The sequence below is a fragment of the Ferruginibacter profundus genome, assembly GCF_054783275.1.
Genome location: NZ_BAAGQW010000002.1, coordinates 1384114 through 1614799, shown reverse-complemented (window position 1 = coordinate 1614799; position 230686 = coordinate 1384114). Strand labels below are relative to the sequence as shown.

177 protein-coding genes and 1 pseudogene (2 of these 178 running past the window's edge) are annotated in these 230686 nt (G+C 39.7%); 120 read left to right on the top strand and 58 right to left on the bottom strand.

The window, feature by feature from the left end:
• From ACYVM0_RS16925 to ACYVM0_RS16900, 6 genes are all read left to right on the top strand, one after another.
• Positions 1-2023, top strand: the 3' portion of a protein-coding gene (locus tag ACYVM0_RS16925) for a TonB-dependent receptor (protein ID WP_460558832.1). Its footprint begins 236 nt before the window's first position; 2023 of the gene's 2259 nt are visible here — the last part of the coding sequence; its start codon lies beyond the left edge, outside the window; the stop codon is at positions 2021-2023.
• A 46-nt stretch (positions 2024-2069) separates the two neighbouring features.
• Positions 2070-2393, top strand: a complete 324-nt coding sequence (locus ACYVM0_RS16920; RefSeq protein WP_460558830.1) for a 2TM domain-containing protein — start codon at positions 2070-2072, stop codon at positions 2391-2393.
• Positions 2394-2416: 23 nt separating this feature from the next.
• Entirely contained in the window at positions 2417-3058 is a 642-nt protein-coding gene (locus ACYVM0_RS16915) for a hypothetical protein (RefSeq protein ID WP_460558828.1), read from the top strand.
• A gap of 97 nt (positions 3059-3155) precedes the next feature.
• The gene (locus tag ACYVM0_RS16910) at positions 3156-3743 is read left to right on the top strand and encodes a hypothetical protein (protein ID WP_460558826.1); all 588 of its coding nucleotides are present in this window, start codon (positions 3156-3158) and stop codon (positions 3741-3743) included.
• An 8-nt stretch (positions 3744-3751) separates the two neighbouring features.
• The gene (locus ACYVM0_RS16905; protein WP_460558824.1) at positions 3752-4414 is read left to right on the top strand and encodes a hypothetical protein; all 663 of its coding nucleotides are present in this window, start codon (positions 3752-3754) and stop codon (positions 4412-4414) included.
• Complete coding sequence (locus tag ACYVM0_RS16900; protein WP_460558822.1) at positions 4407-4700, top strand: winged helix-turn-helix domain-containing protein; 294 nt, start codon at positions 4407-4409, stop codon at positions 4698-4700. Before ACYVM0_RS16905 ends, ACYVM0_RS16900 begins: the two co-directional genes overlap by 8 nt.
• A gap of 65 nt (positions 4701-4765) precedes the next feature.
• Here ACYVM0_RS16900 and ACYVM0_RS16895 read toward each other — a convergent pair whose 3' ends face one another.
• On the bottom strand, positions 4766-6163 hold the full coding sequence (locus ACYVM0_RS16895; protein ID WP_460558819.1) for a T9SS type A sorting domain-containing protein: 1398 nt from the start codon (positions 6161-6163) through the stop codon (positions 4766-4768).
• 323 nt (positions 6164-6486) lie between these two features.
• Between ACYVM0_RS16895 and ACYVM0_RS16890 the strand changes: the two genes are divergently transcribed.
• Genes ACYVM0_RS16890 through ACYVM0_RS16880 form a run of 3 tightly spaced genes read left to right on the top strand, consistent with a single transcriptional unit; the run spans position 6487 to position 8987 of the window.
• Complete coding sequence (locus ACYVM0_RS16890) at positions 6487-7416, top strand: ABC transporter ATP-binding protein (RefSeq protein WP_460558817.1); 930 nt, start codon at positions 6487-6489, stop codon at positions 7414-7416.
• Positions 7394-8287: an ABC transporter permease gene (locus ACYVM0_RS16885; RefSeq protein WP_460558815.1), complete on the top strand. Its 894-nt coding sequence runs from the start codon at positions 7394-7396 to the stop codon at positions 8285-8287. The genes ACYVM0_RS16890 and ACYVM0_RS16885 overlap by 23 nt, the downstream gene beginning before the upstream one ends.
• Before the next feature lies 1 nt (position 8288).
• Positions 8289-8987 carry a LolA family protein gene (locus ACYVM0_RS16880; RefSeq protein WP_460558813.1) on the top strand — a complete coding sequence of 233 codons (699 nt, stop codon included), beginning with the start codon at positions 8289-8291 and terminating at the stop codon, positions 8985-8987.
• A gap of 106 nt (positions 8988-9093) precedes the next feature.
• On the opposite strand, the gene ACYVM0_RS16875 is transcribed toward ACYVM0_RS16880, so the two are convergent.
• Positions 9094-12774, bottom strand: a complete 3681-nt coding sequence (locus ACYVM0_RS16875; RefSeq protein WP_460558811.1) for a PQQ-dependent sugar dehydrogenase — start codon at positions 12772-12774, stop codon at positions 9094-9096.
• A gap of 350 nt (positions 12775-13124) precedes the next feature.
• Here ACYVM0_RS16875 and ACYVM0_RS16870 point away from each other — a divergent pair, with 350 nt between their 5' ends.
• Together ACYVM0_RS16870 and ACYVM0_RS16865 are read left to right on the top strand one after the other, a co-directional pair.
• Positions 13125-17894, top strand: coding sequence for a T9SS type A sorting domain-containing protein (locus tag ACYVM0_RS16870; protein WP_460558809.1), 4770 nt, complete (start codon positions 13125-13127; stop codon positions 17892-17894).
• A 228-nt stretch (positions 17895-18122) separates the two neighbouring features.
• Positions 18123-20183 (top strand): TonB-dependent receptor, encoded by a 2061-nt coding sequence (locus tag ACYVM0_RS16865; protein WP_460558808.1) that lies wholly within the window; start codon positions 18123-18125, stop codon positions 20181-20183.
• Between the two features lie 162 nt (positions 20184-20345).
• On the opposite strand, the gene pdxA is transcribed toward ACYVM0_RS16865, so the two are convergent.
• Positions 20346-21440, bottom strand: coding sequence for a PdxA family dehydrogenase (gene pdxA, locus ACYVM0_RS16860; RefSeq protein ID WP_460558806.1), 1095 nt, complete (start codon positions 21438-21440; stop codon positions 20346-20348).
• Positions 21441-21561: 121 nt separating this feature from the next.
• Positions 21562-23610 carry a T9SS type A sorting domain-containing protein gene (locus ACYVM0_RS16855; RefSeq protein ID WP_460558804.1) on the bottom strand — a complete coding sequence of 683 codons (2049 nt, stop codon included), beginning with the start codon at positions 23608-23610 and terminating at the stop codon, positions 21562-21564.
• Positions 23611-23981: 371 nt separating this feature from the next.
• Here ACYVM0_RS16855 and ACYVM0_RS16850 point away from each other — a divergent pair, with 371 nt between their 5' ends.
• The 11 genes from ACYVM0_RS16850 to ACYVM0_RS16800 all read left to right on the top strand — a co-directional run bounded on the left by ACYVM0_RS16850 (position 23982) and on the right by ACYVM0_RS16800 (position 48701).
• The gene (locus ACYVM0_RS16850) at positions 23982-26399 is read left to right on the top strand and encodes a M1 family aminopeptidase (RefSeq protein WP_460558802.1); all 2418 of its coding nucleotides are present in this window, start codon (positions 23982-23984) and stop codon (positions 26397-26399) included.
• 41 nt (positions 26400-26440) lie between these two features.
• Positions 26441-32092 (top strand): T9SS type A sorting domain-containing protein, encoded by a 5652-nt coding sequence (locus tag ACYVM0_RS16845; RefSeq protein WP_460558800.1) that lies wholly within the window; start codon positions 26441-26443, stop codon positions 32090-32092.
• Between the two features lie 126 nt (positions 32093-32218).
• Positions 32219-34057, top strand: coding sequence for a cytochrome c peroxidase (locus ACYVM0_RS16840; RefSeq protein WP_460558798.1), 1839 nt, complete (start codon positions 32219-32221; stop codon positions 34055-34057).
• Positions 34058-34241: 184 nt separating this feature from the next.
• Positions 34242-36416 (top strand): metallophosphoesterase, encoded by a 2175-nt coding sequence (locus ACYVM0_RS16835; RefSeq protein WP_460558796.1) that lies wholly within the window; start codon positions 34242-34244, stop codon positions 36414-36416.
• Positions 36417-36494: 78 nt separating this feature from the next.
• Complete coding sequence (locus ACYVM0_RS16830) at positions 36495-40835, top strand: T9SS type A sorting domain-containing protein (protein WP_460558794.1); 4341 nt, start codon at positions 36495-36497, stop codon at positions 40833-40835.
• Between the two features lie 63 nt (positions 40836-40898).
• Positions 40899-41651 (top strand): ribosomal RNA small subunit methyltransferase A, encoded by a 753-nt coding sequence (gene rsmA, locus ACYVM0_RS16825; protein WP_460558792.1) that lies wholly within the window; start codon positions 40899-40901, stop codon positions 41649-41651.
• 8 nt (positions 41652-41659) lie between these two features.
• Positions 41660-42517, top strand: coding sequence for a hypothetical protein (locus ACYVM0_RS16820; RefSeq protein WP_460558790.1), 858 nt, complete (start codon positions 41660-41662; stop codon positions 42515-42517).
• 155 nt (positions 42518-42672) lie between these two features.
• Positions 42673-46074 carry a methylmalonyl-CoA mutase family protein gene (locus ACYVM0_RS16815; protein ID WP_460558788.1) on the top strand — a complete coding sequence of 1134 codons (3402 nt, stop codon included), beginning with the start codon at positions 42673-42675 and terminating at the stop codon, positions 46072-46074.
• A 155-nt stretch (positions 46075-46229) separates the two neighbouring features.
• Positions 46230-46802 (top strand): hypothetical protein, encoded by a 573-nt coding sequence (locus ACYVM0_RS16810; RefSeq protein ID WP_460558786.1) that lies wholly within the window; start codon positions 46230-46232, stop codon positions 46800-46802.
• Positions 46803-46874: 72 nt separating this feature from the next.
• Positions 46875-47264 carry a VOC family protein gene (locus ACYVM0_RS16805; RefSeq protein ID WP_460558784.1) on the top strand — a complete coding sequence of 130 codons (390 nt, stop codon included), beginning with the start codon at positions 46875-46877 and terminating at the stop codon, positions 47262-47264.
• A gap of 573 nt (positions 47265-47837) precedes the next feature.
• Complete coding sequence (locus ACYVM0_RS16800; protein WP_460558782.1) at positions 47838-48701, top strand: aldose 1-epimerase family protein; 864 nt, start codon at positions 47838-47840, stop codon at positions 48699-48701.
• A 13-nt stretch (positions 48702-48714) separates the two neighbouring features.
• On the opposite strand, the gene ACYVM0_RS16795 is transcribed toward ACYVM0_RS16800, so the two are convergent.
• The 3 genes from ACYVM0_RS16795 to ACYVM0_RS16785 form a co-directional block, all read right to left on the bottom strand.
• On the bottom strand, positions 48715-48984 hold the full coding sequence (locus ACYVM0_RS16795) for a hypothetical protein (protein ID WP_460558780.1): 270 nt from the start codon (positions 48982-48984) through the stop codon (positions 48715-48717).
• A 165-nt stretch (positions 48985-49149) separates the two neighbouring features.
• Positions 49150-49512, bottom strand: a complete 363-nt coding sequence (locus ACYVM0_RS16790) for a hypothetical protein (RefSeq protein ID WP_460558778.1) — start codon at positions 49510-49512, stop codon at positions 49150-49152.
• A 109-nt stretch (positions 49513-49621) separates the two neighbouring features.
• Entirely contained in the window at positions 49622-50203 is a 582-nt protein-coding gene (locus tag ACYVM0_RS16785; protein WP_460558776.1) for an RNA polymerase sigma factor, read from the bottom strand.
• A 1133-nt stretch (positions 50204-51336) separates the two neighbouring features.
• Between ACYVM0_RS16785 and ACYVM0_RS16780 the strand changes: the two genes are divergently transcribed.
• Both ACYVM0_RS16780 and ACYVM0_RS16775 read left to right on the top strand, forming a co-directional pair.
• Positions 51337-52170 carry a DUF6159 family protein gene (locus tag ACYVM0_RS16780; RefSeq protein WP_460558775.1) on the top strand — a complete coding sequence of 278 codons (834 nt, stop codon included), beginning with the start codon at positions 51337-51339 and terminating at the stop codon, positions 52168-52170.
• 388 nt (positions 52171-52558) lie between these two features.
• The gene (locus ACYVM0_RS16775; RefSeq protein WP_460558773.1) at positions 52559-54892 is read left to right on the top strand and encodes a WG repeat-containing protein; all 2334 of its coding nucleotides are present in this window, start codon (positions 52559-52561) and stop codon (positions 54890-54892) included.
• 290 nt (positions 54893-55182) lie between these two features.
• On the opposite strand, the gene ACYVM0_RS16770 is transcribed toward ACYVM0_RS16775, so the two are convergent.
• Positions 55183-56037, bottom strand: a complete 855-nt coding sequence (locus ACYVM0_RS16770; protein WP_460558771.1) for a ChaN family lipoprotein — start codon at positions 56035-56037, stop codon at positions 55183-55185.
• A gap of 128 nt (positions 56038-56165) precedes the next feature.
• Between ACYVM0_RS16770 and ACYVM0_RS16765 the strand changes: the two genes are divergently transcribed.
• Positions 56166-56969: a histone H1-like repetitive region-containing protein gene (locus ACYVM0_RS16765; protein WP_460558769.1), complete on the top strand. Its 804-nt coding sequence runs from the start codon at positions 56166-56168 to the stop codon at positions 56967-56969.
• 501 nt (positions 56970-57470) lie between these two features.
• On the opposite strand, the gene ACYVM0_RS16760 is transcribed toward ACYVM0_RS16765, so the two are convergent.
• From ACYVM0_RS16760 to ACYVM0_RS16750, 3 genes are all read right to left on the bottom strand, one after another.
• Positions 57471-57650: a hypothetical protein gene (locus ACYVM0_RS16760; protein ID WP_460558767.1), complete on the bottom strand. Its 180-nt coding sequence runs from the start codon at positions 57648-57650 to the stop codon at positions 57471-57473.
• Positions 57651-57873: 223 nt separating this feature from the next.
• Positions 57874-58152 carry a hypothetical protein gene (locus ACYVM0_RS16755; RefSeq protein ID WP_460558765.1) on the bottom strand — a complete coding sequence of 93 codons (279 nt, stop codon included), beginning with the start codon at positions 58150-58152 and terminating at the stop codon, positions 57874-57876.
• Positions 58153-58526: 374 nt separating this feature from the next.
• On the bottom strand, positions 58527-58871 hold the full coding sequence (locus ACYVM0_RS16750) for a hypothetical protein (RefSeq protein ID WP_460558763.1): 345 nt from the start codon (positions 58869-58871) through the stop codon (positions 58527-58529).
• A gap of 266 nt (positions 58872-59137) precedes the next feature.
• Here ACYVM0_RS16750 and ACYVM0_RS16745 point away from each other — a divergent pair, with 266 nt between their 5' ends.
• Positions 59138-59383, top strand: coding sequence for a hypothetical protein (locus ACYVM0_RS16745; RefSeq protein ID WP_460558761.1), 246 nt, complete (start codon positions 59138-59140; stop codon positions 59381-59383).
• Positions 59384-59578: 195 nt separating this feature from the next.
• Entirely contained in the window at positions 59579-60136 is a 558-nt protein-coding gene (locus tag ACYVM0_RS16740) for a helix-turn-helix domain-containing protein (RefSeq protein WP_460558759.1), read from the top strand.
• A gap of 407 nt (positions 60137-60543) precedes the next feature.
• Here the strand turns inward: ACYVM0_RS16740 and ACYVM0_RS16735 are convergent, their stop codons facing one another.
• Both ACYVM0_RS16735 and ACYVM0_RS16730 read right to left on the bottom strand, forming a co-directional pair.
• Entirely contained in the window at positions 60544-61368 is an 825-nt protein-coding gene (locus ACYVM0_RS16735; RefSeq protein ID WP_460558757.1) for a hypothetical protein, read from the bottom strand.
• 3 nt (positions 61369-61371) lie between these two features.
• Positions 61372-61980 carry a hypothetical protein gene (locus tag ACYVM0_RS16730; protein ID WP_460558755.1) on the bottom strand — a complete coding sequence of 203 codons (609 nt, stop codon included), beginning with the start codon at positions 61978-61980 and terminating at the stop codon, positions 61372-61374.
• A gap of 362 nt (positions 61981-62342) precedes the next feature.
• Here ACYVM0_RS16730 and ACYVM0_RS16725 point away from each other — a divergent pair, with 362 nt between their 5' ends.
• Positions 62343-62771 carry an XRE family transcriptional regulator gene (locus tag ACYVM0_RS16725; protein ID WP_460558753.1) on the top strand — a complete coding sequence of 143 codons (429 nt, stop codon included), beginning with the start codon at positions 62343-62345 and terminating at the stop codon, positions 62769-62771.
• A gap of 40 nt (positions 62772-62811) precedes the next feature.
• Here ACYVM0_RS16725 and ACYVM0_RS16720 read toward each other — a convergent pair whose 3' ends face one another.
• From ACYVM0_RS16720 to ACYVM0_RS16690, 7 genes are all read right to left on the bottom strand, one after another.
• Positions 62812-63804, bottom strand: coding sequence for a ComEC/Rec2 family competence protein (locus tag ACYVM0_RS16720; RefSeq protein WP_460558751.1), 993 nt, complete (start codon positions 63802-63804; stop codon positions 62812-62814).
• Entirely contained in the window at positions 63804-64577 is a 774-nt protein-coding gene (locus ACYVM0_RS16715) for a hypothetical protein (RefSeq protein ID WP_460558749.1), read from the bottom strand. Before ACYVM0_RS16715 ends, ACYVM0_RS16720 begins: the two co-directional genes overlap by 1 nt.
• Positions 64577-67297, bottom strand: a complete 2721-nt coding sequence (locus tag ACYVM0_RS16710; RefSeq protein ID WP_460558747.1) for an EcoRII N-terminal effector-binding domain-containing protein — start codon at positions 67295-67297, stop codon at positions 64577-64579. Before ACYVM0_RS16710 ends, ACYVM0_RS16715 begins: the two co-directional genes overlap by 1 nt.
• An 84-nt stretch (positions 67298-67381) precedes the next feature.
• On the bottom strand, positions 67382-68608 hold the full coding sequence (locus ACYVM0_RS16705) for a type II restriction endonuclease (protein ID WP_460558745.1): 1227 nt from the start codon (positions 68606-68608) through the stop codon (positions 67382-67384).
• Positions 68605-69906: a DNA (cytosine-5-)-methyltransferase gene (gene dcm, locus ACYVM0_RS16700; RefSeq protein WP_460558743.1), complete on the bottom strand. Its 1302-nt coding sequence runs from the start codon at positions 69904-69906 to the stop codon at positions 68605-68607. Before dcm ends, ACYVM0_RS16705 begins: the two co-directional genes overlap by 4 nt.
• A gap of 112 nt (positions 69907-70018) precedes the next feature.
• Positions 70019-70438: a very short patch repair endonuclease gene (locus tag ACYVM0_RS16695; RefSeq protein ID WP_460558741.1), complete on the bottom strand. Its 420-nt coding sequence runs from the start codon at positions 70436-70438 to the stop codon at positions 70019-70021.
• 97 nt (positions 70439-70535) lie between these two features.
• On the bottom strand, positions 70536-71219 hold the full coding sequence (locus ACYVM0_RS16690; protein ID WP_460558739.1) for an outer membrane beta-barrel protein: 684 nt from the start codon (positions 71217-71219) through the stop codon (positions 70536-70538).
• Positions 71220-71491: 272 nt separating this feature from the next.
• Here ACYVM0_RS16690 and ACYVM0_RS16685 point away from each other — a divergent pair, with 272 nt between their 5' ends.
• The 10 genes from ACYVM0_RS16685 to ACYVM0_RS16640 all read left to right on the top strand — a co-directional run bounded on the left by ACYVM0_RS16685 (position 71492) and on the right by ACYVM0_RS16640 (position 84045).
• Positions 71492-71695, top strand: a complete 204-nt coding sequence (locus tag ACYVM0_RS16685) for a hypothetical protein (protein ID WP_460558737.1) — start codon at positions 71492-71494, stop codon at positions 71693-71695.
• 384 nt (positions 71696-72079) lie between these two features.
• Complete coding sequence (locus tag ACYVM0_RS16680) at positions 72080-74524, top strand: TonB-dependent receptor domain-containing protein (protein WP_460558735.1); 2445 nt, start codon at positions 72080-72082, stop codon at positions 74522-74524.
• Between the two features lie 357 nt (positions 74525-74881).
• The gene (locus tag ACYVM0_RS16675; RefSeq protein ID WP_460558733.1) at positions 74882-75967 is read left to right on the top strand and encodes a sensor histidine kinase; all 1086 of its coding nucleotides are present in this window, start codon (positions 74882-74884) and stop codon (positions 75965-75967) included.
• Entirely contained in the window at positions 75964-76683 is a 720-nt protein-coding gene (locus ACYVM0_RS16670) for a LytR/AlgR family response regulator transcription factor (RefSeq protein ID WP_460558731.1), read from the top strand. Before ACYVM0_RS16675 ends, ACYVM0_RS16670 begins: the two co-directional genes overlap by 4 nt.
• Before the next feature lie 780 nt (positions 76684-77463).
• Positions 77464-78057 (top strand): hypothetical protein, encoded by a 594-nt coding sequence (locus ACYVM0_RS16665; RefSeq protein ID WP_460558729.1) that lies wholly within the window; start codon positions 77464-77466, stop codon positions 78055-78057.
• A 23-nt stretch (positions 78058-78080) separates the two neighbouring features.
• A complete protein-coding gene (locus ACYVM0_RS16660) occupies positions 78081-78869 on the top strand; it encodes a gluzincin family metallopeptidase (RefSeq protein ID WP_460558727.1) in 789 nt (262 codons plus the stop codon).
• A 122-nt stretch (positions 78870-78991) separates the two neighbouring features.
• On the top strand, positions 78992-80035 hold the full coding sequence (locus ACYVM0_RS16655) for an NAD(P)-dependent alcohol dehydrogenase (RefSeq protein WP_460558725.1): 1044 nt from the start codon (positions 78992-78994) through the stop codon (positions 80033-80035).
• Between the two features lie 123 nt (positions 80036-80158).
• Positions 80159-80965, top strand: coding sequence for an N-acetylmuramoyl-L-alanine amidase (locus ACYVM0_RS16650; RefSeq protein WP_460558723.1), 807 nt, complete (start codon positions 80159-80161; stop codon positions 80963-80965).
• Between the two features lie 235 nt (positions 80966-81200).
• Positions 81201-83600 (top strand): bifunctional YncE family protein/alkaline phosphatase family protein, encoded by a 2400-nt coding sequence (locus ACYVM0_RS16645; protein ID WP_460558721.1) that lies wholly within the window; start codon positions 81201-81203, stop codon positions 83598-83600.
• Positions 83601-83685: 85 nt separating this feature from the next.
• The gene (locus ACYVM0_RS16640) at positions 83686-84045 is read left to right on the top strand and encodes a cupin domain-containing protein (protein ID WP_460558719.1); all 360 of its coding nucleotides are present in this window, start codon (positions 83686-83688) and stop codon (positions 84043-84045) included.
• A gap of 12 nt (positions 84046-84057) precedes the next feature.
• Here the strand turns inward: ACYVM0_RS16640 and ACYVM0_RS16635 are convergent, their stop codons facing one another.
• Entirely contained in the window at positions 84058-85074 is a 1017-nt protein-coding gene (locus tag ACYVM0_RS16635; protein WP_460558717.1) for a metallophosphoesterase, read from the bottom strand.
• An 89-nt stretch (positions 85075-85163) separates the two neighbouring features.
• Positions 85164-86666: a lipopolysaccharide biosynthesis protein gene (locus ACYVM0_RS16630; RefSeq protein ID WP_460558715.1), complete on the bottom strand. Its 1503-nt coding sequence runs from the start codon at positions 86664-86666 to the stop codon at positions 85164-85166.
• Positions 86667-86773: 107 nt separating this feature from the next.
• On the opposite strand from ACYVM0_RS16630, the gene ACYVM0_RS16625 reads away from it, so the two are divergent.
• A complete protein-coding gene (locus tag ACYVM0_RS16625) occupies positions 86774-87412 on the top strand; it encodes a hypothetical protein (protein WP_460558713.1) in 639 nt (212 codons plus the stop codon).
• A 6-nt stretch (positions 87413-87418) separates the two neighbouring features.
• On the opposite strand, the gene ACYVM0_RS16620 is transcribed toward ACYVM0_RS16625, so the two are convergent.
• From ACYVM0_RS16620 to arfB, 3 genes and pseudogenes are all read right to left on the bottom strand, one after another.
• Entirely contained in the window at positions 87419-88462 is a 1044-nt protein-coding gene (locus tag ACYVM0_RS16620) for a cytochrome-c peroxidase (protein ID WP_460558711.1), read from the bottom strand.
• A 2-nt stretch (positions 88463-88464) separates the two neighbouring features.
• On the bottom strand, positions 88465-89250 hold the full coding sequence (locus ACYVM0_RS16615; RefSeq protein ID WP_460558709.1) for an MbnP family protein: 786 nt from the start codon (positions 89248-89250) through the stop codon (positions 88465-88467).
• Positions 89250-89639 (bottom strand): annotated as a pseudogene (gene arfB / locus ACYVM0_RS16610) (alternative ribosome rescue aminoacyl-tRNA hydrolase ArfB); the annotation flags it as partial. The gene ACYVM0_RS16615 and the pseudogene arfB, both read right to left, overlap by 1 nt.
• 108 nt (positions 89640-89747) lie before the next feature.
• On the opposite strand from arfB, the gene ACYVM0_RS16605 reads away from it, so the two are divergent.
• Positions 89748-90524: a phosphoglycerol geranylgeranyltransferase gene (locus tag ACYVM0_RS16605; RefSeq protein WP_460558707.1), complete on the top strand. Its 777-nt coding sequence runs from the start codon at positions 89748-89750 to the stop codon at positions 90522-90524.
• 198 nt (positions 90525-90722) lie between these two features.
• Here ACYVM0_RS16605 and ACYVM0_RS16600 read toward each other — a convergent pair whose 3' ends face one another.
• From ACYVM0_RS16600 to ACYVM0_RS16580, 5 genes are all read right to left on the bottom strand, one after another.
• Positions 90723-92165 (bottom strand): alpha/beta hydrolase family protein, encoded by a 1443-nt coding sequence (locus ACYVM0_RS16600; protein ID WP_460558705.1) that lies wholly within the window; start codon positions 92163-92165, stop codon positions 90723-90725.
• A gap of 64 nt (positions 92166-92229) precedes the next feature.
• On the bottom strand, positions 92230-93063 hold the full coding sequence (locus ACYVM0_RS16595) for an AraC family transcriptional regulator (protein ID WP_460558703.1): 834 nt from the start codon (positions 93061-93063) through the stop codon (positions 92230-92232).
• Positions 93064-93119: 56 nt separating this feature from the next.
• Positions 93120-94418 carry a M28 family metallopeptidase gene (locus tag ACYVM0_RS16590; protein ID WP_460558701.1) on the bottom strand — a complete coding sequence of 433 codons (1299 nt, stop codon included), beginning with the start codon at positions 94416-94418 and terminating at the stop codon, positions 93120-93122.
• Between the two features lie 31 nt (positions 94419-94449).
• Positions 94450-95181, bottom strand: a complete 732-nt coding sequence (locus tag ACYVM0_RS16585; RefSeq protein ID WP_430986342.1) for a LytR/AlgR family response regulator transcription factor — start codon at positions 95179-95181, stop codon at positions 94450-94452.
• 32 nt (positions 95182-95213) lie between these two features.
• Complete coding sequence (locus tag ACYVM0_RS16580; protein ID WP_460558698.1) at positions 95214-96437, bottom strand: sensor histidine kinase; 1224 nt, start codon at positions 96435-96437, stop codon at positions 95214-95216.
• A gap of 189 nt (positions 96438-96626) precedes the next feature.
• Between ACYVM0_RS16580 and ACYVM0_RS16575 the strand changes: the two genes are divergently transcribed.
• The 15 genes from ACYVM0_RS16575 (at position 96627) to ACYVM0_RS16505 (ending at position 110330) form a co-directional block, all read left to right on the top strand.
• Positions 96627-97928, top strand: a complete 1302-nt coding sequence (locus ACYVM0_RS16575; protein WP_460558696.1) for a DUF937 domain-containing protein — start codon at positions 96627-96629, stop codon at positions 97926-97928.
• A 107-nt stretch (positions 97929-98035) separates the two neighbouring features.
• Complete coding sequence (locus ACYVM0_RS16570; protein ID WP_460558694.1) at positions 98036-99208, top strand: hypothetical protein; 1173 nt, start codon at positions 98036-98038, stop codon at positions 99206-99208.
• Positions 99209-99356: 148 nt separating this feature from the next.
• The gene (locus ACYVM0_RS16565; protein ID WP_460559881.1) at positions 99357-101150 is read left to right on the top strand and encodes a DNA polymerase III subunit gamma/tau; all 1794 of its coding nucleotides are present in this window, start codon (positions 99357-99359) and stop codon (positions 101148-101150) included.
• A 177-nt stretch (positions 101151-101327) separates the two neighbouring features.
• Positions 101328-102962 (top strand): pyruvate dehydrogenase complex dihydrolipoamide acetyltransferase, encoded by a 1635-nt coding sequence (locus tag ACYVM0_RS16560; RefSeq protein ID WP_460558692.1) that lies wholly within the window; start codon positions 101328-101330, stop codon positions 102960-102962.
• Between the two features lie 100 nt (positions 102963-103062).
• Entirely contained in the window at positions 103063-103800 is a 738-nt protein-coding gene (locus ACYVM0_RS16555; protein ID WP_460558690.1) for an energy transducer TonB, read from the top strand.
• 66 nt (positions 103801-103866) lie between these two features.
• The gene (locus tag ACYVM0_RS16550; RefSeq protein ID WP_430986349.1) at positions 103867-104373 is read left to right on the top strand and encodes a GbsR/MarR family transcriptional regulator; all 507 of its coding nucleotides are present in this window, start codon (positions 103867-103869) and stop codon (positions 104371-104373) included.
• Positions 104374-104489: 116 nt separating this feature from the next.
• Positions 104490-104849, top strand: a complete 360-nt coding sequence (locus ACYVM0_RS16545; protein WP_460558687.1) for a hypothetical protein — start codon at positions 104490-104492, stop codon at positions 104847-104849.
• A 27-nt stretch (positions 104850-104876) separates the two neighbouring features.
• Positions 104877-105254 carry a hypothetical protein gene (locus tag ACYVM0_RS16540; protein WP_460558685.1) on the top strand — a complete coding sequence of 126 codons (378 nt, stop codon included), beginning with the start codon at positions 104877-104879 and terminating at the stop codon, positions 105252-105254.
• 24 nt (positions 105255-105278) lie between these two features.
• Positions 105279-105722: a hypothetical protein gene (locus ACYVM0_RS16535; protein WP_460558683.1), complete on the top strand. Its 444-nt coding sequence runs from the start codon at positions 105279-105281 to the stop codon at positions 105720-105722.
• 3 nt (positions 105723-105725) lie between these two features.
• On the top strand, positions 105726-106619 hold the full coding sequence (locus ACYVM0_RS16530) for an epimerase (RefSeq protein ID WP_460558681.1): 894 nt from the start codon (positions 105726-105728) through the stop codon (positions 106617-106619).
• A gap of 22 nt (positions 106620-106641) precedes the next feature.
• Positions 106642-107067, top strand: coding sequence for a thiol-disulfide oxidoreductase DCC family protein (locus ACYVM0_RS16525; RefSeq protein WP_460558679.1), 426 nt, complete (start codon positions 106642-106644; stop codon positions 107065-107067).
• A gap of 1 nt (position 107068) precedes the next feature.
• A complete protein-coding gene (locus ACYVM0_RS16520; protein WP_460558677.1) occupies positions 107069-107434 on the top strand; it encodes a CoA-binding protein in 366 nt (121 codons plus the stop codon).
• A gap of 132 nt (positions 107435-107566) precedes the next feature.
• Positions 107567-108025 (top strand): hypothetical protein, encoded by a 459-nt coding sequence (locus tag ACYVM0_RS16515; RefSeq protein ID WP_460558675.1) that lies wholly within the window; start codon positions 107567-107569, stop codon positions 108023-108025.
• A 50-nt stretch (positions 108026-108075) separates the two neighbouring features.
• Complete coding sequence (locus ACYVM0_RS16510) at positions 108076-109656, top strand: T9SS type A sorting domain-containing protein (protein ID WP_460558673.1); 1581 nt, start codon at positions 108076-108078, stop codon at positions 109654-109656.
• 200 nt (positions 109657-109856) lie between these two features.
• Positions 109857-110330, top strand: coding sequence for a ribonuclease H-like YkuK family protein (locus ACYVM0_RS16505; protein WP_430986358.1), 474 nt, complete (start codon positions 109857-109859; stop codon positions 110328-110330).
• Positions 110331-110392: 62 nt separating this feature from the next.
• On the opposite strand, the gene ACYVM0_RS16500 is transcribed toward ACYVM0_RS16505, so the two are convergent.
• Complete coding sequence (locus ACYVM0_RS16500; RefSeq protein WP_460558670.1) at positions 110393-111097, bottom strand: GTP-binding protein; 705 nt, start codon at positions 111095-111097, stop codon at positions 110393-110395.
• A gap of 145 nt (positions 111098-111242) precedes the next feature.
• Between ACYVM0_RS16500 and ubiE the strand changes: the two genes are divergently transcribed.
• Both ubiE and porT read left to right on the top strand, forming a co-directional pair.
• Positions 111243-111986: a class I SAM-dependent methyltransferase gene (gene ubiE, locus ACYVM0_RS16495; protein WP_460558668.1), complete on the top strand. Its 744-nt coding sequence runs from the start codon at positions 111243-111245 to the stop codon at positions 111984-111986.
• The gene (gene porT, locus ACYVM0_RS16490) at positions 111959-112690 is read left to right on the top strand and encodes a type IX secretion/gliding motility protein PorT/SprT (protein WP_460558666.1); all 732 of its coding nucleotides are present in this window, start codon (positions 111959-111961) and stop codon (positions 112688-112690) included. Before ubiE ends, porT begins: the two co-directional genes overlap by 28 nt.
• Here the strand turns inward: porT and ACYVM0_RS16485 are convergent, their stop codons facing one another.
• Positions 112691-114790, bottom strand: coding sequence for a S9 family peptidase (locus ACYVM0_RS16485; protein WP_460558664.1), 2100 nt, complete (start codon positions 114788-114790; stop codon positions 112691-112693). It lies immediately after the preceding gene.
• Positions 114791-115050: 260 nt separating this feature from the next.
• Positions 115051-116772 carry a capsule assembly Wzi family protein gene (locus tag ACYVM0_RS16480; protein ID WP_460558661.1) on the bottom strand — a complete coding sequence of 574 codons (1722 nt, stop codon included), beginning with the start codon at positions 116770-116772 and terminating at the stop codon, positions 115051-115053.
• A 37-nt stretch (positions 116773-116809) separates the two neighbouring features.
• Between ACYVM0_RS16480 and ACYVM0_RS16475 the strand changes: the two genes are divergently transcribed.
• The 7 genes from ACYVM0_RS16475 (at position 116810) to ACYVM0_RS16445 (ending at position 124876) form a co-directional block, all read left to right on the top strand.
• A complete protein-coding gene (locus ACYVM0_RS16475; protein WP_460558659.1) occupies positions 116810-118153 on the top strand; it encodes an amidohydrolase family protein in 1344 nt (447 codons plus the stop codon).
• A gap of 154 nt (positions 118154-118307) precedes the next feature.
• Positions 118308-119627, top strand: coding sequence for a P-loop NTPase family protein (locus ACYVM0_RS16470; protein ID WP_460558657.1), 1320 nt, complete (start codon positions 118308-118310; stop codon positions 119625-119627).
• A 153-nt stretch (positions 119628-119780) separates the two neighbouring features.
• A complete protein-coding gene (locus ACYVM0_RS16465; protein ID WP_460558655.1) occupies positions 119781-120377 on the top strand; it encodes a hypothetical protein in 597 nt (198 codons plus the stop codon).
• Between the two features lie 142 nt (positions 120378-120519).
• Positions 120520-122064: a YifB family Mg chelatase-like AAA ATPase gene (locus tag ACYVM0_RS16460; RefSeq protein ID WP_460558653.1), complete on the top strand. Its 1545-nt coding sequence runs from the start codon at positions 120520-120522 to the stop codon at positions 122062-122064.
• Between the two features lie 249 nt (positions 122065-122313).
• A complete protein-coding gene (locus ACYVM0_RS16455) occupies positions 122314-124116 on the top strand; it encodes an ABC transporter ATP-binding protein (RefSeq protein ID WP_460558651.1) in 1803 nt (600 codons plus the stop codon).
• Positions 124117-124128: 12 nt separating this feature from the next.
• Complete coding sequence (locus tag ACYVM0_RS16450) at positions 124129-124389, top strand: SemiSWEET family sugar transporter (RefSeq protein ID WP_460558649.1); 261 nt, start codon at positions 124129-124131, stop codon at positions 124387-124389.
• Between the two features lie 52 nt (positions 124390-124441).
• Positions 124442-124876, top strand: coding sequence for a DUF983 domain-containing protein (locus tag ACYVM0_RS16445; protein ID WP_460558647.1), 435 nt, complete (start codon positions 124442-124444; stop codon positions 124874-124876).
• Here the strand turns inward: ACYVM0_RS16445 and ACYVM0_RS16440 are convergent.
• Both ACYVM0_RS16440 and ACYVM0_RS16435 read right to left on the bottom strand, forming a co-directional pair.
• A complete protein-coding gene (locus ACYVM0_RS16440; protein ID WP_460558645.1) occupies positions 124873-125316 on the bottom strand; it encodes a DUF2721 domain-containing protein in 444 nt (147 codons plus the stop codon). The two genes, ACYVM0_RS16445 and ACYVM0_RS16440, sit on opposite strands and share 4 nt — an antisense overlap.
• A gap of 25 nt (positions 125317-125341) precedes the next feature.
• On the bottom strand, positions 125342-125971 hold the full coding sequence (locus tag ACYVM0_RS16435; protein WP_460558643.1) for a phosphatase PAP2 family protein: 630 nt from the start codon (positions 125969-125971) through the stop codon (positions 125342-125344).
• Positions 125972-126021: 50 nt separating this feature from the next.
• Here ACYVM0_RS16435 and ACYVM0_RS16430 point away from each other — a divergent pair, with 50 nt between their 5' ends.
• The gene (locus ACYVM0_RS16430; RefSeq protein WP_460558641.1) at positions 126022-127107 is read left to right on the top strand and encodes a PepSY-associated TM helix domain-containing protein; all 1086 of its coding nucleotides are present in this window, start codon (positions 126022-126024) and stop codon (positions 127105-127107) included.
• A gap of 42 nt (positions 127108-127149) precedes the next feature.
• On the opposite strand, the gene ACYVM0_RS16425 is transcribed toward ACYVM0_RS16430, so the two are convergent.
• From ACYVM0_RS16425 to ACYVM0_RS16415, 3 genes are all read right to left on the bottom strand, one after another.
• On the bottom strand, positions 127150-129636 hold the full coding sequence (locus ACYVM0_RS16425; protein ID WP_460558639.1) for a TonB-dependent receptor: 2487 nt from the start codon (positions 129634-129636) through the stop codon (positions 127150-127152).
• A 133-nt stretch (positions 129637-129769) separates the two neighbouring features.
• Complete coding sequence (locus ACYVM0_RS16420; protein ID WP_460558637.1) at positions 129770-130126, bottom strand: hypothetical protein; 357 nt, start codon at positions 130124-130126, stop codon at positions 129770-129772.
• Between the two features lie 56 nt (positions 130127-130182).
• Positions 130183-130920 (bottom strand): VanW family protein, encoded by a 738-nt coding sequence (locus ACYVM0_RS16415; RefSeq protein WP_460558635.1) that lies wholly within the window; start codon positions 130918-130920, stop codon positions 130183-130185.
• 142 nt (positions 130921-131062) lie between these two features.
• Here ACYVM0_RS16415 and glpK point away from each other — a divergent pair, with 142 nt between their 5' ends.
• The 4 genes from glpK to ACYVM0_RS16395 are packed head-to-tail and all read left to right on the top strand — an operon-like array spanning position 131063 to position 135382.
• Entirely contained in the window at positions 131063-132553 is a 1491-nt protein-coding gene (glpK, locus tag ACYVM0_RS16410; RefSeq protein ID WP_460558633.1) for an FGGY family carbohydrate kinase, read from the top strand.
• Positions 132554-132612: 59 nt separating this feature from the next.
• The gene (locus tag ACYVM0_RS16405) at positions 132613-134169 is read left to right on the top strand and encodes a glycerol-3-phosphate dehydrogenase/oxidase (RefSeq protein WP_460558631.1); all 1557 of its coding nucleotides are present in this window, start codon (positions 132613-132615) and stop codon (positions 134167-134169) included.
• Between the two features lie 30 nt (positions 134170-134199).
• Positions 134200-134925: an MIP/aquaporin family protein gene (locus tag ACYVM0_RS16400; RefSeq protein ID WP_460558629.1), complete on the top strand. Its 726-nt coding sequence runs from the start codon at positions 134200-134202 to the stop codon at positions 134923-134925.
• 10 nt (positions 134926-134935) lie between these two features.
• Complete coding sequence (locus tag ACYVM0_RS16395; RefSeq protein WP_460558627.1) at positions 134936-135382, top strand: hypothetical protein; 447 nt, start codon at positions 134936-134938, stop codon at positions 135380-135382.
• Between the two features lie 3 nt (positions 135383-135385).
• Here ACYVM0_RS16395 and ACYVM0_RS16390 read toward each other — a convergent pair whose 3' ends face one another.
• Positions 135386-136519: an endonuclease/exonuclease/phosphatase family protein gene (locus ACYVM0_RS16390; RefSeq protein ID WP_460558625.1), complete on the bottom strand. Its 1134-nt coding sequence runs from the start codon at positions 136517-136519 to the stop codon at positions 135386-135388.
• A gap of 200 nt (positions 136520-136719) precedes the next feature.
• Between ACYVM0_RS16390 and atpD the strand changes: the two genes are divergently transcribed.
• Positions 136720-138225, top strand: coding sequence for a F0F1 ATP synthase subunit beta (atpD, locus tag ACYVM0_RS16385; RefSeq protein ID WP_460558623.1), 1506 nt, complete (start codon positions 136720-136722; stop codon positions 138223-138225).
• Positions 138226-138254: 29 nt separating this feature from the next.
• Positions 138255-138506, top strand: a complete 252-nt coding sequence (gene atpC / locus ACYVM0_RS16380) for a F0F1 ATP synthase subunit epsilon (RefSeq protein WP_460558621.1) — start codon at positions 138255-138257, stop codon at positions 138504-138506.
• Positions 138507-138599: 93 nt separating this feature from the next.
• On the opposite strand, the gene ACYVM0_RS16375 is transcribed toward atpC, so the two are convergent.
• Together ACYVM0_RS16375 and ACYVM0_RS16370 are read right to left on the bottom strand one after the other, a co-directional pair.
• Positions 138600-139562: a lysophospholipid acyltransferase family protein gene (locus ACYVM0_RS16375; protein ID WP_460558619.1), complete on the bottom strand. Its 963-nt coding sequence runs from the start codon at positions 139560-139562 to the stop codon at positions 138600-138602.
• Between the two features lie 140 nt (positions 139563-139702).
• The gene (locus tag ACYVM0_RS16370; RefSeq protein ID WP_460558617.1) at positions 139703-140281 is read right to left on the bottom strand and encodes a YqgE/AlgH family protein; all 579 of its coding nucleotides are present in this window, start codon (positions 140279-140281) and stop codon (positions 139703-139705) included.
• 118 nt (positions 140282-140399) lie between these two features.
• Here ACYVM0_RS16370 and ACYVM0_RS16365 point away from each other — a divergent pair, with 118 nt between their 5' ends.
• From ACYVM0_RS16365 to ACYVM0_RS16340, 6 genes are all read left to right on the top strand, one after another.
• Positions 140400-141719, top strand: coding sequence for a sensor histidine kinase (locus ACYVM0_RS16365; RefSeq protein WP_460558615.1), 1320 nt, complete (start codon positions 140400-140402; stop codon positions 141717-141719).
• Positions 141720-142397: 678 nt separating this feature from the next.
• The gene (locus ACYVM0_RS16360) at positions 142398-143999 is read left to right on the top strand and encodes a vitamin K epoxide reductase family protein (protein WP_460558613.1); all 1602 of its coding nucleotides are present in this window, start codon (positions 142398-142400) and stop codon (positions 143997-143999) included.
• A 559-nt stretch (positions 144000-144558) separates the two neighbouring features.
• The gene (locus tag ACYVM0_RS16355) at positions 144559-145386 is read left to right on the top strand and encodes a glutaminyl-peptide cyclotransferase (protein ID WP_460558612.1); all 828 of its coding nucleotides are present in this window, start codon (positions 144559-144561) and stop codon (positions 145384-145386) included.
• A gap of 23 nt (positions 145387-145409) precedes the next feature.
• Positions 145410-146243, top strand: a complete 834-nt coding sequence (locus ACYVM0_RS16350; protein ID WP_460558610.1) for a DUF6625 family protein — start codon at positions 145410-145412, stop codon at positions 146241-146243.
• Entirely contained in the window at positions 146244-148448 is a 2205-nt protein-coding gene (locus ACYVM0_RS16345; protein ID WP_460558608.1) for a peptidase domain-containing ABC transporter, read from the top strand.
• 43 nt (positions 148449-148491) lie between these two features.
• Positions 148492-149826 carry an HlyD family secretion protein gene (locus tag ACYVM0_RS16340; protein WP_460558606.1) on the top strand — a complete coding sequence of 445 codons (1335 nt, stop codon included), beginning with the start codon at positions 148492-148494 and terminating at the stop codon, positions 149824-149826.
• 4 nt (positions 149827-149830) lie between these two features.
• Here ACYVM0_RS16340 and ACYVM0_RS16335 read toward each other — a convergent pair whose 3' ends face one another.
• The gene (locus ACYVM0_RS16335) at positions 149831-150241 is read right to left on the bottom strand and encodes a hypothetical protein (RefSeq protein WP_460558604.1); all 411 of its coding nucleotides are present in this window, start codon (positions 150239-150241) and stop codon (positions 149831-149833) included.
• A 218-nt stretch (positions 150242-150459) separates the two neighbouring features.
• Between ACYVM0_RS16335 and mraZ the strand changes: the two genes are divergently transcribed.
• The 13 genes from mraZ to ftsZ all read left to right on the top strand — a co-directional run bounded on the left by mraZ (position 150460) and on the right by ftsZ (position 167739).
• A complete protein-coding gene (mraZ, locus tag ACYVM0_RS16330) occupies positions 150460-150915 on the top strand; it encodes a division/cell wall cluster transcriptional repressor MraZ (RefSeq protein ID WP_430986393.1) in 456 nt (151 codons plus the stop codon).
• Between the two features lie 25 nt (positions 150916-150940).
• Positions 150941-151906 (top strand): 16S rRNA (cytosine(1402)-N(4))-methyltransferase, encoded by a 966-nt coding sequence (rsmH, locus tag ACYVM0_RS16325; protein ID WP_460558601.1) that lies wholly within the window; start codon positions 150941-150943, stop codon positions 151904-151906.
• Between the two features lie 32 nt (positions 151907-151938).
• Positions 151939-152283, top strand: a complete 345-nt coding sequence (locus ACYVM0_RS16320; protein WP_460558599.1) for an FtsL-like putative cell division protein — start codon at positions 151939-151941, stop codon at positions 152281-152283.
• Positions 152284-152358: 75 nt separating this feature from the next.
• On the top strand, positions 152359-154494 hold the full coding sequence (locus tag ACYVM0_RS16315) for a penicillin-binding protein (protein ID WP_460559879.1): 2136 nt from the start codon (positions 152359-152361) through the stop codon (positions 154492-154494).
• Entirely contained in the window at positions 154491-155954 is a 1464-nt protein-coding gene (locus tag ACYVM0_RS16310; protein WP_460558597.1) for a Mur ligase family protein, read from the top strand. The genes ACYVM0_RS16315 and ACYVM0_RS16310 overlap by 4 nt, the downstream gene beginning before the upstream one ends.
• A gap of 123 nt (positions 155955-156077) precedes the next feature.
• Entirely contained in the window at positions 156078-157367 is a 1290-nt protein-coding gene (mraY, locus tag ACYVM0_RS16305; protein ID WP_460558595.1) for a phospho-N-acetylmuramoyl-pentapeptide-transferase, read from the top strand.
• Positions 157368-157644: 277 nt separating this feature from the next.
• Positions 157645-158985, top strand: a complete 1341-nt coding sequence (gene murD, locus ACYVM0_RS16300) for a Mur ligase family protein (protein WP_460558593.1) — start codon at positions 157645-157647, stop codon at positions 158983-158985.
• A gap of 81 nt (positions 158986-159066) precedes the next feature.
• Complete coding sequence (locus tag ACYVM0_RS16295; RefSeq protein ID WP_460558591.1) at positions 159067-160317, top strand: FtsW/RodA/SpoVE family cell cycle protein; 1251 nt, start codon at positions 159067-159069, stop codon at positions 160315-160317.
• 65 nt (positions 160318-160382) lie between these two features.
• A complete protein-coding gene (murG, locus tag ACYVM0_RS16290; RefSeq protein WP_460558589.1) occupies positions 160383-161528 on the top strand; it encodes a UDP-N-acetylglucosamine--N-acetylmuramyl-(pentapeptide) pyrophosphoryl-undecaprenol N-acetylglucosamine transferase in 1146 nt (381 codons plus the stop codon).
• Complete coding sequence (murC, locus tag ACYVM0_RS16285; RefSeq protein WP_460558587.1) at positions 161525-162907, top strand: UDP-N-acetylmuramate--L-alanine ligase; 1383 nt, start codon at positions 161525-161527, stop codon at positions 162905-162907. Before murG ends, murC begins: the two co-directional genes overlap by 4 nt.
• Before the next feature lie 45 nt (positions 162908-162952).
• On the top strand, positions 162953-164224 hold the full coding sequence (locus ACYVM0_RS16280) for a cell division protein FtsQ/DivIB (RefSeq protein ID WP_460558585.1): 1272 nt from the start codon (positions 162953-162955) through the stop codon (positions 164222-164224).
• Positions 164225-164336: 112 nt separating this feature from the next.
• Entirely contained in the window at positions 164337-165710 is a 1374-nt protein-coding gene (gene ftsA / locus ACYVM0_RS16275; protein ID WP_460558583.1) for a cell division protein FtsA, read from the top strand.
• 124 nt (positions 165711-165834) lie between these two features.
• Positions 165835-167739 (top strand): cell division protein FtsZ, encoded by a 1905-nt coding sequence (ftsZ, locus tag ACYVM0_RS16270; RefSeq protein WP_460558581.1) that lies wholly within the window; start codon positions 165835-165837, stop codon positions 167737-167739.
• 110 nt (positions 167740-167849) lie between these two features.
• Here the strand turns inward: ftsZ and ACYVM0_RS16265 are convergent, their stop codons facing one another.
• Together ACYVM0_RS16265 and ACYVM0_RS16260 are read right to left on the bottom strand one after the other, a co-directional pair.
• Positions 167850-168569, bottom strand: coding sequence for a LytR/AlgR family response regulator transcription factor (locus tag ACYVM0_RS16265; RefSeq protein ID WP_460558579.1), 720 nt, complete (start codon positions 168567-168569; stop codon positions 167850-167852).
• A complete protein-coding gene (locus tag ACYVM0_RS16260; protein WP_460558577.1) occupies positions 168566-169480 on the bottom strand; it encodes a sensor histidine kinase in 915 nt (304 codons plus the stop codon). Before ACYVM0_RS16260 ends, ACYVM0_RS16265 begins: the two co-directional genes overlap by 4 nt.
• Before the next feature lie 200 nt (positions 169481-169680).
• Between ACYVM0_RS16260 and ACYVM0_RS16255 the strand changes: the two genes are divergently transcribed.
• From ACYVM0_RS16255 to ACYVM0_RS16225, 7 genes are all read left to right on the top strand, one after another.
• Positions 169681-170259 carry a DoxX family protein gene (locus ACYVM0_RS16255; RefSeq protein WP_460558575.1) on the top strand — a complete coding sequence of 193 codons (579 nt, stop codon included), beginning with the start codon at positions 169681-169683 and terminating at the stop codon, positions 170257-170259.
• Between the two features lie 206 nt (positions 170260-170465).
• The gene (locus tag ACYVM0_RS16250; protein WP_460558573.1) at positions 170466-172619 is read left to right on the top strand and encodes a sensor histidine kinase; all 2154 of its coding nucleotides are present in this window, start codon (positions 170466-170468) and stop codon (positions 172617-172619) included.
• A 421-nt stretch (positions 172620-173040) separates the two neighbouring features.
• Positions 173041-175056 carry a KUP/HAK/KT family potassium transporter gene (locus tag ACYVM0_RS16245; protein WP_460558571.1) on the top strand — a complete coding sequence of 672 codons (2016 nt, stop codon included), beginning with the start codon at positions 173041-173043 and terminating at the stop codon, positions 175054-175056.
• 31 nt (positions 175057-175087) lie between these two features.
• Positions 175088-175726 (top strand): hypothetical protein, encoded by a 639-nt coding sequence (locus tag ACYVM0_RS16240; protein WP_460558569.1) that lies wholly within the window; start codon positions 175088-175090, stop codon positions 175724-175726.
• A gap of 18 nt (positions 175727-175744) precedes the next feature.
• On the top strand, positions 175745-176047 hold the full coding sequence (locus ACYVM0_RS16235; RefSeq protein ID WP_460558567.1) for a rhodanese-like domain-containing protein: 303 nt from the start codon (positions 175745-175747) through the stop codon (positions 176045-176047).
• 82 nt (positions 176048-176129) lie between these two features.
• Positions 176130-176918 carry an alpha/beta hydrolase gene (locus ACYVM0_RS16230; RefSeq protein WP_460558565.1) on the top strand — a complete coding sequence of 263 codons (789 nt, stop codon included), beginning with the start codon at positions 176130-176132 and terminating at the stop codon, positions 176916-176918.
• A 123-nt stretch (positions 176919-177041) separates the two neighbouring features.
• Positions 177042-177851, top strand: coding sequence for an alpha/beta hydrolase (locus ACYVM0_RS16225; protein WP_460558563.1), 810 nt, complete (start codon positions 177042-177044; stop codon positions 177849-177851).
• Position 177852: 1 nt separating this feature from the next.
• On the opposite strand, the gene ACYVM0_RS16220 is transcribed toward ACYVM0_RS16225, so the two are convergent.
• Both ACYVM0_RS16220 and ACYVM0_RS16215 read right to left on the bottom strand, forming a co-directional pair.
• Positions 177853-179238 carry a TIGR04222 domain-containing membrane protein gene (locus tag ACYVM0_RS16220; protein ID WP_460558561.1) on the bottom strand — a complete coding sequence of 462 codons (1386 nt, stop codon included), beginning with the start codon at positions 179236-179238 and terminating at the stop codon, positions 177853-177855.
• A 62-nt stretch (positions 179239-179300) separates the two neighbouring features.
• A complete protein-coding gene (locus tag ACYVM0_RS16215) occupies positions 179301-180212 on the bottom strand; it encodes a S66 peptidase family protein (RefSeq protein WP_460558559.1) in 912 nt (303 codons plus the stop codon).
• Positions 180213-180285: 73 nt separating this feature from the next.
• Here ACYVM0_RS16215 and ACYVM0_RS16210 point away from each other — a divergent pair, with 73 nt between their 5' ends.
• Positions 180286-183414: a PKD domain-containing protein gene (locus tag ACYVM0_RS16210; RefSeq protein WP_460558557.1), complete on the top strand. Its 3129-nt coding sequence runs from the start codon at positions 180286-180288 to the stop codon at positions 183412-183414.
• A gap of 82 nt (positions 183415-183496) precedes the next feature.
• Here ACYVM0_RS16210 and ACYVM0_RS16205 read toward each other — a convergent pair whose 3' ends face one another.
• Positions 183497-184525, bottom strand: a complete 1029-nt coding sequence (locus tag ACYVM0_RS16205) for a S66 peptidase family protein (RefSeq protein WP_460558555.1) — start codon at positions 184523-184525, stop codon at positions 183497-183499.
• A 138-nt stretch (positions 184526-184663) separates the two neighbouring features.
• Here ACYVM0_RS16205 and ACYVM0_RS16200 point away from each other — a divergent pair, with 138 nt between their 5' ends.
• Together ACYVM0_RS16200 and ACYVM0_RS16195 are read left to right on the top strand one after the other, a co-directional pair.
• On the top strand, positions 184664-185224 hold the full coding sequence (locus tag ACYVM0_RS16200) for an RNA polymerase sigma factor (RefSeq protein ID WP_460558553.1): 561 nt from the start codon (positions 184664-184666) through the stop codon (positions 185222-185224).
• Complete coding sequence (locus tag ACYVM0_RS16195; protein ID WP_460558550.1) at positions 185211-187055, top strand: hypothetical protein; 1845 nt, start codon at positions 185211-185213, stop codon at positions 187053-187055. The genes ACYVM0_RS16200 and ACYVM0_RS16195 overlap by 14 nt, the downstream gene beginning before the upstream one ends.
• 86 nt (positions 187056-187141) lie before the next feature.
• Here the strand turns inward: ACYVM0_RS16195 and ACYVM0_RS16190 are convergent, their stop codons facing one another.
• Positions 187142-187912, bottom strand: coding sequence for an NUDIX hydrolase (locus ACYVM0_RS16190; RefSeq protein ID WP_460558548.1), 771 nt, complete (start codon positions 187910-187912; stop codon positions 187142-187144).
• 108 nt (positions 187913-188020) lie between these two features.
• On the opposite strand from ACYVM0_RS16190, the gene ACYVM0_RS16185 reads away from it, so the two are divergent.
• Together ACYVM0_RS16185 and metG are read left to right on the top strand one after the other, a co-directional pair.
• Positions 188021-190345 (top strand): glycoside hydrolase family 3 C-terminal domain-containing protein, encoded by a 2325-nt coding sequence (locus tag ACYVM0_RS16185; protein ID WP_460558546.1) that lies wholly within the window; start codon positions 188021-188023, stop codon positions 190343-190345.
• A gap of 252 nt (positions 190346-190597) precedes the next feature.
• Positions 190598-192736: a methionine--tRNA ligase gene (metG, locus tag ACYVM0_RS16180; protein WP_460558544.1), complete on the top strand. Its 2139-nt coding sequence runs from the start codon at positions 190598-190600 to the stop codon at positions 192734-192736.
• Here the strand turns inward: metG and ACYVM0_RS16175 are convergent.
• Complete coding sequence (locus ACYVM0_RS16175) at positions 192733-194568, bottom strand: PAS domain-containing sensor histidine kinase (RefSeq protein WP_460558541.1); 1836 nt, start codon at positions 194566-194568, stop codon at positions 192733-192735. The genes metG and ACYVM0_RS16175 overlap by 4 nt on opposite strands.
• A 351-nt stretch (positions 194569-194919) precedes the next feature.
• On the opposite strand from ACYVM0_RS16175, the gene ACYVM0_RS16170 reads away from it, so the two are divergent.
• The 6 genes from ACYVM0_RS16170 to ACYVM0_RS16145 all read left to right on the top strand — a co-directional run bounded on the left by ACYVM0_RS16170 (position 194920) and on the right by ACYVM0_RS16145 (position 202831).
• Positions 194920-197298 carry a 3-hydroxyacyl-CoA dehydrogenase/enoyl-CoA hydratase family protein gene (locus ACYVM0_RS16170; RefSeq protein ID WP_460558539.1) on the top strand — a complete coding sequence of 793 codons (2379 nt, stop codon included), beginning with the start codon at positions 194920-194922 and terminating at the stop codon, positions 197296-197298.
• A gap of 313 nt (positions 197299-197611) precedes the next feature.
• A complete protein-coding gene (locus ACYVM0_RS16165; protein ID WP_460558537.1) occupies positions 197612-197803 on the top strand; it encodes a hypothetical protein in 192 nt (63 codons plus the stop codon).
• A gap of 321 nt (positions 197804-198124) precedes the next feature.
• Entirely contained in the window at positions 198125-200278 is a 2154-nt protein-coding gene (locus ACYVM0_RS16160; protein ID WP_460558535.1) for a S9 family peptidase, read from the top strand.
• A gap of 54 nt (positions 200279-200332) precedes the next feature.
• Positions 200333-200986, top strand: coding sequence for a peptidase M10 (locus ACYVM0_RS16155; RefSeq protein ID WP_460558533.1), 654 nt, complete (start codon positions 200333-200335; stop codon positions 200984-200986).
• 78 nt (positions 200987-201064) lie between these two features.
• Positions 201065-201985: an ABC transporter ATP-binding protein gene (locus ACYVM0_RS16150; RefSeq protein ID WP_460558531.1), complete on the top strand. Its 921-nt coding sequence runs from the start codon at positions 201065-201067 to the stop codon at positions 201983-201985.
• Between the two features lie 24 nt (positions 201986-202009).
• A complete protein-coding gene (locus tag ACYVM0_RS16145; protein WP_460558529.1) occupies positions 202010-202831 on the top strand; it encodes an ABC transporter permease in 822 nt (273 codons plus the stop codon).
• Here ACYVM0_RS16145 and ACYVM0_RS16140 read toward each other — a convergent pair.
• On the bottom strand, positions 202828-203739 hold the full coding sequence (locus ACYVM0_RS16140) for an epimerase (RefSeq protein WP_460558527.1): 912 nt from the start codon (positions 203737-203739) through the stop codon (positions 202828-202830). The genes ACYVM0_RS16145 and ACYVM0_RS16140 overlap by 4 nt on opposite strands.
• 112 nt (positions 203740-203851) lie before the next feature.
• Here ACYVM0_RS16140 and ACYVM0_RS16135 point away from each other — a divergent pair, with 112 nt between their 5' ends.
• The 5 genes from ACYVM0_RS16135 (at position 203852) to ACYVM0_RS16115 (ending at position 209870) form a co-directional block, all read left to right on the top strand.
• Positions 203852-205375, top strand: coding sequence for a hypothetical protein (locus ACYVM0_RS16135; protein WP_460558525.1), 1524 nt, complete (start codon positions 203852-203854; stop codon positions 205373-205375).
• Between the two features lie 97 nt (positions 205376-205472).
• Complete coding sequence (locus ACYVM0_RS16130) at positions 205473-206453, top strand: DUF6427 family protein (protein ID WP_460558523.1); 981 nt, start codon at positions 205473-205475, stop codon at positions 206451-206453.
• Positions 206454-206600: 147 nt separating this feature from the next.
• The gene (purQ, locus tag ACYVM0_RS16125; protein WP_460558521.1) at positions 206601-207272 is read left to right on the top strand and encodes a phosphoribosylformylglycinamidine synthase subunit PurQ; all 672 of its coding nucleotides are present in this window, start codon (positions 206601-206603) and stop codon (positions 207270-207272) included.
• Between the two features lie 183 nt (positions 207273-207455).
• Positions 207456-207902, top strand: a complete 447-nt coding sequence (locus ACYVM0_RS16120) for a protein-disulfide reductase DsbD domain-containing protein (protein ID WP_460558519.1) — start codon at positions 207456-207458, stop codon at positions 207900-207902.
• A 6-nt stretch (positions 207903-207908) separates the two neighbouring features.
• Positions 207909-209870, top strand: a complete 1962-nt coding sequence (locus tag ACYVM0_RS16115; RefSeq protein ID WP_460558517.1) for a protein-disulfide reductase DsbD family protein — start codon at positions 207909-207911, stop codon at positions 209868-209870.
• Positions 209871-209874: 4 nt separating this feature from the next.
• On the opposite strand, the gene ACYVM0_RS16110 is transcribed toward ACYVM0_RS16115, so the two are convergent.
• The 3 genes from ACYVM0_RS16110 to ACYVM0_RS16100 all read right to left on the bottom strand — a co-directional run bounded on the left by ACYVM0_RS16110 (position 209875) and on the right by ACYVM0_RS16100 (position 213284).
• Positions 209875-210540 (bottom strand): gluconate 2-dehydrogenase subunit 3 family protein, encoded by a 666-nt coding sequence (locus tag ACYVM0_RS16110; RefSeq protein WP_460558515.1) that lies wholly within the window; start codon positions 210538-210540, stop codon positions 209875-209877.
• A gap of 45 nt (positions 210541-210585) precedes the next feature.
• Entirely contained in the window at positions 210586-212334 is a 1749-nt protein-coding gene (locus ACYVM0_RS16105; RefSeq protein ID WP_460558513.1) for a GMC family oxidoreductase, read from the bottom strand.
• A gap of 368 nt (positions 212335-212702) precedes the next feature.
• Positions 212703-213284: an RNA polymerase sigma factor gene (locus ACYVM0_RS16100; RefSeq protein ID WP_460558511.1), complete on the bottom strand. Its 582-nt coding sequence runs from the start codon at positions 213282-213284 to the stop codon at positions 212703-212705.
• Positions 213285-213466: 182 nt separating this feature from the next.
• On the opposite strand from ACYVM0_RS16100, the gene ACYVM0_RS16095 reads away from it, so the two are divergent.
• The 3 genes from ACYVM0_RS16095 (at position 213467) to ACYVM0_RS16085 (ending at position 219111) form a co-directional block, all read left to right on the top strand.
• Positions 213467-213631, top strand: a complete 165-nt coding sequence (locus ACYVM0_RS16095; RefSeq protein ID WP_460558509.1) for a hypothetical protein — start codon at positions 213467-213469, stop codon at positions 213629-213631.
• 48 nt (positions 213632-213679) lie between these two features.
• Positions 213680-216505, top strand: a complete 2826-nt coding sequence (gene uvrA / locus ACYVM0_RS16090) for an excinuclease ABC subunit UvrA (RefSeq protein WP_460558507.1) — start codon at positions 213680-213682, stop codon at positions 216503-216505.
• A 344-nt stretch (positions 216506-216849) separates the two neighbouring features.
• Entirely contained in the window at positions 216850-219111 is a 2262-nt protein-coding gene (locus ACYVM0_RS16085; RefSeq protein ID WP_460558505.1) for a T9SS type A sorting domain-containing protein, read from the top strand.
• Positions 219112-219194: 83 nt separating this feature from the next.
• On the opposite strand, the gene ACYVM0_RS16080 is transcribed toward ACYVM0_RS16085, so the two are convergent.
• Positions 219195-219605: a DUF4293 domain-containing protein gene (locus ACYVM0_RS16080; protein ID WP_460558503.1), complete on the bottom strand. Its 411-nt coding sequence runs from the start codon at positions 219603-219605 to the stop codon at positions 219195-219197.
• Positions 219606-219681: 76 nt separating this feature from the next.
• Positions 219682-220962, bottom strand: a complete 1281-nt coding sequence (locus tag ACYVM0_RS16075; protein WP_460558501.1) for a serine hydroxymethyltransferase — start codon at positions 220960-220962, stop codon at positions 219682-219684.
• Between the two features lie 138 nt (positions 220963-221100).
• Here ACYVM0_RS16075 and ACYVM0_RS16070 point away from each other — a divergent pair, with 138 nt between their 5' ends.
• From ACYVM0_RS16070 to ACYVM0_RS16055, 4 genes are all read left to right on the top strand, one after another.
• The gene (locus tag ACYVM0_RS16070) at positions 221101-222108 is read left to right on the top strand and encodes a sugar phosphate nucleotidyltransferase (RefSeq protein WP_460558499.1); all 1008 of its coding nucleotides are present in this window, start codon (positions 221101-221103) and stop codon (positions 222106-222108) included.
• A 120-nt stretch (positions 222109-222228) separates the two neighbouring features.
• Positions 222229-223170, top strand: coding sequence for an NAD(P)H-dependent flavin oxidoreductase (locus tag ACYVM0_RS16065; protein ID WP_460558497.1), 942 nt, complete (start codon positions 222229-222231; stop codon positions 223168-223170).
• 166 nt (positions 223171-223336) lie between these two features.
• On the top strand, positions 223337-225760 hold the full coding sequence (locus tag ACYVM0_RS16060) for an SLBB domain-containing protein (RefSeq protein ID WP_460558495.1): 2424 nt from the start codon (positions 223337-223339) through the stop codon (positions 225758-225760).
• 25 nt (positions 225761-225785) lie between these two features.
• Positions 225786-226850 (top strand): GumC domain-containing protein, encoded by a 1065-nt coding sequence (locus tag ACYVM0_RS16055; RefSeq protein WP_460558493.1) that lies wholly within the window; start codon positions 225786-225788, stop codon positions 226848-226850.
• A gap of 77 nt (positions 226851-226927) precedes the next feature.
• Here the strand turns inward: ACYVM0_RS16055 and ACYVM0_RS16050 are convergent, their stop codons facing one another.
• From ACYVM0_RS16050 to ACYVM0_RS16040, 3 genes are all read right to left on the bottom strand, one after another.
• On the bottom strand, positions 226928-228199 hold the full coding sequence (locus ACYVM0_RS16050; RefSeq protein ID WP_460558491.1) for an ABC transporter permease: 1272 nt from the start codon (positions 228197-228199) through the stop codon (positions 226928-226930).
• Positions 228200-228263: 64 nt separating this feature from the next.
• Positions 228264-229196 carry an ABC transporter ATP-binding protein gene (locus ACYVM0_RS16045; protein ID WP_460558489.1) on the bottom strand — a complete coding sequence of 311 codons (933 nt, stop codon included), beginning with the start codon at positions 229194-229196 and terminating at the stop codon, positions 228264-228266.
• Between the two features lie 128 nt (positions 229197-229324).
• Positions 229325-230686, bottom strand: the 3' portion of a protein-coding gene (locus ACYVM0_RS16040) for an NAD(P)/FAD-dependent oxidoreductase (RefSeq protein WP_460558487.1). Its footprint extends 216 nt past the window's final position; 1362 of the gene's 1578 nt are visible here — the last part of the coding sequence; its start codon lies off the right edge, out of view; it ends in the stop codon at positions 229325-229327.

The window sequence follows — 230686 nt, the reverse complement described above, 5'->3', positions numbered from 1 at the left end:
ACAAAAACTAACCATTGGTACTATAGATATTACAATTTCTGCTACTTTGAAGGAACTGGTAACCGAGCTAAAAGCTGTTGTAATTTCAACAGGCTCATTTGAAGCAAGCGATAAGAAGAAAGGAGCTGTTTTAACCGATATTGATGTGGTAACCACTCCAAGTGCCAACGGCGACGTAACAGCGGCCTTTAAATCGCTGCCAGGTGCCCAGCAGGTGGGCGAAAGCGAGGGCTTGTTTGTAAGAGGTGGTACGGCAACTGAAAGTAAGATCTTTATTGACGGTACACAGGTAAATAATTTTTTCTACAGCGGTACACCCGGCGTAGCACAAAGGGGAAGGTTTAACCCGTTTTTATTTAAGGGCACGGTATTTAGTACCGGGGGCTACTCGGCTTTATATGGCCAGGCTTTATCATCGGCCTTAATTTTAGAAAGCAAGGACCTGCCCGAAAAAAGCGAAGCGGATCTTGGCGTGAGTGTGGTGGGCGTGGGTGGCGGTATTCAGCATTTGGCAAAAGATAAAAAAAGCAGCTGGGGCTTTAGCGGCAACTATACCAACCTGTGGTTAGCATTTAATGTAATTAAACAAAAACTGGATTATTTTAAAATACCGGTGATCATTGATGGTGATGCTAACTTCCGTTTTAAAACAAAGGGTGGTGGCATGGTAAAATTCTTCTCTTATGTAAGCAGCACCAATGTGGGCAGTCGCAACAATGATATTGATTCTGTTAGTATGAAAGATGCATTTACACTGGGTAATTTTAACCAGTACCATAATATCAGCTGGAAGCAACCACTAAAGAACAAATGGAAACTGAATGCCGGCATTTCTTACAGTACCAATAAAAATGACATTGATAACGAATTGCAGAATGCCAGTAATGTAAAACAGGTGATTACCACACCAATGTTTTATGCGTTTAAAAATTTCTCTCTTACTACCAACGGTAATTTTTTGCAGAACAGGATTGTGCTGGATAAAAAGTTAAGTGGTTTAAGTGCAGTACGCTTTGGAACGGAAGTAAGTGTGAGTAACGAAAAATCTTCTTATACATTATATGATGGCACAAAGTACAGCCAGGCCGTAAAAGAAACTATGGCTGCAGTTTTTGCGGAATCAGATATTTACATCACCAATACTTTAGCAGCAAAATTGGGAGTGCGTACCGAACATTCTCACCTGTTGAATAAATGGAATGTAGCGCCAAGAGCTTCATTGGCTTACCAGTTGAGTAAGAACAGTTCTGCAGGATTTGCCTATGGTATTTTTTATCAGAACCCCGAAACAAAATATTTACCCAGCAGCAGTTTGTTGAATTTTTCGCAGGCAGCGCATTATATTTTGCAATACCAGATGCAAACCGGCGTACAAACTTTGCGGATGGAATTGTTCTATAAAAAATATACAGACCTGTACAAAACGGGCTATACCACAAACGGGCAGGAAACAGCAAGCAGCAATTCCGGATCGGGTTACGCAAAAGGCTTTGAACTTTTTTGGAGAGATAAAAAAACTATTAAGAACGTTGATTACTGGATATCTTATTCTTATTTAGATACCAAAAGGGATTTTTTAAACTTCCCTTCTTTAATACAACCCTCATTTGCTGCAAAGCATACGGCGGCCTTTGTTTTCAAGAAATTTTTCCTGCCCTGGAAAACACAGTTTAACCTGAGCTATAATTTTGCAACCGGAAGGCCTTATTACCGTATTGCCTATGATAATGTTCAGCAGAAAAATGTATTTACTGATATGGGTACCACCATTAATTATAACAGTTGCAGCTTTAGTGTAAATTACCTGCCTACTATTGGCAGAAAAGATACCAAAAACTTTGCGGTGTGGGTATTAGGAATTAACAATGTATTCGGGCAAAAACAGGTCTTTACCTACAATTATTCCAACGATGGCAGCCGCAAAGAGCCGGTAACGCCACAGAGTAAACGATTTGTATTTATAGGTTGTTTCCTGAGCTTTGGCACCGACAGAACACAGGACGCCATTAATAATAATTTGTAAAAATTAAAGTATAGCCATTTAATTTTTTTAAAATTAAAATCACATTATGTCACACTATCGTCAACCTGCTCCCGAAGGAAAGGACCCTGAACTTTGGGAGATTGCACAAAAAAGAGCCGGTTTTAAAAATCACCTGATCGTTTATATAATTGTGAATGCATTTTTATGGGGCATCTGGTTTGTTACCGGGAACCAGCACAGGATATTTGATGGAAGGGAATGGGATATGCATCGTTATCCATGGCCTATATGGACCACTTTAGGCTGGGGCATCGGCGTGGCCTTTCATTTTGCAGGCGCTTATATTTTTCCTAAAACAAATTCGGTGGAAAAGGAATATCAGAAATTAAAAAATCAGCAAAACAAATAAATCAAAACTTAAAACATACAACAATGAAAAAGTTAATTATCGTTTCGGCTTTATTATCCGTTTCTTTTTTATCATTTAGCCAGAGTGATAAATATGTGGCTGCCATGAAAAAAAATCTGGCAGCTATTGATACCAGTTTTCAAAATCCTTCAAGCCTTTTAGCACTGGCCAATAATTTTGAAAGAATTGCAACAGCAGAAAAAAATCAATGGCTGGCCTATTATTATGCCGCATTCTGCCAGGTTAATTATGGTTTTATGTTGCAGGATAAAGATAAAGTGGATGGTTTTGCTGATAAGGCAACAGACCTTATTAATAAAGCTGATTCATTGATGCCCAATAATTCGGAGATCTCCTGTATTAAAAGTATGATCGCAAGCTGCCACATGATGGTAAACCCGATGCAACGCTGGCAGGAGTATGGTGCAGAAAGTAATGGTAATATGGAAAAAGCCATGGAGCAGGACCCTAATAACCCAAGGCCTTATTACTTAAAAGGACAAGGTTTAAAATATACACCAGAGCAATTTGGCGGTGGTTGTAAAACTGCAAAACCTGCATTACAAACTGCATTGGATAAATATGCTACTTTTAAACCAGCCAGTGAATTAGATCCTAACTGGGGTAAAACACAGGTGGAGATGTTGATCAAAACCTGTAATTAATTTAGTTTAGGAGTTTAGAAGTTTAGGGTTTAGCACTAAACCCTAAACCCTAAACTTCTCAACTTCTAAACCTCTAAACTCCTAAACCAACACCATCATGGAAGAGGAAAATTTTTCGCCGCAAGACAGCCTTCAGTTAATACAATCAATGATTGCAAAAACCCGTAGGGATATGGGTGATAACAGCAGTCATTTTTTGCTTTGGGGCTGGGTAACTTTTGCAGCCTGCACCGGACAGTTTATTTTAAAAAATATACTGAACTACGAAAAACATTACCTGGTATGGTTGCTGATAATTCCTGCAATTATTTTCAGTGCATACTTAGGCATAAAAGAAGGTAAAAAGAGAGAAGCCAAAACTTATATTGGTGAGAGTATGAAATATTTGTGGATGGGTATGGGTATCAGTTATTTTGTGTTGAGTATGATATTGAGTAAGATGGGCTGGGATACCAATATTTTTCCTTTCTTTATTTTATTATATGGATTGGGTACATTTATTTCGGGCATGTTACTTCAGTTTAAGCCACTGGTGTTTGGTGGCTTGTGTGCATGGGTACTGGCAATAGTGGCTACTTATTTTAATTACGATTACCAGATGTTGTTTGGAGCTGCAGCCATATTAGTGAGTTATATTGTACCGGCTTATATGTTACGCAGTAAAAATAAATCAGCAAAACAATAATTTTATTTATGTCCGAAGCAGAAGATATATTATCCGAACAGGAGAGCCTGCGGTTGATACAGCAGATGATCCACAAAGCAAAGAACAGTTATCATGATACAGGCATCGGGCCTATCTTATGGGGCAGTGTAATAAGCTTGTGCAGCCTGGTTACGTTTTTCCAGATCAAATACCAGTTTGGTCTACCATTTGATATCTGGTTGCTGACACTGATTGCCATTGTGCCACAGGTTTTTATTGCTGTTAAAGAAGGCCGTACCAGTAAAGTAAAAGGGTACGACGACAGGATAATGGATACGGTATGGATATGTTTTGGTATCTCCATCTTCCTGCTCATATTTATCAATGCCAATATTGTTCGTGAGCTTAATCCTGTTTTTCAAACTTATATTGATGTAAAAGGCACAAAGCCGCAATTTAATTACAGCAGCTTCAGCACCTCTTTCTTTTTATTATTATACGGCATTCCTACAATTATAACGGGTGCCTGCAGAAATATGCGGCCAATGTTTTACGGCGGCATTATCTGCTGGATATGTTGCATTATTTCGGTATTTACAAAAACAGATTGGGATATGATCTTAACGGCTGTAGCTGCTATGTCGGCATGGCTGATTCCTGGCATAATTATCCGCAGTAATTTTTTAAAGAACAGCAAGGCCAATGTTTAAAGAACTGGATCCTATATTACATTCTCAATTACGGTTGGCAGTTATCAGTTTACTGATAAGTGTTAAGGAAGCGGAGTTTACTTTTCTTAAAGAAAAAACAAATGCTACCGCAGGTAATTTAAGTGTGCAGGTCAATAAATTAAAAGATGCAGGTTATATTGATGTAACCAAACAATTCAGTAATAACTATCCCCAAACTATTTGCAGGATCACTCCTAAAGGTATTGATGCTTTTGAACAATATGTAAAAGCACTGCAATCGTATATGAATCCTAACGGAAAATAAAAAGCCCCTTCCTTTGCAGGAAAGAGCTTTTGTTTGTGCTTGGTTATCAAAAGAATTTTATAATATCATTTCCAGATAAGTAATTTAGAACTGAAGCTTTCGTTGTTGGTTGTTAAACGGATTGTATAATAGCCTTCACTTAACGAAGTAATATTGTTTACAATAATGGTGTTATTACCTTCCAGCAAAGAAGCCTGTTGCTTTAATACTAATTTACCTGCGGCGTCAAAAACAGTAATATCTCCGGAGCCTGCTTTTTTAGTGATCACTTTTATTTGTGCATGGCTGTTGGAAGGATTGGGTGATATCAGCATTTCATTCCCTTTAGGGCCGGCAATTTTTACAATTACGGTATTGGTAAGTTTCATGCTGTACTCAAGATCAGCAATCCTTATCCTGTAATAAATGTACCTGGAATTAAAAGTTGCAACATCATCTGTAAAACTATACTCCTGTGTAGAAGTTAAATTATTGGCTTTTACATTTCCTGCCACTTCAAAATTTACACCATCAAAACTTCTTTGTATTTCGTAGCTGTCAAGATTATGTTCCTGCAGGCTCGTCCATGTAACTGTTGTTTTTCCGGCCGCATAGCTGGCAGCAAAATCTACTAATGAAACAGGCAGTGGCCCGGCTACAGGTAAATTAAAGCAACCAAAGCGAACACCATAATCTCCGGCAGGTTGACTATTAATGCTGTTGCAATTAACACCGGGTGCTTTATAATCGTAACCCAGCCTGAATGAAATGGTAGTTTGTAAATTATTGTACACAGATTTTTCTATCACCTCTGTACATCCTGCCACTCCGGTTCTTTCCGCTGTGCTTCCATAAGTTACCAGCCAGCCGCCAACATTTCCACCTTGCAATAATTCAGTTTTTACGGCATTATAATTTGCAGGGTCAAAAGCATTAACTTTTACATAGCTCATTTCTTTATACCAGCCATTATTGCCAACAGTAAAACCATCCAGATCAAAGTTCAGCAGGTTAAGATTGGCCACAGCCATTTCTGTACCTGTTACCGGGGCTCCGCTGCCACTGCTGTGCGTATAAAATTTAATGCTGAATTCAACATACCCGGAACGATTGGTGCAGGAAAGTTGTTGATCGGGTATAATATGTGGTGAGAACAAAGAAGCGCCGCTGCCTGCAACACCAGTTTCTGTAGCAATTGCATCATCATCAATAGCAGAACCGCCTGCGCCTGCTAAAGCAGCATTTACGATAGCATCGATAGAAATTACGGCGTCTAAGTTTAAAGCGGGGATAGCATTGCTGAATTTATATTTAGCCCCTGCGGTTAAAGGGCTGCCCGTTCCCGGTAATTGTATTGCATTTCTAAAATCTGAACTAACAGATTTGGCCGGGTCGCAAATATCAAAGCCTGACGTAGTGCAGGTTTGAGCAGTGGCAATACAACTTATGACTATTGCTATTGCCAGGGTAAAGATTTTTTTCATCTTGTGCGATTTACGGTATATAAGTGTACAAAGGTTAATACAGTCAATAATAAACGCCAGGGAAGATCACAGCATAGTGGATAAGAAAGCAACCTGCATGGCCAGCATAAAATGATATTTCATTTTTAATGACTACTGCAATTAAATTGATCTGTGGGGATGTGTGGTTGAATCAAGAATACGGGTAAGTGGGTAAGCAGAAACAAACATAGCGCATTTTTTGAGGCTGTGCAAGTTTTTTCAGCTCTTTTTTAACCGGCTGCTGTACTTTTGCGAACAAATAGCTCTTTAATCCGTTTTACCTTTACTCATATTATTATATTATGCCGGCATTACTCAGTGTTACTAAACTCTCCAAAAAATTTAAAGACCTGATAGCAGTGGATGATCTTTCTTTTACTGTTAATGAGGGCGATGTATATGGTTTTTTAGGTCAAAATGGTGCCGGTAAATCCACCACTATAAGAATGTTATTGTCGCTGATAAAACCCAGTTCCGGCGAAATAGAAATCTTTGGTAAAAACCTTTTTACGCATCGCAGTGAAATTTTAAGGGAAACCGGCGCTGTAATAGAAAAACCCGACCTGTATAAATATCTATCAGCTTACCAGAACCTTTTCATTTTTGCTAAAATGAGCGGTATTAAAGTTACCCGACGGTTATTAATGGAACAATTAGAGATGGTTGGCCTTGCTGAAAGGGCAAACAGTAAAGTAAAAACCTTTAGCCAGGGAATGAAACAGCGTTTAGGCATTGCAGTGGCATTGGTGCATAACCCACGCCTGATTGTTTTAGATGAACCTACCAATGGATTAGATCCCCAGGGCATTGCCGATATGCGTAACCTGATTTTAAAACTTAGTAAAGAGATGGGTAAAACCATTGTAGTATCTTCTCATTTATTAAGTGAGATAGAAATTATAGCGAATCGTATCCTCATCATCAATAAGGGAAGAAAAATAGTAGAGGGCAATGCGGCACAATTACTGGATCCTGCAAAAACAATTGTGCAAATAGATACTTTAAATAACACTGAAGCAAGAAATAAACTGGTGCAATCTAAATGGGCATCATTTGTCATGCCTTCGGCAGATACTATAAAAATGCAAATGAATAAAAATGGAATACCGGAACTTACTAATGATATGACTGCAATGAATATCGGTATATTATCCATACAGCCCAGGCATTCTTTGGAAGATTATTTTTTATCACTTACAACCCAGCACCATGTGGACACTGTTAAAAATTGAGTTGTACAAAATTTCTAAAAGGCCCCGTACTTATATTGCTTTTATAGCAATTGCAGCAATAGCTTTTATTTTTCAATTTGCATTTAAAGCAGATGGACAGAATTATATGGACATGATGCTGCAAAGTGTGAAAGATACTTTTGAATTTGAAAGAGTAAAAGCTATTAACGGGTATTTTATGTGTTACATTATTTTGAACACATTACTGATACAGGTGCCGATATTGGTTGCATTAATTGCTGCCGATTCTATTTCGGGTGAGGCTAATATGGGTACGTTGCGGCTACTGATATCAAAACCGATAAGCCGGACACAATTAATTTTAGTAAAATTTGCTGCAGCAACCATATTTACTATTTTATTACTGCTGTGGATGGCGGTAACTTCTCTTGTATTCAGCCTTATGATATTTGGCGCCGATGATATGCTCATCTTCCGGTCCAAGGGTGAAGAATCGCAGATACTGCTGATTACAAAAGATGATATTGTGTGGCGATATGTTGCTGCATTTGCTTACGCAACGGTAGCACTTACTGTTATTGCAGCACTGTCTTTATTTCTTTCCATTTTTGCCGAAAATTCTATCGGGCCAATTATAGCCACCGTATGTATTGTTATTGTATGTACCATTATCTCTAATATTAATGTGCCCATCATTGATAAAAATGTAAAACCGTTTTTATTTACATCCTATTTGGTAGGATGGAAGGGATTCTTTTATATTGGTACCACAGAGGATGGGGAAACCATAAAGGGAAGTATTGAAAACTGGCCTGCAATCCAAAGAAGCCTGCTGATCTTACTGGCTCATATTTTTATCCTGGTATCGGCATCTGTAATTGTTTTTAAAAGAAAAGATATTTTATCGTAACATGAAAAAAATAAAATCCGTTGTTATATTGCTCTTCATTTGCAGCCCTTTGTGTTCTTTAGCGCAAGATGTTACCGCCCTGGTACAAAAAGTAAAAGCCAAAATTGAGAAGGTAAATGATTATGAGGCCGCAGGTAAAATGAAAACCAATGTAACCTTTTTAAAAATTCCTGTAGCCACAGTAAAAATTTATTTTAAAAAGCCTAACCGGCTTAAAATAAAAAATGAAAAGGGCATTTCATTTGTACCCAAAGGTGCCGTTAATATAAACCTGAATAGTATTATCAGCGGTGGTAAGTTTACTGTGCTGGATGCCGGTACAGATAAGATTGGAAACACAACTGTAAAAGTGGTAAAATTATTACCGGAAGATGATAATGCAGATGTCGTTTTATCTACTTTATATATTGACGAAGCCAACCTGGTTATTCTTAAAGCAAAAACCACTACCAGGGAAAACGGTAGTTATGAATTGGGGATGAGCTATGGAAAATATATCGACTATGGGCTTCCGGATAAAATAATTTTCTCTTTTAATACTAAGGATTATAAACTACCCAAAGGAGTAACTTTTGATTTTGATGATGGTAGCGAACCTAAAAAAGCAGAAGATAAAACAAAAGGGAAAAAAGGCAGGGCCGAGATCAGCATCAGTAGTTATACTGTTAATAAAGGTATTGCCGATTCAGTGTTTCAATAAATGCCATAGTAGTCTTAATCGTTCAACAATTTATTGCTAAATAAAAACTCCCGGAGAATTTCATTTCTTCGGGAGTTTTATTTTTATAGTTATTTATTACAACTTATTATAGTTTCTGGAACTTGGTTTTAAGCGTAATATCAGTTCCTGAAATATTCATATAATAGGTGCCTGCAGCAAGGCGGGTAACATTTACAGGGATTTCATTATTGCCTTTTTTCAGTAACATGCTGCCATACATAATTGTTCTGCCTGCATTATCAACAATTTTCCATGTTGCATTGGCGGTAACAGGAGATACAACTGTTGCTTTCATATCATTTACTGCAGGATTTGGCAAAATAGTAATAGCACCTTTTGTAAGCGGCATAGCAATGGTAATAGTATTAGAATATTTAAATACTCCGTTTACATCATTAACTTTTAACCTGTAGTACAATATTGCTGATTGCTGATCGGCTGCATCAATATCTGTAAAACTGTAATTAGAAATGGAGCTGGTATTGCCATGAGCAGCAACTGTACCTATTGTGCTGAAATTGACACCATCAATACTTCTTTGTACCACAAAGTTTGAAGTGTTGATCTCGTGATCGGTCTGCCATTTTAATAAAGAAGTATTATCATTTTGTAAAGATCCGGTAAAGGTTAACTGGTCAACCGGCAATACAAGATTGTTAGCTGCAAAGTAAAAGGAAGAAAAGCCTGGAACTGCAGTTTGCAATACATACCCGTTAGGGCCTTGTTGCAAGTCGGTTAAAACTGTATTGGAAGGCGTAAATAATGTAGTTGCATTTGTAATATCCGATCCGCAGGGGTCACTGTTTTTCAGAATTTTCAGGTTACTGATAGAAGCCACACCGCTGGAACCATCTGCAATTAATGCATCTAATTCAGCCTTGGAAATATACAACCTTACTTTAACCGGCGTAGCAAAACTTGTAACCGTTGGAGTAATGGTAATATTTCTGTCCAGGTAATGCAAACCATTTGCAACCCTGATAGAACCCGAGCCATTTTTATAAAAAGATGATGTAACAACACCAAGGCTTTGCCCCATACAATTTAATTCTGCCATAATGTTTCCATCGGGCCCGGTAATTGGCACCCATAAATAATTATTGGAACCGTCAATGGTTACAGTAGTGCCGGGCACACAGGTATTTGTTGGCCCGTCGGTAACATTAACTGATTTTGGTATTGTGCTGAATCCACCGGCATCTGCATAACCCAGGAAAGAGTATTTGATCACACAACCGGGACAAGCCGGCGTGGTAGGATTACCCACACCCGGGCCGGAGGTTGCAGAACTGTTATCCATTACCAGGAAAATATCTTTTCCATTGGGGGCAAAAGCCAAATCCCTGTAGCGGTTTGTACTTTGAAAATAAGTTATGGTATCGGTTGTATTAAGCGAATCAAGATTGCTGGGCATTGTGGTGGTACCGGTAGCGCCTAATGGTAACCGTATAAGGCGGCCCCATTTTAATCCTGCAGCTACCAATGATTTTTTCCAGCCCGGAATTATGGTATTGGTGTACAGGTCTAATCCCGACCATGCTTCGGAATACCAGTTGGCATTACCGGTATTGAGCTTCCACGTATTGGCAATAGTAGCGGCCGGAGTAGGATAGGCCGAGAAAAGAGGACGCTTAAATAACCCGTTGCCTGCTGCATTTATAGTAGCAATATTATTCAATTCGTTGCCAACCGGAGGACAGGTTGAGTTACCGCTGTTATCAGTAAAAGGCGCACCTGCAGAGATACTGGTATTAGTGCTGGGCGTGGTAGTACCATTGTAATTACCTTCGGCAAAACCAATTACCAGCGGATGTCCGTAGTTTTTATAAGGTTGAATGATATTGATCTCGTCGTCGCTATATGGTCCGTGAGAAGATCCATATAAAATATTTAAAGCAGTATCATAAGCAAAGCCCTGGTTGTTTCTGATACCTATACTATATACTGCGCTTGTTGCAGAGTAAGGGTTATCGTTAGGTATCCATGCAGCTGCACCGGCATCACCATCTGTAACAAGATTAAATCTTAATATTTTTCCCTCATAAGATCCCGGTATCTGTGCCTTTTGCGGACGGTCCCTGTTTTCAAACTGGCCCGAGCCCATATCGCCGGAGCCATAGAACAAGTAATTGGTGCCACCTTTAACTACAGGCGCTATTATCATTCTTTGAGAATTATGGTCTTTACTACCCGGCAAAGTATCGCATAGTACTACAGGCGAGCCTAGCTTGCCGGTAGCAGTATTATAGGTAAAGCGTACCAGTTTATTCCTGTAGATCAATCCTGCAGGTGAAGAACCACCTAAAAACCTGTGTACATATGCTACGTAAACAAAATCAGTATTACCGGTACCATCTAAAAAATTAGGGTGTAATGCCATACCTGCAAATCCTCCCTGCGGCCATGGGCTCCAGGTACCCATGTTCTGGGCATTTAAAGAATCTGACGGGGCAGGAAGAAAAGTGCTGCCACTTGAAAGATCCAGCACGGTAGTTTTTACTCCGGTATTAGGATCCATCTTCTGTATTCTATATCCCTGTGCCTCTGTTATCCATAAATTATTATCGGGGCCGTAAGTAATTTCCCAGGGGTAATTAAGTACCCCGGCAGGGGATAATACGGTACGTGAAAAAATTTCACTCATACGGCCACCTCTTGTTTGTGTATTTGTAACGCAAATATCAAAAGTATAATTGGCGGGTACAATTCCTGCGGCATTTCTGTGTACCCTTATATAATAAGTGTTTCCCTGCACCAGCGGATTGGTAATAGCGGGCGTAAGTGTGGCGCCGCTTGCACAAGCTACTTCTGTAAGTGCACCACAACTACCCGAAAGCAATTGCACTTTTACATTGCCAATTCCTCCCCAGCCACTACCTTGGTTGCTGATAGTAATAGTTGGGTTTTTGCTCCTGGCTACAAATTTATACCACACGTCCGGTGTATTGGTAGATGAAAAGCAGGAAGAAGCAATAGTGTATCCCTGGTCGGTAGCATCAGTGAGCGTTTCGCCGGTAAGCGAACTGGTTCCTGCCACACAGGTAGAATCTGACACGATCAGTTTGGCATTGGCACAATCATCATTTGCCGGTGGCTGAAATAATATGGTTTGAGAAAACTGGAACCAGGGATTATTGGCAGTAGTTGTTGTATTGTCTGCTGCAAGGTCGGTGCCGGATGCACTTCCCCTTGATGCGCTGTAGGTTCTGGTTACGGCAGCCGAAACGTTATAACTGCATCCTACTTCAATACATAGGCGTTGTCCTGAAGTGATAGACACAGTACCCACATTTACCGAGGTTACTGTACGGTTAGTTAATGCTGCGGCTAAGGCGCTGGTGGTGGTATTGCCCAATTCTGATGCAACAGATCCATCAGCATTGATGAGCCTTACATACACAAACCCCGTACCCGAGGCCGAGGTTAAACTGCTTAACTGGTAACGGATCTGGCCGGTTAAATTTAAAGGCCCTGTTATGGTTTGAGTAGCCAGGGGAGCAGAAATGAACTGATCGAACAGGCATTTGCCGGTACTTACTACCGTTATATTGGTTGATTTGCTGGCACTGGCACTACCATCTTTTACCGGGCTCATTATATACCGCGTTGCGCCGGCGGTGTTATTCCAACCCGGATTAAAAGCAGGACTTATTGGCGATGTTGTATTGAGGTTGAGATAAAACTTCGTTTGGGCAAGTGTGGTTTTGCTAAAAGCACCCATTAATAATACAAGAACAAATAGACTTTTAGTAAAAAAGAATTTCATAAAAAATTGGATTTACAAGGATAAGTTGATACACAGATAAGATATATACTACAAGTTGTAGTGTAAATCTTACCCAAAAAGAGAATATAAACAGTCAAAACCATAAAATATTGCGATATCAAAAAAATATTTTTCTGTCGATTTACCTCGTATTTATACGATTTTAGCCCAATTCTGTACAATTTTAGCCCGAATGCAGTAAAAATTGCCATTAAGCAATAAAAAACATTTTACGGCGTTTGTAGTAAACGGGCCACATATTGTATAACTGTAATATTACAATAGTTGTACAGTGTGGTCAGTTTATTTTAGACTTTCTTATATCCTGTTTAAACCAATATAAGTTCACTATGGAACCAATTTTACCTAATCGCTTATGCTGTAGAAAAACTGTGCTGATTTTTTTATCAGTACTGCTATTTCACAGTTTTGCATTTGCTCAAACAAGGTTTTATCTTAATTTAAATACTGCTGCTACATTAACACCAGCTTATAACGCTGGCTGGAATGTAACTACTGGTGCTACCCGCTATGCGATGAACACCACTAGAGATGGTAGTGCCATCACCAGTAAAACCTCCAGTTCCATAACCGGCATAGCTACGGGAAGATGTTTGCTTGATCAGTGGATCTCGGATCCATTGGCGGCACAAACCATAACGGGTACTTTTACGGGGCAGATCCGTTACCAATTAAGCAGCGCAACCTCTACCACTGGTCAGGGGTTTATTTATTTACGGGTTATAAACGCAGATGGAAGTATTGCTACCGAAGTAGGTAGTGCAACAACTACTACGCTTTCGGCAACCACACTTACCAACCGCACAATGATTGCATTACCTGTGGGAACATTGAATATAACGGCAGGTCAGCGTATTTGTATAGATTTAGGCTGGAGCTATAATATTGTGGCAGCTGTAAACAGAACCTGTACCATATCCAGGGGAAGTGCAGCCGGTACAGATCTTGCAGTTGATAACACAACAACTACTGGTAATAATCCTTGGGTACAATTTTCGCAGACATTAGCTTTTCTTCCTCCGGCCAACGATGCCTGTTCGGGCGCCACATTATTAACCAGTGGAGTAACCTGTTCAAATACTGCCGGTACATTAATATATGCCAATGCTACAGCGGGTTTAGCAGCCTGTGGTAATGCGGCGTCACCAGATGTGTGGTATAAATTTGTTGCTCAATCGGCTTACCCGACAATTACGCTGAGTTCGGTAGGTGCCAATCTAACTACTGCCGGGCCACGTATTCAATTGTTTTCCGGTACCTGTGGTTCGTTAACGCAGTTAACAGGAGCCTGTGTTGCTTCGCCACTAAACACCCGTACCAATCCGGGGGGAGCTGGTTTAACGGTAGGTGCAACATACTATGTAAGAATTACCACCACCAGCTTAGCGGCACCGGTTACCCTGGGTACCTATACTTTTAATATCTGTATAACCGACCCCGATCCTGTAGGGAGTGCCATTATTGATTATGGTAAAACTTATGTGAATATAACAGATGGTACCGTTGGTGGTACTATCAACCCCGGGGATATACTGGAAATAAGAACTACACTGGTAGTAAAACAAAATGCAGCAGCAGCACACAGGGCCATTGACAGCGTAATGTTTTTTGATACATTACGTGCAAACAAAGGATTTGCCTACCAGGGTAGTACCCTGGCATTAAGAACTAACGAAGGTAAATTATATAAATCGTTTACTGATAACAGTGCCGATGCAGATGCAGGCTGGTATACTACCGCCGGCGCCGGTACAGATACTGCTATTCAGATGAATATGGGTATTGGTGCTACTAATCTTACAGGAGGTATAATAAGAAGCAGTTCAAGACCTTCTTTTTATGGAAACACCTGCATAATAATGGCTACATACCGGGTAGCAGTAAACGCAAATTACGGATCTAAAATTAATTTCGGAGGCGGAGGATTTCAATACCGGGATTCGGTTACCGGTGTGTTTCATTACATCAGTTTTCCAACCGATAGTTTAATTGTTTACGAAAGTCCCGGAGCTTGCCCGGACGCTGTTTCTGCAACTAACGTAATTGGCGACGAATTCAATGGTACATTTGGTGCACCGGCTGCAAGTGCCGGCTCTCAAAACAGGGCAGCCTCTGCTAATACAGCATATATATATGCCACCATTGGTGCTAACTCTCCCAATGATTATTATTACGGAGTGGTAAATAATACCAGTGCTACCAACGCTATTGTGCAAACAGTCCCTAAAGGGAATGCTTCCCGTGTATTTACCGTATGGGATATTACCGGCGATCATACCGGGGCTGCTAATACCGCCCGTGGTAATAAACCGTGTAATCCGGCACTGCCCATCAGCGCCACTAACCCTTGCGGTTACATGCTTACAATAAACTCCGCCTATAAAACAGATGTGGCTTTTCAATATAATGTAACCGGGGCCTGTACAGAAACATACTATGAAATTTCTGCCTGGTTTAAAAATCTATGTTATAAATGCGGTTGCGACTCTACGGGTACCGGTGCCGGTGCCGGCTATATACCCACAGCTCCCGGTGATTCATCTGGTGTAAGGCCTAATATAGCCATGCAGATTGATGGCGTAGATTATTATACCACCGGGGAGTTAGTTTACCAGGGGCTTGGTGGTACGCAAACCGGTTCGGATACTTTAAATAATTGGGTAAAACGCTCTTTTGTTTTTAAAACTCTACCTGGTCAGAATAACTTTACTGTAACTTTCAGAAATAATGCTCCCGGCGGCGGCGGTAATGACTGGGCCGTGGATGATATCAGTATCAGAACATGTTATCCAAACATGTCTTATTCTCCTTCTGCAAGTCCTACAGTTTGTGCAGGACAAACCCTTAAACTTTCTGATACAGTAAGATCCTATTATAATGTATACATTTATTACAAATGGCAACGTAGTACCAATGGTGGTGGCACCTGGGTGGATATTGCGGGTACATCAGGTGTTGCAACGCCGGTACTCATCAGTCCCAACAACTACCAGTTTGTAAATTCCTATACACTGCCTCCATCTGCAACTGCACCTTCCAATAACGGAAACCTGTACCGCATGGTAGTGGCAACAAATGCAGTAAACCTGGCCGGTACCACTTGTAACTATTCCGATTTTGTACCGGTTACATTAACAGTAAATAATTGTATTGATATTGATGATGATAATGATGGTATACCTGATTATGTAGAATCTAATAATCCGGTGGCACTACAGGATGCAAACGGCAACGGTGTTCCAAACTGGAATGATGCTACTTATCCCGGTTATGTAGATTATAATTTTGATGGCGTAAATGATAACTTTGATTATGGCGCCGATGCAAATAACAATGGTATTCCTAATTATCTTGATCCAACGTTCCCCGGCTTTGTAGACAGTAATGGCGATGGTGTAAATGATAATGCCGATAAAGACCTGGATGGAATTATTAACCAATACGACCGTGATAGTGATAATGATGGTATACCCGATACAGTGGAGTCGTATGGTGTAGATACTGATGGCGATGGTATTATCGATAACTATACTGATACTGATGCCGACGGTTTCTCACAAAATGTAGATGCCAATGCTACCGGTGTTGCAGGCTCTTCTAATGGCTTAGGCGCCCAGGATTTTGATGGCGACGGTATCCCTAATTATTTAGACCTTGATAGTGACAATGATGGTATACCTGATGTGGTGGAAGCAAGCGGAACAGATACCAATAATAATGGTAAAGTAGATGGATTTGTGGATGCCAACTTTGATGGTTTGAGTGATAATAACTTTGCCGCAAGTGCATTATTGTTAACAGGTCCGGATGTATCTCCGGTTGATGGCCGTGCAGATAGTTATCCTAATAAAAACCTGGACAGGGATTTCCGCCCCAATGCCTATGATGTGGATAGTGATGGTGATGGTATTGTGGATGTGATTGAAGCAGGCTTACCCGATGCTAACTTAAATGGAATTGTTGATGGCGTAATAGGAACCAACGGATGGTCAGCTTCAGTATCTTCATTAGTAGCTTTAAATTTAAGGAATACAGATGGCAGTGGTAATCCTGATTACCTGGATATTGATTCTGATAATGATGGTATACCTGATAATATTGAAGGTATGTCAACTGCAGGTTATATACGTCCTACTTCTCTTACAGACACTGATGGTGACGGGCTGATCAATTTGTATGATAATGTTGTTGGCTTCAGTGGTTCGGGAATATTTGTATACGACCATGATGGTGATGGTATACCTGATTACAGGGACCTGGATACTGACGGTGACGGACAACCGGATATTATTGAAGGCAATGATTTTAATTTAAATGGTATTGCCGATGACCTGGTTACTTTAACCGGTTTGGATACTGATGGTGACGGGTTAGACAATCGTTTCGATTCATTAAACTCTGTTACTAATATTAAAGGCACTTCTTACAAAATGGGTAACGGCGGCTCGTTAATTGGCGACCCTGCACCGGGAACAAGAGCTACCGTACAAAAGAAAACACCTGCACAAATTGACAGAGACTGGCGTTTTGTAGGAGTAGTGCTTCCTGTGGAAGTGCTTAAGTTTACAGGTGTGCCACAAAACAATAAGGTATTGCTGGACTGGACAATAATTGCTTCAAAAGAGATCGATCATTTTGAAGTAGAACGAAGCCTGGATAATATTGCTTATGCAAATGTGGGTATTGTAAGTGATGCCGTGAAGTTAAATGAACAGCAAAGCTTTGGGTTTGCAGATGATATCACAGGCATCAGAAATGAAATTATCTATTACAGGCTTAAAATAATTGGTAAGGTAGGCGAAATAAAATACAGTGCTGTATTGGTAGTAAGACAAAGCCAGTCTGCAATGCCCGTAACCATTATGCCTAACCCGGCAAGCAGTAATGTAACCGTCAATTTGTATGTTGATAAGAATGCTCAGGTTAAGATCAGCCTGGTTGATAAGATTGGAAGAAAGGTGTTGAACAAGACTGAAAATTTAAGCAAGGGCTTTAATAATATTACCTTAAACCTGGAAACTTACGCCGAGGGTATTTATGCAATGGTAATTGAAACGCCTTCGGAAAGAATAGTAAAACAACTGGTTATCATCCGGTAGTTTACCAATATATTTAATTGTTGCAAAAAGGCCTTATGATTTATCATAAGGCCTTTTGTATATCATACCATTAACCTGTTATACTTTTTATCAGCAGTATTTTGTTAACTTATGCTGCTGCATTTTTTTTAGTAATTTAGCGGGAGCATTACAATGCAATTTCCTAAGTAAAAATACGTTTTTACTTTTTTTAGTTTATAACTTACACCTTGCATCAAACCTGTTTTCATGAAAAAAATTACCTGTTATTTAATAAGTACCTTGCTTTGGCAGCAGTTTTTGCTTGCCCAGCAAAAAGCTGTTATTGATTCCTCTTTAACATTAGATAAAGTTGAGGTTACCGCATTTGAACAAAACAGGGTGGTAAGTTGCGGCACAATTGTAAAAGTACTCACTAATAACAATACCGACAGGTTCAATAAAACTTCTTTGGTAAGCGCATTTAATTCTGTAGCCGGAGTAAGGATGGAAGAGCGTTCTCCGGGCAGTTATCGTATTAATATCCGGGGCAGTTCATTGCGGTCTCCGTTTGGTGTAAGAAATGTAAAAGTATATTGGAATGATATTCCCGTTACCGATCCGGGCGGTAATACTTATTTTAACCAGTTTGCATTTAACAATTTTTCTTCTATAGAAATTTTTAAAGGCCCTGCCGGAAGTATGTATGGTGCAGGAACCGGAGGCTTATTGCTGATGCATAGTTTTGGTAATGCCTGGAAGCCATCTGTAAATGTAGATTATGTTACCGGTAGTTACGGGCTGCAAAATATTTTAGCTTCAGCAGCATTGGGCGAAAAAAATAATCGTACACTTATTACGTATGCGCATAACCAAAGTGATGGGTATAGAGATAATGCTGAAAGCCGGAAAGATAATGTGAGTTTTAATACACAATTAAAAATTTCCGACAGGCAACAATTAACTGCAAGTGTATTGTATACTGATTTATTTTATCAAACACCCGGAGGATTAACCAAGGCAGAGTTTATGGCCAACCCTGAACAGGCAAGGCCGGCAGCGGGAGGCCTGCCAGGTGCAGCCACTGCAAAAGCTACGATCTATCAAAAGAATTTTTTAGCCGGGCTTAATCACCAATATAATTTTACCCCGGAGTTTAAAAATTCAACAAGTATTTACGGCGCTTTTGCACAAATAAAAAATCCCACATTCCGTAATTACGAAAGGCGTAATGAGCCCGGCTTTGGTGCCAGAACTTCGTTTGTGTACGATAAAAAAATAAACGATACCAAATTGCAATTGGTAGCAGGCGGCGAATTACAGGAAGGTTATTTTAATACACAGGTGTCTAAAAATAAAAACGGTAACCCGGATACACTGCAAACCAACGACGATATAAGGTATACCACCTACAGTATTTTTTTGCAGGGCGACATCAGCTTTAAAAACAACTGGATCATCACTGCAGGTGCAAGTATCAATAAATCAAAAGTTGATTTTACAAGATTGAATAGTTATCCTGTATTGAACCAGGGCCGCACATACCAGAATGAAATTTCGCCCAGGCTGGCATTGCAGAAAAATATCGGGAAAAGCAATACCGTGTTTGCAAGTATTGCCAAGGGATTTTCTCCGCCTACTATTGCAGAGTTACTTCCTTCAACAGGAGTTATCAGTACTTTCCTGGAAGCAGAAGAAGGTACCAACTACGAGGTGGGCGCAAGAACGGGATTACTGGATAATAAATTACGGGTAGAGCTAACCGGTTTTTATTTTAAACTGAATAATGCCCTGGTATCAAGAAAAGATAACAGCAACGCCGACTATTTTGTAAATGCCGGTAATACCAAGCAAAAAGGCATTGAATTAAGTGCCGACTATGCCACCAGTTTTGATAATAATATACTGGATTACCTGGTGATAAGACCGGCGTATACCTTTAGTGATTTTAAATATGGCGATTTTCAAAAAGGTACTACAGATTTCTCCGGCAAATATTTACCAAGTGTGCCTAAAAATATTTTCTCTTTTTTAGCCGATGTACAATTTAAAAAAGGCATCTATTTAAACAGTACTTATTACTATGCTACCAAAATATTTTTGGATGATGCTAATACTGTAGCTGAAGATGGTTATCATTTGTTGGGGGGGCGCATTGGCTGGAAAACAAACATTAAAAAAACTGCAAAGCTTAATTTTTATTTTGGCGCCGATAATGTACTGAATGAAACCTACAGCTTAGGTAATGATATTAATGCGGCTGGCGGACGGTATTATAATGCTGCCGCTAAAAGAAATTATTATGCTGGTATTGCATTGCAATTTAATTAAGGCGAGAAGCTGCAAGGGGAAGAGTGGCATCGAATAGAATGGTTATCCCTTGAAGCTAAAAAGAAGCTAGCTGCAAGTGGAGAAGCTGCAAGAAGAAGCAGGTTGCATTAAATAGAATAGTTATCCCTTGAAGCCTGCCGCTGATGGCTTTAGGCTTATTAATTAATCTTCAATAATTTTTTCATCTACAGCCCTTGCCAGCATACCGGCACTCATTTTCTTCAATGGGTTTTTATACTGTGTTTCAAATTCTTTACGGCTGTTGATAATATCCACACATTTAAAAATGGCTTCTCTGAATGAAGCTTCATCAGCTTTACCTTTTCCGGCAATATCAAATGCTACGCCATGGTCGGGTGATGTTCTTACACCTTTAAGCCCGGCGGTATAATTCACTCCTTCGCCAATAGCCAGTGATTTAAACGGGATCAATCCCTGGTCGTGGTACATAGCCAGTACCGCATCAAATTTTTCATATTGGCCTCTTGCAAAAAAGGCATCAGCAGGATAAGGCCCGAAGCAAAAGATATCTTTTTGTTTGGCTTCCTTAATAGCCGGTTTAATAATTTCTTCGTCTTCTTTACCAATCAATCCTTCATCACCTGCGTGAGGGTTTAAACCCAATACCGCTATTTTAGGTTTAGTAATACCAAAATCTTTTTTTAATGAATTATTTACTATCTGTAGTTTGTTTAAAATATTTTCCCTGGTAACAAACTGTGCAATATCTTTTACAGCTACATGTTCGGTAAGTAAGGCCACTTTAATATTTTCAGCCACCATAAACATGGCTACATCGGCAGCGCCAAACAGAGTTTTTAAATAGGGTGTATGGCCGGTATAATTAAACTGGTCGCCCTGTATATTTTTTTTGTGAATAGGAGCAGTTACTAAACCATCTATCTTTCCTTCTTTTAAAGCCTGTGCTGCAGTGGTTAAACTTTTAATGGCGTAGTTGCCGCCGGCATCGCTTAATGTACCCGGTGTAATATTAATTTCTTCTTCCCAGCAATTGAAAAGATTTACCTGTTTATGATTAATGCGGCTAAAATCTTTTATGCTTATAAAGTTGATATTAATATCCGGCACACTCTTACGGTAAAAATTGATCACTTTATTATTGGCGAAAATTACCGGGGTGCAAATATCCAGTATCCTGGCATCGCCCAGGGTTTTAATGATCAGCTCAATGCCTATACCGTTGATGTCGCCACAACTGATGCCAATAACTGGTTTGTTTTCTACTATCGAACTCATATTTTATGCTATTAAAAAGTAAAAATACAATATCTTATTTTAACAGGTTAAAACAGCTGGCTTTAAATAACAAAGCAGCCATAAAAGCTGCCTTGTTTTTATCAATATAAGGGTTAGTACACTATTGTTTTATCAGTTTTGTTGACTGCGGCGTAGCACCGGGTCCATAAGCGGTAACCTGGTAGGTGCCCCTGGCAAGTAGCCGGGTATTTAATACTACCTGGTTGATGCCCGGTAATAATTGTGCGGTTTGATTACCAACGATCCTTCCGCTGAAATCGGAGATACTGATGGTGACCTGTGTTTTTTCGCCGGCATTTATTTTTAGTATGGCGTTTTCCTGTGCAACCGGGTTAGGGCTGATGTTTACCATTTCAAAGCCTTTTGCTTTTACCATTAATACAATGGTATTGCTGTAATAGAATTTATCATTCGGGTCAATGATTTTTATACGGTAGTAATTAAGGCCACTCAGCGGATGTTCATCTGCATTGTCGAATGGCTGACTGCACCGCAACTGATCAGCAGTTACAGTTGATAGCGTAGTAAAATGCTGCCCGTCGCCGCTGCGTTGAATTTCAAAAATCACTTTTTCAGAAGTACAGTTTACTTTCCAGCTCAGCAGATTTTTAGTATCGGCCTGTACACCTTTAAAATAATCAAGTGACACAGCCAACGGCCCTAAAGGGGCGCTGGTAATATAAAACCCAGAGAAACTGGTGACAGGGATTTTTACTTCCCACCAGCTGCGGGTGCTGTTCCAGGTTACGGTAAACCCACTTACTGCAGTGGTAAAATCCTGCGACGGGCCGGTGTAATTATTAGGATTGGTACCTGTGCCATGAAATTGCCTTAACAGCAGGTTACTGATGCCCGTTGCATCTGCCGGCCCGGTGGGTAATAATTTGTAACCACTATCCACAGCTTTTAAATTGTAATTATTAAACTCTGATTGCAGGTAATATAAAGTTACATCGGCTGTAGAAGTAGCAGGATAAGGGTTAATAATGGGTTCTATATCATATTTCCTGGCAAGGTATAAAGAAGACGTGCCTCTTTTGGTAGCGCCGGTATCAATTTTTATACAGGCGTTTATGGAATTGCTTACCGCCGTTGCCCCGCCTGTAGGAACAATGGTTGTGATAAGGTTACAATTACCATCACGGTAATTAGTACCCGAAGCAGAAACACTTATGTTCTGGCAGATCTGTGCCCCGCCAGCCACTGCTGCTAAAGTATAAGACGCCGGGTTTACCGTTACGGTAACAGTGGTATTTCCTGTGGCACTGTTCACTGTGTTTAATGCTGTAACTGTATAGGTTGTAGTAGTTGCAGGTGTGGCAATCACCGTTGCACCGGTGGTAGTATTTAATCCTGTGGCAGGCGACCAGGAATAAGTAATATTATCCGGCGTAAACCTGTAAGCATTAGGCATTCCTGTCCAGCTTGCGGTATTGTTTCTGCCAGTGGCTACTGATGCAATGGTTCCGGTACTGTTTTCAATACCCTGCGCTTTATTGGCAGCGGTATTGGTGCAGTTAGTGGTATGTATTTCTATTACGTTAGTGGTCTCATATAATATGACCTGTACATTGGCGGTGGCCGTTCCGCTGAAAAATTTGAGGTTACTGAAATCAACCACAAATTTTCTGTTAGGGGCAGTGCCTGCTTCAAAGTATTGTAACACTGCTGCATTGGATACGCCGGCAAAAGTTAAATCGGTAGTTATTGCATGAATAACATTATTTGGTGCACCTGCGTTGGGCAATGTAGTATTGAGCCCCGTTGCTGTGCTGTTGGTACTGCCTAAACCAACCCAGCCATTGGTACTTATATGTATCGAATTAAAAGTGTTGCCATAAAAACGAAAGGTAAATGGTAAGCTGATATTATCCCAACGGCCATCATCAAGTGTACCAAAACTTAAAGGTTCAGAAATACCATTTGCCTGGTCAAAAAGTTCGGTAGTGGCAAACATGGTAGGATCGTATGGATTATTGGTAATGGCAGTTACCGTATAACCAACAGGTGTGGCAGTTGCTGTAACCGATACCGAATTGCCTGCACAAACATTGGCAGCAGCACTGGTGGGATTAGTAGTAACAGTAAGTTGGGCAAGTAAAGACTGGGTAATACATAGCATTACCACCACCAGGTAGTGTTTTTTCATGATAAAGGATTTCTTAATGGTTACAAACGTGTTACGTAAAAAAATATTGTAGAAAAAATATTACAAGCCTTGTAATGTAAAAATAACAGCTGTTATTTCTTTGAAAACGTAGAATCCACAGGTAAAAATACGAATCAACTATTTCAGCGTAACCCTGACTTGCGCCTACCCGAAATTATAGTATTGATATTCTGATGGTTTGTAATAAAAGTCAACCAAAAACTACACTTCCTGTAGTAAAATAACGTAGTAATCTTTCTTGCAGGTGTAGTAAAAAAATGACAGCATTTGTAATGAAAAATACAATTTGTTTACTTTCTTTACGTTTCAACCAATATCTAATATCCAACTAAACCAGTAAATCCAATCTAATGAGAAGGAAGTTGTACCTACTTACGGCGATTTTATCTTTTGTACAATTGTGCTTTGCACAAGAGAGAGATACTAAATTTTATTATCACGGTAACCGTACCGCAGATGCCAACCTTGCCCCACACATTGATGTTTCTAATTCAACCGGCCAGAGCGGCACAGGTTCTAATATCGATGTTAAGTATCATAAAGTATGGTGGAGAATAAATCCTGATTCTATTGTTACCGTATCTGCAGTAAAAAGAGGCTACATCAAAGGATGGGTACAAACCAATTTTCTTACTACACAAAATAATGTCAGCAGCATCTCTTTCGATTTAAACTCTACGCTTACGGTAGATTCAGTTCGCTTCAGGGGCGCAAAGTTACCGGGAGCAAGTATTGTAAGTTCCGGAAATGTATTGACATTAACACTGGGTGTTACTTTAGCCAATAATGTACTCGATTCCATATGGATCTATTATAAAGGCATTACACCTGCGGTTAATGGTACTGCACAAGGGTATCAATATACCAGTGTAGCCGGTGCCGGTAACATTATTAATACTTTATCCGAATCTTATGAAGACAGAGACTGGTGGCCCTGCAAAGCAGATATGCAGGATAAGATCGATTCAATGGATATCAGTGTAAATGTTCCCTGGGCCACACCTACAGCGGCTGATACTTTTTGGGTGGCTTCAAATGGTGTATTGGTGGATTCTGCCATCAGCGGAACCAGCCGTACTTTTAAATACAAAACCCGTTACCCGATAGCCTCTTACCTGGTATGTGTTTCTGTAGCACATTACCAACGATATTATAAAGGCGTAAATATAAATGGTACTAATGTGCCGGTGGTGTATTATTTACTCAGCGGAAAAACAGCTGCAACTTATACGTCTATTGTTACCGCAATGGATAAGATCAACCTGGTACTGGCAGCTTTTAGTGCAAAATTTGGTGACTACCCTTTTAAGCTGGAAAAGCATGGTTTTTATGATGGCCTGGTTGGTGCAGGCGGTATGGAACATCAAACCTTTTCTGCCATTGACCCTACGGCACTAACGGATTTGCGTACACTGGCACATGAATTGATGCACCAGTGGTTTGGCGATAATGTAACTTTTGCCACATGGAATGATCTTTGGCTGGCAGAAGGCTTTGCCCGGTACAGCGAAGTATTATGTGGCGAACTGGTGCCTTCTCTTGGCCTTAACCCTTACACCATAAGAAATAGCTTTAAAACTTCGGCTTTAGGGTATACATCAAACAGTGCATGGATACCTAATGCCAATGCAAGTACCTCTAACCTCATCTGGAGTTCAACTTACGGATCTACTGTTTATCAAAGAGGCTGTATGGTGGTTTCTATGTTAAGGGCTTTATGCGGAGATGCTAAATTTTTCCAGGCATGTACCAATTACCAGACAGCACTGGCCGGTAAATCAGCAACAACCGATTCGCTTAAAAATTATTTTAATGCAGTTTTAGGCACCGATATCAGTGAGTTTTTTAATGATTATGCAGGAGGCTCCGGCAATGGTGCCATCAGGGGTGGTGTGGGTAACCCCATCAATACAGTTAACTGGTACAGCCCATCTGCAAAAAAGTTAGCTATACAAATTACCGGCCAATCAAAATCAGCTGGTAGTAATGTTACTTATTTTAATGGCCCTGTAGTGTTGCATGTAAAAGGCACTGTACCCGTAGCAATGGATACTACTATTGTGGTGTACGACTGGGGTGGTGGTAATCTTTCTTATGCAGGCAATGGCCTGAGCGCACCAATAGCCGGTAACCTGTTAACATATAATTTATCTGCTACACCAACATCGGTGCAATACGATGATAGTTCAAGAACATTGTCCACGGGTTCCATTACACATAACCTGATTGTACTGGCCACTACGGTAGTTGATTTTTCCGGCCGCAAAAAAGCCTCCGGAAATGAACTGTCACTTACTTTAAACAGTACAGACCCTATAACAAAAGTAGAATTACAAAAAAGCAGTAATGGTACAGATTTTATTGCCGCAGGTACTATGAATCTTTTAAACCCGGGCAGCCAGGCGATGAATTATAGTTTTACTGACGGTACACCTTACTCTACAGCAACTTTTTACCGGGCTAAAATTTACTACCTGGGTAAAGAAGAGCTGACCAATATTGTAAAAATTCAATCAGCACAGCTTAAGGAAATCACTGTTTCACCTAACCCTGCCAATAAAGAGCTGAGGGTGAACATAGATAATCCGGCCCGTGAGGAATTTAAAGTAAGAATTGTGAATGCAGAAGGGAAACAAATAAAAGAAACAACAACAAACAGTGATTTTATACATTTTGACACAAGTGATTTACCGGCGGGCATGTACATGGTACAGGTAGTACAGCAGGGGCAGGTAGCACAAACCAGTAAATTCCTGGTACGCCATTAATGTAAATAACTACTGCTAATATCCTTTTTAAAAATACCACTATGAAAAGAATTTTATTCTTTCTGATTTGCCTGGTGTGCTTAGCACAAACTGCGCTGGCCCAGCCGGCAACCTACGGTATACCGGTAGGGCTTGGACGAAATAATTGCGGCAGCGGGGGCGGCACAGACTCGATGTATTTCTTTAACTATGCTGCAGCTGGTTTAAGCAGGGCGTCGTACCCGAATGCTTACAGGCCAAGGCTTAAAGTTGGCCCAACATCCACTACAGACAGGTGGTCAATTTTCCAGGCAAGTATTTCGTTTAATCCGAAAGATCAGAAATTATATTACCTGTGGACTGATTATTCACATAACATCAGGCCAACCGGAACCTGGACCTATATCTGGCGCTTTAAACCTGATACTACTTTTGCTACGGCCTCATCACCGGGCACAGCAAACTTTTTAGACACATTACGTTCCTTTCCTTACGATATTGGAGGTGTAGCTTTTGATAATAATGGTATTGGATGGACTTTGGAATTTCCTTTAACTAATCCATGCGCAAGGGCTTTTTTCAGGCCGATTGATTTTGCTGCCAATATTTATAATGCTGCAGATACGCTTGACTTTACAAGTGGTCCCGGTGGTATCGGAGATACGCTGTGGAACCCGGGCAGCGGTGATATTACCATGCTACCCTCGGGCCAGATCTATTACAACTTTGATAATAAATTATACACCCCGGATTACGGTAGTTACGGCGGGCCTACACACCATATTAAATCCACTTATATTGATACCACCAAGCGGCCGGGAGGTACCAGTGCGCTGGTAGGATTGGCTTTTGCTGATGGTGACCTGATATCATCTTATGCAACGGGATGTATTTACAGGCGCCTGGATCCCGTAACCGGTGATACCAACTACGTTAATTATACTTATGGATCAAACAAAGGTGTATATTCTGTTGATATGACACAGATAAACTCCGGTATAGGATCATCCAAAAAACTGGTTTCTGTAACAGCTACAGGTACGGCTAATCAATATGACGTGGTATACGATGTGTATGTGCGAAACTATGGTACTGTACCGGTCACTAATGTGCAGGTATCGGATAACCTGGGATTGATTAATGGTGCTGGTAACGTATCTAATGTAACGGCAGCGTTTACCAGTAACCCGGCGGGGCTTTCTCTAAATCCTTTATACAATGGTACTGTAGTAACTAATCTTTTACTGGGCACGCAAACATTGCCCAATTATCCTACAGCCAATAATAATTTTACTATAAGAATTTCCTGCCGGTTATCAAATATACAGTCGGGTGTGGTATATAATAACCAGGCTGTAGCTACTGCAGGTGGTTTTAATAATACAGCGTTAAGAGACTCTTCTACCAACGGCAATAATCCTGATTTGAATCAGAACGATAAACCGGATGATGTAGGCGAAAGTCAGCCTACGCCTTTTGTTATTATACTTACCCCGGTAACGGCCCCTTGTACCGTTTTAGGTAATGTATTGTACACGCAGGATTTTGGCAGCGGTACAGGTTTAAAAGCTGCTATTCCATCATCTCCTAACACGGCAAGTACAACTTATATCGGATCAGTAACTGCGCCATTACCGGTAAACAGGTTTAGTATAACCAATAATGCTGTAAATGGCGATGGTTCCAACTGGATCAGTCTTACCGATCATACCGGCGGGGCAAATGGAAATATGATGGTGGTGAACGCAGATGCGTCGGCCAGTATTTTTTACAGGGATACATTACCGGTAGCTTGCCCGGGGCAACAATACTCGGTTAGCTTATGGGCAGCATTTATTGGTAACACTTCTTATCAAACAACCTGTAATGGGTTGGGCGGATTTAAATATCCTAAGTTTTTAATAAAAATAAGAGACTTAACTACCGGCCTTGTAATTACTCAAACTACTACTGCAGATATTACAAGTACCAGCTGGACACAGTACGGTATGAAGTTTGGTTTGCCGGCAGGTTACAGCAACCTTATACTTGAGATTGTGAATGCGGGCCCCGGTGGTTGTGGTAATGATGTGGCTATTGATGATATCCAGTTTGGTAGTTGCAGTGCTGCACCTACAGCAAATGTGAGTGGTGCAGGCGGTTGTTTAGGAACTTCCACTACATTCAATTCCACATTAAGCGACCCTACTGCAATTTCGGGTACCCCGGTTTACCAGTGGCAGGTGGCTACTGCACTGGCAGGTCCTTATACTGATATTGCGGGCGCTACTTCAGCAACTTATACCATACCTTCTTTAGCGGCAGCTGATACCGGTAAATACTATCGTGTAATAGTTGCTTCATCGGGCAATATCGGTATTGCAGGATGTCAGTATATATCTCCCGGGATCAAACTCAACGGTTTGGTACCTTCTACTGCACCATCAAGTGTAACAGCTACTGCAAGCACCATTTGTAATTCGGGTTCTACCACACTTACAGCTGTGGGAGCGATTCTGGGTACCGGTGCCAATTACCAATGGGGTACAGGCGCTGTGGTTGGTACCAATCCCATTGTTGGTGCCACCAGTTCAACACTAACAGTATCGCCTACCAGCACTACTACCTATTGGGTGCAGGTTCAAAATACAACATCCCCTTGTTCTGCCACTACCGGTGGTGTAACAAAAGTGGTTACTGTAAATCAACCATCCGTTGCTCCCGGCAGTATCAGCGGAGCCGATTTTTGTAACCCGGGTTCTACTACATTAACCGTTGCAGGAGGTGCTTTGGGTACGGGTGCTAACTATCAATGGGGTACAGGTTCTGTTGTGGGCACAAATCCTATAGTTGGTGCAACTGCTTCTACACTAACAGTGTCGCCTACAAGTAGTACTACTTATTGGGTACGTATAGAAAATGGCACGGCGCCTTGTGCATTAACAACCGGTGGTGTAACAAAACTGGTTACTGTAAATCAGCCATCTGCTGCACCGGCAAGTGTTTCGGCAACAGCAAGTACACTTTGCGGTTCAGGTTCTGTTACATTAACAGCTGTTGGCGCAACATTGGGTACCGGAGCTAACTACCAGTGGGGTACCGGCTCTGTGGTGGGTACCAATCCTATTGCGGGTGCCACCAGTGCAACGCTTACAGTATCTCCGTCCAGTACTACTACCTATTGGGTGCAGGTTCAAAATACAACATCTCCTTGTGCCGCCACTACGGGTGGGGTAACAAAAGTAATAACCGTTAACCAGGCGTCTGTGGCACCAACCAGTGTAACAGGCCTCGATTTTTGTAATCCTGGTTCTACCACATTAACAGTGGGTGGCGGTACATTGGGTACCGGTGCTAACTATCAATGGGGTACAGGTGCTGTTATTGGCACCAGCCCTATAGTGGGTGCAACAGGTTCTACACTTACAGTATCACCAACCAGTACCACTACTTATTGGGTTCGTATCGAAAACGGTACTGCACCTTGTGCAATTACCACCAGTGGTGTAACAAAACTGGTTACGGTAAGTCAGCCTTCAGTTGCAGCAGCAACGGCAACAAAAAATAAGAATAATATTTGCCCCGGTATTTCCGTTAACCTTGGTATTACAGGTGGAACCCTGGGTACCGGTGCCAGCTGGAAATGGTATACCGGAAGCCCTGGTGGCACATTGGTGGGTACGGGAAGTACCCTTAGTGTTACACCATTGGTTACCACTACCTATTATGTAAGGGCAGAAGGTAGCTGTAATACAACCACAGATCAATCCGTAACCGTATTTATCTCCTGCGATATTGATAAAGACAAAGATGGTATCACTGATTTTGTGGAAAGTGCTATGGCTGCGGCATTTGCCGATGCCAATAGTAATGGTGTTATCAATGCCTACGATCCTACTTATGCAGGATTTACAGATAATAATAATGATTTTATAAACGATAATTTTCAAGCCGATGGCGATTCTGATAACGACGGTATTCCTAATTACCTTGATACAACGTTCCCTGGCCGTGTGGATAGTAATGGCGATGGAGTTGATGACCGATTTGATGCGGACAAAGACGGTATCATAAATATGCTTGACCTGGATAGTGATAATGATGGTATACCCGATGTGGTGGAAGCTTACGGAGTGGATGCCAATGGTGATGGCAAGATTGATGGCTTTAGCGATACTGATGGCGATGGGTTATCACAAAATGTAGATGGTAATAATACGGGTGCTTACAATACCGGTTTAGGTTTAGGAAATATAGACCTGGATGGAGATGGCGTGCCTAACTTTATTGACCTGGATAGTGATAACGATGGTATTCCTGATGTAGTGGAATCAGCCGGTGCTGATACCAACAACGATGGAAAGATCGATGGCTTTGTGGATGTTAACGGCGATGGTTTGCATGATGGATATATTAATGCCAGCGGCTTGTTAAAAACCGGTGCCGATATCAACGGCGATGGTAAAGCAGATAGCTATCCTAATAAAAACCTGGACCAGGATTTACGCCCCAATGCCTATGATATAGATAGTGATGGTGATGGTATTGTGGATGTAATAGAAGCCGGTTTGCCGGATGCTAACCTGGATGGTAAAGCAGATGGTGTAATTGGTACTAATGGCTGGTCGGGTACGGTATCGGCAATGGCGGCGTTAAATTTAAGAAATACAGATGGCGTTGCTAACCCCGATTACCTGGATATTGATGCTGATGATGATGGTATTCCTGATAATATAGAAGGCCAGTCTACCGCAGGATATAAAATACCGGTTACCACAGATACTGATGGCGATGGCCTGGTAAATACTTACGATAATGTGGTGGGCTTTGGTGGCTCGGGTATATTTGTATGGGACCAGGATGGCGATGGTATTCCTGATTACAGGGATCTTGATACTGACGGTGACGGACAACCGGATATTGCAGAAGGTAACGACTTTAACCTGAATGGAAAAGCAGATGACCTGGTAACACTCACCGGTTTAGACACTGATGGCGATGGTTTGGATAACCGTTTTGACTCACTGAACTCTGTTACCAACTTAAAAGGTACATCTTACATGATGGGTAATAGTGGTAGTTTGGTGGGCGACCCGGCACCAGGCTCCAGAACTACAGTGCAAAAGAAAACTCCGGGACAAATAGACCGTGACTGGCGTTTTGTAGGTTCGGTATTGCCGGTTCAGTTCCTTGGCTTTACAGGATCAACGTTGAATACACAGGTATTATTAAGCTGGACGATACTGACAACTAAAGAAGTAGATCATTTTGAAATTGAACGAAGCCTGGATAATACTGCTTACATAAAAGTAGGTACGGTTTCAGATGCGGTGAAATTAAATGAGCCGCAAAGCTTTGGTTCAACAGATGATATTGCAGGTATAAACAGCGATATTATTTACTACAGGCTTAAAGTAGTAGGTAAAGCAGGCGAAATAAAATACAGTAACGTATTAGTAGTAAGAAAAAGCCTGGTTAAAACACCGGTAGCTATTATGCCTAACCCGGCCAATGATTATGTTTCGGTAAAATTCTTTGCAGAAAAAGAATCGGAAGTAACCATCAGGCTGGTAGATAACTTAGGTAAAACAGTATTGATACAAAAACAAAGAGCAGGCAAGGGAAACAATGTGCTGCAGCTGAATAACCTGGCCAAATACAGTGCAGGGGTGTACACACTGCAGGTATTTGTGAACAACGAAATGGTAACACATAAGCTGATACTGGAAAGATAATATCATTGCTGAAGTATAAATTTTACAGGCTGCCTTTAAAAAAGGCAGCCTTTTTTAATTCATCCTGCAAGCTGATATTATAATGCCTGCAATTGTTTTACTAATTTAGTAGTTCATATAACAGGTATGCCCGGAAAAATACTCATCACCAGTATAATTATTTTCTCCATTACGGCGGTTTCTTTTTTTTCAGGTAAAAAAGAAGTACTGCCGGAGCCGGTTAAATCATGGTATTTACAACAGGCTAAACAATTTGAGAATGAAATTGTGCAATTGCAACAGCTGGCAGCAACAGGAAACGAAAAACAACTGCAGCAACAATTTTTAAAAACCCGGTTGGCCTATAAAGAAATAGAGCCCATCGTTGCATATTATTTTAATTTTTTTGCAGTAAAACTCAATGGCCCCGGCGTTCCATTTTTTGAAGAAGACGAGCCGGATATGGGCCAGCAACAACCCAATGGCATGCAATTGATTGAGGCCATGCTTTTCCCGTCTTTTAATAAAACAAATACTGTAGCCTTAAATGAAGCCATTGCAAGGCTATTGCTTGACACCAGGACAATGCAGGAAACCAATGAATCGGATGCGTTTAGCGAAGCATTTGTTTTTGATGCCATTACCGAAGAATTATTTAGCATTACTGCTTTGGGTATTGCCGGCTTCGATTCGCAGGTGGCGGCCAATGGGTTACCCGAATGTGGTGCAGCTTTAAACGGCCTGCAAAAAATAACAGCCATTTTTAAAAATAATTTTGATACAAAAGAATATGCACAGCTTCAGGCTTTGTTTAATGATGCCCTCCATTATATACAGCAGCATAACAATTTTAATAGTTTTAACCGGATGGAGTTTATCCGGGTGTACCTAAATCCTGTTACAGCAATTATTGCCAGGTATAAAATGGCAAGGGGGCTGGGTGAAAACAAGTCGCCTATGTTTTACAGCAGTATCAAAAAAAGCAATACACTTTTTGATGTGGGCATATTTGATGTAAATAAGTACTTGGATGACAATACCATATCGCCGGAAAAAATAGCATTGGGAAAAAGACTGTTTTTTGATACGCAACTATCGGTAGATAATAAACGCAGTTGTGCTACCTGTCATAACCCTGCAAAAGCCTTTACCGACGGGCTTTCTACCAGTGTGGCCATGGATGGCCATACCGCTTTGCCACGTAATGCGCCTACCATCTGGAATGCTGCTTTGCAACGTAATTTATTCTTTGATAACCGCAGCCCTTCATTGGAAGACCAGGTGATGCAGGTGCTGAATAACGCAAAAGAAATGCATGGCTCTGCCCGGCAGGCCGCAGAAAAGATCATCACACAAAAAGAATATGTATTGGTTTACGCCAGGGCATTTCCTGGGGCAGAAAAAACAGATGCTGCTCAGAATATCTGTAATGCCATTGCCTGCTACGAACGTACGCTGGTGGCGCTTAACTCAAGGTTTGATAAACATATGCGTGGGCAACCAGCTTTAAACAAAAATGAAATTGACGGCTTTAATCTTTTTATGGGCAAAGCCAGATGTGGCACCTGTCACTTTATGCCCTTATTCAGCGGCGCAAAACCTCCCCGTTATTATTATACTGAAACGGAAGTTATTGGAGTGCCCGATAAAAATTTACCCGCAAAAAATAAACTGGATGAAGACATAGGCAGGTACGCCATAACCAACCTGCCTTTGCATCGATATGCATTTAAAACGAGCACCTTACGCAACATTGCGCTTACTGCACCTTACATGCATAATGGGGTGTTTAAAACATTGGAGCAGGTACTGGATTTTTATAATAACGGCGGTGGCAAAGGCTTAAAAATTGCACCATCCAATCAAACATTACCCTTCGAAAAACTACAGCTTTCCGGCAGCGAAAAAGCCAATATTATCCTCTTTTTAAAAACACTTACCGATACCACAGGGATTTCTGAAAGCCCCGCCGGGAGTAGTTTTTAGCAATTTTTACGGTGTTTTGTCTTAGTAATTTTACTCATTTACAGCAGATATTTTATAGCTACACGTTTTTTAGAAAAAAAACTACAGACCGAGGCTATGAGATGAAAACAAACTGTTCTAATTTTAAAAATGTTTCTTAGGCCAATTTTGTGCGCAAGCTTAAATTAACCTATAATCCAGATTTATGAAAACCAATTTTACCCAAAAGAAAACTGTAGTTTTTTTTATTACAGTATTATTAATTTCAGCTGGCTTTATACAAGCCCAAACCTTAACCCGTGGCCCGTACTTACAAACAGGCAAACAGGATTCCATTACTATCCGCTGGAGAACAAGCAGCGCTACCAACTCAAAAGTTACCTGGGGCACTTCGTTTGGTTCTTATCCCAATGCATTTACGCAGGATGTTGCAACACCCGTAACTGAGCATATTGTTAGAATCGGCGGATTAACTGCTGATACCAAATACTGGTATACCATCGGGTCTACCACCACTACGCTGCAACAAACCAGCACTAATTATTTTCTTACATTACCACCGGATAACACTACACGAAAACTTCGCTTTGTGGCTATTGGTGATTGTGGTAATGCTTCCACTAACCAGGTGGCGGTAAAAAATACATTTATTAATTATATCGGCAGCAATGATATTGATGCCATGATATTACTGGGCGATAATGCCTACACCACAGGACTGGATGCTGAATTTCAAACTAATTTTTTTGATATTTATAAGGATGACCTGTTAAAGTATAACAAGCTGTATCCTGCACCCGGTAACCACGATTATGGTAATAGTACCGCCAATAATACCAAAACTGGTTCTACACCTGCCAACAGTATGCCTTATCATTTAAATTTCACCACTCCCATGGGTGGCGAAATCGGCGGAGTGCCTTCTGGTGTAAAAAACTATTATTCCTTTAATGTAGGTGGCGTACATTTTATTTCGCTGGATTCATACGGCAAAGATGGTGGTAATTTATTGTACGATACCACAGGAGCCCAGGCAACCTGGTTAAAGGCCGACCTTGCAGCCAATACACAAAAATGGACGGTTGCTTATTTTCATCATCCACCCTACACCAAAACCAGTCATACTTCCGATAGCGAAACAGACCTGGTGGCAGTAAGAGAAAAATTTATCCGCATACTGGAACGTAATGGTGTGGACCTGGTTTTATGCGGCCATGCACATGGATACGAAAGGAGTTACTTATTAAAAGGGTTTTATAATACGTATGCATCGCCATTGCTGGATGCTAACTTTAATGCAGCAACGCATACCGCTACAGGAAATACACAAAATGGATTGTATGATGGGGCAACGGGTAATTATAAAGCGTTTACCTATAACTCAGGAAAGTATAATCACGGTACAGTATACACGGTTTCCGGATCAGCCGGGCAGATTGGAGGCACATCAACAGGATACCCGCAAGATTGTATGTATTATTCCAATGCCACCAATGGCGGTTGTTTTTATTTTGAAGTGGACAATAACCGTTTGGATGCCAAATTTATTTCTTACACAACAGCTCCAACACCAGTAATAAGAGACCAGTTTACCATTTTTAAAGACGTAAAGAAAAGAACGAATTATTCTATTACTATCGGGCAATCTTTAACATTTGATGCTTCCTGGCCGGGCAGCTATAACTGGACAGTGCCGCTTAATGGCGGATCGGCAGTAGCACAAACCACACGGTCAATCAGCGCAACACCAACAGCTACCGGCACATTTGATTATATAGTGGCCGATGATTACAGCGATCTGCAGGACACTTTCAGGGTAACGGTAAATGCAGTGGTGTTACCTATCCTGGTAAATTCTTTTACCGCTGCCTTAGATAATAATAAAGTATTGCTCGACTGGTCAACAGATGTGGAGCAGGATAATAAATATTTCACCATCGAGCACTCAACAGATGGTATGAACTTTCTGCCGCTGGGCAATGTAAATGCAGCCGGTAATTCCAATAGTTATAAAGCCTACCATATGGTAGACCTTGCTCCTGCAGAAGGTGTTAATTACTATCGATTATCGCAAACCAATTTCGATGGTAAAAGAACCTTCTTTGAAACAAAGAAAATAAATTATAAAAATAACAAACCCTTCAGTTGTATTGCCATCAATCAATCCAATGGAGCGGTTATGTTAATGATAAGCAGCATTAAAAATGATGCGCTGGCTTTAAGAGTAATTGATATGTCGGGCAAAGAAGTACTGGCAAAAGAATTTGGTGTGGCTGTGGGCAACAATACACAGGCGCTCCGGTTAAAGAACGGCGCTTATATTCTCACCCTTACCAATTCGGCAGGAGAAAGAATAAGCAACAAAATAATAGTGCAATAAAATTGATGAAGAAAAAAAAGATAGTCAGATAAAAATATTAAGTTTTAATACCTATGAAAATATTTAATCCCAATCCGTATGAAAAAAGTTTTACTAACGATCATTGCTGTCGTTGCCTTTCACCTTTTTGAAAGCAATGCACAGGTACTAAGGGCTTTTGCGCCCCGGTACTATAATGCTTCTTCAAGGGGCAGTATAGTATATGTATCCAATAGTATCGTTTCTACAAACGGTATAGGAAGTGGTTCGCCTGGCACCGGAGAAGTGCCTCCTGCCGGCTCTACTACAAATAATGGCAGCACTGCTATTAATATTGATATTGATAATCCTGCGCCTACCACAAAGCTGGCTTTTGGCAGTGTATGGAATTATTTTTCCGGTACTACTGCACCTGCCAATGATGGCTCAGGCAATACCTGGAAACAATCATCCTATACATTACCTGCAGGATGGAATACGGGAGCTTCTCCTGTAAACGGCGCCGGCAAATATGGATACAATGCTACACAAACCACCTGTATACCAAGTGGTATAACACCAGTATGTACACCAGGTGCAGGATCAAAACGTACGGCCTACTATTTTCGCAATACAGTAAACTTTACCGCAACAGAATTATCCACTACTTTTTATGCTATTCAAATGGACTTAAAAAGAGATGATGGTATTGTAGTGTATGTAAACGGAGTGGAACAGGTAAGAAATAATATGCCTACAGGTACGGTCACTTATGCCACACTGGCATCTACCAATATTGCAGTGGGTGCTACAGAAAATGTAACGGTTAATTTAAGCCCGTCGGTTTTTACAGCTGGTGTTAATACCATTGCTGTAGAAGTACATTTAAATGTGGCTACGGCTTCTGATATGTCTTTCGATATGGACATTATAGGATTGGATAACAATGGTACCTATAATTCTTCTTCTGCCAATCTTGGTTTACCCGGTTGTTCCAACGTACTTTTTGCCGGTTTATACTGGGGTGCAGGGCAGGGTAGTGGTGGCGCCAACACAGCATGGATGACAGGAGCAGAAACTACCTGTAAATTAAAAGTACCTGGTGCAGCTAATTATACAACTATTACCTCATCAAAAACCGATTACTGGAACAATACTTTAATTTCCGGTTATGCCCATACGGGATACCAATGCTTTTTTGATATCACTTCAATGCTCAACCTCACTAACCCCAATGGTACTTTTACCGTGGGTAATGTATTGCCGGCATTAGGTATTGGCGATGCCTATGGCGGCTGGACGATCGTTGTCGTGTATGCTAACCCGTCATTGCCGCCAAGAAACCTTACGGTATTTGATGGTTGTGCTATTGTAAAAAGCGGTAGTCCGCCGGCAGACGTTGCAATTTCTGGCTTTCTTACACCACCGGGAGGCCCGGTAAGTTGTGAATTAGGTGCCGTGGTATATGATGGTGACAGAACGTCCAAGGATTCTTTCTTATTCAAGCAATCGGGAGCGGCAGCATTTTATAATCTTACACCAAATACATTAGCCAACCTTAACGATATGTGGAATAGTGTGATATCGTATAAAGGCGCTGTGGTTACCACCCGCAATCCATCTTTTCAAAATACATTGGGGTACGATGCCACCATACTCGATCTGCCCAACACACTTAATGCGCAATTAGGCAATAGTAAAAGCGCAGCAACCGTTCGCTTTGCCTCACCCAGCGAAAACTATATTGTACAGGTGTTAACAACCGGTATCTCCCAATACAATCCAACTTTTGCGTTTGACAAAACGGCAACGGATGTAAATGGTGGGGCGCTTGTGCCCGGGGATGTACTGCGTTACCAGATCAACTACAGCAATGTAGGGAACGATTCCAGTACCAATACCATAATAACCGATAATATACCCGGCGGTACCACCTTTGTACCGGGAAGTATAAAAATAAACGGCGTTGCCAAAACGGATGCAGCCGCAGATGACCAGGCAGAATATAATTTTGCAGGCAATAAAATTCTTTTTCGTATAGGCGTTGGCGCTAATGCGGTAAACGGAGGTAATGTTGGCAGCGGCGTTAGTGGTACCGTACAGTTTGATGTTACCACGGCGTCATCCTGCGATGTATTATCGTGTGCAGGCCCTGTACAAAACAATGCCCGTATTGATTATAAAGGCAAAACATCTTTAGCCGTACTGTACGATTCAAGTGGGGTAAACACTTCAGGATGTATCGTTAAAGGACCGGTTACCAATACCGTTACAGGTACCTGCTTCTCACCAAAAGATACTGTGCTGGTAAACCAATGTAATACCTTTACGGTGGCATTACCTTATGCTAAATACGCAGGCTATACTTTCTATTCTGCACAACCATTTATTCCTGCCAATATTTATAATCAATTTACCCCGGTAAGTGTACCGGGAGTATACTGGGCTTATTTTTCCAATGGCGCAGGTTGTTCTGATACGGCAAGATTTACCGTTATCATTACCAGCTGCCCCGATATTGATGATGATAATGATGGTATACCGGATTATGTGGAATTTAATAACCCGGTTGCTTTGCAGGATGCCAATGGAAATGGTATCCCTAACTGGAACGACCCAACTTATCCCGGTTATGTAGATCATAATTTTGATAATGTAAATGATAATTTTGACTACGGTGCCGATTCTGATAACGATGGTATTCCTAATTTTTACGACAGCGATTTTCCCGGCTTTGTGGATACTAACGGTGATGGTGTAAACGATAATGCGGATAAGGATCTGGACGGTATTCCTAATCAATATGATTTAGACAGTGACAATGATGGCATACCCGATACCGTGGAATCTTATGGAGTAGATGCCAATGGCGATGGTATTATTGATAATTATGTTGATACAGACAATGACGGCTTCTCACAAAATGTGGATGCGAATAACACGGGTGTTAACGGATCAAATGTTGGCCTTGGTGCACAGGATTTTGACGGAGACGGCATTCCGAATTATTTAGATACCGACAGTGATAATGATGGTATACCCGACCTGGTGGAAGCCGGTGGTACAGATAGCAACAACAACGGCCTGATCGATGGCTTTGCCGATGCTAACAGTGATGGTATCAGTGATAGTTATATTAATGCAACGGCATTATTAAAAACAGGAGTTGATGTTTCTCCGGTAGATGGCCGTGCAGATAATTACCCTAATAAAAACCTCGACAGGGATTTCAGGCCCAATGCCTACGATATTGATAGTGATGGCGATGGTATTGTTGATGTAATTGAAGCCGGTTTACCGGACGCCAATTTTGATGGTAAAGCGGATGGCGTAATTGGCACCAACGGATGGTCAACTACTATTGCTGCAATGGGGGCATTAAATTTAAGAAACACAGATGGCGTGGGCAATCCCGATTACCTGGATATTGATTCAGATGATGATGGTATTCCGGATAATATAGAGGGTATGTCAACCGCAGGATATTTATTACCTGTAACAACAGATACGGATGGAGATGGATTAGTCAATACTTATGATAATGTGGCGGGCTTTGGCGGCTCCGGTATTTTTGTATACGATCATGATGGTGATGGTATACCGGATTACAGGGACCTGGATACGGATGGTGACGGACAGTTAGATATTGTGGAAGGTAATGACTTTAACCTGAACGGAGTTGCCGACGACCTGGTAACATTAACCGGCATGGATACTGATGGCGATGGATTAGACGATCGTTTTGATTCTTTAAACTCTGTTACCAATGTAAAGGGTACTTCTTACCGGATGGGCAACGGGGGAAGTCTTATTGGTGATGCTACACCGGGCAGCAGAACAACGGTGCAAAAGAAAACGGCCGGGCAAATAAACCGTGACTGGCGTTATGTGGGTGTGGTACTTCCTGTTCAGATCATCAGCTTTACCGGTACACATCAAAATACACAGGTGTTATTAAACTGGACGATCATCACACCAATTGATATCGATCATTTTGAAATAGAACGAAGTACTGATAACAGCATCTATGCCTTTGCAGGAATGGTAACAGACCCTGTAAAATTAAATGAGCAACAAAGCTTTGGTATGATCGATAATACCAGCAATATTACCGGCGATATTCTTTATTACAGGCTTAAAGTAGTGGGTAAAAACGGGGAGGTTAAATACAGTAACACATTAGTGGTACGAAGAGACAGGTCGGCATCGCCGGTTACTATTATGCCAAACCCTGCTAAAGACTATGTGGCGATAAGATTTTTTACAGACAAGGCATCAACGATAAGTCTGCGGTTGGTAAATGATATCGGTAAAGTCATCTTATTACAAAAAAGCAATGCTTCAAAAGGATTGAACACCATACTAATTAATGATCTTGCCACTTACGGCGCAGGAGTATATACACTGCAGGTATGGCTTAATGGCGAAGTGATCAGCCATAAATTAATATTGACTAAATAGGTGCTTCTGATAGTTTTGGCGAGCCTCCCGTAAAGGGGGGCTTTTTTATATTACTTTTGTTGCATGTACACACTCAAAAAATCGCTGGGGCAACATTTTTTAAAAGACGAGCAGGTTATTCAGAAAATTATTGATGTGGTTAAACAACAAACCTTTACCAATTTACTGGAAGTTGGTCCGGGTGCCGGTGCCTTAACCAGGTATTTGATAGAGCTGCCCGGTATTAATTTTAAGGCAGTGGAATTAGATGAGGAAAAAGTGAATTATCTTTTTCAAAAATATCCTGTTTTAAAAGATAAAATCATTCACGAAAGTTTTTTAGACATTGCCAGACCATTTGACGAACCCTTTACCGTAATTGGCAATTTTCCTTATAATATTTCAACACAAATTTTATTTAAGATACTGGAGTGGAAAGATGATGTGCCCTGTGTGATAGGGATGTTTCAGAAAGAAGTGGCAGAAAGAGCTGCATCAAAAGAAGGCAGTAAAGTATATGGAGTATTAAGTGCATTGGTGCAGGCCTATTACAATGTGGAATATTTATTTGATGTAGGTAACGAGTGTTTTAACCCGCCACCAAAAGTACAGAGCGGTGTAATAAGATTAATAAGAAGAACTGAACCATTGAACGTAAAAAGCGACAGGGCATATTGGGTATTGGTGAAAACAGCTTTTAACCAACGCCGTAAAACACTACGCAACGCCGTAAAAAGTTTATTTACTGCCGAAGCCCTGCAGGATGATATTTTTAATAAACGTGCCGAAGCATTAAGCATTGAGGATTTTGCAGCACTTACTTTTAAAATGAGTTGATTAAAAATATGAAAACTGCATATGCTTTATTGCTTATTGCTTTTTGCGTATTACTTTTTTCCTGCTATACGCCCCGTTATGTGTACAGCCCGGGGGCACATAATGTACCCGTGTTTGTAAAAAAAGGCGATAGTAAACTGGCCGCAAATTATTCTTTCAATCTTTCGGATAACACTATAAAAGATAGTGTACCTGTAAAAGCAAAAGCCCATGGCTACGATTTACAGGCGGCCTATGCAATCACCAATCATTGGGCAATGCTGGTAAATTACCTTCAGCGTACCGAAAGAAATACCGGCGATTTTGATACCGGCATAAGGGATAGTGTGGTCATCAATTATAAAAGAACCCTTACTGAAATTGGTGCAGGATATTTTCACCTGCTGAAAAATAAACAATCTGTCTTCCAGGTTTTTGCCGGGCTGGGTTTTGGAAGATCCGGTTTTACAGATGATGGTAAAGACCCCAACAGGGTATACCGCAACAGGTACCACCAAATGAATGTGACTAAAATTTTTATTCAGCCGGCTTTTACAGTAAGGGGCAAAAAGAATTTTGCGGCTACTTTTTCATCACGGCTAACTGCGGTTTATTTTAAAAACATCAGTACCAATTATACCGCTGCCGAATTGGATAATTACAAATTAGATAGCCTTAATTACAGTCCCCGTGTTTTTTGGGAACCAGCAGTTATAAATACCTTTGGGTTTAAAAAAATACCCGGCCTGCAAGTAGAATTTCAGCTCGGTTTTGCATTTTTAGTAAGCCGCCGCTTTGTAGATGCAAGGGCATTCAATCTTTCAGGCGGTTTGTTGTTTGATTTACCAAAACTTTTTGCTTTTACCCCTCATTCATCTAAAAACTAACAACTGTTATTTTTGTTAGGTGTTTTGCTGGTAAATTTGTAGATGAATCACTAAGGCAGAAGGGCACAAGGCAACAAGAAGGAAATGAAGATCTATTCGTGAATCGTATTCTTCTTAGCGCATTAGTGGTTTACTTACGTAATCGAAATCATTTTATGAGTCTTACATTAAAGAATAAAGTTCGTATTGTAACAGCCGCCAGTTTATTTGATGGCCATGATGCTGCTATTAATATCATGCGCCGTATTATGCAATCCAAAGGTGCCGAGATCATTCACCTGGGCCACAACCGCAGTGTGCATGAAATTGTGGAATGTGCAATTGAAGAAGATGTGCAGGGTATTGCCATTACCAGTTACCAGGGCGGGCATGTGGAGTTTTTTAAATACATGAAAGATTTACTGGAACAAAATGGTTGCGGCCACATTAAAATTTTTGGTGGTGGCGGTGGTACTATTCTTCCTTCAGAAATAGAAGAGTTACACAATTACGGCATCACAAAAATCTATAGTCCTGATGATGGCCGGAAGATGGGATTGGAAGGTATGATTGAAGATGTGATAATGAGTTGCGACTATTCGTTGAACGGCAGCGGCGATTATCCCATGGCAATGACATTGGGCGAAGTAAATGATGTAAGAAAAATTGCAAGGCAGATAACGAATGTAGAGAATGGTCTTAAGGGGTCAGACGGCTCCAAGCCGTCAGACCCCTTGAACAAAACGATACCTGCGTTAGGTATTACCGGAACCGGCGGTGCAGGGAAATCTTCTGTTACCGATGAAATTGTAAGAAGATTTCTTAACGGGTATACCGATAAAACCATTGCTGTAATATCTGTAGATCCGTCCAAGAAAAAAACCGGGGGCGCATTATTAGGTGACAGAATAAGAATGAATGCTATTTCTTCTCCCCGTGCCTACATGCGAAGCCTGGCTACAAGAGAAAGTGAAAAAGCATTGAGCAAATATGTGCAGGAAGCCATCGACATCTGCAAAGCAGCGGGTTATGATTTTATAATTTTAGAAAGTGCCGGCGTGGGGCAAAGTGATGCCAGCATTTTAGATTACTGCGATGTAAGCATGTATGTGATGACGCCGGAATATGGCGCCGCAAGCCAGCTGGAAAAAATAAATATGCTGGATTATGCCGATGTGGTTTGTGTAAATAAATTTGACAAAGCAGGCGCATTGGATGCCCTGCATGATGTGCGCAAGCAATATAAACGCAACCATAATTTATGGACGGCAAAAGACGAAGAGTTACCTATTGTTGGAACCATTGCTGCACAATTTAATGATACCGGTGTAAACGAATTGTTTGAAAGGCTGATGGAAAAAGTAGCAGAAAAGACCGGTGTAAAATTTCAAGGAGAGATAACCCATCATGCACATGTAAAAGACACGGTAAGCCAATCCACTATTATTCCGCCAAAGAGAGTGCGATACCTGGCCGAGATTGCTGAAACCATTGCGGCGTATGATACGTGGACAAACGAACAATGTGTAATTGCAACTAAATTATACCAGGTTCAAGGAACCCTGGCAGCGGTTTCAACCCTGCCGGCGGTGGTGAAGGAAGAGCTGAATAAAATAAAAAAATCTTTTGAAGAGCAACTACATCCCGAATGTAAAAAATTAATTGAGCACTGGCCTGCTGTATTGGAACGCTATGAAAAAGAATTTTACGAATTTAAGGTTCGGGATAAAGTTATTAAGCAACCGCTTACCTATAAAAGTTTATCAGGTACCGTAATACCCAAAGTTATTTTACCTAAATACAAAGATTGGGGCGATATTTTAAAATGGCAGTTGCAGGAAAATGTGCCTGGAGAATTTCCTTATACCGCAGGTGTATTTCCGTTAAAGAGAGAAGGTGAAGATCCTACAAGAATGTTTGCCGGAGAAGGCGGGCCGGAAAGAACCAACCGGCGTTTTCATTATGTAAGTATTGGCCAGCCGGCAAAGCGTTTATCTACAGCATTTGATTCGGTTACTTTATATGGAGAAGATCCGGGCCATCGTCCGGATATTTATGGTAAAGTGGGCAACAGTGGTGTAAGTATAGCAACGGTAGATGATGCTAAAAAACTGTACAGCGGTTTTGATCTTTGCGATCCTAAAACATCTGTAAGCATGACCATTAACGGGCCTGCACCTATACTGCTGGCATTTTTTATGAATGCCGCTATTGATCAGCAATGCGAAAAATACATTGTAGATAATAATTTAAGGGAAGCCGTTAATAAAGCCATAGAAGCAAAATACACTATTGAAAGCCTGCCCAAATATGTAGGTGTGGATGGAAAAGAAATTATTCCGGCAAAAGGAAATTTACAGGGCCTGCTGCCCGAAGGTAATGATGGGTTAGGTTTACGTTTACTGGGATTGAGTGGATCTGATGTGCTGCCTGAAGATGTATACGCCACTATAAAAGCCAGGGCATTGGCAACAGTACGTGGTACCGTGCAGGCAGATATTTTAAAAGAAGACCAGGCGCAAAATACCTGTATCTTTTCTACAGAATTTGCATTAAAATTAATGGGCGATGTGCAGGAATATTTTATCAGCCATAAAGTACAGAATTTTTACAGCGTAAGTATCAGCGGGTATCATATTGCCGAAGCAGGAGCCAATCCTATTACGCAACTGGCCTTTACTTTATCCAATGGTTTTACTTACGTGGAATATTACTTAAGCAGGGGCATGAATATTGATGATTTTGCGCCCAACTTATCTTTCTTCTTTAGTAATGGTATGGACCCTGAATATAGTGTGATAGGAAGAGTAGCCAGGAGAATTTGGGCCAAGGCAATGAAAAATAAATACAAAGCCAACGACCGTTCGCAAAAATTAAAATACCATATACAAACATCCGGCAGGTCTTTACATGCGCAGGAAATTGATTTTAATGATATCAGAACAACATTGCAGGCACTGTATGCTATCTACGATAACTGTAATAGTTTGCATACTAACGCTTACGATGAGGCGATAACTACGCCAACTGAAGAAAGCGTACGCCGTGCCATGGCCATACAATTGATTATTAACAGGGAATTAGGAACCGCCAAAAACGAAAACCCTAACCAGGGTGCTTTTTTAATAGAAGAATTAACCGACCTGGTGGAAGATGCAGTGATGACTGAATTCAACCGTATTACCGAACGTGGTGGTGTATTGGGCGCTATGGAAAGAATGTACCAGCGCAATAAGATACAGGAAGAAAGTTTGCATTACGAAACATTAAAACACACCGGTGAATACCCGATTGTAGGGGTAAATACCTTCTTAAATAAAAACGGTTCTCCAACAATTTTACCTACCGAAGTTATCCGTAGTACAACGGAGGAAAAAGAATTCCAGATAAAAACATTGGCAGCGTTTCATGCAAGGCATGCCCGGGAATCGGCCAGCCGGCTAAAAAAACTGCAGGCTGTTGCAGTAGCCAATGGCAATTTATTTGAAGAATTAATGGAAACCGTGAAGTACTGTTCTTTAGGCCAAATTACCAATGCATTGTATGCAGTAGGCGGGCAGTACAGGAGAAATATGTAAGCCATTTCATTTAAAATTATACTTTCTGCTTGCATTTTACAATGCAAGTGAGTATCTTTTACGCCATATTCACCAACTGCTTATTCTTCCCTCTGAAAGTCATCACTTCTTTGTACGTAATTCTTTAATCATTTATTTAAAACAAAAACTTTCACATGAAAAAAATTCTTTTTATCGCCTGCACGGCATTGTTTGTAGTTAGTTGTACCAACAATGAATCAAAAGATGCCAAACCGGGTGGCGACAGCACAAAAATGGCGGATGCAAAAATGATGGACAGTAAAGCCATTCCGGAAATGCCCTATAAACTGGAACAGCCCTATCAGAACTGGCAACCAGGCGATCCACAACATGCCCTCACTGTAATGAAAGGATTAAAAGCATTTGAAAATGGCGACATAAATACCTGCATGGATGCATTTGGCGACACTGTGAGGGTAGGGTTTGATAATTACCAGACAAGACTGAGTAAGGATAGCCTGAAAGCATCTTTTGCACAGCAAAGAGCAATGTACAGTGCTGTAACTATAAAAATGCAGGACTGGGAATCTGTAATATCTGCCGATAAAAAAGACGAATGGGTAACGCTGTGGTATAAAGAATACCATACCGATAAAAAAGGAAATGTGGATTCACTGGGCGTGGTGGATGATTGTAAAATAGTAAATGGAAAAGCGGTGGTACTGGATGAAAAGACCCAGAAGCTGGGGCCACCTAAAAAAATGTAACTAATGGTTTTTCTCATAAAGTCTCCTGTAATTTTGCAGGAGACTTTTTTTTATACATATTTTTATTTTAAGATGCTCCAACTTAATCACATTCATCATATCGCCATCATCTGTAAAGATTATGCTATATCCATGAAATTTTATACCGAAATACTAGGCTTTACCGTGGTGCAGGAAATTTATCGTAAAGAAAGAGATTCCTATAAAGCAGATCTTTCTTTAAACGGACAATATGTTATTGAATTATTCTCTTTTCCTGATCCGCCATCACGGCCAACCCGGCCGGAAGCAACGGGGCTTAGGCATATTGCTTTTGAAGTAAATGATATGGATGCCACTGTTGCTGAATTGAATAAACATCGGGTTGCAATTGAACCCGTACGCATTGATGAATTTACGGGCAAAAAATTTACCTTTATAGCAGACCCCGATGATTTACCAATAGAGTTTTACGAAAAATGATCCGCTGTTTTTAATCCGTGAAAATCCGTGTACTGAGCTTGCCGAAGTATCCGTGGCTTAAATTCTTTCTGCGCAATTGGCGGAATCACCGGGCAAAAAATTCACCTTCATTACTAAACCTGCTGATTTACCAATAGAGTTTACGAAAAATGATCCGCTGTTTTTAATCCGTGAAAATCCGTGTACTGCGCTTGCTGAAGTATCCGTGGCTTAAATTCTTTCTGCGCAATTGGCGGAATCAGCGGGCAAAAAAATTACCTTCATTGCAGGCCCCGATGATTTACCAATAGAGTTTTACGAAAAATGATCTGTAGTCTTCAATCCGTGAAAATCCGTGTACTGAGCTTGCCGAAGTATCCGTGGCTTAAATTCTTTCTGCGCAATTGGCGGAATCAGCGGGCAAAAAAATTACCTTCATTACTAACCCTGCTGATTTACCAATAGAGTTTTACGAAAAATGATCTGTAGTCTTCAATCCGTGAAAATCCGTGTACTGAGCTTGCCGAAGTATCCGTGGCTTAAATTCTTTCTGCGCAATTGGCGGAATCAGCGGGCAATAATTTATTTTGCAGCATGATAATTTTAGAAAACGAAATACTCCGTGCCGCCATTGCGCCTAAGGGTGCCGAACTGCAAAGCCTGGTGAATACCACCACCGGAATAGAACATATGTGGAGCGGTGATGCTGCTTATTGGGGAAAATTCAGTCCGGTACTATTTCCCATTGTGGGCGGCTTAAAAAATGATACCTATTATTTTAATGATACTGCTTACCAATTACCCAGGCATGGTTTTGCAAGAGATAAAACTTTTACAGCAGAAAAAATAAGTGCGACAGAAGCAGTATTTACGCTTACGCAAGATGAGCAAACACTTACGGTGTATCCTTTTCAATTCCTGCTTACATTGCGGTATCGTTTACATGGAGCAACACTTTCCTGCACTTACGAAGTATATAACCCTGCCAAAGACGAACTGTTGTTTTCCGTTGGTGCTCATCCTGCATTTGCAGTGCCCTTTGCAAAAGATACTGTGTACACCGATTACTATCTGCAATTTAATGCGGCAGAAAAATTACAACGCTGGAAATTAGAAAATGGATTAATTGCAGCACCTGAACCTTTGCCTTTAACTGGCAATACTTTGCCATTGCACGCTTCTTTATTTTATGAAGATGCGATAGTATTGAAACATATGCAAACAAACCAGCTCACATTGGGGTCAACCAAACATAATCATGGCATTCATTTTAAATTTGCCGATTTTTCTTTCTTTGGTATATGGGCGGCAAAAGATGCGCCCTTTGTGTGTTTAGAACCCTGGTGTGGTATTGCAGACAGCGTTACGCATGATCAGCAACTGAAAAATAAAGAAGGGATAAATGTATTAGCTGCAAATGCCCGCTGGCAAAGAAGCTGGAGTGTGGAGTGTTTTTAATAACGTGTAGCAATTACTGCAGCTCCTCGCAATAATACCCTGCGTTCAGCAACATATTTTCCACTTCCTGTGCGGCCATATTTCTGCTTACAATGCGCAACACATTATCGCAGTCATCCAGGTCTACATTCCATTGTACAATATGCGGATGAATATCCAATAGCGATTCTACATCGCTGATGCGTTTGGTATCGGTAAGATTGGTTTTAAAAACAAGGATCTCAACACCGTTTTTTACAGGCAAAGGAGCTGTTGCTGCTTCATGTATCAGAAATTGATTCATTGTTGTACAAGGTTTTGATTACTAAAATTAAAACCGGCATTTAATGCAGCGCTACAAAAAATACCGGCAATATGTAAGATATTACTGCAGTCACGTAATTTATTTTCTTTTTGAGTGAACTGCAGATTTTAAGGAGTGAACTGCAACCTGCAGTTCGTGCTGTTGTTAATCCGCCATCATGGTCTCTTCATCTTTTTTATCAAATCTTCCCCACCTGCCACCACAGCGGTTCTTCCATTCGGCTTTAAATTTTTCCCTTTCGTCGGGGGTCATTTTATCCCAGCGTTGTTTCATTTTTTCTTTCCAGGCCGGGCCACCTCTCCAGCCGCCCCTGCCATGAAAGCCACCAAACAATATTTTACTCAGCAATAAAATACCCAGGGCCTGCCAGAATGAAATCACTTTTACACTTAATACCTGAACCAGGATATTATTCCATAAGCCCATTACTATCAAGCCAAATACTGTTACAGCAATTGTGCCAAAAAACAGTATCATTATTCCTTTTTTAATCCAGAATTTTTTCATGTTATTTTTTTTATTTCCACAGAGATTCCCGGAGGATACACAGAGTAACACAAAGAGATTTTACTCTGTGCAGCCCTGTGAGAACTTAGTGTCTCTCTGTGCCATTTTTTTAATAATTTAATAATTCGTCTTTTAATACACTCAGCCTGCTTCTTAAATGCAATACTGCATACCTTTTGCGGCTGATGAGTGTGGCCACACTTTCTCCGCTTACTGCCGCCATATCTTTAAAAGCAATACCATCAATTTCGTTTTGAATAAATACGTCCCGTTGTTCGGCAGGTAATTCGTCTAAAGCCGCTTTCAGTTCTTCCCAAAAAAGATTACGCAGGTAGTCTGTTTCGGGCGTGCTGTCGTTGGTAAACATTACTTCCTTCCAGTCAAAGCTATCGTCTTCACTTTCCCCGCCCTGCAACACATCTTCTGCCAGTGGTAGTTTTTGTTTGCGATAGCTATCCGTGATCTTATTACGGGCTACTTTATACAGCCAGGCAGTGGTTTGTTCTATTGGCTCGGGATTACCTGCAAACTGGTAAAAAACATCCTGCAGAATGTCTTCCGCATCTTCGGTACTGGCCACCCGCTGTTTAATAAAACCAAAAAGCTTTTTACTCATCAGTTTGATGGTATTGGTAATATTTCTGTTGCGTTCAGCAGCCATTGGTATTGCTATGGTCATTGCATCTTCCATGTATAGGTATAAAGACGAATCACCTTTAAGAATGTTTTATAAAAAAGAAAATATTTTTTAAGGTACAATTTTTTTTAACGGGCAGCCCTATTTTACTGGTTATGTGGTGCTTAGCCCTGGTTGTAGTGCAGTTGTAATTAAAGTAGAGCTAGTACTACAGGGTTTTCAATCCAATGCTATAAAATATACTGCTGCACAGGAGTACATTTGAGTAATGTTTTAGTAAAGCGTCCGTTAATAATCCCATTATCCCTGAAAACTAACGAATCCTGTCTACCCTTTGAAAAGACTACCAGTATTTTTGAGAAACCCCTGACCCAGGGGTTTTTTCTTTTTTAGCAGTTGCCGTGCTCACAATTATTGCTAAAAACAAATTAAACAAATCGATAGTATAACTACTACAGGTTTTCCATCAGGTTGTCTATATGCCGTAATTTACTAACGTGTTAATTTTACACCATGTTTTAGTAATTAAATATCCAATATCCAGATTTACCTCTGAAACCAACCACCATTGAGCCACAGTAAACACTGATCAGCATTATTGAAAACCCCTTAACCCGGGGTTTTCTTTTTTTATTTTCAACAACAAGGGCAGCAGGCTTTTAAGTAGGGCAAATACTACAGGCAGTGGCGCCAAATTCTATACTATTTTATATATGGGTAGTGTACATTTACACTGTGTTCTAAAAGAATATTTTTTTATCCAATCCATCCCTTGAAAGATTACGGAATTGATTCAAACCCCGGAAAACATTAATCAGTTCCTCTGAAAACCCAGCAATGGGTTTTTTTTCGTTACACCTTTACAGTTTATTCTTTTTAATTGCCACCAAGAATTTAGTAGAATTATTACTACAAGTTATTTATATGCAGGTTGACTTAAACGGTTTAGCCGCTGGTATACATTTGTGTTGTGTTCAAGCATGAGAATTTTTTCAACATCCAATTATCTTTTTAAGACCGGCAAATAATTTTATTACAACAGGAAAACCATTGAAAGTCCTTTTTTAGAAAACCCCGTGAGGGGTTTTTTCTTTTAAGCTATACCGGGTGACTGTAAAAAAGCCGTGAAGGCCTGGTTCTGATAGAAAAAAAGAAGTACATTTATCAGATAACTAAATCTATTTTTTATGGACTTGTTTACCCGGCTTTCCAACGGATGGAAAATAACCATGAGCAGCTTTGATGTTTTAAAGAAAAACAAACAGCTGCTGATCTTTCCTGTTTTATCAGGCGTATCAATGGTACTGATAATGGCGGCCATTATTGTTCCTATACTGGCAAGTGCCGGCTGGGATGTGGACAATCTGAATATCGGATCGGATAACCAGGTGGTGCCCTACCTGTTTACATTCCTGTTTTACCTGGTCAACTATTTTGTGGTGGTGTTTTTTAATATGGCATTAATACATTGCACCAAATTGTATTTGCAGGGCGAAGAAGTAAGTGTGATGATCGGTATTAAGTTTAGCATGAGTCGCATTGGTGTTATTTTTTCCTGGGCAGTATTTGCAGCAACAGTAGGTACTATTTTAAAAGCCATACAGGAAAACTCGGGCTGGCTGGGTAAAATTGTTGGCGGCCTGTTAGGTTTTGTTTGGGGTATTGCCACATTCTTTGTAGTGCCGGTAATTGCTTACGAACAGCTGGGGCCAATTGATGCCTTTAAACGTTCGGGGCAAATGATGAAGGAGAAATGGGGCGAAAGCCTTTCGTCTACTTTTAGCCTGGGGCTGATACAGTTTATTGCTTTTATACTTATCATCATTCCTTGTGCATTAATTGCAGCCTATATAAATCCCATTGCAGGTATTGCATTGGGTTTGTTGCTGGGCTTTATTGTAATGACCATCATCAGCGCCGCACAAACTATTTTTGTAAGCCTGGTATACCAGGATATTAATGGCAATGTGCAGGAACACTTTAACCAGCAACTCATCGATAACCTGTTTGAAAGAAAATAACAATTCTTTATGCCGTTTTGCAGTGGCTGCAGGCATTTTTCATCAATTAATTTTTAATTTAGTTGCCAGCCATAAAAGGCTGGCAATTTTATTATGCATAACTATAAACAATTTTTTACAAAATTGCATTTAGCCACAAAGGCTCAAAGACACGAAGGAAAAGGCCTGGCATTTTTATAACCTGCCGGCAGGCAGATTTGTACTTTCGTAGCAAATCCTTTTTGCAGCGAAACGGAGAAAAAAATCTTATTGTTATTTACAAAGAGCTTAGGCCATTTTATTAGTGTTTCAAGGCTGGCCGTACTTCTGTAAGCATTTTAAAAATACCCGCTATCACGCATTTATCTTTTTTATACCCGGCTTATTTTAGTGCCATAAATATGTTCTGATGAAAAATACACTACTGCTGCTGTTGCTGCTGGCAACCAATCAATTAATTGCACAACAGGATTATACTGTTGGGCTGAGTAATAAAGATGGCTTTGCCGGTATTTATAAAACCGTTACCACCTACAAAGACCCGTATAATTACAACAACAAAACCGAAACCCGGTACGGGCTGATGGAAATAAAAACACAAAAAACAGTATTGCCTGTTTTGTACAGGATGGTGTACAGTGCCATGGAGGATAATATGTATGTGGTGAAAGACACGCTGGATATGTTCAGCCTGTATAATGCACAAACCAAAACTTTTATTACAGCACCTGAGTATTCGGCTATTGATTATTTTTCTGAAGACCTGGTAGTGGTGCGTAAACCCGTACCCAAAAGTTATAAAAGCATTTATGGTGCAGTGGATAAAACGGGTAAATTAATAATACCTGTTGAATATGATTACCTGGGCCGGTGTGCAGAAGGGTTACTGAACTTTAGAAAAGATGATAGTTATGGTTTTATTAATAAGCAAAATAAAGTGGTGATCCCCAACCTGTATAAAAATGCCTCCAATTTTAGTGATGGCCTTGCACCCGCCTGTTTAAAAGATGCGATACAATATGGCTATATCAATACTAAAAATGTTTTTGTAATTGCACCGCAATACGCTTATGCTGAAAATTTTTATGGTGGTTATGCCGGTGTATATAAATCCAAAGGCAGCAGGGGTGGCGATGAAATGGGCCTTATAAATACCAGCGGTAAAATGATCATTGAACCCTTGTATGAAAATGTATCCGTTAAAAGAAAAGGCGGTGTGTTTGTAATAAGGCAAAAAGATAAATACGGCTTGGCAGACAGTACCGGCAAAATGCTACTGCCGGTGCAGTATAAAAAAATAGGGGAGTTTACAGCTAACGGCTATGCTGTTGTGGAAGAAACAGGCGGCACTTCGGGTATTATTAACAGTAAGGGAGACTTTGTGTTACCTGCAGATTATGTTGAATTATATGGCAGCTACACTGCTGATAATTTTATTGCCAAAAAAGACGGTAAGTATACCGTGCTGGATGGTAAATTAAAAGTGCTGGTAACACCCGACACTGCTAAAAGAGTGCTGGTTGAGAAAAATACTTTTGCATTGATATATACCAACATGGTAAAAATATTTGATGCAGCGGGCAAACCCGTTAAAACCATTGAACAGGAAGGATTGGATATGTACGGAGTAAAGTTTACGGGAGATAAGGTAAAAGATTCTATAAAGCTGCCCTATTTTTCCAAAATGGTACTGGTGAATTTACCCGGCAATGCGCCAACAAAAATACCCGGCTACGACATCAGCGATTTTAATGAAGAAGGCATTTTTGTAGTGAATGATAACGGCTATTCTTTTTATGATTACACGGGTAAAAAACTCTCTGCTAAAAAATACAACCAGGTGGTTAACTTCAGCGAAGGTATTGCCGGTTTAAAAGAAACGGCTACCAGTACGCCTTACCTGGCCGATAAAAATTTCAATAAGATCATGGACCTTACTGCTTATTACACCGGGCCATTTTCGGAAGGTATTGCAGCCACCAAAGGGCAATACGACGGCATGTTGTATTACATTGATAAAACAGGCAAAACAGTTTTCAGCATTAAAGCCAAAGAAGGCTATGCCTGCAAAAACCGCCGGATAGTGGTGATGAATGAGTACGGCAAATACCTTTATATTACCAAAGAAGGCAAAACAATCAACAATACCACTTACGATTTGCTGGGCCTGTATACCGAAGGGCTGGCAGGGTTTAAGAACAATAACCAATTTGGTTTTATTGATACTGCAGGCAATGTAGTGATCAATGCGGGGTATGATGCCGCCACCAGTTTTACCAGTGGCGTAACCATGGTAAAAAAGGGCACTGATTTCTTTCTCATTAATAAAAAAGGGCAACCGGTTACTGCCGATAAATATATTGAAGCTACCGATGGCGCCAATGGAACTTTCCCTGCTAAAAAAGCAAGCGGCTATGGATTGCTGAATAACCTGGGCAAACCCATCATTGAATTTAAATACGAAAGCCTGTTGCCAAAATATGATGACATGATATGGGCCAAACTAAATGGCAAATGGGGCGTACTGAATGCCGCCGGCAAAGCCATTACTGCATTTGAGTACGATAACGTGGAGAATTTTAATAACGGTTATGCTAAAGTGCAGCAGGGTAAAAAGTTAGGATTAATAAACAAAGCCGGTAAGCTGGTGTTGCCGGTAATGTATGATAAACTGAGTACCGTGTACAAAAATATGATCATCGGGTACCTGCCTGCGGGGAGTACCATGGTTTCGGTGAAGTAGTTTTTTTACCGGAATTTTTTCCAAGGTCCATACTACAAACCACCTTGTTGAGTAGGGGAGAATGGGCCCTTTTATGAATTAAAGAGTAGAATTACCAATGCTGAAGCTACAGTAGTACAAAAGTTTAATATAGCTACCCGGCAGGAAAGGGATGTAATCTTTCCTGCCCTGATTTTTTTTGTTACTTTTTTGTATCAAGAAAAAAAGTAAACAGGGTATATCCTATGCCCGAAAGAGCAGAAAAATAAAAAGTGGCCCAACTAACATTCCAAGAAAAGAAGAAGAGACAACTAATAGGTATTCGTCATATCCTCATCCACACAAATAATAAAATCTGCCTTACCCTTATTCTCTGCCAGTAAATGCAAAACATCCTTCTGGCTTACGGTGGTAACGGTAGCAATTTTAATACCGGGTTTGCTGTGTTGTAAATGCCATACAATGCCATCATGATTATCGGAATGATAGCTGCCGTTATAATGAATGAATAAGCTGCCGGGCACCCAATGCTGTAAAATAAAATACGCCATGGTAGCATCTTTAATGGCCTGTGCCTTTATCATATTGGGGGTACCGTGGCCCGCCATCATGGTAAGCATATTTTTATAACCGGGCAATCCGGCATCGTAGGCAATGGGTAAGGGTGCCATCCAGTTTTTTGCAAAAGGAGGTACGGTATCCAATGCCTCAAAACCTCCTTTGCTTACTGCAGCGGCATACTTACGGGGAATGTTGGTGGCTGTAAATGCAATATGATTGTCTTTAGCAAAATCTACCAATGGTGCATAATCGGTTGGATAATTTTTCCAGAGGCGTGCCATACTGTCTAAACCTTTGGCAGATAATTTTCCCTGTACATAAAGATCCAGTGCAGGCTGGTTATCCTGTTCAAACATTTCGGCACCTAACACCAGTTCACGTTGTGCTTTGGCATCTTTGGTAATTTCCAGTTCCATCCAATGGCTGATGGCATTATTATGGTATTCGCCAATGAGTACAATATCCTGCTGTGTAAGCAGGCGCATCATTTTTTTATAACTCACTTTTTTACCTTTGGCATTGTATAACACATAAGCCGGTTTATGTTGCGCCGAGACGCATACAACCAGCAAAAAGCAACAGGCAAGCAATACTATTTTTTTCATAACCGTAAGTTCGGCAATTTTTATTTGCAGTAACAGTATTTTTTTACTGCCAATTACATTACTGGTACAATTTTAGCGGCTAGGTTATTACACCGAAAATCTTTACATTAGTTTTTAAAAACGCAATTATGGCAAAAAAATCCAAAACGGTAAAAAAAGCTGCAGCCAAAAAGGTAGTGGCAAAAAAAGGGAAAGCTAAAAAAGCTGTAGCTAAAAAAGCTGTTGCAAAAAAAGCCCCCGCTAAAAAAGTTGTAGCAAAGAAAAAACCAGCAGCTAAAAAAGCAGTGGCTAAAAAAGTAGTGGCAAAGAAAAAAACGGCACCTAAAAAACCAACAGCTAAAAAAGCAGTGGCTAAAAAAGCACCTGCAAAGAAAGTAGTAGCGAAGAAAGTTGTGGCTAAAAAAGTAGTAGCTAAAAAAGCGGCCGCAAAAAAGCCCGTGGTAAAAAAAGCTATAGCCAAAAAGGCGGTGGTTAAAAAAGCTATTGTAAAAAAGATAGCTCCCAAAAAAGTAATTGCTAAACCTGCACCTGCAAAAAAGCCAGCTAAAAAAGCCATTGTAAAAAGCATCAGCACCGCAATAGCAGCAAAAACACCGGTGGCAAAACCTGTTGTTGACACACCCGTAGCAATACCTGCATTGCCAATGGCGCAAACCGAACCTGTACCCGTTGCCGTGCCATTGCCTTCTATTACCGAAGCGGCAGACGACCTGGTGGCAAAAGCCGCCAATATTAAAACTACCGTACCGGTAGCAGCAGAAGAAACAGCAGCAACCCCTGCAGTACCTGCCGATGATCCGCTGACTTTATTTGATAAACATGAATTTGAAAAAGCTACTTCTAAAGGAGATCCGCAGGGTAAGCTGCAATTATCTACAGTAGCCAAGGGCAATATAAAGCCATCGGGTAAAAAACCATTATGGCGTAAATAAGTACACATTCCCTCTATTATATATGGTGAAGTGCCGGTTAGCATACCACAGGTTGGTAACAGGCAGTAAAAAAGATTGGCTGAGTGATCAGCCAATCTTTTTTTTGGGTGGGTCACCCCTTTAAGGGTGGGTCACCCTGCTTTATTTTTAAGTGCGGGGAGTTTTCTTAATAGTACCCTTATGCATACTTTACCGGGTGAGCCACCCTTACCGGGGTGGGGCACCCTGCTTTATTTTTAAGTGCGGGGAGTTTTCTTAATAGTACCGTTGTGCATACTTTACCGGGTGGCTCACCCCTTCAAGGGTGGGTCACCCGGTTTTATTTTTAAGTTCGGGGAATTTTCTTAATAGCACCGTTGTGCATACTTTACCGGGTGAGCCACCCTTACCGGGGTGACCCACCCTGCTTTATTTTTAAGTGCGGGGAGTTTTCTTAATAGCACCGTTGTGCATACTTTACCGGGTGAGCCACCCTTACCGGGGTGACCCACCCTGAAGCGATCAAAAAACAAATTGCTGCAGGTCGCTCTCCTGGTACTGGTAATGCAATACCCTTACTATACCAGTGGTATCTTTTTTGCCGGGCATAGCCTTAAATGATACACGAAGTTTGCTGCTGTTTTTTCTTTTACCGGTGGCGGTAATTTTGTTGTGGTTGCTTTTGGTTACAAGCTTACTCATAGGATGATTTTATGGGGGTGAAAACGCTGCAACAGATTTTCTATTGCGCATGTAATATCCAAAATGTATGGTAGGGCTGCAATAGAATAATGATCAGTTTATGTATAGTGGTATTACTACCGGCCGGGGCATCTTTTAAAAGCGGGCTTACCCCTTTTGTTTTTTGCCGGCCCGTGCATAACTCACCGGGTGAGCCACCCTTACCGGGGTGACCCACCCTATGTTAATACATTTCCATAGCCGTATGCATTTCTTCAATGGGGTTGCGGCCACGTTGCTGCAGCACGGCATTACAGCGGTACAATAAGGCGGCGGGCAAATTAGCCGCATCGGCATTGTTCCAGAAGGTGAGCAACAGGTTTTGCTGTATGGTGGTCAGCGGTTCCTGCAGCCGTAATATCAAATGGTGCAACGCAGATATTTCATCATCTTTAAGATGGTTAAAACCGCCATTGGCCAACAGGTCAATAGTAAGCGTAAGGATAGTTTTATTGTGTTGCATGTATAGATTTTTTCAGGTACTAAATTTCTAACTATAACGTAAAGAAATTGTAAAGATTATGTTATGGAATTGTGTGCCCTGCCAAATGTGTGTAGCGTGTGGATAAGGGGTGTTTTGTGGCCGGTGTATTTTTCACACCCGTGGTTGGTGTCCTCACCAACCACTTCACAATGGTTGCTGTTGTCATCAACCACCTCAGTTATCATGTTCGGTGAAGACGCCGGCCATGGTGGGAGAAACCCATTTACTTACGTTAATACGGACTTTATTACAAGCAGTATTTTATGAGAGATTATCTATATCATCTATATCTCTTGGGCGCCCGGTTTCTTTTTTATTTTTTAGCAAGTCGTTGTAGCCAATGAAATTAACTATCAAGCCATCCATGGGTACTTCTTTCCTGTTTTATAACAATCTTCAAAAGTTACACCATCTATTTCTGTTAGTAAGTCAATTCTTAAAGGTGGGTAGCCTAATTGTATAACATTTCCTGGTTTTGTAAAATCAGTTTCAGTGAGGTTGAAAGATGAAAATCCAAATTCATTTACAGTTCTTAAAATGAGCGCAGCATTTTGCGGACTGGGATTTAGCCAGATATCTAAATCACCTGTGTACCTGGGGTGGCCATGTATACCAACTGCATAACCGCCTACAATTAAATATTCAGCCTTGTTTTTTATTAACAATTCTATAAACTCTCTGAAGTCTTGACTGAACATCTTTTTTATAATTTATGTATTGTAACCTTAGCGTTTCAATTGCCTGAAGTCTTTCAATTTCACTCCTCGAAGTCCAATAGAGAAAGTCTGTACTTTTATCCTTCAGGCGTACTATTTTAAGGTTTCTTTCCATACTCAAATATAATTAATTTTTAGTGATTGTAACTGGTAAATTTATGGTATACAACCGGTTCCATTTACTGTGATTCTCCTGCTATTAGTGCCGCATTTGCTGTTGTCATCAACCACCTCAGTTATCATGTTCGGTGAAGAAGCCGGGCCATGGCGAAAGACACCAACTACGGATGACACCGGCCACGGTGGTAACAGCAACCACCAATGGTCACTACTGCTATACTATTTTTATGCTTACTGATAAAGGAGTATTATCTGCCGCCAAATGTGCAGCCTGCAAACGATTTTATTATAGTGCCAGGCAGGCACCATCGCCATACCACATTAAAATAGTATTAAAACTTTTTGTTAAACCCAGTAAAAATGCCAGGCCCTGAAAAGCCTTTGGGGTTTATATAATTCCCCGCATTTTTTCGCCGTATGTCATAGGGGAGTAAAAAAAAAGTTACAGTGAAATTATGTAAACAACCACTTATTAAAAAACGGTAAAAAATTGAAGGGGTAGTTTTTTTGGCACGGTTATTATTTATGGTATAGTGTAAACAATATTATTTAACTAAACGAACAAACATATGCTTATCAACATAAAAAATATGGTTTGCCAGCGTTGCGAAATAATTGTAAATAATATTTTAACCAATTTAGGATTAGATGTTGCCTGGGTTACGCAGGGCCAGGCCATGATTAAAGGAAGAGTATTGCAATACCAATTGCGACTGCTGGACAATGCATTAAAAGAAACCGGGCTTGAAATTATCATTGATAAAAAAAGCCTGCTGATACAAAAAGTAAAAAACATTATTCACGAAACGGTGTACTGGGATGCCGAACCACCGGCTATAAAATTCAGTTGTTATTTAAGCCAGCGCCTCAATTATAGTTATACCTACCTGGCCAACCTGTTTTCGCAGCAATGCCATATGACGATTGAGCGCTACATTATTGAACAACGGATAGAAAAAGTAAAGAACATGCTGGTGGCCGAAAATTATATCCTCAGCGAAATTGCCAGTAAAATGAATTACAGCAGTGTGGCCCACCTATCGGCACAGTTTAAAAAAGTAACGGGCATTACCGCCAGCGATTATAAGGCGCTGCAGGGCGAACAGCTGATGCGCCTATCGGCATAGCGCAACAGGTACGCACAACAACTCTACATATATAGTGTACAGGAAAAGGGCCGGCAATTATTTACTACAGTTTGTATTGCGGGCCAGGGGTGATAAAAAAGATCAGCTGAGTAATTGGCTGATCTTTTTTTGTGTGGGGTAGGGGAGGGTGCCGGTGGGCTGTACCCTACGGTTTATACGGCCCTTGCCTGGCTTTGGTACGGAGTAACCCCCTGTGTGGTACGGAGTAACCCTGTATTTGTAATAAGGCAGGTACGGCGTAAACCAGGTATGGCCGTAAGGTAGCCATGGGCGTTAGTGCAGTAGCTATGCAATACCCGGTGGCTTATTGCTTGCCTGTATGCCTGTAAAAGGCCCGGTGGTTGCAAGGGCTGTTTTTTTCCGGGTAATTGTACAAGCGCTGCCGTTTACAACGCCGCAGTATGGCCGTGCAGTAATTGCTGCAGGGCTTTTACTTTTTGGGTAAGCTGCTGCAGTTGGGCCGTGGTAATAGTGTAGGCCATGGGGTTAGTGGTAGTAATATGTGCCTGCTGCAGCAGCTGGTGCCAGTTGGTGCCGGGCTGGCCGGGGTTAAGTATGTGGGCGGCTATTGTACTGTTTACCAGGGCGGCATAGCGCAGCAGTTTATTAATATTGGGGGTGGCAAAATGCAGGCCCGTAGCCTGCAGCAGTAGGGTATGCAGGGCCTTTACGGTGGCCTGCTGCAGCATGCAAGCGGCCATTTTATTTTGCCTCCTCAGCTGGTACAATGCGGCACCGGCAATACATTCATTTACTGTATTAAGGCCTTGTGTATACCGGCTTTGCCCGCAGGGCTCAGCTGCCTGCGGTGTGGCCGCGGTGGTAAGGGGCATGCCGGTATGGCTGTACAGCAGCGTAGCCTGCTGTATAACGGTGCAGGCAAAGCGCCGGCCGGTGGCCAGCCAGCTGCTAAACCGGTGGCCGGTAAATACCATAGCCGTAACCGGTAGGTACCTGCGGCAGGCGTTTTCTATTTTTTCCTGCACCAGGTTGGCGGTAAGGCCTGTGGCAGCATCAAATAATACCAGCAGCCAGTAGTGTACGGGCTGCCGGGTGCTGCCGCCACCGGGCAAAAAAATGCCGCTGGTATGCAGCTGCGTATGGGCCTGGCCCAGTATGTATACCGTTTGTACGGGTGCGGCCTGCTGTATTAATTGCAGCAGTGTTGCTTCAGGTGCAGTAGTGGCGGGGTGCGGTAAAGGGGCCATCATTTTTTATTTTTTTTTGGTGATTTTTTTTAGCGGTTTGGTATTGCACATGGTGCGTATGTAAATAAGGTGGCAGGCCTCAATAAGCTGCAGCAGGCGCAGGCGTATAAGCAGTAGTTTGCCTGCAGCATACTCTTCATCGGCGGGGCAGCGGCTGAGGGCATACTCCAGCATATCTTCCAAAATATTTTGCCATGCCGCCTGCGTGCAGTGGCCGGTAAATTTTTTAATGGCCTTATAGGGGTTGCAGTATTGCCCGGCGCTAAGGTGCCGCGGAAAAGCCACCCATGCCGGTATACCGGCCGGCTGCGCAAAATGCTGTTGCTTGCCTATATCGGGCAGGCCCGTGGCCTTATCGGGCGGCACAATAGCCTCATGGAGCAGGGGGTAAGTATTGCTAATGGTAAAGGCCGCAGCCATAAGCCCCTGCAGCTGCTTAATAAAAAATATAAGGTTGCTGCCGCTGCCGTTTTTATAGCATTTGTTACTGGCGGCGGCTGCTACCAGGTTGCCGGCCTCGGCAGTGGCATGCTGCACCTCAACAGCCATAAAAAAATCTTTAATGCTGTGCAAGGCATAGTGCAGCTCTTTGTTTGCAGTACAGGGTATGGGCATAAGCATACAGGGTTGTGCAGCATGCCACCGGGTACGGGCTTAGCGGGCTGTTACAAACCGCTTTGGCCATGCTGCCCAATGGCAGGTGCTGCTGGTAAAAAAAAAGGTTTAAAAAAAATTAATTGGGGTAGCCGGTGTATCTGTACGAAGGGGTTGTGCCGCAGTATCTGATTTTTTTTAAGTAGTATACAAAGTAACCACGCCCAGGCATAGCCGCAAAAAATTATGGCGGATAATCTATCCCCCGGGGCAGATATTTTATACCGCTACGCAGGCCGGGTAATTTTTGCTGCCGCAGCGGATTTATTGCCTGGCAGAATATAGAAACACAGTATATTTGTAATGCACTTAACACCGTATATATGAGCAATACCATACACCATGGCCGCAATGTAAAACGATTTAGAGAAATGCTGGGCATTAAGCAGGAGAGCCTGGCCCTGAGCATGGGCGAAGACTGGAACCAAAAGAAAATATCGCTGTTAGAAAGTAAAGAAGTGATAGACGATGCCTTGCTGGAGCAGGTGGCTGGTATATTTAAAGTGCCTGCAGTGGCGATAAAGAATTTTGATGAGGAGAGAGCTATAATTAATATCCAGAACAATTTTGAAGGTTCGAATATGAATGCAGCAGCAGTTGGTCATGGTGCTACCAATAATGAATGCTCATTTAACTATAATGAAAAATTAGTGGAGGCATTGGAAGAAATTAAAAACCTGCAAGTAGCTTTACTGAAAGAGAAGGATGAGAAGATTGCGTTGTTAGAGAAGATGTTGGAGATGAAGAAGTAGTTTACTATTTTAATTGTGACACAGTATGTTCAATAATTATTTATACAAGTTTGACAAATCCATCTTGTATTTCGAATATTCTATCATTGGATGTTAGGTATTCTTCAGCGAGTGTACTAAAAGTGTCAATCTTTTTAGATTTTTTTTCAAGCATTTTCACAAAATCCCGCATTCCATTAACTATATTAGTGCTATAAACTTTATACCCTTCATCATGAAAAGCTTTAAGTACTTTATAAGAGGGATGTCTATAACCATTTCCTGCAGATGCAATTGCATTCTGTATTTTAAAAGATTCGATTTTTTTCCAAAATTCTGGATCGTAGTTTTTAGCCGAACCGTGATGAGCTAATTGACATAGGTGAAACTTTACATTTTTGAAATAATGTGACTCACGTTCCAAAGCACCATTAAAAGCAAAATTCTCAATATCAGAAGTGAGCAGGTAATTAAAACCATCAAATGTTAATTTTAACATTGTGGAAAGAAGATTAGCGGCACGACTTGCTTCTTTTTCATTCTTAACATCATCAAGTTTAACTCTTTTTTGATATTCTTCAATATCGGAATGAGAAGGAGAAATGCAAGTAATTGAAACATGCTTGTCAATAGGTATTGTCACATTTACGATAAGAACGCTTATTTGTTTAATTAATCCAATTTTGTTTAATGCAAACCATTTCTTTTTTATTTTCGTAATAACATCCGTAGCTCTTGTATTTACTTCAAAATATTTCCAATATGATTTAACCCCATTAAATCCTAAAGTATGTCCAAATCTTATAATCGGAATTTTTGAATCTTCTAAGTAGTTCAATAATTCTAAATAGCCAGAGTAATGATCCTCATGCGGATGAGATAAAATAAGAAATGATATCTCTTTGTACTTACTTGATTTAATATACTCAAGTACGGGATTTATTTTGCCTTTTAACTTGCAATCTATGATGCCAATTTTTTCTATTCCCTCTGCATCCTTCCATTCAATAACAATAGAATCTCCTTGACCAACATCTTTAAATGATATTTTCATTATTTGGAAGGGTTTAGCCAGTCAATAGTCTCTTCATCTTCGAAGTTTTCTTCATCTGGTTTGGTAAATTTATTACTTAGATTATCTTGTACGTTTGAAAAATCGATAGTCCTTGAACCTGGTTTAGTAGTAATTTTTATATGTACAAAATTTCCAATTTTTAAATCAATATGATCTTGAAAAGGTAGTAAATCAAATCGTCTGATTTCAAAAACTTTTGGATCTTCATTTATTAGACAGTTTATTAATACAGCGTCATCCTCAATTTCTAGTATCTTCCCATGAAATTCGTGAATATCTATTTCTATTTCTTTTAGTTTAATTCCTAGTTCACCGAGCATCTTTTCTATATTATCCTGAATATTATCTTTAAGATAATCTGGTTTACTTTTTCGATCCAACACTGATGGATAGGGAGCACCAACTTCAACTATAGTTTGTAGAAGGATATTAGTTAAACGTATATCTTTAGACCATACAACTAATGTGTATTTTCTTCCTTCAGGGACAATATGTTTAAGCCATTCTGCACACCAATAAGGATTAAAATCTGCACCATAACCTTCATCATAATATAAGTCTAAAAAAACAAGTTTTACATTTCCTAAAGGATGACCAGGATATTTGGGCTGAATATAGTCGACTTTAAAGTACTGATTACCGACATTCAGATTATTAAAAGCATCCTCAATTGGTTGAGCATCTTGATAATTATCGTCGATTATAGCGACTTGTGAGCCAAATTCAATTAATTCAATTTCTGCTTCCTCCATTAGTTTTGATTTTTATTAAATATTAGTTCAACTACAGCTCCTTTATATTTTTCAGGAATTCCTTTAGAAAGTAAATATTCTTTATCAAATAAAAAATTCAATCTGCCATATTGAATCATTACAGTATCAACTAGATACATTCCAATACCAATGCCATTCTTTTTTCGAGAATAATAAGGGCGTATAATATCTTCTACTTTTTCCTTAAATCCCGGTCCATTATCTGCGATAATTATAGATATACCTTTCTCTAATTTTCTAATGCTAATATAAATTCCTTTAAAATTTTTAAAAGTGGTATCAAGCCAGTAAATACTATTATCTATAATATTCATTAAAATTGTGATAAATAATCTTTTATCGCAAATTATTTCACCAATATTATCATCGTAGTCCGTATCAATCTGGATGTTTCTTGAATTAATTCTCGATGAATAATTATTTAAAGCCTGATTAACACATTCTAATACCGGAATAGCTATATTAGAACTTTTCTTCAATACTGACAATAATCCTTCGGAATAATCTTTCAATTCTTCAACTTGAGTAGTGAGTTTAAATTTATTTAAAGGGTTTTCTTTTACACTTTCCTGCATTCTGGGAATGAGTTTTTCAATTTCATGCATGGCAAATGAAGCCGTCATTCCAACTCCTGCAGGAATCAATAAAGCATTTTTATCTTGCTCGTATTTTTCTTCCACTCTATTTGCTTCTTCCAACAGCAAGGCTTGGCTATTTTCATCGATTCCGGAACTAGTAATTAGTTCTTTAAACCCCGTTAATTGATTTGCAAATGTATTTTGTGTATTTCCTTTTTTGTTAAACTGTAACCATCTCTGCCTATCTGATTGCCTTTCAGCCATAAATGCTGAAAGAATAAAATCTAGGACGACAGTGAGATTATCATATGCATAATTATTAATAAATCCTTCCCTGTTAGTTTTTTCGATTAAAGATCCAGAAGTCTCAGCATCAAGATAAACGTAACCTATTATTTGATTATTAGAAAACCATTCTTTATTATTTACACGCTTAATATCAAGACCTAACCAGTCATCTCCAGGGTCTCCATAGTCATAGACCCTTAGATCCCCTTTAAAAACTTTGATACCCGAATGATCTTTTAGCAGATCTCTTATTAATTTGGGACTAGTTGTTATATCTCTTAAGGAATCAGAGTCTAAATCATATGAAAATAACTCAATCATAAGATTCCCATATGGTAATTCTGCAATGTCGAATTCATAAATTATATTTTCAATTGCAGGCTTATCGTACTCAAGCAATTCTAAAGCGTCTCTAAAAAAAGGTTTCAGTTCACCTTTAATATTATATTCATATTTTTTTCTGTCAGTTAAATTTTCAGTTTTTTTGTTAATACTTCTGTCACCCAATTCCTTGTTGTTGATTAATTTAAAGTCGTAATCAAAAGTCATATTGTAATCCTTGTCAACAAAAACAGTTAGTTTATAAGGAGCAATCTTTAAAAGCGAAGTCGTTTCTGGTATATTATTCAACCACCAGTTCCCAAAATCCAGATTTATTGAAAATTTATTTGAATCATTTTTAGGAGATAACATTGATAAGGTCTGTCTTTTCAATTGCCGAGCCATGCCCCTAGTCCATTCTTCTTTTAAACTATCTATTTGGATAAAAGTGCCAGACGATTCTTTGAATAAAAAAGTATTTTGATCATAATTTTTACCCCATTCTATAATTACATCATCAAGGTATTTACTTTGAGAAAATTTACGCCAGTCAATGTCGACTGTCAACTCATAATTCAGCATTTCATTTTTTAAATTGTTGCCATTTGCATCTACAATCACCTTTGAAGGGCGGGATATTAATTTTATTTTATTTCCCAGCTTATGAACCGCAAAACGCCCAACGCCTTTTTCTCCCATTGGGATGCGATTATATATTGGACTTCGCTTAATTGCCCTTTTTCCTGATTCATTCATAGGTTTACGAAAATCAGTGCCTGGTTCAAACCAGACATTTTGAAGAACATCTTCAGATATTCCGGTCCCATTGTCTTTAATTTCTATCCATGCATTATCAATATTCTCAATTTCATGAAATGTTACATCAATTGTCTTGGCGTCAGCATCATAACCATTTTTAATCAGTTCATAAATTGCCATTACTGGACTTTTGATTAATTCCTCCCCAAGCAATACTAATATATGCGCCTTAGGCTTAAAATTTATTTCATGAGTCTCGACTTGAGAACTAGTCTCGTTAGACATTATAGAATTTATTGGTACAACTGGGTGAGAGTTATTTTTCTCTATTAATTTGTTTGTATCCTTTTCTTCTAAATTGAATTTACCAAGGAAGCCAATCTTGTCGCTTTCTGTCTGCAACAAGAACCCTAAATATTGAGCTTCGTTCTTCTTTACAATTATAACAAGTTCGCCTACGTTAAAAGATTTTCCAAGCCTGGTAATTCTATATTCATTTCTAGTGCCTTGTCCATAATAAATAAAACGACAATTTGCAATGGTCCCGTCTGTCCATTCAATATTTGCAAATTTTTCTTTATTTTCTCCGATTTTACCAGGCTCATCAAAAATAAGATCAATAGAATTCTTGGGAATATATAAACCAGCTTGGTGGGCGCCTGTTGCACCGGCATCATTAGATGAAATAAACTTGCAAAAGCTGTACTGATTTGCTTTAACTGCATCTATTGCACTCTGTAGTTCCTGATTCATTAAGTTTTCGTATTTAACTTGTAAAGCAATAGTTCGTTAAATATATTGATTCTATTTTAGAAGTCAAAGAGATGCAAGAGTAAATTATGAAAAAGATCTGATTTGTTTTTCTTTGACAATGCTAATAAAATCTTTAAAAGTAATTAGCCAATCTTTTTGTTTATTGGTAAAAGTCTGGTGAATTTCCTTAGGTAATACCAATTGAAGATTTTTTGCCTTCATTTCATCAGTTTGATTTTCGCTAATACCAGGTTCTAAAGTTAAAAGATGTTTTAAAGAAATCCGCTCCGCTTCAGATAGTACTTGACGCCAACGATCTTTTAATGAGGTCTTCGCCCCAAGCATGGTTAGAAGATTAGATGGGAATTCTTTATCGTGGTATAAAGTGATGTTTGGAAATATAAAATCCGGTTTTGCTTTATTTTCTGTTTTTTGCCCTTTTGAAAAATGAATACCCGCTTTTTGAAAGATAAAATTTACATGATCTTCCAATGCAGCTCCCGCTCTCGATTTTCTTCTGTTTTGAACACTAAGCGAAAAATTGAGAAAGCCATCAACGTCCTCTGTTTTAAAACCATCTTTTAAGCGAAGGCTTACATTGTATCTTTCCAGGCGGCGAAAAAGTTTTTCTTCCCATAGTAGTAAAGACATCAATGCATGGTCTGGATCTTCATGGATACTATATTTTTCTGTTATGGTCTCTCTCGCATAGGCAGAAAATTCTGCGGTTGTCGGGAACGCTCCAACAAATTTTTCTAATAAACGATCGATTACGTCATTTTCTGGTTCCTCTACTTCAATGCCTAATTCTTCAAGTATAAAACGTGCTGAGAAATCAATCTCCATATTTGAAGCAAAATCAATCTCAGATACTGAGAATAAATTTCCTTGGGGAGAGGACAAATTGAATAGCCAATAAAGCTGTCTTTCAATAGTACTGCCGGGTGGAGTTATTATTATTAATAACGTGTCGTCAGTTCTTCGGGCAATGAACATTGTATCGCCTTCTTTAGCTAATTCAATGGCTGGATTATTTTGGAAATATAATCGGAACTCTGCACTACGATTGGGATTCCCTTTTCTTGCATCATACCAACTTACAGTAGAATCCGCAGCTACAGCTTCATTTTCCTCGCCCATCCAAATGAACTTAGTGGGAAATTGAGCAGTTTCTGTTGTGCGAATTACTCTTTTTAATTGCTTTGTACCATTAAATTCATGTTGATTTGATGAAGATCGATTAGCTTCTACAGCACTTAATGTTTTAGCAATTACTACTTCAAAATATGTGGATAGGTAGCCACTGTTCATATCGCCTTTTTAAAATTTCGATTGGCCTGTTGGAAAGGAATGGCTAATTGATTACTGTTTTGTATACGAATAGCCTCCATGATATATGGTTTCATATACTCAGCCACAGTTTTCGCTGCGGGCACAATTACTGAATTTCCAAATTGTCTATATGCTTGTGTATCAGAAACTGGAATTTTAAAATTTGACTCATTAGGCAAATCAAAGCCCATTATTCTTGCACATTCCCTTGGTGTAAGTCTTCTGGGTCTTTTTCCTTTCTGTTCAATCAAAATCTCCGAGCCATCTTTGTAGTATCGTGCAGATAAAGTACGAGCGACATCATCTGGTCCAAATAGACCAAATCCGAAACCATTACCTTTTAGTGCATGCTTTTCCTTATAAGATTTTAAAAAATCCCACAGTCTTTCACTTAAGGTGTACTTATCTGCGACTTTACCATTTTCGGTGTATGGTAATTCCTCTTCTTCCAATCCATTTTTTTTATGAAGGATAGAACCAAGCTTGGGCCCCAATGCTGTACCAGGAAGCACCAAATTATTCAGATTAAAGCCAAGGTCTTCTTTAAACCCAACTATAAATATTCTTTCTCTATGCTGAGGTACCCAGCTTTTCCCATCTATAATTCTAAACGAAACGTTATACTTTAATTCTTTTGTAAGAACATCATGAATGACCTTAAATGTTCGCTTTTCATCATGGCTTAAAAGATTCTTTACGTTTTCCAATAAGAATGCCGCAGGTCGATGATGGTCAAGTATTTGAGCTACATCAAAAAATAATGTTCCTTGTGTATCACATTTAAACCCGTGTGCTTTTCCAATTGAGTTCTTTTTAGAAACTCCAGCTAAAGAGAAGGGTTGGCATGGAAATCCAGCAACTAATAAATCATGAGCTGGTATTCTGTCTAAGCTTTCGGGGTCTTTTGTATATTCTCTTATATCGCCAGCAAATATGTGTTCGGGGGAGGATACATAGTTTGCTTGATAAGTTAGTCTGGATGCTTTATCCCACTCACTTGTAAAAACACAATTCCCATTTATTGCGTCGAAGGCTTTTCTAAAACCGCCAATTCCTGCAAACAAATCTATATAATTGAAAGAATCTGCTGCTGGCATTCGGTGAATGTTGTTTGCATTTAACACCAAATCTTTCAAATGATTAATTACTACAGGTTTAGGAGAAGTGTCTCCCTTTGACCATCTATATATTGTACGTTCTGCAACACCTAATTTTTCAGATGCTTCTTTGCAGTTTAATCCTGTGGCTTCTAATAGCCTTGCAAATTCATTAGTCATAACTGGGACGATTTTTGACATTATGTCGCAAGTAACTAAATTTTTTAGCTAAAACCAAATTATTTGGAACTTATTTGAAACATTTGGAACTTTTATCTTCCATTATGCAACATTATTTGTTTAATATGTTATTTATTATTGCATCTAAGGTCGTTTCACTTTTAGAGTTCTTTAATTCACACTCCCAAATCTCTAACACCATCCAACCTTCCAACCTCAATGTCTGCATGGCAATATGATCCTTCAATTTGTTCTTATTGATTTTGTTGCGCCACCATTCCGTTCGGGTCTTTGGCACTACATAATACTTACATCCCTCATGTCCATGCCAAAAACACCCATGCACAAAAATCACCGTCTTGTATTTTGGTAACACTATATCCGGTTTGCCCGGTAATTTTTTATCGTGCAGTTTATAACGAAAACCATGGGCATGCAAAAACCTGCGCACCAGCATTTCGGGCTTTGTATCCTTGCCTTTAATGCGGCTCATATTGTAGCTCCTGGTTTTTTTATCATGCACATCTGCCATGGTATAAAGTTACGGCACTACGCAAGGTTTATGGGGTGTATATAAAAAACTCCCGGGATACGGTCCGGGAGTGCCTGTTAAAAACACTGTATAAGCCTTAAAAATTAATGCCAATACCTGCACTTGCGTTTACAGCACTTATAGGCTGGGCAATTTTATCGGTTACCTGCTGATCGCCAATATTGCTGTAGTTGTAGGTAAACTTTGGTTTAAGGTACTGGTAATCGGCATTTACAAATACAAATACGGGGCTGCCGGTGTTTATACGCAGGTTTACACCACCCTGTATAATGGGTGCCCAGCTCCAGTCGCCCTCGGCCATTACTATACCCTGGTAGGTAATTTTGGGCGAGTTGGCGTTGGCTATACCTCCCATTACTTTAAGGTCGGCACAAACGGCAGGGCTTACCTCAATACTAAGCATTGGGCCGGCGGTAATGCCATAAAATTTCCAGTGGTCCATATCCAGCGCAATAGTGCCGGTACCCTCTACAAACGACATGGAAAAGTTATGGGTATTGTAATGGTTGTAAAAAACACTGGCGGTAATGCCGGCTGTTTTTTCGAAGTGGTAACCATAGTTAAGGTTAATGGTATAGCCGGTGGTGGCAAAACCAGCCTTATCGTTACCGGTATTGTTGCTGCTGAAATCGCCAACGGGCAATGCCGCACCGCCATGTAATACCAGGAAGGATTTTTTTTCTGTTTTGGCAGCAGTTTCCTGTGCCTGCAATGCACCACTTACCAGCAATGCTATTGCCATAATTAATAGCTTTTTCATAACGCTGCATTTAATTGTTTACCTGTTACACACTATCGTCTTTTTGCTGGTACAATGTAGGCTGCAACAGTAAGCGGTAGCAATGATTAAAGGCAACAGGGGTAATGACGGTTATCAACGGAGGCCTTCGCCTGTTCCCGATTATTTTGGGTGCAGGCGCACCCCAATTTGTAAATAACTACCGCTTAACTGCCGCAGCGTTTGTTGGCATGGCTATTGTCTGTTACAGGGCAGGCAATATTGCCGGTATAAAAAAATTAATTTTTACTGTTATGAAAAAGATAACCCTGTTTCTGGCGCTTAGCTTGGCAATATGCAGCTTTAGCTTTGGCCGGGATATAACGCAGCAACCACCACAAAAAGTGGCACACAGTGGTATTAAACAAAACAAAAAAGATAAAAAGGCAAAGTACGAAAAGCACAAGCATAAACATAAGCACAAGCATATGAAGCATACGAAGAAGCATAAGAAGTAGGGAGGGAGTGTGACCATTTAAGGCATTTGAGGTATTTAAGGTATGTAGGGTGTATAAGGTATGTAGGGGTGTGACCATTTAAGGCATTGAGGTATATAAAGTATGTAAAGTATATAAGGTATTTAAGGTAGAAAGGGTAATGAGAGGCGGAGGGAAAAGAGTAATTGAATTATAGTAAAGCAGTCTTGTAAATATTACAGGGCTGCTTTTTTTTATGCATAACCGGCGAAAGGTTTTTTGCACCTCTAAAAAAGGCGTTGGTATTAAAAAGAGGGTTTTGGCATAGACAAATAGCCCATTGGTATAACAGTTTTTAAAAAGCTTAGCCGCCATTATAGGTTTGCAGCATCAAAAAAAAAAGTTAACCATAAAAACAAGAACATTATGAGACAAGTAATTTTATTATTCCTTACCGGCCTGTTTGCTGCCCATAGCCAGGCACAGGTAAGCGGTACCACCAAAGATGCACAGGGCGCAGGTATTACCGGCGCTACCATCAGCCTTTTAGCAGCCAAAGATTCCAGCATTAAAAAACTGGCTGTAAGTAAGGCCAACGGCGTGTACAGCTTTACCAATATTGCCGCCGGCAAATATTTAATTAAAGCCACCAATGTTGGCTATACCCCCGTTTTTAGTGCCCCCTTTGAAGTAAACGGAACGGCTGTTACCGTAGCCGATTTAAAACTGGAAAAAGCCGCTGCCAATTTAAAAGGCGTGGTGGTAACCTCACAAAAACCCATGATTGAGATGAAGGCCGATAAGATGATCGTAAATGTGGAAGGTACCATAAACTCGGTAGGCAGCGATGCGCTGGATTTGTTGCGCAAAAGCCCCGGGGTACAGGTAGATAAAGATGAGAACCTGAGCCTGAGCGGCAAGAATGGTGTGCAGGTGTATATTGATGGCAGGCCATCGCCATTGAGCGGGCAGGACCTGGCGAATTATTTAAAAACATTGAATTCGGCACAGATAGAATCTATAGAGATCATCACCAACCCATCGGCAAAGTATGAAGCGGCAGGTAATGCAGGCATCATTAACATACGCCTGAAGAAAAATAAGGCACTGGGTACCAACGGATCGGTAAATGCCGGTTGGAATATTGGGGTGTATGCCAAGTATAACGCCGGTATTAATTTAAATTACCGCAATAAAAAAGTAAACCTGTTTGGTAATTACAGTTATAATAAAGGGCTGAATGAAAATAACCTGAGTATTGTACGTACGGTAGCCGACAGCTCTTTTAACCAGAAGGGACTGATAACCATGGATAATGAAAGCCACAATTTTAAAGCGGGCATGGATTATTTTATTGATAAGAAGAATACGATTGGTGTAATGGTAAATGGTACCCTTAGCAGCCCCGGTGCCGCCAATTACGGCCGTACCCCTATTGCGTATATGCCTACCGGTGTGGTAGACCGCGTTTTGATTGCTGATAATACCAGCATTTTAAAAAGAAACAATGTAAATTATAATGCCAACTACAGCTACACTGCCGGCAGTAAAAGCCTTACAGTAAATGCCGACCATGGGTATTATAATATTAACAGCAACCAGTATCAACCTAATACCTATTACGATGCTGCAGAGCAAAATATTTTAAGCAGTGTAATATACAGGATGAAAGCGCCTACCACCATCAATATTAACTCAGTAAAAGCCGATTGGGAGCAACCGTTTAAAAAAGGTACGCTTGGATTTGGGGGTAAGTTTTCTAATGTAAAAACGGATAATGATTTTCAGAGGTACAATGTAAACAACAATGTAGAAACACCGGATAAAGACCGCAGCAACCGTTTTACGTATAAAGAAAACATCAGCGCAGGGTATGTAAATTACAACCGTGCTTTAAAAGGTATTGCCATACAGGCCGGTGTAAGGGTGGAAAATACCGATGCCAAAGGCACCAGCAACAGCGAAAAGAAAACCGGTACGGTATATAACCCCTATACCGAAACGTTTACACGCAGTTATGTTGATTTTTTTCCCAGTGCAGCTATTACGTTTAATAAAAAGCCCACCAACCAGTACAGCCTTAGCTATAGCAGAAGGATCGACCGACCCAATTACCAGGACCTGAATCCTTTTGAGTTTAAACTGGATGAGTATACTTTTCAAAAAGGGAATATTAATTTACGCCCGCAATACACCAATAGCATTGGCCTGAGCAATACCTATAAGTACAAATTAACCACTACTTTAAATTACAGCCATGTAAAAGATTTGTTTACGCAGGTGTTTGATACGGCTGAAAAATCGAAAGCCTTTATCTCTAAACAAAACCTGGCTACGCAGGATATAGTGAGCTTAAGCATCAGCTACCCTTACCGCTACAAAGCCTACAGTATGTTTGCCAATGTAAACAGTTATTACACCAAGTACGAAGCTGATTTTGGTGCCGGCAGAAAGATTAATGTAAACGCCGGTGGCCTTACCTTGTATGTACAGAACAGTATAAAATTTGCCAAAACATTTACGGCAGAGTTAACCGGGTATTACAGTGCCCCTACCGTGTACCAGGGCACCATAAAAGCAAAGAGCATGTATTTTGCTGATGCCGGTTTACAAAAACAGGTTTTAAAAGGCAGGGCTACCATTAAAACTTCGGTAAGTGATGTGTTTCATACTTTTAAATTCAGGGGTACCAGCGATTTTGCCGGACAACGTACTGATATTAAAGCCAACTGGGAAGCACAACAGTTTAAGCTGAATTTTGTATACCGCTTTGGCAGCAACCTGGTTAAAGCTGCACGCCAGCGTGGTACCGGTGCAGATGATGAAACCAAGAGAGTACAGAGCGGTGGTGGCGTGGCGCCGGGCCTATAATAAATAATGGATATTTGATAATGAGGAATGGGGAGATTGGGTTTTTAGATCGGGCAGGAAATGATACCTGTTGTAAAGGGTTGAGGAACAATTTTTACAAGATTGAATTTAGCCATAAAGGCACAGAGACACCAGGGGAAAATGTGTTGCATTTTTTCTACCTCGTGCCTTTGTGCCTTAGTGGTTACCCCTTGTAGCAGTGCAGCCGATGAAAAATGTATTGCCATTTAAGAAGTGCTTAAACGATTTTTATGAGAGCCCCGGGCTTACCATTTTTTAACCGGGATGCCCACTGTACCAACTAATAACTTAATACTTACAACTAATTACTATTTTTACCAGTAAACAAAAAGCGCAATGGCGGCAAAAAAAAGATATCCTTTTGTAACTGTATTTTTGGTGGTGCTGGCTATAAATGCCCTTTTGTTTATTTTAGGTTTAATTATTGCAAAAGCTTTTGTGGCAGAAGAAACCAAACACACGGTAGAGAAAATGCTGTCGCAGAAGTACCTGGTAAAACAGTTGCTGGATCTTGTTTTTCATAGTTTGTTCTATTATTTTTCGCTCAATTATTTTAATACACTGATAGTAGAAAAACGGAAAGTAACTTACTACGTTATTATTTCTGTTTTGTTATCGGCGGTTGTTTTTTTCTATTTCCTGGGCCGGCATGCTGTTTTTCCGGAAGTAGCCGAAGGTACCATGGCCACTAAAAACGGCGAAGCTATTTTTTATGTCTCCTTTGTTATATCGGCCATTTTTTTAACCGGCCTTTCGTTGCTGCTGGCGTATTTAAATAACCTGCGTGATGAAAAGCAGCAACGCAAAGTACTGGAAGCACAAAAGATGCAACTGGAAGTAGATAAATCACAAGCCAATTTTAAGTTTTTAAAATCGCAGATCAACCCGCATTTTTTGCATAACACGTTGAATTTTTTGTATGCTAAATCGTTGCCGTATTCGGCAGAGTTATCAGAAGGGATATTGACCTTATCGGATATTATGCGCTATGCCTTAAACGAAGCTACAGGCGCCGATGATAAAGCGCCATTGAAAGATGAGATTGAACATGTACGCAATGTGATCAAGATAAACCAGCTGCGTTTCAGCAATAACCTGAATGTACATTTTGAAGTGCAGGGTGTGGTGAATGGTGCAGAGATCATTCCTTTTGTATTGATCACCATTGTAGAGAATGCCTTTAAACACGGCGACCTGCAAAAGCCCGACCAGCCGATTGATATTAAACTGGTGATTGAACATAACCATTTGTATTTTTACTGCCGCAATAAAAAGAAGAGCGGCCCCAAGGAAATTTCTACCGGGCTTGGCCTGGATAATATCCGCAACCGGCTGGATTTTGGCTATGGCAGCCATTACAAATTGCTGATAAAAGACGAAGCTGAATTTTATACCACCGAATTAACTATTGATACTTTATGATACGCTGTTTAGTTGTAGATGATGAACAACATGCCATTGATATTATTGCGCATTATATAGGGCAAACTAATTTTTTAACCCTGGTAAGCAGCAGCACTAACCCGGTGGCGGCATTGCAAACAGTGATCACCGAAAATATTGACCTGGTGTTTTTAGATATTCAGATGCCCGAGCTTTCGGGTATTGATTTTATTAAAGCTATTAACGGTAAAGCAAAAGTTATTCTTACCACGGCCTACAGCGATTTTGCCATTGAAGGGTTTGAACTGGATGTGGTGGATTATTTATTGAAGCCGATCCGTTTTCCCCGTTTTTTAAATGCCGTACAAAAAGTAGTAAAGGCCAGTACCGAAAAAACAGAGGTTACCGAAACTGCCGCTGAAGACAATTATATTTTTGTAAAAACAGAATCCAAGGGCAAGCTGCTTAAGATAAACCTGGATGAGATTGAATACATTGAGGGCATGAAAAATTATGTGGCCATTTACCGCGGCGGACAAAAAACCCTGGTGTACACCAATCTTAAAGACCTGGTGCTTCATTTACCTGCCAAACAGTTTATTCGTATTCATAAGTCTTTTATCATTCCTGTTAACCGTATTACCGGTATCGAGGGCAACCGTGTGGTGCTGAAGAACGTTACGGCAGAGATTTTAATTGGGGAGAGTTATAAGGAGGATCTGATGGAGATTATTAAGCACCGGATGATAACGTAAAAGTTTCCTTCTTCTTTTTCTTGATAAAAAATCATACTGCAAAATGATTGCAGGTTAGGGTATTACTGCGTTTAATTTTTTCAGTTGCTTTTCTTCTTTTCCTTGATGAAAAGAAGCAAAAATCAAGGGCTGCGGAAAAAAAAGCTAAAAATTTATCGTCAAGGGTAAAATGAAATAAGTCACAGCGGCAGAATAAAGCCATACTATGTGCGACTTACGGGCTAAGAATAAAACCAATCATCAGTAACCTTTATTTCATTTTTACCACTTGCCGCTAAATTTTCTTAACGCAATTTTTCCGAGGCCCATACTGCCAAGCTCTTGCTGAATAAGCAACAGTGACAACATTAGTATGTCACTGCATTTAATTCTCACCAGTCCCTGCGTAAGGCGCCTCTTTTTCTCCGGTACCCAACTTGTTGGGGATTGAAAAAATTCGCTTCAGCGATAATTTTTTCAAAGGGGAAAAAGCAGCGCCGGCGCAGGGACGCATCCCGAATGCTTTCGGGACGGCTGTGGAGGCGAAAGTAACAGTCATAAAAACATTTGCAAAGCCAATAAGAAGCAACTCCTGACATTGTGTTTTATCTTTATTGTTTTGATAGTTGTTTTAGCAAGAAGGGAAATTCAATACTCACTATTGCCGTTTACTAAATTACACCTCACTTTAACTCATCTTTTCCCCATAAATTTTTTACCAGCCATTAGCTTGCAGCCGAAATGAGTATAAAAATAAAACAGCCGCTGCTTTTGAGCAGCTTGCTTTTAACAACCACCATTATGGAAGCACAAACCGCAACAGTGCCTGCTACAGGCGAATATTATTTACAGGGTGTAATGGAAACCGCATCGGGGTTTAAACTGAATACCGATAACAGCTTTGAATTTTTCTTTTCGTACGGTGCACTGGATCGTTCGGGGGCAGGGCATTGGAAACAGGAAGGCAATACCATTATATTCAACAGCAATAAGCAGCAGCAAGATTATACTTTGCTGCAATCAAAAAAAATACCTGCAAAAGGTATTACCCTGCAAATAAGCGGCAGCAATGCGCAGGTTAACCAACTGCTGTATGCTATTGTAAAATCGGGCACAAAAGAGGAAACTGTTAAGGCAGATAGCAATGGCCGCATGCATTTTAATATGCCTGCTGCAGATAGTGTGGTGCTGTTGTTTGAATGGTGCCCGGATAAACGTTCGGTATTTGCAATAAACAATACAGCCCATAATTTTTTTGAATTCAGTATTCAGCCATCGTTACCGGATGTGGTATTCAGTAACTTTACTTTGCAGGTAACTGCAGCAGGGCTGGAAGGTGCTCATCCATTGAATGCCACAAAATCGTTTCGCTATAAAAGAGCAGATAAAAATTAATAGCACTGTAAAATAAAGATACCATGAAGCCGGTGTATGTAGTATTATACAGCCTTTTTTTTGCAACCGTATTAATTGGCTGGCAAGTGCAGGATGATAACTGGCACGCTGCAAAACATAAAGGCTATACTTTATATTATACCGCTGCTGATAGTAAGCAGATAAAGGAATACCGTACACTTATTGATAATGGCATGCGTTCGGTAAAATTATTTTTTGCTGAGCCCTTTAATAAAAGCTTTAATGTTTTTATTCACCCCAACAGGCAGTCGCTGGATAGTACCTGGCAAAAAGACTGGCATATGCCCGATTTTAAATCGGAGTGCTGGATGGTGGCTAGTGGTATTGCCAGCCGGCTGGATATGATTGCACCAAAAGCATGGGACAGTGCTTCCTGCGAACATCATTATGCCGAAAGAGAAAAAACACAGCAGCTGATCACACACGAACTGGTGCATGTATTTCATGGCCAGCACAACGGCAGCCCTGATTTTAGTGATACCGAAGGGATAGATTGGCTGGTGGAAGGATTAGCGGTGTATGCGTCGGGGCAATGTGATGCCGCAAGAATTGATGAGGTTAAAAAAGCAATTGCTGCCAATACAATTCCCGGGAGCCTGGATAATTTCTGGACGGGGAAATTAAAATACAGTCTTTCCGGTACTATGGTAATGTTTATTGATGTTAAATGGGGAAGAGATAAACTGAAAACACTTTTACCTTTCAATAAAAAAGCGGCCATACTTGCGGCTTTAAACAGCACCGAAGATAATTTACTCCGCAGCTGGAAAGCATATATGCAAAAATTATAATTGCTGTTACAATCAGTAATAACCGGCATTAATTTTTCATTAAAAAAATTGAATAAAAATATTTAGATACCGGTTTGCAACTTTATCTTTCTACATTTGTTACTACTTTAAAATAAACACACATGTCATCAACAAGATCCTATGCTGCACAAAGTGCAACAAGTCCGCTGGCACCATGGACCATTAAAAGAAGAGCTCCCAAACCTCACGATGTAGAAATTGATATTTTATACTGCGGCGTTTGCCATAGTGATTTACATACAGCCCGTAATGAATGGGGCGGTACTATATATCCTTGTGTACCTGGTCATGAAATAGTTGGCAAAGTAAGTGCGGTGGGCAGCCATGTTACCAAATTTAAGGTAGGCGATATTGCCGGCGTTGGCTGCCTGGTAGATAGTTGCCAGGAATGCGATAATTGTAAAGATGGTTTAGAGCAATATTGCAGCAACGGTATGGTAGGTACCTACAACGGCCAGGAAAAAGATGGCAGTGGCTATACTTTAGGCGGCTATAGTAAATCAATTGTGGTACGTGAAGAGTTTGTATTACACATTTCTGATAAGTTACCATTAGAGGCCGTAGCACCATTACTTTGTGCAGGCATTACCACCTACTCGCCTTTGCGCCACTGGAAAGTGGGTAAGGGGCAAAAAGTGGGTGTTTTAGGATTGGGTGGTTTAGGACATATGGGGGTAAAGTTAGCCGTATCAATGGGTGCAGAAGTAACGATGTTGAGCCATTCGCCATCCAAAGAAGCAGATGCCAAACGCTTAGGTGCACACCAGTTTGTATTAACCAGTGATGCAGAACAGGTAAAAAAAGTAACCGGGTATTTTGATTTTATTTTAGATACAGTATCGGCAGAACACGACTATAATTTTTATTTAAGTTTGTTGCGTACCAATGGTGTAATGGTTTGTGTGGGTGTGCCACCAAGCCCTGCACAAATACCTGCAATGAACCTTATTTTTGGCAGAAAAAGCATAGCCGGTTCTTTAATTGGCGGCCTGCCCGAAACACAGGAAATGCTGGACTATTGCGCCGAACATAATATTGTAAGTGATGTGGAAGTGATTGCGATAAAAGATATTAATGAAGCCTATGAAAGAATGCTGAAGGGAGATGTGAGGTACAGGTTTGTGATTGACATGGCCACTTTATAATGGATAATGAAATAATGAATAATTAAATAATTAATAATGAGCTGCCCGTTTGGGCAGCTTTTTTTATTGGTGGTAAAAGAGGCTGATGAATTTGCAGTAACTTTCGTTTTTAAAAAATAATGGATGCGGTATAAAATAATGCTGCTGTTTTTTATTGTTGTTATTGGCAATGGTTGCAGTAATAATAAATATGCAGCTTCTAATAAAGTTTATAAAAAACAGGCTAAGCAGTTTTCGAAAGTGTTGCGTAAACAACCCGGGATCATTGATAGTGCAATGAATGCGGCACAGTGGGTGGGCACCACCAACTTTGGTATGCGTAAACCTAATTTTGTTATCATTCACCACACGGCGCAAAACGCCTGCGACAGTACCTTACGTACATTTACCTTACCGCGTACACAGGTAAGTGCACACTATGTAATTTGTAAAGATGGTACCATACACCACATGCTGAATGATTATTTAAGGGCATGGCATGCAGGCAACAGCAAATGGGGCAATGTTACCGATGTTAACAGCAGCAGCATTGGTATTGAATTAGATAATAATGGCTTTGAGGCTTTTACAGCACCGCAGCTCAACAGCCTGCTGCAGTTGCTAAAAAAACTGAAGAAGGATAATAATATTCCTGCTGCTAATTTTATAGGCCACTCTGATATTGCGCCAAAGAGAAAGGTGGACCCCAATAAATATTTTCCCTGGCAGTTGCTGGCCCAAAATGGTTTTGGTAACTGGTATGATACGGCGCATGTGACGGTACCCGCTAATTTTAATGCTATACAATCCCTGCGTATCATAGGGTACGATACCAAAGATTCTGTTGCGGCCATCAAAGCTTTTAAACTGCATTTTGTACAACAGGATACTCTGCCGCAAATAAATGAGGCGGATAAAAAAATTATCTATGATCTGAGCAGGAAGTATTGAGCTTTGCTCAACACTTCTTTTTGCCACGGATACTTCGGCAGGCTCAGTACACAGATTTTCACGGATTTTTTTGTTGAATATTGGCGGTCACTCTTTTTGTATTAATCCGTGAAAATCCGTGTGATCCGTGGCCAACCCTTTTCGCCGCAGGCCAAATGCCTTAACCCAGAAATAATATGCGGTGATGTTTGTTGTGTACAGCATTTGCTACCTTAGCAGCCTAATAAATTTATCTATGAAGAAAATAATTGTTGCGTCTTGTGCCTTGCTTTTTTTGGGTGTAACTGCACAGGCGCAAAAAGAATTGACCCTGCCTAATGGCTGGTCACTTTCTCCGGCAGGCAGAAGTTTGCCTTTAGGCGATCTGCCTTTGAATATGGCCGTAAGCAATTCTAAAAAATTAATGGCCGTTACCAACAACGGGCAAAGCAAACAAACGCTGCAACTGATAGATATTAAAGCAGAAAAAATTCTTGATAATATAGAAATTAAAAAAAGCTGGCTGGGTTTACACTTCAGCGCCGACGAAAAATATTTGTATGCCAGCGGTGGTAACGATAACTGGATATTGCAATATGCTATTGACAATAATAAATTGCTGCTGAAAGACAGTATTAAGCTGGGTACCAAATGGCCTAATAAAATTTCGCCTGCCGGTATAGACATTGATGATGCCCGGCATTTGTTGTATGTAGTTACCAAAGATGATAATTCATTGTACATTGTTGACCTTACCACAAAAAAAATTGTACAACAGGTTGCCTTAACGGCAGAAGCGTATACCTGTTTATTATCGCCTGATAAAAAGCAATTGTACATTTCAATCTGGGGTGAAAAAAAGGTAGCTGTATTCAACACCGCAGATAAAAAGTTAACTGCTACCATTAATGTTGGCGAACATCCCAACGAATTGTGTTTATCTAAAAAAGGCGATCATTTATTTGTTGCCAATGCATTGGATAATTCTGTTTCGGTAATTGATACCAGACAACAAAAAGTAATTGAAACATTAACGGCTTCCTTATATCCTGATGCACCACAGGGCAGTACCACCAATGGCCTGGCATTAAGTGCCGATGAAAAATCGTTGTTTATTGCCAATGCCGATAATAATTGCTTAACTGTTTTTGATGTGAGTGAACCCGGCAGAAGTGTATCAAAAGGATTTATACCGGTAGGCTGGTACCCCACCTGCGTAAAAGTGATCGGTAAAAAAATATTTGTTACCAACGGCAAAGGCTTTTCTTCTTTTGCCAATCCCAAAGGGCCGCAGCCCACAAAAAAAAGAGTAAAGCACCAGGCCGATGATGAAGATGGCCCGCAATATATTGGTGGTTTAATGAAAGGCACCATGAGTATTATTGATATGCCATCCGAAAAACAATTGAGTGTTTTTTCGCAACAGGTATACAGGAACACGCCTTATACCAAAGAAAAAGAAATGTTGTCTAAAGGCGAAGCAGGTAATCCTATTCCGCAAAAGATAGGTGATAAGTCGCCCATAAAACATGTTTTTTACATTGTAAAAGAAAACCGCACTTACGACCAGGTGCTGGGTGATGTAAAAGAAGGTAATGGCGATACGTCGCTGGTTTTATTTGGAGAAAGGGTAACGCCCAATCAACATAAACTGGTACAGGATTTTGTGTTGCTGGATAATTTTTATGTAGATGGTGAAGTAAGTGCCGATGGCCACAACTGGAGCCTGGGTGCTTATGCAACAGATTATTTAGAAAAGAATTGGGTAACCAGTTATGGCGGCCGTGGCGGTGGGTATGATGCAGAGGGCACCAGGAATATTGCCAATAATAAAGGTGGATTTATCTGGGATGCCTGTAAAAGAGCAGGCGTAAGTTACAGAACCTACGGAGAATTTGCTGATGACTATAAGGCTAACATTCCCATACTGGAAAATCATTTTTGTACTTATTATACCAGCTGGGATCAGAAGATAAGAGATACCACAAGGGTAAACCAATGGAAAAGAGATTTTGACAGCCTGGTAGCCATCAATCAGCTACCGCAAATGAATACACTACGTTTAATTAATGACCATACAGAAGGGATGAGTAAAAACAGGCCCACCCCATTTGCACATGTGGCCGATAATGATTTAAGCGTGGGTATGTTTATTGAATTTTTAAGCCATAGTAAAATATGGAACGAAAGCGTGGTGTTTATTTTAGAAGATGATGCACAAAACGGTCCCGACCATGTGGATGCACACCGCAGCCCGGTATATGTGGTGGGCCCGTATGTAAAGCGGCATTTTGTAGACCATACACCTTATACCACCAGTGGCGTATTGCGTACCATGGAATTGATTTTAGGTGTTGCACCCATGAGCCAGTATGATGCTGCCGCAACACCGCTGTGGCGCTGCTTTACCGCTACACCCGATTACACCGCTTATACCGCATTGCCTGCACAGGTAGATATTACCGAGAAGAATATAGTATGGAATGAATTATCGCAACGCTCGGCACAATTTGATTTAACCAAAGAAGACCGTGTGCCGGATCTGGAATTCAGCGAAGTGATATGGAAAGGGGTGAAGGGACTGCATAGCGTAATGCCTGCACCAAGAAGAGCGGCTTTTGTAAAAGTGAGTAAGGATAAAGATGAGGATGATTGATTTTTAGCGCAGAGAAAAAGAGGACGGGAGAGTTAGGCTGAGAAATTAAGTACAAAGGTTGCCAATCTTTTAAAATAAGTAAACAATGGAAAAAGTAAATGTTGCTGAGAAATTGTCTTTATTCAATGATTACTTTAATCCGAGGATAGCAGGAGAGTTAAACGGGCAGCAGGTGAAGCTGGTAAAATTCCGGGGTGAATTTGTATGGCATCAACATGATAATGAAGATGAAATGTTTTATGTGATCAAAGGGCAGTTTAGTATTCACTTCAGGGATAAGGTGGTGGAGGTAAAAGAAAATGAATTTATAATTGTACCAAGAGGGGTGGAGCATAAACCGGTGGCTGAACAGGAAGTGTCGATCATGTTGTTTGAACCTGCCACTACTTTAAATACCGGCAATACCGAAGGCGATTTAACAAGACATCAGCTGGAGAAAATATAATGGTGTAAAATATTAATCCAGGTCTTTCATTAAATCTTCCAGCTTAATTTCTTCCAGTATCATTCTTACTGCTGCGTCATTATCGTCGTACCATTTTACCAGGCGGATATAACCGCCTTCGATTTCTATACCGGTAATATCGCCATCATTAAAGCAGCAGCAACCGCTGTTAAAATAGGACGGCCTTAATTTTTCGTTGGCATCTTTTTCAATTTTATTGGCGGGATGGTTAGAATATTTACCTGATGCAAAAACAGGACTATGCGTATGGCCGGTAACCAGCACCATATTTTTTCTGTGACTGCTCCACTGGTGCATCAGCTGGTTGTGCTTATTGCGTAGTGTATAATCTTTACTGGGAGTGTTTACGTTTATCTGCAGGTAACGTTGTACAGGCGCCCATACATGCGCTACTATCCATGTGCTGAGTGCATTGTTATCACTCATTTTATCGCCCTGGTGGCCATGGGTGCAAAATACAGTAAGCGGTAGCTGGTAATCGCCATAATTGCCCACTTTTAAAATAATGCCTTCGTATACCGGTAAGGGCATGGTAAAATAATCTTTCAGGTACATTTCAACATCCAGTTTGTTTTTCCAGGTAAGATCGTGGTTGCCAAAAGTTTTAAAATATTTACCCGGCTGAAATGCGGCTTCGGCAGCAAACACAGTTTTGTTGGCGGGCAAAACATCAGCCGCTTTATATTTCCACAACTCTTCACTATCGCCAAGGTTGATAAACGAATACCCCTGTTGTTTATAATATTCCAGGGCTTTGATATAATTGAATTCGCTGGCCGCAAAATCGTCCCCGCTGTTGCGGTTGCCTTTATGCTGATCGCTGAAGATGATGAATTTATCTTTGGCAGCATCTGCTGTAATGCTGCACACCCTTTTACTGTTTTTCTTTGCGCTGTTGTAGAGTTTGGTCAATGATTTAAACACGGTTTCCTTTTCAGGTTTGGCGCTGAGGGAATTACCCATCCAGGTAAGGGGCTTTCTGAATAAATATTGTAACAGCTTGCGCATGGTGGTGAAGAGTGCCCGCAGATTACGCAGATGCCGCAGAAGATAAGGCGTTGCATTTCTCAGCGTAATCAGCGTAATCTGCGGGAGATTTATGCTTTAAAGTATTTTCCAACAACAGGCAGTTTTGCCAATTCCTTTTTTTCTACCTGTGCAACAAACCAGGTATACATTGCCAGCAACAGCGTAGCAACCGATAATGCCACTATCTTATTATCTGTAAAAGCAATAATGCCTTTATGAATAAAGAACAACAGTACTGCAATTACAATATAGGCACATAATTTTTTCCAGGGATAGGGTACTTTATATTCCTTCTGGCCCCATACAAAGGAGAATACCATCATGCTACCGTAGCAGAAAAATGTTGCCCACGCACAAGCCATATAACTGAAGTGAGGAATAAAGAAATAATTAATGAGAATAGTAATGGCTGCACCGGTAAGTGTAATATACGCACCAGCCGAAGTTTTGTGCCCCAGTTTATACCAGATAGAAAGATTGTAGTAAATACCCAAAAACATATTGGCCAGTAATAAGATGGGCACTACACTCAGGCCGGCCCATAATTTAGCGGCAATAAAATGTTTCCATATGTTAAGGTACAATGCCACTACCAAAAACATCATGCAGATAACGATCACAAAAAATTTCATTACCCTGGCGTAAGTACGTTGCGGATTTTCGGTGCCGGCCTGTTTAAAGAAAAAAGGCTCGGCACCCATACGGAATGCCTGCACAAAAAGACTGATGAGAATAGATAGTTTATAACAGGCACTGTAAATGCCTACCTGTGCTTCTTTAAAATCATCTGTACCAGGCACCCACCACTTCAGCATGATGCGGTCCATGGTTTCGTTAATTACGCCGCCCATGCCTACAATGATCAGCGGCATGGAGTACACGATGATCTGCCGCCACAATTTTTTATCTATTTTAAAACGTATAGCCAGTATTTCCTTTGATAAAAATAACAGTGTAACGATGGCCTGTATTAAATTGGCCACTACAATATAATACACCGGGTTACGGGAAGTATCTACCAGCTTGGCATAAAAAGAAGTAGGGTCTGCTTTTGCATGCACATAACAAACCGATAAAAAGAAATACGTAAAAAAGAGGTAGGCCAGTATCCCGCTGATCTTTGCCATAGCATATCTTACCGGCCGGCCTTCGTAGCGCAATTTTGCAAAGGGGATGATGGTCAACGTATCGATCATGATGATAAAAACGCTGAGCTTAATTAATTCGGGGTAATTGCCCACGCCGGCAAAATTGGCCAGCTGGTGATGAAATAATAATAAGGTGATACCGAAGCACAACGTACTGATGTGTATGGAAGAGGCCGTGGTATTGTAAATGGTATCTTTATTTTCGCCGTTGTTGGAAAAACGGAAAAAAGCAGTTTCCATTCCGTAGGTAAACAACACATTTAAAAACGGTAAAACCGAATATACCAGGCTCATTTTGCCATAATCTTCCCTGGTTAATACGTCGGTTAAGTAGGGGGTAATGAGGTAATTTAAAAACCTTGCGGCAATAGAGCTTACACCATACCACATTGTTTGCCCGGCTAATTTCTTGATATTGCTCAATTCCCTTGTGATTTAGCTCCAAATTTACCGTATAATTTTAATTTATTTTAAAATATCAGGTGCAACGGTTTAGTTACAAAATATATCTTTGTAGCAAATAATTTAATATGAAGAACGTACTTACACTGATAGTTGCCCTTACATTGTACACTTTAGCCACGGCGCAGTCCCGTACGGCCACAGTGGAATACCAGAAGATCAACCGACAGGCCGTAGTGGCAGAAATTCCTTTTCCTGAAAAGACCATCAGGGACGCTATTGACAATAAAATGGAACAAATGGGCTACAAAGGAAAAGACAGTAAAGGCTTTACGGTTTATAAAGGCGTAAGAATGCCTGAACTGGGCAACGATAGTTATGACCTGTACTTTATGGCCGACAGAAAAAGCCGGAAAGAAAAAGAAAACTCTACGCTTACTTTAATGGTATCAAAAGGATTTGACAGTTTTATAAGCGATAGCAGCGATAGCCGTGTAATCAGTAATGCAAAGAATTATTTAGACACTATTAAAAATATGATTGCCGCTTACGACCTGGAACAACAGATTATTGTACAGGAAGATGCCGTGAAAAAGGCGGATAAAAAATACAGCAATCTTATTGATGATAGCGCCAGCCTGGAGAAGAAGAGAAAAAGTATTGAAAAAGATATAGAAGACAATAAGAAAGACCAGGCTAACCAGCAGGCAGAAATAGAAAAGCAAAAACAGATTTTAGAAACCCTGAGAGGTAAACGCAAGGGATAGGTAACCTTACTGCATAGCAAACCTTTTGCTCCTGGTAAGTGTGGTATCGCTAAGCGTAAATAAAAAATAGATCAGGTCATTCTTCTCCGCATTGTTGATAGCAATGCGGTTTTTTAATAAAGTATCCAGTGTAGGCTGCGTGGTAATAATACCAGTGCGGTAATGATCGATAGCCTGGCCAATGCTGTAATACCTGCCATCGTGCATATAGGGAAAGGTAAGCGTTACATTACGCAGGCTGGGCACTTTAAATTTTAAAGAATCGTTTTTATTATTGGTGATGCGCATGCGGCCATAATCATTTAAATAAGTGTTTACAGACAGCCCGTTGTTGCGGAATGAATTATCAGTGAACAGTGGCTCGGTGTGGCAGGCGGCGCATTTGTTTTTAAAAAATGTATACCCTCTTTCTTCGGCAGGTGTAAATTTATCTTCGCCTCTTAATACTTTATCGTACTTACTATTGTAGCTGAGTATAGAACCAGTAAACTGTGCCAATGCTTTTAACATGCGCTGGCTGTTGATCAATGGCGTGCCAAAAGCGGCTTTAAATAATTTAGGGTAAGCCGTATCTTTTCTTAATTTTTTCAGCACACTGTCGATAGTTTCGCCCATTTCGTTGTGTGCGGTAAGCGGCGCCAGGGGTTGCACTTCAATATGGTTGATGCCGCCATCCCAGTGCAGCAATGGCATCCAGGCTAAATTGAATAATGCAGGGGCATTCCGGGTGGTAAATAAATTATTAATGCCATGACTAAAATCGTGTTCGTAAGTGGCAAATGCAGCAAACTGCTGGTGGCAACTGGCACAGGGAAAGTTGCCATCCTTACTAAGGCGGCCATCATAAAATAATTTTTTGCCTAATTGAAAACCCTGTTCCGTTAAAGGGTTATTGGCAAAAATATCTTTGGCAGGTTTGGGCCAGCCTTTGGGAATTTCTAATTTAAGATAGGTAGGTTTATAAGGATCATTGTCTTTTTTTGCTGCACCGATAAAAAGAAATGCGGTGCCAACAAATATTATCAATGCTATAATGATCCTGGTAGTCATTTTTATTGGTTCAGCACGTCTTTAATGGTAAACATCCTGTTATAGTTGCCTGCAATTTTTCTGGATAAGATCCCCGGGGTCATGGTAGCAGGTGTGGTGGCAATTTTTAAATCAGCAGCACCCTGCCATAATTTATCCAGGTCGGCCATGATAATTATCTGGCTATGCTTTCCCTCTTCTATGTGCAATGTTTTTGGTAGCGGCAATGTAATCGTTTGCAATACATTATCAGGCCCGCTGAAACCGCCGATATGATATTCTATTCTTTGATTGATAATAGTGGAAGCCGGTGAACTGCCTTCCAGCTTAAACATTACATAACCGCTGTTCCACGTCCAGAACATGCCGTTTGCAGGGTCTAGTGCACCGCTTTGTGCGCCGCTTACATTTTTCAAACTATCTACTCCCACAATAAATGAAATGCTGTTGTATGTATTGGCTGTGGCATCAAAAGTAAAACTTAGAGAAGCGCTGTCGCTGGCATCAAGCAAATGATAACTGTCGGGTTCAGCAAATGGGTTCGAAGCATGGTGCAATACAATGTTACTGATATAATATTTCAGCCTTGCCACATGATACACTTCACCAAAAGGATTCTGGTATGCAACACTGTCTAAAATAAGCGGCGTATCTTTAACTGTATTAATAAAACCAATCTTTACGCTTCCCTTTTTTTGAGTCTGCCATTCACCATTCACCATTGACGATTCACGTCTAACACTACTGCAGCAAAGCATTACCACAAAGCAGGCTATCGCAAATACGGCTATTTTTTTCAGGGTTGCCATTACCATTTATCAGGCGTTATCTTTTTTCTGAAATCTTTTAAAGTACCCACTTTCTTTTTAAACTCAATTCTTTTTTCCTTAGCAGCTTTGCCGGGTTTGGTAGTCTTTCTTTTTTTGGGAACAATGAGTGCTTTATTTACCAGCTCATTCATTTTTGTAATCACCAGTTGCTTATTGCCCAGCTGGCTGCGTTCGGTCTGGCTTTTTACCAATAAAAAGCCTTCCGAATTGATCTTATTGATCAACTTATTACGGATCAGTTCTTTCTGTTCTGGGCTATATAAAGCGGAGTTTTCCACATGCCAGTAACCTTCCACCATGGTTTCCACCTTGTTCACATTCTGGCCACCTTTGCCGCCACTCCGGGCTGTTTTAAATTTTATCTCGGCAGATATATCAGTCATTATCACAAATTTACCAATAAAAAGAAGGAAATTGCATCCGGAATCGCCTTATTTACGTCTATTATTTCGGTAAGACGATTTTTTTTTACATTTTTGCAATCAATCAGACAGGGAATGACCAAAGGCATTTATAATTCACTAACCGAACGAAAACAACTGGGCAAAAAATCTTTTGCTGTACTCATCGACCCCGATAAGGTGACTGATGATAATATGGAGCAATTGATACAGCTTTCTGTTGCTGCCGGCGTGGATTATTTTTTAGTAGGCGGCAGCCTTGTTATCTCCAGTTATTTAGATGAATGCCTGCAGCTGATCAAAAAATCCTGTACTATTCCTACTATTCTTTTTCCCGGTAGTCCCAGCCAGGTAAGCAAATATGCCGATGCATTATTGTACCTCTCTTTAATCAGTGGCCGTAATGCCGATCTGTTGATTGGTCAGCACGTGATCAGTGCACCATTTGTAAAACAAAGCGGGCTGGAAATTATGCCTACGGGTTATATGGTGATTGATGGTGGCGCACCTACTACGGTATCGTATATCAGCAATGCCACACCTATACCTTCTGATAAAAATGAAATAGCCATGTGTACGGCCATGGCCGGTGAAATGCTGGGCATGAAATTGATTTATATGGATGCCGGCAGTGGCGCTAAAAGAGCCATTACTGAAGACATGATCGCCAAGGTTTCAAAATCTATTGATGTGCCTTTGATCATTGGCGGTGGCATTATTGAACCGGAAAAAGCATACCTCAATTGCAAAGCCGGTGCCGATGTAATAGTGGTAGGCAATGCCATAGAAAAAGACCCCAACTTAATTAAGGAAATGGCCGCAGCGGTGCATAGTGTGCCGGTGAAAGCTTAATGTTTTTTCTCCCCTCGTGGTTGATTCCCATGGTAGTAGGTGAAGACACCGACCGAGGACAACAATTTAAAGCTGCATTACGCGGCTTCAAGCTGACGTAGAAGAATAAAATTATCTAATTGGTTTACTGAACAAGGAGTTGCCATGTTATTGCGTATTTCCCTCCCCGGCCGGTATCTTCACCGGCCAGGAGCAAATTTATTCCACCACTACATTCTTTGAAGCAGAAACAATTTTATTATATGGATTCTCAATAAACATTTTTACAAAATCTATTCCGTCAATACCAAAGCCAGAGCCGTGTGCCCGGTTATGGAAAATCAGTAACTGGCTGTTGGGCATATATCTTTTTATCAGCTTGTTGTAAAATGGCCTGCACCATGGGTCGGCATCGCCTGCAGATATCAATGCCGGAATAGTGGAATACACTGCTGTTTTAGCTACAACAGGTTCCGGTTTTACATTCCAGCAGCTGCATATAACATGGTTTACATTGTTGAATGGATAACCGGAAAGCCAGGGTAACATCTGCTCCTGTTTTTGTACCAAAGCTTTATTGGCAAAGGCAATTTGTTCGCTGCAGTATACCGAGTAGCGCATACCATGCGATAAACTTTTATTGCCACTAAAATTATCATCCAATACTTCGGTTATATATTTTGTGTGATTGCCATTGATCAATTCATTCATTACAAATGGAACGGACTTTAACTGGCTGTTGTTTATCCTGTTGATCACAGCGTCTAACAATTCATTTTTTGTATAGTGTATCTGCAAGCTGTCATTTGTGCCTTTTTCTACATAAGCTATTGTAAAAACTTTTCCATTAATAGTTGTAAAATACTGGTGGAACCGTTCTCTTAAATTTTGGTATTGCGAATTGTTGCCTGAATCTTTTTCGCAATTATCAAATACCTGGTTAAGCGCTTCATTAATATTGAACAAAGCATCTTCTTCATAATTAACGTAACCGGGCAACGGGGAATTTAGTATCAAAGACTTTACAGCCACAGGATGATTTCTTACTACCGTAAGCATTAAGCCACCGCTATATGAAATACCCAATAAATTCAATGAATCAAGCTGCAATGCCAATCTTAAGTCGTTGATATCTGCGGCACTTTCAATAGTATTGTATGCAGACAGATCAATGTTTTGTGCAGCTAATCTTTTACGGCATCTTTTTACTGCTTCCAGTTCCAAACTATCTTTAGGTAAATTTTCTTTATAGGATTTTTTTATTGCCAGATCGATTTCATCGCATTGCAAACAAGGTTGCGATAGTTTAGTACCCCGCTGATCGAATGCAATAAAGCCACCAAATTTTAAAAAATCTGACCTGTACCTGATGCTGTCAAAATTAGCGATGGTACTGTATCCCGGTCCGCCGGTAGTATAGAGCGTAAAATTTTTTTCTGCGTCCTGTTCTGGTTTCCTGGCTAATACAAAGGGTATTTTTATTTTTCGCCCCGCAGGCTTTTGCCTGTTTTCCGGTACTACCAGGTAACCACATTTTGATACCAGGCCATTCTCAATTTTAATAAGACAAGGGCATGGCTCAATTGAAGGAGTATAGCCTTGCGCTAAAGATTTTTGTATAGTGTACGATAGTAAAAACAGGAATAGAACAACTGGCTTCATGTTATTTTTTTGTGCTGCAATTTATGCCGGCACAATAAATAAGAGGGGTAAAAACCGGACAAAATCAGGATTGCCATTGTGATAAGGGTTGCCCGGTAAATTGTGCCACCGCTTTTCTGAAATGACTCATATCGTAATAGCCAAAATTGTAAGGAGAAAATAATTCTTTATTGGTAACATAAGCCGTGAGTGCAGTTCTTGTTCTTACTATAGAAAAATAATTTTTAGGTGCAATGCCAATGATACTTATAAAATACCTGTACATGGTTTTATCTGTAAGCGCAAGTTCGCCGGCAAGTTTATTATTATTGTACTGCATGTCGGATTGTTGAAAAGCATATACGGCATTCCATACTTTTTGATACGGATACTTATTCCTGAATTGTACCTGTACCAGGTGTAAAAAATATTCCTGCAGCATTGCTATCCTTGCTTCAAAGGCATCCAGTTTTTTTAATGCAGAGAGAAAAGCTGCAGGTAACAAGGTGTGCACATTGATGATGTTATTACCGATCTTATTTTGTTCAATGCCAAACACGGCTTCAAAGCCACCGGGGTTAAATTTAACGGTGAAAATATTATCCGTACGCAGGTTGGTTCTTTCTACAATATTATTTCTCAGTAAAAGAATATCAGTGTGGGCATCAATACAAACCTGTTGCCTGCCATTGGTTAAACGATAGGGGGAACCAAGGTTGATCCATATTGTAGGTGTATAACTCGGGAAAAGCTTTACCGTAAATTTTTCGGTATTGATGTATTGATTGGTTGCATCAAGAGAAGTCTCTGAAAAAAACTCAATATAATCTAACAACGCCTCACATGGAGTAGCAAAGCGGTACAGCTTTCTGATATCGTCAAAAATTTCTACCATGGATAAAAATGAAAAAACATTCATACTACCGTGTTTGGTGTCTTCACCGAACACGGTACCTGTCTCAATCCTCAATGCGCTTACTGCTTCTCTACCCTGCTAGGCGTATCCTTACCACTCACAATAGTTTTACTGCTGATAGCAATGGCTTTAATGATCTCCGCCATATTGTTCATATCCAGGGTGCCGATCTCATCACTTTGTTTGTGGTAGTTAGGTTCATCATTTGGGGCTTCTTCCATTTTTGATGTTGAGATGGTATGTGCAGGCACACCTAATGCTGCAAGCGTGGCATTATCACTGCGGTAAAATAAATTTTGTTTGGGATAAGGATCGGGTTCAAAATGAAATTTAGAGCCGGTAAGATTAGCCTGTAAAATTTTGCCCATATCACTTTTTTCGTAACCGGTAATGTAGGCGCTGTTGTTGCCCCATTTACTATCGGTGCCAATCATCTCAATATTAAACATGGCCATTACTTTATCTGCATTCAATTGTTTGCTGAAGTAACGGCTGCCAAAGCCACCAATTTCTTCTGCGGTAAAAGCTACAAATATTATCGTGCGTTCATTTTTTTCTTTTTGTGCGCTGAAGTATTTTGCCAGCATCATCACTGCAGTGGTACCTGCCGCATCATCATTGGCACCATTGTAAATGCTGTCCTGGTTTTTGTCGGGCTTGCCAATACCTAAATGATCGTAGTGGCCGGCAAATACCACATACTCATCTTTTTTGCTTTTGCCAGGCAAAACACCCACTACATTTTTCAGGTGCTGTTCTGTCAATTGGTTTTTGATGTGCAGGCTGATGGTGGCAGGATTAAGATTAGCCGTTAAAATAAATACCTGCGATACACCCGATTGAAATTTTGCATTGCCTGTAAAACGTTGCATGCCCTTAAAGCGCCTGCTGTGTGCAGTATCTACCAGCACCAGCACATTCTTCTCCATATCAAAAACAGGGAACACCACTTTTGAAAAATCATCCTCTTTTTTTACCAGCACCACTTCATAATCTTTCAATGAACTGATATTAATTTCTGCAGCAGTGGTATTAGCTGCAATATTATTCATCGTTAAAGAATCATTATCCAGCATGCCTTTTATCTCAACAGGTTTTGCCTTGGTCATAATAAACTCCTGGAAGTAAGATTTGCTGTTACCAAAAAACTGCAGTTTGCTTTTGGTAAATTCTCCCGCGATAAAATCAGCTGCTTTATCAATACCCGGCGTAAAAGTTTTACGGCCCTGCATATCATCAGCAGATAATATTTTTTCAATCCGCTCCACTTCCGCAGCGTTTATGATCTTGTCAATGTTCTGTGCAAAAGAAAGCAGGCATACGAAGCCTGCTGCAGCTGTTAAAATAAGTTTCTTCATTATCAATTATTAATTATTTAATTGTTCATTATTACAAGCTCATCATCTCCTTAAACTTAACCGCCTGCCTGCGGCTTACTTCTACTTTTTCGCCGGCATGCAATTCCAGTAAAAGACCTCCGTTAAAATAAGGTTCAATTTTTTCAATCATGCGCAGGTTTACAATATGTTTTCGGTTGGCACGAAAGAAAACTTTTTCATCCAGCCTTTCTTCCAGTGCGTTCAAGGATTTTAATATTAATGGTTTGTTGGGGCCAAAAAATACTTTGGCATAGTTGCCCACGCTTTCGAATAAACGCACTTCGCCCAGTTTTACAAACCAGCAGCGTTCGCCGTCTTTTACAAAAACCTGGTCGGCTTCTGTAAGCATGCCGCGGTTAATGCTGGCCATGGTAGCCGCCAGTTCTTTTTCTTCGGCCTGTTGCAATTTTTGTAAAGCATCGGCCAGGCGTTTGGGCTCTACGGGTTTCATCAGGTAATCCAATGCATTTACTTCAAAAGCTTTTAATGCATATTCATCGTAAGCGGTAGTAAAAATAACATGAGGCGCTTTCTCTAATTCCTGCAGCATATCAAAACCGGTTTTGCCGGGCATTTGTATATCCAGGAAAATCAGATCGGGCGAAAGGTTCTCTATCTTTTCCAGCCCTTCATTGGCATTGGCAGCTTCACCCACCACTTCAATCTCCGGAAATTCAAGCAATAATTTTTTTAATTCATTTCTTGCCAAACGTTCATCATCAATAATTACAGCTTTTTGCATACTAGTGTTTACTTTATTTAATGTTGACTATTTTAAATGGTTACCGGCATGGTTACTTTACTTTCCACCATATTATCATTCAGGTTCTTTATTTCAAAATGTGCTTTGCCCTGGTACATCAGGTTCAGCCTGTCCTGTGTGCTTTTAATACCAAAGCCATCACCATTCATATTGCCATTCAGCTGGCCGGTGTTTTGCACCAGTAATTCCAGGTTATCGCCTTTAAAGTCGGCCACAATACGCACCACGCCACCATCTACCAATTTGCTGATGCCATGTTTAATAGAATTTTCTACCAATGTTTGCAGCATCATCGGCGGCACCTGTTGCCCCAAAGTATCCTGGTCAATATCCATTTCCACATTCAGCCTTTCTTCAAAACGCATATGTTCCAATGCAAGATAATCCTTTACAATATCCAGTTCTCTTTGCAGCGATACTGTTTCTGCTTTTTCAGCCTTCATGCTGCTGCGTAAAATATTGCTCAGTTCGGTAATGGCGGTTCTTGCACGGCCGGGATTTTCATCTACCAACGCCCTTATACTGTTTAAAGAATTAAAAATAAAATGCGGATTGATATGTGATTTTATCGTTTTTAATTCCAGCTCTTTTACCGTGCTCTCCAGCTTTAACCGGTCCAGCTGGTCCTTCCTGTTCTTATCCACATAATGATAAACGATATAGATCAGGAACCATAGTGCCACCAGTAAAATATTCTGGTAAATCTGGATGGGTACTGTTTTGTCTTCATACTTCCAGATGCCCTGGCTATTGCGGTGCCAGCCGGTGTTTTTCCTGATATCTGAAATGGTTTTTTTACTGAGAGAATCTTTAACCGGGGTTGAGGCGTAATATGCCACTTTATCAAGCCCGGCATTGGCTTCCAGCTTTTTGGCTTTTTCCAGTTTAAAATTCTGGATATAATGATCAAATGAATAATTGGTGCTGCTTTCAATAGCATTACCACCGTAAGAAAATATGAGCGCAGTAGCTACAATACCAACAATAAAAGCCAGGAAAAGGCGGTTGAAAGAAAACCTGAGCCAGTGCGTTTTTTTTATCACCGTTCTTAAAAGATGGGTAGATATAATACCGCAGCAAAACAAGATGCCGATACTGATAAGGTATTCCGTATCGCCGCCATGCTGGTCAAACTGTTCTTTAAAAACAACCAGGTTAAAATAGATATGAATAAGGCTGAAAATACCCCAGCCCAATATCTGGCACGCCCAATATCTTACGTTTATTTTACCCATAATGCAAATCTAAACTTCAAGATAGTGAAAATACGGTGTGTTTTGATTAATGGCGAAATGCAGTTGTGGGAGGTTGGGTTGTTAACAAGCTGTAGTGGCAACCTTTTGACCGGTTTTTTTGTGGTTTGTGCAACCCTTTTGTATAGCGTTCAATCTACCACTTATTAACTAAAACTTAAAACAAGTAAGATGTCATTTAATCTGATCGATGCAGCAAAAAACCTTTTTACCAACGAATTGGTTGGCAAGGCAAGTGCTTATTTAGGCGAAAGCGAAACAGGTGTTTCCAAAGCCATAAGCGGTATTTTACCCACTGTTATCAGCGGTTTAATAAATAAAGCGGCAACGCACGAAGGCGCTGCCACAGTGGCCAATATGGTTGCTGAGCAACATAATACAGGTATCTTAAATAACCTGGGTAGTTTTTTTGGAAATGATGGTGGCAGTCTTTTAAATAAAGGTGCCGGCTTGCTCAATGGCCTGTTCGGTCATAAAGCAGATGGCATCATCGGGTTGATCTCTAATTTTTCAGGTATAAGAAATTCTTCTGCAGCTTCCCTGTTAAGTATGGCCGTTCCGGCAGTATTGGGTTTATTAGGCAGGCATTCCAATGCAAACGGTACTACCGGGATTGGCGCTTTGCTAAATGGCCAGAAAGATCATATCGCAGCAGCATTGCCCTCCGGATTAAATTTAAGCAGTGTTTTAGGTAATGCAGGAGCAAAAGTAAGCGATATCAGCACTGCTATAAAATCTCCCACAGTAAATTATAGCAATGAAAAAGCAGCAGGATCGGGTAGCGGACTGCGCCTTTTACTGCCCCTGCTTTTATTGGTGGCTGCGGCCCTGCTGGCATGGTATTTATTTGGCAAAGGTTGCAATAACAGCACAGATAAAACGGCCGGAGATACAGATACCACAGCAATTAAAACGGAACAAAACACAGGCGAAATAAAAAATGCAGAAGTTGCCGCCGCAGGTAAATTAGATACCTTAACCGGAGACTGGATCTATGATGCCGGCGAAATGGCTACCATTGATTTACCCAACAACGGCGGTTCATTAACCGTAGGTAAAAACAGTACCGAATACAAACTCATCAATTTTTTAAATGATAAAAGCAAGGCAGTGGATACTGTAAAAGGTGATTGGTTTGAATTTACCAATGTACATTTTAAAAAAGGTGGCAGTGAATTAACTGATGAATCAATAGCGCAACTGAAAAATATGGTGGCCATAGTAAAAGCCTATCCCGCTGCTAAGTTTAAATTTGGCGGGTATACAGATAATACCGGCTCCGATGATATCAATATTCCCTTATCTCAAAAAAGGGCAGCGGCAGTTTCGGAGATGGTAGTTAAACTGGGCGCACCAAAAACCAGCTTTGTTGATGCTAAAGGGTATGGCAGCCAATGGCCAATTGCAACTAATGATACTAAAGAAGGACAGGCACAAAACCGCCGTGTAGCAGTAAATGTAAAAGCAAAATAGTTTTTAAGCATGACCTACATATAGCCTCCGGATACCCGGGGGCTTTTGTTTTTGGGTTAACAATTCACTGATCAATTTAAAAGGCTTAAATCCCTATTTTTGCCGATATGCAATTAATTCCGGTAAACGATAAAACAACTGCCCGGCAGTTTTTACAAGTAGCAGTAGATATCTATAAAAATGAACCCAACTGGATCCGTCCCCTGGATAAGGATATCAATGATGTTTTTTGTAAGGAAAAAAATAAGGCCTTTCGTTTTGGAGAAGCTGAACGTTGGATATTAAAAGATGAAAAAGGGAATTTAATTGGCCGCATTGCAGCATTTACCAACAAAAAATACAAGAATAAGGGCGACGATGTGGTAGTAGGGGGCATTGGTTTTTTTGAATGTATCAATAACCAGAAAGCCGCAGATCTTTTACTGGACACTGGTAAAAAGTGGCTGCAGGAAAGAGGGATGGAAGCCATGGACGGCCCCATAAATTTTGGCGAACGTGACCGCTGGTGGGGATTGGTTACAGACGGGTTTCACGAGCCGCTGTATTGCATGAATTATAACCCGCCCTATTACGTTAATCTTATAGAAAACTATGGGTTTAAACCCTTTTTTAACCAGATATGTTTTGGTATGGAGCCCCAGGCACCCCTGGTTGCCAAAGTGTGGGACAGGCATAATGCAGTAGAAAAAATGGGAGGATTCAGTTCATCCACCATTAAAAAAGACCAGCTGGAAAAATATGCGCAGGATTTTGCCACGGTATATAACAAAGCCTGGGCCGGGCATGGCGGTTTAAAACAGCTGGATAAAAAGCAGGTACTGGCCACATTTAAAAAAATGAAGCCCGTAATGGATGAAAAACTCGTTTGGTTTGCGTATTATAAAAACGACCCCGTGGCCATGTTTGTAAACCTGCCCGATTTAAACCAGTGGTTTAAACACCTGGATGGCAAATTCGGGCTCTTACAAAAGTTGAAATTTTTATGGCTGAAAAAATTTACCGCCAATGATAAATTTACCGGGTTGGTATTTGGCGTAGTACCCGAATGGCAGGGAAAGGGAGTGGATGCTTATATCATTGCAGAATCGGCCAAGGTTATTCAAACCACTAAATACCCCCGCTACGAAAAATATGAAATGCAATGGATAGGAGATTTTAATCCTAAAATGCTGAATATTGCCGATAGTATTGGCGAAACCTACCGCAGCCGCAACCTCACTACATACCGGTACCTGTTCGACAGAACAAAGGAATTCAAACGACACCCGATATTAATTTAAGATCTTACCCCCATCCCCTAAAGGGATGAAATTAGCAAGGCGTATGCTTTTTCAAATACAGCTTTTATGCAAAATGCAATTAAGCTTTTGTAAATTGCGGTATATTTAATCACTAAATTTTAAAAACTCCTTTAGGGGTTTGGGGCAAATGGATAAGTTCATCGTTTCAGCACGTAAATACAGGCCACAAAATTTTTCTACTGTTGTGGGCCAGGCGCATATTACCACTACTTTAAAAAATGCCATTAAGAATAACCAGTTGGCGCATGCCTTTTTATTCTGTGGTCCAAGGGGTGTGGGCAAAACCACCTGTGCAAGAATTTTAGCCAAAACTATCAATTGCGAAAATCAGACAAAAGACGGCGAGGCCTGCAATACCTGCCATAGCTGCGTTTCCTTTGATGCAGGTACTTCTTTAAACATTCATGAACTGGATGCGGCCAGTAACAACTCGGTAGATGATATCCGTAGCCTGGTGGAGCAGGTTCGTTTTGCACCACAGGCCGGCAAATACAAAGTGTATATTGTGGATGAGGTTCATATGCTGAGTGCCTCTGCATTTAATGCGTTTTTAAAAACGCTGGAAGAGCCCCCGCCTTATGCCATCTTTATTTTAGCTACAACAGAAAAGCATAAGATTTTACCCACCATTTTAAGCCGTTGCCAGATATTTGATTTTAAAAGAATTACTAATAACGATACGGTAGAGCACCTGCAGGAAATTTGTGATAAAGAAGAAATAAAAGCCGATAAGGCAGCCTTGCACATCATCGCACAAAAAAGCGAAGGCTGTATGAGGGATTCCTTAAGTATACTGGATAAGATTGTAAGTTTTACCAACGGGCAATTAACCTACAGCAATACTTTAGAGCACCTTAATATTTTAGATGAAGATTATTATTTTAAGTTTTTAGATTTTATGCAGCAGCAAAACATGAGTGATGCGATGTTGCTGTATGATGAAATTAACCGGAAGGGTTTTGAAGGCGATACCGTGCTGGAAGGATTTGCAGAATTTATAAGGAATATATTGGTGAGTAAAGATGCCAAAGCTGCCATATTGCTTGAAGTAGCCGAAGACTTTAAACAAAAATATTTGCAGGCGGCACAAAAAATAAACGCCGGCTGGCTGATAGGCGCACTCAACCTTTTAAACGAAGCAGAAATAAATTATAAGCAGGCACGTAACAAAAGATTGCTGGTGGAATTAACCATCATCAAACTAAGTTATTTGCAACAGGCCATTGAATTGGTGAACAACGATGGCGTTGTAAGTAAAAAAAAACTGGTTGACGCAACAAAGCCCGTAGCATTCAGGGCGGTGCCGATAATAAAGGTTAAAGAAGAAATGCAGGCTGCTGCTCAAAAGCCACAAACTGCAAAGCCGCAGGAAGCAAAATTAATTATAGAGGAGCCTGAAGTAAAGACCAGCCCAAAAAAGCCCGTCACATCTGCTCAGCAACCAACAGAAATACCCCAGCCCAAAACCGGTGGTATTGCATCGCTGGCTAAGATACGCCAGCAGGTTACCGAACAAAATAAAAATACAGGGGCTGCGGCCAAGGAACTAACAGAAGAAGAATTATATGTAGCCTGGGGCATATTTATTGAGCGCCTTATTAACAGGAAAAATCATTCGGCGGTTACCAATTTTAAAATGGCCACCCTTAAGATCATTGATAATAATACGATTGAGATTGTAACCGAAAATAATATCCAGCAAAAATTCATTGAGCAGGAAAGGGCCGATTTGGTAGAGCACCTGCAAACGCATTTTTGTAACCGGCAACTGGTATATACTGTAATTATTATTGAAAAGGAGTACGACTATCAGCCATCAGAAAAGACTTTAACCAGCAAAGAACAATACCTTAAAATTATTGAAGAATACCCGCTGGTAAAGGAATTAAAAGACCGCTTAAAATTAGAGTTGGATTATTAAAAAACCAGTTTCGGGTTATGCGTTTTGTGTTTTGATTGTTTGCGAAGTGTTTAAATGTAATTCGATCGCTAACAATCAAAAACAAAACAAACCCGTAACCCGTAACTTTTTCGTTCATTTCCTCTTTTTGCATTAATTTCGAACCTCAATTCATAAAAAATCAGAAATAAGTAATATATGGCAGAAGTGATACGCATGCCGCTGTTGAGCGATACGATGACAGAAGGGAAGATAGTAGCCTGGAATAAGAAGGTAGGCGACAAAGTAAAAAGTGACGATTCTCTTGCTGATGTGGAAACGGATAAAGCCACTATGGAAGTAGTAGGCTATGCAGATGGTGTGTTACTGTACATTGGTGTTCCGGCTGGCGAAGCTGCAAAAATTAACCAGATCATTGCTATTGTAGGTAAGGAAGGCGAAGACTATAAAAGTTTGCTGGATGCGGATGGCGGAGCTGCTAAAACAGCCCCAACAACTACGGCTGCACCTGTTGTAGCTGCTGCACCGGCACCAGCAACGGCAGCACCGGCTGCAACAAAAGTAGCATTGCCTGCAGGCGCAAAAGAAATCAGGATGCCTTTATTGAGCGATACTATGACGGAAGGCAAGATTGTTTCCTGGAATAAAAAGGTAGGTGATTTTGTAAAAAGCGACGATGTGTTAGCCGATGTGGAAACCGACAAAGCTACTATGGAAGTAGTAGGATACGAAGAAGGTACTTTATTGTATGTGGGAGTTGAAGCCGGCAAAGCGGCCAAAATTAATGAGATCATTGCTATTGTGGGTAAACCCGGAACAGATGTAAGTGCTTATGTGGCTGCTGAAAAATCGGGCGCAAATGCGGGGCAAGCCCAGGTTGCAACGGCGCCACCGCAAGAGCAGGCTGCAAGTGTAACTGCTCAGCCTGTTGCTGCAGAACCTGTAGCTGCAACCAATGGCAGGGTAAAAGCTTCTCCTTTAGCAAAAAAATTAGCTGCAGATAAAGGTATCGATATCAGTAAAGTAAGTGGTAGTGGAGATGGAGGAAGAGTGACCAAGAAAGATGTGGATGGGTATGTACCATCAGCAGCGCCTGCTGTTACTGCTCCTGCTGCAAAAGCAGCCACAGCTCCTGCATACACAGGTGGCGCAGAAGGCCATACCGATGTGCCGCTTACGCAAATGCGCAAAGTAATTGCACGCCGCTTAAGCGAAAGCAAATTCAGCGCACCGCATTTTTATTTAACCATGGAAATCAACATGGATAATGCAATGACGGCAAGGGTGGCGATGAATGAAGTAAGCCCTGTTAAAATTTCTTTTAACGACATGATCATAAAAGCGAGTGCTATGGCATTGCGCAAACATCCTGATGTAAACAGCAGTTGGATGGGAGAATTTATCCGTCAGAATCATCATATTCATATTGGTAGTGCATTGGCATTACCCGAAGGTTTGATTGTGCCGGTAATTCGTTTTGCTGATCAGAAAAGCTTATCACAAATTGCTGCCGATGCAAAAGAATTGTACGGTAAAGCAAAAGATAAGAAATTACAGCCTGCAGAATTCAGTGGCAACACCTTTACCATTTCAAATTTGGGCATGATGGATATTGAAGAATTTACTGCTATCATTAATCCGCCGGACAGTGCTATTTTAGCTGTAGGCGCTATTAAAGAAAAAGTAGTGAAAAAAGGCGATGGTTTTGGTGTAACCAATATCATGAAGTTAACGTTGAGTTGCGATCACAGAAGTGTGGATGGTGCTGTAGGCGCTGCCTTCTTACAAACATTAAAGAAATATTTAGAGAACCCGGTAACTATGTTGGTGTAGGTTTCTAAAACATATTTGAAAGCGTTAGTTGTAAAAGGCTAACGCTTTTTTTATAGGTAAGATTTTAATATCTTGATTGCTTAAAAATAATCGGTAAAATATGAAAAAAGCGCTACTGTTTTTTGCAGGTATTTTTGTTTGTATGCTTTCCTTTTCGCAGGAAATTGTAAACCTGGTATTTGTAAGTGATAACGGGATTACAGATAATATTAAGGATGCCCACTCTTATATCGTAGTAAAAAAATACCCTTCCTGTTTTCAACGGCTTGATTACGGTATAAATAAACCATTGCAAAGACTTAAAACTTATTCTGACTCCAGCTTATCAGTTTTAGAAGGCGATTACTACGAGTACGATACAAACGGACGCATGATTAAAAGCGGGTATTATGAAAATAATTTAAAGGCAAGAACATGGTATTATTACAACGACACTTTTAAAGTAATACTTAAAGAACAGTACGAAGCAGGAGTATTAATAAATACAATTAATCCTGATACAATAAAAGACAAAACGAAAGACGAAACAGCAGTAAAAAAAGTTGAAGTAGAAGCACAATATGGTAAAGGGAAAAATGACTGGGGTAAGTACCTTTCTAAAAATTTAAATGGCGATGTGGCAGATAATTCCGTTGCTGGCGGTGAGGTGGTGGTTCAGTTTGTAGTAAATATAAGTGGCACCTGTACAGATGTTCACCTGGCAAAATCAGTTGAATTTGTATTGGATGAAGAAGCAATCAGGGTAATTGAAAAATCGCCGCTATGGCAACCGGCATTTCAGGATGGCAGAAAAGTAAATGCATACAGGCGGCAACCCATAAACTTCAGCAAACAGTAAAATTAATTTTCAATAAGTTTTGAAAATTCAATAAATGCTTTATCTTTGTGCTATAAATAATACATTATGAAACTGACCGAAGCAAAAGCACAGTTTATCAGCAGTTGGGGCGCCTTTGGTACGCATTGGGGTATCAACCGCACTATGGCGCAGATACATGCGTTATTGCTTATCAGTCCCGACCCTATCACCCAGGATGATATTATGGAACAACTCAACATCAGCAGGGGCAACGTAAATATGAATACCCGTGACCTGGTGGATTGGGGATTGGTAGACAGGGTGCTGATACCCGGCGAACGCAAGGAATTTTTCAGTGCCGAAAAAGACATCTGGAAAGTAGCCACACAAATCATCAAGGAAAGAAAAAAAAGGGAACTGGACCCCATGCTTAAATTATTAAGCCAGCTTGAAAAAGTGGAAGGCGATAAAAAAGATAAGGACACCAAACAGTTTTTAGATACAGTTGCCGGCATCAGGAAATTTGGCGGACAGGCCGATAAAATGCTGGATGTAATGATAAAAGCAGATGAGAGTTGGTTTTTAGGAAGTTTATTAAAGTTCTTTAAATAGTTTTTTACATGATCTGGCGCCCTCGTCTGATCATGGGTGAAAACACAAGCTGCATTTTGCAGCTTTTATTTAGCAATATAGTTTCAATATTTTCTGAAATTATAAAATACACGGTTATGAAACAATTTAAAATAGTAGATTTCTGGATCAGCATCGGGCTGATAATTTCCTTCACAATCATATCAATTCTTGAAGGAATGGAAGATTTTCTACATAATTATTTTACTTCAGGTTATTTTATAGTGGGCGGATGGCAGGTGATCAGTATGTTGGTGCATGCCTTTAATCGTTGCTTTACTGCCAGGTGGCAGGCAAGATATATTTATCACTGGATAGCTTTTATCGCTATTGTCACTATGCCGGGTTCATTTTGGGTATTGCTTTATGCTGCACCTTTAATGGCAGTTTATTATACTTACTTATGCTACAAAGAAACCTATATAAAAATGAAACGTCCTTTATCAATACTTAAATAATATTTATCACACTCTAAACAAATTTTTATGAATTACATTATCATCACCTACTGCCTTTATCTTACTATCACCATTGCTTTAACCATGTGGGTAGCCAGAACATTATTTAAAAACGGGAAAGTGTTTTTGGTAGATATTTTTCATGGCAATAAAGAATTAGCAGACAGTGTAAACAATTTACTTTTAGTGGGCTTTTACCTGGTGAATATTGGTTATGCAGTATATACCCTACAGGTTACCAGCAGCATCACAAACTTCCAGGAAGTAATAGAAAAGTTAAGTGTGAAAGTAGGATTTATTATTTTGATATTGGGCGCCATGCACTTTTTTAACCTCTACATCTTTTTTACATTAAGAAAGAAAGCCACTATGGAAAAAAGATTTAAGACAAATGTCATCAGTTAACAGGTTTGTTATTGAAAGAGAAAAATGAAAATTGTAAACATAACATATTTTAAAATTATTGTGATGCTGGTTTGTATAGCTGTTACAGCATTTACACTTAGCCGTTATGCGTTATTGGTTCAGCATCTTTTAAAAATACATTATAACTGGCAGTTTGAATTGTTTATGGTTGCAGGTATGTTGTTTTTTCAGTACCCGTTCATTTATAAAAATAACCGGAAGTTAAAACTGGCGTATTATTTTAATATGCTGCTGGTTTCATTAATGGGTGCAGTATTACTCTGGCCATTACTTATTGTTAATCATTTTGAATATTGTGTTGACCTGGTGAATATCATTTATTTTTTTGCTGTGGTGTGGGTTATGTTTTGGGAACATAAAAGAATAGTGGCCAGGCTTTCGTTGCCCGTTTTTATTTCGTACACCTGGGTATTATATCGCCTTATTATTTTAATTTTTATACTGTAAACTATGAAACAGAAAATCATCATCGCCGGGGGAACAGGATTTGTTGGACAATACCTTACTGAAAAATTTATTGCTGCAGGATATGAGGTAATTATTATTTCACGGCAGCAAGGCCATATACCATGGAATGATACCGCTGCAATTATTAATGCGCTGGAAAATGCCACAATGCTTATTAACCTTGCCGGCAAATCTGTTGATTGCAGGTATAATGAAAAAAATAAAAAGGAAATTTTAGATTCAAGGGTAAACACCACAAAAGCGTTGGGCGAAGCAATATTGCAATGCCAAAATCCTCCGGCACTCTGGATCAATTCCAGCACTGCTACTATTTACCGCCATGCACAAGACAGACCCATGACAGAAAGCAGCGGGGAAATTGGTTCCGGCTTTTCGGTAAATGTTGCCACAAACTGGGAAAAAATATTCTTCAGTTATAAATTACCTGCAACAAGGCAGGTGGCACTGCGGATGGCAATTGTATTAGGAAAGAACGGAGGAGTGGTCCCTCCCTTAAAAAATTTAGTACGCTTTGGTTTAGGCGGCAGGCAGGGCAGTGGTAAACAAATGTTCAGCTGGATACATATTGAAGATGTGTACAATGCCATTGTTTTTTTACAGCAACACCAGGGGTTAAATGGTGTTTTTAATACTGCCGCACCCAACCCGGTTAATAATACAACCCTGATGCGGCTATTCAGAAAAAAAAGGAAAGCCATAATTGGCTTACCCACACCAGCATGGCTTTTAAAATTGGGGGCTATAATCATTAAAACAGAAACCGAACTGGTTTTAAAAAGCCGCTGGGTAATTCCGGAGCGTTTATTACAGTCGGGCTTTGTTTTTGTATATCCTGTATTGGATGAAGCACTTAACAATATCCTCATTGGTGAATAAGTCAAACAAAGAAGAGTGAAAAATGAGGCGTAACTTTGCCATAGAAATGAAACAACAACCTTTAATATTATTTGATGGGGTTTGCAATTTTTGTAACAGCTCGGTAAATTTTGTTATCAAAAAAGATAAAAAGGCACAGATACAATTTGCTCCGCTGCAATCAGAAAAAGGGCGGCTTTTTTTAAGACAATACAATTACCCCGAAAACAATTTAAACTCATTTGTGTTTATTGAAGACGGTAAAGTGTATACACAATCTACAGCTGCGTTAAGGGTAAGCAGGTATTTAAAAGGATTGTGGCCTTTATTGTATGGTTTTATCATTGTTCCCAAATTCATCCGTGATGGTATTTATAATTGGGTTGCAAAAAATCGCTATAAATGGTTTGGTGTAAAAGATCAGTGTATGATACCTTCCCCGGATGTAAGGGCCAGATTTTTAAATTAACATGACAACAAAAAAAACATTGGTTATAGGGGCCTCCGAAAATCCTGCCCGTTACAGTAACCTTGCCGTAAAAAAACTTACGGCATACCAGCATCCTGTAATTGCACTGGGCAAAAAAACAGGTGTTATTGATAACACCGTTATTGAAACCGAAAAGAAAGCTTTTGAAAATATTGATACCGTTACCTTGTATCTGAATCCATTGCATCAAAAGGAATATTACGATTATATTTTCTCTCTCCATCCTAAGCGTATCATTTTTAACCCGGGTGCCGAAAATGATGACCTGGCAGCTCTTGCAACTGCCAAAGGTATTGTGGCACAGGAAGCCTGCACACTGGTTTTACTGAGTACAGGACAGTACTAAAATACCCTACAAACTGTGTAGATGTTTTTCTAAAAATGAGCGCTTTTCCCTGTAAATAAAATAAAAGAAAATGCCTCCCGTTCTGGGTCTGTAAACAAGTTATTCTTATAACTTCACAAACAGATCCAAATCATGAAAACCCTGATCCCTGCAGCAATACTATTGCTATGTATAGTATTTGCCACTACCGCTACTGCACAAGGTACTACCGGAGCCAAGCCCAGACTTTTCAGTAATTATCCCGGAAAAATTATTTGTTCGCAACAGGAGTTAAGCAAAGTATTTTCCGCAGGTGTAAATCAAAGTGTTGACCTTAATTTTTCTGATAATTTTTTATTCAGTGGTACAGTAACCAGTAATGTAGTAAAGTATGCCAACCTGCAAACAGCAACTATAAAATCGCCTGCTTTTGCGGATGCTGTATTTGCCATATCTAAAATTACCAATGCCGATAAAAGTATCAGTTATATCGGGCGTATCATTAACACAAAATATTTTGACGGATACGAACTTAAAAAAGACGCAGCCAATAATTATCAACTTTTAAAAATAGAAACTGACCAGGTAATACAGGTTTGCAGCCAGAATTAGCAGCCTGTATACGATCCCCTTAATGAATATGAATCCTAAATCCACCTACTATGAAAAAGCTATCTCTGCTTACTGTTTTAGCATTACTCACCCTACTAACATCAGCCGTTCCAAAACTCAGCAGCTACCCTTCGGCAACAGCCGTTATATTCCTGGATTTTGATGGCCATTACGTACAAAGTACGGTCTGGAATGGTGGCGCACCCATTACCTGTGCACCATCAACAATGACGGATCCGGAAATTACAGAAGCCTTTAACCGCACAGCAGAAGATTATCGGCCATTTGATATTAATATCACTACCGATTCCACCGTTTTTTTAGCTGCACCATTAAACAAACGTATCCGTATCATCATTACACCAACAAGCAGTTGGTTTGGGGGAGTTGGTGGCGTGTCTTATATCGGTTCTTTTACCTGGGGCGATGATACACCTGGTTTTGTTTTTTGCGATCGCCTGGGGCCTAACAGTCCTAAAATGGTTGGCGAATGTTGCTCACACGAAAGCGGGCACACGGTAGGGTTATCTCATCAATCCAAATACGGAAGTGATTGCGTAAGCCCGATAGAAACCTATAATATTGGCTATGGGGTAGGTGAGCCCAGCTGGGCACCTATTATGGGCAACAGTTATTACAGGAATATGAGCAACTGGAATAATGGCCCTACACCTTATGGCTGTACCAATATCCAGGATAACCTGTCAATCATCACCACTCAAAACGGTTTTGGCTACAGGCCCGATGATTATACAGAAGTAATGAATGGTAGTACAACAGTGCTGCCTGCAGGAAGCTTTGTAAAGAATGGCATCATCACTACCAATACCGATAAAGATGCCTTTAAATTTTCAATTACGCAAAGCGGCAGTTTTCATTTAACAGCAGTGCCATTTAGTGTAGCTGCAAACAACACAGGCGCTAACCTGGATATTAAACTGGAATTGTATAATAATTCCGGCACATTGATCAATACCTACGATCCTGCCGGCTCTATGAGTGTTACAGTGGATACCGTGTTAAATACCGGCAATTATTATATTAAAATTGACGGCAGTGGTAATGTGAATATCGGCGAGTATGGTAGTCTTGGCGCTTACACATTAAGTGGAGGAAGCGTTGTGTTACCAATAAAAGATATTGCTTTAACCGGCAATACAGATAACAACAAACATAATCTTGCCTGGAATATTATTGCGGACGAGCCAGCAAAAACTATTGAAGTGCAGGTATCTGCAGATGCAATAAACTATAAACACCTCACCACAGCAGGAGCAGGCACCAAACAATTTTCTTATGTGCCTTTTGAAAACGCACCTGAATATTACCGTATAAAAGTAACCTCGGTAATTGGCCAGGAGGCTTATTCCAATGCGGTTTTTTTAAAAGGAATTGTTGGTAAAACAGATAATAATTTTAAAGTATCTACGTTAATACAGAACGAAATAACCGTACATGCATCCGTGCCCTACCAGTACCAGTTGAGCGATATCAACGGTAGTGTAATCTGCAAAGGAATTGGCGTTAAAGGTTTTAATAGCCTCAACATCAGCAACCAGCCCCGGGGGATGTATATCATACAGTTATTCAGCAATAACCAGGTACAATCAGAACGAATTATAAAACAGTAAGGTAGATTCATGTGTAAGTTAAGGGTCAGCGTTAGGGGCTGGCCCTTTTTTAATGCCTCATATTTTAGCAAATAATAAGTAATTGATCTTTCAGGCTGTTGCCAAACAGCTTGCCAGGCGGCAGTTATAAGAAATTATTAATTGTAAATTATCCATTATTCATTCGCTTAAAAATCCGTAACTTTAAAAAACCCATTTTTATGTTATGGAGAAAATTTAATGGTGATCCTATTCAACTTCCCATCAAAAATGCTGTAGAACAAGCTATCAAAAGAGAAACAGCAAATGGCTTTCATTTAAAAGTTTGTATTGGTACCGACAGCCAGGTAAAAGGCAAAGAAACTGAGTTTGCAACAGTTATTGTTTTTTTGCGTGAGGGCCATGGCGGCTTTATGTTTATTCACAACGAAAAAACATTGCACCAGTACAGCATTAAAGAAAGGATGTTGGTGGAAGTGGCCAAGAGTATTGAAATTGCGTATGAACTGTGCGACCTTTTTACAGAGTACAATGTAGACATGGAAGTGCATGCCGACATTAACACCAATCCGCAGTTTAAAAGCAATGAAGCATTACGTGAAGCCATGGGCTATATCCTGGGAATGGGTTTTGCCTTTAAAGCCAAGCCTGAAGCCTTTGCCAGCAGCAGCTGCGCCAATAAGGTAGTGAATTAATAAAGCACTTGTTTTTAAGTGCAGTCTGTAGTAAAAATTACGGACAGTAGATCTGTCTCCCTTTATTTTTCCTCCCCAACCTTACTATTCGTCTCTTCAATAAAATTTAAGATCTTATCTCTGCCCAGTTTTTTTGTAGCACTGGTAATAAAATATTGTGGTAAAAACTGCCAGGTCTTTTTCATGGCACTAAAAAAATCTTTTATGTTTTTGCTTACTATGCTCTGGCTTTCTTTATCTGTTTTGGTAAAAATGAGGCTGAAAGGCACATCCCATTTTCTTAACTGGTCTAAAAATTCAAGGTCATTTTTTTGTGGCGAATGGCGGCTGTCGATCAATACAAAAACCATGGTAAGATTCTCTCTTTTGCGCAGGTAGTTTTCTATCATTTGTTCCCAGCGCCGGCGGCTGCTCTGGCTTACTTTGGCAAAGCCATAACCGGGCAGGTCCACAATATACCACTGGCTGCTGCCGGCATCACCTGCAACAGGTGGTTTATAAGCATTGCTCTTTGCAGTAACTTTTGCCGCAGGGGCATTATCGTCTTTTGCAGGTAAGGATGAAAATATTTCGAAATGATTGATCATTTGTGTTTTGCCGGGGGCTGAGGATGTTTTGGCCAGCTTATCATAATTACACAACATATTGATTAGAGAAGATTTGCCCACATTACTCCGGCCTATAAACGCATATTCCGGTTTATCCGGTACCGGGCACTTGGTATAATCGGGGCTGCTGATAAGATACTTGGCGTATTTAATGATCATGCTGCAAAGATATAGTTAGTTGGCTGTTTTCAATTGGTACTACAGCGTGAAGATTGCTGTTATAGTAATCTTAAACTACTAAACCCTGCCCTGCCAAACTTGTAAACCCTAAACCTTAAAGCCTAAAACCTGTTATCTTTGCACTATGACAGAATTTGCTCATGATACGGTGGTGCCCTATAAGGATGGCGAGGGCAGTAAAAAGCAGCAGGTGGCCGCCATGTTTAATGATATTGCGTTTAAATACGATTTTCTGAATCGTTTTTTAAGTGCAGGCATCGATATCAGGTGGCGGAAAAAAGCCATTCAGCAAATTGCTGATCTGCGCCCGAAAAATATCCTGGATGTGGCTACCGGTACAGCGGATGTGGCCATTATGGCGTCTGGTATATTAAAGCCCGAGAAAATAACGGGCATTGATATTAGTGACGGTATGCTGGAAATTGGCAGGCAAAAGGTAGAAAAGGCTGGTTTAAAAGGAATTATAGAGTTGTTAAATGGAGATAGCGAAACAATAAATTTTAAAGACAATTCGTTTGATGCGGTAACCGTAGCTTTTGGGGTGCGTAATTTTCAGCATTTGGAAAAAGGGTTGAGTGAGATACTGAGGGTGCTGAAACCCGGAGGAAAATTAGTAGTGCTGGAATTTAGTAAACCCAAAACGCCGGGAGTAAAAAGTTTTTACGATCTTTACATGAAAGTAATAACCCCTAACGTGGGTAAATTATTCTCAAAAAACCGCAACGCCTATAAATATCTCGACGAATCAATTCAAAAATTTCCTGAAGGCAAAAATTTTACTCAGATCCTGGATAACCTGGGATATTTAAACACTTATTGCAAACCACTCAGTTTAGGTATATGCAGCATTTATTGCGGTACAAAATAGCTTTTGTCCTATCGGCTTTTCTGTGTAGTCCTTTATTGGGTATATCTCAGTTAAGGGATGGTATTAATTTGCCCGATCATGATGAAAAGAATATTCACTTTGGTATCAACCTTGGTTTAAACCGGTCTCACTTTAGCTTTACACATCACCCCATTTTTATGCAACGGGATAGTGTAATGGTTGTAGAGAGTATCAACAGCACCGGGCTGAATCTGGCCTGGCTGGTAGATAAAAGACTGAGCGAACATTTTAACCTGCGCACTTTTCCATTAGACTTAACTTTTACTGAAAAAGCATTTGAATACAATTTAAAATATCCCGACAGGCCGGGAGGAGAAGATTCTGTTACCATTAAAAAAGTACAGTCCATATCCTTAACCTTTCCGTTGCAATTGAAATTCAGCAGCGACAGGATCGGTAATTTTAAAGTGTATATGATGGGCGGCGGTAAAGTAGAGTTTGATATGGCAGCCAATGCCGGTGCAAAAAAGGCTGAGAACCTGATTAAACTTAATCGACTCGATTATGGCATAGAAGCAGGATTAGGCTTTCACTTTTACTATCCTTACTTTGTATTAACACCCGAACTGAAAATAGGCTGGGGGCTGGGTAATTTGCATGCCCGTGATAAAGACCTTAAATTCTCCAATGTAATTGATCAGATCAACTCCCGTACCATTACTTTTTCTTTAACGGTGGAATAATTATTTTCTTGCAGCTTCTGTAATACTGAACTGCGCTTTTAAAAATTCAGCGATCTTGGTAAACAAATGTATCCGCACCGAATTGGGGCTTCCGTCACTGATATTATGCAGATAATCAGGATAAAATTGCTGGTCAAACTGTTTGCGGTTCTCAATTAATACTTTACTCAATTCCATGCTGTTTTGATAATGCACATTATCATCGGCCGTACCGTGCATCAGCAATAAACCGCCCTGGTAATTGGCTGCAAAATTTACCGGCGAAGCATTGTTATAACCTTCCGCATTTTCTCCCGGTGTTTGCAGCATTCGCTCGGTATAAATATTTTCATACAGGCGCCAGTTGGTTACGGGGGCAATAGCAACGGCGGCTTTAAATTGCCCTGCATATTTTGTAGCTGCTAACGATGACAAATAGCCGCCGTAACTCCATCCCATGATGGCAACATTTGCGGTATCGATACGATAGTTATTTTTAAGATAATTTTTAAAAGCAATGATATCTTCCATTTCCACATCGCCGGGTTTTTTATATGTCGCTTTTCTAAAAGCCTCGCCACGGCCCGGGGTGCCACGGGGGTCTATACAGGCTACTATATAACCCTGGTTGGCCAGGTACCGCATGGTTAAAGTCGTTTTGTCATCCCATTTGTCGGTTACTTCCTGTTTGCTTTGTCCGCCATACACGTAAATAATTACAGGCATCTTTTTTGATGGTGCATCATAGGGTTTTATTACCCATCCTTTTAAATCGTCTTTTGTGCTATTGGTAAATGATACAAATTCTGCTTTTGGAATTTTATAATCATTCATTTTTAATTTCAGCTCTTTATTCTCTAATAATTTACCATTGATAGTATTGCCATCTGTATTGTACATCTGCAGCGAAGAAGGTGTATTTAACGAGCTGTATTCATCAATAAAATAACGGTTATTAGTGGTCAGCTGTACGTTATGATAGCCATCGCCATCCGTTACTTTTTTTCTTTTGGTACCATCAATATTTATTTTGTACAAATGTTTTTCTCTTATGCCCGACTCGTTACCGGTATAATAAATATCGCCGGTACCTTCATTTACTGATTTAATTTCAAATACATCCCACTCGCCTTTGGTGATCTTTCTTTTTTGCATGCCCGCCAGCTTCACTTCGTAGATCTGGTTATAGCCACTATCTTCACTAAGCCACAAAAAACTATTGCGTGTAGGAATAAAATAAATATTACCGGGATCAACTTTTACGTAATCAGGTTTTGTTTCGCTTAAGATTATTGAAGTATGCCCTGTTTTAATATCTGCAGTAAGCACATCTAATTTTGTTTGCGGCCTGTTCAGCCTTTGTACAAATAAGGCTTTGCTATCGGGTTGCCATTTAATGCCCGTAACGTATTGATCGGGGTTAACACCAAGATCAACCTTGGACATGATCTTGTTTTTGATATTGTATATAAAAACACTCACTTCGGGCACCATTTCGCCGGCTTTGGGATAACGTTGTTTATTGGTTTCCGGATACACACGATCGTAATAGGAAATAGGAAAAGATTTTACCGCACTTTCATTAAAACGTAAAAAAGCAAGGTATTGCCCGTCGGGGCTCCATTGGTATGCCTGCATCATGCCAAAGCTATTTTCGTATAAAGCGTCGGCCATGCCATACAGGTTGTTGCCCATAGCACCATCATAGGTTACAGGCTGTACAAAGTCTGTCTGCAGGTCTTTAATATACAGATTACCTTCTCTTACATAGGCCAGTTTCCTGCTGTCGGGCGAAAAGCTGCTGTACGATTGCTTACCTTCGGCTGTAACAGGTTTTAATATTTTATTGGGGATATCCCAAACGTAATTAAATTCTTTGGTGGAAGTATTGAAGAGCGGCTCAATTTGCGTTTTGATAAGGATCCTGGAATCATCGGGAGAGAATTCATAATCTTCAAAAAAAGCAAAGGTTAACGGTGTTGAATCATTGGGTAGTTTTACCTGGTTGGTAAATACGGTGTCAATTAACCTGCCGGTTTCAAAATCAAGGGAAAAAATCATCTCCAGGTTTTTTTCGGGGCGTGCCTCTATAAATGCAAACCGGTTAACAGTGTGCATCATGTGAGTTTGTTTTTTCTTCTCATCAAAAAAACCACTCCAGATTCCGTCGAGGGGTAAATTCAGTTTTTCTTTCTTTTGGGCTCCAGCTCCAGATATAAAAAGCATACCTATGCATACAGCAGCAAATTTCCGGCTCATCATAAAATAATGATTAAGGTTGGTAAATAAACATTTTCATTGTGTAAGAACAATGATTTATCTGGATAAGGCTTACGCTGTGGTTGGTTTAAGAAGTCTCAAAAATAAGGCAAATATTTAATTTAAAAATCGTAATCTCTTTTAAACATATTTAAACGTACACCGGCAGAAAACATGGTAGTATTACTTTGCCCGGTTTTATTGGCTGTTTTATAATCCCTGTATTGAAGGGAAAGGTCAAAATAAAGATTCTCTTTCCATTCGTAAGAAACCTGCAACATGGCATTGAGGCAGGTGGCTTTGTTGCCGCTGCCAACTTCAAATCCTGTATTCTTAGTTCTTGTGGTATAATTTTTAAAAATATTACCGCCAAAGTTAACACCGCCACTATCCAGCCCCTGGTAATAATAAATTGCTTTGGCATTAATGTACCATTTTGGAGAAGGCTGCAAATTTATAATGGCCAGCACTTCCTGGAAGTTGGCACCCAGCGGGTGCGCCAGTGGCTGATTGTAATGGGTGTAATTGGCAATGGTATCGTTGTGTGAGTAGGTAAAAGGGCGTACACGGTTAGCTTCAACCTGTATATCAAGATTGCGTATACCAAATGCATCTAAATATTTTATGCCTGCCTGTATACCAAATTTATTGGTCCAGTTGGTGGGGTCATTTTTTACATTGGATAAAATGAATTCATCTAACAAAAACTGGCCGTAAAATTGAGCCCGGTGAGCAATATTCGCTTTAAAATCCAAACCGGCAACTGCATTATCGGGACTGCCCACAGTGCCTTCAATATGGCGATAAAAAATAATTGGGTTCAGGTATTGAAAATCGAAATGATTTTTCCTTCCGAATATAACGCCTTCGAACAGACCGATATTCAGCCATTTGGTAACGTTCATGCTCAGGTGATGCATGGCAGCATATTTCCTGTCTAACAAAGTATCGCCACTTTTTTTAAACTGTGGCATCAGCTCCATAAATAAATTCTGGTAATTAAATTTCCAGATCTTTGTATTGAGCTTTAAAAATAAATTGCTGTTGCCCCAGTCGCTTAAAAATAAACTGCGGTAACCGTTGCCGATAAAATTTTTATCGTACCCGAACTGCACATCAATATAATTTTTTACTGCTGCAAAAGTGATATACCCTCTTGCATCAAAATAATCGTAGCCATTTGTTTTAAAAGGTTTGTAAAATCCCACTCCCGGCACGGCTTTAAATGTATTTACCTGTTGCTGAAAAAACTGCGGTCCCCGTTCCTGGTTATCAGTGATCATGGTGGCAAACCCGAGCTTTTTAGCAATTAAGCCACGTGCTATTACGCCGCGGCTGTTTAAAAATGTTGGTTTGCTGGTACCTTGTTCAATACCTTCCGAAAATTGTAATACAGGATTTACCGCCAGAAAGAAATCATCATGTTTGATCTCTAAAAAATTGGTCTTGGTTTTATAAAAAGCTTTTAAAAGCGGTTTTTTGCTCATAAAATCCTGGCGTGGTGCCGATACCCATTCGGTATTATTCATCAAAAAACTATGCAGGTTATATTCATCAACCGGGCCAAGGTCAAGGTCGGTCCATTCGGGATATTTGTCACGCCCGGTTGAATCTGGGTAGCCCATTCTGGCACTGTCTAAAAATTCTGCCTGTTGTACTATTGCTTTACGGTTAAATGGCCTTAAGGTAGAAAAGTTGAGGTGGGTATTGGTTTGCTGCTTAATTTCCAGCCTTTCCACAAAATGAATGTCTTTGGAACCCTGGTTTAAATAAGTGGATTGTGCTGTTGCCAAAGCAGGACAAATAAAAAACAGCAGTTTGAAAAAGCTTTTAATAATTTGCATTTAAATATTTTATTTTAACAGGTACTAATTTCAAGATATGCAAAAATACCTTTTTAAGAACATACAGGTTGTAAATGAAGGAAAAATAAAAACCTCCGATGTGTTAACGGATGGTAAGTACATTGAGCGCATCGATAACCATATTGATGTAAAAGGGAATGTAGTGGAAATTGATGGCGAAGGAAAACATCTTTTTCCCGGGGTAATTGATGACCAGGTTCATTTCAGGGAACCGGGGTTAACGCATAAAGCCACCATTTATACCGAAAGCAAGGCTGCAGTGGCAGGCGGTGTTACCAGTTTTATGGAAATGCCCAATACGGTTCCTAATGCACTGACGGCAGATCTGCTGGAAGATAAATATAAAATTGCCGCCGCTACTTCCCTGGCCAATTATTCCTTTTTTATGGGTACCAGCAATAATAATGCAGAGGAAGTATTAAAGATGAATGCACATAAAAGGGATGTTTGTGGGGTAAAGATATTTATGGGGGCAAGCACCGGTAATATGCTGGTGGACAGTCATACTGCCCTGGATAAAATTTTCAGCGAAAGCGAAATGCTGATTGCCACACATTGCGAAGATGAAAGAATTATTAAAGCCAATTATGAACGACTAAAAAAAGAAAAAGGAGAGTTGTCTGCAGCCGACCACCCGCTGGTACGTGATGCAGAAGCTTGCTTTGAAAGTTCTTTAACGGCTATCCAGTTTGCCAAAAAATACAATAGCCGTTTACACATACTGCATATCTCTACCGAAAAAGAATTGCAGTTATTTGGCAATATGCTGCCTTTAAAAGACAAACGCATCACCACCGAGGTTTGTGTACACCATTTACATTTTACTGCAGATGATTATGAACAATTAGACTATAAAATAAAATGTAATCCCGCCATAAAAGCACCACACAATAAAGAGGCCTTATGGAAGGCCTTGTTGGATGACAGGCTAGATATAATTGCTACCGACCATGCGCCGCATACCTGGGAAGAAAAGCAGGGCAGTTACGAGCATGCACACGCAGGATTGCCTTTGGTGCAACATCCGTTGTTGATGATGCTGTACCATTACCAGGATGGAAGGATAAGCCTTACAAAAATTGCTGAAAAGATGAGCCATGCAGTGGCCGACTGTTTCCACATTGAAAACAGGGGCTATATCAGGGAAGGTTATTTTGCCGACCTGGTGCTGGTGGATTTAAATAAACCCTTTACTGTACAAAAAAGTAATATTTTATACAAATGTGGCTGGAGTCCCTTAGAGAATTTTACCTTTCCTGCATCTATAGAGAGAACAATGATAAATGGTAACATGATATATGACAAAGGAATGTGGAATGAAAGTGAGAAGGGGCAACGACTTTTATTTGACAGAGGCTGATAGCATTTACGGGTTGTTTATAAAGGTGACGGGTTATTTTTGTTTTTGATTGTTAGGGAAGGGTGACGCTTATAGAAATTCGCAAACGATCAATAAACCCGTAACCCGTAACTAAAATAAAGCCGTAACCAACCAAATAACTAATTAACTTATAATGCAGGCAGACAAAACCACGCTTACCGACCTATCCATTTTTAATGTTGCCGACGAGCAGGCAGTATTCAATTATTTAGATTTTACCCGTACAGTGGGAGGCAAAGAATGGTTGCGTTTTTTTTTAAGCCGGCCTTTTGATACCATTAAAGCCATTACCGAAACCCAGCATACCATCAAAAAATTTTGTGCGGTGCAGCAGCAGTGGGGCAATACCCTTGTTTCTAACGGCACCATAATGGTAATTGAAAAATTTTATGAAACAGGTATTGAAGAAATTCCGCATAACCCGGGCCTGGTCAGCAGTTTTTATTACAGCATTTTCAGTGCACCTGATTTTTCCTTTATCCGTTACTCTGTAAAACATTTTGCCGATTTTTTTATTGGCATGCAGCAGGCAGCCACGCTTTTACAGGCCGATGACAACCCGGTACTATTGCAAACCATGCTGGAGCAAATTAAATTACGGTTGAACAAACCCGGCCTGCAGGCAGTATTGCAGAAAGAAGACGGTAAAGAGTTTTCGAAACAGCAGCTATTACAACTGGGTTATTTTTTAAAAAGAAGGTATAAGCAGGAAGCCCTGGACCTTATAGAAATATACAGCAAGCTGGATGCCTATTACAGTATGGCCTGCGCCTGCGATAAATACAGGTTCAGCTTTCCATCGTTCACTGATACAGATAAGCCGGAAATAAAAGCCACCCAATTATTTCATCCCTTATTACCCACGCCGGTTGCGTATGATGTTGATCTGCATCAGCAACAGAATTTTTTATTTTTAACAGGCGCCAATATGGGAGGCAAAAGTACTTTTATTAAAGCTGTGGGGGTTGCCGTGTACCTGGCACATACGGGTATGGGGGTACCGGCGCAGCAAATGGAACTGAGTTTGTTTGATGGATTGTTAAGCAATATTAATGTGGTAGATAATTTAGTGCAGGGCGAAAGTTATTTCTTTAATGAGGTACAGCGTATAAGAAAAACGGTAGACAAAATAAGCGATGGTAAAAAATGGCTGATACTGATTGATGAACTCTTTAAAGGTACCAATGTACAGGATGCTATGAAATGCAGCAGCACAGTAATTGAAGGGTTATTGAAAATTAAAAATTCCTTATTCATACTTTCTACACACTTATATGAAATTGGCGAAGACCTTAAAAAATTCCCCAACATACAGTTTAAATATTTTGAAACAGCCGTTACTAACGGTCAGCTGTACTTTAGTTACCAGTTAAAAGAAGGCATCAGTAACGACAGGTTGGGGTACCTGATATTGAAGAGGGAAGGCGTAGTGGAGATGCTGGAAAAATTATGATGTATGTAACAGTGAAAGTTCTTTTTTTATCCTCCTTAAATGCCTTGTTTTTCCGGTTGAGGTGAAATAAAATACAACTGAACACAGGTTTATCGCAATTGCTGCAACTTACGCCGTTGATCTTCTTATGCGGTTTTACTTTTACAGAAAAAAATGAAAAAAGTAATACCGGTTTTGTGCTGTTTAATAATATTATATTCCTGCAAAAAGAACCGGGAATCACAGCCGATACAAACGCCTCCGCAGGTTTTTCCGGAGATGACCTACATCAACCTTAAGGATACGGCAGTACGTTTTAACCATGCGGTAATACTGGATATTGATAACGATGGAACAAAGGATATTTATTTTACAACATTGCTGGTAGGTGATCCTGTTTTGCAGCAGGATAAAATGCAATGGCTGGTAACCGGTGCATTTGATACCAATTTTCCGGTAGCTGCCAATGAATCAATGCCGGTAATGCAGTTTAATGATGCCATCACTGTAAATAATATGCCGGGTTACAACTGGTATAACGCTTCATCAATTTTACTGGCGCAAAAAATACTCAGTATAACTCTTCCTCCTGTTTGGGCAGGTGATTGGAAGAATGTGAGCCACCGATATGTACCTTTTCAACTGGTTAAACCAACAGGAATTTTTAATGGATGGGTAGAAATCAGTTTTAGTACTGATAACGAAAAACTGGTATTGCATAAGGCGGCTGTTTGCAAAGAATTGAATAAGGATATAAGAGCCGGCAATTGAACAAAGTATGGGTTTAGTTACTGGCTGAATTGTGGCATTCGCAATAACGGTTCGGATTATTTGATATTAAAACGGGAAGGCGTAGAGGATAGTTTGAATAAATAATAAAACCTTCCGTACATTAGCCAAAATTTATTACCCCATGTTAGTCAAAACTTTTGGCAGCGCCGTTTACGGTGTAGAAGCTATCACCATTACCGTTGAAGTAAGTGTAAATAACCAGGGCAAAGATTATTTTATAGTAGGCCTTCCCGATAGTGCAGTTAAGGAAAGTTTGCAAAGAGTAGAGAGTGCAATAAAAAGTAATCGCTATTATATGCCTCGTACTAAATTGGTGGTAAATTTGGCACCTGCGGATATACGAAAAACAGGTACTGCATTTGATTTGCCCATTGCCATTGGTACATTGGGTGCTACCGAACAAATAGCTAATCCAGAAAAATTAAGTGAGTACGTCATCATGGGCGAGTTAAGCCTTGATGGAGAGATCCGCCCTATAAAAGGAGCACTACCCATTGCCATACAGGCCCGTAAGGAAGGATATAAAGGATTGATCGTTCCCAAACAAAATGCCAGGGAAGCGGCAATGGTAAATAATTTACAAGTGTACGGTGTTGGCCACATCAACGAGGTAATTGATTTTTTTAAGGATGAAAATACTATTGAACCAACCATTGTAAATACAAGGGAAGAATTTGCACAGGCCCAAAGCGATTTTGAAATTGACTTCAGTGATGTGAAAGGGCAGGAAAATATTAAGCGTGCTTTGGAGATTGCAGCAGCAGGAGGTCATAATGCTATTTTGATTGGCCCGCCCGGAGCAGGTAAAACCATGCTGGCAAAACGTTTGCCTACAATATTGCCACCATTAAGTTTGCAGGAGGCATTAGAGACAACAAAAATTCATAGTGTGGCCGGCAAACTACCGGAGAACGCTACACTAATTTCGAAGCGGCCTTATCGTTCGCCGCACCATACCATTTCAGATGTGGCATTAGTTGGAGGCGGCGGCAATCCGCAGCCCGGCGAAATTTCGTTAGCCCATAACGGCGTTTTATTTTTAGATGAATTACCGGAGTTTAAAAGAACGGTTTTGGAAGTGATGCGCCAGCCAATGGAAGAAAGAAAAGTTACCATCAGCAGGGCGAAAATAGCATTGGATTTTCCGGCGAGTTTTATGCTTATCGCTTCCATGAATCCCTGCCCCTGCGGATTTTTTAATCATCCCGAAAAAGAATGTACTTGTCCGCCGGGTGCAGTACAGAAATACCTGAATAAAATATCGGGGCCATTGCTGGATCGTATCGACCTGCACGTGGAAGTAACACCCGTTGCTTTTAGCGAATTATCTTCTGCACAACAATTTGAAAAAAGTGCCGGTATAAGAAAGCGGGTAATTAAAGCAAGAGAAATACAGGCAGAACGATATAAGGATAGCGAAGGCGTTTATGCCAATGCGCAAATGAGCAGCAAACAATTAAAAGAAATCTGTACCATCAGTACAGCCGGGCAAAACCTGTTGAAAGTAGCAATGGAAAAATTAAATTTATCTGCCCGGGCCTACGACAGGATATTAAAAGTCAGCCGCACCATTGCCGATCTTTCTGCCAGTGCCGATATAAAGCCGGAACATTTGGCGGAAGCGATACAGTACAGGAGTCTGGATAGAGAAGGGTGGGGAGCTTAGAGAGTTTAGAGGTTTAGGAGTTTAGAAGTTTAGGAGTTTAGAAGTTTAGGAGGGCGTCTTAACTAAACCCTAAACTTCTAAACTTCTAAACCTGTCCGATGTTTAAACTTTGTTCCGGCTATCGAATTTGGAAAAATTATCTATTAATTCATGATCAATTATCCATTCCCTACCCTGCCATCTTGCCAGTATTGCTTTACTTGTACGATATTTGCACTCCTGAACGCTTTACTGCTCTAAATTTTAGATATGAAGATATTACTGCACTACCTGAAGCCATACAAATGGCTGGTAACCTTTACACTTTTAATGGCTTCTATAAATATTGGTTTTTCCCTTGTGGATCCTATTTTATTAGGAAAGCTGATCAACCTGGCCAACGGGCACCAGGGCGGAATAACACCCCCCGCAAGCAAATTTACCTGGGACAGATTTTTTAATTCATTTTCATGGGATGCACCAGGTGTTTGGTACGTACTTATTTTTTCCATTTCTGTTGCCATGATCAGCCGTATTGCAAAAGCTTTCCAGGATTATTTTTTAAATGTGGTGATACAAAAATTCGGGGCAAGGGTATTTACTGATGGTTTACAACACGCCATGAAATTACCTTACCAGCAATTTGAAGACCAGCGCAGTGGTGAAACTTTATCAGTACTTACTAAAGTAAGATCGGATGTTGAAAAATTCATGACCAATTTCATCAACATTCTTTTTGGGGTTCTTGTTGGCGTTGTTTTTGTTTTTGTATATGCCACTCTGTTTATTAACTGGCGAGTACCAGTAGCTTACCTGGTGGGTATTTTTGTGCTCACTTTTATAACTAATAAACTCAGCAAAAAAATTAAACTGATCCAGAAAAATATTGTTGGACAAACAACTGCTTTGGCAGGCTCTACTACTGAATCATTGCGCAATATTGAATTGGTAAAAAGTTTAGGGCTAACCCACCAGGAAGTAGAAAGGCTGAATACCAATACTTATAAAATATTAGGTTTGGAACTGACTAAAGTAAAACGCATCCGTAGTATCAGTTTTATACAAGGTACCATGGTGAATACATTGAGACAGGTGATACTGTTTATTTTAATGTGGCTTATTTTTCATGGTACTATGAATGCAGGGCAATTGGTAACGATGCAGATCTTTTCATTTTTTGTTTTCGGTCCATTGCAGGAAATAGGCAATATTTTACTTTCTTACAGGGAAGCAGAAGCCTCATTGAATAATTTTGATAACCTGATGAAAAAAGCACCTGAACAGGAACCTGCTTTTCCAAAACCATTGGGCAATATTGAAACACTGTCATTTAATAATGTAGTATTTCAACATCAAACGGCGCCACAAAGAGCCATTGATAATATCAGCTTTGATGTAAAAGTGGGTGAAACAATAGCCTTTGTTGGACCAAGCGGCAGCGGAAAATCTACCCTGATGAAATTACTGGTGGGGCTTTACCGTCCGCAGGAAGGAAAAATTTTGTACAATAACTTAGACGAAACAGAAATTCACTTTGATGACCTGCGTAAGCAAATTGGATTTGTAACACAGGATACTAATTTGTTCAGCGGAACCATAAAAGAAAACCTGATGTTTGTTAACCCTGCGGCAACAGAAGAACAATTAAATGACGCCTTACAAAAAGCCAGCTGTACCGGTTTAATATCCAGGGCAGAAAAAGGTGTGGACACAATGATCGGCGAAGGCGGCTTAAAATTATCCGGCGGCGAAAAACAACGTATCTCTATAGCCCGTGCTTTATTGCGCAAGCCGCATTTATTAATATTTGATGAAGCTACTTCTGCATTGGATTCAATTACCGAAGAAGAAATTACAGATACCATAAGAGACCTATCTTCTCAAAAAGAACAGATCACAGTTTTAATTGCACATCGCTTAAGTACTATTATGCATGCCGACAGGATTTACGTGCTGGAAAAAGGGGAAGTGGTAGAAACAGGAACGCATGAGGGTTTGCTGGCAGATAAAGGATTATATTTTGCCATGTGGAGGCAGCAGATAGGCGAAAGAAAAAAAATCACTTCAGCTTAATAAAAAATAATTATGCCACTAACATTAATAGGCTTTATTGGTACGGCAGCGGGCTTTGTGTCAACTATAACATTTTTACCCCAGGTAATAAAAATATGGCAAACAAAATCGGCAAAAGATCTGTCTTCGCTTACCTTATTACTGCTCTTTGTAAATGTCTCCCTTTGGCTTACATATGGTATACTGATAGGCGATGCACCAATTATGGGTACCAATGGCATAGTGCTTTCTATGATCATTGCGATGATCTATTTTAAATGGAAGTTTAAGTAGGTGCGTAACTTTTGTAACCTAAAAGGTTTTTTAGTTTAGTACCTTTGCAGCCATGAGCAACCAACCCAAACCCAATTATATCTGGAGTATTTTAACGATGAAATGCCCGAGATGCCGCCGCGGACCAATGTTTAAAGATAGTAACCCGTTCAAAAAATTATCAGTGAAGCATATTTTTGATATGCCTGAACATTGTCCTGTATGTCACCAGAGATACGACCTGGAAAATGGTTTTTGGTTTGGTACCGGCTATGTGAGTTATGCTTTGGCAGTGGCATTTTCTGTAGCCACTTTTGTAGCCTGGTTTGTTTTAGTAGGAGTATCTACAGAAGATAACCGGATATTCTGGTGGCTGGGGTTAAATATTCTTTTTTTAGTATTGATACAACCCTGGTTAATGCGTATAAGCCGTGTAATCTATATTCGCATTTTTATAAGGTACGATGAAAATTTTGAAGACCACAAACCCAAAGAGTTTGATTACTAAGCGCTGTGGTTTTTAAAAATATCTTCAAAAATATTTCCTTTACTTAATTCTTCAATGTCGCTCAGCTCCAGTTCAATGGCTTTGGTGCTTTTATTGATCTCTATTAACGAAAGTATGATAGAGATCAATAAAAAAAGAAGGCTGGCTGCAAATATCCAGTTGGATAATTCCACCCATCCGCGGAAGATAACATACATGCATAGTACACAACATAAAAAACTCATAATACCAAAGCCCTGCATGTAGCGGATAAGATTAAGCCTGCTGCGGATATTTTTTATCTGGCTTAAAATATTTTTTTCTTTTTCGCCACGCAGGTATTCATCATGCAGCTTACGTACTAAGGCAGCCAATGATAAAAAACGGTTGGTATACGCCAGCATTAACAAAGTAATTGCGGGAAAAAGTAAAGCAGGGGTGTTGATATTGATGTCGAGCATACAATAAATGTACAACAGAAATATTTTACCAGTTTGCGTTTATTGTGGTAACCCGTATATGCTTACGATCCACCAGCTTTTGTAGTTTCCAACCCAGCCATGCGCTACCTGCACCTACCACCGCACCTGCAAACACATCACTTGGATAATGCACCCCCTGGTACATACGTGCCCAACCCACACTGGTGGCAAATAAATACGCAGGTGCTACAAAATACCATTTACGATAGCGTAGTGAAACTGAAGTGGCAACACAAAAAGCATCAGCAGTATGCCCCGAAGGAAAAGACAATCCGCCACTTTCGTCATCCCTTTTTATAATAAAGCTATACTTTTCAAAAGGCCGCTCACGGTCAACAATTCTTTTTGTCGCTTGTGTTACTATTGCAGAAAATAAATAGGCACCTCCCATATAAAGGGCATCACGTTTTAGTTTTGGATCATGTTGTATAAAACCTGCAATAGCAATACCTGCAGGTATACCAATGCTTACGGCCCGTACAGAAGAAGCATTTAATTCCAGGTATTTATTCTTGAATGTAGTTTCGTTTTTATTGATGGGTTTTAAGAGGTTGATATCGAAATTCTGTGCAGTAAGATGACTGCCATGCAGCAGCAAAAATAAACCTAACGTAATTACGGATCCCTTATTCATTTTAATAGTATTATTGCAAGATACAAACCGAAACCGTTAAACAGCAGTTAATGAAAAACAAAGGCCTTGTAACTCTCCACTCCGTACTGGGTTTATTTGCAGGTATTTTTATTTTAATGTTGTCTTTATCGGGAGCTGTTCTGGCTTTTCACGATGAGCTTGATGCTTTTCAAAAGCCGGAGGAGTTTCCAACCTTCGACTACCAGAAAAAACTTACCATTGACAGTTGCTATAAAGTAGTGCAGAAAAGATTTCCTTATTCGGCCATCAGCAGCTGCAATATATCCATGAATGAAAAGGAACCCTTTACTTTTTCTATTTATGATACCACTTACCAAAAAGGAGAAAAAGTGTTGCAGCTGTTTCTGCATCCGCAAACAGGGGCATTGTTAAAAAGTCGTGGTGGCAGTGATGATATTTCCGGAAATTTTATGGCCTGGCTGGCCAGCTTTCACAGTTCCTTTCGTGCAGGTAAAACAGGAGAATGGTTGCTGGGATTTTTTTCTATCGTTTTTGTGTTGAGTATTATCACAGGAATAATCTTGTATCGGAGAAACATTATGGCGGTACTGTTATTTAAGAAAACTGTATGGCGAAAAAATAACCTGCACCAGTTGATCGGTACCTGGTCACTGTTGTTTAATGTAATGATTGGTATTACAGGTTTATGGATGCAGCGCTATGTTTTTAAAAAAGAATTTTATCAAAGTAATAACTGGATAAATACAGTGAAAGCTTCGCCAAAACCGTTGTTCAATTTTGATTCGGCTTATAGTGCGGTACAAAAAAAGCATCCGGATTTTACTGCGTACGTTATTTATTTTCCACAAAGTACTTCCGGAAAAACAGCTGTTTATGGTAGTAATAAAACCAATGCCTATATACACTCAAAAAAATTTGCTGATGTAATTGCGTTAGACAGCACCGGCGCCATTGCAAAAACAAGATTCATCAATGAGATATCATCAGCCGACCGGTACGATATCATCAACTCTCAATTGCACATGGGTAAGTATGGCGGCACGGGTATAAAAATTATCTATGCATTATTCGGTTTGTCTTCTGCACTGCTAAGCATCACCGGGTTTTTAATGTGGAGAAGAAAAAGACGTACTAAGAAGGTGAATGGTGAATAGTGAATTATTGACAAGCCACCATTCACCATTCACGTCTCACACCTAATTAAAATTTAAAGGAAAGCTCAGCTTAACCGCAACATTGCGTCCCATATTATAAATTCCACTTCTGCCTGATGCATTGCCCGGGTAAGGTTCAAAATATTTCAACCGGTTTAAGTGCGATTGATAGGCCACATCAAAAAGATTATTCGCCAGTATAGAAAAATTAAAAATGGTTTTCTTTTTTTGATTAACCACATCGCCGCCAAAACCAATATTAAATAAAGAGTAACCTGGTGTTGGTGTCTCTGTTCCAAATTCTAAATAGGCTTTGTCTTGTTTGGCATACCATTCAAACTGCATTTTTGCAAACAGGTTGGTAAAGGCTCCCGACTTTGGTTTTATGTTGGCACGCAATTCAGAAAAAGTATGCAGGGGTGGAATGAAAGGTAAATACTTTGCACTGTCTGGTAAATTTTTTCCACTTACTCCTTTATTGGTTCCGTACACTAATGATAATGAATTTTCAAAATGCAACCAGTCCAACGGATGCGGATGAAGGTCTACACTTATTTCTGTGCCATACAAATGCGCTTTAGCCGCCTGGAACTGGAATGTTTCATTACCGGGTACAATTACAGAATCCTGGCCTGCACTGTTTAATACCTTCTGGTTGAAAATATAATTCTGAATATTGTTGTTGAATAATTCAAGGTTTACCGTGATGTGCTGCGAATTGTAATTTAAACCAATATCTTCCTGCAAACTAAATTCAGGTTTAAAATTTAAATTGCCCAGCTGGTAAATATTAGTGCCGGGATGTACACCGTTGGCTGATATTTCAGAAATATTAGGCGAACGATAACCTCTTGCTATATTAAATTTGGCACTGAAGGTTTTTGAAAAACTATAGGTAGCACCAAGGCTTCCGGTAAGGCCGGAGAAAGTATGCCTGTAATTATAAAAAGCCTGTGTGGCTCCCGCGGTGTCTGCACCATACACCGCTTTGTCAAATCCTGTAACTGCATCAGGCTTGGTAAATAAAGCGTCGTTATTAAATGTCCTCATATCATAGCGGATGCCACCAGCCAGTTCTAATTTTTTATAGGATTTTTTTGCAAATAAAAACGGCCCTAAATCAAATTGCTTATAGGAAGGAATTACAAACTCAGTACCTTTTTCTGCATCGTTGTTTTGATACATGCCGTTTATGCCAGCTGTTACACTCCAGCCATTTTTTTCGGGCAAATAATATTTGGCATCATAAGAATAAGTGTTCAGCAAAAGATACAAACCCGGTACGGCAATTTCCGGATGACTATATTCTCTGCGGATACTTTTTTGGTAGCCGAGGTTTAAGGCAATTCTTGCACCGGTTTTTAAAATAAAATTATTGGCGGTGTAAATTCTGTAGTGCTGTACATGCTGGTGCAGTGCAGGAATTGCATAAGACCTCAATTCTTCATCAGTTACTATCGGGCGTACCGTATCTGCTTCAGTAATTTGTTTGGTGAATTTTCTTGTTGCAGAATCCCTGCTGCCATCGGGTATATCCTGCAGGTCATCAAACACCGAAAATCCGATATGAGAATAGCCCCAGGTTTTATTTACGCCAATCATGCCGTTTACATCTGTTTCCCTGAAACCGGTATTGTACACACGGCCATCGTATTTGTTGCGGTAGTTGGTAGCTTCTTTGTAAGATGCCCGGCCTCTCCATACAATAGAATTTTTATTGCCTGCTAACATTGCAGATCCGCCGAACAATCCATTATTGGTTTGATATTCTGCGGAAATATCGCCTTGTGTTTTTCCCGGCGAAGGAAAATTGGCAGGTATCAAATTGATTACGCCAGCCAATGCATCAGAGCCGTAAATAAGGCTGGCGGGGCCTTTCACCACTTCTACTTTTTCCACACTATTCTGGTCCACTTCAATACCATGTTCATCGCCCCATTGCTGGCCCTCCTGCCTTACACCATCATACAACGTTAAGATCCTGGAAAAACCTAAACCACGGATATAAGGTTTGGAAACATTCGGGCCGGTAGTTACCGCATTAATGCCGGGCACTTTTGCAATGGCATCAATAATATTGGTACTTAAATTCTGTTGTAAATATTGTTTACCGATAGATACAATCGGCACCGGATTTTTTTTGATGGAGGTGGCTTTGGAAGTACCGGTCACCACCACTTCGTTTTCTTCCACCACAGAAGGGTCTAAAGAAAAATCCTGCACAACATTTCCCTGTATGGAAATATTCTGCAAAGCCGATTTATATCCTACAAATTTTACTTCTACCAGGTAATTGCCATTGGGTAAATTACCAATACTGTAATTGCCGTTGGCATTTGTGATTGTTCCTTTCTTTAAATCTGAAAAATATACAGAAGCACCTTCCAGGGGAAGACCTGTTTTTTTATCGGTAACCCTTCCGCTGAGTGTACTTTTTGCAGGATCGGTAAATGTATTTTTTTTGCCTGCATTTGCTGCAGTAACGATAAAGACGGCTGCAGTAAACAAAAATATTTTTATTGAACGCATTGTTTGAGTAGTTAGAGTCTGTAAAAACGTATGCAGTAAAACCAGTTTGCCTGGAAATTTACGCCATACCATAAATGAGAATGAATACTGTAATAACAGTAAAGAAGCTTACTATAAATCAATAAGCTTACGATCAGCAAACAGACGGCGGGCCACGGGTTTCAAAATACGAATAGCTATTTTGAAAAGTGAAAGAGTAATCGGTGTTAGCAGTATAATGATACTGGAACGGTGCAATAAAATGTATCGCCGCAGCAAAAACATCAGCATCTTTAGCCAATTGGTACTCACAAATAAAACATTTGCTTTCTGCAGTGGAATGAAAATAACCAGGTAACCCCGATTTTTTTGCAAGAATATTTTCCTGCTGTGTTAACGATGGCTTGGAAGCATGAGAGTGCGATACCTGTATAATGGTTACCGCAGCTAATAACAGCAGTAGTAATACAGCGGTTAGCTTTTTAAAAAGTATGACTTTTTTAACCCTCACCAAACAAAGGTAATAAAATGCTGCAACATTGTTGCAAAATAAAAGTTAACTGCAATTTACCGCAGCAGAACGTAGTTATGGCTTGCGATCATTTCCCTCAGTCCATTACAGCTGCTCATTGTGTTTACAGTTGTAAAGCCGGGATGCTTTTCGTACTCAAATTCAATTTTGTGTAAAGGAATCGTTTCAGTTGCAGCAATGGTTCCGGTTAATGAATTTTTATCGAGGGTAAAAGAAAAATAAACCGGGAAGTGATAATTATTCCTGATCCTGCAATCTTTATAACCGTAAGCCACCGTAGCATCGCTGCCCAAAGGCGTAAAACGATCTGCATCTGTATAAATATCCATGCTGTGCGGATGGCGTTCCATAATAGTTAAACCACTTTGGATAGATAAAAAATAGATAAGCCCCGATAGCTGGCAAAGGCCGCCACCGGTAGTTGCTTCCAGTTTGCCATTGATGATCGTTCTGCTTGTTTTATACCCGTTTTTTTCAGATGGCTTACCTGTCGATTTCCAGAAGGAGAAGATTTGTCCCGGTGCAATTTCAATATTGTTTATTGCATTGATGGCAAGATGGAGATTAGAAATTTTATTGGCACTGCTTTCATTGGCTTTTACCTGCTGTTGTATGGCAACTGCTTGTTGCAGGTTATCGGGAAGTTGTTGCTTAATATTTTTATCACTGCAAAAAAGTTTTGTATGGCCATTTAAAAAATCTGTAGCAGCTCTTACCTGCAATTGCAGAAAAAGTTTTGCCGGTGCAGGTAGGTATTTTTTTAAACGCAGCATTGTGTTGTTGAAGGTAGTAAACTACGGCCTAAAGAAGCCGGCTAAAAAATAAAAGTATCGGTAACTTAAAACTAATTCGTTTTAAATACAGCAATGTTTATTTTAAAAAATTCCGCTAACTTGAAAACAAATCATTCTTGCTATGAATCAATACATTCTTTCCCTCGACCAGGGTACTACCAGCAGCCGTGCCATTATTTTTGATCAGCAGGGCGCTATCATTGCTGTGGCGCAAAAAGAGTTTACCCAATATTTTCCGCAGCCCGGCTGGGTAGAACATGATGCCAATGAAATATGGAGTACGCAACTAGGTGTGGCTGCCGAAGCCATTACACAAGCCGGGTTAACAGTAGAAAATATTGCAGCCATCGGTATTACCAATCAAAGAGAAACTACCGTAGTGTGGGATAGGGCAACAGGTAAACCCGTATACAATGCCATTGTATGGCAGGATAGAAGGACCGCATCTTTTTGCGATGAATTAAAAAGAAAACAATTAGACACGATCATCAAACAAAAAACGGGATTGGTGATTGACGCTTATTTTTCTGCCACCAAAGTAAAATGGATCTTAGATAATGTGGAGGGCGCCAGGAAAAAAGCAGAAAATGGAGAATTGTGTTTTGGTACCATTGATACCTGGTTATTATGGAATTTAACCAAAGGTCAGATTCATGCTACGGATGTAAGCAATGCCTCACGTACCATGTTGTGCAACATCAATACATTACAATGGGACGGCGAGCTGGAAAAAATATTTACCATACCCGGCAGCATGTTGCCGCAGATACGCAGCAGCAGCGAAGTGTACGGGCACACACAAAATATTTTATCGGCAAAAAATATTCCCATTGCAGGTATTGCAGGCGATCAGCAGAGTGCCTTGTTCGGGCAAATGTGTACCCAGCCCGGTATGGTAAAAAATACTTATGGTACGGGTTGTTTTATGCTGATGAATACAGGCGAACAACCGGTAACGTCTGATCATAATTTATTAACCACTGTAGCATGGAAAGTAAATGGTATTACACAATACGCTTTGGAGGGCAGTGTATTTATTGCAGGCGCTGTGGTGCAATGGTTAAGGGATGGATTAGGGATCATTCAAAAATCATCAGATGTAGAGGCATTGGCGGCTAAGGTTAACGGTAATGAAGGTGTTTATGTGGTGCCCGCATTTACCGGGCTTGGTGCGCCGTACTGGAACCAGGATGCAAGAGGAACGATTGTCGGGCTTACAAGAGGCAGCAATGCATCGCATATTGCAAGGGCAGCTTTGGAAAGTATTGCCTATCAAACGATGGATGTATTAAAAGCGATGGAAGCTGATTCAGGTATTTCTATAAAAGAATTAAGGGTTGATGGCGGCGCAACCGCTAATGATTTACTGATGCAGTTTCAAAGTGATATTTTAAATACCAAAGTACTGCGGCCAAAAATTACAGAAACCACTGCATTGGGTGCCGCTTACCTTGCCGGGCTTGCAGTGGGCTACTGGAAAAGTATTGATGATATACAACAGCAATGGCAAATTGATAAAACATTTGTACCGTTGATGGAAGAGGCAGAAAGAAACGAATTAACAGGTGGGTGGAAAAAAGCTGTGGATACAACAATAAGCAATACAAAATAAATCCGCTAAACCCCGGCAGCGGCTTCAACCCTGCCGGCGGTTGATTCAAGAGACTATATATGAATAGAATCGAAATGCAGCAGCGACTGGATAGCGAAACCGAATGGGATATTATAATTATTGGTGGTGGAGCAACCGGGTTAGGCACAGCTGTAGATGCTGCCACAAGAGGGTACAAAACTTTATTGCTGGAACAGCATGATTTTGCAAAAGGTACATCAAGCCGCTCCACTAAATTGGTGCATGGCGGCGTAAGGTATTTAGCACAAGGCAATATTAAATTAGTAAGAGAAGCGTTGAAAGAAAGAGGATTGCTGCTGAAGAACGCACCGCATCTTACCAATAATCTTTCATTTGTTTTACCCTGTTATAGTATCTGGCAAAAAATATATTATGGCGTGGGATTAAAATTGTACGACCTGATGGCAGGTAAATTGGGTTTGGGTAAAACAAGCATTATTAATAGTAAAGCAACTAAACAATTTTTACCTGTTATCAATACAAAAAAATTAAGCGGTGCCATTGTATACAGGGATGGACAGTTTGATGATGCAAGGCTGGCCATTAACCTTGCACAAACGGCGGCAGAAAATGGTGCTGTGGTTTTAAATTATTGTAAAGTAATGCAGCTCTTTAAAAAAGATAATACCGTCAGCGGTGTTGTAGCACAGGATGTAATTTCCGGAACAACGTATAACCTGCAATGCAAAGTAGTGATTAACGCCACCGGTATTTTTACCGATGAAATATTGCATATGGATGATGCGGCAGCAAAAAATATCGTTAGCCCTTCGCAGGGAATTCATTTGGTAACAGATAAAAAATTTTTTCCCGGAGCCGATGCCATGATGATTCCCAAAACAGAAGACGGCCGGGTTTTATTTGCGGTACCCTGGCATGGTAAAGTAGTATTGGGTACCACGGATACGCCGGTTGAAAGCCATTCCCTGGAACCAAAACCATTGGAAGAAGAGATCAGTTTTATATTGCACCACATCAATAAATATTTAACGGTTGATATAAAACGCAGCGATGTAAAAAGTGTTTTTGTGGGTTTGCGGCCCCTGGTAAAAAAGGGCAGTACCCAAAAAACTGCTATCATGCCCAGGGATCATACCATTATTGTAAGTGCCAGTGGCCTGGTAACAATAACAGGAGGTAAATGGACCACTTATCGCAAAATGGCAGCTGATGTTTTAGATAAAGCGGTGGCTACAGCAAAGCTGGAAAAGAAAAAATGTGTGACTGAAAATTTTAAAATTCATGGTTATATAAATGAAGAAAACAAAAATGATGCCTTGCATTTTTACGGTGCTGATGCTGCACATATTAAAGCGCTTTGCAAAGCCAATTCAACATTGAGCGAATTGATTCATCCGGCTGCTCCCTATATTAAAGCAGCAATTATCTGGGCCATACAAAACGAAATGGCAATGACCGTGGAAGATGTGTTGGCAAGAAGAACACGGCTGTTATTTTTAGATGCCGGAACGGCAATAGCAGCAGCACCGGTAGTGGCACAACTGATGGCAACTGCAATGAATAAAAATACAGATTGGATAGAAAAACAAACAAATGATTTTATCGCTCTTGCAAAACAATATTTATTATCTTGACAAACTTTCACTCCTTAACATTAAAAAATTATGAGCTTAGTTATAGCTGAATTTGCAGGTACAGCATTGTTGCTTTTATTGGGCAATGGTGTAAATGCCAATGTATCATTAAATAAAACTTATGGTAACAGCAGCGGCTGGATAGTTATTGCATTGGGCTGGGCCATGGCCGTGTTTGTGGGTGTGTATGTATGTGCGTCATTAGGCGGAGACGGTCATTTAAATCCTGCTGTAACTATTGCCGATGCCATTAAAACAAAAAACTGGACTAAAGTACCCTGGTATATTGCTGCACAAATGCTGGGTGCCATGACGGGGTCATTCTTGGCATGGTTATCTTATCGTTCGCATTTTGATGCCGCCAATGATGCCAATGCCATGCTGGGTGTGTTTTGCAATGCACCGGCTATTCCCAATACATTTAATAATTTAATCACAGAGATCATTGGCACATTTGCATTGGTGTTTGGAGCCTTTTCGTTAACGGATGCAAAAATTAATGATGTAGGTATTTCCCTGGGTTCGTTAAATGCATTGCCTGTTGCATTATTGGTTTTAGCAATAGGCTTATCATTGGGCGGGCCAACCGGTTATGCTATTAATCCTGCAAGAGATTTGGGGCCACGCATTGTTCATTTTTTACTGCCTATAAAAAACAAAAGAGATAGTAACTGGAGTTATAGCTGGATACCGGTTGTTGGTCCGGTAATTGGAGCCGTAATTGCGGCACTGGTATTTAAGTTGGTACATTTATAGCTTACATGATATGGTAAAATTCATTGGGTTTTCAATAATATTTTTAACCTATTTTATTATAGACGGCCTTGTTAAGCACAAAAGAAAAAAAGACCGCTTTTATTTACCTGGTCATGTAAAAGAGCACTATAAAGAACTGATAGTACCGGCAAATAAAGTAGAAGTACTTGGCAACGAATACCTGGAAGAAGTAGAAACAGGAGGATCGATGCAATACAAAGCGGCAGAATCACTTTATGATAACGGCAGAAATTTTACAAAGGAACTAAAATTTGCTTCGGTCCTCGTATACTATGATTCCCGCCGGGGAAAAAAGATCCGTTTGCACAGTGAAACAATCGATTTGGGGCCTAATCAATTACAATCACTCATTAATTCAAAAGGCAGTATTTCAATTTTTTTCGATCGCAATAATCCCGGTAACTATTACTTCGACCTGTCTTTTTTAGCCGGCTGATTTTTATTTTTTTTCACCAATAGCAAAATCAGCTACAGCGGGATAATGATCGGAATAAGGCACTTTAAACAGGTGGTATTGTAACACATCGAATTTTTTATCTGCCAGTATGTAATCAATTCTTAAAGTAGGCGAAATAAAACGGAATGTTCTGCCGATGCCCATACCTTTTTTTAAAAATGCATCCTGCAAATTACCCTTCACTGTAAAATAAGTATACGAATTGGGCACATCATTAAAATCGCCGCACACAATTACAGGGTAGGGGCTTTCACTTATTTTCTCATGTAACATATCAGCCTGTACGGTTCTTTTTTTATAAGCATGTTTTAATTTCCATATCACCGCTTTTGACCCTGTAACACTGGCTTGTGCTGGTTCTTTCAATTTGTATAAAGCGTCGTATTCGTTTTGCCCGAAACTAACCGATTGCAGGTGGGTGGTAAAAACCCTGATGGTTTGTGTGTCCACTTTTATATCAGCATAAATAAGTGGTTCAACAGAATCCTGTGGGTTGTACAAAAATTTACCGGTTCCGGTAATGGGGTATTTAGACATGATCTCTATACCAATTAAAGTAGAAGTAGTGTACAGCCGGCCTGTATAATTCACTTTTTCAAAATAGGTATATTGATAACCGGCTTCCTTTAAAGCGGGAATAACGGAATCCCTGTAATGGCGGTTCTTATAATACAGCAATTCCTGGAAGCATACTACGTCGGCATCGGCATTTTTTACAAGCTGCACCATCTCTGCCATATTATCGCCATTGTTTGCCCGGTTGGTTTCTCCCCAGCTGGATAAATTCCAGGTAAACACCCTTAACGTACCCGGAGTTTTTGCTGTTGTAAAGCCTGGCGCAAAATGAAAGCTGAACATTACGGCAACCTGCTGCCAGCCCAGCAACAAGGCTGCCAGGCAAACAAACACCCATGTAGACCTTCTGACGGCCCAATAGACCAAAAAACCAAGCAAGGCAAAAAATAATAAAGGGAAAAGCAATCCTGTTAATGCTATATAAGGATATTTACCGCCGCTGGCAAAGGGCACCAGGCATGTGGTTACATACAATGCCAGGATAATGATATTGGCTGTAATAAAACAATACCGGGCAATTTTTTTAAGTTTGGGCGACATTTTTTTATTAAAAAAAAAACCTTTTAGTGCAGATTTACCGCAAATTAAGTGATATATAGTGCCTGATCTGTATTTCAATGCAATAAAGGGTAAAAGTTCAAAACTTAACCCAAAAAGCCCCGCTTCAAATTTCAAATTTCAATCTACAACCCTTACCTTTGCGCCCTAAAATATATACTTTATATACTTAATACTTTTTTATGGCCAATACAGGTAAGGTAAAATCAGTAATCGGTGCGGTTGTAGACGTTCAGTTTGACAACGACAGCAAATTGCCCGAAATTTTAAATGCATTAGAATTAAAACGTGAAAATGGTGATACGCTGGTATTGGAAGTGCAACAGCATTTAGGTGAAGATAGCGTACGTACCATTGCGATGGATGGTACAGAGGGTTTGGTACGTGGTACTGTGGTGGTAGATACAGGTATACCTATTGCAATGCCTGTAGGTGATGGTATTAAAGGCCGTTTGTTTAATGTAACCGGCGATGCTATCGATGGTTTACCACAGGTAAGTAAAGCAGGTGGCCGCCCTATTCATAACAAGCCACCATTATTTGAAAATTTAAGTACAGCAACTGAAGTTTTATTTACTGGTATTAAAGTAATCGACCTGATTGAGCCCTATGCAAAAGGTGGTAAAATTGGTTTGTTTGGTGGTGCCGGTGTGGGTAAGACCGTATTGATCCAGGAATTGATCAACAATATCGCAAAAGCATATAGTGGTGTATCGGTATTTGCCGGTGTGGGTGAAAGAACACGTGAAGGAAATGATTTGATGAGAGAGATGATTGAAGCAGGTATCATGAACTATGGTGATAAATTCAAGCATAGCATGGAAGAAGGCGGATGGGATCTGAGTGCTGTGAATTTAGAAGACCTGAAAGAATCAAAAGCAACTTTCGTATTCGGACAAATGAACGAACCGCCGGGCGCACGTGCACGTGTGGCTTTAAGCGGTCTTACTGTAGCGGAATATTTCCGTGATGGTGATGGCGAAGGACAGGGTAAAGACATTTTATTTTTCGTAGATAATATCTTCCGTTTTACACAGGCAGGTTCTGAGGTATCGGCATTGTTGGGCCGTATGCCATCTGCGGTGGGATATCAGCCTACCCTGGCAACAGAAATGGGATTGATGCAGGAAAGGATCACGTCTACTAAAAACGGTTCTATCACTTCTGTACAGGCGGTATATGTACCTGCGGATGATCTGACCGATCCGGCTCCGGCAACTACATTTGCTCACCTGGATGCCACAACGGTATTGTCACGTAAAATTGCGGATCTTGGTATCTATCCTGCGGTGGATCCTTTGGATTCAACCTCACGTATCCTTACCCCGTTGATCGTGGGTGAAGAACATTACAATACAGCCAACCGTGTAAAATTAATTTTACAACGTTATAAAGAATTACAGGATATCATTGCCATCCTTGGTTTGGATGAATTGAGCGACGAAGATAAATTAGTGGTATCAAGAGCACGTAAAGTACAACGTTTCCTTAGCCAGCCTTTCTTTGTGGCTGAACAGTTTACCGGCTTAAAAGGTGTATTGGTGCCAATTGAAGATACTATCCGTGGTTTTAATGCCATTATGGATGGTGAAGTGGATGAATATCCTGAAGCAGCATTTAACCTTGTAGGTACATTGGAAGATGCTATTGAAAAAGGTAAGAAATTAATGGCTGCAGCGCAGGCTTAAGCAAGCAGTAAGAAAAAAAATCTTGATTCATGAACTTAGAGATATTAACTCCGGAAAGCAAAATTTTTAGTGGCGAAGTATACGGGGTACAATTACCCGGCATCAGCGGTTCTTTTGAATTGCTGGACAAACATGCGCCGATGGTAAGTGCATTAAAAAACGGCAAACTAAAAATTCTGAAAGATAAAAACGCCACCTCTTCTTACGATATCCAAAGCGGTTTTGTAGAAGTACTGAATAATAAAGTAACTGTACTTGTTGAAGGAGCAAAAGAACTGTAACCGGAAGCTACGGCTTACGGCCCAACATAAAAAATCCCGCCACCGGCGGGATTTTTTATGTTGGCTGTGCCCATTTGTATAATTATTGGCCAGCTAATCCAATTGCTTTTTCAACTGTATATGCGCCCATGCCAGCAGCGGTAAAATAAGCAATAGCAAAAAAGATAGCCATTGCTTTGTAATTACAAATACAAGCACCGAAATAATAGCCAGGTAAAGCGGGTAAGCCAGCAATAAAATTGCCACTACAATGGAATCATAATGATCATTATCAAATGCCGCTTTTTTTACAAACCGCCTTACAGGTAAATATAATGGCGCATGCAATAGCCATCCGCCTGCGGAAGGAATAAATAATAATATTTTTTTCAGGTAAGATTGAGGTACATAAAATTTCCGGTGCAGTTCTTTGGTATCGGTTTTGTCAATTTCAAAAACAAAGGGCTGCAGTTGCTGTAAAAGATTGGTATTAAAAGACTGTATATTTTTGCCATGACTGTTATCGTCTTTTATATCATCCGCGGTAATAAATTCCCCGAAAAATATTTTTACATTTTTACCAAATTTTTGAAAAGAACTGTAGTTTATGCCAACGGGTAATACTTTTAATGGAATACCATCTTCCCAGCTGCTGATAGCCAAACGTGCCGTGCCTTTTTTTAAAGGACGCAAATGCCATTCGTTAATGCATTTGCCTTCGCTGAAAATGAGCACAATGCCATTCTGTTTAAATATCTCCTTACACAGGTCAAAGGTCTTATAATTCTCTTCTAAATTTTCCACGCCTTCGCTAACCCGGTATACAGGTAATAATTTCAGGGTGTACAATAGCTTACTGATAAATTTCCCTTTAAAAGCATCTCCTCTTGCCAATGAATACACCGGCTTATCAAATAAAGTGCAAAAGATGATAGCATCTAAAAATGAATTGGGGTGATTAACTGCAAGCAACAAAGGACCATTGGTTTTTAAGATCTCTTTTTTGTTGATGGCAATATCCCTGCAATAGAATTTTATCGCAAGCCTCGCCAGTATCTTTACCAGTTGGTATAACATTGGTTCAAGATAATAAAATAATGTGAAGTAATGTGTTGAACGGTGTGAGGTAACTTTTGCGTTTAGGGGTTTAGACGTTTAGAAAGTTTAGATTTTGTAGTATCATTACTAAACCCCTAAACTTTCAAAACTCCTAACCATTAATTCAATTGCGGATCTATCGGAAAATTCACCATCATTTCATAATCGCCGCCTAAATGCTTCAGGCTTCCTTTCCATACTTCATCAGGTTGTGTAGAAAATACCAGGTTTTTTGTGGCACCAACAGTGAGCCAGCTTTTTTCATCCAGTTCACTGCTTAACTGGCCATCGCTCCAGCCGCTGTACCCGATAAAAAATTTTATTTTCTTCAGGTCAATGCTGTTGCTCTTTATCAATGCAGCTACGGTTTCAAAATTGCCGCCCCAGTAAATATCATTGCTTACTTTATAGGCATCGGGAATAAGATCGGGGTATTGATGAACAAAATGAATGGTATCGGTTTGTACCGGGCCGCCGTAATAAACCGGCAATTGAAACCCTTCAAAATTTTCCAGCAATTCATCTAAGGTTTGTTCAATCTGTTTATTTAACACAAACCCAAAGCTGCCTTCCTTTTTATGATCGCACAAAAGCACAACGGTTCTTAAAAAATTGGGGTCTTTTAAAAAGGGATCAGCAATTAATAATATACCAGGGCCTGGTTCAATCATATTTCTAAAGTAATGCTTAATTGCCATACGCAAAAGGCTAAAAGCTGCTTTTTTAAAAGAAATTTAAGTTCTAAACCTTCGTTAAATTTACACTTTGGCCGTTTTACCATATTTTACAGCCCATTACTGACCTAATTTTGCATGGATGAAGAGAATTTTCCCCATTATAACCATACTGATATTTCTGTCTTTGCTGGGGCTGATATTTTTTCAGTTTCTCTGGATAGAAAGTGCCCGGGAGGCCAAGGACAAGCAGGTGGAGGAAAACATAAAGCAGGCGATAGATTTTGCAGCTTCTGCATTATCGCAGGATAATAATTCAATCGTTCCTTTTGGTAAAAAAAACGACATGCTTTTTCCCGGGGAAAAATTGCAGTATTTTAAACCATCTGTAATGCAGCGGTATACCAAAGATGATATTACCGAAATCATCCGCAATGCATTCAATAAAAATAACCTCAAAAAATTTCCTTTTGAATTTGCCATTTTAGAAAACTCTATAGCAGGTAAACAATTGCTAAGTGATAATTTTTACGAACTTTCTTTAGATAGTGCCAGGAATAAAAATTATGTGTACCCATTGCAACCACCCAGCGGCAGCAACTACGAAAACCTGGTGGCTGAAGAATTATTATGTGTGATTGTACCCAATCAAAAAACCATTGTCTGGAAAGAAATGTTCTGGTTTATTATTGGTGCCATTGTATTTACCTTAATTATTACCACCGCATTTTTTATTACCATAAGAACATTGCTGAAACAGAAAAAGCTGAGTGAGATAAAATCTGATTTCATCAATAATATGACGCATGAATTTAAAACGCCGCTGGCCACTATTTCACTGGCGGTGGATGCGTTAAAAAATGATAAGGTAAAGGGCAACGAAGAGAAAACAAGTTACTTCACCAATATCATCAAGGAAGAAAACAAGCGGATGAACAAACAGGTGGAAACCATACTGCAGGCCGCTTTGCTGGATAAGCAGGAAGTGCAGCTGAACCTGAAAAAATTATCTGCGCACGATTTAATTACACTGGCATTAAATAATATCACTTTGCAGGTGGAAGAAAAACAAGGCGCACTGGATGTACATCTGGATGCAGAAAAAGATATGATACTTGCGGATGAAGTACACTTCACTAACCTGATCAATAATTTGCTGGACAACGCCGTAAAATATTCCAAAGAAAACCTGGCCATAAAATTAACTACAGAAAACAGCGGCAACCAGTTAAAGATAAAAATTGAAGATAACGGCATTGGCATGAACAAGGAAACCGTAAACCGCATCTTCGAAAAATTTTACCGTGCTCATACGGGTAACATACATAATGTAAAGGGTTTTGGCCTTGGCTTAAGTTATGTAAAAACCATGGTAGAAGCGCATCATGGCACTATTAAAGCAGATAGTGTACTCGGTAAGGGTAGTACGTTTGTGGTGACGATTCCGTTGGCTGTGGTGTAAATTTTAGATAATTTTTGACTTGTAATATTGATTTTAATATCCCTAACTTAACTTTTTTTATATTTTATAGTTAAACCTCTCCAATTTATAAATACACTTATTGCCATTTCATTTGTATTTACTCCATGCGTAGTAGCTTGTAGTTTATTATTCATGGCTTTATAACAATTTTTTTTATGGGTGTGTAATATTTGATGTTATAAATATACATAAAAACGGGTCTTATTTATATTTTTACAGGTACTTGGTATTTACTGTTAAGCCATACATTGACGGCGTTGTCATGGCATCTCCGACAAGTCTCTATATAGTTGTATCGAGGTTACAGCGTAAGATAACCGGGTAAGAACGGGATTGTTTTAAATGTGCTATGTTCTGCTGTTATGAAGTGATATTTTTATTTTTAACAAATTTGTTTTTTTTTAATCCAGAAGTTTATTTTAGATTTACTTTGTAATTGCAGTTAATCCTTGCAGTTATAGCAGTTTTTATCTTTCTTTTTTAAGGCAACATATAATTCCAATTTGCTAAAAGGCCGACACGATTTATTTTTGGCCAATTGTAAAAATTGCCAGTTTAAACCTTCTCCACCGATAACCGAAATATTTGTTAGTGTTTGTTTTATTACAAAACACGTTTTGCAACAATTGCAGGATGTGTTGTTAATTAAAAAAAATAATGATGTTTGCACAATACCAACCAAATATAAAAGCGGCTATTACTTACCTTAAACTTTTAAAAGTTAGCGTAAATAATACTACTGTAAATGAGACTCTGCAAAACCACCCAGATTGGCCGAGCCTGCTCTGCATTACAGATAGCCTTAATAAATGGAATGTACCTAATGCCGCAGGTAAAGTAGAGCTTGGTAGGATAGATGAATTGCCTGTACCGTTTATGGCCTACACTAATGACAGGGAAAATCCATTAGCAATTGTAACAGATGTTACGGATAGCGTAATAAGCCTGTATCAAAAAAAATACAAAAAGCGTGGCGAAATGCCAAAGGATGACTTTTTTAAAATATGGAATGGGGTTTATGTGATTGCCGAACCAGATGAACATTCTGGGGAACAAAACTTTAAACAGCAAAAGATAAAATCAATCAGTAATTTACTTGCTCCGGTATCAGCTATTATCGGATTGGCAATATTTTCTTTTTTTCTTTTAAATAAAGATACAGACAAGTCTCTTTTAGTAAATATAACTTTCTTTTATTTACAGTATGTTGTTTTGCTGGTCGGGATTTTTGTCACGTCTATTCTACTTTGGTACGAGATTGATAAAAGTAACCCTTTATTACAAAAGGTATGCTCTGGTATTGCCAAAGGCAATTGTAATGCAATACTTACAGGTAAACAAGCAAAAGTTTTTAAGTGGTTGAGTTGGAGTGAAGTTGGGTTTTTCTATTTTACAGGCGGCTTAGGAGTACTACTATTTTGTGAAAGGCCGCTCACAATTCTTGCATGGCTAAGTATTTTGGCGTTGCCATATACTGTATTCTCGGTCTATTATCAATGGAGGGTTGCAAAACAATGGTGTATACTTTGTCTTGCAGTACAAGCATTACTATTGTGCGGCGGCATCAATGTTGTGGTAAATAAATTTTTCTATCCAGTACAATCCTCTTTCTTATTGATTATTAATACTTTAATGTTTTATATGCTGCCCGCCTTGTTATGGTTTACAGTAAAACCTTATGTTTTACGTTTACAGGCGGCTAAAAGTACAAAACGTGAATACCTTCGTTTGAAATTTAACGGCGAAATTTTTGATACGCTTTTGAACAAGCAAAAGCAAATTACACTATCCACAGACGGCTTGGGTATTGATATAGGAAACCCTGCTGCTACCAATACCATTATAAAAGTATGCAATCCTTACTGCGGGCCTTGCGCAAAAGCGCATCCAAAAATTGAAGCATTAATAGAAGCAAATAACAATGTAAAAGCTAAAATTATTTTTACTACTGCAAATGACGAAACAAACCCCGCTATAAAGCCCGTAAGGCATTTATTAGCTGTTGCAGCAGAAAATAACCCTGAAAAAATTAAGGCGGCATTAGATGACTGGTATTTACCTGAAAAAAAGGAGTATGAAATATTTGAAAAGAAATATAGAATGAATGGCGAACTTTTGAAGCAAGGAGAAAAAATAGCAGCAATGGAAAAATGGTGCAAAGCGACTGACATAGCATTTACACCTACTATTTTTATTAATGGAAAACAACTACCCGATGCTTATAGCATTGAGGATTTACAATATTTTCTTTTAGAATAGTTCCCTAAAAGAAAAGCCTGGCGGAACTACATAATGCTGCAGCATTGTGGCTGGGTAGCCAAAGCCTTTGACGCTAAAAGCAATGGGCGCAAACAATTTTATTAAACTTTTAATTATTAAAAAAAATGCAAACAAAAAAAATGAGCCTTGCTAATATACAGGGAAAATTAAGTAGAACTGAAATGAAAAATATTATGGCGGGCAGCTTATCTAGTAATTATTGTAATGATACCAATTATTGGTGGTGCTATTATGAGGGGCAAAGCTGCTCTACTAGCGGTGGAGGTAGCATTTGTATAAAATGTGCAACTGGCTGGGGCTGTGCACATGGATAAATCGAAAAGGTATTCTGACATTAGAATGTTAAGTATAAATCATAACACATTACAGTTTATGTGTTATGATTTATATTTTGCAGCAACCTCTTCAAGGTTTAGTTAAATGCTAAATTTGGGAATCCGTTATTTTATCTTGGGGTCTATTTAAATTTATTTTGAAGTGGGAAAGCTTTATAGTTCGCAAAATAATTCAATTGCATATAAATAGATAACAAAATTTCATGAAAATATTCAGTAGCACAATACTCTTATTTGCATTTATTTCGTGTAATTCAAATTACAGTAATTTAAATGATAAGGATCAAATTGATTCTGAAAAGGTTATTAATTCTAATAACATGATTTTATCTTTCAATGTGACAAATCAATTTCCACACGACACCGCTTCGTTCACTGAAGGATTGTTTTGGGAGAATAGAAAGTTGTATGAAAGTACAGGGGCTCCGGAAGACCTACCTAATACAAAATCACTTTTCGGAATTGTAAATTTAAGCTCAGGTAGAATTGAAAACTTCAAAGAAATTGATAAAAATATATATTTCGGAGAAGGCATTACTATTCTTGAAGGGAAACTATATCAGTTGACATACAAAAATAAAATTTGTTTCGTTTATAATGCTAAAAACTATAGGCTGTTAAAAACGTTTAGTTATAATAATAATGAAGGTTGGGGGTTAACAAATGACTCCCTAAATCTTATAATGAGCGATGGCACAAATAAAATAACCTTTCTTAATCCTAAAACTTTCCAGATTGTAAAAGAACTCTATGTTTTAGAAAAGAACTCTATAGTTGAAAATATTAACGAGTTGGAATACGTAAATGGGTTTATATATGCTAATATTTATACAACCAATATTATTATAAAAATCGATGCAGCGTCTGGAGAGGTGATAAAAAAAATTGATTTGACTTTTTTATATCAACAAGCCTTAAAACAAAATCCCAACTCTTTAGAAATGAACGGAATCGCGTATAATCCAGAGACTAAGAGATTTTATATAACGGGCAAAATGTGGCCTTATATATTTGAAGGCACTTTTTATTAATAAAAGGATTTTTTTGATAAATTATGCGAAAAGAAAAAATTGCTATTCTTACCTGTTGGTATGGATCTTATCCATGGTATTTTCCATATTTTATTCATTCTTGTAAATACAACGCCAGTATTGATTTTATTATTATAACAGATAATACGGAACCAATAATCGATAAGCCTAAAAACGTAATCATATTTTATAAAACATTAAACGAAATTAAAGTAATTTGTTTGCGAAAACTTGGGATTATCGTTAACATAGATTATCCATATAAACTTTGTGATTTTAAACCTGCGTATGGTTATCTTTTCTCAGAAATTATAAATAAATATGATTTCTGGGGACATGGTGATATTGATCTGGTATATGGCAACATAAGATATTTTATAACCGATGAAGTTTTAAAAAATTATGATGTCATAAGCAGTCGTCATGATTATATTACCGGTTCGTTTTGCTTGTTTAGAAACACAGAAGAAATAAATATTTTATTCCAACAGAGTAAAGACTACAAAATGGTATTTAGTTCTGTTGAACATTATTGCTTTGACGAATGTAATTTTTTATTTAGTGAGCTGCAAAATGGAGCTTCAATATTTGACTATTCAGGCAATATACAAAGCATGACTTATGTAGTGCAAAAAGCTGCTGCTGAAGGAAAATTAAAAGTTTTATTTGATTTTATTATTGTAGAAGGGACTCCCGGAAAAATTAAATGGGAGAATGGAAAAATTATTTACAAAAATATGTTTGAATGTATGTTTTATCATTTAATAAAATTTAAAACGGAATGCAAGAAACAAACTGTTTTGAAGCCCATACCTGAGACATTTTATTTCACCCCAACAAAAATTATAAAAAGGTAAGTGAAATTTCCATTTTATAAACAACTTGACGCCATGGACTGCGGCCCTACCTGCCTGCGCATGGTAGCAAAATATTATGGTCGTGCCATTTCGTTAGATTATTTACGCAATATGGCTGAGTACGGCAAAGAAGGTGTAAGCATGCTTGGCCTTGCGGATGCAGCTGAAGGTATAGGTTTAAAGACCGTAGGTGCCAAACTTAGTTTTGAGGAACTGGTTAATGATGCGCCATTGCCGGCAATTATACATTGGGATCAATATCATTTTGTAGTGCTTACCCCAGGGGTAAAAAAAAATAAACTGTTAGTTGCAGATCCGGCAAAGGGCATACTCAAACTTAACAAAGAAGAATTTTGCAAACATTGGATTGCTACAACTGAAAATGAAACAAGAAAGGGGACTGTACTTTTATTAGAACCGACACCATCATTTAAAGAATTAGATTTTGAAGGTAATTCGCAAACTGCAAAAGGGAAAATTGGCAAAGCCTATTTATTTAGTTATATACAACAACATAAAGCTTATTTCTTTCAAATTTTATTGGGATTATTAATTGGCAGCATACTGCAACTCATTTTCCCTTACCTCACACAAAGTATTGTTGATACTGGTATTCAAACACAAAACCTCAATTTTATACAAATAGTTTTAGCAGCACAGCTCATGCTACTGTTTTCGCAAACAGTGGTGGAGTTTATACGTAGTCGCATTTTATTATACATAAGCACACGTATAAATATTTCATTGCTTTCAGGTTTTTGGGCAAAACTATTAAAATTGCCCATGCAGTTTTTTGATAGCAAGCACCCCGGTGATATTATTCAACGCGTCGGCGACCATCACCGCATTGAAAACTTTTTAACCGGTACAGCGCTCAATACTTTTTTTTCCATCTTTAACCTTATCATTTTTTCTTTTGTATTGCTTTTTTATAACCTGAACATTTTTATAATTTTCGTTGCAGGCAGTGTACTGTATTTATTTTGGATACAATTTTTTTTAAAATACCGGAGAAAATTAGACTACCAACGCTTTGCTATTGCGGCAAAGGAGAATAATGCCACCATGCAGCTGGTGTATGGCATGCAGGAAATAAAATTAAATAATGCAGAAAATACTTATCGATGGGCCTGGGAAGGATTGCAGGCGGGTTTATTTAAATTGAATTTTAAAAGCTTATCACTAACGCAATATCAGCAAATAGGTGCATTTTTTATAAACCAGGGCAAAAATATTCTGATAACATTTGTTGTAGCAAAATTAGTAATCGAAGGACTGCTTACTTTAGGAATGATGTTGGCAATTCAATACATTATAGCGCAGCTAAACGGCCCCATTGAACAATTAGTTGGTTTTAGCCAGCAGGCACAGGATGCAAAAATATCTTTAGAACGTTTAAATGATATTCATGCTTTGGAAGATGAGGAACCGGCTGGAAAGGAATTTAATCATGCTATACTCACCGAACATAGCATTACTATTAAAAAGCTGTCTTTTACTTATCCGGGTGCAGGTAACGAGCCGGTTTTAAAAAATATCAATTTAACTATACCGCAAGGTAAAGTGACCGCAATAGTCGGCATGAGTGGAAGTGGTAAAACCACATTATTGAAATTACTATTGAGGTTTTATGAAAATTATAAAGGCGATATTCATTTAGGTAATATCAATAGTAAAACTATTAGTCCTAAATATTGGAGAAGTATAAGCGGTGCAGTAATGCAGGACAGTTTTATTTTTAATGATAATATCAGAAAAAATATTACAGTTACTGATGATAAAGTAGATAATGGCCGACTGATGGATGCCTGTAAAACCGCCAATATTCTTCCTTTTATTGAATCGTTGCCCTTGGGGTTTTATACAAAACTAGGTGTAGAGGGAAATGGTATTAGCGGTGGACAAAAACAGCGACTGACCATTGCGAGAGCAGTATATAAAAATCCACAATTTATTTTTTTTGATGAAGCTACAAATTCCTTAGATGCTAATAATGAAAAAGTAATACTGGAAAATCTGCAACAGTTTTTTAAAAACAGAACGGTTATTGTAGTAGCTCATCGCTTAAGTACTGTGAAAAATGCTGATAAAATTGTAGTTCTAGAAAATGGAGAAATAGTAGAAGAAGGAACACATGCAACACTCAGTTTTACAAAAGGAAAGTATTATGAGTTAGTAAAAAATCAATTGGAACTTGGAAACTGAAATGGCAGGATGGTTTTAAATTTTTAAACGGCTAAACCAAAAAATGAAAACTGAAAAAGACATACTATCTCTGGTCACAGCCCTTGATGATAATGTATTTGTTCCAAAAAATACATTTTTGGAACATGGCAATGCGATTGAAGAAATTATTTCTAACAAACCTCCTTCGGTTGTACGATGGGGAACAGTGTATTTTTTAATACTGTTGCTGCTGCTTGCTACTATCTGCTGGTTTATTCAATACCCCGACAGCGTAAATACAAAAGCAAAACTCACCTCCATCAACGCTCCTAAAGAAGTAATTACAAAAACAGCAGGCAAACTGATTAAGCTAATTGCAAAAGAAGGACAAACAGTACAGCAAAATGAATTGCTGGGTTTTATGGAAAGCGGTGCTAATGCTGATGAGGTAATTATGCTTTCAGGTATTACAGATACTTTGCAAAATTTACTGCAAAGCAATCTGCTCGAAAAAATTCCACCCTGCTTAGCACAACCATTTGAAAACCTTGGCGAGGTACAACCGGCTTACCAAAGCTTCATGCAGGCCTTCATTTTATTTAACCAATATCTTTCTTCGGGTTATTATTTAAAAAAGAAATTTATGCTTCAGAAAGATATGGGCTACCTGCAAAAGCTACACGTAAATTTATTGCAACAAAAAAGTATACAACAGGAAGATGTAGGATTGGCTGATACTACTTTTAAAATGAACAAAAGACTGCTGGATCAAAAAGTAATAGCCAGCCTGGAGTACCGCAATGAGCGAAGTAAGTTTTTAAACAAGGTTATGAGCATTCCGCAGATCAACAGCAGCATTATATCTAACGAAAGTAACCAGCAGGAAAAGCAAAAGGAAATTTTACAATTAGAAAATGATATTGTACAACAGAAAGGAATTTTTACACAAGCACTCCATACATTAAAATCACAATTGGAAGATTGGAAAAATAAATATTTGCTCACTGCACCGCTTGGTGGCAAAATTGCATTTGCTACTTTTTTGCAGGAAAATCAGCAATTACAAGCGAACCAGATCATTTGCTTTGTAAATCCGGGGAATGCACAATACTATGCAGAAGTGTATATACCACAGACCAATTTTGGCAAAGTAAAAACAGGGCAACAGGTATTATTAAAATTTCCGGCATATCCGTTCCAGGAATATGGAAGCTTAAAAGGCAAGATCGATTTTATCAGCAATATCAGTACCGATAGTGGTTATCTTGCTAAAGTGGTTTTGGTTAACGGGCTATATACAAATTATAAAAAGCAAATTCAGTTTAGAGATGGCTTAACTGCACAGGGAGAAATTATTACCGCTGATATGCGATTGCTGCAACGGTTTTATTATAACATTATTAAACAGGTGCAATAAACCCTTACCGTTTCGCCACCGGTACCACCAGTTTCAATCCGCTCCACAACCCACTCACTGCACAAACCTTTATATCCACCAGGCCATTTTGCAAAGCAAAATTTCTTATCGCATCTTCGTTTACGTTAGTTACAATACCAGATGCTTTTTTGTACCAGGATACCCAGATGATAACGGCAGTATTTGCTTTTGCATAAGGCAGTATTTTTTGCATACCCTTTTCAAAAGCGGCAAAATCTTTTGCAAACAGGTGAATAAAGTCGGGGATTTGTTTGCCTTTGACCAGTTGTCCGCTGATATCCTGCTCCAGCAGATCAAAATAGTTATCCGGCATATCCAATACCAAAACTTTCATTTCGGGCTTGATGCCCAGTTTTTTTAACAAGGGTGTTCCTGAATACCCGGTTGCTGCCATGTTCAAATTGAATTTAGGTTGAAAAATGGGTTATCAACAGCAATGCACACCTATCCACAGGTAATGCACATTCAAAAATAATAAAACCAACGCCAAAGCCAGGCCCGTTTTGGGCAAAGTTCATGTGGATAAAAAACTTTATCTAAAAAATGATAAGAAAGTGGGAAAAAGTGTTATTTTGTGTAAGTTTCTGTTTAAGCAGGGCTAAATAATTGAAAATGATAGGTTTCCTCGGTGAATATGAAGCAACTTTAGACTTAAAGGGTCGCTTTTTACTGCCGGCAGGGTTTAAAAAACAGCTGCCGCAGGAAGGTGCTACCCAATTTGTGCTAAACCGGGGGTTTGAAAAGTGCTTAACGTTATACCCAATCCAAAGCTGGGAGCCTATATTTTCTGAGATCAGCAAACTGAATGATTTTGACCCTAAGGTAAGAGAATTCAGGCGTTATTTTTTAAACGGGGCCACACAAGTGGAGCTGGATAGTGCCGGAAGATTATTGTTGCCCAAAAACCTTAGCGAACATGCCGGCCTGGAAAAAGACATTGTGCTGGTATCGGCCGTTAACAAAATTGAGATCTGGGACAAAAGTAAGTATACACAGTTCTTTGAAACTTTTACACCGCAAGCCTTTAGCGATCTGGCAAACGAGGTGATGAATAAGGTTGTTAATTAGTTAATCAGTTAAATGGTTTAGTAGTATGGATAACAAAGAGGAACAGCTAAAACCAAATGACCAGTTAACCAATAAACCAGTTAACGATTCAGTTAACTATCACACCCCCGTTCTGCTGCACGAAGCAATAGCAGGTTTGAACATTAAGCCCGATGGCATTTATGTGGATTGCACATTTGGTGGTGGCGGACATAGCCGGGCCATTTTACAGCAACTGGATGAAAACGGAAGGCTGTACGTGTTTGACCAGGATGCTGCTGCAAAACAAAATGTACCTGATGATGAAAGGATCATTTTTATCCCTCAGAATTTTCGTTACCTGCAACGTTTTTTACGCCTGCAGAAAATAACACAGGTAGATGGTATTCTTGCAGACCTTGGCGTATCGAGCCACCAGTTTGATGAAGCTGACAGAGGATTCTCTACCCGCTTTGAAGCTGACCTGGATATGCGAATGGACCAGCGTGAAGCTATTACAGCAGCAACAGTGCTTAAGGATTTTACCGAACAGCAATTGCACAAAATGTTTGAGCAATATGGCGAAGTAACCAATTCAAAAACACTGGCTAAAACTATTGTACAACAGAGAGCATTGGCGCCCATCCGTACCATCAATGAATTTAAACTGGCAGTTAAGGCGGCGGTTAAAGGTAATCCTCAAAAATACTTTGCCCAGGTATTTCAGGCACTACGCATCCAGGTAAACGACGAATTAGGCGCATTAAAAGAACTATTAGCACAAGCCACTACACTATTAAAACCAACCGGCCGGATCGCAATTATCACTTTTCATTCTTTGGAAGACAGGATAGTTAAAACATTTTTTCGCAACGGAAGTTTTTCCGAAACCGAAGCAGATGAAGTGTATGGAACAAAACCTGAAAGCCCGTTTTTAATCATCAGTAAAAAACCAATCGTACCAACAGAAAAAGAATTAAAACAAAATCCGAGATCAAGAAGTGCAAAGCTGAGAGTGGCCGAATTAAAGTAAAAGTTTCAAAAAAAAATAGTCAGTAAAAAATAATGCAGGAAGAAGAAATCATACCGGAAAAACAAAGCAGCCAGAAGATAGACTGGAGAAGTTTTTTTAGTTATAAATGGGTGGTGCAAAACATACCCTTCTTTTTGTTTTTAGCAGCATTGGCAGTGTTGTACATCTACAACGGGCATTATGCAGATAAGCTGACAAGAAAAATTGGCGTAACAGAAAAGCATATTAAAGAACTGGAGTACGAATACAAGACCATAAAAAGTGAAGTGATCTTCAGAAGTAAAGCCAGTGAATTAGTGAAGGCAGTAGAGCCGATGGGATTAAAGGAATTAACAGAAGCACCGGTATTATTAACCCCGGAAGCTGATAAAAAATAGCGTATTAATAATAAAATATAATAATCCCTCTTTGGGGATAGGGGAATGGATGTAAAAAAAGACATATTGTGGAGAGTGTATCTCTGTTTTTTAGGGATGATACTGCTGGGCGTAGTGGTATTGGGCAGGGCTTTTTATATACAGCGCATAGAGGGAAAATACTGGAAGGAAATGGGTCAGAGCCTGCATTTAAAATATTTACCCATTGATGCGGAGCGAGGCACCATTTACAGCGAAGATGGTAATATGCTCAGCACATCGGTACCCATATTTGATGTGTTTGTAGATTTTGGTGCCGAAGGATTACGTGAAAAAGATGGCAAAAGATTTAAAGACAATGTAGATTCTTTAAGTATGGCACTGTCCGGTCTTTTTAAAGATAAAACTACCACGGCCTACAAAAAAATATTGCTGCAGGCGTATAAAGAAGAAGACCGCTATTTTATTCTAAAGAAAAAGATCTCTTTTGAAGAGTATAAACAGCTGAGGGATTTCCCTTTGGTAAGATTAGGCAGAAACAAGAGTGGTTTTATTTTCGATCCCCGTGATAAAAGAATTAACCCCTATGTTTTACTGGCTAACAGAACCATTGGTTTATCAAGGGAAGATTCTACCAAAAATGTTGGACTGGAAAGAAGTTATGATAGTTTATTGAAAGGTTCTTCGGGCCAGCGCCTGATGCGTTATATCGCCGGTGCTTATGTACCAGTGGAAGGCGCAGAACTGGAACCTGAACATGGAAAAGATATCATCACCACTTTAGATACGTACATGCAGGATGTTGCCGAAGTGGCGTTGATGAAAATGATGGTTGGCAATAACTCTTTACACGGCACTGCCATTGTAATGGAAACGGCAACGGGTAAAATAAAAGCGATCGCCAATTTAGGACAAAGAAAAGATGCCAATGGTATTGCTATAAAAGATAAAGATGGCAATAGTATTTATGATGAAGATTTGAATTATGGTATTGGTAAAGCAACAGAACCAGGTTCTATTTTTAAACTGGCTACATTAATGAGTTTACTGGAAGATAAATATGTCACCATCAATTCTAAAGTAGACTGCGAAGGCGGTATAAAATATTTTTATGGTTTAAAGATCCAGGATTCGCATTTGGGTGCCGGGTCCATTTCGGTAAAAGATGCGTTTGCCGCAAGTAGTAATGTGGCTTTTGCAAAACTGGCCGATCAGTATTATCATTCACAGCCATCAAAGTTCATTGATCATTTACATCATTTTCGGTTAGATACACTTACAGGGGTAGATATTGATGCCGCTTCTGCAAGAACAACCATTAAAAAGCCAACCAACCGCAGCTGGGCCAACACCACCATTCCGTTTATGGCGCATGGTTACGAAGAGCTGGTAACACCATTGCACATGCTGATGTTGTACAATGCGGTTGCTAACAATGGAAAAATGATGAAACCATATTTGGTGAATGCAGTAAGGGAATATGGGGCAGATGTAAAAACAATGACCCCTAAAGTAGTGGTGGATAAAATATGCAGCGATGAAACGCTGGCGCAATTAAAGGAATGTATGAGGGCCGTAGTGGATAGTGCACATGGTACAGGGCATAAAATATTATCGGGTAGTACTTATGGTATAGCAGGTAAAACAGGTACTGCTGTTACCGCTTTAAATAACAAAGGTTATAACAAGGGCAATAAAATTTACCAGGCGTCTTTTATCGGGTTCTTTCCTGCTGATCAGCCAAAATATACTATGGCAGTAGTGATACAAAACAGTAATGAATCAAAACTGCATTATGGTGCAGACGTTTCCGGTACCGTGTTTAAAGAGATCAGCGATAAAATTTATGGCCGCTTTTTAAGCAGCAAACAATTTACTGCCGCCACAACAACCGATAGTACGTTGTACAATTTTTATGGTACAAAAAATGACCTGGCAGCAGTATTTAATTTTTTAAAAACACCATTCACCGACTCCGCTGTAAGAGGCAGTATGAGACAGGCGAATATGAGAAATAATTTTTCTTCTTTGAATGCACCGCTTTATTCATCCGCATCATCCGGTTCTGTAACCCCTAACGTTGTCGGAATGGGATTGAAAGATGCGGTGTATTTATTAGAGAACAAAGGATTGAAAGTTGCAGCTGCCGGAAGAGGCAGGGTAATGAATCAATCAAAAGTAGCAGGCACAACATTTGAAAAAGGACAAACCATTTCATTAGTATTAAATTGATTTTACAGGACATACTATATAAAGTTGCCATCCGCTCTGTAAAGGGTAGTACCGGTATTGAGGTAAAGGATCTGCAGATCGATTCAAGAAAGATCAGTAGTGGCTCCTGCTTTATTGCCCTTAAAGGAAGTGCAGTTGATGGCCATGATTTTATTGCTGCTGTTGCAGAAAAAGGTGCTGCCGTTATTGTATGTGAAGTATTACCAACAGCATTAAAAGAGGACATTACATATATACAGGTTGATAGCACGGCTGCAACCGCAGGGCTGATGAGCCATAATTTTTATGGCGAGCCTTCTGCAAAAATTAAACTGGTGGGTGTAACAGGTACCAATGGCAAAACAACTATTGCTACTTTATTATTCAAACTATTCAGTGCGTTAAAATACAAATGCGGATTGATCAGTACGGTGCAGAATCAAATTGCAAAAGAGATCATTCCTGCTACACATACCACACCTGATGCCATCAATTTAAATGCACTGCTGAAACAAATGGCAGACGAAGGTTGCGAATATGTGTTTATGGAAGTGAGTAGCCATGCTATTCACCAGCAACGTATTGCAGGGTTGCAGTTTGCCGGTGCTTTGTTCAGCAATATCACTCACGATCATTTAGATTATCACAAAACATTTGATGAATATATCCGGGTAAAAAAATCATGGTTCGATAATCTGCCATCATCAGCATTTGCAATAAGTAATGCAGATGATAAAAGAGGTGCTGTGATGTTGCAGAATACGGTTGCAAAAAAATACTTCTACAGCCTTAAAACAATGGCTGATTTTAAAGGAAAAATTTTAGATAACAGTTTAACAGGATTGCACCTGGTTGTAAATGATATAGAAGTGCATTTCAGGCTGATAGGAGAATTTAATGCGTATAATCTTTTAGCAGTATATGGTGCTGCTGTTTGTTTGGGAGAAGATAAAACAGAAGTATTGCAGATACTCAGCAGCCTGGATGGTGCCGAAGGAAGATTTGATTATACCATCAGTACCAATGATAAATTAATTGGCATTGTGGATTATGCCCATACACCCGATGCCTTATTAAATGTACTGGCCACCATAAAAAAATTAAAACAAGGTAACGAACAGGTTATTACTGTAGTGGGTTGCGGTGGCGACAGGGATAGAACCAAAAGGCCGATAATGGCAGAAGTAGCTTGCGAGTATAGCGATAAAGTGATCCTTACTTCGGACAACCCCCGTAGTGAAGATCCGCTGGAGATTTTAAACGATATGCAGGCCGGCGTAAATGCAGCCGCTAAGAAAAAAGTGATCTCTATTGCCGACAGGAAGGAAGCGATTAAAACAGCGGTAAGCCTGGCGCAAAAAGAAGATATCGTTTTAATTGCCGGTAAAGGGCACGAGAAATACCAGGATATTAAAGGCGTGAAGTATGATTTTGATGATAAGAAAGTGTTGAACGAAATGTTTGTATTGTTAGAAAAATAAAAATCGTGAATTGTGAAACGAGAGTAGTGAGTTGTCAGACGTGAATGGAGCCTTCGAATTGAAGGTGCAACTCACGATTCACTGCTCACGATTCAGGTCTCACTACTAACGAAAATAAAAAATATGCTGTATCACTTATTTGATTGGTTTAAAACACAAGGTATTAAGTTCGCCGGAAGTGAGTTGTATCGCTTCCAGAGTATCCGTGTGATATTAGCTATGATCTTAAGCCTGGTGATTACAACTGTGTATGGCAAAAAGCTGATCGCTTATTTACGTAATAAACAATTGGGTGAAACAGTAAGGGATTTAGGGTTAGCTGGTGAACAACAGAAAAAAGGAACGCCTACAATGGGCGGCATTATTATCATCCTTGCCATTGTAATTCCAACTTTATTGTTTGCCGACCTGGGTAAAGTATACATCCGCTTAATGTTATTGTGTACGGTTTGGTTAGGGGGTATTGGTTTTATTGATGATTACCTGAAGATAAAATCAAAAAGAGATGCACAGAAAAAAGGAGAAAATTATAAGAAAAGCGATAGCGATGGTTTAGCAGGCAGGTTTAAAATTTTTGGCCAGGTGATGTTAGGGATAATTGTGGGGGCCACATTATACTTTACACCAAGTGTGGTGGTAAAACGTGAAGTGCAGGCTGGTATTGTGTTAGGGCCTAAAGAAAGAGCTACAAAGTTTGATACTGTGGTTATTGATGGTAAACAAACGATCTACGCTTCTGTAAAAACGCCAATTACCACTATTCCTTTTGTAAAAAATCATGAGTTTAATTACGCTAAGCTTTTGCCGGAAGGATTGAGGGATTATACCTACATACTCTACATTCTTATTGTAATATTTATTGTAACGGCGGTAAGTAATGGCGCCAATATTACAGATGGGTTGGATGGGCTTGCAACGGGAGTAAGTGCAGTAATGGGCATAGGCCTGGGCATATTTGCTTACCTGAGTGGTAATATAAAATTTGCGGAGTACCTCAACATTATGTACATCCCTAATATTGGGGAATTGTCCATTTTTATTGCTGCCTTTGTGGGCGCCTGTATCGGATTTTTATGGTACAATTCTTACCCGGCGCAGGTTTTTATGGGAGATACCGGAAGCCTTGCTTTGGGTGGCATCATTGCGGCGCTCGCCATTATTGTTCGTAAAGAATTATTGATACCCATCTTTTGTTTTGTGTTTTTAATAGAATTATTAAGTGTGATGATACAGGTGTCGTATTTCAAATACACCAAGAAGAAATATGGCGAGGGGAAACGGGTGTTTTTGATGAGCCCTTTACATCATCATTATCAAAAGTTGGGGTATCACGAAAGTAAAATAGCAGTAAGGTTTTGGATAATAACAATTTTAAGTATGATAGTAGCGATTGCAACATTGAAATTAAGATAGTAATATCCCCTGCGGCTGGGGCAAGTATTTATTGGAAAACCGCAACCTGGAATTGTCAGAGGCTGACATTCTAAGTTTTTCAATTTTTGAGTAATCAGTATCTGTGAAAAGTTCTTATGATCAGTGAAACCCTATACCCGTTAAATTCTATGCTTTTGAAGAACCCTTTTTAGTTTACGGTGTAGCGGTTGAAGTAAAATCGAATTGGAAAATTTGATGCTGTTGAAAAGCCAATTTTTATTCTGTACAAACAGAATAGTTAAAATGTAAGTATTGCATGATGAAACGATTAGTCATACTAGGAGCCGGAGAAAGTGGTGTAGGAGCCGCTATTCTTGCCAAGCAGCAGGGGTATGATGTATTTGTAAGTGATGGCGGTGCTATAAAAGAAAATTACAGAACAGAATTAAGCGACAACGGTATTGCTTTTGAAGAAGCCACACATACCGAAGCAAAAATTTTAAATGCAGATGAAGTAATGAAAAGCCCGGGTATACCTGAAAAAAATGAACTGGTGAAAAAGATCAGGGCCAAAGGTATTTCCATCATCAGCGAGATAGAATTTGCGTACCGGTATAAAGGCAACAGTAAGATAATAGCTATCACAGGCAGCAATGGCAAAACTACTACCACGGCATTAACCTACCACATGTGTAAAATGGGTGGTAGTGATTGTGCAATGGTAGGCAATATCGGTTATTCATTTGCCAAACAGGTGGCAGTTGATCCTAAGCCTTTATACGTTGCAGAAATAAGTTCTTTTCAACTGGACGATATCAAAACATTCCGGCCGGATGTTGCGGTATTAACCAATATCACAGAAGATCATTTAGACAGGTATGACTATAAAATGGACAATTACATCAGCAGCAAGTTTCGCATTGCGATGAATCAACAGGCTGAAGATGTTTTTATTTATTCCTTAGATGATGCCATTACCGTTCAGAGTATTAACAACTATCACATTAAATCAACACTAGCCCCATTTACCATGAGTAAACCACTGCCGCAGGGAGCATACCTGATGAACGCAAAATTGCACTTGAAATGGAAAAACGAAGAAATGCAAATGAGTATTAAAGATTTCGCCCTAAAGGGTAAGCACAACCAGTACAATAGTATGGCTGCAAGTTTAGCAGCATCAGTTGTAGACATCAGGAAAGAAAAAATAAGGGAAGCCTTACAAACTTTTGAAAGTTTAGAGCACCGCATGGAGCCGGTGGCTTCTATTAAAAATGTGGAGTTTATTAACGACAGTAAAGCCACTAATGTAAACAGTACCTGGTTTGCATTGGAAAGTATGGAAAAACCGGTGGTATTAATATTGGGTGGTGTTGATAAAGGCAACGACTATTCTTTAATTAAAGAGCTGGTGAAAGAAAAAGTAAAAGCGATCGTATGCATGGGTACAGATAACAAGAAGATACACGAAGCTTTTGGTGATATCATGCCGTTAATGGTAAACACCGCATCCGCAAAGGAAGCAGTGCAGGCCGCATTTCACTTTGCAGCAAAAGGTGATGTGGTTTTGTTGAGCCCTGCATGTGCAAGTTTTGACCTGTTTAAAAATTATGAAGACAGGGGTAATCAATTTAAACAGGCAGTAAAAGAATTGTAATACACGGTCTGACGTCCTCGTCTGACCATGGTACACGATCAGACGAGGACGCCTGATCACAAAAAATCTCCTCTGGAGAATATGGCAAACTTTATAAACATAAAAGAATTATTTACACCCAACATCAGTAACAACCTGGTTAATAAAACCAGGGGCGACCGTGTGATATGGGGCATTGTGGTAATTCTTGTTTTGATAAGTTTATTGGTGGTGTATAGCAGTACAGGGTCACTGGCATATAAATATAGTAAGAGCACAGAAAGTTATTTGTTCAAACAATTTGGCTTTATTATCCTTGGGGTATTGCTTATCTATTTTGCACACCGCGTTAATTACACGATTTATGCAAGGGTAGCGAAGATCCTGTTTTTAATTTCTATACCACTACTGATCTATACTTTATTTTTTGGCGTGCAGTTAAATGCCGGAAGCCGTTGGATAAAATTACCTGTCATCAACATGACATTTCAAACATCCGACATGGCTAAGCTGGCTTTATTCATGTACCTGAGTTTACAATTGAGCCGCAAACAAAATGTGATCAAAGATTTTAAAAAAGGGTTTTTGCCGGTTATCATTCCTGTGGTTATTATTTGCGTATTGATTGCACCGGCAAATTTATCTACGGCCTTGTTAATTGGTGCTACCAGTTTTATGCTGATGTTCATTGGCAGAATAAGTGGTAAACATATACTGTTATCGATGGGTATTGCAGCAATACCTGTTATTTTTTTATTTGCTATTGCAGTGGGCACTTATGATAAGGCAGCACACAAGCAAAAGGATATTCCTGCAATTTTTGATATTGGCCGTGTACCCACATGGATCGGCCGTATTCAAACATTCATGTACAGCAATAAAGAAGATGAGAGTGAAAAATTATACCAGATCAACCAGGCAAAAATTGCAATAGCTAATGGCGGATGGTTAGGTAAAGGGCCAGGCAATAGTGAAGCAAGAAATTTTTTGCCGCACTCTTACAGTGATGAAATTTTTGCGATCATCATTGAAGAGTATGGATTATTTGGCGCCGCATTCATGATATTTATTTACCTGCTATTCTTATACCGATGCATCAGGTTATACCGGAAATGCCCTTTTGCGTTTGGGGCATTTCTGGCCCTGGCGCTAAGTTTTACATTGGTGATACAAGCAATTGCCAATATGGGGGTAGCAGTAAATGCTTTTCCTAATACCGGTGTTACATTACCGCTGGTAAGCATGGGAGGAAGTAGTTTTCTCTTCACCTGTTTATCTATCGGTATTATTTTAAGTGTGGCAAGAAACGTAGAGCAGTTAGAACCAGCCCCGGCGCCCCTGAAGGGGGAGTAATGGAAGCGAAGATTGGTCAGGAGATAAGGAGGAGTGTATAAAATAAGTTGTAACAGATTTAATAAATGAACGAAGAAAAAAAAGAAAGTAATAATACAGGTTCCCCCTTCAGGGGGGCAGGAGGCACTCGGGTTATAATAGCAGGAGGTGGAACAGGCGGGCATATTTTTCCTGCAGTGGCAATTGCAAATGCTATTAAAAAAGCAGCGCCGGATACTGAAATATTATTTGTAGGGGCTAAGGGAAAAATGGAAATGGAGAAAGTACCACAGGCAGGATTTAAAATTGAAGGATTGGATATAGCAGGGTTGAACAGAAGTTCTTTGATAAAAAATATTGGTTTGCCTTTAAAGCTGGTGAAAAGTTTTATACAGGTAAGGCAAATTTTCAAATCGTTTCACCCAACTGCTGTAATAGGCGTTGGTGGTTATTCCAGCTTCCCGGTATTGCGTTATGCTCAATCAAAAAAGATCAAAACGTTTATACACGAAAGCAACTCCTTTGCCGGCAAAAGCAATATCATGCTGGGTAAAAAAGCCACCCGGATATTTGTAGCCAGTGATGGTATGGAAAAATTTTTCCCGAAAGAAAAAATAATGATCACAGGAAACCCGGTAAGGGCAAGCATATCACAAAGCAAGGTGAGCAGGGAAGAAGGTATTAAATTTTTTGGACTAGATCCGGCAAAAAAAACCATTCTATCCATTGGTGGCAGCCTGGGTGCAAGGAGTATTAATGAAGCGATAGATAAAAATATAAATGAGTTTGAAAAGAATGGACTGCAACTGATATGGCAAACGGGTAAACCCTATGCAGAAAAAGCTAAACAATCAGCTGCAGGTAAAAATAATATCCGGGCAAATGATTTTATTACGCAAATGGAATATGCTTATGCAGCAGGCGATGTGGTGATCAGCAGGAGTGGGGCCATGTCCATTGCGGAATTATGTGTGGAGAAAAAGGCGGCGGTGCTGGTACCTTATCCTTTTGCAGCCGAAGATCACCAGACGGTAAATGCACAAAATTTAGTTAATAAAAATGCCGGCATAATGGTAAAAGACAGTGAGGCGTTAAATCAATTGGTGACCACCATTATCAGTTTATCAAAGAATGAACAACAACAAAACGAATTAAAAGCAAACATCGGCAAACTGGGTATCACCAATGCCGATGAAATTATTGCAAAGGAAATATTGAATACTATACAGTGATTGAATTAAATAAAATAACGAGGATATATTTTGTAGGGATCGGAGGTATTGGCATGAGTGCTTTGGCAAGGTATTTTAAATCTAAAGCAGTGGCAGTAAGCGGTTACGATAAAACAGAAACGGTACTTACAAAGCAATTGGTAAGTGAAGGTATACCTGTTCATTACCAGGATAATATTGAGTTCATTGACAAAGATGCGCAGTTGGTAGTTTATACTCCGGCGGTTCCAAAAGATCATAAGGAGTTAAACTATTACAGGGAAAATAATTACACTGTAGTAAAACGCAGTGATGTATTGGGTGCCATCACCAACAGTTCTTTTAATATTTGTGTGGCAGGTACACATGGCAAAACAACTACCAGTACAATGGTGGCGCACATATTGCAACACAGTGGTTATGGTTGCAATGCTTTTTTAGGCGGTATTGCAGTAAACTACAATAGCAATTTCTGGAGCAGCGAAAAAAATGTTTGTGTGGTGGAAGCAGATGAGTACGACAGAAGTTTTTTGAAATTAAGTCCTGATGTGGCGATCATCACCGCAATGGACCCGGACCACCTGGATATTTATGGTACAGCGGAAAATGTAGAACAGGCATTCATCGATTTTTCTGCAAGAGTTAAAGATGGCGGTTTGCTGCTGAGTAAGTTCGGATTAAAGAGAAGTGATGAATTAAAAGCATCGAACCATCTGACCTATCATTTCAATAATGATAAAGCTGATGCGTATGCGGCAAACATCAAAATGAATAATGGCAGTTACCAGTTTGATGTGATAACAAAAAACTGGCAGTTGCATGATGTGGTGCTGAATATGGGGGGCATGCACAATATTGAAAACATGGTTGCGGCCATTGCTGTGGCACACCAACTGGAAATAGAGGATGAGAAAATTAAAGCGGCAGTTAGTTCTTTTAAAGGAGTGAAGCGAAGGTTTGAGTACATAGTAAAAAATGATGTGTTTATTTATATTGATGATTATGCACATCATCCTGATGAGCTAAGGGCATTGATAACAGGAGCAAAAACTTTGTTTCCGGAACGGGAAATTGCCATTGCATTTCAGCCACACTTGTACAGCAGGACAAAAGACTTTGCTGATGGATTTGCTGAAGCGCTGAATTTGGCAGATGAGGTTTACTTGTTACCAATTTATCCTGCAAGAGAATTGCCAATGGAAGGTGTTACAAGTGAACTGGTCTTAAATAAGATGGAAGAAGGGAAAGGGGTTATTTATAAATCTAAAGAAGAATTATTGGACTGGATTGAATATGCATATGCCGGTTATGGAAGGAATGATTTTTTAATTACAGCTGGCGCAGGAGATATAGACACATTAGTTGAACCAATAAAAAATATTCTGACTAATAAAAAGTAACTAAACTCTGTCGGCGGTTGAAAACCCCGATAGCGGTTAAACAGGATGAGCGAAAAAAAACGATACAGTATTAAAAAAATTCTTTTGGCTGTGCTATGGGTAACCGTTGGCACAGGCACAACTGTATTGCTGGTTGCAGGCATCAATAAAAAAGATGCTGCAAAATGTAAAGGGGTAGCCATAAAAATATCCGGCATTGAAAATACAGATGGTCCCAAATTTGTAGACGAGGAAGACATCCTGAATACAATACAAAAAATAACTAACGGAAATGCAAAGGGTAAATCCCTGGCTTCTTTTAACCTGAGAAAAATAGAGGCCGAACTGGAGAAGAGTAAGTGGGTGAAAAATGCAGAACTGTTCTTTGATAACAATGATAGTTTAAAAGTAAACCTGCAGGAGAGGGAGCCTGTGGCAAGAGTTTTTACAACGGGTAACGCTTCATTCTATATTGATACGGCATTAGCGATGTTGCCACTGAGCGATAAATTTTCAGCAAGGTTACCGGTGTTCACCGGTTTTCCTACTGACCAGATTGTATTATCTGCGGCGGACAGCAGTTTATTAAATGATGTGAAAGTGATCAGCCTTGCCATTCAGAAAGATTCTTTCCGCATGGCGATGATTGACCAGGTGGATATAACACCGGAAAGAAATTTTGAAATGATCCCCAAGATCGGTAGCCAGTTAATTGTTTTTGGTGATGCCACTGCAGCAGAAGATAAATTTAATAAGCTGGAACTATTTTATAAACAAGTGATGGTAAAAGGCGGCTGGAGTAAATATAGTGTGATCAATGTGCAATATAAAGGCCAGGTGGTGGCAAGAAGAAGAGGGGCCGAAGATAAAACCGCGGATTCGGTAAGAACATTACAGATCATGCAGATAATTGCCGCCAATGCAGCGCAACAGGCGGAAGATTCTTTGCAAACCATTTTGCAGGATAATAATAACAATACTGCCGATAGCAGTATGATACAACAATCCATTCAGCGGGAAGATAATTTTGAAACTAATAATACCACAAACGAATCACCTCTAAAGCCAGTGAACAATCAGCCGGCCGCAAAACCGGTTACTAATCCGTTACCCCCTGTAAAACCAGCCGCTGCAAAACCGGTGGTATCCAATCCGGTTCCTGCTAAAAAGCCAATGCCGGTAGCTGCCGGAACAAAACCTGCGGCAACAAAACCCAATCCAAACCTTGTAAAAAAACCAATCACCAATCCTGTAAAACCAAAGCCGGTAGAAGCAAAACCTGCAGCCGGAAAACCAAAAGTTGTAATGCCAGGCAAACCAATTAAAAATGATTATTAAAACAGCTCATAGTTAATAGTTCATTGTAAAGCGCTATAAATTTCCAGGCGCTGCCATGAACCACCAACCATGAACCATTAAACCAGACACAAACACACAAATACATACAATTATGAATCACGAACAACCCATCATTGTAGGCCTGGATATCGGCACCACAAAGATTGCTGCTATCGCCGGTCGCAAAAATGAATACGGCAAACTGGAGATACTCGGTTTTGGCCGTGCCAATAGTAACGGTGTACAACACGGCATGGTGTTGAACATCGATCAAACCATCAAAGCCATTGAAATGGCATTAAAGAATTGCTACGACAGTAACCCTAATTTAGAAATAGGAGAAGTGTATGTAGGTATTGCTGGCCATCATATAAAAAGTTTACAAACCCGTGGTGATATTGTGCGCCAGGCAGTAGAAGATGAGATCAGCCAGGGAGAAATTGACCGCCTGATCGCAGATCAGTATCGTACCTATATTCCTGCAGGTGACCAGATCATTGATGTTATTCCACAGGAATTTACCGTGGATAATTTTCAGAATATCCCTAACCCCATCGGGTACAGTGGTGTAAAAGTGGGGGCTAATTTCCATATTATAACAGGCGATAAAAATGCCATTCGTAATATCAATCGCAGTGTGGAGAAAGCTGGTTTGCAAACCAAAGATTTGGTATTGCAACCCTTAGCTTCTGCAGCAGCAGTAATGTGCGACCAGGACCTGGAAGCCGGTGTTGCTATTGTGGATATTGGTGGTGGTACCACCGATCTTGCTGTTTTTTACGAAGGTATTTTAAAGCATACTGCGGTTATCCCTTTCGGTGGTGAAAATATTACCAACGATATTAAAACCGGTTTGGGTGTTTTAAAAACACAGGCCGAGCAAATGAAAGTGCAGTTTGGCAGTGCCTTAAGCGATGAAGCAAAATCAAATGCATTTATCACTATACCAGGATTGCGTGGTATGGCGCCAAAAGAAATTTCTGTAAAGAATTTAGCGGCAATCATACAGGCACGTATGAGTGAGATCATGGATTTTGTAACCTATCATTTAAAACAGGTTGGTTTAGATACCAGGATGTTAAATGGTGGTATCATCTTAACCGGTGGTGGATCCCAGTTAAAACATTTAATTCAGTTAACAGAATATGTTACCGGGTTGAATGCAAGGATTGGTTATCCCAACGAACACCTGGCATCGGGCCATATTGATGAATTGGCTAAGCCGATGTACAGCACCTGTATTGGTTTAATATTAAAAGGCTACAACGACTACGAAAATAAAAACAAACAGTTTGAAGAAACTTTCAGAAAAGTAGAAGTGCCGGAAAGCCTGCAACAGCAACCGGTTGATGAGGTATTAGATGTGACAGCCGATGAAATTAAACCGGTAAAAACAAAACAACGTAAAACATTAAAAGGCTTTATGGACGGATTTAAAAACGGCCTGATAGATTTATTTAAAGAAGAAGAAGACGCTAAATTATAATGACGTGAATGGTGAATAGTGATTGGTGAATGAGCAATGCTGTACTAGTTACAGCATAATAAACAGGAACATTCACTATTTGCAAATTCGATATATACAAGTACTAACCCACAAATAAACGATTATGATACATTTTGATTTGCCAAAAGAACAGTCTTCCATCATTAAGGTGATAGGTGTTGGCGGGGGAGGCAGTAATGCAGTAAACCACATGTTCTCACAAAATATTGAAGGCGTAAACTTCATTATTTGTAATACCGATGCGCAAGCTATTTCGCAGAGTAAAGTGCCTAACAAAATTCAGCTGGGCCCACACCTTACACAGGGTTTAGGTGCAGGCGCTAATCCTGCCATTGGCAGGCAGGCCACCGAAGAAAGTCTGGAAGAAATAAAACGCATACTGGAAGTAAATACCAAGATGGCTTTTATCACTGCCGGTATGGGTGGTGGTACAGGTACAGGTGGTGCGCCTATTCTTGCAAAAATCTGTAAAGATTTAGGCATACTTACGGTTGGTATTGTTACCACGCCTTTTGCTTATGAAGGAAAGAAAAGAATTGCACAGGCAGAAGAAGGTATTATGCTGTTGAAAAATCATGTGGATACTTTATTGGTGATCAGTAATGATAAACTCCGTCACCAGTTTGGTAATTTAAAAATGAAGGAAGCTTTTGCTAAAGCCGACAATGTTTTGGCTACAGCAGCAAAATGTATCACTGATGTTATTAATAGTACCGGCCAGATCAATGTGGATTTTGCCGATGTATGCACAGTAATGAGTAATGGTGGTGTGGCTATTTTGGGTAGTGCATCTGCCGCAGGCGAAAACAGGGCACAGCTGGCTATTGAAAATGCATTGAACTCTCCGTTGCTGAATGATAACGATATCCGTGGTGCAAAATGGATATTGATCAATATCAATTCTGCCGAAGGCGAGCATGAATTTACCATGGATGAAGTGGAAGTGATTCAGAATTATTTATTGAGTAATGCAGGAGAGGATACAGATGTGATATTAGGCCTGGGGTACGATAATACTTTAGGCAGCGAGATAGGCATTACACTAATAGCTACAGGTTTTGAACATAAAGATCCGTTTGAAAAGAAAACAGAGGTAGTGGAAGAAGAAAAGAAAACAGATAAAATTGTAATGCAACTGGAGATGCCGGTGAAAGAGCAGCCTGTTAGCAAAATGATGAAACCTGTACATCAACCTACCTTACAATTTGATGAAAAAGAAGAAGAACAGGCTATTGCAGAAATTAGCGAAACACCTGTAATGCAGGTGATGGAAGATGAAATGATGCCAAAATTAATTGAAACAAAAATTGAACAAACAAAAGTGGAATTACCACGTAAAACTACTGGGGAAAAAATTGAAGAAGCGCCAGTGTTTTTTGAAATATCTTCGGCCGCAGATCAAACACCTGTAGTGGCGTTTGATATACCCACAACTCCGGTACCCGCAGAAAAACCCGTTAGCAAAACCAGCGTTCAAACAAATATTTCAGCAACGAATAAAGAAGCTAGCAATGCCCCTTCGTCGGGGGTTAAATTGGCAAAGCCATCACAGATCTATGTGGAGGAACAGCCTAAACCAGAATCCAATTCTACCGAGGAGCTACCGCCAATGCAGTTAACAATAAAGGCCGACGAACCTGAAATTGAAATGCAACTGGTGGTTAAATCCCATCAAGCGGCGGAGGAAGAGCAACTTGTACAACAAACTCAGCCCATCATGATGTCTGATGTTGAGGAGCCTGCACCGCAGGACGAAACAGAAGAACTCAGGCGCCGGGCTATGGAACGCATTGCGAAGCTGCGTAATTTGTCATTCAACATCAATGCAGCCGATCCGAATAATGAGTTTGAAACGGTGCCAGCTTACCTTCGCCGCAATATGGAATTACATAATTCCATTGCAGACGTAGAAAATTTTTACAGTAATTATACTGTAAAGTCCGACGATAATAACCAGGCAGAGATCAGTACTATCAACACCTTTTTAGAAGGAAAGAAACCCGATTAATATTTTTTGCTTTGTGAGGTTACTCACAGGGTATTATATACGAAGTTTTGTATTTGGTATGTTTGTGTGGCCCCCCGATGTATCGGGGGGCTGTTTGTTTTAGCAGGTTGTTACCGCTTTATCATCTTATCCTTTATTATATCACCCATCACTTTCTCTCTTAAATTCTGGCTAATGGCGATCTTTTCAATACCCATATCCAGCGTATTGCCCTCTATACTTTTTATTTTGTGCAGGTTTACAATAAATGATTTGTGTACTTTTATAAAGATACCGGCCGGTAATTGATCTTCTAAACTTTTTATAGTGATATACACCATCAGCTTTTTTGAAGTGGTGTACAGCATTACATAATTCAGCATTGCTTCTGCATACACCAGCTCGTTATAAAATATTTTTTCAATCTGGTTATTACATTTAATAAAAAAGTGGTCGTTGATAGTAGCAGCTTGTTCAGTGGCGGCACTTTTTAATACAATGGCTTCCCTGGCTTTATTACAGGCTTTTAAAAAGCGATTGAAAGCAATCGGCTTTACCAGGTAATCCAGTACATCCAACCCGTATGCTTCTACGGCATAGTCAGAATAGGCTGTGGTAATGATGATTTGTGCTTTAAGTGTTGCCGTTTTTAAAAAATCAATGCCATTTATCCTGGGCATATTGATATCCAGAAAAATAAGGTCAATACTATCTCTTTCCAGCAAGGGTATTGCTTTCAATGGCGATTCTGCCTGCCCTGTTAATTCCAGGTAATCGATCTCTTCAATAAATTCCTGTAATATTTTTCTTGCCACAGGCTCATCATCGATGATAATACATTTCAGTTTCATGACAGGTCTATATTTAAATGGGTTTCGTAAATAGTATCGCTGTTTGTAATAAAGAGCTCATGTTTTCCCGGGTATAGTAATGCCAGTCGTCTTTTTAAATTACTGATACCGATGCCGCCGGAATTTGCAACTGTTGTATGGTGCAGTATTTCTTTGGTGTTAGCAAAAAAGGTTTTTAGTTTTTTATTCTCAACACTAATGGCAATGCTGATCGTATTTTCTTTTTCTGTACAACTGCTCACAAATTTAAAGGCATTTTCTATAAGCACTATTAACAGAAGCGGAGCGATGGTTAACCCCGGCTCAATAGCAACGATATCAATGGTTACAATTAAGCGTTCGTCTTTACGCAACCGATGAAAGGCAATATAATTTTTTATATACGCTATCTCTTTTTCCAATGCAATTTTTTCTGCACTGCAATCATAAAGCTGGTAGCGGAGTAATTCAGAAAATTGCAATAAAATATTCCTGGCAGCCTGGTTGTTCTTATCAATAGACCCATACACGGTATTCAATGAATTAAACAATGCATGCGGATTGATTTGCGCCTTTAAATAATCCAGTTCATTTTTTATGCGTTCCTTTTCCAGTAATTCCAGTTGTTGCTGCGTTTGAATGTGGTCGATCAGCATTTTACCAAGCGTAACCAGCAGTACCCAGAATGATATGTTGAATATAGAGTTGACGAACAGGGTGGCAAAATCAATTGCCGTGGCGGGATGAAAATAATGCAGGTTCATTTGCATGGCAACTAATGTTCGTAGCCATCCGGAAAATGTAATGAGCGCAATTAAGGCAATAACAAAAAAAATGTATTTCTTTTTTTGCAGCAATTGAGGCACGATACAATTACTGATAGCATAATAATCGGCGGTAATAAAGATTAAATAGCAAAATTCAATGGTCATTGTTTTGGTTACAGCAACTGAGTAGCTCCTGAAAACAACGACCCAGAACAAATACAGCGCCGCCCAAAAGATGCAATGATATATGATAGCCTTTGTTTTCACAATAAATATTTGTCAAAGGTAATCAGCACCTCCAGGTTTTATAATTTTTTACATTATGCAGGCAAAAATCCTGATAAACGGGCATTTAATCAGGTAAAATGAGTAGATACTGTAAATGTTTTGTGATAAAGCTGGCAACGCATGATGTTTGCGTCATCTATTTACATTTAAAGATTTTAGTCATGAAAAAAATGATCAATTGGTTTCTGCATCCGCCTGTAACAGGCCCATCTTCTATAGCAATTATCCGCCTGATGGCGGGCAGCGTGTTTTTTTGGGAAGGTATTTTAAAATTCGTTTACGTAAACCAGGGCGTGGGCAGGTTTACCAAATTAGGTTTTGCATTCCCCGAAACTACGGCCCATATAATAGCCTTCGGCGAAATTATTGGCGGCATATTATTAATAGCAGGTTTATTCACAAGAATTACCTCCTTTTATTTTATTATACAAATGATAGTAGCAGTACTTACCACAAAAATTGCATTGTATTTGGGTACCAGCCCGTTGCCTTTGCCACCGGCACCGCCAAAAGTGGGTATATGGGCCGTACTACATGAAATACGCTCGGATTATGCTCAAATACTTTGTTGCCTTTTTCTTTTGATTGAAGGCGCAGGGAGAAGGTCGCTTGATTTTGTGATCGCCACATCAAAAAAAGTATACAGTATGAGTTGACAGCGTGTATATGTGATTGTTAGTAATACACTGGTTTTAGCTCGTTTTAAAACAATCCGCATATTATTTTGTAAAATACACAGCAGAAACAGCGGTAAACTTAAGTAGCGTTCAGGTAAATGTGTGAATTATGCAAGTATTTCAAAATATTGTATAAGAACCGGATACAATTATTGTGATACCTTACTCATTAACCTTATATGTTTATGAGTAAAGCTTCCCAGGGCATCAGCAACCAAACCACCATGGCTGATAAAAGGCCTGCTGCAATCCATGCTACCGGCAATCTTAGTCACCTTGCATTTGATAATGTGGCACAGGCCAATGTTATAATTGTAGTTAGCACCGGTAAAATAATAATGGTGAATAATGCCTGCAGCAAACTGCTGGGCTATTCTAAAAAAGAATTACTTACTAAAAAGCGGGCAGATATTTTTGATATTAAAGAGCACAGTTTTAAAAAAATGCTGAAGCAAAGAACTGCTGAAGGCCAATCCAAAGCCATGGTATTTGCTATAAAAAAAAGTGGCAAGCCGTTACCCTGCGAAATTACTTCTGCTGTTTTTATAGGAGAAAATGGTCTTGAAAAATCGATCACCACTATTACAGATGTAACAGAACGTTTGCTGGATCAAAAAAACATTGATAGCCGTAAAGCAAAAGTTGTGGCCGAGGATATTGAACTGGTAGCCATGAAACAAAAAGCGATAGATGTGAAAAAGGAAAAAACAGTGGCGGATAATATCGTCATCGCAAAATCAAAGCAGAAAGCAATAGATGTGAAAAATGAAAAAATAGTGGCGGATAATATTGTTATTGCAAAATCGAAACAAAAAAATATTGACGCGAAAAAACAAAAAATTGTTGACGATAATATTGCTGAAGCACTGGCAAAAGCGGATGCTATGCTGGCGGAAAATAATGAATGGATAAAATATATTGCTCAATCCTCTTACGACGTAATGTGGGATTGGGATACTACTACAGGGCAGATCTATGTGGGTGATAGTATTGCGGAAGTATTTGGCTATAAGCTAAAGAATAATACAATGGCCTTCAGTGATTTTTGCAGTTGCCTCGTTAAAGAAGAAAAAGAAGCGGTGGAACATAAATTATCGGAGGCTGTTGCTTCGGGCAGCAAAACCTGGGATGATAGTTTTATGTTTAAACGCCGTGATGGCTCAATAGCTGCTACCATAAGCAGGGCAAGTATTGTAAGAGATGATGAAGGGAAAGCCATACGTTTAATAGGCGCCATACAGGACGTGAGCAGTGTGCAGGACCTGGAAAAAAAGCTGCAGGAACAAATTGCCATACACGAACAAGACAGCAAAAAATTTTTACTGGCTGCCAGGCTTTCTTTTGATGTGATATGGGATTGGAACTTAACCACTAATGATGTATTTATTGGCGAAGGTTTTGAAGAATTGTTTGGCTACCATATTGAAAATAATAAAGGCAATATGATCACCGACTGGAGTAATTACCTGCATCCGGAGGATAAAAAAATAATTGAACAGGAATTACACCAGGCTATTATTTCTTACACTACGCATTGGGAGCATGCCTATCGGGTTACAAGGGCCAATGGTTCTGTTGCAAAAGTATTTGTAAGGGCAAGTATTATCAGGGATGCATCAGGTAAAGCTTATCGCATGATTGGTGCCATGCAGGACCTTAGCCGCCAGAAAGAACTGGAAGACAAACTGGATCACGAAATAAGGCTGAAGGAAAAACAAATTACAGATGCTACAGAAGATGCCAAAGAAATGGAACGTTCCAATATTGGTAAAGAACTGCATGATAATATTAACCAGTTACTGGGTGCATCAAGAATGTATCTTGAAATGGCAAAAAAAGGAGGGCCTAATACAGCAATGTACTTAAGCCGTTCTTCTGAGTATACGCTTACAGCCATTGAAGAAATAAGAAGGTTAAGTAAAGGACTTTCTACAGATATTATTAAAAATCTCGGGCTTCGTGCAGCCATCGAAAATATTGCAGACGATACCATGGAAGTAAGTTCATTAAAAATAAAATGTGCACTATATTCTTTTAACGAAAAAAGCGTGCATGAAAAACTCAAGCTGAATATTTTCAGGATTGTACAGGAGCAACTGAATAATATTATCAAGCATGCAAAGGCTAAAAAAATCACCATCAAACTGCTGCAAAATAAAAAAATGGTACAGCTTGCCATTATTGATGATGGAGTTGGATTTGATATTTTAAAAAAGCAAGACGGTATCGGGGTGGATAATATTAAAAGCCGTGCGGCAATGTATAACGGTACAGCCGATTTTGCTTCTCAGCCAGGCAAGGGGTGTGAGTTAAAAGTAGCTTTTCCTGTTATGGGGTGATTTTAAAATGGCGTGCTGCCTTTTTTTCAATTCTTCATCCGGTGCTGCAAGTTATAAACATAGTCAGGGTGGTTTTTTGCTGAAGAAGCACCCGGTCAAACTGCTATATTTTCCCTGCTCCTGGGCTACCTGGGCAGTATATGGTGTGCAGCCTGCAAAAAACACCGCCGCTGTATTGCTTTCTGTAGTAAAACAGGTAGCCGGCCGGGCGTTCTTAAAACAAAAATAATCCGCCTCTTATATTCATTTTCAATCTACATTTGTAGCTGTTTTTTAAAAACGGCTTACTATACAGCAATGAAACCGCCGGTAGTACGTTGTTAAGGATTACGGTACTGTTTGCCAGCAGGCCATAATGCCGGAATGATGCAGGTTGCCTATCTTGCGCCGCCATTCTTTATGAACGTTAAAATTTTTTGAAGTGTCCAAACATGTTAACAAGGTTACCGCAGCAGGATTAATTGTTGCCCTGGGAATTATTTACGGCGATATCGGTACCTCCCCGCTTTATGTATTCAGTGAAATTATCAATGGTAAAAAAATTGAACCGCTGCTGATCATTGGCGGCCTTTCCTGTATAATATGGACGCTGACTTTGCAGACCACCATTAAGTATGTGGCACTTACATTAAGGGCCGATAACCGGGGAGAAGGTGGTATCTTCTCTTTATATACATTGGTGCGCAGGCAAAAAAAATGGCTGGTAATTCCTGCTATGATCGGCGGTGCCGCCTTGCTTGCAGATGGTATGATCACACCGCCCATCTCAGTAGCTTCTGCAGTAGAAGGTATGAAGAATATTCCGGGGCTGGAAAATATCACGGAGCAAACTATCATTTTAATTATCCTGGGTATACTTACGGTATTATTTTTTATGCAGCAGTTTGGTACCGCCAGCATTGGTAAAATGTTTGGCCCCATCATGCTGATATGGTTTATGATGCTGGCCATTCTGGGCCTATCGCATATCTCCGATGAATGGGGAATTTTAAAAGCCTTCAACCCTTATTATGCTATCGATATTTTAGTCACCTACCCCAAGGGTTTCTGGCTATTGGGGGCCGTGTTTTTATGTACCACGGGTGCCGAGGCATTGTACAGCGATCTTGGGCACACCGGCAGGGCCAATATCCGTTATACCTGGGTATTTGTAAAGATCTGCCTGATATTAAATTACCTGGGCCAGGGCGCATGGTTGCTGCATAACGAAGGTAAAATATATGCTACCAGCGACCTGGTAAAAAAGATACCCGGTGCCATTGCTATGAAAAATCCTTTTTTTGAAGTAATGCCCGAGTGGTTTTTGGTAACGGGAATTATCATTGCCACCGCTGCCGCTATTATTGCCAGCCAGGCATTGATCAGCGGTTCGTTTACTTTGATCAGTGAAGCGATACGCCTTAACCTGTGGCCAAAAATGAAGATCATTTATCCTACTGAAGCAAAAGGGCAGTTGTTTATACCGGGTATCAATACTTTATTATTTGCAGGTTGTGTGGGCATCGTATTATACTTTCAAACATCCAGTGCCATGGGTGCGGCTTATGGTTTGGCCATCACCTTGTGTATGTTAGCCACCACTATTTTATTTTCCAATTACATGATCTCCCGAAGGGTGAAGCCCATACTCATCTATTTATTCCTGTCAGTTTTTTTAACCATCGAGATCAGTTTCTTAATTGCCAACTTAGATAAATTCCCTCATGGCGGGTATGTTACTTTAGTTGTAGGCGGTGGTTTATTTGCAGTAATGTATGTTTGGTACAGGGCCCGTAAAATTAAAAACCGTTACGTGGAGTTTGTAAGGCTGGAAGAATATATTCCTAAACTGGAAGAGTTGAGTAACGATGTTACCGTACCCAAATATGCCACGCATTTGGTGTACTTGACCAGTGCTAATAACCCTAAAGAAATTGAACATAAAATTATTTACAGCATACTAAGTGGTAAACCCAAACGTGCCGACATTTACTGGTTTGTGCACGTGGATACCTTAGATGATCCTTATACGTCTGAATATTCGGTAGAGCATATTATTCCCAATGATATCATCCGTGTGGAATTCCGCCTTGGTTTCAGGATTGCGCCAAGAATTAATCTGATGTTTAAAAAAGTGGTGGAAGACCTGGTAGCCAATCGTGAAGTGAATGTAACCAGCCGTTACGAAAGTCAGCAACGTAATAATGTAACCGGCGATTTTCAATTTGTGGTAATGGAGAAATTTTTATCGCAGGATAATGAATTGCCTTTCTTTGAAAAACTGATCATGCGGTTGTACTTCTGGGTAAAAGAAGTATCGCTGAGCGAAGAAAAAGGTTTTGGGCTGGAACAAAGTAAAGTGCAGGTAGAAAAATTTCCGCTGATAGTGGCGCCGGTGAGTAAATTGAAACTGACAAGAATTTATACCGACGAAGAGGAAGAAGACTATGCATCATAAATAACGGTTGTTATTGTATAAAAGCTACCGTATGTTCTTAATACCGGTTGTATTACTTTTAATTGCGTTGGTAGTTATAGGTGCCCGGTATCTATTTGCTAACATGGGCATTTATCTGCCACCTGCTGTATACAGGATATTAATGGGCATTCATCTTTTCCTGTTACTGCTTTTTATTTCTACTTTTATACTTGCGCCCTTTAATATTTACTGGAGGGGATATCGATCCACCAGTATCATTTTTATTGCAACTGCCATTACAGGTTTGTTATGTGTGTGGTGGTATAAGGGAAGACCATTTGGTATTTTTATGGTACTGGTATTTGTGCAAACAGTTTTTGCTACAGCTGTTATTTTTGATATTACGTACAATACTGAAAAAACAGTGTTTTACAATGATGATAAATACAGGGTAGAATATGTACGGCGTTTTATGTCAAAATTCGAAAGCCTGCCCGACCTGTTTATAAAAAAAGGGCTATTTGAAGAGAAAATTGTACTGAGTGATAAATATGAGGTTGGTGATATGGAGCTGTTTGCGGGGAACATAAAAAAAGTTGTGATAACCGAAAAATCTCCACAAAAAATCAATATGGAAATTACTTATACAGTGGATACAGTAAAGGTTAAAAAAGAGGTGCTTACAGTGGAGGTGGATTTAGATCAGTAAGCTTTAATACAAACAATTATGCAATCAATAACAGCAACGGCGCTCTCTCAAAAAATTAATAGCAAAGAAGATCTTCAACTGATAGATGTAAGAGAGCCGGAAGAACATGAAGAATTCAATATTGGCGGAGAACTGATTCCGCTGGGAGAAATTGTACAGCAGGTAGAAAAAATTGCTACTGATAAACCTGTAATTATCTATTGCCGCAAAGGCATCCGCAGCCAGATCGCTATTCAAAGGCTGCAGGAAAAATATCCTTTTACCAACCTGTTTAATCTTATAGGCGGTACTGAGGGATGGAAGAAAGCATTTGCTGTTTAAAGTCTGCTGTTTGCGATGTTGAATAGAATGACTAATTTAACACTCGGCATTTAACCATAAAACATCAACCATCAACTAAACCTTGCTTCACATTATTCTCTATATCATTGCAGGTATTGTGGTACTTTCTGTGGTTATTTATTTTGCGCAGGAAAAATTTATTTTTAAACCGGAAAAGCTACGGCAGGATTTTATTTACAAATACGATGCCCCCTTCAGGGAATTATTTTTTGATGTGGAAGAAGGGGTACGGATAAATGGCTTACATTTTTATACAGAAAATCCTTCGGGCCTTATTTTATATTTTCATGGCAATAGCCGCAGCATAAAAGGCTGGGCAAAATATGCCAAAGATTTCTACCGCTATAAATATGATGTGGTGCTGGTGGATTACCGTGGTTTCGGCAAAAGCACCGGCAAGCGCAACGAAAAAGATATGCTGAATGATATGCAGTTTGTGTATGATACGCTTACTAAAACCTATCCGCAAAATCACCTGGTTATATATGGCAGAAGTTTAGGCAGCGGTTTTGCCGCAAAGCTGGCGGCAGATAATACCCCACGCTATTTAATTTTAGACGCACCGTATTTTAGTTTTAAAAAAACCATTGAACGTTTTTTACCCATACTGCCGGTGAAATATATTTTACGTTTTCACTTGCGTACCGATAAGTGGTTACCAAAAGTAAATTGCCATACATACATTTTACACGGCACCAGGGATTTCTTAATTCCCATCAGTAACAGTGAAAAATTGCAGCAACTCAACCCAAGAAAAATTACATTGATAAGGATACATGGCGGCAAACACAATAACCTGCCCACTTTTCCGGAATACCATAATTTTATCAGGGACATTTTGCAGGTGTGACAAAGGGGAGCAGTAAAAAAGGGAATAGGGGAAGAGCTGCAAGGGATAAGTATTCTACTGGTTGTAGCTTGCTTGCCCCTTGGGCTTTTCCCTTGTAGCTTCTCTTTCCCTTACTTTTGTATAATGAAGAAGAAAAAAGGCTTCCGTTGGTTAAAAATAATGGTACTGCTGTACTTCGTAATTGGTACGGCCATGTTTTTTTTACAGGAATTTATTTTATTCAAACCGGAAAAACTGGCTGCCGGCCATCTGTTTCATTTTAGTGTACCCTTTAGCGAAATAAAGATTCCTTTTAATGAAACTGATACCATGAGCATGGTAAAATTTTTTCCCGCTGATTCAGTAAGAAAAGGAGTGGTAGTATATTTTCATGGCAACAAACAAAATATTGAACGCTATGCAAAATTTGTAAATGTCTTTACTAAAAGCGGTTATGAAGTGTGGATGGAGGATTATCCCGGGTATGGAAAAAGTACCGGAACAATAACCGAAGAAAAATTATACCGGCAGGCATTGGAAGTACAACGCATGGCATTGAGCAGGTTTGGTAAAGACAGTGTTATTTTATATGGTAAATCACTGGGCTCGGGCATTGCTGCTTATGTAGCGTCGCAAACAGGTTGTAAAAGGTTAATTCTTGAAACACCCTACTATAGCATTCCTGATGTATTTGCAGCCTATGCTTTTATGTATCCTACGCAAAGTATGATCAGCTATAAAATTCCTACCAATAAATATCTGCAACAGGCTAAATATCCCGTTACCATTTTTCATGGTACCAACGATTGGGTAATACCATACCGTTGTGCATCAAAATTAAAAACTGTTTTAAAACCAACGGATGAATTTATAACCATCGAAGGCGGTACACATCATAACCTGGCCGGTTTTGATCTGTATAAACAAAAGCTGGATAGCTTATTGAAAAATTAATTTAATCACCGCCGCCACAGCCGCCGCATCCTCCTCCGCCGCAACCGCTACCACCACAACTGCTGCCGCAACCGCTGCTGCAGCCTGCCGAACCATCGCCTGAATATCTTTTTTCCTTTGCACTAAACGAATGGAATACATTTTTTAATACACTGTACTCTGCAAAACCTGCAATGGCTGCAGCGCCTAAAATGGTAAAGTTGTTAATTACGTTACTGCTTTGCCCGTAACTGTTTTGTTCGTCCCAGTAAACACCCAGGTGTTGCCTTACTGTTTTGGTATAAGAAAAGTACTGCAAAATTGCCAGTGCAATAAAACCGAATGCCCCCATTTCAAATACCAGCAGGCCTACCGGTTTATCATTGGCCATGCCTTGTAAAAACCTTGCAAAGCCAACCAGTAAAACAATACCGGGAACGATCAGTTTTAAATAATCCACTTTTTTAGAAAGCCGGTGCAATCGTTCCAGGCCGGGGTGCAAAACGGTATCCCTGTCAATCAATCCCAAACCTTCATTGTAAGTAAAAATGTCATCCTCATTAAATTGCTGCATCAATGGCTGCAACAGCGGATTATCATCTCCTTCAGCAACATACATTTTTGGCCTTGCAATTTTGTAATCGTTGCCACTGGTTTGTATAATACCTCTTCTTAACAGATCTACCAATGCTGTTTGGTAACAACGATGATTACCGTATAAAAACCGGGCCACCTGGTAAGCTGTAAATTTTTGCGGAATATTATTCCCGACGATAGTTTTTAACCTGCTGTTTTTATGCAGTTGTGTTATTAATAATACCACTAACCCTGCAAGGGAAATAAAAAGATAGTAGCCTAAAAAATCTTGTCCTTTGGTATGAAAAAGATTGACACCTAAAATAAAAAGTACCAATACCGATGCAAAAAGAAAAAGCAGGCGCCTGAAAAAATCGGGTTCATAAATGTCTTCTTCTATCTCCGTTGTCATCTCGTTGCCAGGGGGCCAGATATCCTGCGGCGGCTTACTGTTAAATTGCTGTTCATACAATAGTAACGTTGCCACATACCAGTTTTCGTGCTTTTCTTTCTCACCAGTACCACCTTTGCTGGGGTGATGATGAATTTCTTTTGATAAAGTGTTCTTACAAAACCGGTTCCAGTAATTATCGGTGTAGGTAAGGTGCAGGTGCCATACTTCATCTACAATTGCAGAAGGCGATGCGCCGGTGGGAGAGATGCAGCAGAGAAAAATAAATTTTTTGTACTCTTCAATTGCCCTGTTGGTAAAAGTGGTTGTCCAGTTGTTTTGGTGTGCTAATTTTCGGGAAAAGGGGAAAGCAGATGCAGGGTCATCAAGCTGAAAGTTTCGGATTTTTTCCCACAACTCCTGTTGTGAAAGTTGGTTCATTTTTCACAAAATTATAATGATGAAAGAGCGGTTGCCAAATTTTTCATGTTACCAAATTGTTGTCATTTTTCTTTTAACTGTACCAATTTGCCATTAACTTTTAATTCGTAGCTCACGCCCACTTTCAGCGCATAGTTTTCTTTGCCATGACTTACAGGAAAATTAAAGCAAACCGGGTAATCGTATTCCGCAATAATTTCCCTGATCGCTTCATACACCGTTTTTCCAAAAGGCCGTTCAGTATCTTTCATATCGGTAAAACCACCAACGATCAACCCAGCCAGTGTATCCAGTTTACCGCTGCGTTTAAGCTGGTACAGCATGCGGTCGATATTATAAATGTATTCACCGATATCTTCAATAAATAAAATTTTGTTTTTGGTATTGATATCAGATGGAGTGCCGGTTAAGTGCGCCAGCAAAGAGAGGTTACCACCTACCAATTCACCACCGGTAATTCCCGTGGTGTTAAATTCATGTGGCGCCGCTTTATACGTAGCTTTTTTTCCTGCAATAGCTTTTTGTAAAGACCGTATGAATTCATTTTTGTATTCCCCGTCATTAAATGCCGCTGCCATTGGAGCATGTAAAGAAGCAATTTTTAAGTTGGTATAAATATGACTGTGCAAAACAGTAATATCGCTGAATCCTATTATCCATTTAGGGTTTTTCTTGAACTTAGTAAAATCCAATGTGTCAATTATCCTGCCCATACCATATCCTCCACGGCCGCATAAAATAGCGTTGATATTTTTATCATCCAGCATCGCCTGCAATTCATCTCTTCGCTCTTCATCAGTAGCAGAAAAATAATTTACAGAACTGCTGCCCAGTGTTTTACCCACCATTACCTGGTATCCCCACTGTTGTAAAACATCAATACAGGTCTGTGCTTTTTCTGCAGCCATATAACCAGCGGGGCAGGTAATACCAATGGTGTCGCCTTTTTTTAAATAGGGAGGAATTTTTGCCATGTGTAAATTTTATGCAAAGTATTATAAAATGCGGAATGATTTTTGGGTAAATTTACAAATCCAAAACTTACTTATGCGTTTATTACTCCTTATCTTCTTACTATCATCTATCATATTCAGTGTTAGTGCTCAACCATGCCAGGGGCCGGGGAGAACAGCAACTTCTGCAACTGCTGTTTGTGGCACTTTGACTTTTAGTCAAAAAGATCTTACTACTTGCACAGGGCAACTTATTCCTAATCCAACCGCTGGCTGTGGCAATATTGTAACTTCTGATAACGCAGCATGGTATAAATTTCATTGTTATCAAACCGGTACACTTGGTTTTTTGCTTACCCCCTTGGGAGTAGGGGATGATTTTGATTGGGAGATTATGGATATAACAGGTCATGATCCCAATGATGTATTTCTGATGGAGTTAAGGGTATCATTAAATTTAAGCGGACAAACCGGGCCTACTGGTTGCACACCTGCCGGAACACTTAATGTGCATTGTGCTGGTGGTGCAGCAGGCACTCAATTTAATGCAATGCCCACTATAACAACCGGACATGATTATATTTTAATGGTAAACAATTATTCTAATACAGGTTTGGGTTACGATATTACTTTTTCCGGTTCTGCAGTATTAAACAACAATACACCTCCAACTATTACTAGCGTTGGGATAGTAGGTTGCGATGCTTCTAAAATAAAAGTTACTTTTTCTGAAGATATTTTGTGTAGTACTATATCCCCGTTAACAGGTACGGAGTTTAGTATAACAACAGGCACTCATCCTATAGCTGCCCTTGTATCCGATTGTAATATTGGCGCTAACGGAATTCCTTATATCACCATTAATCTTCAAACTGCGTTAACCCCGGGGAATTACCAATTAAATATTGGTACCGGTATAGATGGAAATACTTTAGAAAATGCATGTACAACAGAGATGTTGCCCACATCAATACCTTTTACTGTTGCGGCAATTACACCTGCTGCAGTAAACACTATAACCCATACCGGTTGTGCACCAACGGTATTAGATGTAAAACTTGACAAACCCGTATTGTGTAATACAATAACTTTCTCTGGCTCCAACAGTGAGTTTACTATTCAACCCGGAAATATCCCTGTCACATCGGTGCAAGGCGTTTGCACGGGTACTAACCCAATAGCCGACCTGATTCATATTAATCTCACCAATCCATTACCATTTGGTAATTATCAACTGGTAATTAATGCTGGTCCCGACGGTAATACTTTTATTGACACCTGCGGCCTTCAGGTCGTGGCAACTACTATCCCTTTTACTATCAATCAAACCACCGTAGCACCGGCAATTCAATCTGTTGTTTTTGATGAATGTCATCCCGATAAACTGGTGGTAAATTTTGACAGGCCTGTGATGTGTTCCACCATATCACCTGCTGCCAATGAATTTTCAATAACACCAGGTGCATTGCCCATTAGCAATGTAAACTACACCTGTGGCGGTGTTGGCAATTATATTACACAAGCCGTTCTTACTTTGCAAAATCCTTTGCCTGCCGGCAATTTTGCAGTTACCATTGTTCCCGGTACTGATGGCACCACATTAGCAGACACCTGTTTTGCCTTTATGGCCAATGGTGCCAACAAAACATTTGTAACCACAAAAGCACCGGCACCAAAATTTGATTCGGTACAATTTGATAAATGCAATCCTTCTTTTGTAAAATTATTTTACAGCAATGCTATCAGGTGTTCGTCAGTAAATGCTAATGGTAGCGGCTACAGTATTACCGGCCCTTCTGCAGTAAATATTACGGGTGCGGTTACCGATGGCAACTGTGGTACTTTAGGCTATACCAAATGGGTACAACTACAGTTTGCGCAACCGGTAAATGTTTTTGGTAATTATGTAGTACATAACGGCGGAGGTATCACTGATACCTGCAGTGCGGTGCAGAATATTACGGAAACCATTGCATTCAATGCATTGGTAAAACCTTCGGCAGCATTTACCAGCCAGGTAAAATTTGGCTGTACAACGGATACGGTTATTTTATCACATGCCGGTGGTAATGGTATCAATTCGTGGACATGGTTATTTCCTGATGGTTCAACTGCAACAGGACAAACTGTTACAAAACTTTTTCCTGTTACAACAGCATCACTTACTATACAATTAACCGTAGATAATGGTTCCTGCAGCGATGTGATCAGCCAGGCTGTTACGTTAGGCAATTCATTTAAAGCAGCATTTGCCATCACGCCAAAAGATACCACCTGCATCAATACCCCTGTAAATTTTACCAATAATTCTAACGGAACCAACCTGCAATATGTATGGTTGTTTGGAGACAATACACAGTTTGCAGGGCAAACGCCTCCTGCGCATACATATACCAGCAACAACACCTACAATATCAAATTGGTGGCTATGGATACTTATGGCTGTGCAGATACAGCAGGCACAGTTTTGGAAGTAGTGGCGGCCGCCACCATGGATTTTACAGGCCTGGCACCGCAATACTGTTCGGATAAATCGATGACACTTACCAAAGTGGCCAGCGCCAATATTTTAACCTATACCTGGAATGATGGTGATGGTATGACCGTACAGGATAAACCTTCGGTACTGTTTACTTACCCTAACCAGGGCGTTTACACGATAACACTTACCGGAACAGATAAATTTTGTGGCAGTACAGTAGCCAGTAAACAGGTGCAGATATATGCTGTACCTAAACTTAATTTAGGTAACGATACCATACTATGTCCTGCTACAACATTGCAGATAGGCCCTGCGGCCATTACCGGGTATACTTATTTATGGAGCAATGGTGCAACCACTTCGCAGATAATGACAGATATGACTACTGCCAGTTATTCTTTGCAGGTAGATAATAATGGTTGCAAGGCTTCAGACGCCATATCTGTAAAAGTGTTGACCGCCTGCCTGATAATGGTACCCAATGCATTTACACCCAACAATGATGGTAATAATGACAGGCTTAAACCTACCAATGCAGACCTTGCAAAAGAGTTTTCGTTTAAAGTATATAACCGCTATGGGCAGTTGATCTATGCCACTAACAATCCTGCCGAAGGCTGGGATGGTACCCGTAAAGGTGTGCGGTCTGAAGCCGGTACTTATGTCTGGCAACTGAGTTATGTTGATCCATGGAATGGAAAGAAAGTAGTGCAGAACGGTACCAGTATTTTATTGCGTTAAGATCATGTACACTTTTGCTAAAGAAGTCAGGCCTTTAAGGCTTGACTTCTTTTTTGCAGTTTGAAATATACGATAGTAGAAACTATTTTATGCTTTCCTCTAATGAAACGGAAGATGTATTTACTGTAAGTTTATGTTTGATGCCGCATTTCAATGCAACATTATTTTTTTGATGCCCTACCGGAAAATCGAAAATGACGGGATAGTTGTACTCTTTTATTTTTTCTAAAACAATATCGTAAATATTTTTTCCAAATTCATCTGCAACATCTTCGGCAGGTTTTATTTTAAAGCCACCGATGATCAATGCTTTAAGCTTGCTTAACTTTCCGGTACGTTTCAGGTTCCAGAACATGCGGTCGATACTGTATAAATATTCGCCGGTATCTTCTGCAAATAAAATTTTACCATCGGTAGTAATATCACTTTTGCTGCCGGCCAATGTTTCCAGCGTTTTTAAATTGCCGCCAATTAAAATGCCTTCTGCAATACCGGTCTTATTGGCTTCGTTGGGTACAGCAGTGTATTTCATTCTTTCTCCTGATAAACATTTTTGTATCGATTCAATAGTTTCAATCTGTACAGGTTCGGCCCTGCCCCAGTCTGCAGGAAAACTATTACACATTTTAGAATGGATAGAGGCGATACCGAAATTTTTATTGAGGTGCGAATGTATTACCGTGATATCACTGAAGCCGATGATCCATTTGGGGTGTACTGCAAATTTTTTAAAATCGATACCGTCAATGATTCGTACGGCACCATAGCCGCCTCTTGCACACATAATTGCTTTGATGGTTTTATCATCGAGCATTTGTTGCAGGTCCTGCCGGCGCTCTTCATCGGTGCCGCCAAACGTAAAATCTTTTTTGCCCACAGTGCTGCCGATCTTTATGGAATAACCCCATTCCTGCATTTTAAGTACCGCAGGCTGAATATCTTCCAGGGTAATAAAACCGGCAGGGCAGGTAATGCCAATGGTATCGCCTTTTTTTAAATAAGCAGGCACTTTAAGGGGCGTATCCGGCTCGTCAATAATTGGCGCATTGCCTGCTGCAGTTAATACGGCACCCAATGGAATGATAGAAGAAAGAAAATGTTTGCGGTTCATTATTCTAATGTACAGTTATTTATTAAAAAAACTGATCTGGGTGCCTGCCAATATTTATTTAAAAAATTACCCAACCCTTTTTTGTTACTACACAGTTATATATATTACATGAACCAACTTTTACCTAAAAAGCGATTCTTGAGTATAAACCCTGATATACTGATAAAAGGCTGCCAAAACAACGATCTGCAATGCCAGCAACAATTGTATAAATTATGTTATCCTGATATGATAAAGATATGTTACCGTTATGCCAGAGATGCTGACGGCGCCGGTACTATTTATAACAATGCTATGCTGAAGGTTTTTAAAGGCATCGGAACTTATAAAGAAGAGGGGAGATTAATGGGGTGGGTGAAAACCATTGTGGTGCATTGCTGTATCGATTTTTGTAAACAGCAACATTCTTTTAGTCCGTTTGATGCTTATAAATACGAAGAAGAAACAAGCATTAACCCTGAAGTATTTAATACCGTTTCCGGTAAAGAAATTCAGCAACTGATAAAACAATTACCCGGCGCTACAGCAATGGTGTTTAACCTGTACGTATATGAAGGCTTTACGCACAAACAGATTGGCGAACAACTGGGCATAAGCGATGGTACCAGCAAATGGCATGTAAGCGAAGCCAAAAAATTATTAAAACCTAAACTTGAAAAATTTACTCAAACAGAATTAAAAACCAATGCAGCAGGATAATAACCATATTGAAAATAATTTAAGGCAACTGGAGAATAAACAACTGCCCGACCTTAGCCAGATGGATGCTCACTGGCAGCAAATGCAGGCTGTACTGGCGCCAGATGCCATTACGCCACAGAAAAAATCGTTCTTTAATGACACGGTAAAAAAATTATTGTTTGCGGCCGGTATTATAGCAATTGCACTGGTAGCATATTTTGTGAACTTTAAAAATAATGCGGATCATAAAAATGAATGGGTAAATAATACAGAAGCAGAAAAAGCTAATGTTAAACAGCCGGCAACGCAACCTTTTGATACTGCAGCAAAAAAAATAACGCCGGTGACTGCCGCAAATATTCCAGCCCGGCAAATGCAGCATAAAGCAAATAGTATTTTTGCCACGGGAGATTCTTTGGCGCCGGATACTGCAGTAACCCCCGATTTTTTCAATGACATGACTGCCGTTGCAAATGATAACAAAATGTCGCTAGATAATTTTTATAGCATCATAAAAAAACCGGTACAGGAATTTATTATTGAAGCGGCCAAAGGTGGCGAGATCAACTGTAATGCAGGTACAAAATTTTCTATACCGCCTGCAGCTTTTTATGATGCCAATGGAAAACTGGCAAGCGGAGAAATAAAAATATGTGTTGAAGAATTTTATTCTTATGCTGATATGATTGCTGCCAACCTGGTCACCATGTCTGATGGCAACCAATTGGTAACAGGGGGTATGGTGAAGATAACCGCTTCAAAAGATAGTGTTGAACTGGAGCTGCGTAACAACAAGACAATAAATCTTTCTATGCCTGCCAGGTATTATGATGCAGAAATGGAATTGTTTTATGGCGAAAAAAATACAGGCAATGTAAAATATGCGGTTAATGCAGAGCAGGCAACTGCCAGTTACAGAAAACGGGTTAACTGGAGAGTGGCAGGATTACAAAACCGTTACCCGGCATTTGATGGTAAAACCAATGTGATGGTGTTTGATGATAAACCGTATAAAGTACACAATACATTCAGGGTAATTGGTAAATTTAATATTCCTTTAGAGTCGCCTTACACCGAAGACGAAGCCAAAGCAATTTTGCAGGAAAAATATGGTGGTTATTACGATAAAATAAAAGTAAGAAAGGTGAATAAGAATTTTGTGCGCCATGGTTTATTTGGCAAACGGGTTACTTATGACCCCCGTATTGTTACCGGAGATTCAATCAGAATGACAGTGGCAGAGGCATTGCGACTGGGGCACATACAAAAAGCAGACAGTTTGTTTTATGCCAAAAAAACAATTGCCGATAGCCTGTTGTTTGTAAAGAAAATTTATTCGCAGCGGTTTAATGGTAATCTGACTAACCCGGTATGGGTACTCAACCTGAATAGGGACACTATCGCAGGAATGGAGTACAGGATTGACAGCAAAATTAATTCAGATTCCCTTCAAAAGTTGTACGAGGCAAGAATTAAAACAGAAGAGCGCTATAATTTTACAGTGAAAAATATGGGCTGGATAAACTGCGACAAATTTTATAGATACGACAACAAAACTGATTTTGTACTTAACCTGCCGGCTGATGTAGAGGCCGATAAATTTGTGACGCAAATTGTGTTTACCAGTATTCGCTCTGTTATGCCCGGGCAATTTTATAAAAATAAAATAGGTTTTATGAACATTCCGGCCAATATGCCTGTTTATGTGGTTGGGCTGGGAGAAAGAAATGGTAAAGTAGTATCATTCATGCAGCCACTTAAAACAAGTGCCAATGATGTATCTATTACTTCTCTTGATGAAACCACTCCCGAAGCATTTAAAGAAAAATTAAAACAACTTGATCTATAGAAAAATTTAGACGAACAATCTTTGAGGTGTAATAATAAGCGGCACTGTATTCTTACAGTGCTGCTCTAATTTTAAGCGGGCAAAAACTATAATTCAAATCCCATTCCACCCTTTAAAGCTTTTTGATATTTACGCAGATCGAATTTGTAATAATAAGGCGCTTTATGCGCCACACCTTTTTTGGTTTCGTTCAATCTTTTTAAAATCCCGGTACTTACAATCTTACGTTGAAAATTCCTCCGGTCTAATTTACGGTCTAAAATGGTTTCGTATAATTTCTGCAATTCGGGCATGGTAAATTTTTCGGGTAATAAATTATACCCCAGCGGGTGATAATTTAATTGCATCCGCAGGTCATCCAGCGCCTTATCTAAAATATTCCGGTGGTCGAGTATCATTTCAGGAATATCATGAATGTTGAACCATTTACAATCCGAAGAAAGAATATCGGTAACCGGTTGTACCTTCGAAAAATCTACCAAAGCGGTATAACCTACAGTAATAAAACGATCAAACAGCCAGCTTTCTTCCATTTCTATCCCCACATTTTTTAAAAACTGTTTATTAACTTTTTTAGTGGATCGGCCGGGTTCACTAAATACATGAAACTGCTGCATATAAATGTCATCTACACCGGTGCGCTGCTGTAAAATACGTTTAGCCGCATCGTCCATATGTTCGTCCTTCAAAATAAAACCACCGGGCAAAGCCCATATACCGGCATATTTAGCCTGCAGCAATAGTACTTTCAGCTCATTTTCATGAAAGCCGAATATGATGCAATCCACCGATATACTCCGCAGGTATTTTTCATGCCCCCTGGCGTAGATCTCTTTTATTTCTTTCTCAAAACTCATACGTAAAAGTAAATTGCTGTGGGCAGACTAAAAATAAATTTTCAAAATACAGGAATAATATTTATCATTGTGTCATAATAACGCAATGGAAAATTAAAATTTGCCTGTATGAAAAAGATGATTGCTTGTCTGCTTACAGCTTGTACTGCCTGTTCCGTTTCAGCACAAAACAAAACCGCTAAAGCAGTAGTGGCTAAAATGACGCTTGAAGAAAAAGTAAACCTGGTGGTAGGTATGGGTATGGTTTTACCCGGTGCAAACCAGGGTAATGGCACAGGCATTGGCCTGGTAGAAGACAAAGTGCCCGGCGCTGCCGGTACTACATTTGCCATTCCGCATTTGGGCATTCCCGCAACGGTTGTTGCTGATGGGCCCGCAGGTTTACGTATCAGTCCCACCCGTAAGAACGATAACAAAACCTATTATGCTACTGCATGGCCGGTGGCTACACTGCTGGCCTCTACATGGGATACCAAATTGGTGGAACAGGTAGGTAAGGCAATGGGTAACGAAGTAAAAGAGTATGGGGTAGATGTATTGCTGGGCCCGGGTTTAAACATTCATCGTAATCCACTGGGCGGAAGAAATTTTGAATACTATTCAGAAGATCCTTTGGTGTCGGGAAAGATGGCCGCAGCCATGGTGAATGGTATACAAAGTAATGGCGTAGGTACTTCTATAAAACATTTTGCTGCCAATAACCAGGAAAGAAACCGCAATACCGTTAATGCCATTATCAGCGAAAGAGCATTGCGTGAAATTTATTTAAAAGGTTTCGAAATAGCAGTCAAAGAATCTAACCCATGGACGGTAATGAGTTCTTATAACAAATTAAATGGTGTGTATACATCAGAAGAATATGATCTGCTGACCACTATTTTAAGAAAGGAGTGGGGCTTTAAAGGATTGGTAATGACGGATTGGTTTGGTGGTAAAGATGCTGTGGCGCAAATGAAAGCAGGTAATGATCTGTTGATGCCCGGTACACCTGCACAAAAAGAAGCTATAATAAATGCGGTAAAAAATGGTAGTCTTGATATAAAAATACTTGACCAAAACGCAGCACGTATTGTGAATTATATTTCAAATACACCGGCGTTTAAAAAATATGCTTTCAGCAATGCGCCCGGTTTAAAAGCGCATGCAGTTATTGCACGTAAAGCCGCAGCTGATGGTATGGTGTTATTGAAAAATAATAGTAATACGCTTCCAGTGCCAGCAGCAAAAAAAATAGCTGCATTCGGCATTACATCTTATGATTTTGTTAGTGGCGGCACGGGTAGTGGCGATGTAAATGAAGCATATACCATTTCTTTGGTACAAGGATTATCCAATGCAGGGTATAGTTTAGATAAAGCATTAAATGATACGTACCAGGCTTATGTAAATGCTGAAAAAGCAAAGCAGCCTAAAAAAACTTTCTTCGAAGAATTCTTTAACCCTACACCACGTATTGCCGAGATGGTGCTTGACAATAATTTGTTTGAAGCCAAAGCTGCCACTGATGATATTGCATTAATAACAATTGGCAGAAATGCAGGCGAAGGCAGCGACAGGAAAGTGGACAATGACTTTAATTTAAAAGCAGATGAAATAAAACTGATTACTGAAGTAAGCAATGCCTTTCATGCAAAAAATAAAAAAGTAGTGGTGATCATTAATGCAGGAGGGGTAATTGAAACGGTAAGCTGGAGAGATAAAGTGGATGCCATACTACTTAGCTGGCAACCCGGCCTTGAAGCAGGCAATGCCGTGGCAGATATTATAAGTGGCAAGGTAAATCCAAATGGAAAACTGGCAACAACTTTTCCTGTACAATATGCAGATGATATTACAGGTAAAAATTTTCCCGGTAAAGAATTTACTGACCAGCAAACAAAGGGCATGTTTGATATGCCACAAATTCCTGCAGAGGTAATTTACGAAGAAGGTATCTATGTAGGCTACCGGTATTACAATAGTTTTGCTGTAAAACCAGCCTATGAATTTGGTTATGGGTTAAGCTATACCAGTTTTGCATACAGTAATCTTAAATTAAGTAGCAGCTCTTTCAATGGAAAAATTATTGTTACCGTTGATGTGAAAAATACCGGCCCCGTTGCAGGAAAAGAAGTGGTACAGGTATACATTTCGGCACCTGCACAAAAACTACAAAAGCCGGCAGAAGAATTAAAGGCTTTTGGCAAAACCAATTTATTGCAACCCGGGCAACAACAAACCTTACAATTTGAAATTACAGCCAAAGACATTGCTTCATTTGATACACCCTCATCAAGCTGGGTGGCAGAAGCCGGTAACTATATTGTAAAGATTGGCGCTTCTTCAGAAAATATACAACAGAAAAAAACGTTCTCTCTTAATAAAGAAATAGTGGTTGAACACTGTCATAAAGTATTGGTGCCGCAGGTAACCATTAATGAATTGAAACACTAAAAATTCAATAACTACGATATTCAGTTCAAGTACGATAAAGGCCTTTGCATACTGCAAGGGCTTTTTCGGTTCCGTAAGAAAAAGTATACCCGTAAATAAAGTATGCGGCAATCCGGGGCCGTCTGCCTTTGCTTCAATAAAATCCGTGGAATCCGGGTAATCTGTGGCTGATACCCATTTGCCGCAGGCAAAACCACTCTGCAAACCAAATTGTTTGGGGATTGCCCCTGCTTTCGGTAATTTTGCACCGCAATGAACAATCCAAAAAGATATTTAATTACTGCGGCACTGCCTTATGCCAATGGGCTGAAGCACGTGGGCCATTTGGCCGGCTGCTATTTACCGGCCGATACGTATGTACGTTACCTGAAAGCACAAAAACGTGATGTGGTATTTGTTTGCGGAAGCGACGAACACGGTACCGCCATCCCTATACAGGCTACAAAAGAAGGCACCACACCACAGGCCATCATCGATAAATACCATACCATCATCAAACAGAATTTTGATGACCTGAGTATTGCTTTTGATATATACCACCGCACTTCTGCTCCACTGCACCACGAAACCGCACAGGAATTTTTTACTTACCTGAACGATCGTGGAGAACTGGAAATAAAAGATAGTGAACAGTATTACGATGAAGCTACTAAAACATTCCTGGCAGATCGGTATATAAAAGGCACTTGCCCTAATTGCGGTTACGAAAACGCATTTGGCGACCAGTGCGAAAGATGCGGTACTTCCCTCAGCCCGGATGAATTGATCAATCCGGTTAGTACCATCAGTGGAAACGCACCTGTAAAAAAAGCCACCAAACACTGGTACTTGCCTTTAAATAAACATGAAGCCTGGTTAAGAGAATGGATTTTGAAAGAACATGCAGGCGATTGGAGGTCAACCGTAGTAGGGCAATGCAAAAGCTGGATTGAAGGCGGACTGCAACCAAGAGCGGTTACAAGAGATTTAGATTGGGGAATTAAAGTACCCTTACCCGATGCAGAAGGCAAGATGTTGTACGTTTGGTTTGATGCACCTATCGGTTACATCAGTGCTACCAAACAATGGGCCATCAATAATGATAAAGACTGGAAACCTTACTGGTATAATGATGATACCAAACTGGTACATTTTATTGGTAAAGACAATATTGTTTTCCACTGTATTATTTTTCCGGTGATGTTAAAACTGCATGGCAACATTGTTCCTGATAATGTACCCAGCAATGAGTTTTTGAATTTAGAAGGTGATAAGATGAGTACCAGCCGTAACTGGAAACTGGAGATGCAGGATTATATTGATGATTTTGTGAACAAGGAAAATGGAGGGCCACAATGTGTGGATATGTTGCGTTATTACCTTACACAAATTGCACCTGAAACAAAAGACAGTGAATTTACATGGAAGGGTTTCCAGGATGCGGTAAACAGCGAACTGGTGAGCATCTTCGGCAATTTTGTAAACAGAACATGGGTGCTGATGCATAAACTATGCGGAGGCAAAGTACCACCATTACATACGGAACTTTTAGATGAAAATGATAAACTGGTAATTGCTGAAATTGAAAATTCAAAAGCCAAAGTAGAGGGTTTACTGGAAGAATATAAATTCCGGGAGGCTTTATTTGAAGTGATTGACCTGAGCAGAAAAGGCAATCAATACATGCAAAAGAAAGAACCCTGGATAGTGGCAAAAACTTTAGCTGAAAATCCCGGCAATCAAAAATTAATTGATAATGCATTGCATTTGTGTTTGCAGCTGACAGCAAACCTGGCGGTACTCATCAACCCGTTTTTGCCCAATACCGCAAAGAAAATGTTAGGCATGATGAAAGTGGTGGACAAAATACTGGATTGGGAAAATGCAGGTAAAATAAAATTACTGAGCGTAGGCTATAGCTTAAGAGAGCCACAATTATTATTCAGGAAAATTGAAGACGAAGAGATAATTGTGCAGGTAGAAAAATTAAAAGCCAATTCAAAACCCCAAATAGAAAAAGCAGGTAAAGTGGAAGAAAAAAAATCGGAATCTGTAAATCATACATCTGACATCACAAATCTGAAATCCGAAATCGTCTTTGATGATTTTGCAAAAATTGATTTAAAAGTAGGCACCATACTGGCTGCAGAAAAAGTAGAAAAAGCAGATAAATTATTAAAGCTGGAAGTAGACCTGGGTTTTGAAAAAAGGACCATCGTGTCAGGTATTGCCCTCCATTTTAAACCCGAAGATATTGTAGGTAAACAGGTAACAGTGGTAACCAATTTAGCGCCAAGGAAAATGAGGGGTATTGAAAGCAATGGAATGATCTTAATGGCCGAAGACAATGAAGGTAAATTGCATTTTGTAAAACCAGAAACGGTTATTAATCCCGGTGCAGGCGTTAGTTAAACAACGTAGGGCATCGAAATATTTAAGGTGCAGCCATTATCGGGGTAAGTGATGATTTCTACTTTGCCATTGTAGGCATCAATCCTGTTAAAAATATTAATAAAGCCAATGCCATTGGCTTTTTGTTTGGTTTTGTCAAAGCCAATACCATTATCACTGATAACAAGGCAGCATTGGTTATTTTTTTCTGTTAATGAAAAAGTAGCCGCAACAGCTCTTGAGTATTTGATGATATTATTACTTTGCTCCTGTATGATCCTGAATATAACCAGTTGTTGTTCCTGCGTTAATTTATCAATCACCTCTTTATCAATATCAACAGTAACCGTGATGTCGTTAAACTGTTTCATATTGCGGGTGATATCAAAAATACTTTGTTCCAGCCCTACTGATTTTACAATAGATGTATTCAGCCTTTTAGATAAACTCCTGATCTCTTCAACTGCCTGCAGCAAATAATCTGAGGCCTTATTTAAAAGCTCTTCCTGTATATCGCTTTTTTTAGCTGCACCAATATGCAAACGGGCGCTCATTAAAAGCTGGTTTACATTATCATGTAATTCAGCACTGATCATGCCCCGCTCTTTTTCCTGCGCTTCAATGGTAGCCTGGTTAATGAGCTTTTGTTTTTTTACCTGCTCTGCAAGTAACTGTGCTTCCAGTTTTTTTCTCTCTGTAATATCCTGGATGGCACCAATTAAACGGATCGGTTTACTATTTTCATAAATGGCAAAACCTTTATCTGCAATATTCCTGTAACTGCCATCTGCATATTGAAAACGGTATTCATCCTCCCAGTTTCTTTTACCTGCCAGCAGGTCTTGTTCAAAACTTTTTTTCACCCGGTCCTTATCTTCAGGATGAATTTTATTGAACCACCAGTCGAGGTTACCGGCTACCTGTTCTTTTGTGTAACCCGAAATTTTATAAAAAGCATCGCTGCGGTAGATCTCATTGGTTTGCAGGTCCAGGTCCCATACCGCTTCAGAAGTAGCATTTACAGCATACGTAAACCGTTCATGAATTTTTTTGATCTGCTCTTCACTGTTTTTTCTATCTGTAATATCAATGGCCTGTCCGCCGATATAGCGTTTGCCATCAGTAGTTTTAAAAATAAAAGTATTGGATACAAAATGGATTATCGTGCCATCGGGCCTTGTTAATGAATGCTCGGTGATCTGCGCCTTATTTTTTGCAAAGGTTTCCTTATTCCTGGCTATTAATTTTTCTGCAAGCTTTGCAGGAAAAATTTCGGAAATATGTTTTCCTATAGGATCGCCTTCAAAACCTGTAGAATCAGTATAGGCAGGATTGGCAAAAACAATAACATCTTTTTCGTCGTAAATCCAGCAACCGGTTTTGCTCTTTGCCATAAACAGGCTGAAAAATGTTTCACCCGCCTGCGCAATCGGTAATTGGCTTTTAACATGTGGCTCGTTTGTAAGCCTGCTGGTTATTACAACCGTATTGCTATTATTAATTAAACTGGCACTGGTGTAAAAATGTAATTGCTTTCCTGTGGCCTGCGTAAATATAATTTCGCCACTCCAGCTACCGGTTTTTAATAACACAGACAGCGCATTTTGCCGGGTAGTGTTTTTAAAATCAAAAGCTATAGCATCACTTAAAGAGGTGGTGGCAATAATATTTTCTGATAAATTAAAAGTAGTAGCGGCTGTTGCATTAAAGCCGGTGATATAAAATTGAGTGTTGGTGATTATTACTGCGTCTTGTACATGATCCTGGCCGGGAGGCAGATCAGCCCCGGCCTTATAGCTTACACTCAGGAAAGCTTCTGCTTTTTCAGTTTGTTTGTTGGCAAGTGGATTCATGATATTGGATGTGCATTCAACCTTTGAGCTGCAAAAACAGTGTTATGGCATTTTTCAGTTAAGTGTATGGTTAATGTTTCCCGGTTGCCGCTTAAACTACCCTCCGAATAGTATAAACGTAGTTTTTCGCATTTTAGTATGTTAATTATACGGTCTTTTACGTTTTTTCACTCTTAAAACTTACCTTCGAATAAAATTAGTTGTTTAACTAACTAATTTCGGCTAAGAGAATTAATTTTGCTGATGCGTAAATCAATTGCAGTTATATGAAATGAGCCCCGTAAAAATTGGTGCCAACCAAAATTGTAACCGGCAAATTCCATATGGCCAAAGACAAATAAAAATAAACACATGAAACGGATTATTAAAAAAGTAGCGGTTTTAGGTAGCGGTGTTATGGGCAGCCGCATTGCCTGTCATTTTGCAGGTGTGGGTTTACAGGTTTTATTATTAGATATTCAACCCAAAGACCTGGCCGCCGATGCAAAGCCGGCAGAAAAAAATAAAATTGTAAATGATGCTTTAGCGGCGGCTATTAAAAGCAACCCTTCGCCGGTATATACAAAGGACGTTATTAAAAATATTAAGACCGGCAACTTTACCGATAATATGAAAGATATTGCCGGTTGCGATTGGGTGATAGAAGTAGTGGTGGAAAGATTAGATATCAAGCAATCCGTTTTTACTGAGGTAGAAAAATACCGTAAGCCGGGCACTTTAATTACTTCCAATACTTCAGGTATCCCCATTCACATGATGGCGGAAGGGAGAAGCGATGATTTTAAAAAACATTTTTGCGGCACCCACTTTTTTAACCCGCCAAGATATTTGCGCTTACTGGAAATTATTCCCACACCATACACCGATCCTGAAATTGTAGATTTTTTGATGGCGTATGGCAGTTTGCAATTGGGTAAAACAACGGTGTTGTGTAAAGATACGCCTGCGTTTATTGCTAACCGTGTTGGTGTATTTGGAATGATGGCCATAATGAATGCCATGGAAAAGCTACAGCTGAATGTAGATGAGATTGATGCTTTAACAGGGCCTGTCATCGGTCGTCCTAAATCGGCTACTTTCCGCACTGCAGATGTAGTAGGTATTGATACATTGGTAAAAGTAGCCAAAGGCGTTGCCGATAATTGTCCCGACGACGAAGCAAAAGAAGTATTTGCAATACCTGCATGGTTAAATAAGATGGTAGAAAATAATTGGCTGGGCGATAAAACAGGACAGGGATTTTTTAAAAAGACAAAAAGTGCCACCGGTGAAAAGGAAATTCTGACATTGAATTTACAAACGCTGGAATATGGCACCAGGCAAAAGCCAAAATTTGCCACTTTAGAAACGGCAAAACCAATTGAAGATCTGCCATCCAGGATAAAAGCTTTGTGTGCAGGTACAGATAAGGCCGGAGAATTTTACCGCCAGTTTCATTACAGTTTATTTTCTTACATCAGCCATCGCATACCCGAGATCAGCGATGAACTTTACCGTGTGGATGATGGTATGATGGCAGGCTTTGGCTGGGAAACAGGCGCCTTTGAAAGCTGGGATACACTGGGACTTGCCAAAACAACTGCGGCAATGAAAACTGCCGGCTATAAAGTGGCGCCATGGGTAGATGAAATGATTGCCGCCGGTAACACTTCTTTTTATAAAGTAGAAAATGGAAAGCGTTTATGCTATGATGTTACCAGCAAAACCTATAAAGCATTACCCGGCGGAGATGCCTTTATAGTAATGAAGAATTTTGATAACCAGACCATCTGGAAAAATAGTGCCTGCCGTACTTATCATTTAGGTGATGATGTATTGGGATTGGAATGGTATACTAAAATGGGCAGTATCGGTGGGGAAGTTTTGGAAGGTATTCAAAAATCAATTGCATTGGCCGAAGAAAAATATAAAGGGTTAGTGATCGGTAACGATGGTAGTAATTTTAGCGCCGGTGCTAATGTAGGGATGATATTTATGCTGGCCATTGAACAGGATTATGATGAGATTGATATGGCAATACGCATGTTCCAGAATACGATGATGAGAGTGCGCTACTCAGGTATACCTGTTGTGTTGGCACCACATGGTTTGGCATTAGGTGGCGGCTGCGAAATTTGTTTACATGCCGATAAAGTTATTCCTGCTGCAGAAACTTATACCGGTTTGGTGGAAGTGGGCATTGGTGTAATTCCCGGTGGTGGTGGTACCAAAGAATTTGTACTGCGTGCTGCCGATGAAATGCACGAAGGTGAAGTAGATACGCTGACATTGCAAAATCGTTTCTTAACTATTGCCACTGCAAAAGTGGGTACTTCAGCCTACGAAGCCTTTGATCTGGGCATTTACAGGAAGGGAAGAGATACAGTAAGCATTAACCAGGGCCGCCGCATTGCAGAAGCCAAGCAGGCGGTGATAGAATTATACAACGATGGCTATGTAATGCCGGTGCAGCGTAATGATATTAAAGTTTTAGGCCGCAGTGCATTGGGAGCCATGCATGCCGGTATTAATGGTATGTGGCGTGCTAACTACGCTACCGATCATGATGTGACTGTGGCAAAAAAATTAGCGTACGTGATGTGTGGCGGCGATTTAAGTGAACAGCAATTGGTAAGTGAACAATATTTACTCGACCTGGAAAGAGAAGCATTTTTAAGTTTAACCGGTGAGAAAAAAACATTGGAAAGAATTCAAAGCATATTGAAGAGTGGGAAGCCGTTGCGGAATTAACAGCCGGCTAATCGCATGATCAGACGAGGGCGTCAGATCATGCGGTCCCACATGGTCTGACGTCGCCGTCTGATCATCTTGAATCACATAAGCCTTGCCGGAATTACAGTGTAGTACGCACAAACCTTTTCTGCATGAAAGCCTTAACAAAAAAAGTTAGGCCATGAAATTTTTACCGGAAAATTTTTACCATGTTTACAACCAGGGTAATAACCAGCAAAACGTATTCATCAAAGATTTCCACTTTCTTTATTTTCTGCAACTATACAAAGAATAGGTGTCGCCTCATTGCGAAACTTTAACCTGGTGCCTCATGCACAATCATTTTCATTTTATGCTCTATGCCGATAGCAGATGCCTGGAAGTAAAACAACAGGGAGGATTACTGCTTGATCCGGTTACAAATGGATGTAGAAAACTGTTGAGCACTTACGCTCACGAATTCAATAGCAAAAATAATCGTAGTGGCGCTTTGTTCCGCCCCAAAACAAAAGCATTTGTTTAAATGAAGAAGCAGAATTGAATAGCCGGTTTTTATCAAGGCAGGATTATTACTTCAACACTTTTAATTATATCCATTACAATGCGGTAGAAGCTGGTATCGTAAATAATCCGGCAGATTGGAAATGGTCTTCTTTCCGTTCTTACAATGGATTGCGCCCTGGTTCAATGTGCAATATTGAATTGGCAAAGCAAATCTGTGGTTTGATCTGACATCCTCGCCTGATCAAACCCATTGATAGGTGGTCACACGAAGGCGCCAGACCATAGGTCATAGGTATCTGGCCATATATTTTTCAATACATTTGTTCTTCAATACATCAATATGAAACAAATCTTTTTTTCTCTTGCGCTTTTTATCAGTACATCATTGTTTGGTCAAAACAAACTATTAACTATGGAAGACGCTATGGTTAAAAACCGTAGCACATTGGCAGTAGAAAATTTAAAGCAATTGCAGTTTATATTTGGCACAACAGATTATGTATACCTCAAAAAGATAGAAGGTAAAGAGGTTTGGGTAAAAGGAAATATGAAAACGGCAGAAACGCCGTTTCTAACGTTAGAACAACTGAATGATAAATTAAAAACATCCGGTTACGGCGATTTGAAAACCATGCCTGCAATACAATTCAATGTGTCAGCAGATTGGATATTGAATGCCAATGGCAATAAAATTGCATTGAACCCGGTGACCAATCAAACCAAAGAACTACTAAAAAGTACGGTGGCAGATAAAACTGCAGCAGAAGAAAGCAGCGCTGGTTTTGTAGCCTATGTAGAGAATAATAATTTGTTTGTAAGCTCCGGTTTTTATGGTACCAAACAGGTAACTAAAGATGGCAGTGCTAATATGGTATACGCCCAATCGGTACACCGGGATGAATTTGGTATCAGCAAAGGAACATTCTGGAGCAACAATGGAAAATCACTGGCTTATTACAGGATGGACCAAAGCATGGTAACAGACTATCCCATTATCGACTGGACAAAATACCCCGCAGTAAATCAGAATATCAAATACCCGATGGCAGGAGGCCAAAGCCATTATGTAACTGTGGGTATCTACAATGCCATCATTAATTCCACCACCTGGATCAGAACCGGCATACCTACTGATCAATACCTTACCAATATTGCCTGGAGCCCCGATGATAAATGGCTCTACATTGCCGTATTGAACAGGGAACAAAATCACATGAAGCTGAACCAGTACAATGCCAATACAGGTGAATTAACAAAAACATTATTTGAAGAAAAAGATGAGAAATATGTAGAACCATTGGTGCCGATGTTATTTGTAAAAAATAAACCTGAGCAGTTTATATGGCAAAGCAACCGGGACGGGTGGAATCACCTGTACTTATACAATGCCGACGGTACCTTAATAAAACAACTCACCAAAGGCAACTGGGAAGTGCTGGAAGTGAAAGGCTTTGATGCGAAAGGGGAAAATTTATTTTACACGGCAACAGAAGAATCTCCCATCACAAAAAATCTATACCAGCTCAATTTAAAAACCGGTCAATCAAAAAGACTTACCATTGCAACAGGTGTACACGCTGCACAAATTAGTACAGATGGCAGCACTGTTATTGATGCATTCAGCACAGCGGATAATCCCAGAACGATACAGCTGATAGAAATAAAAACCGGCAGGTCAAAACAATTATTGCAGGCGGCCAATCCCATTGCAGACTATGCTATGGGCAGGCTCAGCATCTTTGCCATAAAAAATACTACTGGTACCGATTTGTATTGCCGGATGTTTAAACCGGTACAATTCGACAGCACAAAAAAATACCCGGTGATTGTATATTGGTATGGCGGCCCTCATGCGCAAATGATTTTAAATGGCTGGAATGGCGGAGCCGGCGATTATTGGTTCCAGTACATGGCTGAACATGGTTATGTGGTATTTACAATAGATACCAGAGGCAGCGATAACCGGGGTAAAGTATTTGAGCAGACTATTTTCCGCAGGGCAGGGGAAGCACAAATGGAAGATATGATGAGCGGCGTAGATTATTTAAGCAGTTTATCTTACATCGATAAAAATAATATGGGCTTATTTGGCTGGAGTTATGGCGGATTTATGACCACTGATTTTGTATTGCACCATCCCGGAGTATTCAAAGCCGCGGTTGCCGGTGGCCCCGTAATGGACTGGAAATATTATGAGATCATGTACGGCGAACGTTATATGGATACACCACAGGAAAATCCTGAAGGGTATGAAGCCACTAATCTTATTAAACAGGCAGGCAAACTAAAGGATAAATTATTATTGATCCATGGCTTGCAGGATCCGGTAGTAGTACAACAGCATTCTGTAAATTTTGTAAAAGCTTGTGTGGATGCAGGCGTGCAGGTAGATTACATGATCTATCCCGGCCACGAACATAATGTACTGGGAAAAGACAGGGCCCATTTATACCAGAAAGTCACAGATTATTTTATGAATAACCTGGTACATTGAAATTTCATTTCAATACATTCCTGGTCCAAATGAAATTTCAATGTACTACATATAATGGGCGAAGCAGAAATTTTAAAATATAAAAATCAACTCATCCTCCACGCTGTAATATTTATTTATGGCGATGCTGCCAATGATGAGGTAGCAAGATTTATTGCTGCTGATATTGCACATTGCTGGAACGATGCCAACGGCAAAGTGAAAATAAAAAATGAAATGTATGCTGTACAATTTAATATCGAAGGCATCTGGAGTAAAGCGCTGATACCGGCAATGATCTACGAAAATACCAATCCGAGAAATAATTATTTCAGGATAGAAGAATATGCATCAGGCAATATTTCTTTTGTGGATGGCATCAACAGCAACACCGGTTATTTCAAACTGGATAACCTCTTAAATAAATCCACCACTGCAGCACATGAATTTGGACATACTATAGGATTAGACCATCCTGAAGACCTGGACATCCGAGGGAAAGGCACACCAGGTATTATGTATCCGAGAGGTACTATTGTAGATAGAGTCTTTCAATACGATCCGGCTGCCGAAGCACATGCCATTGGGGGTACCATGAGTCCCTTTACAAGAAAAGTATTGCAGCAGGATATTGATAATTTAAAACTGCACAAACTGGATTTTAATGCAGGCGGATTTGCCATGGTAGGTGGCTTTACTTCTTTGTGGCATCCAAAGCAGGTGCCTTAGATTTACCTTTCATAAAATTCCGGCAATTGAGGATTGCAAAAATCCCTTATCTTCAAAGCTTAAATAATAATTATTGCCATGGCGGTTTTAACGGTAGATAATCTCTCTAAAAATTACAAATCAGTAAGGGCTTTACAAAACGTTAGTTTTTCGGTACCCGAAAAAACAGTGTTTGGTATTTTAGGTCCCAACGGAAGTGGCAAAACAACTTTGCTGGGTATTGTGATGGACGTGCTGAAGTCCACCAGCGGAACTTTTTCGTGGATAGGAGAAGGAGGGTCAGCTGAGATCAGGAAGCGGATCGGCACGCTTTTAGAAACACCTAATTTTTATCATTACTTAAGTGCTACCGATAATTTAAAAATTGCGGCTAAAATAAAAGGCAGGGGAGAAGAAGACATAGATAAAGTACTGCACATCGTAAACCTCTACGAACGCAGGGATTCCAAATTCATCACCTATTCATTAGGGATGAAACAAAGGCTGGCCATAGCTGCGGCGTTATTAGGCGATCCTGACATTTTAGTATTTGACGAGCCAACCAATGGATTGGACCCTGCCGGTATTGCAGAAATAAGGGAGTTGATAAAAGAACTCAACCGTAAAGGCAAAACCATCATCATGGCCAGTCATATACTGGATGAAGTGGAAAAGGTTTGTACGCATGTGGCCATTATACAAAAAGGTGTTTTAAAAACAGTAGGCTCGGTAAGAGAAGTGATGGCTCATACCAGTGGCGATGCCGCTGTAACAGTGCTTATAGAAGTTGGTGCAGATAACGACGAAGCATTAATACGGGTATTACAACAAATGAATGGCGTACTGGAGGCGAACCTGGTTGACAATGTACTGCAGGTTACCTGCAGCGAAAATATTACTGCTGCCCAGGTAAATAAATTTTGTTTTGATAATGGTATCATATTAAACCGCCTTAACGAAAAACGAAAATCACTGGAAACAAGATTTTTGGAAATTACCGGTACAAAAAGCGAAAAATAATTTTATATATTTTAATACTATCCGATGACTGAGCTTTTAAAAATAGAATGGCTGAAACTAAGAAAATATATGGCTTTCAAAATAATGGCAATTTTCTTTTGTGTAGGTGTGTTGGCAATTAATTATATCGTATTTACGGTAAACAAAAATATAGTTAATAATGTGCCGGGTGCCGGCCTCATTTCTTTCTCACCCTATAATTTTGATAATACATGGCAAACAACAAGCTATGCTACAGGGTTTATTTTATTGCTGCCATCATTGCTTTTACTGATGCTATTTACAAACGAATATACTTTTAAAACGCATCGTCAAAATATTATTGATGGCTTAAGCCGGCAGCAATTTATAAGTGTAAAAATTATGATGGCATTAATATTTGCAGTGGTGGCAACAGTGCTTGTATTTATTACGGCACTTATCTTTGGTTTTGGGTCGGGTACTTCATTTTCTTTTAATGGAATTGTTAATGTAGGATATTTTTTCCTTAAGGCATTGTCTTATAATTTAATTGCTATCTTATTTTCTGTTTTGATAAAGCGTACAGGCTTTGCTACAGGTGTTTTTTTTATATACCTGGGTGCAGAGAATATTATTTCACAGTTGTTAAATGTACTTAGTATAAAAATGAAAGCTGACAGCGGTACTGATCTTGGGAATATCGGTGACTATCTTCCCATGAATGCTGCTGATGGATTACTTGCTTTTCCCGACAATCCTTTTAAAACGATGAGCAAAGTGATAATGCCGTCGGATTATACATGGCTGGTATTGGCACTTGCTATAGGGTACCTTGTGCTTTTTTATTTTTGGGCCAGCAAAAAATTTATTAATTCTGATCTTTAAGTTTTGGTAAGGTCTTCCAATGCACTGTCGATATTTTTAAATTGAAAAGTAAAACCTGCGGCCATAATTTTTTTACAACTCACTGCTGCACTTTTTAATATTTCAATACTTCTGCTACCCAGCATGATTTTTAAAACAAAAGTGGGTACATGCAAAGGGATGAAAAACAAACGCTTCATTTTTTTTGCCAGTGTTATGGTGAGCGTTTTATTAGTTACAGGTTCCGGGGCTACTGCATTGTAAACACCAGTAACGTTTTCGTTTGCTATGGCAAACAGAAACATGTTGCACAGGTCATCAATATGTATCCAGCTGATGATTTGTTTGCCGCTGCCTAAAATTGCAGCCACCCCCAGTTTAATGGGAGTGATAAATTCTTTTAATGCCCCGCCTTCTTTACTAAACACAATACCTATTCTGAATTTCACCAACCCTATGTTTAATTGCGTAACAGGCGTTATACTATCTTCCCACAACCTGCAGGTGTCACCTAAAAAACTATTGTCAGCAGACTCTTCTTCAGTATGTAATTGTTCGCCGGGTGAATACCAGCCAATGGCGCTGGCACTGATCACTTTTTTTACTTTATTGGTATGATGCTTTAAGCTATTCACAATCAGCTTTGCACTTTCTACCCGGCTGCTTACTATTTCATCCTTATACTCAGGGGTCCATTTTTTATCCATCACACCAGCTCCCGCAAGGTGAATAATATAATCTGCCTCTTGCAAAGCCACAATATCCATCTCCTGCTTTTTTACATCCCACTTAGCTGTGGCTACACCGTTGGCTGAAGTTGCCACAGCCTGCCTGCTCAGCACGATTACCTTATATCCTTTATTTACCAGGAGTTTACTTAAGGCCTTGCCCACCATTCCGGTGCCACCACTTATTAAAACTGTCTGCATTTTTGTAAATTATTTAACGGTTTATGTAATCACAAAATTTCGTACATCTTGTTAACGTAAATTAACGCTATTGGTTTTTAAATCGTAATTTTAATTATAAAGATCCTCATTCATGAACCGCATCATTTTTGTTATTGCTATATGCTTTGTTTTGCCTGCTATGGCTTTTTGCCAAAAAGTTACCTATTCAGATTATGAACAGGAAGATAATAACCGGGATATAAATTTTGAAATCATCGGCAAAATGAATGGTCATTTTTTAGTGTATAAAAATGTAAAGTGGCGCCATAAGATCAATATTTTTAATTACGACATGACCATTAAGGAAACGGTCAAGCTGGATTTTGTGCCGGAAAAAACTTTCAATGTTGATTTTGTAATTTATCCCGATCATTTTTTCATGATCTACCAATATCAAAAAAGAAATACGCTGCATTGCATGGCCGTAAAACTCGATGGTGATGCTAAAAAAATAGGAGAACCTTTTGAACTGGACACCACTCAAATTCCGATACTGGCCGATAATAAAATTTATACCACCATCAACAGCGAAGACAAGCAGAAAATAATGGTGTTTAAAATTCATAAAAAATATGACCACTACGGCCTGGTAACACTTTTATTCGACAGCAGTTTGCACCTGCTCTCTAAAAGCAGGCGTACCCTGGAGTATAACGACCGCAGGGATAATTACGATAATTTTTTACTGGACAATGACGGTAATCTTATTTTTACAAAAGACAGTAAAAACGGCAACAGGGATAACAGCAATAGTTTAAGCCTGGCCATAAAAGCTCCTATGCAGGACAGTATCATCTTTCACGAGATAGATCTCGAAAAATATTATATCGATGAAGTGAAAGTAAAAGTTGATAACCTCAACAAAAAGTACATTATCAATTCTTTCTATTACAAAAAAAACCGGGGTAGTATTGAAGGGTTATTTACTTACGAGTGGGATCGTGACAGTGCTAAAACCTTTATACATGATTTTACCGTTTTAGGAGATTCGATCAGGGATGAAGCCAAAACAAACGGTCAGCTGCGTTTTGCACTGGATGATTTTTTCATACGCCAGGTATTTGTAAAAAAAGATGGCGGCTTTTTACTTACTGCCGAAGATTATTCCACCCAGGGCCGGGGCAATAACAACCCCTGGAACCGCTGGGATTACCTGAACAATTATTATTACAATCCCTATTCAACCTCTTCATACTACTATAATCCCTACTACAATTATTACCGCCCCTTAAGCAGTTATAATTCTAATCAAAGCACCAGGTATTACTATGCTAATATTATGATCTTAAGCGTAGATAAAAACGGTAAGCTGGAATGGAGCAGGGTAATTCACAAAGATCAGTTTGATGATGATAATGAGAACTTTTTATCTTTTTCTACCATGAACAGCGGAGGAGAGATTCACTTTTTATTTAATGACGATAAAAACAAGAACCAGATCATCGCCAACCACAGTATTACACCTTCCGGGGTGGTTACCCGTAATCCTACATTAAAAAGCCAGGAACGGGGCTACCAGTTTATGCCCAGCCTCAGCAAGCAGGTAGGTGCCAGCCAGTTGATTATTCCCTGTATGTACAGGAGTTATATTTGTTTTGCCCGGGTGGATTTTTAAACACTTTGTGCTTGTCAAAAAAACTTTTCAATCCTTGCAATAATTAACCACCTTTGCAAAGCATTACTAATTATTCATTCTCAACTATTCATTACCTGTGACGGGCACTTTTAAAGCCAACAATCCTTACAATACTTTTTTATTGCTGATCTATGGCATCTTATTAAAGCTGCCCATGTTTTTGTCTCCCAAAGTGCCGCAGGAGCAGCAGATCGATGGATTTTTATACAGGGCTTTATTAAAATGGCTGCACCCGCTTGCCGGCGGTATCCCCGTCATCTATCCCCTGATCGCTTATTTATTATTGTATACACAAGCCGTTTCTTTTAATAAACTGGTGAATGAATTAAAGTTGATGCAAAAGCCCAATTACCTTACCGGTATGAGTTATTTGCTGGTCACTTCCCTATTTTCAGAATGGAATATGCTTTCTTCCCCTCTGATCATTAATACACTCATAATATGGGTATGGGCTAAGATGAGCGGTTTGTATAACGATGAAAATCCCAAACGATCATTGTTCAATATCGGTATTGCTATTGGCATCGCTACCTTTTTTTATTTCCCATCACTGGCTTTTGTAGTGCTGGTGATTTTTGGCCTCGCCATCATCCGCCCCTTTAAATTATCAGAATGGTTCATCGCTTTGCTGGGCATTGTAACACCCTATTATTTTTTACTGGCCTGGGCCTTTTTAACCGACAGGTGGAAAAATTATCAATTTCCAGGCATAGCAGTTACCAGCCCGAAGTTCAATCAGACCAACTGGTCTTATGTGGCAATAATAGTGGTATTGATTACCTGTGTTACAGGCTTCTTTTTTGTACAACAGAATTTCAGGCGCCAGTTGATACAGGCCCGTAAAAGCTGGAACCTGGTGTTTTTATACCTTTTAGTAGCTGTTTTTGTACCCTTTATAAACGCTACCCACACATTTGAATACTGGATATTATCTGCTGTGCCGCTTTCTGCACTGTTAGGAGCCGCATTTTTATACCCCAATAACAGAAAAATTCCGCTGTTGTTACACTGGGTAATGGTGGCTTTTGTTATTGCTATCAGCTACTTTGTGCAATAGATATGCAGGATATGGAAGTGGCGGACATTCAATCTGTCCGTAGTCGGAAAATTTCCGGCAACCGCTAAGCCGGTTATATCCACACATCTGATATTCGTCTATTCGATATTCGATATTGTTTTACATTTGCAACTAAAATAGTTCGTTATGAAGTTTGGCGTAGTAGTTTTCCCCGGCAGTAATTGCGACAGAGATATGATAGAATCCCTGCAAAATGACCTGAAGCAGGAAGTGATTCAGCTTTGGCATAAAGATAAAGACCTGAGCATGTTTACTACCGACGATTGTATTGTACTACCCGGCGGCTTCAGCTATGGCGATTACCTGCGTTGCGGCGCCATTGCCCGCTTTAGCCCTATGATGCAAAGCGTTATTGAATTTGCCAATAAAGGCGGTAAAGTTCTGGGTGTTTGCAACGGTTTTCAGATCTTATGCGAAAGCGGTTTACTACCCGGCGTATTATTGCGCAACAGCCAGCAGCAGTTTGTATGCAAAAATATTTTTATGAAGGAAGCTGCTTCAGAAAGTTGTGAAGCAATAAAAATTCCGGTGGCACATGGCGAAGGCAGGTATTTTGCCAACGATAAAACACTGGAAGAACTGGAAATGCACCGCCAGATCATTTACCGCTACTGCGACGAAAACGGAAATATCACTTCAGAAAGTAATCCCAACGGTGCCATACACAATATTGCAGGCATCTGTAATAAAACAAGAAATGTATATGGAATGATGCCGCATCCCGAAAGGGCCACCAGCAGTATTTTAAATAATGAAGACGGCAGAAAAATATTTAACCACCTGTTTGGTATAAATTAAAGCCGGCTTAAATGCTGCCTGCAATCAATAGCTGTATTTTGTCGGCTATTTAACAATTCTGATTAAACTGTGGGGCTAAATTTGCATATTGAATGGAAGTGTTGAATAATGATGGTAGTACCGGCCAACTATAAGTAAATTAAAAACATCTTGTTTAAGTAAACAGCTAATTAAATTAAAAGAATGAAAAAAATAATTGTTGCAATCGGGTTGATGATTTTTACAATTGGTGCTGTTACTGCACAAAAGGTAGCCTGGTCTTATACCGCAAAAAAATTAGCCGGAGACAAGTATGAATTGCATATCACTGCACAACCTCCTGCAGGCTGGCATATTTATTCTCAAAACACCCCCGATGGCGGGCCGGTACCAACTACATTTAAATTTAATAAAAATCCGCTGGCTACAATAACAGGAAAAGTTAAAGAGGCCGGCAAGCTGGTATCTTATTACGATAAAAGCTTTAAAGTAAACGTAAAATACTTTGAGGGTAAGGTTGAGTTTACACAAATAGTTTCGGTAAAAGCCAAAATTAAAACCAACATCACCGGCGAAATAGAATCCATGATCTGTAACGACAGAACCTGTATGCCGCCTACTACCGAAACATTTGCTATCGCTATTCAATAATTTTTAATGAAACCTAAGTTTGTCCCGCAATACCTGAAGCAACTGGCTACGCTGTCACTGTTGCTTTTTTTATCGGCTGTATTATTTGCGCAAAACACAGGGCAGCTTAAATGGCAGGTATCATCGCAAAAAATAAATGATAAAGATTATATTATTACTGCAAAAGGAATTGTTGCAGATGGCTGGCGTGTTTACACTAATAAAACAGTAATTGACGGCCTGGAAAAAGCCAGCATCAATTTTACCGACAGCAGCATTAAAAAAAACGGTGAGGCTGAAGTAGGAGGAGAAGAAAAAAATATTACCGACCCGGTTTTTAATAAAAAAGCAGTTGTTGTTGAAAAAGAAGTTACACTCTCCCAGAAAATTACTTTTACAAGCACCATTCCTGCTAATTTAAAAATTTCACTTGGTTATAGCTTTGCAAAAGGTAACGACCAGTTTTTTCCTGAAGCCGGAGAAAAATTTGATGTAGCCATTGAAGGTGGTGTAGCTGTGTCAGCAAATGACAACCGAATCAAAATAAATTCTATAGATCTTAAAAATCCTGTTGCAGTTTGTGGTAACACTACCGCCGAAGAAAGCAAAGGATTATGGCAGATATTTTTAATTGGCTTTTTAGGTGGTTTAATTGCATTGCTTACACCTTGTGTTTTCCCTATGATTCCGTTAACCGTTTCTTTCTTTACCAAAAAAGAAACCAATCGCAAAAAGGGTGTGTTTAATGCATTGATCTACGGCGGGTTTATTTTTCTGATCTACGTATTGCTTAGCGTGCCTTTTTATTTTTTACCAAAAGGCAACGAAGAGATATTAAATAATATAAGCACCAATCCCTGGTTAAACATTACGTTCTTTATCATCTTCATAGTTTTTGCATTATCGTTTTTTGGGTTGTACGAAATTACATTGCCATCATCTATTGCTAACCGTGCCGATGCAAAATCCAATACCGGAACGTTAGTGGGCATTTTCTTTATGGCGCTTACCTTGGCTGTGGTTTCATTTTCATGTACCGGTCCAATCCTGGGAAGTTTATTGGTAGGTGCATTAAACGGCGGCGCTGTAAATCTTACTGCAGGGCTTGCTGGCTTTGGTTTAGCCCTGGCATTGCCTTTCGCCGTATTTGCTTTATTTCCGCAGCTGCTTTCTTCTTTACCAAAAAGTGGCGGCTGGCTGGGCGAAGTAAAAGTGGTACTGGGTTTTATAGAACTGGCCATGGCGATGAAATTTTTAAGTAATGCAGATCTTACTCAACATTGGGGCGTTATTAAAAGAGAAATATTTATCGGCACCTGGGTTTTTTGCGGGCTATGTGTTACACTCTATTTATTAAACCTGCCTCCGTTTAAAAGAAAATACCCGGTTAAATCTTCCAAAGCAAAATTGATATTTACCCTATTGTTTGCAGCAATAACCATTTACCTTATTCCCGGGTTAACTAACACTAAATATGCAAAACTTTCTTTGGTAAGCGGCTTTCCCCCACCATACTGCTACAGTGTTTATCAGCAACCTTTTTATTGTGATGAACCTTTGAAAGATTATAACGAAGCATTAAAACTAGCCAAAGAAAGAAACAAACCCATCATGATTGATTTTACGGGGTGGAATTGTGTAAACTGCCGCAAGATGGAAGAAAATGTTTGGCCCGATGAAAAAGTAAAAAAACTGATGGGTGAATTTATCCTGGTATCATTGTATGTAGATGACAGAAAAAAATTGCCTGCGTTTAAACAATTTACTTATACTACTACCGATGGCACAAAAAAAGATATAGTAACGGTAGGGGATAAGTGGGCTACATTTGAAGTAGAAAATTTTGCTCATACTGCACAACCTTATTATGCACTTATTTCGCCTGATGAAAAATTACTGAATACTCCGGAGCCTTACGAGTCAAGCCCGGCGGCTTATGCAGCATGGCTGCAGTGTGGCCTTGATGCATTTGCCAAAATAAAAAAGTAGCTCATTATTTCGCATCAAAACTCACGCACTCCTTCAATTCTTTTTCTGTATACGCTTTGTTGTATTGTTTTAAAACATCAGCAGGTACGCCATTCCATTGTGTAGGTGAGTTGCCGGCGTAGCCGATATCTTTTACACCAATTTCGGAGGTATAAAAACCGGTGGCCGTAAGGTTACGCATCAGCTTAAAAAATTCCACACCCTGGCTCATTTCGGGTTTTGCTTTTTTAGGGTAGGCGATCATGTCTATAATTTCAATCTGCTGCTGCTGGCTGCAATCTTTAAAAGCTTTTTCGTAACGGGTAAGGCATTGCATATCTAACCAGCGTAAACCACCTTTCATTGGTAGTTGGTGCCTGGGCATATCTTTTACAATAAACTCAATAAACTCAGGTACTTTAGCATCGCTGGCACTGCCACTTACTGCGTCTTTAGGAATAATAATATCTCCCAAAATGGTGATCGTGGTCATTTCTTCAGCAGTAAAGAATTTTTCCTGTGCTAACAATGCTTTTTCACGTTTTAACTCTGCCGGGTTACGGTCCAGGTTAAAAGTTGGCTCACCTGCTGTTGCTTCAGCTTTTTTATCTTTGGGTGTGCAACCGTCAATTACAGCAGGCGCAACAAAAGCACCGGTAGCTAAAAGTTTTAATGATTTTCTCCTATCCATTGTAGTCGGTTTTTTAAATTGAACATTTTTGCTGAGATCCAGAAACTACAGGTTGTTTTTCTTCATCTCATCAATAATATATTCTGATGCTCTCATACTCAATGCAAGTATCGTCCACGTAATATTTTTATCTGCCTGGCTTACAAATTGCCCGCCATCCACACAAAATAAATTTTTACAATCATGTGCCTGGCTGTATTTATTCAGGGCCGATTTTTTAGGGTCATTACCCATTCTTACTGTGCCGCCTTCGTGAATAATTTCTCCCGGCTTGGTCAGTCCCCAGTTATTTTTCTCATCGTCATCGCCCCCCGAAGTGATGATGGCGCCCATATTATGCATGATCTCCTTAAACGTTTCCTTCATGTGCTTTGCCTGGTTAATTTCATAATCGCTCCACTTTACATTGAATTTTAAAACAGGAATCCCATATTGATCAACAGTATTGGGATCGATAGCACAATAATTTGTTTCTACCGGTATAGCTTCTCCACGGCCGGCCATGCCAACGCCTGCACCATAAAAATACCGGAAGTCTTCCTTTAACGATGCCCCGTAGCCGCCGGCTTCTTTTTGTTTGCCATTCACCACATATTTGCCATTCAGGTTTTCAATATTAAAGCCAAAACCATAAGCAGGCTGACTTTGTCCGCCCCAGTATTCAATATGATACCCTCTTGGGAAATCCAGTTTTTTATTATCTAACCACCATGGAGAATAAATATGCATTCCACCAACACCATCTTCGTTATATCTTTTTCTGCCGAACAACTCCGGCAATATACCCGATACAGATGCACCGGTAGAATCGTGCAAATATTTACCCACTACATTACTGCTGTTGGCTAATCCATTCGGATGGCGTTGCGATTTGGAGTTGAGCAATAGCCTGGCACTTTCGCAGGCACTGGCAGCCAGTATCACTATCCTGCCACTTACCTGGTATTCCATCATGTCATCCTTTAAAATGTACGAAACACCGGTGGCCAATCCTTCTTTATCAGTCAGCACTTCTCTTGCCATGGCATTAGCCACCACATCAATATTACCCGTTTTCATTGCAGGGTATATCAATACATTGGGCGAAGAGAAATCTGCTTTGGCCATGCTGCAGTTTCTGCCGCACTGTCCGCAAAAGAAACAGGCTTTTCTGTCTGCATCATTTTCTATCGGTTTTGTAAGAATAGAAAGGCGTGATGGAATTACCCTTACGCCCGATTGTATGGCGGCTTCTTTTATAAACAGTTCATGCAATCTTGGCCTTGGCGGAGGCAGAAAGATACCATCCGGGTCATTTTCCAAACCTTCATTGGTACCAAAAATACCAACCATCTTATCTAACTTATCGTAGTAAGGTTTTACATCTTCATAGCCAATCGGCCAGTCATCACCCAGCCCGTCAATACTTTTTCTTTTAAAATCTTTGGGGCCAAAACGCAAAGAAATTCTTCCCCAGTGATTGGTTCTTCCGCCCAGCATTCTTGCACGCCACCACAACCAGTCTGTTCCTTCTTCTTTTGTATAGGGCTCGCCTTCTAAACTCCACCCTCCGTAACAGGCATCAAAATCGCCGAACGGTCGCATAGAGGTACTGGCACCGCGGCGTGGCGAATCCCAGGGGTGTTTAAGTTGTGTAACATTTTTTTGGGGATCGTACATGTAACCGGCTTCAAGCATACACACTTTAAAACCGGCTTTGGCTAATGTATAAGCGGCCATACCACCACCTGCGCCTGAGCCAACTATCACTACGTCGTATTTTTTAGCCTGTTTCTTAATTTGTAAATCTCCCATACAGCAAAAATGTTTTTTATATCAGTTGAAAATTTACAGCAATATTTTTTAATAAAATGTTTTTGAGTAAAGATTTTATGAGTAAAAGTCAGAATGGTTATAAATACACGAACACGGATGATAATGATTGTACGGATAAAAAGCTTTTTATTTAAATAAGCCATTTGCTTCAGATAAGAATTTTCTAAGAAAGGAATTATTACAGGTTTTCTGCTATGCAGCATACCGGATTACAGCAGAACCCAAACTTTTCTGCAATGCAGAAAAGATCCGTAATCATCCGTTCAACCTCTCCAATCCGTGTTCCAAAATCAAAAAACCCTTCAAAAAGTTTGAAGGGTTTCAATTTGTATCGGGGGTTACAAAATTTACAGGGCAATTTGCTTTTCAGTCATCAGCTTGCGCAGGTTAATTAAACCATAGCGCATGCGGCCTAAAGCAGTGTTGATGCTGCATTTAGTAAGATCAGCAATTTCTTTAAAACTTAAATCGGCATAGTGGCGCAGGATAATTACTTCACGTTGGTCTTCAGGGAGCATATCTACCATTTTCCTGATCCTTTCGTGGCTTTGGCCACTCATCATTTTGTGGTCGGCACCGGGTTCGCTGAAGTTCAATACTTCAAAAATGTCCCTGTCGTCGCTGGTTTTAATGGTGGGGCTGCGTTTCACTTTTCTAAAATGATCTACACACATATTGTGTGCAATACGCATTGCCCAGGGTAAAAATTTTCCCTCATCGGTATAACGGCCACCCTTTAAAGTGTCGATAATACGGATGAATACGTCCTGGAAGATGTCTTCGGTCAGGTACTTGTCTTTTACCAATAAGTAAATAGAGGTGTAAATTTTGTCCTTGTAACGCATTACGATGGTTGCAAGAGCATCAGCGTCGCCATCCATATACAAATGAATAAGCTGCTGGTCGGTAAGATTGTTAAGGCATTTCATAAACTTCTACAGTTTTAGTGTGTTAGGACTTTAATTACAGGACCAAAAAATGGGAAAATTGCGTAGAAGTCTTTTAGATAGGCTTTTTCGGCTTTTCACTTTTTTGGATATTGGACTGTAAAAATAATAGATGTTTTGAAATTATTATGAGTATAAACCCTCTTTTTTTTCACACCGTTAACATGGTAAAAATACTAAAAGGAAGTTCTCCACAACAGGTGGATAAGCGCTTTAAGAAAAGTTTCACATATGGCAGGCAGCATAATATGGCCACAGGGATACACCGCCTGGCCGGAGTTTCACGAAGATTTATCGCTGAAGCTATCGCTGTAATTTCTGTGGCATAAAATAGAGTAATTTTGACAATACAGAGGGTATATAAAGTAAACAAGGTTATGGAAGTAAAAAAAGTAAGTAAAGCAGTTAAAGTAAATAACACAGATAAAGTAAAGGTAGCTAAACAGGCTACCGGCATAGAGATAAAGGGGGCAAGGGTACATAATTTAAAAAATATAGCTGTTACCATACCCAGGGATAAACTTATAGTGGTTACCGGTGTTTCAGGTTCGGGTAAATCATCTTTAACTATTGATACCTTATTTGCCGAAGGCCAGCGCCGCTATGCCGAAAGCCTTAGTGCCTATGCCCGCCAGTTTATGCAGCGCATGGATAAACCCGATGTGGATTATATAAAAGGTTTATGCCCGGCAATAGCCATTGAACAAAAGGTAATTACCCGTACACCACGCAGTACAGTAGGCAGCATGACGGAAATTTATGATTACCTGCGCCTGTTATTTGCAAGGGCGGGCAAAACTATTTCTCCGGTAAGTGGTAAGGAAGTAAAAAAAGATGATGTACATGATGTGGTGGAATTTATGGTGCATTTAAAAACCGGCGATAAAGTATTGGTACTGGTACCCTTTAAACAGCAAAAAAACAGGGATGCAAAAGAAGAACTGAATATTTTATTACAAAAAGGTTTTTCAAGGGTATATCAAAATAAAGAAATAGTAAGAATAGAAGATTTACTGGAAGCAGAAAAGCCACCTGCAAAAATTGATCAGAAATCAACTTTCCTTCTTATTGATCGTTTTGTAGTAAAAGCATTTGATGAAGATGACAAACACCGTATTGCTGATTCTGTAAACACTGCGTTTTATGAAGGAGAAGGAGAACTGTACCTGGAAATTAACGGCAGCGATAAAAAACATTTTTCCAACAAGTTTGAAGCGGACGGCATTGTTTTTGAAGAACCGGTGCCTAATTTATTTTCTTTTAATAATCCATATGGCGCCTGCCCCACCTGCGAAGGTTTTTCCCAGATACTGGGTATCGATCCCGACCTGATTATTCCTAACAAACAATTAAGCGTATACGAAGGAGCTGTGGCGCCGTGGAAAGGAGAGAAATTAAGTGCATGGAAAGACCAGTTTATAAGAGCTGCCAAAAAATTCAACTTTCCTGTTCATACACCGGTGATTGACCTTACACAAAAGCAAACAGATGATTTATGGAATGGCAACGAACATGTGGAAGGCATCAATGATTTTTTTAAAGAAGTAGAAGCTAATTTATATAAGGTACAATACCGTGTTTTATTATCCCGGTACAGGGGAAGAACACAATGTACAGATTGCAAAGGCTACCGCTTGCGTAAAGAGGCATTATATGTACAGGTAGGCGGCAAACATATTGGCCAGCTTTGTGAAATGCCGGTAAAAGACCTGCAGGTATGGTTTGAAAAATTAAAGCTGAATGAATACGATGCTGTAGTTGCCAAAAGGATACTGATTGAAATTCATCACCGCATAAAAACATTAATGGATGTGGGCCTGGGCTATCTTACACTAAACCGTTTGGCTAATAGCTTAAGTGGTGGCGAAAGCCAGCGCATTCAGCTTACAAGAAGTTTAGGCAGCAACCTTACCAACTCACTGTATATATTAGACGAACCTTCTATCGGTTTACACAGCAGGGATACAGAGCGATTGATAAAAGTATTAAAAGAATTACGGGATCTTGGAAACACGGTCGTTGTAGTGGAACACGATGAAATGATGATGAGAGAAGCAGATCATATTATTGACATGGGGCCATTGGCCAGCCATTTAGGAGGAGAAATAACAGCCGAAGGAAATTATGACGCTATCATCAGTAATCCTGCAAGCCTTACGGGAAAGTATTTATCAGGCGTTTTAAAAATTGAACCCCCAAAATCAGTCCGTAAATGGAACCGCTCGGTAAAGGTGGAAGGGGCAAGACAAAATAATTTAAAAAATATTACGGTTGAGTTCCCCTTAAATGTGTTGTGTGTGGTAAGTGGCGTAAGCGGCAGTGGCAAAACAACCCTGGTAAAGCAGATTTTATTTCCGGCATTACAAAAACTAAAGGGCGAGTTTATTGATAAGGCAGGATTGCATAAAGCCATCAGCGGTGATATAGAACATATTTCCCAGGTTGAAATGGTAGACCAGAATCCCATTGGCAAATCTTCAAGAAGTAACCCCGTTACTTATATAAAAGCCTACGATGAGATAAGAGACCTGTACAGCAGCCAGCCATTGAGTAAGATGAGGGGCTTTCAACCTAAACATTTTTCTTTTAATGTGGATGGAGGAAGATGCGATGCCTGTAAAGGTGAAGGCGAACAGGTAGTGGAAATGCAATTTTTGGCAGATGTGCATTTAACCTGCGACGTATGTGGTGGTAAGCGTTTTAAAGAAGAAGTGCTGGAAGTAAAGTACCGGGATAAAAATATTTACGAAGTACTGGATATGAGCGTGGACGATGCTGTAGATTTTTTTGCTGATGAACCCTCCGTAGCCAATAAAATAAAGCCCTTAAGCAATGTGGGGCTGGGTTATGTAAAATTGGGGCAGTCATCCGATACACTGAGCGGCGGCGAGGCACAAAGGGTAAAACTGGCGTCCTTCCTGGGCAAAGGCAAATCGCAGGGTAGCATCCTGTTTATTTTTGATGAACCTACCACCGGGCTGCACTTTAACGACATCAAAAAACTACTGGCTTCTTTTAATGCCCTGATAGAACAGGGGCATTCTATATTGGTAATAGAACATAATACCGATGTAATTAAAAGTGCCGACTGGGTAATTGACCTTGGCCCCGAAGCAGGCGATGGCGGCGGAGAACTGGTTTTTGCGGGTACACCGGCTGATTTAAAAAAGAATAAAAGCAGCAATACTGCAAAGTATTGCTAATCAATGCCTGTATTGTAGAAAAATAACTACATTTTGAATTAAAGAAAAAAAAGTGTTGGAAAATTAAAACCGGCTACGTATTTTTACGACGTAAATAAGTACCCTAACCTTACTTACCGCACTAATTCAAACTGTAACCCAACACAGAAATCACAATCAATCCAGTTTTTTCCTGGTTTATCTTTTAATAAGATTATAATAATTTTATTAGGAAAAAAGTTTGACCTTTAACGTCCTTTCAGATATTCTCTCCGATACCTAAGAAACCTATCCTGTCCATTTCCTGCTTGCATTAAACCACAGCTTATCACACTTTATTTTTTAAAAAATTAAAAATGGACAACATGAAAAAGTTTTTACTTACTTCAAAACGAATTGCTTTAATGGTGTTTGCGATTATTATCACATCATCAGTAGCTAATGCTACCACTTATTTCTCAATTGCTACCGGTAACTGGAATGCCAATACTACCTGGTCTTTAACCAGCGGTGGTGCTGCAGTTGGTGCCGGCGTTTATCCTGTTGCAGGCGACGTTGTAAATATCGAGGGCGGCGACAATGTTACTATTCCTGCCGGATTTTCGGCATTTTGTACCACGTTAAATGTAGCTAACTCTACGGCTACCGGAACCGGTACTTTAACTTTTACTGCAACCGGAGCATTAACTGTTTCCGGTAGTATTGTTGTAGGACAAGCAGGGTCAAATTCAAGAGAAGGTACAATTAACATGAGTGCAGGTGGTACATTAACCTGTGGTGGTAATGTTACCATTGGTAATGATGGCACATCTACTCCAACAGCAAGTGAGATCACTCAAGGTGCAGGTTCATCAGTTAGTGTAACTGGTAATGTTTCAATCCTTGCACCTGCTAATAACAATTTTACCAACCAATGGGTTGTAAATGCCGGAACCGCAACTATAACAGGTACATTGTCTATGGCAAATCCAACAGCAGGCAGAGCCTGTACTTTTTCAGTATCTACAGGAACTGCAACTGTAACCGGTGCCGTAACTATGGCTGGTGCCGCAACTGAAAATAATCTTATTGTTTCTGGCGCTGGTACACTTAATTTAGGTAGCAGTATCAGCACTTCTGCAACGGGCACCTTTACTCTTGGTGCAGGTTCTACAGTGGATTATGAAGGGGCTGCACAAACAGTGAGAGCTGCAACTTATCAAAATCTTACACTTTCCGGTAGCGGTAATAAAACTATTCCAGCTGCAACAACAGTTAACGGTAAACTTTCTTTACAGGGAACAGCGGCTGCAATTACCAATGCTCCGACTTATGGCGCAGCATCTACCCTTGAATATAAAGGTTCTGCTGCACAAACTGCTACTGCAATTGAATTTCCTGCAGCAAATGGTCCTGCCAGTCTTACAATAGACAATACAGCCGGCGTTACTTTATTAAACGCTGCAAGAACTTTAACCGGAACTTTAACCCTTACTAATGGAGTTTTAACGATACCTGCAGCAGCAACACCAAACTTAATTCTTAATGCAAGTCCTGCTAATGCAATCGCCGGTACATTTGGTGCGACTACGCATATTAAAGCAGCAACTTCAGGGGCTAACAGTGGTTTGATCCGTGTGAATAATATCACCGTTTCTTCTCCTTATACTTTCCCTGTAGGAGATGGTACTTACTATTTACCGGTACAGCTTACTTCAGGTAATACTTTAGCTAATAACAGCTTTAGTGTTGGAGTATTTGATGGCGTAACTGCTAATGGTGCTCCAAACGGAACAGCCTTTACTGCAGCTCAAAAATTAAAAATTGTTGATGCCGTATGGATAATAAACTATAATGGTACAGGTACTCCTACAGCTCCGTCAGGCGTTAATATGCGTATAGACTGGGATGCTAACCTGGAAGGGGCGTCTTTTACAGCAAACCCTAATGCATTGGTAGGTATTGCTCACTACGGCCCGTCTTGGGGAACTTGTCAGCAAACAACTGCTAATAACGCTTCAAATTTTGTTACTCTTAATGGTGTAACTACTTTCTCTCCTTTTGCAGTAGGTACAATTAATGCAGGCGGCGCACCTTTGCCTATCAAGATCTATTACTTTAATGCATCTAAAGGTAATGTTGCCAACACTTTAAACTGGAATGCAGAATGCACCAGCTCTCAGGCTACTTTTGAAATTGAGCGTTCTGCAGATGGTAAAAACTTTACCACTATCAATAGCTTTACTGCAACACAGGCACGTTGTGCATCACCATTCAGCTATGATGACGCAGCTCCTTTAACCGGTACTAATTTCTACCGTATCAAGATCATTGATATTGATGGCAGAATTAACTACACTTCAATTGTAAAAGTAGGTGCCCAGGTAAGAGATATGCAACTGGCAGGTATTTTACCTAACCCGGTTAGCAATACTGCTCAATTAAGTATCACTACATCTAAAAAAGATAAAGTAGAACTGGCTATTGTTTCCCTGGAAGGTAAAGTTGTTTACAGGAATACTGTACAGGTACAGTCTGGTTCAAGCCTTGTTAGCATGGATGTTTCAAATCTTGCTACAGGTACTTACTTTGTAAGAGGCGTATTCAGCGACGGACAAACCAATTCAGTTAAGTTTGTAAAACAATAACACACACATCAATCTATAAAAATGAAAGAGCGTCCCGTATACTTACGGGACGCTCTTTTTATGTAAATGTTTTTTTGCAGAGATTATCTTAACCGGTCGCTGTCTTTTACCCGTTTTTCATCTTTGTTGATAGCTCTTGCAGCTAAAAAAAATAAAAAGACAGCAATACCATGCAGCATAGCCCACAGGGAATAAGTACCCAATGTGAAAGTGCTTACTTCTCTGTAATATAGAAATATCAGCAATGCTTCTAACACAATACCCAGTACACAAAGCCTTAATTGTAAAGGCCTTTTTTTAAAGAAGAAAATGATCAGCAATGCCAGCAGGCAGGTAACTATTGTTGTACTGAACAGCAGGAAATTTTCTGTAGCTTTTAATTCATAAGAGGCTACCCCCTTTGCATTAGTGCCGCTGTAATAAGGTAGTTTAGCTGTAAGCCCGATACAGGCCGCTGCAAGTAATAGCCAGACAGATTGGATGCGTTGTATCATAAAAAAAGTTTAGGAGTTTGGAAGTTTAGGGGTTTAGGAGAATGCTGACTAAACTCCTAAACCTCTAAACCAATTTTTAACCCAATTCCGGGTATAAAGGAAACTGTTGCATAAATGCTTTTACTTCTTTTGCAATACCAGCCAGTACCGCTTCATCATCAGCATTCATTAAGGCTTTATCAATAAAGTTTATTACCGTTGCCATGTGTTCTTCTTTCATACCTCTTGTGGTAATAGCAGCAACGCCTACACGAATACCACTTGTAACAAACGCACTTTTGTCGTCGTAAGGCACCATGTTCTTATTAACAGTAATATCGGCTTTGCCTAAAACCTGCTCTGCTTTTTTGCCACTGATGTTTTTATTTCTAAGGTCGATAAGCATTAAATGATTGTCGGTACCGCCACTGATGATCTGGTATTCTTTTTCATTAAGTGCTTTAGCCATTGCCTGCGCATTAGCAATCACCTGTTTAGCATAAATGGTAAATTCATCTGTAAGTATCTCGCCAAAAGCTATGGCTTTAGCAGCAATTACATGCTCCAGCGGCCCGCCTTGTGTGCCGGGGAAAACAGCCATATCCAGCAAATTGCTCATCATCCTCACATTACCTTTCACATCTTTTAAACCAAAAGGGTTTTCAAAATCTTTTTTCATCATAATGATGCCGCCCCTTGGCCCACGCAAAGTTTTGTGGGTGGTACTGGTTACAAAATGACAATACTCAAACGGAGAACTTAGTAAGCCTTTTGCAATAAGCCCTGCAGGATGCGCCATATCGCACCATACAAAAGCGCCCACTTCATCGGCCACTTTTCTAATTCTTGCATAGTCAATATCACGGCTGTAAGCACTGGCGCCGCAAATGATCACTTTCGGCTTTTCAGTTCGTGCTTTTTCTTCCAGCATTTCATAGTCAATAAGGCCGGTTTCTTTTTTTACACCATAAAAATGCGGTTGGTATAATTTGCCGCTGAAGTTAACCGCACTACCGTGGGTAAGGTGCCCGCCCATGCTCAGGTCCAATCCTAAAATTTTATCGCCCGGCTGTAAAATAGCCAGCAACAAGGCGGCATTTGCCTGTGCCCCGCTATGCGGCTGCACATTGGCATATTCGCAATCAAAAATTTGTTTTAAACGGTCTATAGCCAGTTGTTCTACCTGGTCTACAATTTCGCAGCCACCATAATAGCGGCGGCCGGGATAGCCTTCAGCATATTTATTGGTTAAAGACGTGCCCATGGCCTGCATCACCTGCAGGCTGGTAAAGTTTTCTGAAGCAATCAGTTCAATGCCATTGCGCTGCCTTTCTAATTCTTTATTGATAAGGTCAAAAATTACGGTATCTCTTTGCATTAAGTATAATTTGGCGCAAAGATAATTGCAAGTTTTTATCCTACCTAAAATGTACCCTGTGTAAAAAATACATAGCCTTATCAAAAAATCGCTAATTTCACATCCTTTTAAAAAAAACGCTTCACAAATATTCAAAGCATGAAGGCCATAATACCGGTAGCAGGCGCAGGCACTAAACTTCGTCCGCACACATACACACAACCTAAAGCGTTAATTCCCCTGGCAGGAAAAACAATACTTAGTATTATTATAGATCAGTTAAAAGATGCAGGCATAAATGATTTTGTTTTTATCATAGGATACCTGGGCGAAAAGATACAGGATTATGTAAAAGAAAAATATCCCCAGCTGAATTGCCATTTTGTGCAGCAAAATGAAAGGCATGGTACGGGCCATGCCATCAATCTTACCAAAGAAATTATCGGCAGCGACGAAATACTGATTGTACTGGGGGATACCATTGCAGAATATGATGTAAAAGAAATTATCAGCAACCCTCACTCTATGCTGGGGGTAAAAAAAGTGGATGACCCCCGCAATTTTGGTGTGGCTGAAATAGATGAGGATGGCTTTATAAACCGTGTGGTGGAAAAGCCAGCCATACCTAAAAGCAATATGGCCCTGGTAGGAGTGTATAAGATTAAGGAAACCGGGTTTTTATTCTCCTGCATCGAAAAAATAATTGCCGCCGGTATTAAAAGCTACGATGAATTTAATTTGACCGATGCGTTGGAATGTATGATACAGAATGGCGTTAAGTTTCAGCCGTTTAAAGTACAAAACTGGTTTGATTGCGGTAAAAAAGAAACGCTGCTGGATTCCAATGCCACATTGCTTAAAAAATTTGGTGGTAATATAGAAGAAAAGCACTCGTTTGAAAATACTATCATTATTCCCCCGGTAAGTATTGGCGAAGGCTGCGATATAAAAAATTCTGTGGTGGGCCCCAATGTAGCTATTGGCGAGTACTCCAAACTAAATCACGCTATCATTAAAGATTCCATTATCGGGTCTTATTCCAATCTTTTTGAAATAGTATTGAATAACTCCCTTATTGGCAGTGATGCTGAAGTAAGGGGCGTAAGCCGTAGCCTGAATATAGGCGATAATACAGCTATTGATCTTGGTGGCGGTCATAAAAACTAATCCGGAATACAGGTATTCAGATTAAATAAAGCTTGGATTTATAAAATAAAATCTTTTACTTTGCGTTTCAAAGTACTTTTTGTTTTGTTTTAAAGCTGAACAGATTAATTGATCATTAAAATGAAGAACAGGGTAACACAACTCTTTAATATTGATTATCCCATTATACAGGCAGGAATGATATGGGCCAGTGGCTGGCGCCTTGCCAGTGCTGTAAGCAATGCCGGCGGTTTGGGGCTTATTGGAAGTGGCAGCATGTATCCCGAAGTACTGCAGGAGCATATTAAAAAGTGTAAAGCAGCAACGGCTAAACCATTTGGTGTAAATGTTCCGTTGCTGTATCCCGACATAGAAAAACATATCAGCATCATAATAGCGGAAAAAGTACCTGTTGTTTTTACATCGGCAGGCAATCCTAAAACATGGACAACGGTATTAAAAGAAAACGGGATTAAGGTGGTACATGTAGTAAGCAGCAGCAAATTTGCACTTAAGGCCCAGGATGCAGGTTGCGATGCAGTGGTAGCCGAAGGTTTTGAAGCCGGCGGGCACAATGGAAGAGAAGAAACCACAACAATGGTACTGGTACCCGCAGTTTGTGGGGCAGTAACTATCCCGGTAATAGCCGCAGGGGGTATTGCAACTGGCAGGCAGATGTTAGCGTCTATGGTGCTGGGTGCAGAGGCGGTTCAGATTGGTAGCCGGTTTGTAACAAGTGAAGAAGCTTCCTCTCATATCAATTTTAAAGAGGCCATTATACATGCCGGCGAAGGCGATACCGTGCTTTCGCTGAAGCAATTAACACCGGTAAGATTATTGAAAAATAATTTCTTTACACAAGTGCAACAGGCTGAGCAGCAACATGCATCTGCAGAGCAATTGAAGCAATTATTAGGCAAGGGCAGGGCAAAAAAAGGCATGTTTGAAGGTAACCTGGAAGAAGGGGAATTGGAAATAGGGCAGGTAAGTGCAATAATAAAAACCATAAAGCCGGCCGTAGCAATTGTAGAGGAAATATGGAATGAGTTCAGGTTACTGCAAAACCAGGTAGCAGCATTTTAACCAGATTGGAAAATGTAATCATTATGACAAAAAAATTAAGGCCCGGTTTTCGGGTTTCAGATAGAAAGCGTATCAATTTAAGGTGTGTATAGCTTTGAAGCACCCACTAAAATAATATATTATCTTTGCCATCAAATTTTTGAAAATCAATCCCCAACAGATGTTAATGAACTCACGACAAGTAAGCGGCTATATAAAAAAGCTATTAATAATATCTTCATTAATCTTTAGTGTAAATATAAGCAGTGCCCAGGCGCAGCCACCGGGAGGTAAGTTAGACCCCAGTAACGGAGGCATTCCAGATTTACCTGGCAGCCAGATGGACCCGGGCCAATTAAAGACATTTCTGGCAGATAAGAATCCTGACACAAAATCAACCATTGGACAAGATAATAATAAGGCGCTTAATAAAAAGATCAATACAGATAGTCTTGTAAAAGAAAATACACCGCAGTCAAATAATGTTACTGAAGATATCTATGGTATGCATTTGTTCCGTAGTGGTGTTGTAGCATCTATTACCGAATTGTCTACACCTCCTTTAGATTACCCTATTGGTGTTTACGACCAGATCATTGTATCCTTATGGAATGGTGCGGAAGCTACATTAGATTATACCGTAGCAAGAGATGGTTCTATATTTCCTACAGGCCTGGGTAAAATTTACCTGCAGGGCTTAACTTTTGAACAAGTAAGGTCACTGATCATTCAACGGTTTAAATCCTATGTTCCGGCATCTACCAATATTACTGTTTCATTAGGGCAGCCACGAACTATTTCTGTTAATGTGGCCGGGGAGATCAATAACCAGGGGCCGGTTACCGTTTCGGCATTCACCAATGCCTTTAATATTATTGCCCTTGCCGGCGGGCCAACCAATATGGCTAACCTGCGTAATATTTTAATTAAACGCAATGGCAAGGTAATAGACGAACTGGATGTATATAAATACCTTACTACCGGCGATTTTGGCAAGCATATCTACATGGAAAATAATGATTTTGTGATTTTGCAAACAGCACAAAAAAAAGTAAAAGCTGAGGGAAGATTTAAAAGGCCGATGTATTATCAATTGAGAGATGATGAAAACATGAAAGCACTGTTAAGGTACTCCGGTGGTTTGCAAACAGACGCTTTTTCCAGTGGGGCTAAAGTATACAGAACAGAACTGGAACAACAAACTATTAAAGATGTAAACGTTACTGCAATTGTAAATCCCACCAATGACCCCCGTCTGCTAAAAGAAGATTTTGATTTAAAAGATGGAGATATTGTAAAAGTTATTGCAGTAAATCCGGGATTATTAAATAAGGTTGAACTTAAAGGGGAAGTATCTTATCCCGGGCAATACGAGATCAGGAAAGGCGATAAACTTTTTGACCTGATCAACAGGGCAGGGGGTATTACCAGGAATACGTATTTGCCAAGAGCCTACATTTTCAGGGGTGGTGGTGATAGTACCAATATTAAAACGAGCAGGGTGGATGTTAATCTGAGTGGTATAACCAGTAATGATACTTCAAGTATTTTTAACGTGCCTATTTTTGCTAACGACCAGATATTATTGTTCAACAATAACCAGTTTGGCGACAGGCAATATGTAGAAATTTTTGGTGAAGTAAGAAAAGAAGGGAAGATCAATAAATATGGTGGCATGACCTTGCAGGATCTGTTGTACTTATCCGGTGGTTTAAAACAATCAGCAGAATACGGAAGAATTGAAATAGCGAGTGTGTTAGATTTGGATTCTGCAAAAAGGGAACAAACGCCTACACGGGTGGTATTAAAGCAAATTAAAGTGTCACCTAATCTGGATGTGGATAGCGCTTCTGCTGCAATTGTATTAAAACCTTATGACCAGGTATATGTAAGAAAAAATCCAACTTTTGAGTTGCAGCAACTGGTGCAGATTAATGGATTGATTCAATATCCGGGCCCCTACCCACGCCTGAACAAACACGAACGCTTATCGTCTTTTATAGACAGGGCAGGAGGAATAAAAGAAGGTGCAGATTTAACCGGTGCAATTTTATACCGTAAAAAAGTTCAGTACTTCAGGGAAAATGTAACCAATAAAGTAAACTCTCTCACCGATTCGCTTGGCGGAATAATTTTAGATTCAGTAAAGACAGACCTTAGTGAAGTTTCACAGGAACCTGTAAGTATTGATCTTTACAAAGCCATGAAATACAAGAATTCTAAATACGATGTGGTATTGCAGGAAGGCGATGTGATATTTGTGCCGGAAATAAATCCTTTTGTAAGCGTAAAAGGAACGGTTCAATCTCCTTTAAAACTCACTTTTGACAAAGAACACACTAATTTATTATACTATGTAGATAAGGCTGGCGGATATGGAAGGCGTCCGTGGAAGAGCCGTATCTATGTGCAGTATGCCAACGGCAAGAGTAAACGCACTAAAAATATTTTCTTCTTTCATTTATATCCGAAAGTTGCGGAAGGAAGTACGGTGAATGTACCATTAAAAGCCGAAGGCAGCCAGGTGGTTGATATAGTTAAACAGGCCGGGCTTTCCATTATCACCATTGTTACGGGGGTTTTAGTTGCCAAAGTGGTGTCAGGATTGTAATTGAAGTAAATTAATAAACATTCAGATGAACAACATAGAACTTATTAAGCAGGTTGTAAAACGGTTAAAGAAATTCAGCTGGTTAATTGCTTTGATAGCAATAGTATTTGGCGGATTGTTTTACTTCCTGGCAAAGCAGGGAATACCAGTTTATACTTCAAAATCTACAGTATTCCCTTTAAATAGTTCCAGCGATAACAATATTTCGGGTTCTGCAATAAGTAATATTTTAGGATTGTCCGATGCGCCCAAATCTTTTAGTGGCGAAGCCTCTATTAATATTGTGGAGTTGGCTACCAGCCGCAGAACAAGGGAAGCTGTGTCCAGGGCAAAAGTGCCTTCCATGCAAAATAAAACAATTGCCGAGTTGTTGATAGATGAAAATAATAAGCATACCGGCTTTATGCAAAACGAAAAGATTATTGCAGATAAAAAGGATACCTTGAAAATGGTGAATATTGCAAGCAATATTTTACGCAATACGTTTACTGCAAAGATCAATAAGAATGGTATACTTGAATTGTATTACAGCAACACCAACCAGGAGATTGTAAAAGTAGTAAGTTATGTTTTTATTGATAAGATATCAGATTTCTACATTGATCTTAAGAAGAAAAAAGCACAGATTGATTATGAGTTTGCAGTGAACAAAGCTGATTCGCTGTTAAAGGTTTTAAATTTATTGGATGAACATGCCATTAAACTGGATGAGACCACTTTTTTTACCAATAACGAACTGAAGCGTTTTAGTCTGCCTAAGATTAACCTGGATAACGATAAACAAACCGTACAATCGCAATATTATTATGCAGTAAATAACAGGGAGGCTGCTGCTTATAAATTGCAGAAAGAAACGCCGATTATTGAACCTTTAGATAAACCTGAGGGGCCATATGATATGGATGGTAAGTCAACCAAATTATATGCTTTTATAGGTTTGCTGCTCGGGATTTTTATTGGTATTGTGGCTGTAAGCTGGAAGATTATCAGCAATTACCTTAGCGCAGAGTTGAATAAGGCAATAGAAAAAGCAGCAAAACCAAAGGAACAACCATTGGTACAACCGCAACCGGAAGTTGCCAAGCTGTAAAATATTCATTGTATCATGACCAATAAAAAACAGGTTTGCAAAATGCAAACCTGTTTTTTAATTATTGCAGTAATAAGTTATTTGCGAAATGCCCATTTGATCATTTCTTTCCAGCTTGGTTTTTTGCCGTACATTAAAATACCGGTACGATAAATTCTTGCAGCAAACCATGTAGTAAACATAAAACCGGCGATCAGCATTGCCATAGATAAACCCAGTTGCCATAATGGTACTGTATTGGGTACTCCAAAAGGAATACGTGCCATCATTACTATCGGAGAACTAAATGGTATAATACTGGCCCAAACTGCAACAGGGCTGCTGGGGTTTGAAATGGCCGGGGTCATCAATGCAATGGAGAAAATGATGAGCATAGTTATGGGAAAACTCAAAGACTGTGCTTCTCTCATATCTTCATTAATAGCACTGCCGATGGCGGCATATAAAGAAGAATAGAAAAAGAAACCAGCTAACAGGTAGAATATAAAACAGCCTACCACCAAAGGAACGTTAACACTGGTGAAAACGTTTTGTATCTGGGCTACCATTGCAGATGCGGCGCCACCACTGCCCGATGTTTTTCCAACATTGTAAATGATGAAAATACAGGCGATCCATATCAGGAACTGTGTTAACGCCACCATTCCTATACCAATGATTTTACCGATCATTAGTTGAAATGGTTTTACTGATGATACCACCACCTCTGCAATGCGGCTTGTTTTTTCTTCTGTTACACCCATCATTACCTGGCTGCCATATAGTAATAGAATCAGGTACATTAAAAAACCGGATACATAACCGATTGTGGTAGCAATACGTACATTCGCATTTTTGTCTTTTTCGTTATTTAATTTTAGATCAATTGTTTTACCTAGAATGGCTTCTTTGCTGATATCAATACCCAGGCTATCCCGTTTTATTCTGTTCCACATCTGGTTGATCTTTTTTTCGATCGGGTTTAATGCACCAATGCCGAAAGATTTTTTTGTGTTTACCAAAAGACTGTCTACACCGGCTTGCCAGGTAAAATTTTGCGGTACCACAACATAACCATCATAACCCATTGAATCAAAAGCCGCCTTTATTACTTCGGGGCTTACAGCTACTAATTGTATTGTGTTAGCAGTGTCATTGCCGGTAATGGATTTTATCAGGTCCTGCTTAAATAAACCCGACTGATCAACTAAAGCGATCTTCAGATCTTCCCTTGTTTTATCTGCAATATAACCGGTACCAAAAATTAAACCCAGGTATAATAACGGGAAAAGAATAGTACCGATGATGAAAGTTTTTTTTCTTACCCGTGTAAGAAATTCTCTTTTTATGATCAGGATAATTTTATGCATCTTTTGTAAATTGAAAAAGTAAAATGTTGTGATGTATGTGGTAATAAAATAAATGATGTTTTAATCAATTATCCATTGTTTGAAATTGCCTTGCTGTTGGCGTGCCTTCTACCAGCTTAATAAATATATCATTCAATGAAGGCAATATCTCTTTAAAAGAAACTATACCACTACCGCCATTAATAAAATAGCCTAACACATCGTTAGCTTTGTAACCTTCATTGATCTTTACAATAAGCTCGTGTTTGTTGGTATTAATTATTTCAAATGCATTACTATTGACAGAGCCCGGAATATTTTCGAGCTGAAGGCTAAAAAGATTTTCTTTAAAATCCTGTTTTACATTACGCACTGTGCCATCTAATATTTTTTTTCCTTTATTTACCAATACAATATTGTTACAGATCTCTTCTACCTGTTCCATACGGTGTGTACTGAAAATTATAGTAGTGCCATTTTGTGCCAGCCTGTAAATTTCATCTTTTATCAAATTAGCGTTGATGGGGTCAAGGCCACTAAAGGGCTCATCTAAAATTATCAGGTCAGGTTCGTGCAAAACGGTAATAACAAATTGTAATTTTTGTCCCATACCCTTACTCAGGTCCTCTACTTTTTTATTCCACCAGCTTTCCATCTCCAGGCGTTTGAACCATGCTTTAATTTTAATCATCGCATCATTTTTGCTGAGCCCCTTAAGCTGGGCAAGGTATAATGCCTGTTCTCCAATTTTCATTTTTTTATACAAGCCTCTCTCTTCGGGCATGTAACCAATGTATTTGGCATCGTTTTCCGGATCAAACTTTTTCCCTTTTAAATTGATATCGCCGGAATCAGGGTAAAAAATGCCTGTGATCATTCTTATCAGCGTTGTTTTACCGGCGCCATTGGGGCCCAGTAAACCAAAGATGCTTCCTTTGGGAATTGTCATGCTGATATCGTCCACTGCTTTTTGCGTGGCAAAATATTTTTTAAGATTGTGCAGTTCTAAAATATTCATTAAGGGGTGTTTTAAGCGTGAAAGTAAAGGAGCACTAAAATAAATAAAATGCAATTTCAAATACAGCAATTATTATACAAGTGGTAATTTCAACTGCATTAAAGATAGGAATAAAATTTCCGGAGGCTTTATGATTTTAATGCTGCTATCTGAACAGCGATTCTTTCACCATCCATAGCAGCACTTACAATACCACCTGCGTAACCGGCTCCTTCGCCGCAGGGGTATAAATTTTTTATTCCGGGATGGGTAAGGGTGTCGTTATTTCTCGGGATGCGTACAGGAGATGAAGTACGGCTTTCAGTAGCTACTACTACGGCTTCGTTGGTAAAATACCCGGGCATTTTTTTACCAAACTCAATAAAGCCCTTAGCCAGGGAATGATAAATAAAATCGGGCAGCACTTCTTTTAACTGTACCGGTTGCAAACCTGGCTGGTAAGAACAGGCGGGTAATAAAGAAGATGTTTTTCCGTTGCTGAAATCCACCATGCGCTGCGCAGGTGCTACAAATTTTCCACCACCGGTATCAAAACATTTTTGCTCCACCATTTTTTGGAATGCCATTAATGTAAGCGGATGCTTTTCATTGAACATGGAGTATTGCGCATTGCGCATTGAAAATTTCTTCATTTCTCTCACGGCATCCTCCAACTCCACCTGCACCACCATACCACTATTAGCAAACGGGTTATTTCTTTTAGACGGGCTCCAGCCATTTACCACTACTTCGCCTGCTGCTGTAGATGCCGGTGCAATAATACCACCCGGGCACATGCAAAAAGAAAATACACCACGGTTGTTTACCTGTTTTACAAGGCTGTAAGATGCCGGCGGTAAAAAATCATTGCCGGCATTACTTTTATACTGGCAATTATTAATGAGCATTTGCGGGTGTTCGATCCTTACACCCAATGCAAAGGGCTTTGCTTCAATTAGAATATTTTTTTTGTGCAGCAATTCAAAAATATCCCTGGCACTATGGCCTGTGGCTAAAATAAAATCATCAGCAGTAAATGTATCACCATCCGCAGTTTTTACGGATGTAATTTTTTCTTTTTCAATACTACAATCCACTACTTTTTTCTCAAATAAAAATTCGCCACCGCAATCGGTAATTTGCCGCCGCATTGCCGTGATGATATGAGGTAGTTTATTGGTGCCGATATGTGGGTGTGCTTCGTATAAAATTTTTTCTTCGGCGCCAAAGCGCACAAATAAATTCAGTATCCGGTCTATATCACCACGTTTATTGCTACGGGTGTATAATTTACCATCGCTGTAAGTGCCGGCACCGCCTTCGCCAAAGCAATAATTGCTTTCGGGATTAATAATGCCTTCCTTGTTCAATGTTGCTAAGTCCCTGCGTCTTGCCCTCACATCTTTGCCTCTTTCTAAAATAACGGGTTTAATGCCCTTTTCAATTAATTGCAATGCGGCAAATAAGCCTGCTGGCCCTGCACCAATGATCACTACTTTTTTTTCAGCGGT

Excerpts from the sequence above, each read along its gene's own strand:
- ACYVM0_RS16920 (WP_460558830.1), top strand. The coding sequence starts at position 2,070 with ATGTCACACTATCGTCAACCTGCTCCCGAAGGAAAGGACCCTGAACTT.
- ACYVM0_RS16915 (WP_460558828.1), top strand. The coding sequence starts at position 2,417 with ATGAAAAAGTTAATTATCGTTTCGGCTTTATTATCCGTTTCTTTTTTA.
- ACYVM0_RS16910 (WP_460558826.1), top strand. The coding sequence starts at position 3,156 with ATGGAAGAGGAAAATTTTTCGCCGCAAGACAGCCTTCAGTTAATACAA.
- ACYVM0_RS16905 (WP_460558824.1), top strand. The coding sequence starts at position 3,752 with ATGTCCGAAGCAGAAGATATATTATCCGAACAGGAGAGCCTGCGGTTG.
- ACYVM0_RS16900 (WP_460558822.1), top strand. The coding sequence starts at position 4,407 with ATGTTTAAAGAACTGGATCCTATATTACATTCTCAATTACGGTTGGCA.
- ACYVM0_RS16895 (WP_460558819.1), bottom strand. The coding sequence starts at position 6,163 with ATGAAAAAAATCTTTACCCTGGCAATAGCAATAGTCATAAGTTGTATT.
- ACYVM0_RS16890 (WP_460558817.1), top strand. The coding sequence starts at position 6,487 with ATGCCGGCATTACTCAGTGTTACTAAACTCTCCAAAAAATTTAAAGAC.
- ACYVM0_RS16885 (WP_460558815.1), top strand. The coding sequence starts at position 7,394 with ATGTGGACACTGTTAAAAATTGAGTTGTACAAAATTTCTAAAAGGCCC.
- ACYVM0_RS16880 (WP_460558813.1), top strand. The coding sequence starts at position 8,289 with ATGAAAAAAATAAAATCCGTTGTTATATTGCTCTTCATTTGCAGCCCT.
- ACYVM0_RS16875 (WP_460558811.1), bottom strand. The coding sequence starts at position 12,774 with ATGAAATTCTTTTTTACTAAAAGTCTATTTGTTCTTGTATTATTAATG.
- ACYVM0_RS16870 (WP_460558809.1), top strand. The coding sequence starts at position 13,125 with ATGGAACCAATTTTACCTAATCGCTTATGCTGTAGAAAAACTGTGCTG.
- ACYVM0_RS16865 (WP_460558808.1), top strand. The coding sequence starts at position 18,123 with ATGAAAAAAATTACCTGTTATTTAATAAGTACCTTGCTTTGGCAGCAG.
- pdxA (WP_460558806.1), bottom strand. The coding sequence starts at position 21,440 with ATGAGTTCGATAGTAGAAAACAAACCAGTTATTGGCATCAGTTGTGGC.
- ACYVM0_RS16855 (WP_460558804.1), bottom strand. The coding sequence starts at position 23,610 with ATGAAAAAACACTACCTGGTGGTGGTAATGCTATGTATTACCCAGTCT.
- ACYVM0_RS16850 (WP_460558802.1), top strand. The coding sequence starts at position 23,982 with ATGAGAAGGAAGTTGTACCTACTTACGGCGATTTTATCTTTTGTACAA.
- ACYVM0_RS16845 (WP_460558800.1), top strand. The coding sequence starts at position 26,441 with ATGAAAAGAATTTTATTCTTTCTGATTTGCCTGGTGTGCTTAGCACAA.
- ACYVM0_RS16840 (WP_460558798.1), top strand. The coding sequence starts at position 32,219 with ATGCCCGGAAAAATACTCATCACCAGTATAATTATTTTCTCCATTACG.
- ACYVM0_RS16835 (WP_460558796.1), top strand. The coding sequence starts at position 34,242 with ATGAAAACCAATTTTACCCAAAAGAAAACTGTAGTTTTTTTTATTACA.
- ACYVM0_RS16830 (WP_460558794.1), top strand. The coding sequence starts at position 36,495 with ATGAAAAAAGTTTTACTAACGATCATTGCTGTCGTTGCCTTTCACCTT.
- rsmA (WP_460558792.1), top strand. The coding sequence starts at position 40,899 with ATGTACACACTCAAAAAATCGCTGGGGCAACATTTTTTAAAAGACGAG.
- ACYVM0_RS16820 (WP_460558790.1), top strand. The coding sequence starts at position 41,660 with ATGAAAACTGCATATGCTTTATTGCTTATTGCTTTTTGCGTATTACTT.
- ACYVM0_RS16815 (WP_460558788.1), top strand. The coding sequence starts at position 42,673 with ATGAGTCTTACATTAAAGAATAAAGTTCGTATTGTAACAGCCGCCAGT.
- ACYVM0_RS16810 (WP_460558786.1), top strand. The coding sequence starts at position 46,230 with ATGAAAAAAATTCTTTTTATCGCCTGCACGGCATTGTTTGTAGTTAGT.
- ACYVM0_RS16805 (WP_460558784.1), top strand. The coding sequence starts at position 46,875 with ATGCTCCAACTTAATCACATTCATCATATCGCCATCATCTGTAAAGAT.
- ACYVM0_RS16800 (WP_460558782.1), top strand. The coding sequence starts at position 47,838 with ATGATAATTTTAGAAAACGAAATACTCCGTGCCGCCATTGCGCCTAAG.
- ACYVM0_RS16795 (WP_460558780.1), bottom strand. The coding sequence starts at position 48,984 with ATGAATCAATTTCTGATACATGAAGCAGCAACAGCTCCTTTGCCTGTA.
- ACYVM0_RS16790 (WP_460558778.1), bottom strand. The coding sequence starts at position 49,512 with ATGAAAAAATTCTGGATTAAAAAAGGAATAATGATACTGTTTTTTGGC.
- ACYVM0_RS16785 (WP_460558776.1), bottom strand. The coding sequence starts at position 50,203 with ATGGAAGATGCAATGACCATAGCAATACCAATGGCTGCTGAACGCAAC.
- ACYVM0_RS16780 (WP_460558775.1), top strand. The coding sequence starts at position 51,337 with ATGGACTTGTTTACCCGGCTTTCCAACGGATGGAAAATAACCATGAGC.
- ACYVM0_RS16775 (WP_460558773.1), top strand. The coding sequence starts at position 52,559 with ATGAAAAATACACTACTGCTGCTGTTGCTGCTGGCAACCAATCAATTA.
- ACYVM0_RS16770 (WP_460558771.1), bottom strand. The coding sequence starts at position 56,037 with ATGAAAAAAATAGTATTGCTTGCCTGTTGCTTTTTGCTGGTTGTATGC.
- ACYVM0_RS16765 (WP_460558769.1), top strand. The coding sequence starts at position 56,166 with ATGGCAAAAAAATCCAAAACGGTAAAAAAAGCTGCAGCCAAAAAGGTA.
- ACYVM0_RS16760 (WP_460558767.1), bottom strand. The coding sequence starts at position 57,650 with ATGAGTAAGCTTGTAACCAAAAGCAACCACAACAAAATTACCGCCACC.
- ACYVM0_RS16755 (WP_460558765.1), bottom strand. The coding sequence starts at position 58,152 with ATGCAACACAATAAAACTATCCTTACGCTTACTATTGACCTGTTGGCC.
- ACYVM0_RS16750 (WP_460558763.1), bottom strand. The coding sequence starts at position 58,871 with ATGTTCAGTCAAGACTTCAGAGAGTTTATAGAATTGTTAATAAAAAAC.
- ACYVM0_RS16740 (WP_460558759.1), top strand. The coding sequence starts at position 59,579 with ATGCTTATCAACATAAAAAATATGGTTTGCCAGCGTTGCGAAATAATT.
- ACYVM0_RS16735 (WP_460558757.1), bottom strand. The coding sequence starts at position 61,368 with ATGATGGCCCCTTTACCGCACCCCGCCACTACTGCACCTGAAGCAACA.
- ACYVM0_RS16730 (WP_460558755.1), bottom strand. The coding sequence starts at position 61,980 with ATGCCCATACCCTGTACTGCAAACAAAGAGCTGCACTATGCCTTGCAC.
- ACYVM0_RS16725 (WP_460558753.1), top strand. The coding sequence starts at position 62,343 with ATGAGCAATACCATACACCATGGCCGCAATGTAAAACGATTTAGAGAA.
- ACYVM0_RS16720 (WP_460558751.1), bottom strand. The coding sequence starts at position 63,804 with ATGAAAATATCATTTAAAGATGTTGGTCAAGGAGATTCTATTGTTATT.
- ACYVM0_RS16715 (WP_460558749.1), bottom strand. The coding sequence starts at position 64,577 with ATGGAGGAAGCAGAAATTGAATTAATTGAATTTGGCTCACAAGTCGCT.
- ACYVM0_RS16710 (WP_460558747.1), bottom strand. The coding sequence starts at position 67,297 with ATGAATCAGGAACTACAGAGTGCAATAGATGCAGTTAAAGCAAATCAG.
- ACYVM0_RS16705 (WP_460558745.1), bottom strand. The coding sequence starts at position 68,608 with ATGAACAGTGGCTACCTATCCACATATTTTGAAGTAGTAATTGCTAAA.
- dcm (WP_460558743.1), bottom strand. The coding sequence starts at position 69,906 with ATGACTAATGAATTTGCAAGGCTATTAGAAGCCACAGGATTAAACTGC.
- ACYVM0_RS16695 (WP_460558741.1), bottom strand. The coding sequence starts at position 70,438 with ATGGCAGATGTGCATGATAAAAAAACCAGGAGCTACAATATGAGCCGC.
- ACYVM0_RS16690 (WP_460558739.1), bottom strand. The coding sequence starts at position 71,219 with ATGAAAAAGCTATTAATTATGGCAATAGCATTGCTGGTAAGTGGTGCA.
- ACYVM0_RS16685 (WP_460558737.1), top strand. The coding sequence starts at position 71,492 with ATGAAAAAGATAACCCTGTTTCTGGCGCTTAGCTTGGCAATATGCAGC.
- ACYVM0_RS16680 (WP_460558735.1), top strand. The coding sequence starts at position 72,080 with ATGAGACAAGTAATTTTATTATTCCTTACCGGCCTGTTTGCTGCCCAT.
- ACYVM0_RS16675 (WP_460558733.1), top strand. The coding sequence starts at position 74,882 with ATGGCGGCAAAAAAAAGATATCCTTTTGTAACTGTATTTTTGGTGGTG.
- ACYVM0_RS16670 (WP_460558731.1), top strand. The coding sequence starts at position 75,964 with ATGATACGCTGTTTAGTTGTAGATGATGAACAACATGCCATTGATATT.
- ACYVM0_RS16665 (WP_460558729.1), top strand. The coding sequence starts at position 77,464 with ATGGAAGCACAAACCGCAACAGTGCCTGCTACAGGCGAATATTATTTA.
- ACYVM0_RS16660 (WP_460558727.1), top strand. The coding sequence starts at position 78,081 with ATGAAGCCGGTGTATGTAGTATTATACAGCCTTTTTTTTGCAACCGTA.
- ACYVM0_RS16655 (WP_460558725.1), top strand. The coding sequence starts at position 78,992 with ATGTCATCAACAAGATCCTATGCTGCACAAAGTGCAACAAGTCCGCTG.
- ACYVM0_RS16650 (WP_460558723.1), top strand. The coding sequence starts at position 80,159 with ATGCGGTATAAAATAATGCTGCTGTTTTTTATTGTTGTTATTGGCAAT.
- ACYVM0_RS16645 (WP_460558721.1), top strand. The coding sequence starts at position 81,201 with ATGAAGAAAATAATTGTTGCGTCTTGTGCCTTGCTTTTTTTGGGTGTA.
- ACYVM0_RS16640 (WP_460558719.1), top strand. The coding sequence starts at position 83,686 with ATGGAAAAAGTAAATGTTGCTGAGAAATTGTCTTTATTCAATGATTAC.
- ACYVM0_RS16635 (WP_460558717.1), bottom strand. The coding sequence starts at position 85,074 with ATGCGCAAGCTGTTACAATATTTATTCAGAAAGCCCCTTACCTGGATG.
- ACYVM0_RS16625 (WP_460558713.1), top strand. The coding sequence starts at position 86,774 with ATGAAGAACGTACTTACACTGATAGTTGCCCTTACATTGTACACTTTA.
- ACYVM0_RS16620 (WP_460558711.1), bottom strand. The coding sequence starts at position 88,462 with ATGACTACCAGGATCATTATAGCATTGATAATATTTGTTGGCACCGCA.
- ACYVM0_RS16615 (WP_460558709.1), bottom strand. The coding sequence starts at position 89,250 with ATGGCAACCCTGAAAAAAATAGCCGTATTTGCGATAGCCTGCTTTGTG.
- ACYVM0_RS16600 (WP_460558705.1), bottom strand. The coding sequence starts at position 92,165 with ATGAAGCCAGTTGTTCTATTCCTGTTTTTACTATCGTACACTATACAA.
- ACYVM0_RS16595 (WP_460558703.1), bottom strand. The coding sequence starts at position 93,063 with ATGAATGTTTTTTCATTTTTATCCATGGTAGAAATTTTTGACGATATC.
- ACYVM0_RS16590 (WP_460558701.1), bottom strand. The coding sequence starts at position 94,418 with ATGAAGAAACTTATTTTAACAGCTGCAGCAGGCTTCGTATGCCTGCTT.
- ACYVM0_RS16585 (WP_430986342.1), bottom strand. The coding sequence starts at position 95,181 with ATGCAAAAAGCTGTAATTATTGATGATGAACGTTTGGCAAGAAATGAA.
- ACYVM0_RS16580 (WP_460558698.1), bottom strand. The coding sequence starts at position 96,437 with ATGGGTAAAATAAACGTAAGATATTGGGCGTGCCAGATATTGGGCTGG.
- ACYVM0_RS16575 (WP_460558696.1), top strand. The coding sequence starts at position 96,627 with ATGTCATTTAATCTGATCGATGCAGCAAAAAACCTTTTTACCAACGAA.
- ACYVM0_RS16570 (WP_460558694.1), top strand. The coding sequence starts at position 98,036 with ATGCAATTAATTCCGGTAAACGATAAAACAACTGCCCGGCAGTTTTTA.
- ACYVM0_RS16565 (WP_460559881.1), top strand. The coding sequence starts at position 99,357 with ATGGATAAGTTCATCGTTTCAGCACGTAAATACAGGCCACAAAATTTT.
- ACYVM0_RS16560 (WP_460558692.1), top strand. The coding sequence starts at position 101,328 with ATGGCAGAAGTGATACGCATGCCGCTGTTGAGCGATACGATGACAGAA.
- ACYVM0_RS16555 (WP_460558690.1), top strand. The coding sequence starts at position 103,063 with ATGAAAAAAGCGCTACTGTTTTTTGCAGGTATTTTTGTTTGTATGCTT.
- ACYVM0_RS16550 (WP_430986349.1), top strand. The coding sequence starts at position 103,867 with ATGAAACTGACCGAAGCAAAAGCACAGTTTATCAGCAGTTGGGGCGCC.
- ACYVM0_RS16545 (WP_460558687.1), top strand. The coding sequence starts at position 104,490 with ATGAAACAATTTAAAATAGTAGATTTCTGGATCAGCATCGGGCTGATA.
- ACYVM0_RS16540 (WP_460558685.1), top strand. The coding sequence starts at position 104,877 with ATGAATTACATTATCATCACCTACTGCCTTTATCTTACTATCACCATT.
- ACYVM0_RS16535 (WP_460558683.1), top strand. The coding sequence starts at position 105,279 with ATGAAAATTGTAAACATAACATATTTTAAAATTATTGTGATGCTGGTT.
- ACYVM0_RS16530 (WP_460558681.1), top strand. The coding sequence starts at position 105,726 with ATGAAACAGAAAATCATCATCGCCGGGGGAACAGGATTTGTTGGACAA.
- ACYVM0_RS16525 (WP_460558679.1), top strand. The coding sequence starts at position 106,642 with ATGAGGCGTAACTTTGCCATAGAAATGAAACAACAACCTTTAATATTA.
- ACYVM0_RS16520 (WP_460558677.1), top strand. The coding sequence starts at position 107,069 with ATGACAACAAAAAAAACATTGGTTATAGGGGCCTCCGAAAATCCTGCC.
- ACYVM0_RS16515 (WP_460558675.1), top strand. The coding sequence starts at position 107,567 with ATGAAAACCCTGATCCCTGCAGCAATACTATTGCTATGTATAGTATTT.
- ACYVM0_RS16510 (WP_460558673.1), top strand. The coding sequence starts at position 108,076 with ATGAAAAAGCTATCTCTGCTTACTGTTTTAGCATTACTCACCCTACTA.
- ACYVM0_RS16505 (WP_430986358.1), top strand. The coding sequence starts at position 109,857 with ATGTTATGGAGAAAATTTAATGGTGATCCTATTCAACTTCCCATCAAA.
- ACYVM0_RS16500 (WP_460558670.1), bottom strand. The coding sequence starts at position 111,097 with ATGATCATTAAATACGCCAAGTATCTTATCAGCAGCCCCGATTATACC.
- ubiE (WP_460558668.1), top strand. The coding sequence starts at position 111,243 with ATGACAGAATTTGCTCATGATACGGTGGTGCCCTATAAGGATGGCGAG.
- porT (WP_460558666.1), top strand. The coding sequence starts at position 111,959 with ATGCAGCATTTATTGCGGTACAAAATAGCTTTTGTCCTATCGGCTTTT.
- ACYVM0_RS16485 (WP_460558664.1), bottom strand. The coding sequence starts at position 114,790 with ATGATGCACACTGTTAACCGGTTTGCATTTATAGAGGCACGCCCCGAA.
- ACYVM0_RS16480 (WP_460558661.1), bottom strand. The coding sequence starts at position 116,772 with ATGCAAATTATTAAAAGCTTTTTCAAACTGCTGTTTTTTATTTGTCCT.
- ACYVM0_RS16475 (WP_460558659.1), top strand. The coding sequence starts at position 116,810 with ATGCAAAAATACCTTTTTAAGAACATACAGGTTGTAAATGAAGGAAAA.
- ACYVM0_RS16470 (WP_460558657.1), top strand. The coding sequence starts at position 118,308 with ATGCAGGCAGACAAAACCACGCTTACCGACCTATCCATTTTTAATGTT.
- ACYVM0_RS16465 (WP_460558655.1), top strand. The coding sequence starts at position 119,781 with ATGAAAAAAGTAATACCGGTTTTGTGCTGTTTAATAATATTATATTCC.
- ACYVM0_RS16460 (WP_460558653.1), top strand. The coding sequence starts at position 120,520 with ATGTTAGTCAAAACTTTTGGCAGCGCCGTTTACGGTGTAGAAGCTATC.
- ACYVM0_RS16455 (WP_460558651.1), top strand. The coding sequence starts at position 122,314 with ATGAAGATATTACTGCACTACCTGAAGCCATACAAATGGCTGGTAACC.
- ACYVM0_RS16450 (WP_460558649.1), top strand. The coding sequence starts at position 124,129 with ATGCCACTAACATTAATAGGCTTTATTGGTACGGCAGCGGGCTTTGTG.
- ACYVM0_RS16445 (WP_460558647.1), top strand. The coding sequence starts at position 124,442 with ATGAGCAACCAACCCAAACCCAATTATATCTGGAGTATTTTAACGATG.
- ACYVM0_RS16440 (WP_460558645.1), bottom strand. The coding sequence starts at position 125,316 with ATGCTCGACATCAATATCAACACCCCTGCTTTACTTTTTCCCGCAATT.
- ACYVM0_RS16435 (WP_460558643.1), bottom strand. The coding sequence starts at position 125,971 with ATGAATAAGGGATCCGTAATTACGTTAGGTTTATTTTTGCTGCTGCAT.
- ACYVM0_RS16430 (WP_460558641.1), top strand. The coding sequence starts at position 126,022 with ATGAAAAACAAAGGCCTTGTAACTCTCCACTCCGTACTGGGTTTATTT.
- ACYVM0_RS16425 (WP_460558639.1), bottom strand. The coding sequence starts at position 129,636 with ATGCGTTCAATAAAAATATTTTTGTTTACTGCAGCCGTCTTTATCGTT.
- ACYVM0_RS16415 (WP_460558635.1), bottom strand. The coding sequence starts at position 130,920 with ATGCTGCGTTTAAAAAAATACCTACCTGCACCGGCAAAACTTTTTCTG.
- glpK (WP_460558633.1), top strand. The coding sequence starts at position 131,063 with ATGAATCAATACATTCTTTCCCTCGACCAGGGTACTACCAGCAGCCGT.
- ACYVM0_RS16405 (WP_460558631.1), top strand. The coding sequence starts at position 132,613 with ATGAATAGAATCGAAATGCAGCAGCGACTGGATAGCGAAACCGAATGG.
- ACYVM0_RS16400 (WP_460558629.1), top strand. The coding sequence starts at position 134,200 with ATGAGCTTAGTTATAGCTGAATTTGCAGGTACAGCATTGTTGCTTTTA.
- ACYVM0_RS16395 (WP_460558627.1), top strand. The coding sequence starts at position 134,936 with ATGGTAAAATTCATTGGGTTTTCAATAATATTTTTAACCTATTTTATT.
- ACYVM0_RS16390 (WP_460558625.1), bottom strand. The coding sequence starts at position 136,519 with ATGTCGCCCAAACTTAAAAAAATTGCCCGGTATTGTTTTATTACAGCC.
- atpD (WP_460558623.1), top strand. The coding sequence starts at position 136,720 with ATGGCCAATACAGGTAAGGTAAAATCAGTAATCGGTGCGGTTGTAGAC.
- atpC (WP_460558621.1), top strand. The coding sequence starts at position 138,255 with ATGAACTTAGAGATATTAACTCCGGAAAGCAAAATTTTTAGTGGCGAA.
- ACYVM0_RS16375 (WP_460558619.1), bottom strand. The coding sequence starts at position 139,562 with ATGTTATACCAACTGGTAAAGATACTGGCGAGGCTTGCGATAAAATTC.
- ACYVM0_RS16370 (WP_460558617.1), bottom strand. The coding sequence starts at position 140,281 with ATGGCAATTAAGCATTACTTTAGAAATATGATTGAACCAGGCCCTGGT.
- ACYVM0_RS16365 (WP_460558615.1), top strand. The coding sequence starts at position 140,400 with ATGAAGAGAATTTTCCCCATTATAACCATACTGATATTTCTGTCTTTG.
- ACYVM0_RS16360 (WP_460558613.1), top strand. The coding sequence starts at position 142,398 with ATGATGTTTGCACAATACCAACCAAATATAAAAGCGGCTATTACTTAC.
- ACYVM0_RS16355 (WP_460558612.1), top strand. The coding sequence starts at position 144,559 with ATGAAAATATTCAGTAGCACAATACTCTTATTTGCATTTATTTCGTGT.
- ACYVM0_RS16350 (WP_460558610.1), top strand. The coding sequence starts at position 145,410 with ATGCGAAAAGAAAAAATTGCTATTCTTACCTGTTGGTATGGATCTTAT.
- ACYVM0_RS16340 (WP_460558606.1), top strand. The coding sequence starts at position 148,492 with ATGAAAACTGAAAAAGACATACTATCTCTGGTCACAGCCCTTGATGAT.
- ACYVM0_RS16335 (WP_460558604.1), bottom strand. The coding sequence starts at position 150,241 with ATGGCAGCAACCGGGTATTCAGGAACACCCTTGTTAAAAAAACTGGGC.
- mraZ (WP_430986393.1), top strand. The coding sequence starts at position 150,460 with ATGATAGGTTTCCTCGGTGAATATGAAGCAACTTTAGACTTAAAGGGT.
- rsmH (WP_460558601.1), top strand. The coding sequence starts at position 150,941 with ATGGATAACAAAGAGGAACAGCTAAAACCAAATGACCAGTTAACCAAT.
- ACYVM0_RS16320 (WP_460558599.1), top strand. The coding sequence starts at position 151,939 with ATGCAGGAAGAAGAAATCATACCGGAAAAACAAAGCAGCCAGAAGATA.
- mraY (WP_460558595.1), top strand. The coding sequence starts at position 156,078 with ATGCTGTATCACTTATTTGATTGGTTTAAAACACAAGGTATTAAGTTC.
- murD (WP_460558593.1), top strand. The coding sequence starts at position 157,645 with ATGATGAAACGATTAGTCATACTAGGAGCCGGAGAAAGTGGTGTAGGA.
- ACYVM0_RS16295 (WP_460558591.1), top strand. The coding sequence starts at position 159,067 with ATGGCAAACTTTATAAACATAAAAGAATTATTTACACCCAACATCAGT.
- murG (WP_460558589.1), top strand. The coding sequence starts at position 160,383 with ATGAACGAAGAAAAAAAAGAAAGTAATAATACAGGTTCCCCCTTCAGG.
- ACYVM0_RS16280 (WP_460558585.1), top strand. The coding sequence starts at position 162,953 with ATGAGCGAAAAAAAACGATACAGTATTAAAAAAATTCTTTTGGCTGTG.
- ftsA (WP_460558583.1), top strand. The coding sequence starts at position 164,337 with ATGAATCACGAACAACCCATCATTGTAGGCCTGGATATCGGCACCACA.
- ftsZ (WP_460558581.1), top strand. The coding sequence starts at position 165,835 with ATGATACATTTTGATTTGCCAAAAGAACAGTCTTCCATCATTAAGGTG.
- ACYVM0_RS16265 (WP_460558579.1), bottom strand. The coding sequence starts at position 168,569 with ATGAAACTGAAATGTATTATCATCGATGATGAGCCTGTGGCAAGAAAA.
- ACYVM0_RS16260 (WP_460558577.1), bottom strand. The coding sequence starts at position 169,480 with ATGACCATTGAATTTTGCTATTTAATCTTTATTACCGCCGATTATTAT.
- ACYVM0_RS16255 (WP_460558575.1), top strand. The coding sequence starts at position 169,681 with ATGAGTAGATACTGTAAATGTTTTGTGATAAAGCTGGCAACGCATGAT.
- ACYVM0_RS16250 (WP_460558573.1), top strand. The coding sequence starts at position 170,466 with ATGAGTAAAGCTTCCCAGGGCATCAGCAACCAAACCACCATGGCTGAT.
- ACYVM0_RS16240 (WP_460558569.1), top strand. The coding sequence starts at position 175,088 with ATGTTCTTAATACCGGTTGTATTACTTTTAATTGCGTTGGTAGTTATA.
- ACYVM0_RS16235 (WP_460558567.1), top strand. The coding sequence starts at position 175,745 with ATGCAATCAATAACAGCAACGGCGCTCTCTCAAAAAATTAATAGCAAA.
- ACYVM0_RS16225 (WP_460558563.1), top strand. The coding sequence starts at position 177,042 with ATGAAGAAGAAAAAAGGCTTCCGTTGGTTAAAAATAATGGTACTGCTG.
- ACYVM0_RS16220 (WP_460558561.1), bottom strand. The coding sequence starts at position 179,238 with ATGAACCAACTTTCACAACAGGAGTTGTGGGAAAAAATCCGAAACTTT.
- ACYVM0_RS16215 (WP_460558559.1), bottom strand. The coding sequence starts at position 180,212 with ATGGCAAAAATTCCTCCCTATTTAAAAAAAGGCGACACCATTGGTATT.
- ACYVM0_RS16210 (WP_460558557.1), top strand. The coding sequence starts at position 180,286 with ATGCGTTTATTACTCCTTATCTTCTTACTATCATCTATCATATTCAGT.
- ACYVM0_RS16205 (WP_460558555.1), bottom strand. The coding sequence starts at position 184,525 with ATGAACCGCAAACATTTTCTTTCTTCTATCATTCCATTGGGTGCCGTA.
- ACYVM0_RS16195 (WP_460558550.1), top strand. The coding sequence starts at position 185,211 with ATGCAGCAGGATAATAACCATATTGAAAATAATTTAAGGCAACTGGAG.
- ACYVM0_RS16190 (WP_460558548.1), bottom strand. The coding sequence starts at position 187,912 with ATGAGTTTTGAGAAAGAAATAAAAGAGATCTACGCCAGGGGGCATGAA.
- ACYVM0_RS16185 (WP_460558546.1), top strand. The coding sequence starts at position 188,021 with ATGAAAAAGATGATTGCTTGTCTGCTTACAGCTTGTACTGCCTGTTCC.
- metG (WP_460558544.1), top strand. The coding sequence starts at position 190,598 with ATGAACAATCCAAAAAGATATTTAATTACTGCGGCACTGCCTTATGCC.
- ACYVM0_RS16175 (WP_460558541.1), bottom strand. The coding sequence starts at position 194,568 with ATGAATCCACTTGCCAACAAACAAACTGAAAAAGCAGAAGCTTTCCTG.
- ACYVM0_RS16170 (WP_460558539.1), top strand. The coding sequence starts at position 194,920 with ATGAAACGGATTATTAAAAAAGTAGCGGTTTTAGGTAGCGGTGTTATG.
- ACYVM0_RS16165 (WP_460558537.1), top strand. The coding sequence starts at position 197,612 with ATGCACAATCATTTTCATTTTATGCTCTATGCCGATAGCAGATGCCTG.
- ACYVM0_RS16160 (WP_460558535.1), top strand. The coding sequence starts at position 198,125 with ATGAAACAAATCTTTTTTTCTCTTGCGCTTTTTATCAGTACATCATTG.
- ACYVM0_RS16155 (WP_460558533.1), top strand. The coding sequence starts at position 200,333 with ATGGGCGAAGCAGAAATTTTAAAATATAAAAATCAACTCATCCTCCAC.
- ACYVM0_RS16150 (WP_460558531.1), top strand. The coding sequence starts at position 201,065 with ATGGCGGTTTTAACGGTAGATAATCTCTCTAAAAATTACAAATCAGTA.
- ACYVM0_RS16145 (WP_460558529.1), top strand. The coding sequence starts at position 202,010 with ATGACTGAGCTTTTAAAAATAGAATGGCTGAAACTAAGAAAATATATG.
- ACYVM0_RS16140 (WP_460558527.1), bottom strand. The coding sequence starts at position 203,739 with ATGCAGACAGTTTTAATAAGTGGTGGCACCGGAATGGTGGGCAAGGCC.
- ACYVM0_RS16135 (WP_460558525.1), top strand. The coding sequence starts at position 203,852 with ATGAACCGCATCATTTTTGTTATTGCTATATGCTTTGTTTTGCCTGCT.
- purQ (WP_460558521.1), top strand. The coding sequence starts at position 206,601 with ATGAAGTTTGGCGTAGTAGTTTTCCCCGGCAGTAATTGCGACAGAGAT.
- ACYVM0_RS16120 (WP_460558519.1), top strand. The coding sequence starts at position 207,456 with ATGAAAAAAATAATTGTTGCAATCGGGTTGATGATTTTTACAATTGGT.
- ACYVM0_RS16115 (WP_460558517.1), top strand. The coding sequence starts at position 207,909 with ATGAAACCTAAGTTTGTCCCGCAATACCTGAAGCAACTGGCTACGCTG.
- ACYVM0_RS16110 (WP_460558515.1), bottom strand. The coding sequence starts at position 210,540 with ATGGATAGGAGAAAATCATTAAAACTTTTAGCTACCGGTGCTTTTGTT.
- ACYVM0_RS16105 (WP_460558513.1), bottom strand. The coding sequence starts at position 212,334 with ATGGGAGATTTACAAATTAAGAAACAGGCTAAAAAATACGACGTAGTG.
- ACYVM0_RS16100 (WP_460558511.1), bottom strand. The coding sequence starts at position 213,284 with ATGAAATGCCTTAACAATCTTACCGACCAGCAGCTTATTCATTTGTAT.
- ACYVM0_RS16095 (WP_460558509.1), top strand. The coding sequence starts at position 213,467 with ATGGTAAAAATACTAAAAGGAAGTTCTCCACAACAGGTGGATAAGCGC.
- uvrA (WP_460558507.1), top strand. The coding sequence starts at position 213,680 with ATGGAAGTAAAAAAAGTAAGTAAAGCAGTTAAAGTAAATAACACAGAT.
- ACYVM0_RS16085 (WP_460558505.1), top strand. The coding sequence starts at position 216,850 with ATGAAAAAGTTTTTACTTACTTCAAAACGAATTGCTTTAATGGTGTTT.
- ACYVM0_RS16080 (WP_460558503.1), bottom strand. The coding sequence starts at position 219,605 with ATGATACAACGCATCCAATCTGTCTGGCTATTACTTGCAGCGGCCTGT.
- ACYVM0_RS16075 (WP_460558501.1), bottom strand. The coding sequence starts at position 220,962 with ATGCAAAGAGATACCGTAATTTTTGACCTTATCAATAAAGAATTAGAA.
- ACYVM0_RS16070 (WP_460558499.1), top strand. The coding sequence starts at position 221,101 with ATGAAGGCCATAATACCGGTAGCAGGCGCAGGCACTAAACTTCGTCCG.
- ACYVM0_RS16065 (WP_460558497.1), top strand. The coding sequence starts at position 222,229 with ATGAAGAACAGGGTAACACAACTCTTTAATATTGATTATCCCATTATA.
- ACYVM0_RS16060 (WP_460558495.1), top strand. The coding sequence starts at position 223,337 with ATGAACTCACGACAAGTAAGCGGCTATATAAAAAAGCTATTAATAATA.
- ACYVM0_RS16055 (WP_460558493.1), top strand. The coding sequence starts at position 225,786 with ATGAACAACATAGAACTTATTAAGCAGGTTGTAAAACGGTTAAAGAAA.
- ACYVM0_RS16050 (WP_460558491.1), bottom strand. The coding sequence starts at position 228,199 with ATGCATAAAATTATCCTGATCATAAAAAGAGAATTTCTTACACGGGTA.
- ACYVM0_RS16045 (WP_460558489.1), bottom strand. The coding sequence starts at position 229,196 with ATGAATATTTTAGAACTGCACAATCTTAAAAAATATTTTGCCACGCAA.